The sequence below is a fragment of the Pseudomonas sp. DCB_BI genome, from assembly GCF_026240995.1.
Classification (GTDB): Bacteria; Pseudomonadota; Gammaproteobacteria; order Pseudomonadales; family Pseudomonadaceae; genus Aquipseudomonas.
In genome coordinates this window covers 1-230,686 of the sequence record NZ_JAPFCG010000008.1, presented here as the reverse complement: position 1 = coordinate 230,686, position 230,686 = coordinate 1, and the positions used below count along the sequence as shown (strand labels likewise).

General features: G+C 63.1%; 196 protein-coding genes, 6 tRNA genes, 2 pseudogenes and 2 riboswitches (1 of these 206 cut by a window edge). Of the genes and pseudogenes, 95 read left to right on the top strand and 109 right to left on the bottom strand.

The window, feature by feature from the left end; genetic code table 11:
* Positions 1–762, top strand: the 3' portion of a protein-coding gene (locus tag OO258_RS11395) for an RHS repeat-associated core domain-containing protein (RefSeq protein ID WP_266030466.1). The gene continues 45 nt to the left of window position 1, outside the view; 762 of the gene's 807 nt are visible here — the last part of the coding sequence; the start codon falls outside the window, past its left edge; the stop codon is at positions 760–762.
* Positions 763–884: 122 nt separating this feature from the next.
* Here OO258_RS11395 and OO258_RS11390 read toward each other — a convergent pair whose 3' ends face one another.
* Positions 885–1,961 carry an autotransporter outer membrane beta-barrel domain-containing protein gene (locus OO258_RS11390; RefSeq protein WP_110744655.1) on the bottom strand — a complete coding sequence of 359 codons (1,077 nt, stop codon included), beginning with the start codon at positions 1,959–1,961 and terminating at the stop codon, positions 885–887.
* Positions 1,962–2,150: 189 nt separating this feature from the next.
* Here OO258_RS11390 and OO258_RS11385 point away from each other — a divergent pair, with 189 nt between their 5' ends.
* The gene (locus OO258_RS11385) at positions 2,151–2,276 is read left to right on the top strand and encodes a hypothetical protein (protein ID WP_266030464.1); all 126 of its coding nucleotides are present in this window, start codon (positions 2,151–2,153) and stop codon (positions 2,274–2,276) included.
* A 3-nt stretch (positions 2,277–2,279) separates the two neighbouring features.
* Here OO258_RS11385 and OO258_RS11380 read toward each other — a convergent pair whose 3' ends face one another.
* The 8 genes from OO258_RS11380 to OO258_RS11345 all read right to left on the bottom strand — a co-directional run bounded on the left by OO258_RS11380 (position 2,280) and on the right by OO258_RS11345 (position 14,932).
* Positions 2,280–3,074, bottom strand: a complete 795-nt coding sequence (locus tag OO258_RS11380; RefSeq protein ID WP_266030461.1) for an endonuclease/exonuclease/phosphatase family protein — start codon at positions 3,072–3,074, stop codon at positions 2,280–2,282.
* A gap of 118 nt (positions 3,075–3,192) precedes the next feature.
* Positions 3,193–5,346: a glycogen debranching protein GlgX gene (gene glgX, locus OO258_RS11375; protein WP_110744653.1), complete on the bottom strand. Its 2,154-nt coding sequence runs from the start codon at positions 5,344–5,346 to the stop codon at positions 3,193–3,195.
* A 153-nt stretch (positions 5,347–5,499) separates the two neighbouring features.
* A complete protein-coding gene (locus tag OO258_RS11370; protein ID WP_266030459.1) occupies positions 5,500–5,781 on the bottom strand; it encodes a DUF2934 domain-containing protein in 282 nt (93 codons plus the stop codon).
* Between the two features lie 17 nt (positions 5,782–5,798).
* A complete protein-coding gene (locus OO258_RS11365) occupies positions 5,799–8,573 on the bottom strand; it encodes a malto-oligosyltrehalose synthase (protein WP_266030457.1) in 2,775 nt (924 codons plus the stop codon).
* The gene (gene malQ / locus OO258_RS11360) at positions 8,570–10,639 is read right to left on the bottom strand and encodes a 4-alpha-glucanotransferase (protein WP_266030456.1); all 2,070 of its coding nucleotides are present in this window, start codon (positions 10,637–10,639) and stop codon (positions 8,570–8,572) included. The genes OO258_RS11365 and malQ overlap by 4 nt, the downstream gene beginning before the upstream one ends.
* Positions 10,636–12,378, bottom strand: coding sequence for a malto-oligosyltrehalose trehalohydrolase (treZ, locus tag OO258_RS11355; protein ID WP_266030455.1), 1,743 nt, complete (start codon positions 12,376–12,378; stop codon positions 10,636–10,638). Before treZ ends, malQ begins: the two co-directional genes overlap by 4 nt.
* Before the next feature lie 13 nt (positions 12,379–12,391).
* Positions 12,392–13,951: a glycogen synthase GlgA gene (glgA, locus tag OO258_RS11350; RefSeq protein WP_266030454.1), complete on the bottom strand. Its 1,560-nt coding sequence runs from the start codon at positions 13,949–13,951 to the stop codon at positions 12,392–12,394.
* Between the two features lie 813 nt (positions 13,952–14,764).
* Positions 14,765–14,932: a DUF6026 family protein gene (locus OO258_RS11345; protein ID WP_013973320.1), complete on the bottom strand. Its 168-nt coding sequence runs from the start codon at positions 14,930–14,932 to the stop codon at positions 14,765–14,767.
* Between the two features lie 205 nt (positions 14,933–15,137).
* Here OO258_RS11345 and gnd point away from each other — a divergent pair, with 205 nt between their 5' ends.
* From gnd to OO258_RS11320, 5 genes are all read left to right on the top strand, one after another.
* Positions 15,138–16,121: a phosphogluconate dehydrogenase (NAD(+)-dependent, decarboxylating) gene (gnd, locus tag OO258_RS11340; RefSeq protein ID WP_266030452.1), complete on the top strand. Its 984-nt coding sequence runs from the start codon at positions 15,138–15,140 to the stop codon at positions 16,119–16,121.
* On the top strand, positions 16,118–17,623 hold the full coding sequence (gene zwf, locus OO258_RS11335) for a glucose-6-phosphate dehydrogenase (protein WP_266030451.1): 1,506 nt from the start codon (positions 16,118–16,120) through the stop codon (positions 17,621–17,623). The genes gnd and zwf overlap by 4 nt, the downstream gene beginning before the upstream one ends.
* A gap of 62 nt (positions 17,624–17,685) precedes the next feature.
* The gene (locus tag OO258_RS11330) at positions 17,686–19,482 is read left to right on the top strand and encodes a glycoside hydrolase family 15 protein (protein WP_266030449.1); all 1,797 of its coding nucleotides are present in this window, start codon (positions 17,686–17,688) and stop codon (positions 19,480–19,482) included.
* A gap of 86 nt (positions 19,483–19,568) precedes the next feature.
* A complete protein-coding gene (locus OO258_RS11325) occupies positions 19,569–19,721 on the top strand; it encodes a hypothetical protein (protein ID WP_266030447.1) in 153 nt (50 codons plus the stop codon).
* Entirely contained in the window at positions 19,721–20,341 is a 621-nt protein-coding gene (locus tag OO258_RS11320; RefSeq protein WP_266030445.1) for a TetR/AcrR family transcriptional regulator, read from the top strand. The genes OO258_RS11325 and OO258_RS11320 overlap by 1 nt, the downstream gene beginning before the upstream one ends.
* A 37-nt stretch (positions 20,342–20,378) precedes the next feature.
* Here the strand turns inward: OO258_RS11320 and preA are convergent, their stop codons facing one another.
* The 3 genes from preA to hydA all read right to left on the bottom strand — a co-directional run bounded on the left by preA (position 20,379) and on the right by hydA (position 24,542).
* On the bottom strand, positions 20,379–21,653 hold the full coding sequence (gene preA, locus OO258_RS11315; protein WP_266030443.1) for an NAD-dependent dihydropyrimidine dehydrogenase subunit PreA: 1,275 nt from the start codon (positions 21,651–21,653) through the stop codon (positions 20,379–20,381).
* On the bottom strand, positions 21,654–23,021 hold the full coding sequence (locus OO258_RS11310) for an NAD(P)-dependent oxidoreductase (protein WP_266030441.1): 1,368 nt from the start codon (positions 23,019–23,021) through the stop codon (positions 21,654–21,656). It lies immediately after the preceding gene.
* Positions 23,022–23,102: 81 nt separating this feature from the next.
* On the bottom strand, positions 23,103–24,542 hold the full coding sequence (gene hydA, locus OO258_RS11305) for a dihydropyrimidinase (RefSeq protein ID WP_110744641.1): 1,440 nt from the start codon (positions 24,540–24,542) through the stop codon (positions 23,103–23,105).
* 341 nt (positions 24,543–24,883) lie between these two features.
* Here hydA and OO258_RS11300 point away from each other — a divergent pair, with 341 nt between their 5' ends.
* Both OO258_RS11300 and OO258_RS11295 read left to right on the top strand, forming a co-directional pair.
* Positions 24,884–26,389, top strand: coding sequence for an NCS1 family nucleobase:cation symporter-1 (locus tag OO258_RS11300; protein ID WP_266030439.1), 1,506 nt, complete (start codon positions 24,884–24,886; stop codon positions 26,387–26,389).
* 11 nt (positions 26,390–26,400) lie between these two features.
* Positions 26,401–27,684 carry a Zn-dependent hydrolase gene (locus OO258_RS11295; RefSeq protein WP_266030437.1) on the top strand — a complete coding sequence of 428 codons (1,284 nt, stop codon included), beginning with the start codon at positions 26,401–26,403 and terminating at the stop codon, positions 27,682–27,684.
* On the opposite strand, the gene OO258_RS11290 is transcribed toward OO258_RS11295, so the two are convergent.
* From OO258_RS11290 to nhaB, 3 genes are all read right to left on the bottom strand, one after another.
* Entirely contained in the window at positions 27,681–28,640 is a 960-nt protein-coding gene (locus OO258_RS11290; RefSeq protein WP_266030435.1) for a ribonuclease Z, read from the bottom strand. The genes OO258_RS11295 and OO258_RS11290 overlap by 4 nt on opposite strands.
* Before the next feature lie 87 nt (positions 28,641–28,727).
* A complete protein-coding gene (locus tag OO258_RS11285) occupies positions 28,728–29,273 on the bottom strand; it encodes a lipocalin family protein (RefSeq protein WP_266030433.1) in 546 nt (181 codons plus the stop codon).
* A 187-nt stretch (positions 29,274–29,460) separates the two neighbouring features.
* Entirely contained in the window at positions 29,461–30,963 is a 1,503-nt protein-coding gene (gene nhaB / locus OO258_RS11280) for a sodium/proton antiporter NhaB (protein WP_266030431.1), read from the bottom strand.
* A gap of 150 nt (positions 30,964–31,113) precedes the next feature.
* Here nhaB and OO258_RS11275 point away from each other — a divergent pair, with 150 nt between their 5' ends.
* Both OO258_RS11275 and nudC read left to right on the top strand, forming a co-directional pair.
* Positions 31,114–31,926, top strand: coding sequence for a crotonase/enoyl-CoA hydratase family protein (locus OO258_RS11275; protein ID WP_110744635.1), 813 nt, complete (start codon positions 31,114–31,116; stop codon positions 31,924–31,926).
* Between the two features lie 36 nt (positions 31,927–31,962).
* Positions 31,963–32,793: an NAD(+) diphosphatase gene (gene nudC / locus OO258_RS11270; RefSeq protein ID WP_266030428.1), complete on the top strand. Its 831-nt coding sequence runs from the start codon at positions 31,963–31,965 to the stop codon at positions 32,791–32,793.
* A 68-nt stretch (positions 32,794–32,861) separates the two neighbouring features.
* Here the strand turns inward: nudC and OO258_RS11265 are convergent, their stop codons facing one another.
* From OO258_RS11265 to OO258_RS11215, 11 genes are all read right to left on the bottom strand, one after another.
* A complete protein-coding gene (locus OO258_RS11265) occupies positions 32,862–33,641 on the bottom strand; it encodes a TSUP family transporter (RefSeq protein WP_003251244.1) in 780 nt (259 codons plus the stop codon).
* A 184-nt stretch (positions 33,642–33,825) separates the two neighbouring features.
* Positions 33,826–34,656, bottom strand: a complete 831-nt coding sequence (locus OO258_RS11260; RefSeq protein WP_266030426.1) for an alpha/beta fold hydrolase — start codon at positions 34,654–34,656, stop codon at positions 33,826–33,828.
* 80 nt (positions 34,657–34,736) lie between these two features.
* Positions 34,737–36,026, bottom strand: coding sequence for an NAD(P)/FAD-dependent oxidoreductase (locus OO258_RS11255; protein ID WP_280344718.1), 1,290 nt, complete (start codon positions 36,024–36,026; stop codon positions 34,737–34,739).
* 152 nt (positions 36,027–36,178) lie between these two features.
* Entirely contained in the window at positions 36,179–38,137 is a 1,959-nt protein-coding gene (locus tag OO258_RS11250; RefSeq protein ID WP_266030424.1) for a DNA topoisomerase III, read from the bottom strand.
* Between the two features lie 164 nt (positions 38,138–38,301).
* Positions 38,302–38,730, bottom strand: coding sequence for a GNAT family N-acetyltransferase (locus OO258_RS11245; protein ID WP_110744630.1), 429 nt, complete (start codon positions 38,728–38,730; stop codon positions 38,302–38,304).
* Positions 38,723–39,889, bottom strand: coding sequence for a cupin domain-containing protein (locus tag OO258_RS11240; RefSeq protein WP_110744629.1), 1,167 nt, complete (start codon positions 39,887–39,889; stop codon positions 38,723–38,725). The genes OO258_RS11245 and OO258_RS11240 overlap by 8 nt, the downstream gene beginning before the upstream one ends.
* An 81-nt stretch (positions 39,890–39,970) precedes the next feature.
* Positions 39,971–41,341 carry an adenylosuccinate lyase gene (purB, locus tag OO258_RS11235; protein ID WP_266030418.1) on the bottom strand — a complete coding sequence of 457 codons (1,371 nt, stop codon included), beginning with the start codon at positions 41,339–41,341 and terminating at the stop codon, positions 39,971–39,973.
* Between the two features lie 204 nt (positions 41,342–41,545).
* A complete protein-coding gene (gene hflD, locus OO258_RS11230; RefSeq protein WP_266030416.1) occupies positions 41,546–42,172 on the bottom strand; it encodes a high frequency lysogenization protein HflD in 627 nt (208 codons plus the stop codon).
* Positions 42,169–43,293 (bottom strand): tRNA 2-thiouridine(34) synthase MnmA, encoded by a 1,125-nt coding sequence (mnmA, locus tag OO258_RS11225; protein ID WP_110744627.1) that lies wholly within the window; start codon positions 43,291–43,293, stop codon positions 42,169–42,171. Before mnmA ends, hflD begins: the two co-directional genes overlap by 4 nt.
* A 59-nt stretch (positions 43,294–43,352) precedes the next feature.
* The gene (locus OO258_RS11220; protein WP_003251227.1) at positions 43,353–43,793 is read right to left on the bottom strand and encodes an NUDIX hydrolase; all 441 of its coding nucleotides are present in this window, start codon (positions 43,791–43,793) and stop codon (positions 43,353–43,355) included.
* 204 nt (positions 43,794–43,997) lie between these two features.
* A complete protein-coding gene (locus OO258_RS11215; RefSeq protein WP_266030414.1) occupies positions 43,998–46,223 on the bottom strand; it encodes an NADP-dependent isocitrate dehydrogenase in 2,226 nt (741 codons plus the stop codon).
* 414 nt (positions 46,224–46,637) lie between these two features.
* Here OO258_RS11215 and icd point away from each other — a divergent pair, with 414 nt between their 5' ends.
* On the top strand, positions 46,638–47,894 hold the full coding sequence (gene icd, locus OO258_RS11210; protein WP_266030412.1) for an NADP-dependent isocitrate dehydrogenase: 1,257 nt from the start codon (positions 46,638–46,640) through the stop codon (positions 47,892–47,894).
* A 69-nt stretch (positions 47,895–47,963) separates the two neighbouring features.
* On the opposite strand, the gene cspD is transcribed toward icd, so the two are convergent.
* A complete protein-coding gene (gene cspD / locus OO258_RS11205) occupies positions 47,964–48,215 on the bottom strand; it encodes a cold shock domain-containing protein CspD (protein WP_146230358.1) in 252 nt (83 codons plus the stop codon).
* A gap of 229 nt (positions 48,216–48,444) precedes the next feature.
* On the opposite strand from cspD, the gene clpS reads away from it, so the two are divergent.
* Positions 48,445–48,807 carry an ATP-dependent Clp protease adapter ClpS gene (clpS, locus tag OO258_RS11200; protein WP_003251220.1) on the top strand — a complete coding sequence of 121 codons (363 nt, stop codon included), beginning with the start codon at positions 48,445–48,447 and terminating at the stop codon, positions 48,805–48,807.
* Positions 48,808–48,837: 30 nt separating this feature from the next.
* On the top strand, positions 48,838–51,108 hold the full coding sequence (clpA, locus tag OO258_RS11195) for an ATP-dependent Clp protease ATP-binding subunit ClpA (protein WP_110744623.1): 2,271 nt from the start codon (positions 48,838–48,840) through the stop codon (positions 51,106–51,108).
* Positions 51,109–51,196: 88 nt separating this feature from the next.
* Here the strand turns inward: clpA and infA are convergent, their stop codons facing one another.
* The 3 genes from infA to aat all read right to left on the bottom strand — a co-directional run bounded on the left by infA (position 51,197) and on the right by aat (position 52,966).
* Positions 51,197–51,415 (bottom strand): translation initiation factor IF-1, encoded by a 219-nt coding sequence (gene infA, locus OO258_RS11190; RefSeq protein WP_002553999.1) that lies wholly within the window; start codon positions 51,413–51,415, stop codon positions 51,197–51,199.
* 102 nt (positions 51,416–51,517) lie between these two features.
* The gene (locus OO258_RS11185; protein WP_266030406.1) at positions 51,518–52,225 is read right to left on the bottom strand and encodes an arginyltransferase; all 708 of its coding nucleotides are present in this window, start codon (positions 52,223–52,225) and stop codon (positions 51,518–51,520) included.
* 57 nt (positions 52,226–52,282) lie between these two features.
* Positions 52,283–52,966: a leucyl/phenylalanyl-tRNA--protein transferase gene (aat, locus tag OO258_RS11180; protein WP_110744621.1), complete on the bottom strand. Its 684-nt coding sequence runs from the start codon at positions 52,964–52,966 to the stop codon at positions 52,283–52,285.
* 303 nt (positions 52,967–53,269) lie between these two features.
* Here aat and OO258_RS11175 point away from each other — a divergent pair, with 303 nt between their 5' ends.
* The 6 genes from OO258_RS11175 to cysG all read left to right on the top strand — a co-directional run bounded on the left by OO258_RS11175 (position 53,270) and on the right by cysG (position 60,932).
* Positions 53,270–55,834 (top strand): DNA translocase FtsK, encoded by a 2,565-nt coding sequence (locus tag OO258_RS11175; protein WP_416309205.1) that lies wholly within the window; start codon positions 53,270–53,272, stop codon positions 55,832–55,834.
* Between the two features lie 62 nt (positions 55,835–55,896).
* The gene (gene lolA, locus OO258_RS11170) at positions 55,897–56,520 is read left to right on the top strand and encodes an outer membrane lipoprotein chaperone LolA (protein WP_110744620.1); all 624 of its coding nucleotides are present in this window, start codon (positions 55,897–55,899) and stop codon (positions 56,518–56,520) included.
* Positions 56,521–56,532: 12 nt separating this feature from the next.
* Complete coding sequence (locus OO258_RS11165) at positions 56,533–57,858, top strand: replication-associated recombination protein A (RefSeq protein ID WP_266030400.1); 1,326 nt, start codon at positions 56,533–56,535, stop codon at positions 57,856–57,858.
* A complete protein-coding gene (crcB, locus tag OO258_RS11160) occupies positions 57,855–58,229 on the top strand; it encodes a fluoride efflux transporter CrcB (RefSeq protein ID WP_110744618.1) in 375 nt (124 codons plus the stop codon). Before OO258_RS11165 ends, crcB begins: the two co-directional genes overlap by 4 nt.
* Before the next feature lie 30 nt (positions 58,230–58,259).
* The gene (serS, locus tag OO258_RS11155; protein WP_266030397.1) at positions 58,260–59,540 is read left to right on the top strand and encodes a serine--tRNA ligase; all 1,281 of its coding nucleotides are present in this window, start codon (positions 58,260–58,262) and stop codon (positions 59,538–59,540) included.
* Positions 59,541–60,932 carry a siroheme synthase CysG gene (gene cysG / locus OO258_RS11150; protein ID WP_266030395.1) on the top strand — a complete coding sequence of 464 codons (1,392 nt, stop codon included), beginning with the start codon at positions 59,541–59,543 and terminating at the stop codon, positions 60,930–60,932. It abuts the gene before it with no gap.
* Positions 60,933–60,966: 34 nt separating this feature from the next.
* Here the strand turns inward: cysG and OO258_RS11145 are convergent, their stop codons facing one another.
* From OO258_RS11145 to OO258_RS11110, 8 genes are all read right to left on the bottom strand, one after another.
* Positions 60,967–61,926, bottom strand: coding sequence for a glutathione S-transferase family protein (locus OO258_RS11145; protein ID WP_266030393.1), 960 nt, complete (start codon positions 61,924–61,926; stop codon positions 60,967–60,969).
* Between the two features lie 94 nt (positions 61,927–62,020).
* Positions 62,021–63,022 carry a glycosyl transferase family protein gene (locus OO258_RS11140; RefSeq protein WP_416309206.1) on the bottom strand — a complete coding sequence of 334 codons (1,002 nt, stop codon included), beginning with the start codon at positions 63,020–63,022 and terminating at the stop codon, positions 62,021–62,023.
* Positions 63,023–63,033: 11 nt separating this feature from the next.
* A complete protein-coding gene (locus OO258_RS11135) occupies positions 63,034–63,369 on the bottom strand; it encodes a TusE/DsrC/DsvC family sulfur relay protein (RefSeq protein WP_110744613.1) in 336 nt (111 codons plus the stop codon).
* Positions 63,366–63,662: a sulfurtransferase complex subunit TusB gene (gene tusB, locus OO258_RS11130; protein WP_266030390.1), complete on the bottom strand. Its 297-nt coding sequence runs from the start codon at positions 63,660–63,662 to the stop codon at positions 63,366–63,368. Before tusB ends, OO258_RS11135 begins: the two co-directional genes overlap by 4 nt.
* On the bottom strand, positions 63,662–64,021 hold the full coding sequence (gene tusC / locus OO258_RS11125; protein WP_266030388.1) for a sulfurtransferase complex subunit TusC: 360 nt from the start codon (positions 64,019–64,021) through the stop codon (positions 63,662–63,664). The genes tusB and tusC overlap by 1 nt, the downstream gene beginning before the upstream one ends.
* A gap of 2 nt (positions 64,022–64,023) precedes the next feature.
* Entirely contained in the window at positions 64,024–64,416 is a 393-nt protein-coding gene (tusD, locus tag OO258_RS11120) for a sulfurtransferase complex subunit TusD (protein ID WP_266030387.1), read from the bottom strand.
* A gap of 178 nt (positions 64,417–64,594) precedes the next feature.
* On the bottom strand, positions 64,595–65,974 hold the full coding sequence (locus tag OO258_RS11115; protein WP_266030386.1) for a nucleobase:cation symporter-2 family protein: 1,380 nt from the start codon (positions 65,972–65,974) through the stop codon (positions 64,595–64,597).
* A gap of 320 nt (positions 65,975–66,294) precedes the next feature.
* The gene (locus OO258_RS11110) at positions 66,295–66,966 is read right to left on the bottom strand and encodes a Bax inhibitor-1/YccA family protein (RefSeq protein WP_003251184.1); all 672 of its coding nucleotides are present in this window, start codon (positions 66,964–66,966) and stop codon (positions 66,295–66,297) included.
* 133 nt (positions 66,967–67,099) lie between these two features.
* Between OO258_RS11110 and OO258_RS11105 the strand changes: the two genes are divergently transcribed.
* Positions 67,100–67,187, top strand: a tRNA-Ser gene (locus tag OO258_RS11105).
* Positions 67,188–67,360: 173 nt separating this feature from the next.
* Here the strand turns inward: OO258_RS11105 and mcpA (OO258_RS27645) are convergent.
* The 3 genes and pseudogenes from mcpA (OO258_RS27645) to OO258_RS11095 all read right to left on the bottom strand — a co-directional run.
* A pseudogene (mcpA, locus tag OO258_RS27645) lies at positions 67,361–67,957 on the bottom strand (methyl-accepting chemotaxis protein McpA); the annotation flags it as partial.
* Positions 67,958–68,215: 258 nt separating this feature from the next.
* Positions 68,216–69,247, bottom strand: a pseudogene (gene mcpA, locus OO258_RS27640) (methyl-accepting chemotaxis protein McpA); the annotation flags it as partial.
* A 142-nt stretch (positions 69,248–69,389) separates the two neighbouring features.
* A complete protein-coding gene (locus OO258_RS11095; protein WP_266030383.1) occupies positions 69,390–70,268 on the bottom strand; it encodes a LysR family transcriptional regulator in 879 nt (292 codons plus the stop codon).
* A 101-nt stretch (positions 70,269–70,369) separates the two neighbouring features.
* Between OO258_RS11095 and OO258_RS11090 the strand changes: the two genes are divergently transcribed.
* On the top strand, positions 70,370–70,798 hold the full coding sequence (locus tag OO258_RS11090; protein ID WP_266030382.1) for a PACE efflux transporter: 429 nt from the start codon (positions 70,370–70,372) through the stop codon (positions 70,796–70,798).
* A gap of 49 nt (positions 70,799–70,847) precedes the next feature.
* Here OO258_RS11090 and OO258_RS11085 read toward each other — a convergent pair whose 3' ends face one another.
* The 5 genes from OO258_RS11085 to folD form a co-directional block, all read right to left on the bottom strand.
* A complete protein-coding gene (locus OO258_RS11085; protein WP_266030380.1) occupies positions 70,848–71,909 on the bottom strand; it encodes a hypothetical protein in 1,062 nt (353 codons plus the stop codon).
* Between the two features lie 74 nt (positions 71,910–71,983).
* On the bottom strand, positions 71,984–72,652 hold the full coding sequence (locus tag OO258_RS11080; protein WP_266030379.1) for a GntR family transcriptional regulator: 669 nt from the start codon (positions 72,650–72,652) through the stop codon (positions 71,984–71,986).
* A gap of 16 nt (positions 72,653–72,668) precedes the next feature.
* Positions 72,669–73,370, bottom strand: coding sequence for a FadR/GntR family transcriptional regulator (locus OO258_RS11075; RefSeq protein ID WP_266030377.1), 702 nt, complete (start codon positions 73,368–73,370; stop codon positions 72,669–72,671).
* Positions 73,371–73,414: 44 nt separating this feature from the next.
* Positions 73,415–74,725: a C4-dicarboxylate transporter DctA gene (locus OO258_RS11070; RefSeq protein WP_110744981.1), complete on the bottom strand. Its 1,311-nt coding sequence runs from the start codon at positions 74,723–74,725 to the stop codon at positions 73,415–73,417.
* A gap of 433 nt (positions 74,726–75,158) precedes the next feature.
* Complete coding sequence (folD, locus tag OO258_RS11065; RefSeq protein WP_266030376.1) at positions 75,159–76,013, bottom strand: bifunctional methylenetetrahydrofolate dehydrogenase/methenyltetrahydrofolate cyclohydrolase FolD; 855 nt, start codon at positions 76,011–76,013, stop codon at positions 75,159–75,161.
* Positions 76,014–76,283: 270 nt separating this feature from the next.
* On the opposite strand from folD, the gene OO258_RS11060 reads away from it, so the two are divergent.
* The 11 genes from OO258_RS11060 to OO258_RS11010 all read left to right on the top strand — a co-directional run bounded on the left by OO258_RS11060 (position 76,284) and on the right by OO258_RS11010 (position 86,244).
* Positions 76,284–76,360, top strand: a tRNA-Arg gene (locus tag OO258_RS11060).
* 41 nt (positions 76,361–76,401) lie between these two features.
* Positions 76,402–76,477 (top strand) — tRNA-His (locus OO258_RS11055).
* A 52-nt stretch (positions 76,478–76,529) separates the two neighbouring features.
* Positions 76,530–76,614 (top strand) — tRNA-Leu (locus tag OO258_RS11050).
* A 44-nt stretch (positions 76,615–76,658) separates the two neighbouring features.
* Positions 76,659–76,734, top strand: a tRNA-His gene (locus OO258_RS11045).
* A gap of 485 nt (positions 76,735–77,219) precedes the next feature.
* Entirely contained in the window at positions 77,220–77,519 is a 300-nt protein-coding gene (locus OO258_RS11040; protein WP_110744983.1) for a DUF6388 family protein, read from the top strand.
* A gap of 247 nt (positions 77,520–77,766) precedes the next feature.
* Positions 77,767–79,080: a trigger factor gene (gene tig, locus OO258_RS11035; protein WP_266030375.1), complete on the top strand. Its 1,314-nt coding sequence runs from the start codon at positions 77,767–77,769 to the stop codon at positions 79,078–79,080.
* 91 nt (positions 79,081–79,171) lie between these two features.
* Positions 79,172–79,813 carry an ATP-dependent Clp endopeptidase proteolytic subunit ClpP gene (gene clpP / locus OO258_RS11030; RefSeq protein WP_009683825.1) on the top strand — a complete coding sequence of 214 codons (642 nt, stop codon included), beginning with the start codon at positions 79,172–79,174 and terminating at the stop codon, positions 79,811–79,813.
* A gap of 108 nt (positions 79,814–79,921) precedes the next feature.
* Positions 79,922–81,205, top strand: coding sequence for an ATP-dependent Clp protease ATP-binding subunit ClpX (gene clpX / locus OO258_RS11025; protein WP_110744985.1), 1,284 nt, complete (start codon positions 79,922–79,924; stop codon positions 81,203–81,205).
* A 164-nt stretch (positions 81,206–81,369) separates the two neighbouring features.
* Positions 81,370–83,766 carry an endopeptidase La gene (gene lon / locus OO258_RS11020; protein ID WP_110744986.1) on the top strand — a complete coding sequence of 799 codons (2,397 nt, stop codon included), beginning with the start codon at positions 81,370–81,372 and terminating at the stop codon, positions 83,764–83,766.
* 152 nt (positions 83,767–83,918) lie between these two features.
* Positions 83,919–84,191: a nucleoid-associated protein HU-beta gene (hupB, locus tag OO258_RS11015; RefSeq protein ID WP_003250246.1), complete on the top strand. Its 273-nt coding sequence runs from the start codon at positions 83,919–83,921 to the stop codon at positions 84,189–84,191.
* A gap of 181 nt (positions 84,192–84,372) precedes the next feature.
* Positions 84,373–86,244 (top strand): SurA N-terminal domain-containing protein, encoded by a 1,872-nt coding sequence (locus tag OO258_RS11010; RefSeq protein ID WP_266030372.1) that lies wholly within the window; start codon positions 84,373–84,375, stop codon positions 86,242–86,244.
* Between the two features lie 76 nt (positions 86,245–86,320).
* Here the strand turns inward: OO258_RS11010 and OO258_RS11005 are convergent, their stop codons facing one another.
* Positions 86,321–87,361 carry a patatin-like phospholipase family protein gene (locus tag OO258_RS11005; protein ID WP_110745084.1) on the bottom strand — a complete coding sequence of 347 codons (1,041 nt, stop codon included), beginning with the start codon at positions 87,359–87,361 and terminating at the stop codon, positions 86,321–86,323.
* 179 nt (positions 87,362–87,540) lie between these two features.
* Between OO258_RS11005 and OO258_RS11000 the strand changes: the two genes are divergently transcribed.
* The 3 genes from OO258_RS11000 to OO258_RS10990 all read left to right on the top strand — a co-directional run bounded on the left by OO258_RS11000 (position 87,541) and on the right by OO258_RS10990 (position 89,487).
* A complete protein-coding gene (locus OO258_RS11000; protein ID WP_110744988.1) occupies positions 87,541–87,819 on the top strand; it encodes a hypothetical protein in 279 nt (92 codons plus the stop codon).
* A gap of 14 nt (positions 87,820–87,833) precedes the next feature.
* The gene (locus OO258_RS10995) at positions 87,834–88,601 is read left to right on the top strand and encodes a CHAD domain-containing protein (RefSeq protein ID WP_266030371.1); all 768 of its coding nucleotides are present in this window, start codon (positions 87,834–87,836) and stop codon (positions 88,599–88,601) included.
* Positions 88,602–88,689: 88 nt separating this feature from the next.
* Positions 88,690–89,487 carry an acyl-CoA thioesterase gene (locus tag OO258_RS10990; RefSeq protein WP_266030369.1) on the top strand — a complete coding sequence of 266 codons (798 nt, stop codon included), beginning with the start codon at positions 88,690–88,692 and terminating at the stop codon, positions 89,485–89,487.
* Between the two features lie 45 nt (positions 89,488–89,532).
* On the opposite strand, the gene OO258_RS10985 is transcribed toward OO258_RS10990, so the two are convergent.
* The 3 genes from OO258_RS10985 to OO258_RS10975 form a co-directional block, all read right to left on the bottom strand.
* Entirely contained in the window at positions 89,533–89,901 is a 369-nt protein-coding gene (locus OO258_RS10985) for an Mpo1-like protein (RefSeq protein WP_266030367.1), read from the bottom strand.
* Positions 89,902–89,976: 75 nt separating this feature from the next.
* Complete coding sequence (locus OO258_RS10980) at positions 89,977–91,455, bottom strand: methyl-accepting chemotaxis protein (RefSeq protein ID WP_266030366.1); 1,479 nt, start codon at positions 91,453–91,455, stop codon at positions 89,977–89,979.
* A 189-nt stretch (positions 91,456–91,644) separates the two neighbouring features.
* On the bottom strand, positions 91,645–92,442 hold the full coding sequence (locus tag OO258_RS10975) for a TatD family hydrolase (protein ID WP_266030364.1): 798 nt from the start codon (positions 92,440–92,442) through the stop codon (positions 91,645–91,647).
* A gap of 157 nt (positions 92,443–92,599) precedes the next feature.
* On the opposite strand from OO258_RS10975, the gene OO258_RS10970 reads away from it, so the two are divergent.
* The 4 genes from OO258_RS10970 (at position 92,600) to greB (ending at position 95,561) form a co-directional block, all read left to right on the top strand.
* Positions 92,600–94,006 carry a transglycosylase SLT domain-containing protein gene (locus OO258_RS10970; protein ID WP_266030362.1) on the top strand — a complete coding sequence of 469 codons (1,407 nt, stop codon included), beginning with the start codon at positions 92,600–92,602 and terminating at the stop codon, positions 94,004–94,006.
* 112 nt (positions 94,007–94,118) lie between these two features.
* On the top strand, positions 94,119–94,556 hold the full coding sequence (locus OO258_RS10965; protein WP_266030360.1) for a DoxX family protein: 438 nt from the start codon (positions 94,119–94,121) through the stop codon (positions 94,554–94,556).
* A gap of 212 nt (positions 94,557–94,768) precedes the next feature.
* Positions 94,769–95,077 (top strand): hypothetical protein, encoded by a 309-nt coding sequence (locus tag OO258_RS10960; protein ID WP_266030359.1) that lies wholly within the window; start codon positions 94,769–94,771, stop codon positions 95,075–95,077.
* 10 nt (positions 95,078–95,087) lie between these two features.
* Entirely contained in the window at positions 95,088–95,561 is a 474-nt protein-coding gene (gene greB / locus OO258_RS10955; RefSeq protein ID WP_266030358.1) for a transcription elongation factor GreB, read from the top strand.
* Positions 95,562–95,583: 22 nt separating this feature from the next.
* Here the strand turns inward: greB and OO258_RS10950 are convergent, their stop codons facing one another.
* Both OO258_RS10950 and OO258_RS10945 read right to left on the bottom strand, forming a co-directional pair.
* Positions 95,584–98,091 (bottom strand): ABC transporter permease, encoded by a 2,508-nt coding sequence (locus tag OO258_RS10950; RefSeq protein WP_266030356.1) that lies wholly within the window; start codon positions 98,089–98,091, stop codon positions 95,584–95,586.
* Positions 98,091–98,774, bottom strand: coding sequence for an ABC transporter ATP-binding protein (locus OO258_RS10945; RefSeq protein WP_266030354.1), 684 nt, complete (start codon positions 98,772–98,774; stop codon positions 98,091–98,093). The genes OO258_RS10950 and OO258_RS10945 overlap by 1 nt, the downstream gene beginning before the upstream one ends.
* A 10-nt stretch (positions 98,775–98,784) precedes the next feature.
* Between OO258_RS10945 and OO258_RS10940 the strand changes: the two genes are divergently transcribed.
* From OO258_RS10940 to OO258_RS10930, 3 genes are all read left to right on the top strand, one after another.
* On the top strand, positions 98,785–99,390 hold the full coding sequence (locus tag OO258_RS10940; protein WP_266030352.1) for an arylesterase: 606 nt from the start codon (positions 98,785–98,787) through the stop codon (positions 99,388–99,390).
* Positions 99,391–99,448: 58 nt separating this feature from the next.
* On the top strand, positions 99,449–99,739 hold the full coding sequence (locus tag OO258_RS10935) for a hypothetical protein (RefSeq protein ID WP_110745001.1): 291 nt from the start codon (positions 99,449–99,451) through the stop codon (positions 99,737–99,739).
* 113 nt (positions 99,740–99,852) lie between these two features.
* Positions 99,853–100,830, top strand: a complete 978-nt coding sequence (locus tag OO258_RS10930) for a L,D-transpeptidase family protein (protein ID WP_110745002.1) — start codon at positions 99,853–99,855, stop codon at positions 100,828–100,830.
* Between the two features lie 132 nt (positions 100,831–100,962).
* On the opposite strand, the gene oprI is transcribed toward OO258_RS10930, so the two are convergent.
* On the bottom strand, positions 100,963–101,214 hold the full coding sequence (gene oprI, locus OO258_RS10925) for an outer membrane lipoprotei OprI (protein WP_003259780.1): 252 nt from the start codon (positions 101,212–101,214) through the stop codon (positions 100,963–100,965).
* A 508-nt stretch (positions 101,215–101,722) separates the two neighbouring features.
* Between oprI and OO258_RS10920 the strand changes: the two genes are divergently transcribed.
* A complete protein-coding gene (locus tag OO258_RS10920; RefSeq protein ID WP_003250290.1) occupies positions 101,723–102,004 on the top strand; it encodes a GNAT family N-acetyltransferase in 282 nt (93 codons plus the stop codon).
* A 57-nt stretch (positions 102,005–102,061) separates the two neighbouring features.
* Here the strand turns inward: OO258_RS10920 and OO258_RS10915 are convergent, their stop codons facing one another.
* Positions 102,062–103,138 (bottom strand): 3-deoxy-7-phosphoheptulonate synthase, encoded by a 1,077-nt coding sequence (locus OO258_RS10915; protein ID WP_266030349.1) that lies wholly within the window; start codon positions 103,136–103,138, stop codon positions 102,062–102,064.
* A 234-nt stretch (positions 103,139–103,372) separates the two neighbouring features.
* On the opposite strand from OO258_RS10915, the gene OO258_RS10910 reads away from it, so the two are divergent.
* From OO258_RS10910 to cysB, 3 genes are all read left to right on the top strand, one after another.
* Positions 103,373–104,320 carry a putative 2-dehydropantoate 2-reductase gene (locus OO258_RS10910; RefSeq protein ID WP_266030347.1) on the top strand — a complete coding sequence of 316 codons (948 nt, stop codon included), beginning with the start codon at positions 103,373–103,375 and terminating at the stop codon, positions 104,318–104,320.
* Positions 104,321–104,432: 112 nt separating this feature from the next.
* Complete coding sequence (locus OO258_RS10905; protein WP_110745005.1) at positions 104,433–104,930, top strand: universal stress protein; 498 nt, start codon at positions 104,433–104,435, stop codon at positions 104,928–104,930.
* Between the two features lie 128 nt (positions 104,931–105,058).
* Positions 105,059–106,033 (top strand): HTH-type transcriptional regulator CysB, encoded by a 975-nt coding sequence (cysB, locus tag OO258_RS10900; RefSeq protein ID WP_061203019.1) that lies wholly within the window; start codon positions 105,059–105,061, stop codon positions 106,031–106,033.
* A 39-nt stretch (positions 106,034–106,072) separates the two neighbouring features.
* On the opposite strand, the gene OO258_RS10895 is transcribed toward cysB, so the two are convergent.
* The 5 genes from OO258_RS10895 to OO258_RS10875 all read right to left on the bottom strand — a co-directional run bounded on the left by OO258_RS10895 (position 106,073) and on the right by OO258_RS10875 (position 112,417).
* A complete protein-coding gene (locus OO258_RS10895) occupies positions 106,073–106,807 on the bottom strand; it encodes a phosphoadenylyl-sulfate reductase (RefSeq protein WP_110745006.1) in 735 nt (244 codons plus the stop codon).
* Between the two features lie 160 nt (positions 106,808–106,967).
* On the bottom strand, positions 106,968–108,311 hold the full coding sequence (gene pabB, locus OO258_RS10890) for an aminodeoxychorismate synthase component I (RefSeq protein WP_266030342.1): 1,344 nt from the start codon (positions 108,309–108,311) through the stop codon (positions 106,968–106,970).
* 1,048 nt (positions 108,312–109,359) lie between these two features.
* Positions 109,360–110,340 carry an alpha-L-glutamate ligase-like protein gene (locus OO258_RS10885; RefSeq protein ID WP_110745008.1) on the bottom strand — a complete coding sequence of 327 codons (981 nt, stop codon included), beginning with the start codon at positions 110,338–110,340 and terminating at the stop codon, positions 109,360–109,362.
* Positions 110,340–111,875 carry an inactive transglutaminase family protein gene (locus tag OO258_RS10880; RefSeq protein WP_266030340.1) on the bottom strand — a complete coding sequence of 512 codons (1,536 nt, stop codon included), beginning with the start codon at positions 111,873–111,875 and terminating at the stop codon, positions 110,340–110,342. The genes OO258_RS10885 and OO258_RS10880 overlap by 1 nt, the downstream gene beginning before the upstream one ends.
* A gap of 5 nt (positions 111,876–111,880) precedes the next feature.
* Complete coding sequence (locus OO258_RS10875) at positions 111,881–112,417, bottom strand: ATP-dependent zinc protease (RefSeq protein ID WP_110745010.1); 537 nt, start codon at positions 112,415–112,417, stop codon at positions 111,881–111,883.
* A gap of 306 nt (positions 112,418–112,723) precedes the next feature.
* On the opposite strand from OO258_RS10875, the gene OO258_RS10870 reads away from it, so the two are divergent.
* The 6 genes from OO258_RS10870 (at position 112,724) to prpD (ending at position 121,265) form a co-directional block, all read left to right on the top strand.
* On the top strand, positions 112,724–113,440 hold the full coding sequence (locus tag OO258_RS10870; protein WP_266030339.1) for a GntR family transcriptional regulator: 717 nt from the start codon (positions 112,724–112,726) through the stop codon (positions 113,438–113,440).
* Positions 113,437–114,327 (top strand): methylisocitrate lyase, encoded by an 891-nt coding sequence (prpB, locus tag OO258_RS10865; protein WP_110745012.1) that lies wholly within the window; start codon positions 113,437–113,439, stop codon positions 114,325–114,327. The genes OO258_RS10870 and prpB overlap by 4 nt, the downstream gene beginning before the upstream one ends.
* Before the next feature lie 62 nt (positions 114,328–114,389).
* Positions 114,390–115,517: a 2-methylcitrate synthase gene (gene prpC / locus OO258_RS10860; protein ID WP_110745013.1), complete on the top strand. Its 1,128-nt coding sequence runs from the start codon at positions 114,390–114,392 to the stop codon at positions 115,515–115,517.
* A gap of 161 nt (positions 115,518–115,678) precedes the next feature.
* Positions 115,679–118,267, top strand: a complete 2,589-nt coding sequence (gene acnD, locus OO258_RS10855) for a Fe/S-dependent 2-methylisocitrate dehydratase AcnD (RefSeq protein ID WP_266030485.1) — start codon at positions 115,679–115,681, stop codon at positions 118,265–118,267.
* Between the two features lie 151 nt (positions 118,268–118,418).
* Positions 118,419–119,609, top strand: a complete 1,191-nt coding sequence (gene prpF / locus OO258_RS10850; protein WP_266030337.1) for a 2-methylaconitate cis-trans isomerase PrpF — start codon at positions 118,419–118,421, stop codon at positions 119,607–119,609.
* Between the two features lie 171 nt (positions 119,610–119,780).
* Positions 119,781–121,265: a 2-methylcitrate dehydratase gene (prpD, locus tag OO258_RS10845; RefSeq protein WP_047604059.1), complete on the top strand. Its 1,485-nt coding sequence runs from the start codon at positions 119,781–119,783 to the stop codon at positions 121,263–121,265.
* Between the two features lie 103 nt (positions 121,266–121,368).
* Here prpD and acnB read toward each other — a convergent pair whose 3' ends face one another.
* The gene (acnB, locus tag OO258_RS10840) at positions 121,369–123,978 is read right to left on the bottom strand and encodes a bifunctional aconitate hydratase 2/2-methylisocitrate dehydratase (protein WP_110745017.1); all 2,610 of its coding nucleotides are present in this window, start codon (positions 123,976–123,978) and stop codon (positions 121,369–121,371) included.
* A 406-nt stretch (positions 123,979–124,384) separates the two neighbouring features.
* Between acnB and OO258_RS10835 the strand changes: the two genes are divergently transcribed.
* Positions 124,385–124,864 (top strand): DUF1289 domain-containing protein, encoded by a 480-nt coding sequence (locus tag OO258_RS10835; protein WP_266030484.1) that lies wholly within the window; start codon positions 124,385–124,387, stop codon positions 124,862–124,864.
* 39 nt (positions 124,865–124,903) lie between these two features.
* Here the strand turns inward: OO258_RS10835 and queD are convergent, their stop codons facing one another.
* Entirely contained in the window at positions 124,904–125,260 is a 357-nt protein-coding gene (queD, locus tag OO258_RS10830) for a 6-carboxytetrahydropterin synthase QueD (protein WP_003250327.1), read from the bottom strand.
* A gap of 308 nt (positions 125,261–125,568) precedes the next feature.
* Between queD and OO258_RS10825 the strand changes: the two genes are divergently transcribed.
* Both OO258_RS10825 and OO258_RS10820 read left to right on the top strand, forming a co-directional pair.
* Positions 125,569–126,300, top strand: a complete 732-nt coding sequence (locus OO258_RS10825) for a zeta toxin family protein (protein WP_266030334.1) — start codon at positions 125,569–125,571, stop codon at positions 126,298–126,300.
* The gene (locus tag OO258_RS10820) at positions 126,297–126,494 is read left to right on the top strand and encodes a hypothetical protein (protein WP_110745021.1); all 198 of its coding nucleotides are present in this window, start codon (positions 126,297–126,299) and stop codon (positions 126,492–126,494) included. Before OO258_RS10825 ends, OO258_RS10820 begins: the two co-directional genes overlap by 4 nt.
* Before the next feature lie 139 nt (positions 126,495–126,633).
* Here OO258_RS10820 and OO258_RS10815 read toward each other — a convergent pair whose 3' ends face one another.
* The gene (locus OO258_RS10815) at positions 126,634–127,713 is read right to left on the bottom strand and encodes a patatin-like phospholipase family protein (protein WP_266030333.1); all 1,080 of its coding nucleotides are present in this window, start codon (positions 127,711–127,713) and stop codon (positions 126,634–126,636) included.
* Positions 127,714–127,893: 180 nt separating this feature from the next.
* On the opposite strand from OO258_RS10815, the gene OO258_RS10810 reads away from it, so the two are divergent.
* From OO258_RS10810 to OO258_RS10790, 5 genes are all read left to right on the top strand, one after another.
* Complete coding sequence (locus tag OO258_RS10810) at positions 127,894–128,202, top strand: PepSY domain-containing protein (RefSeq protein ID WP_110745023.1); 309 nt, start codon at positions 127,894–127,896, stop codon at positions 128,200–128,202.
* Positions 128,202–128,516, top strand: coding sequence for a PepSY domain-containing protein (locus OO258_RS10805; protein WP_110745024.1), 315 nt, complete (start codon positions 128,202–128,204; stop codon positions 128,514–128,516). The genes OO258_RS10810 and OO258_RS10805 overlap by 1 nt, the downstream gene beginning before the upstream one ends.
* Positions 128,517–129,185, top strand: coding sequence for a response regulator transcription factor (locus OO258_RS10800; protein WP_266030331.1), 669 nt, complete (start codon positions 128,517–128,519; stop codon positions 129,183–129,185).
* Positions 129,182–130,501 (top strand): sensor histidine kinase, encoded by a 1,320-nt coding sequence (locus tag OO258_RS10795; protein WP_266030329.1) that lies wholly within the window; start codon positions 129,182–129,184, stop codon positions 130,499–130,501. Before OO258_RS10800 ends, OO258_RS10795 begins: the two co-directional genes overlap by 4 nt.
* 225 nt (positions 130,502–130,726) lie before the next feature.
* Positions 130,727–131,881, top strand: a complete 1,155-nt coding sequence (locus OO258_RS10790) for an HPP family protein (RefSeq protein WP_266030328.1) — start codon at positions 130,727–130,729, stop codon at positions 131,879–131,881.
* On the opposite strand, the gene OO258_RS10785 is transcribed toward OO258_RS10790, so the two are convergent.
* Positions 131,855–132,721 (bottom strand): LysR family transcriptional regulator, encoded by an 867-nt coding sequence (locus tag OO258_RS10785; RefSeq protein WP_266030327.1) that lies wholly within the window; start codon positions 132,719–132,721, stop codon positions 131,855–131,857. The two genes, OO258_RS10790 and OO258_RS10785, sit on opposite strands and share 27 nt — an antisense overlap.
* Positions 132,722–132,900: 179 nt before the next feature.
* Here OO258_RS10785 and OO258_RS10780 point away from each other — a divergent pair, with 179 nt between their 5' ends.
* Positions 132,901–134,790: a propionyl-CoA synthetase gene (locus OO258_RS10780; RefSeq protein WP_266030326.1), complete on the top strand. Its 1,890-nt coding sequence runs from the start codon at positions 132,901–132,903 to the stop codon at positions 134,788–134,790.
* 88 nt (positions 134,791–134,878) lie between these two features.
* On the opposite strand, the gene OO258_RS10775 is transcribed toward OO258_RS10780, so the two are convergent.
* The 3 genes from OO258_RS10775 to OO258_RS10765 all read right to left on the bottom strand — a co-directional run bounded on the left by OO258_RS10775 (position 134,879) and on the right by OO258_RS10765 (position 137,657).
* On the bottom strand, positions 134,879–136,105 hold the full coding sequence (locus tag OO258_RS10775; protein WP_266030325.1) for a hypothetical protein: 1,227 nt from the start codon (positions 136,103–136,105) through the stop codon (positions 134,879–134,881).
* 103 nt (positions 136,106–136,208) lie between these two features.
* Positions 136,209–137,282 (bottom strand): cell division protein ZapE, encoded by a 1,074-nt coding sequence (zapE, locus tag OO258_RS10770; RefSeq protein ID WP_266030324.1) that lies wholly within the window; start codon positions 137,280–137,282, stop codon positions 136,209–136,211.
* A gap of 132 nt (positions 137,283–137,414) precedes the next feature.
* A complete protein-coding gene (locus tag OO258_RS10765; protein ID WP_110745032.1) occupies positions 137,415–137,657 on the bottom strand; it encodes a hypothetical protein in 243 nt (80 codons plus the stop codon).
* 266 nt (positions 137,658–137,923) lie between these two features.
* Here OO258_RS10765 and OO258_RS10760 point away from each other — a divergent pair.
* Positions 137,924–137,998, top strand: a tRNA-Gln gene (locus tag OO258_RS10760).
* Positions 137,999–138,183: 185 nt separating this feature from the next.
* On the opposite strand, the gene OO258_RS10755 is transcribed toward OO258_RS10760, so the two are convergent.
* From OO258_RS10755 to OO258_RS10745, 3 genes are read right to left on the bottom strand one after another with little or no spacing between them, the layout of a single operon-like run.
* Positions 138,184–140,580 carry a response regulator gene (locus tag OO258_RS10755; RefSeq protein ID WP_266030323.1) on the bottom strand — a complete coding sequence of 799 codons (2,397 nt, stop codon included), beginning with the start codon at positions 140,578–140,580 and terminating at the stop codon, positions 138,184–138,186.
* A gap of 13 nt (positions 140,581–140,593) precedes the next feature.
* Entirely contained in the window at positions 140,594–141,055 is a 462-nt protein-coding gene (locus tag OO258_RS10750; RefSeq protein WP_266030322.1) for a response regulator, read from the bottom strand.
* A 6-nt stretch (positions 141,056–141,061) separates the two neighbouring features.
* Complete coding sequence (locus OO258_RS10745) at positions 141,062–143,320, bottom strand: ATP-binding protein (RefSeq protein ID WP_266030321.1); 2,259 nt, start codon at positions 143,318–143,320, stop codon at positions 141,062–141,064.
* Positions 143,321–143,587: 267 nt separating this feature from the next.
* On the opposite strand from OO258_RS10745, the gene OO258_RS10740 reads away from it, so the two are divergent.
* From OO258_RS10740 to OO258_RS10710, 7 genes are all read left to right on the top strand, one after another.
* A complete protein-coding gene (locus OO258_RS10740; RefSeq protein WP_266030320.1) occupies positions 143,588–144,115 on the top strand; it encodes a spore coat U domain-containing protein in 528 nt (175 codons plus the stop codon).
* A gap of 30 nt (positions 144,116–144,145) precedes the next feature.
* On the top strand, positions 144,146–144,688 hold the full coding sequence (locus OO258_RS10735; protein ID WP_266030319.1) for a spore coat U domain-containing protein: 543 nt from the start codon (positions 144,146–144,148) through the stop codon (positions 144,686–144,688).
* 18 nt (positions 144,689–144,706) lie between these two features.
* Complete coding sequence (locus OO258_RS10730; protein WP_266030318.1) at positions 144,707–145,240, top strand: spore coat U domain-containing protein; 534 nt, start codon at positions 144,707–144,709, stop codon at positions 145,238–145,240.
* Positions 145,241–145,243: 3 nt separating this feature from the next.
* Complete coding sequence (locus tag OO258_RS10725) at positions 145,244–145,747, top strand: spore coat U domain-containing protein (RefSeq protein ID WP_266030317.1); 504 nt, start codon at positions 145,244–145,246, stop codon at positions 145,745–145,747.
* Positions 145,748–145,786: 39 nt separating this feature from the next.
* Positions 145,787–146,563, top strand: a complete 777-nt coding sequence (locus OO258_RS10720; RefSeq protein ID WP_266030315.1) for a molecular chaperone — start codon at positions 145,787–145,789, stop codon at positions 146,561–146,563.
* Between the two features lie 108 nt (positions 146,564–146,671).
* Positions 146,672–148,969 carry a fimbria/pilus outer membrane usher protein gene (locus OO258_RS10715; RefSeq protein ID WP_266030483.1) on the top strand — a complete coding sequence of 766 codons (2,298 nt, stop codon included), beginning with the start codon at positions 146,672–146,674 and terminating at the stop codon, positions 148,967–148,969.
* The gene (locus OO258_RS10710) at positions 148,966–149,934 is read left to right on the top strand and encodes a spore coat U domain-containing protein (RefSeq protein WP_266030314.1); all 969 of its coding nucleotides are present in this window, start codon (positions 148,966–148,968) and stop codon (positions 149,932–149,934) included. Before OO258_RS10715 ends, OO258_RS10710 begins: the two co-directional genes overlap by 4 nt.
* A 144-nt stretch (positions 149,935–150,078) precedes the next feature.
* Here the strand turns inward: OO258_RS10710 and OO258_RS10705 are convergent, their stop codons facing one another.
* The 3 genes from OO258_RS10705 to dkgB form a co-directional block, all read right to left on the bottom strand.
* Positions 150,079–151,227, bottom strand: coding sequence for a M14-type cytosolic carboxypeptidase (locus OO258_RS10705; RefSeq protein ID WP_266030313.1), 1,149 nt, complete (start codon positions 151,225–151,227; stop codon positions 150,079–150,081).
* A 200-nt stretch (positions 151,228–151,427) separates the two neighbouring features.
* Positions 151,428–151,892 (bottom strand): nuclear transport factor 2 family protein, encoded by a 465-nt coding sequence (locus OO258_RS10700; RefSeq protein ID WP_266030311.1) that lies wholly within the window; start codon positions 151,890–151,892, stop codon positions 151,428–151,430.
* A gap of 207 nt (positions 151,893–152,099) precedes the next feature.
* Positions 152,100–152,903: a 2,5-didehydrogluconate reductase DkgB gene (gene dkgB, locus OO258_RS10695; RefSeq protein WP_266030310.1), complete on the bottom strand. Its 804-nt coding sequence runs from the start codon at positions 152,901–152,903 to the stop codon at positions 152,100–152,102.
* Between the two features lie 203 nt (positions 152,904–153,106).
* Between dkgB and OO258_RS10690 the strand changes: the two genes are divergently transcribed.
* Positions 153,107–157,141, top strand: coding sequence for an NEL-type E3 ubiquitin ligase domain-containing protein (locus OO258_RS10690; protein WP_266030309.1), 4,035 nt, complete (start codon positions 153,107–153,109; stop codon positions 157,139–157,141).
* A 46-nt stretch (positions 157,142–157,187) separates the two neighbouring features.
* Here the strand turns inward: OO258_RS10690 and OO258_RS10685 are convergent, their stop codons facing one another.
* Together OO258_RS10685 and OO258_RS10680 are read right to left on the bottom strand one after the other, a co-directional pair.
* Positions 157,188–157,682 carry a DUF934 domain-containing protein gene (locus OO258_RS10685; RefSeq protein ID WP_266030308.1) on the bottom strand — a complete coding sequence of 165 codons (495 nt, stop codon included), beginning with the start codon at positions 157,680–157,682 and terminating at the stop codon, positions 157,188–157,190.
* A complete protein-coding gene (locus OO258_RS10680) occupies positions 157,666–159,318 on the bottom strand; it encodes a nitrite/sulfite reductase (protein WP_110745048.1) in 1,653 nt (550 codons plus the stop codon). Before OO258_RS10680 ends, OO258_RS10685 begins: the two co-directional genes overlap by 17 nt.
* Positions 159,319–159,531: 213 nt before the next feature.
* On the opposite strand from OO258_RS10680, the gene OO258_RS10675 reads away from it, so the two are divergent.
* Entirely contained in the window at positions 159,532–160,608 is a 1,077-nt protein-coding gene (locus tag OO258_RS10675) for an ABC transporter substrate-binding protein (protein ID WP_266030307.1), read from the top strand.
* 290 nt (positions 160,609–160,898) lie between these two features.
* Here OO258_RS10675 and OO258_RS10670 read toward each other — a convergent pair whose 3' ends face one another.
* On the bottom strand, positions 160,899–161,114 hold the full coding sequence (locus OO258_RS10670; RefSeq protein ID WP_043201995.1) for a DUF2970 domain-containing protein: 216 nt from the start codon (positions 161,112–161,114) through the stop codon (positions 160,899–160,901).
* A 76-nt stretch (positions 161,115–161,190) separates the two neighbouring features.
* Positions 161,191–164,898: a methionine synthase gene (metH, locus tag OO258_RS10665; protein WP_266030304.1), complete on the bottom strand. Its 3,708-nt coding sequence runs from the start codon at positions 164,896–164,898 to the stop codon at positions 161,191–161,193.
* Between the two features lie 182 nt (positions 164,899–165,080).
* Here metH and OO258_RS10660 point away from each other — a divergent pair, with 182 nt between their 5' ends.
* The 5 genes from OO258_RS10660 to OO258_RS10640 all read left to right on the top strand — a co-directional run bounded on the left by OO258_RS10660 (position 165,081) and on the right by OO258_RS10640 (position 170,493).
* Positions 165,081–167,381 carry a fatty acid cis/trans isomerase gene (locus tag OO258_RS10660; protein ID WP_266030482.1) on the top strand — a complete coding sequence of 767 codons (2,301 nt, stop codon included), beginning with the start codon at positions 165,081–165,083 and terminating at the stop codon, positions 167,379–167,381.
* 148 nt (positions 167,382–167,529) lie between these two features.
* The gene (locus OO258_RS10655; RefSeq protein ID WP_110745051.1) at positions 167,530–168,564 is read left to right on the top strand and encodes an acyltransferase family protein; all 1,035 of its coding nucleotides are present in this window, start codon (positions 167,530–167,532) and stop codon (positions 168,562–168,564) included.
* A gap of 58 nt (positions 168,565–168,622) precedes the next feature.
* A complete protein-coding gene (gene nfuA, locus OO258_RS10650; protein WP_003250416.1) occupies positions 168,623–169,207 on the top strand; it encodes a Fe-S biogenesis protein NfuA in 585 nt (194 codons plus the stop codon).
* Positions 169,208–169,401: 194 nt separating this feature from the next.
* Entirely contained in the window at positions 169,402–170,010 is a 609-nt protein-coding gene (locus OO258_RS10645) for an SCO family protein (protein ID WP_110745052.1), read from the top strand.
* The gene (locus OO258_RS10640) at positions 170,011–170,493 is read left to right on the top strand and encodes a copper chaperone PCu(A)C (protein ID WP_110745053.1); all 483 of its coding nucleotides are present in this window, start codon (positions 170,011–170,013) and stop codon (positions 170,491–170,493) included.
* 42 nt (positions 170,494–170,535) lie between these two features.
* Here the strand turns inward: OO258_RS10640 and OO258_RS10635 are convergent, their stop codons facing one another.
* The 8 genes from OO258_RS10635 to OO258_RS10600 form a co-directional block, all read right to left on the bottom strand.
* Positions 170,536–170,763, bottom strand: a complete 228-nt coding sequence (locus OO258_RS10635) for a hypothetical protein (protein ID WP_023381060.1) — start codon at positions 170,761–170,763, stop codon at positions 170,536–170,538.
* Positions 170,764–170,831: 68 nt separating this feature from the next.
* Positions 170,832–171,734, bottom strand: a complete 903-nt coding sequence (locus OO258_RS10630; protein WP_266030301.1) for an AraC family transcriptional regulator — start codon at positions 171,732–171,734, stop codon at positions 170,832–170,834.
* Complete coding sequence (locus OO258_RS10625; RefSeq protein ID WP_266030300.1) at positions 171,731–172,045, bottom strand: AzlD domain-containing protein; 315 nt, start codon at positions 172,043–172,045, stop codon at positions 171,731–171,733. The genes OO258_RS10630 and OO258_RS10625 overlap by 4 nt, the downstream gene beginning before the upstream one ends.
* The gene (locus tag OO258_RS10620; RefSeq protein ID WP_266030298.1) at positions 172,042–172,734 is read right to left on the bottom strand and encodes an AzlC family ABC transporter permease; all 693 of its coding nucleotides are present in this window, start codon (positions 172,732–172,734) and stop codon (positions 172,042–172,044) included. Before OO258_RS10620 ends, OO258_RS10625 begins: the two co-directional genes overlap by 4 nt.
* A gap of 129 nt (positions 172,735–172,863) precedes the next feature.
* Positions 172,864–173,559: a sel1 repeat family protein gene (locus OO258_RS10615; RefSeq protein ID WP_110745058.1), complete on the bottom strand. Its 696-nt coding sequence runs from the start codon at positions 173,557–173,559 to the stop codon at positions 172,864–172,866.
* Positions 173,560–173,697: 138 nt separating this feature from the next.
* The gene (locus OO258_RS10610; protein WP_266030296.1) at positions 173,698–174,780 is read right to left on the bottom strand and encodes a hypothetical protein; all 1,083 of its coding nucleotides are present in this window, start codon (positions 174,778–174,780) and stop codon (positions 173,698–173,700) included.
* A 39-nt stretch (positions 174,781–174,819) separates the two neighbouring features.
* Positions 174,820–175,446, bottom strand: a complete 627-nt coding sequence (locus OO258_RS10605) for a LysE family translocator (protein ID WP_110745060.1) — start codon at positions 175,444–175,446, stop codon at positions 174,820–174,822.
* A 2-nt stretch (positions 175,447–175,448) separates the two neighbouring features.
* Positions 175,449–176,237 (bottom strand): YqcI/YcgG family protein, encoded by a 789-nt coding sequence (locus tag OO258_RS10600; protein ID WP_266030293.1) that lies wholly within the window; start codon positions 176,235–176,237, stop codon positions 175,449–175,451.
* Between the two features lie 160 nt (positions 176,238–176,397).
* Here OO258_RS10600 and OO258_RS10595 point away from each other — a divergent pair, with 160 nt between their 5' ends.
* A complete protein-coding gene (locus OO258_RS10595; RefSeq protein ID WP_266030291.1) occupies positions 176,398–177,318 on the top strand; it encodes a LysR substrate-binding domain-containing protein in 921 nt (306 codons plus the stop codon).
* Here OO258_RS10595 and OO258_RS10590 read toward each other — a convergent pair.
* A complete protein-coding gene (locus tag OO258_RS10590) occupies positions 177,299–178,195 on the bottom strand; it encodes a LysR family transcriptional regulator (protein WP_266030481.1) in 897 nt (298 codons plus the stop codon). The two genes, OO258_RS10595 and OO258_RS10590, sit on opposite strands and share 20 nt — an antisense overlap.
* A gap of 116 nt (positions 178,196–178,311) precedes the next feature.
* Between OO258_RS10590 and OO258_RS10585 the strand changes: the two genes are divergently transcribed.
* From OO258_RS10585 to OO258_RS10545, 8 genes are all read left to right on the top strand, one after another.
* On the top strand, positions 178,312–179,502 hold the full coding sequence (locus OO258_RS10585) for an MFS transporter (RefSeq protein WP_266030290.1): 1,191 nt from the start codon (positions 178,312–178,314) through the stop codon (positions 179,500–179,502).
* A 66-nt stretch (positions 179,503–179,568) separates the two neighbouring features.
* Positions 179,569–181,929: a DNA polymerase II gene (locus OO258_RS10580; RefSeq protein ID WP_266030288.1), complete on the top strand. Its 2,361-nt coding sequence runs from the start codon at positions 179,569–179,571 to the stop codon at positions 181,927–181,929.
* Between the two features lie 78 nt (positions 181,930–182,007).
* Complete coding sequence (locus OO258_RS10575) at positions 182,008–186,429, top strand: NEL-type E3 ubiquitin ligase domain-containing protein (RefSeq protein WP_266030286.1); 4,422 nt, start codon at positions 182,008–182,010, stop codon at positions 186,427–186,429.
* A gap of 98 nt (positions 186,430–186,527) precedes the next feature.
* On the top strand, positions 186,528–191,021 hold the full coding sequence (locus OO258_RS10565; protein WP_323054379.1) for an NEL-type E3 ubiquitin ligase domain-containing protein: 4,494 nt from the start codon (positions 186,528–186,530) through the stop codon (positions 191,019–191,021).
* Positions 191,022–191,247: 226 nt separating this feature from the next.
* Positions 191,248–191,796, top strand: a complete 549-nt coding sequence (locus OO258_RS10560; protein ID WP_110745067.1) for a DUF4174 domain-containing protein — start codon at positions 191,248–191,250, stop codon at positions 191,794–191,796.
* A 174-nt stretch (positions 191,797–191,970) separates the two neighbouring features.
* On the top strand, positions 191,971–192,462 hold the full coding sequence (locus tag OO258_RS10555; protein ID WP_266030281.1) for an EF-hand domain-containing protein: 492 nt from the start codon (positions 191,971–191,973) through the stop codon (positions 192,460–192,462).
* 78 nt (positions 192,463–192,540) lie between these two features.
* On the top strand, positions 192,541–193,389 hold the full coding sequence (locus OO258_RS10550) for a DUF692 domain-containing protein (protein ID WP_266030279.1): 849 nt from the start codon (positions 192,541–192,543) through the stop codon (positions 193,387–193,389).
* Positions 193,382–194,077, top strand: a complete 696-nt coding sequence (locus tag OO258_RS10545; protein WP_266030278.1) for a DNA-binding domain-containing protein — start codon at positions 193,382–193,384, stop codon at positions 194,075–194,077. The genes OO258_RS10550 and OO258_RS10545 overlap by 8 nt, the downstream gene beginning before the upstream one ends.
* 41 nt (positions 194,078–194,118) lie before the next feature.
* Here OO258_RS10545 and OO258_RS10540 read toward each other — a convergent pair whose 3' ends face one another.
* The 4 genes from OO258_RS10540 to OO258_RS10525 all read right to left on the bottom strand — a co-directional run bounded on the left by OO258_RS10540 (position 194,119) and on the right by OO258_RS10525 (position 197,384).
* A complete protein-coding gene (locus OO258_RS10540; protein WP_110745071.1) occupies positions 194,119–194,607 on the bottom strand; it encodes a DoxX family protein in 489 nt (162 codons plus the stop codon).
* Positions 194,608–194,621: 14 nt separating this feature from the next.
* Positions 194,622–195,239: a ferric reductase-like transmembrane domain-containing protein gene (locus OO258_RS10535; RefSeq protein ID WP_266030276.1), complete on the bottom strand. Its 618-nt coding sequence runs from the start codon at positions 195,237–195,239 to the stop codon at positions 194,622–194,624.
* A 121-nt stretch (positions 195,240–195,360) separates the two neighbouring features.
* Complete coding sequence (locus OO258_RS10530) at positions 195,361–196,647, bottom strand: ATP-binding protein (protein WP_266030274.1); 1,287 nt, start codon at positions 196,645–196,647, stop codon at positions 195,361–195,363.
* Positions 196,644–197,384: a response regulator gene (locus tag OO258_RS10525; protein WP_110745074.1), complete on the bottom strand. Its 741-nt coding sequence runs from the start codon at positions 197,382–197,384 to the stop codon at positions 196,644–196,646. The genes OO258_RS10530 and OO258_RS10525 overlap by 4 nt, the downstream gene beginning before the upstream one ends.
* Positions 197,385–197,603: 219 nt before the next feature.
* On the opposite strand from OO258_RS10525, the gene OO258_RS10520 reads away from it, so the two are divergent.
* Both OO258_RS10520 and OO258_RS10515 read left to right on the top strand, forming a co-directional pair.
* Positions 197,604–197,879 carry a DUF2790 domain-containing protein gene (locus OO258_RS10520; RefSeq protein WP_266030272.1) on the top strand — a complete coding sequence of 92 codons (276 nt, stop codon included), beginning with the start codon at positions 197,604–197,606 and terminating at the stop codon, positions 197,877–197,879.
* A 10-nt stretch (positions 197,880–197,889) separates the two neighbouring features.
* The gene (locus tag OO258_RS10515; RefSeq protein WP_266030479.1) at positions 197,890–198,405 is read left to right on the top strand and encodes a thioredoxin family protein; all 516 of its coding nucleotides are present in this window, start codon (positions 197,890–197,892) and stop codon (positions 198,403–198,405) included.
* 207 nt (positions 198,406–198,612) lie between these two features.
* Here OO258_RS10515 and OO258_RS10510 read toward each other — a convergent pair whose 3' ends face one another.
* Together OO258_RS10510 and aroQ are read right to left on the bottom strand one after the other, a co-directional pair.
* Positions 198,613–199,461, bottom strand: coding sequence for a shikimate dehydrogenase (locus tag OO258_RS10510; protein ID WP_266030270.1), 849 nt, complete (start codon positions 199,459–199,461; stop codon positions 198,613–198,615).
* Positions 199,458–199,907 carry a type II 3-dehydroquinate dehydratase gene (gene aroQ, locus OO258_RS10505; protein ID WP_110745078.1) on the bottom strand — a complete coding sequence of 150 codons (450 nt, stop codon included), beginning with the start codon at positions 199,905–199,907 and terminating at the stop codon, positions 199,458–199,460. The genes OO258_RS10510 and aroQ overlap by 4 nt, the downstream gene beginning before the upstream one ends.
* 225 nt (positions 199,908–200,132) lie before the next feature.
* Between aroQ and OO258_RS10500 the strand changes: the two genes are divergently transcribed.
* From OO258_RS10500 to OO258_RS10490, 3 genes are read left to right on the top strand one after another with little or no spacing between them, the layout of a single operon-like run.
* On the top strand, positions 200,133–201,386 hold the full coding sequence (locus tag OO258_RS10500; RefSeq protein WP_266030267.1) for a TolC family protein: 1,254 nt from the start codon (positions 200,133–200,135) through the stop codon (positions 201,384–201,386).
* The gene (locus OO258_RS10495) at positions 201,379–202,575 is read left to right on the top strand and encodes an efflux RND transporter periplasmic adaptor subunit (RefSeq protein WP_266030266.1); all 1,197 of its coding nucleotides are present in this window, start codon (positions 201,379–201,381) and stop codon (positions 202,573–202,575) included. The genes OO258_RS10500 and OO258_RS10495 overlap by 8 nt, the downstream gene beginning before the upstream one ends.
* A 16-nt stretch (positions 202,576–202,591) precedes the next feature.
* The gene (locus OO258_RS10490) at positions 202,592–205,738 is read left to right on the top strand and encodes a CusA/CzcA family heavy metal efflux RND transporter (protein ID WP_266030265.1); all 3,147 of its coding nucleotides are present in this window, start codon (positions 202,592–202,594) and stop codon (positions 205,736–205,738) included.
* 32 nt (positions 205,739–205,770) lie between these two features.
* Here OO258_RS10490 and OO258_RS10485 read toward each other — a convergent pair whose 3' ends face one another.
* From OO258_RS10485 to OO258_RS10460, 6 genes are all read right to left on the bottom strand, one after another.
* Positions 205,771–207,108, bottom strand: a complete 1,338-nt coding sequence (locus OO258_RS10485; protein WP_110745082.1) for an MFS transporter — start codon at positions 207,106–207,108, stop codon at positions 205,771–205,773.
* 211 nt (positions 207,109–207,319) lie between these two features.
* Positions 207,320–209,470 (bottom strand): TonB-dependent receptor, encoded by a 2,151-nt coding sequence (locus tag OO258_RS10480; protein ID WP_266030263.1) that lies wholly within the window; start codon positions 209,468–209,470, stop codon positions 207,320–207,322.
* A 68-nt stretch (positions 209,471–209,538) separates the two neighbouring features.
* Positions 209,539–209,949, bottom strand: a complete 411-nt coding sequence (locus OO258_RS10475) for a DUF2946 family protein (RefSeq protein WP_266030262.1) — start codon at positions 209,947–209,949, stop codon at positions 209,539–209,541.
* 113 nt (positions 209,950–210,062) lie between these two features.
* A complete protein-coding gene (locus OO258_RS10470; protein WP_110748639.1) occupies positions 210,063–210,839 on the bottom strand; it encodes a ParA family protein in 777 nt (258 codons plus the stop codon).
* A 145-nt stretch (positions 210,840–210,984) separates the two neighbouring features.
* On the bottom strand, positions 210,985–212,556 hold the full coding sequence (locus tag OO258_RS10465; protein WP_266030261.1) for a sensor domain-containing diguanylate cyclase: 1,572 nt from the start codon (positions 212,554–212,556) through the stop codon (positions 210,985–210,987).
* A gap of 53 nt (positions 212,557–212,609) precedes the next feature.
* On the bottom strand, positions 212,610–213,089 hold the full coding sequence (locus tag OO258_RS10460; RefSeq protein WP_266030260.1) for a hypothetical protein: 480 nt from the start codon (positions 213,087–213,089) through the stop codon (positions 212,610–212,612).
* Positions 213,090–213,220: 131 nt separating this feature from the next.
* On the opposite strand from OO258_RS10460, the gene OO258_RS10455 reads away from it, so the two are divergent.
* Positions 213,221–213,718 (top strand): GNAT family N-acetyltransferase, encoded by a 498-nt coding sequence (locus tag OO258_RS10455; protein WP_266030259.1) that lies wholly within the window; start codon positions 213,221–213,223, stop codon positions 213,716–213,718.
* Positions 213,719–213,821: 103 nt separating this feature from the next.
* Here the strand turns inward: OO258_RS10455 and OO258_RS10450 are convergent, their stop codons facing one another.
* The 10 genes from OO258_RS10450 to lpxO form a co-directional block, all read right to left on the bottom strand.
* A complete protein-coding gene (locus tag OO258_RS10450) occupies positions 213,822–215,159 on the bottom strand; it encodes an OprD family porin (RefSeq protein ID WP_266030258.1) in 1,338 nt (445 codons plus the stop codon).
* Positions 215,156–215,590: a pseudoazurin gene (locus OO258_RS10445; RefSeq protein WP_266030257.1), complete on the bottom strand. Its 435-nt coding sequence runs from the start codon at positions 215,588–215,590 to the stop codon at positions 215,156–215,158. The genes OO258_RS10450 and OO258_RS10445 overlap by 4 nt, the downstream gene beginning before the upstream one ends.
* Positions 215,591–215,607: 17 nt before the next feature.
* Positions 215,608–216,396: an ABC transporter ATP-binding protein gene (locus tag OO258_RS10440; protein WP_266030255.1), complete on the bottom strand. Its 789-nt coding sequence runs from the start codon at positions 216,394–216,396 to the stop codon at positions 215,608–215,610.
* Positions 216,393–217,409, bottom strand: coding sequence for a FecCD family ABC transporter permease (locus OO258_RS10435; protein WP_110748381.1), 1,017 nt, complete (start codon positions 217,407–217,409; stop codon positions 216,393–216,395). The genes OO258_RS10440 and OO258_RS10435 overlap by 4 nt, the downstream gene beginning before the upstream one ends.
* A complete protein-coding gene (locus tag OO258_RS10430) occupies positions 217,409–218,425 on the bottom strand; it encodes an ABC transporter substrate-binding protein (protein ID WP_266030254.1) in 1,017 nt (338 codons plus the stop codon). Before OO258_RS10430 ends, OO258_RS10435 begins: the two co-directional genes overlap by 1 nt.
* A 110-nt stretch (positions 218,426–218,535) precedes the next feature.
* Positions 218,536–218,734, bottom strand: a riboswitch (cobalamin riboswitch).
* 28 nt (positions 218,735–218,762) lie between these two features.
* On the bottom strand, positions 218,763–219,929 hold the full coding sequence (locus tag OO258_RS10425; protein ID WP_266030253.1) for a DUF1624 domain-containing protein: 1,167 nt from the start codon (positions 219,927–219,929) through the stop codon (positions 218,763–218,765).
* A 142-nt stretch (positions 219,930–220,071) separates the two neighbouring features.
* Entirely contained in the window at positions 220,072–222,198 is a 2,127-nt protein-coding gene (locus OO258_RS10420) for a TonB-dependent receptor (protein ID WP_266030252.1), read from the bottom strand.
* Positions 222,199–222,306: 108 nt separating this feature from the next.
* Positions 222,307–222,515, bottom strand: a riboswitch (cobalamin riboswitch).
* 154 nt (positions 222,516–222,669) lie between these two features.
* The gene (locus OO258_RS10415) at positions 222,670–223,239 is read right to left on the bottom strand and encodes a GNAT family N-acetyltransferase (RefSeq protein WP_110743295.1); all 570 of its coding nucleotides are present in this window, start codon (positions 223,237–223,239) and stop codon (positions 222,670–222,672) included.
* Between the two features lie 78 nt (positions 223,240–223,317).
* Complete coding sequence (locus tag OO258_RS10410; RefSeq protein ID WP_013973174.1) at positions 223,318–223,662, bottom strand: carboxymuconolactone decarboxylase family protein; 345 nt, start codon at positions 223,660–223,662, stop codon at positions 223,318–223,320.
* 106 nt (positions 223,663–223,768) lie between these two features.
* The gene (lpxO, locus tag OO258_RS10405; protein WP_266030251.1) at positions 223,769–224,668 is read right to left on the bottom strand and encodes a lipid A hydroxylase LpxO; all 900 of its coding nucleotides are present in this window, start codon (positions 224,666–224,668) and stop codon (positions 223,769–223,771) included.
* 158 nt (positions 224,669–224,826) lie between these two features.
* Between lpxO and thpR the strand changes: the two genes are divergently transcribed.
* Positions 224,827–225,372: an RNA 2',3'-cyclic phosphodiesterase gene (gene thpR, locus OO258_RS10400; protein ID WP_266030250.1), complete on the top strand. Its 546-nt coding sequence runs from the start codon at positions 224,827–224,829 to the stop codon at positions 225,370–225,372.
* Positions 225,373–225,453: 81 nt separating this feature from the next.
* On the opposite strand, the gene OO258_RS10395 is transcribed toward thpR, so the two are convergent.
* Positions 225,454–226,359, bottom strand: coding sequence for an AraC family transcriptional regulator (locus tag OO258_RS10395; protein WP_266030248.1), 906 nt, complete (start codon positions 226,357–226,359; stop codon positions 225,454–225,456).
* A gap of 180 nt (positions 226,360–226,539) precedes the next feature.
* On the opposite strand from OO258_RS10395, the gene calA reads away from it, so the two are divergent.
* Positions 226,540–227,592, top strand: coding sequence for a vanillin reductase (calA, locus tag OO258_RS10390; RefSeq protein ID WP_266030246.1), 1,053 nt, complete (start codon positions 226,540–226,542; stop codon positions 227,590–227,592).
* Positions 227,593–227,670: 78 nt separating this feature from the next.
* On the opposite strand, the gene OO258_RS10385 is transcribed toward calA, so the two are convergent.
* Entirely contained in the window at positions 227,671–228,987 is a 1,317-nt protein-coding gene (locus tag OO258_RS10385) for a hypothetical protein (protein WP_266030245.1), read from the bottom strand.
* Positions 228,988–229,191: 204 nt separating this feature from the next.
* Here OO258_RS10385 and OO258_RS10380 point away from each other — a divergent pair, with 204 nt between their 5' ends.
* Positions 229,192–230,391: a sugar transporter gene (locus OO258_RS10380; RefSeq protein ID WP_266030243.1), complete on the top strand. Its 1,200-nt coding sequence runs from the start codon at positions 229,192–229,194 to the stop codon at positions 230,389–230,391.
* Positions 230,392–230,686: the final 295 nt, after the last annotated feature.

The following is a 230,686-nucleotide window of genomic DNA, read 5'->3' as shown; positions in this document are numbered from 1 at the left end:
TCGCACACTATTGCCTATTCTCCATATGGGCATCGACCCGAGTGTCCAAACATACAACTGGGCTTTAACGGCGAATGCAGGGATCCTGTCATCGGTGGGTACTGGCTTGGGAATGGAAAAAGAGTCTACAGCCCAATACTCATGCGCTTTTTTAGCCCTGACGACTTGAGCCCATTTGCGGAAGGCGGGCTGAATTGTTACGCCTACTGCCAGGGTGACCCCGTCAACAAATCCGATCCCACAGGCAGGTCACCTGCTTTGCTTTCGAAAATCGACATCTTGTTCAACGTCCTCAAGAGGGCGATCGGTTTTATGAGCGGCCTGCGCCTGCCAGGGAGTCAACATTTACGGGTGAAGGGTTTTATCATGCATAAGAAGGGGGCTAGCGGAACCCCCTTTACACTGAAGCTCGCGGGCGATAGCTATGAAGTGAAGTTCCATCCACAATCCGGTCCGCCCGAGGTCTTGACGGGCTATCGTCATCGTAAAACCAATACGTACTTCTATGTGGGTAAATCGGGTACGCCCCCAAGGCAGTCACGTCCCTTTGCTCGGTCAGCTGCGCCGCGCCCATTGGCCGATGTTGCTGCTCCAGCACAGACAGGTCAGTCTGATGTAGCGACTCAGTGGTCAGCCTCCGAGTCTCATAAGGAGCTTTTGGCGTTAAAAATCGACTATGCAGAGTGGAAAATGTTCAATGATCCCGAGGTCTATGCCTACGTTCAGCCTATCAGGCAGGGGACTGCGCTAGGTAATGTCTAGACAGCTGTAGCTGTGGACACTGGCCTGCCGCTTGGCAGTGCTGAATATGTTCAACTTCCGTTTATGAGCGGCGGTGTAGGTTGTCAGGCGCATCAACGCGCCTGACAACTTGAATAGTCGTTTTACCACCGCATCCGCACACCCAGGCTGCCAATCAGTCCATTCAGATCGTTGTCATCCACATCACTGCTGTAATCGGCGCTCACGAATAACGCCACTGCCGGTGTCACTCGTGCCACCAACCCCAACCCCAATTCCACCGTGGTCGAATAGCGCGAACTGGAGATCTTGTCGACCTGGTCCAGCTTCACCTCATCGGCATTGCTGAAGTCATACCACACGTTGGTCCGCACATAGGGCTCGATCGGCATGCCGCGCACTTCGTAGCGCCCGGACAGTTTGGCACCGACCCGGCCGCTCCAGCTCGGCTGGCTGTCGAAGGCCTGCAGGGTCTCCTCCTGCACCTGGTTGCCAGGGAAGAACTGCTGGTTGATCAACTGTGCCTGGGGTTCGATGACCCAGTTGCCGCCCAGGCGGATCGGGTAGCCGCCTTCCACCGAGAACGTCATTGCATGGCCGCTTTCATCAAGGCGCTGGCCGTTTTCGCCCCGGCCCATCACATCGATCCGCGAACCCATTGCCACGGCATCAAGGTGCCAGCCCTGCTCATGGGTCATGCTCCAATATACGCCTAGGCTTTCCCCGCTCAGGTTCACGGCGTTGCGTTGCTTGTCGCCCAGCAGCGGGCGCATGCCGTTGAAGCTGCTCTGCAAATTGTTTTGCCCCACGAAAATCCCCGCCCGGTGCACGTTGCCCGCGGCCGTCTCGCGCACGAACAGGTCTGGGCCGATCATCAACTGCTGGCTGGGAGCTTCCAGCTGCTCTGGGGGCTGCGCCCCGTTGCGTGTGCCAGTGGGGAAGAATTGCGACCACTGGCTGGCGATCAGGTCCGGTGCGGCCTGGCCGTGACGCCCGCTCATTTGCTGGGAAAACGCATTCAGGGTACCGATACTCAAGCCACTGGCGCTCACCGGATCAAGTGACAGCTGCGGTACTGCCGCCTGCTGCAGATAACGGGGTGATAGGGGGTCATCCTGCAGCTCGTACGCGAAGGTTTCCACCGGGGTTGCCAGAAGCAGCGACGTGGAAACCGCGTAGAAAATACGGTCGAAGCTTTTGGGGCCCGAGGTGTTTTTCATGGCGGATCTCCTTTGTTTTTGTGGGGTACAGCCCGAGGACCTGGCCTGTTGTCACGAGCTGTACGGCAAAAACAGAGGGCGACCCAAACCAGCACGCCAGCTTTCGCAAGCGCGCACAAAGGCGCGAGCTAGAGGCCCGGCGCGAGATCTTTACTACTAGATAATGTTCAGCTAAGGAGAGGACGACGCTTGCGTCAAGAAAGCGTGAAGAAACCGTTCATCTTTCGTGGTCTGCACCAACTGATTGATATTGCTATAGAAAGACCGCTGCATAGCGGGGTTCGCTATTTGCCGCCGCCTGGCTATGAAGAATGATTGCTAGAGGTGCACTTCCACCGCCAATGGCAGATGATCTGACAGGTGCGACCAAGGTTTGTGCCCCAGAATCCGCGGCCCGTGGCTTTCGGCGTTGCGCAGGTAGATCCGGTCCAGGCGCAGCAAGGGCAGGCGAGCAGGGTAGGTGCGGGCGAGGTGGCCATGATGGCGCTCGAACGCCTCGTGCAGGTCACGTTGCAACCCGAGGGTGCGATTGCCATGCGCCTTCCAGTCGTTGAAATCGCCGGCGATGATCACCGGTGCGTCGACCGGCAACGCATCCAGCAATTTGCGCAGCAGCTGCAGTTGCTTCTGGCGGTGGCTTTCCAACAGTGAGAGGTGCACGCAGATCGCGTGCACCTGGCCTTGGCCGGGCACCTCCAGGATGCAGTGCAGCAGGCCTCGGCGCTCGGGGCCGGTGATCGACACATCGAGGTTGCGGTGCTCGACGATCGGGTACTTGGACAACAGCGCGTTGCCGTGGTGGCCGTCCGGGTAGACGGCATTGCGGCCGTAGGCAAAGTCGCTCCACATGCTGTCAGCGAGGAACTCGTACTGCGAGGTCTGCGGCCAGCCAGGGTAGCGTGCGGCGTGTCGGTCGTGGCTGCCGAGCACTTCCTGGAGGAAGACGATGTCGGCCTGGGTGCTGCGTACCGCCTCGCGCAGCTCCGGCAGGATGAACCGCCGGTTGAAGGCGGTGAAGCCCTTGTGCGTGTTCACCGTCAGCACCCGCAGGCGCTTCACGGCCGGGGCCTGGTTGACACTGGCGAAACCTTTACTGCCGGCCTCGAGGCTCACAATTCCTCCTGAAATCAGCCCTTTCCAAATGCCGCTAAATCCTGTGGAAGTGGGTTTGCCCGCCCCCACAGGCATAGCGTGGCAATTAAAATGTAGGACCCGCCTGGGTTATCACGGTTCACTCCTCGTCATGCTGCAACACCATCAGCAGCATCGACCGGCCCTTCACCTCGAAGGTGCTGTCGAACTGCAGGTGCTGCCCCTTGCGCAGCTCTGGCCGGTCGGTGTCCACCAGGCAGCTCCAGTAGTCGCCTTCGGGTACGGTCGGCAACTTGAACGGCACGACATCATGGTGGGCATTGACGATCAGCAGCACGGTAGCCTCGGCACCAGGCCGGGCGATGCCACTGACCTGCGCGCGGCCATCGATCAGCATGCCCAGGCAGCGCCCGTGCGGGTCTTCCCACTGCTCCACGCTCATCTCGCCGCCATCCGGTGCCAGCCAGGTCACGTCCTTGACCCCGATCGCCTCATTGTAGTCGCCGACCAAAAAGCGCGAGCGACGCAGCACCGGGTAGGCCAGGCGCAGGCGGGTCAGGCGCTTGACGAAGGCCAGCAGCTCCTGGCCTTCCTCGTCCAGGTCCCAGTTCACCCAGCCGATCTCGCTGTCCTGGCAGTAGGCATTGTTGTTGCCGTGCTGGGTGCGGCTGAACTCGTCGCCGGCCACAATCATTGGCGTGCCTTGGGCCAGCAGCAACGTGGCGAAGTAGTTGCGCATCTGACGCATGCGCAGGGCATTCACCGCCGGGTCATCGGTCGGCCCTTCGACACCGCAGTTCCACGACAGGTTGTTGTCGGTCCCGTCCTGGTTGTTCTCGTCGTTGTCTTCGTTGTGCTTGTGGTTGTACGACACCAGGTCACGCAAGGTGAAACCGTCGTGGGCGGTGATGAAATTGACCGAGGAGTAAGGCCGCCGGCCGCGGTTGTTGAACATGTCGCCCGACGCGGTCATGCGGGCGGCAAAGTCGGCAAGTTGGCCCTCGTCGCCTTTCCAGAAGGCGCGTACGGTGTCGCGGAAACGGTCGTTCCACTCTGCCCAGCCCGGGGCGAAGTTGCCCACCTGATAGCCGCCCGGGCCGCAGTCCCACGGCTCGGCAATCAACTTGACCTGGCTCAGCATCGGGTCCTGGCGGCAGGCGACGAGGAAACCGTGGCGCTCGCTATAGCCGTCGTGGTAGCGGCCAAGGATGGTCGCGAGGTCGAAGCGGAAGCCGTCCACGTGCATTTCACCGGCCCAGTAGCGCAGCGAGTCGGTGACCAGTTGCAGCACGCAGGGGTGGCTCAGGTCCAGGGTGTTACCCGTACCGGAGTCGTTGATGTAGTAGCGCTTGTCATCCGGCATCAGGCGGTAGTACGAGGCGTTGTCGATACCGCGCATCGACAGGGTCGGGCCGCGTTCATTGCCTTCGGCGGTGTGGTTGTAGACCACGTCGAGAATCACTTCCAGCCCGGCATCGTGCAGGTGCGCGACCATCTCCTTGAACTCGGCGATCTTGCCACTGGCCAGGTAGCGCGGGTGCGGTGCAAAGAAAGCGATGCTGTTGTAGCCCCAGTAATTGTTCAGGCCCTTGTCCAGCAGGTGCTGGTCGTTGACGAAGGCGTGGATCGGCAGCAGCTCGATGCTGGAAACGCCCAGGTCCTTGATGTGCTTGAGCAGTTCGTCATTGGCCAGGCCGGCGAAGGTGCCGCGCAGTTTTTCCGGCACTGCCGGGTGGCGCATGCTGATGCCGCGGGTGTGCGCTTCATAGATGATCGTGCGTTCCCAGGGGATCTGCACCCGCTGGTCGCGGCCCCAGGTGAAGGCCGGGTCGATCACCTTGCATTTGGGTACGAAAGGCGCGCTGTCGCGTTCGTCGAATGACAGGTCGCCATCAGGGTGGCCGATGGTGTAGCCGAACAATGCCTCGGACCATTTCAGGCTGCCGACCAGTTGCTTGGCATACGGGTCGATCAGCAGTTTGTTGGGGTTGAAGCGGTGGCCGTTTTCCGGTTCGTAGGGGCCGTACACGCGGTAGCCGTAGACCAGCCCAGGGTGCGCGTCGGGCAGGTAGCCGTGGTAGATCTCGTCAGTGTATTCGGGCAGTTCGATGCGCTCGATTTCCTGTTCGCCGGTGGAGTCGAACAGGCACAGTTCGACCTTGGTGGCGTTGGCCGAGAAGAGGGCGAAGTTGACCCCAAGGCCATCCCAGGTGGCGCCGAGGGGGAAGGGCATGCCTTCGCGGATGCGCGATGGTGCGACCGAGCGGGTTTTCTTTGGGGTACGGGGGCTCATGACGATCCTCAAATGGCCGTGATGGAAGGGGAATGTGCGGTCCTGCGGTGGCCTGTTTACCGGGAAACCCGATGCCACAGGTACTGCATGGCTTTGAGCGCCTGTGATGAACCTTTGGCAGTGGGTTTACCCGCGAAGAAAGCCGGGACAGGCTTAACCGGCAGTAGGCTTTTTCACCGCCCGAGGCTTTTTCGCCGCAGCCGGTTTAACGCCCGGCAGGGCAGTTACCTTGGGCTCGGCAGGCGCTTTGGGCTCCGCTGCAGCCTTGGGCTTGGCCGGCGCGCGCTTGCGCGGCGCTGCCTTGGGTGCCAAGGCTTCAGCCTCGGCCAGCTTGCGGGCCATTTCCCAGTGGCGATCTTCCTGGCCGGCGGGTTTACCTTCGGACTCCCAGATCTGGTAGGCAAATTCGCGAATACGCTTTTCATCGACACTCATCGTGACGCTCCTGATGCTCAAGATTGTTGTATCAACAGGTTGACCGGAAACTCCGCCAGCACGGCGCTCACATGCAGCTCCCTAGAAGGGCTGACCGCAGCACTGGAAAAAAGTCCCGTCGAGTTGGCAGGCGACAAGGCAAACGGCAAGATCACCCGGGTGTCGTCCCAGTTCTGCGCCGGGATCAACGGTATAGCAGCGCCGCCAAGCAGGCCGCTGGCCAGGCGCGGGGCGACGACAATGGCGCGTTCACTGTCACCCAAACGGGCAAAAGCGATCACCTTGTCAGCGTGCCGGCCGTGCACGGCAAGTGGCAGGTAGGCGCCACGGCGGAACAGTTCGGCATGGGCCTGGCGGCAATCGAGCACCTTGGCGACCAGGGCCTGCTTGAGGCGGCCGTCGCGCCAGTGCGCCAGCAATTCGGTCAGCGGCGCGGCATCGTCCAGGGTGCGGCGCCTCAAAGCGTAGTCCACGGGGCGGCGGTTGTCCGGGTCGACCAGGCTGAAGTCCCAGTATTCATTACCTTGGTACAAGTCGGGCACGCCCGGTGTGGTCATGCGCAGCAACGCCTGGACCAGGCTGTTGAGGGCGCCGGGGCAGGCCAGCAGTTGCGCGGCATCCGCCAGCGATTTGCGCAGTTGCTGGTTTTCGCTGCCCAGCAGCAGGCTGTCCAGATAGCGTGCACAGGCCGTTTCGTAGGCCTCGTTCGGCGCGCTCCAGCTGCTGCGTAGCTTGGCTTCGCGCAGGGCCTTCTGCTGCCACTGGCGAACGCGCTCGGCGTACTGGCGCACGGCGTTGTCGTCGTGCAGGTCAAGCTCCAGTGGCCAGCTGCCGAGCAGGGTCTGCAGCAGCATCAGCTCGTCGCCGGGGCTCGGCGCCAGGCCATCGTCCAGCTGCGCACGCAGCGGCGCCGCCAGTTCGCGCCAGTGCTCCACCCGGCTGGCCAGCCAGGGGCCGCGTTCGCTGAGCACAGCCAGGCGTGCGCGGGTGTCTTCGCCGCGCTTGTGGTCATGAGTAGCGGTGGCCAGCAGGTTGTCAGGGAAGTCGCGCAGGCGCCGCTGGGCCTCGTTGTGAAAGTCCATGAGCGGTGCGCTGAAACGCTCGGCCTCGAACCCCACATCGTTGCGCGACAGCAAGCGCGCACTGCGGTAGAACGCAGTGTCTTCCACGGCCTTGGCGGCGCTGGGGGCGGTCAGTTGCTGGAAGCGCACGCAGGCATGGCGCAGCTGCTTGCGTACCCGGCCCGGTGGTAGCTGGCGCCAGGCTTGGCCGCCCAACCATTGTTCCAGCTGCTCGAGCAGTGGCCAGTCGGCTTCGCCCAGGTCCTGGCGGGCATCGGCCAGTGCTTGCTGGAAAAACCCCTCGTCTTCAGCCGGGCGCCCGCAGGCATTGAAGTAGGTGCGGTACACCGGGTAGTGCGCGACCAGTGCCTGCAAGGCGCGGCGAATGGCGCCCAGGGTCAGGTCGCGGGTCATCAGGTCGTTGCGTGCCACCTGCAGCAGCGCCTGGGCCACCGACTCGCAATCGCCCGCCAGGCTGGCGTTGAGCACCAGGTGGCGGGCTTGGCGCACTTCTTCGGGGAAGTCCGGGCGCTCGCTGACAGTGGCCCACAGCTCGGTCAGCGGCGCTTCCCCGGCCGGATCGTGCTGCAGCAACGACACCTGGTTCATGAACTCGTAGCCGGTGGTGCCGTCAGTGAGCCAGTCGCGGTGCAGGTGTTCGTTGGCGCCGAGGATTTTCTCGACGTAGATCGGGAAATGCTCCAGGGCCGCGTTCAGTGGCCGCTTCGCCATCAGGCCATCGACCCTGCGACGCAGTTTGCGGCAGTAGCCACGCGGGTCGGCAAGGCCGTCGATATGGTCGATGCGCAGGCCGTCGACCAAGCCCCGTTCGATCAGCTCGAACAACTTGGCGTGGGTGGCCTCGAACACCACTGACCGCTCGACGCGCAGGCCGCCGAGCTCATTGATGTCGAAGAAGCGCCGCCAGTTGATGTCGTCGGCGGCCGTGCGCCAGCTGGCCAGGCGGTAGGTCTGGCGCTCCAGCAGCAGGTGCAGGCGCTTGAAGCCGTTTTCGGCGCGGCTGTCGAAGGCTATCAGGGCCGATTCAAGGTCGGCCCCTTCACTTACCAGGCGCGCCAGTTCAGCGTGCAGGGGCAGGGCATCGGCCAGCGGTGTGGCGGATTCGCCCAATGCCGTGAAATGTTCTGCCAGTGCCTTCAGGGCCGGCTCCGGGCTGAGCGCCAGGATCCAGCCGTAGTCGACCGGGCAGATCGGGAAGCGGTGCTCGTAATGGGCCACCTGCAGCAGGCCCCGTTGGTTGTCGAACTCAAGCGGGATTTCGCCATTTTTCAACGCTACCCCGTAGTCGCTGCCGAGGAACGGCAGCAGCAATTGCCCGGCCAGCAGCGGGTCGCTGGAATGCCACTGGATATCGAAGAACGCTGCATAGGGGCTGCGCCGGCCCCAGGCCAGCAGGCTTTGCCACCAGGGGTTGTCGGCCCCGCCCACGGCCATGTGGTTGGACACTGTGTCGAGGATCAGCCCCATGCCGTGCTGGCGCAGTGCGGCGACCAGCCGTTCCAGTGCGGCCTCACCGCCGAGTTCGGGGTTGACCCGGGTCGGGTCGACCACGTCATACCCATGCCGTGAGCCGGCGCGGGCCTTGAGGATGGGCGAGGCATACAGGTGGCTGATGCCCAACTGGGCAAAGTACGGCACCAGCGGCACGGCCTGGTCGAGGGTGAAGTCGCTGTGAAACTGCAGGCGCAAGGTGGCGGTCATTGGCTTCATTGGTCACGCTCCCAAGCCTGTTCGCGAGCCTGGGCCAATAGCTCCAGGCGCCTTGCGGCATCTTCGTCGTCCAGCAGTTCCCGCACCGGGCGGGCGAAGCGCCGCCGCCAGTTGGGGTGGCCGCTGGTGGTGCCCGGCAGGTTGGGTTGTTCGTCGCAGCCCAGCAGGTCTTCCAGCGGTACCAGCACCAGCGGCGCGCGGGTATGGCCCACGTAGCGGATAGCCGCGTCGATCAGCGCGTCGGTGTCCTTCATTTCGCCGTAGTTGGCTTGCAGGGTGTGGCGCAGGCCGTCATGTTCCTTTTGGCGTTCGTGGCGCCAGTGCAGTTCGGTGGCAGTGTCGATCAATTGCAAACGGTGGCTCCAGTCGATATCGCGGTTGGCCAGCCAGCCGGCCAGCGGTGCCAGGTCGTGGGTGCCGGTGGTGGCCAGGGCATGGTCCGGCCAGTCCAGAATCGGCTTGAACTGGCCGGGCTGGGTCTGTTCGAACGGCAGCACGCGCATGCCCAGCACGGCTTTCTCGGCCAGCGTTTCGCGCAGGCCTTCCGGCACCGTGCCGAGGTCTTCACCAAGGATGATCGCCTGGTGGCGCACCGACTCCAGCGCCAGCAGGCGCAGCAGGTCCTCCAGTGGGTAATTGAGGTAGGCACCCTCACTGGGCTTGGCCCCTTGCGGGATCAGCCATAGCCGACGCAGGCCCATGACATGGTCGATGCGCAGGCCGCCGGCGTGCGCCAGGTTAGCCCGCAGCATTTCGATGAAGGCGCGGTAACCGTTGCGCTTGAGGCCTTCGGGCGAGAAGGCGCAGATGCCCCAGTCCTGCCCGGCGCGGTTGAGGATGTCGGGTGGCGCACCGACTTTCAGGCCTGACAGCAGTTCGTCCTGGCGGCTCCAGGCCTGGCTGCCGGCACCGTCGGCGCCCACTGCCAGGTCGGCGATCAGGCCCACTGCCATGCCGCTGCTACGGGCGGCTTCCTGGGCACGTTGCAGGCTGCGCTCAGTCAGCCATTGGCAGAAAGCGTGGAACTCGACCTTGGCCGGGTAGGCGTTGGCGAAGGCTTCCACTTCGGGGTGGTACGGGTCGTGCCAGGCCTTGGGCCAGTTGCGCCAGTCGGCGCCCAGCCCGTTCTCCACCGCTTGCGCCTGCAACACTTCGAAGCGGCAGTGATGCTCAAGGGCCTGGCCGCCAGCGTCACGGAAACTGTCGAAATCCCTGCGCAGTGGGTGGTTGCCCTGGCTGAAACCCTGGTACAGCGCTTCGAGCAAGCGCAGCCGGGCGCTGGAGGCGCGCGGCCAGTCGACCAGTGTGCCTTGCTCCAGGTCTTCAAGCTGTTGCTCCAGGCCGCAGGCTTCGATGGCCATGCGCACTTCCCGCTCGCCCAGCAGGGCAGCCGGGCTGGCGTACAGGGCATTGAGCAGCAGGCGGCTGGACGGCGAGTAGGGGCTGTAGTGCTCCTGGTCGATGGCAGCCAGGGCGTGAATCGGGCTGATGGCCAGGGCGTCTGCGCCGCGCTCGGCGGCCGAACGCGCTAGCTGTTCCAGGGCCAGGCAGTCGCCGTAGCCGCCATCGCCGGGGCGGCGCAGGCTGTACAACTGCACCGCCAGCCCCCAGCAGCGTGGTGGTGGTTGCTGCACGTCGTCATCCAGGCTGTGGCAGCGTGGCGGGGCCACGGCCACGGTGAACTGGCGGCCGTCTATCTGCACCTGATGGTAGCCAATCGGCAGCTCACCGGGCAGGCGTGCCTGCTCATCAAGGGTGAGGGTAAGCGAAGCGTGGTCTTCCAGGGTGCAATGCGCGATGCTGGCGGCGCTGAAGTAGCGCGCCAGCGCCAGCGGCTGGCCAAGGTCGGCGGTTAGCAGCGGCGGCAGGTGCTCGCTGTCGTCGGCGGCTTCCACGGCACGCAGGCTGGCGGCAATGGCGCTTTCATCGGCGGCAGGATGGCCAAGCCCTTCGAGGATGTTGCGCAGCGCGTCGTCACTGACGCGCTGGGGACGAGCATTGGCGTCGATCCAGTCGCGGCTCAGCCCGACGCGGCGCGCCAGGCGATGCAGGGCGGTTTCGCTCATGGGCGCTCCTGGGCAGGTGGAAGCAGGCTGACCACGCAGCTGTAGGCGGCCAGGTGGGTATCGGGGTGGCGGGTGTCGCTGCTGTCGAACAGCCGCCAGGCTGGGGCGGGCAGTTCGACTGCCTCTGCGCTGTCGGCCAGGTTCAGGTCGATGCGCAGGATGCTGCCATTGCCCAACCGCCAGCGTGCGGTCAGCGCCTTGTCGCCGTGGACCTCGGCGCCCAGTGCACGGCTGCCGGGCAGGTGCGGGATGACATGGCGGTGGCGCAGGTGGAGTAGATGCTGGTACAGACCGTGCCAGCCGGCGATCACTTCCTTGTTTTGCGGGCGTGATGACTCGAAAGTCTGCTCGGCATTGGGGTCGGGAATGTGCTCGCGCTGCTCGGGGTCGGCGAACGCGGTGAAGTGGGCGAATTCGCCACGGCGGCCTTCACGCACGGCGTCGGCCAGCTGGTCGTGAAAGTCGGTGAAGAACAGGAACGGCCGGCAGCTGCCATCGTCGTCGCCCATGAACAGCAAGGGGATCATCGGGGCCAGCAACAGCAGGCTGGTAGCTGCCCGCAGGGCCGGCGGCGGGCACAGGCGGGTCAGGCGCTCGCCGAGGGCGCGGTTGCCGACCTGGTCGTGATTCTGCAGGAACAACACAAAGGCGCTGGGCGCCAGGTGCCCGCTGGGTTCGCCGCGTGGCGTGCCATGTCGATTGGGCTGGCCCTGGAACACAAAGCCCTCGCCCAGGCAGCGCGCCAGTTGATCGATGGGGCGTTTCTGGTAGTCCGCGTAGTAGCCTTCGGTTTCGCCGGTCAATAACACATGCAGGGCATTGTGGCCGTCGTCATTCCACTGGGCATCGAAACCCTGCTCCAGCAGGCCAGCCTGATTGTGCTCGTTCTCCAGCACCAGCCACACGTGCCGCCCGGGTTCCACCGCGGCACGCACTCGCTGGGCCAGCTCGACCAGAAAGTCGGGCTGGTCGATGGCATGTACGGCATCCAGGCGCAGGCCGTCGCAGCGGTAGTCGCACAGCCACATCAGCGCGTTCTGGATGAAGTACTCGCGCACCTGCGGGCGGCGAAAGTCGATGGCCGCGCCCCAGGGGGTCTGGCGGTCCTCGCGGAAGAACGGGCTGGCGTACTGATGCAGGTAATTACCGTCGGGGCCGAAGTGGTTGTACACCACGTCCACCAACACCATCAGCCCTTCGCCGTGGGCCTGATCGACCAGCGCGCACAGCTGCTCAGGGCTACCGTAGGTATTCTGCGGTGCATACGGCAGCACGCCGTCATAGCCCCAGTTGCGCTCGCCAGGGAACTGCCCCAGCGGCATCAGCTCGACCGCGCTGATGCCCAGTTCGGCCAGGCGCGGCAGTTGCCGGGCCACGCCGTCGTAGCCATCGAACAGGCCAACGTGCAGTTCCTGGATGACCGCCTCGTGCCAGGGACGGCCTTGCCACGGATGTTGCCAGGGGTAGCAGGTAACATCCACCACCTGGCTTGGCCCCTGCACGCCGTCGGGCTGATAGCGCGACGCCGGGTCGGCCACCTGCAATTCATCATTGATACGGTAGCGGTAACGGTCACCGGCCTGGCAGGGAACCACGCCGGTGTACCAACCATCTTCTGCGGGCTGCAGCGCGAAGGCCGGCTGCTGCTCCAGTTCCACGCTCACGCTGCGCGCATCGGGTGCCCAAAGGGCGAAGCGCGCCGACGTGGCGTCCAGCAAGTGTGCGCCATGCCTGTGCATCTTCCACCCTCGCTCAGTAGTGGCTCAGTTGCGTCTGCTTGACCAGGTCCTCGTACAGGCGGGCGTAGGGTTCCACCGCTTGGCACCAGTTGAATGGCTGGGTCATCGACAGGCAGCGCATGGCGTTCAGCAAGTCCTTCTTGCCATACACATAGAAGGCGCGGCCCAGTGCTTCGCGGTAGCTCTCGACGGTCGACTCGTTGAACAGGAAGCCGGTGACGCCGCACTCGATGGTGTCGGCCAGGCCACCGGTGTTACGCGCCACCGGTAGCGAGCCGAAACGCTGCGCGTACATTTGGCTCAGGCCGCACGGCTCGTAGCGCGACGGCATCAGCAGGAAATCGCTGCCGGCGAACATGCGACGCGCGTCGGTTTCGTTGAAGCCGATACGCACGCCGATGCGGCCCGGGTGGCGGAGCGCCAGCTCGCGCATGGCCTGTTCTTCTTCCGGCTCGCCACGGCCGATAATCGCAATCTGCCCGCCTTGCTCGACAATGTAGTCGGCCACGCCCAGGGTCAGGTCCAGGCCTTTCTGATACACCAGTCGCGAGACCACGGCGAACAGGGGGCCTTCGGAGTCATCCAGGCCGAACAGTTCGCGCACCTCCTGGGTATTGCGCGCCTTGCCTTCCCAGTCGTTGATGCTGAAGTTGTGCTGCAGGTGCTTGTCGGTGGCCGAATCCCAGCTTTCGTCGATGCCGTTGGGGATGCCCCCCAGCAGGCCTTGCTGGGCCTTGCTGGCAAGGAAGCCGTGCAGGCCGCAGCCAAATTCCGGGGTGGTGATCTCCTGGGCGTAGGTGGCGCTGACCGTGGTGATGTGGCTGGAGTAGGCCAGGCCGGCCTTGAGGAACGACAGCTTGCCGTAAAACTCCATGCCCTCCTGTTGCATGGCATGGTCCGGGATTGCCAGTTCCGGGCTGCAGCCACGGCTGTACACGCCCTGGTAGGCCAGGTTGTGGATGGTGAACAGGGTCGGCGTGTTCAACCCGCGCCAGTGCATGTAGGCCGGTGCCAGCCCGGCAGGCCAGTCGTGGGCGTGCACCAGTTCAGGCTTCCAGTGGATCATGCCTTCCCCGGCGGCGATTTCGGCGGCGGCCAGGCCCAGGCGGGCGAAACGGATGTGGTTGTCGGGCCAGTCGCGGCCGTTGTTGGCACCATAGGGCGTGCCGTCGCGCTGGTACAGTTCGGGGCAGATCAGTACGTAGATCACCAGGCCGTCAACCATGTCCATACGGCCGATCTTGCAGGGCGGAAGAGCCGCGTGGCCGCCCAACTCACCGACGATATGGATCGGGTTGTCGCTTTCCATGACCTGGGGGTAGCCCGGGATCAGCACCCGCACATCATGCAGGTGCGCCATGGCGCGGGGCAGCGCTGCGGATACGTCACCCAGGCCGCCGGTTTTCACCAGGTCGGCGATTTCCGAGGTCACGAACAGGATCTTGCGCTTGTTGGGATTGTGCTGGCGCTGGGCGCCGGGTGCCTTGCCTGTCGTGGCGAAGTCCGGGGTGAGCGGCTCGCGGTTGTCCGGTTTGAATGAATCTGCGTGAGGCTCGACAGCGGCACTGATCATACTTCTCTCCGTCCCTATGCTTGGCCGGGTGCTGGCACCCATGGCGATATTTCGTGTTGGTTCTCTCTGCTTGCTGAATGCTGCGTAGTGCGTTCCATGCCCCAGGGTCGTGCGCGCACGCACGGCGCGATCGGCGTTCCGGCCGAAAGCGATTGGGCTGGTGGGTTGGTGGCCGTGGCTGGGAAGTCCCTTTGCATTTGGCCTACTTAGTTCCTGACCTGCCCGCTTTCCGTAAAGTTCGACTTTTTTTCGTCACTCTTCCATTGAGCAAATGGCGGGCCGAAACCCGAGTGTAGGAGAGAAAAAGGTGAAATGGTGACCCACTGGTCACTATTGTGATGCCGCGGAATAGACGCAAACGTTGGCGTATGGGAACGGATGTGAGTGCACGGCTGGCGAGGGGGGATGAGGTGGCGGCCGGCATGCCCTATCATGATGAGGGTGCACTATTTTGGTGCGTGGCTTGGTCGCCAATGGGACACACTGCTGCACGTTCAGATGTGCGCAGTCCTTCATCGGTGCGACGCCCTGCGCAGGTTCTTGTCTTATCGGTGATACGGTCTAATGATGGGCCGGGGTGGGCTCGAGACAGGGGGCGACGGCGTTTGCGCTATTGCGAGCAGGTACGTACTGCCCGGCAAGTGCAGCGCGGCGATCACCAGCGGCTCGGCACTGATGATGGACGAAGGACAGCCGCTTGCAAGGGTTGGCGATGCTACCCGTCATGGTGGCATCCGGGAAAGCGGCGATAGCAGTTGGTTGCTCGATTAAGCAAAGTGGGAGCTGTTCAGCCCCCACTGGGAAGGACCAAGGTCAGAGGCTGACGGCTTTGCCGTCGGTGCGCGCTTGCGCCAGCAGCAGGTTCAGTTGGGCAACCTGCTGGCGCAGCTGGTCGCGTTCGTCCTTCAGTTTACGCAGCTCATCACGGCGCACGGAGACATAGAGGGTCTGGGTTGGAGTGGCAGGCATCAAGGTACCCATGAGCACACCTCGCGGTTTTGGCTGGTGACAAGTTAAAGCGTAGACGCTTCACGCGGGGCGCATTCTGAATTCTTTTACAGGTCTTGGGAACTTTTTTGTTTATCGTGGTCTCGCCGTTCGTCGCTGAACCCTCGGCCGGCATGCTGGACTAATCTGAACAGCTGGACTGTGTTGACATCCATTTTTGAAAGGGGAGCATCGGCTCATGCAACTGGGAATCGTCGGGCTGGGCCGCATGGGCGGCAATATCGCAAGGCGCCTGATGCGCGCCGGCCACCGTACCGTGGTGCACGACCGTAACCGTGAGGCCATCAATGGCCTGGAGGGCGAGGGCGCCCAAGGGGCGCACGACCTGGGTGCGCTGGTACAAAAGCTGAAAGCGCCGCGCGCGGTGTGGGTGATGCTGCCAGCAGGTGAGCCCACCGAACAGACCATCGCCCAGCTGGCCGAGTTGCTGGAACCGGGTGATGCGATCATCGACGGCGGCAACACGTTCTATAAGGACGACATGCGCCGCGCGGCTGAATTGGCCAAGCGCGACCTGCATTACCTGGACGTCGGCACTTCCGGCGGGGTGTGGGGCCTGGACCGCGGCTATTGCATGATGATTGGCGGCGAGAAGGATGTGTTCGAACGCTTGGAACCGCTGTTCAAGGCGTTGGCACCGGGTGTGGGCGACATCCCGCGTACCCATGGCCGCAGCGGCGAGCACCAGCGTGCCGAGCATGGCTATATCCACGCCGGCCCACCTGGGGCCGGGCACTACGTGAAAATGGTCCATAACGGCATCGAGTACGGCTTGATGCAGGCCTATGCCGAAGGCTTCGACCTGCTGCGCAGCAAGGGTGGCGACGAGCTGCCGGAAGACCAGCGCTTTGACCTCAACGTGGCCGAGATCGCCGAAGTGTGGCGGCGTGGCAGCGTGGTGACCTCGTGGCTGCTCGACCTTACCGCCGATGCGCTGGTGGCCGACCCGCAGCTTGCCCAGTTCAGTGGTTCGGTGTCCGACAGTGGCGAAGGCCGCTGGACCATCGATGCCGCGGTGGAGCAGGCCGTACCGGTGCCGGTGTTGTCCAGCGCACTGTTCGCGCGTTTCCGTTCACGCCAGCAGCAAGGCACCTACGGTGACAAGATTCTCTCGGCCATGCGCCTGGGCTTCGGTGGCCATGTCGAGAAAAAAGGCGAATGACTAAACAGACCATACCCGCTGCCCCTCCATGCACCCTGTTCCTGTTCGGCGCCAATGGCGACCTGGTCAAGCGCCTGCTGATGCCGGCGCTGTACAACCTCAGCCGCGACGGTTTGCTGGACCGTAACCTGCGCATTGTCGGCGTCGACCATAACCCGGCCAGCGCCGAAGATTTCGCCGAACGTCTGCATGCGTTCATGGTCGAGCGTGACAAGGGCGTCGAGGGGGCTGCAAGGTGCCTGGACGAAAAACTCTGGGCCCGCCTGGCCAAGCGACTGGATTACCAGACTGGCGATTTCCTCGACCCGGCCACTTATGCTGTCATCGGCAAACGCATCGACAAAACCAGCCACGGCAACGCCATTTTCTACCTGGCTACCTCCCCGCGTTTTTTCCCGGAAGTGGCACAGCGTCTGGGCGAAGCCGGCTTGTTGGACGAGTCCGCCGGTGGTTTTCGCCGGGTAGTGGTCGAGAAACCTTTCGGCACCGATCTGGCCAGCGCCGAGGCCCTCAATGCCTGCCTGCTGAAAGTGATGGGCGAGCGGCAGATCTACCGCATCGACCATTACCTGGGGAAGGAGACGGTGCAGAACATTCTGGTCAGCCGCTTCTCCAACGGGCTGTTCGAATCGTTCTGGAACAACCACTACATCGACCACGTGCAGATCACCGCTGCAGAAACCGTCGGTGTCGAAACCCGCGGTGCCTTTTACGATGGCACCGGCGCCCTGCGCGACATGGTGCCAAATCACCTGTTCCAGTTGCTGGCGATGGTGGCCATGGAACCGCCAGCTGCGTTCGGTGCTGACGCCGTGCGCGGCGAAAAGGCCAAGGTGGTCGGCGCCATCCGCCCGTGGTCGGCCAAGATGGCGCTGAAGAACTCCGTGCGTGGCCAGTACAGCAGTGGCAGGCAGGGGCGCAAGCAACTGCCCGGCTACCGCCAGGAGGCCAACGTTGCGCCTGACAGCCAGACCGAAACTTACGTGGCGCTGAAAGTGATGATCGACAACTGGCGCTGGGCCGGCGTGCCGTTCTACCTGCGTACCGGCAAGCGCATGAGCGTGCGCGATACCGAAATCGCCATCTGCTTCAAGCCTGCGCCGTATGCGCAGTTCCGCGAGTCTGAACTGGAGCGGCCCAAGCCCAACTACCTGAAAATCCAGATCCAGCCCAACGAAGGCATGTGGTTCGACCTGCAGGCCAAACGGCCTGGGCCGGAGCTGGTGATGGAGAACGTCGAGCTGGGTTTCGCCTACAAGGACTTCTTCAAGATGACCCCGGCCACTGGCTACGAAACGCTGATCTACGACTGCCTGACCGGTGACCAGACGTTGTTCCAGCGGGCCGACAACATCGAGAACGGTTGGCGTGCTGTGCAGCCATTCCTTGATGCCTGGGCCCAGGGTGGTGAGGTGCATGAGTACCCGGCTGGTGAGGATGGGCCCGAGGCTGGCCATGAGCTGCTGACCCGGGACAAGCGCGAGTGGCACCGGTTGGGGTGAGACGTTTGCAAGCGCCTGAGCCGCGAAAGGGCCGGCACAGGTGATCAAATCAAGGAGGCTTGATGCCCGCCCATATTGAAGACTACGCCCTGCTGGGCAACTGCCGCAGTGCCGCCCTGGTCAGCCGTGATGGCTCGCTCGACTGGCTGTGCCTGCCACGGTTCGACGCCCCCGCGGTATTCGCCGCCCTGTTGGGCAACGAAGAAAACGGCCGCTGGCGCCTGGCCCCTTGCGACCCGGTCGAGCACAGCAGCCGCCAATACCTGGGCGACACCCTGGTACTGGAAACCACTTGGGTCACCGCCACCGGCCGTGCCCGTGTACTCGATTTCATGCCGCTGGGCGAAGTCAATTCGGTCGTGCGCATCGTCGAAGGCATCGCTGGCGAAACCCATTTCGAAATGGACCTGGTCATGCGCTTCGACTATGGCCGCAGCGTGCCCTGGGTCGAGCGCCTGGAGCCGTTGATCCTGAGCGCTGTCGCTGGCCCTGACCGGTTGATCTTGAGCAGCACCGTGCCCCCGCAAGCCCGCGACCACCATACCGGCTGCCGCTTTCGCGTCAGCACGGGCCAGCGCCAGGTCTTCAGCCTGCGTCACCAGCCCTCGCACTTGCCGGTGCAGCCCGACTGCAACATCGACGAAGCCCTGGCAAACACCTGCGAGCAGTGGCAGGCCTTCGCCGACCGCTGCCCGCAGGTCGGGCCGTATACCGCCCTGGTGCGCCGCTCGCTGCTCACCCTCAAGGCCATGACCTACGCCCCTACCGGCGGCATTGTCGCCGCCGTCACCACCTCGCTGCCCGAGCGTGTAGGTGGCGAACGCAACTGGGACTACCGCTTCTGCTGGCTACGCGACGCCACCATGACCCTGCTGGCGTTCATGAACCTCGGCTACTTTGATGAGGCCCAGGCCTGGCGTGAATGGCTGCTGCGCTCGGTGGCCGGCAACCCCGAACAGATGCAGATCATGTATGGCCTGGCGGGTGAGCGCGACCTGCAGGAATACACCCTGCCGTGGCTGGCCGGCTACGAGCACTCGCAGCCGGTGCGGGTGGGCAATGCCGCCTCGCAGCAGGTGCAGCTGGATATCTACGGCGAACTGGCCGACGCCATGAGCCAGGCGATCAGGGGCGGCTTGCCGCGCCACCCACGCAGCGCCGCGATCTCTCGGTTGATCCTGCCCTACGTCGAGCGCATCTGGCGCGAGCCGGACGAAGGTATCTGGGAAGTGCGCGGTGGCCGCCAGCAGTTCGTCCACTCCAAAGTGATGGCCTGGGTGGCGTTCGACCGTGCCGCCGGGTTGGCCGACACCACCGAAGAGGGCCGCGAACAGGGTCAGCATTACCGCCAGGTGGCTGACGAGATCCGCCGGGAAGTGTGTGAGCACGGCCTGGACAGCAGCGGCACGTTCTTCGTCCAGGCCTATGGTTCGAGCGAGATGGACGCCAGCTTGTTGCAGATTGCCCTCACAGGCTTCCTCCCAGCCGATGACCCCCGCTTCTTGCGCACGCTGGAGCAGATCGAACAGCGCTTGCTGAAAAATGGCCTGCTGCTGCGCTACGACACCGACAGCTGCACCGATGGCCTGACCCCGGGTGAGGGCACCTTCTTGGTCTGTTCATTCTGGCTGGCGGATGTCTACGTGCTGCTGGGGCGCCAAGCCCAGGCGCAGGCGTTGTACGAACACCTGACTGGTCTGTGCAACGACCTTGGCCTGCTGGCTGAACAGTACGAGCCGGCCGGCCAGCGCATGCTCGGCAACTACCCCCAGGCGTTCAGCCATATCGGCATCATCAACACCGCACTGAATCTGCACCGCGCACAGTGCCCGGCGCGCGACCGTGCGCGTTGCGCATAAGCCAGCCACGGCTGCACAGGGATTGCGCTCGCATCGAGAAACAAGCGGAGTAGACTAGGCCAAACACCATTCGGCACGGAGCATACATGGGTATTCGCGGTACGGATCGGCAGATCGACAACATAGAGTGCAACAAGGGTGGCTTCGACACGTTTGGGCCAGTGCGACCAAATGAACGGCGCTTTCATTTCATCGATCCGAACGGTCATGAACTGGCGGTGTGGGCGGCCCAAGCCTGATGGCCAACCACAAGATCGAAATCCGTCGGCGCAACATCGACAAGATTCTGCAAGCGGCGGAAAAAGTGTTTGCCGAGAAAGGCTACGGCGCCACCTCCATGGGCGATATCGCCGAGCAGGCCGAATTGCCGCGCTCCAACCTGCATTACTACTTCAGCACCAAGGACGAACTGTTCCGCGCGGTGCTGCACGACCTGCTGGACGTGTGGAAGCAGGACGCACTCTGCTTCGAGAACTTCGATGACCCGCGCGTGGTGCTGACCAGCTACATCCGGGCGAAAATGGGCCATTCGCGCTCGCGGCCGCTGGGCTCGAAAATCTGGGCCGAAGAGATGCTGCACGGGGCGCCAGTGCTGGGGGTGAACCTGGATGAAAGCCTGGTGCCCTGGGCGAAAATGAAGGAAGCCAAGATTCGCCGTTGGGTGGAGGAGGGGCGGATTCTGCCGGTCGAGCCGTCGGCGTTGCTGTACATGATCTGGGCGTCCACCCAGCACTATGCCGACTTTGGTTACCAGGTGCAGTTGCTCAATGGCGGGGAGGTGCTGTCTGACATGGCGTTCGAAAGTGCGGTGCAGACGGTGACCAGCGTGATCTTGCGGGGGATCGGGCTGGAGCCGTGACCCCGCGAAGGGGGCTGCAGGGCAGCCCCCCATTGCTTCAACTGGCCTCGCGGTACGGGTTACGCGGATCCTGCGTCCAGTTCAGGTACGGCTTGCCGGTGTCTTGTGCCTCCATTTCGATGCAGTTTTCCACCGGACACGTGATCTGGCACAGGTTGCAGCCCACGCATTCCTCCTCGATAACGCTGTAGGCATGCGTACCGTCAGCTTTCAGCGTGCTGGCAATGGCCTGGTGCGAAGTGTCCTCGCAGGCAATGTGGCAACGCCCACAGCCAATGCACGCCTCCTGGTCGATACGCGCCACCGACTTGAAGTTGATATCCAGGTACTTCCAGTCGGTGGTATGCCCCACCGCCTGTCCGCGGAACGCCTCGATGTTGTGGTGGCCATGCTGGTCCATCCAGCGCGCCAGGCCATCCTTCATGTCTTCGACAATGCGGAAGCCATGCAGCATCGCCGCCGTGCACACCTGCACCGCACCGCTGCCCAACGCCATGAATTCCGCTGCGTCGCGCCAGTTGCCGATGCCACCAATGCCACAAATCGGCAGGCCACGGGTTTCTGGGTCGCGAGCGATTTCCGCCACCATGTTGAGCGCGATCGGCTTCACCGCCGAACCGCAGTAACCGCCATGGGTGCTCTGGTCGCCAACGATGGGGTGGGCCACCATGCGGTCGAGGTCGACGCTGGTGATCGAGTTGATGGTGTTGATCAACGACACCGCATCAGCCCCGCCCCGGTGTGCAGCACGCGCCGACTGGCGGATATCGGTGATGTTCGGCGTGAGCTTGACGATCACCGGCAGTGAGCAGTACGTCTTGCACCATCGGGTGACCATTTCCACGTACTCCGGCACCTGGCCTACCGCTGCACCCATGCCGCGCTCCGGCATGCCGTGTGGGCAGCCGAAGTTCAGCTCGATGCCATCGGCCCCGGTGGCTTCCACCAGCGGCAGGATGAACTTCCACGATTCCTCCACGCACGGCACCATCAGCGACACGATCAGCGCGCGGTCTGGCCAGTCCTTCTTCACCTGGGTGATTTCACGCAGGTTGATCTCCAGCGAGCGGTCGGTGATCAGCTCGATATTGTTGATGCCTTGTACCTGGCGGTTGGCGCCGTAGTGCGCTGAGTAGCGCGACGACACGTTGACCGCCGCCGGGTCTTCGCCCAAGGTCTTCCACACCACGCCGCCCCAGCCGGCTTCGAAGGCGCGGACCACGTTGTAGGCCTTGTCGGTGGGCGGTGCGGAGGCCAGCCAGAACGGGTTGGGTGCCATGATACCGGCGAACACGATAGACAAGTCGGCCATTTACGCTGCCTCCACGTTGAGCATGAGTTGGGCATGGATGGCTTCGGCGGCCAGCTTGCCGTGTTGCACGGCCTGGACGGTGAGGTCCTGGCCAAGTGCCGTGCAGTCGCCGCCGGCGTATACGCCTGGCAGGTTGGTCTGCATGCTGGCGTCAACGCGGATGCGTTCACCCTCGCGGGCCAGTTGGGCTGCCACCGGGTCGGTGAGGCTGGCATCGTCGAAGCGCTGGCCGATGGCTTTGAAGATGGCGTCGGCGGCCAGTTCGAAGGTCTCCCCGGTATCGCGCAGGCGGCCTTCGGCCAGCTCGGTGCGGGCGAAGCGCATGCCGCGCACCTGGCCGACGTCATCCAACAGCACGGCGTCGGGGCGGGCCCAGGTGTGCAGGCGTACCTGGTTGGCCTTGGCGATGTCCTGCTCGTGGCCGGTGGCGCCCATGTCCGCGTGGCCACGGCGATACACCAGGTTGACGTCGCGAGCGCCGAGGCGGCTCATTTGCACGGCCATGTCGATGGCGGTGTTGCCGGCGCCAATCACCAGGCAGCGGTCGGCCAACGGTAGCTGGCTCAGGTCATCGGCCTGGCGTAGCTCACGGATGTACTCGGTGGCGGCGAGTACCCCGGGTGCTTCCTCGTCGGGCAGCCCTAGCTGGCGCACGGCATTCAGGCCAAGGCCCAGGAATACCGCGTCGTACTGATCGCGCAGTTCGCCCAGGCTGAGGTTTCCGCCCAGGCGTTGGCCATGGCGGACTTCGATACCGCCAATCCCCAACAAGAAATCCACTTCGCGCTGGGCATAGTCGTCTACCAGTTTGTAGCGGGCGATGCCGTACTCGTTGAGGCCTCCAGCCTTGTCGCAGGCCTCGAACACCACTACCTCATGCCCGTGCATGGCCAGCCGGTGGGCGCAGGACAGCCCCGCAGGGCCGGCGCCGACCACGGCGATACGCTTGCCGGTGGCGGGTGAGCGCTGGAACGGGTGCTCGCTGAATTGGGCGTTGTCCAAGGCATAGCGCTGCAGCTGGCCGATCAGCACCGGGGCGCACTCCTGCGCGTTGTTGCGTACGCAGGCTTGCTGGCAAAGGATTTCGGTAGGGCAGACGCGGGCGCAGCTGCCGCCGAGGATGTTGGCCGAGAGGATGCGTTCGGCGGCGCCTTGCAGGTTTTCGTCGCTGATGCGGTGGATGAACGACGGAATGTCGATTTCGCTGGGGCACGCGTTGACGCAGGGGGCGTCGTAGCAATACAGGCAGCGTGCACTCTCCACGGCGGCCTGGCGGGCGGTGAGGGGTGGGGCCAAGTCGCTGAAGCGCTCGGCCAGCTGGTCGGCGCCGGCGCGGGGGCGCGGCAAATGGTTCAGGGCGTTGGTCACGGTTGTAGCCTCTCTATTTTTTTAGGTGCAGGCGACAGGGAGTGCGGTGGATTCTGGGGCTGCACAGCAGCCCCAGTGGTTTCAGCGCTGAACAGGTATCGGCCGCTGCTGTTCCGCCCTGCGCCCCAGCACCTCGTACACCGAGGGATAGGCCGGCCGTTCCACATACCGCCCCGCGCCCGGTTCGGCGCGCAGGTCGCCATCCGCCCAGAGCACCTTGCCCTGGCTGATGGTGTGGCTGGGGACTCCGCGCACGGTGCGGCCTTCGAAGATGTTGAAGTCCACCCGCTGGTGGTGCGTCTGCGCCGAGATGGTGCGCGTGCCCTGGGGGTCCCACAGCACCAGGTCGGCATCGGCGCCCACCCGAATGGCACCCTTGCGCGGGAACAGGTTGAAGATCTTGGCCGTGTTGGTCGACGTCAGCGCAACGAACTCGTGCATCGACAGGCGCCCGCTGTTCACCCCAGCATCCCACAGCACCGCCATGCGGTCTTCGATGCCGGCGGTGCCGTTGGGGATGCGGCTGAAGTCGTCGCGGCCCATGGCTTTTTGCTCGGCGCAGAAACAGCAGTGGTCGGTGGCGGTGGTGTGCAGGTTGCCCGACTGCAGGCCGCGCCACAGTGCTTCCTGGTGCTCACGCGGGCGGAACGGCGGGCTCATTACATAGCCGGCAGCTGTGGCCCAGTCCGGGTCACGGTAGACGCTGTCGTCCAGCAGCAGGTGGCCGGGCAGGACCTCGCCGTATACCGGCTGGCCCTTGGCTCGCGCATAGGCGATTTCATCCAGCGCCTCACGGCTGGAAATGTGTACGACATACAGCGGCGTACCAATGGTTTCGGCGATGCGGATGGCACGGCTGGCCGCCTCACCTTCCACTTGCGAGGGGCGCGACAGGGGGTGTGCCTCAGGCCCGGTCAGGCCCTGGGCCAGTAGTTTCTTCTGCAGGTGGTAAACCAGTTCGCCGTTCTCGGCATGCACGGTGGGCACCGCGCCCAGTTCCAGGCAGCGCTCGAAGCTGGCCACCAGGGTGTCGTCGGCGGCCATGATCGCATGCTTGTAGGCCATGAAATGCTTGAAGCTGTTCACGCCATGCTTGGCCACCAGTTCGCCCATTTCCTCGGCCACCTGATCGCTCCACCAGGTAATGGCGACGTGGAAGCCATAGTCGCTGGCGCTTTTCTGGGCCCAGCCGCGCCAGGTATGAAAAGCCTCCAGCAACGACTGCTGCGGGTTGGGGATGACGAAGTCGATGATCGACGTGGTGCCGCCGGCCAGGCCTGCCGCAGTGCCACTGAAGAAGTCTTCGCTGGCCACGGTGCCCATGAACGGCAACTGCATGTGGGTGTGCGGGTCGATGCCGCCTGGCATCAGGTACTGGCCGCTGCCGTCGAGGATCTCGCAGTCGGTGGGTGGTTCGAGGTTTTGCCCAATGGCACGGATCAGGCCATCGGCACACAGGACATCGGCGGGGTAGCTCTCTTCGTGAGTAACCACGGTGGCGCCACGGATCAACAGGGACATGCCGTTTTCCTCGCAGGCTGACCGGTCTTGGCCGGTTCTTTGCATTGTCATGGAGGCCGGGCGGACAGGGCGGTCAATCCTGTCAGGCCTGACAAGATTCGAGGCTAGATGCTGATTCTGGATTCAGCAAGAAAATTTTCCCATTAATTTTGTGGTTTTTAACTGATTGATATTAAAGGAATTAATTTAAGGCGAAGATCGGCGTCGGGGTTTTCAGGCTATTTGACTAACTTGACAAGATGAAAATCTGGTCGAGATTTCTAAGCACATTCCGCGTGCGAACTCCGGTCATCGAATCAGCCTGATGAGCGAAAAATAGAAGAAAAACTGGAGAAGGGCCTATGCAACAGAGCAGATCGGAAGTGGTCGAGCAAGATGGCCTGTACGAGCTGTCCGAGGGCAGCGATGTTCTCGACAGCCCGCGCTACAACCACGATATAGCACCGACCAAAGTACACCAGCGCACCTGGAACAAATGGCACATCACCGCCCTGTGGGTGGGCATGTCCATCTGCGTACCCACCTACACCCTCGGCGGCGTGCTCACCGCCTACTTCGGCCTCAGCGTTGGCGAAGCGCTGCTGGCGATCCTGCTGGCCAACGTCATCGTACTTATCCCGCTTACCCTCAACGCCTTCCCCGGCACCCAGTACGGCATCCCGTTCCCGGTGCTGCTGCGTTCGTCGTTCGGCATTCTGGGCTCCAACGTACCGTGTCTGATCCGCGCGGTGGTGGCCTGTGGTTGGTTCGGTATCCAGACCATGTTCGGCGGGCTGGCCATTCACCTGTTCCTTGGTTCGGTGTTTGACGGTTGGAAGGCGCTGGGCGGGACAGGTGAGGTCATTGGCTTCATGATCTTCTGGTGCCTGAACCTGTGGGTGGTGCTGCGCGGCGCCGAGTCGATCAAGTGGCTGGAAACGCTGTCGGCACCGCTGCTGGTGGCAGTGGGCGTCGGTCTGCTGTTCTGGGCCTTGCCGCACATGTCGATGACCGAGCTACTGGCCCAGCCACCCAAACGCCCGGAAGGCGCCAGTGTGGTCAGCTACTTCTGTGCCGGGCTCACGGCCATGGTCGGCTTCTGGGCCACGTTGTCGCTGAACATTCCCGATTTCAGCCGTTACGCCCGCAGCCAGAAGGACCAGATTCTCGGGCAGATCTTCGGCCTGCCGCTGACCATGTTCCTGTTCGCCTCGCTGGGCGTGGTGCTGACTGCGGCCTCGGCGTCGCTGGTGGGCGAGACGGTGTCCGACCCGGTGAGCCTGATCGGCAAGATCCACAGCCCGTTCTGGGTAGCGTTGGCCATGGCGTTGATCGTGATTGCCACGCTGTCGACCAACACTGCGGCGAATATCGTGTCGCCGACCAATGACTTCCAGAACATCGCCCCACGCCTGATCGGGCGCAGCCGTGCGGTATGGCTGACCGGCTTTATCGGCCTGGCGCTCATGGGGCATGAGCTGCTGAAGAAGCTGGGCTGGATCGTCTCTGACCTGAGCCTGGAGAGCGTGTATTCCAATTGGTTGCTGGGCTACTCCAGCCTGCTCGGGCCGATAGCCGGGATCATGGTGGTGGACTACTTCCTGGTCCGCCGTCAGCAGCTGGACCTGGCCGGGCTGTATCGCGACGACGTGTATCCAGCGTGGAACTGGCCAGGTTTTGCCGCCTTCGCAGTGCCGGTGGGCCTGACGGTGATGGCGATTGGCAACAGCAGTTTCAGCTGGTTCTACGACTACGGCTGGTTTACCGGCTCGCTGCTGGGCGGCGCACTGTACTACGTCTTCGCCGGTTTGGCTGTGGGGGCGGGTTCAACCGCGAGGAAGCCTGCACCGACCACCAAAAAAGCCTGAAGGAGAAACCCGTGACCCCAGTCAAAGAGATCCTGAAGACCACTAGCCGGCACGTCGACAGCAACCGCTTGTGGCAATCGCTGATGGACCTGGCCCGCCTCGGAGCCACCGCCAAGGGCGGCGTCTGCCGCCTGGCCCTGACCGATCTCGACCGGCAGGCCCGCGACCTGTTCGTGCAATGGTGCGAGGCTGCCGGCTGCACGGTCAGCATTGACGCCGTCGGCAACATCTTCGCCCGCCGCCCCGGGCGCAACCCCAAGTTGCCGCCGGTCATGACCGGGAGCCATATCGACACCCAGCCCACCGGGGGCAAGTTCGATGGCTGCTTTGGGGTGATGGCCGGGCTGGAGGTGATCCGCACCCTCAATGACCTGGGCGTGGAAACCGAAGCACCGTTGGAAGTGGTGGTGTGGACCAACGAAGAGGGCTCGCGCTTTGCCCCGTGCATGATGGGGTCGGGGGTGTTCGCTGGCAAGTTCACCCTGGAAGACACCCTGGCCAAGCGCGATGCCCAGGGCGTCAGTGTTGGCGAAGCGCTGAACGCCATCGGTTACGCCGGCTCGCGCGCTGTGCTCGGCCACCCGGTGGGGGCGTATTTCGAAGCGCATATCGAGCAAGGGCCAATTCTTGAGGACCAGGCCAAGACCATCGGGGTGGTCCTTGGCGCCCTGGGTCAGAAGTGGTTCGACCTGACCTTGCGCGGCGTCGAAGCCCATGCCGGCCCAACGCCCATGCACCTGCGCAAGGACGCCCTGGTGGGCGCCGCCGCCGTGGTGGAGGCGGTCAACCGCACCGCCCTCGGCCACCAGCCACACGCCTGCGGCACGGTGGGTTGCCTGCAGGCCTACCCCGGGTCGCGCAATGTGATCCCGGGTGAGGTGCGCATGACCCTGGACTTCCGTCACCTGGAAGGCGAACAGTTGAATGCGATGATTGCCGACGTGCGCACGGTGATCGAAGCGACCTGTGCCAAGCATGGCCTCAGCCACGAACTGGTGCCCACGGCCGACTTCCCGGCGTTGTACTTCGACAAGGGTTGTGTCGATGCGGTGCGTGAATCGGCCAAGGCGCTGGGTTTGCCGCACATGGACATTGTCAGTGGGGCCGGGCATGACGCCATCTTCCTGGCTGAGCTTGGGCCGGCGGGGATGATTTTCGTCCCGTGCGAGAACGGCATCAGCCACAACGAGATCGAGAACGCCACACCTGATGACCTGGCGGCTGGCTGCGCAGTGTTGCTACGGGCGATGTTGGCGGCGTCGGAGGCAATTGCCAGCGGGCGACTGGCGGCCTAAGCACTGGCCTCAAGATGGCCGTTACGGCCAAGGTGGTAGCGCTGCAGGTCCTGCGCCAGGGTCAGCTGCCCGCTGTAATGGGCGAGGGCCTCGACGCGCACGTTGTCAATGTGCGGGCTGCGCCGTGGGTCGTTCTGGTAGCGGGCGCTGAAATGCGTCAGCACCAGGTTGCGCACGCCAGCGGCCTCGGCAAAGCGTGCCACCTCAGCGGCCGTGCTGTGGCCGAACGTGCCCCCGGTGCGTTCGACCACCGCCTGGGTGAAGGTGGCTTCGTGCACCAGTACATCCGCCCCCCTGGCGACCGCTGCCAGCAGTTCTGGTTGGTCGTTGTCCCCGCACACGATTACCCGCCGTGGCGGGCGCGAAGGCCGCAGGTAGTCGTTGCCGTTCAGCAACTGCCCGTTGTAACTGACGGTCAACCCCTTGGCCAGCCCGCCCCATAGCGGGCCACGGGGTATGCCCTCGGCTTCCAGACGCTGGATGTCCAGGCGTGGCTCAGGGTTGATTTCGGTGAATACGAAACCCACGCTGGGCACCCGGTGTGACAGTTGCACGGTGGTCACCTGCAGGGTCTCGCTGCGCCATTCGCTCAACGCTTCCACGGGCAACAGGCGTAGCTCGAACGGCAGGAAGGTGTCGCTGGCAAGCAGGCCCAGCCGTACCCAGTCGTGCAGTGCGGCGGGCAGGATCACTTCCAGCGGCTGCGTGCGCCCGCTCATGCCCGCGCTGGCCAGCAGGCCGGGCAGGCCGAAGCAATGGTCACCATGCACGTGGGTGATGAAGATCGCGCGCAGGTCGCGGATCGAAAGCGGGGTGTGTAGCAGCCGGTGCTGGGTACCTTCGCCACAATCGACCAGATACCAGTGGCTGCCACTCGCTTCGATCACGGCCGTGGCGCTGACATTGCGTGCCTTGGTGGGCACCCCGGCGGAGGTGCCGAGGAACAGCAGGTCCATACTCAGGCTCCTGTTTCAGGCCAGAAGCGACCGAGATGATAGGGGCGGCACACCTTAGCCGGATTGCCGCCCGCCGTCGACGGCCTGCTAGTCAGCCTGTCGCCAGATGAGCTTGCTGGTGTCATAACCTTGCTCGCGGGCGATGGTCAGCAGCTGCTCGCGCTGCTGGTCCGTGACCGCAGGCGTGCGCGAGAGCAGCCACAGGTATTCGCGGTTGGGGTGGCCGACCAGCGCCACACGGTAGTCCTTGTCGTGGTACAGCACCCAGTACTCGCCTTTGGTCAGGCCCGGTGCCAGGCGGCTGAACCAGTTGTCGAAACGCACCCACAGCTTGTCAGTGCTGCCTGGTTGCTGGGCCTCGGCGATGCCTTTGGCTTCATTCCACTGGCCGTCCTTTTCCTGGCAGCGGTTGGTTACATCGATACGGCCGTCCTCGCGCAAGCCGTAGCGTGCCTCGGACTTCACACAGTTACGTTGGAAGAACATCGGCAGTCGCGCCAGTTCATACCAAGTGCCCTGGTAGCGTTGCAAGTCGACCTGCTGGGTGCGCGGCGGTGCCGGGTGATCGTTGCCGGCGCAGCCGAGCAGGGCCAGGGTCATGCAGGAAAGCAGCAGTGTGGTGCGCAGCGCCATGAGAGACCTCCTTGGAGCGGATGGGGCTTACCTGGGGTTTGATGCGCGCGTGGCGCAAAAGTTGTATGGGAGTGGGGCATGTCTTTACATTGCATTATGGCTGCGGGCGGCGCTCGATCTCACAAACGACATCCCCCTGAAGCCATGCACCCCCAAACTGATGCACCCTCGCGCCAAACAGAGCACCTCACAGCCAGTACGTCACCGCCCACCACCCCAACCCGCCCATCACCACGGTATAGGGCAAGGCCATCCACACCATCCGCCCATACGACAGCCGGATCAGCGGCGCGATTGCTGAGGTCAGCAGGAACAGGAATGCCGCCTGCCCATTCGGCGTCGCCACGCTGGGCAAGTTGGTGCCGGTGTTGATTGCCACTGCCAGCGTCTCGAAGTGCTCGCGGCTCATGCCGCCGTTGAGAAACGCTTGCTTCACTTCGGTGATGTAGATGGTGGCAACGAACACATTGTCGCTGATCGCCGACAGCAAGCCGTTGGCCAGGTACAGCATGCCTGGTTGCTGTTCGGCCGGTAGCGTCAGTACCCAGCTGATCAACGGGCTGAACAGTTGCTGCTGGTGGATCACCGCGACCACGGCGAAGAACACCACCAGCAACGAGGTGAACGGCATGGCGTCCTGGAAGGCCCGGCCCAGCCGGTGCTCATCGGTGATACCGGTAAACGCCGTGATCAGCACGATCACCATCAGGCCGATCAGGCCAACCTCGGCCACATGCAGCCCCAGGCACACGATCAGGATCAACGCAGCGACCCCCTGGACCCACAGCGCCAGACGCTGGGCCTGGGTGCGTGCGGCATCATCCTCGGCGGCATAGGCAGCCAGTACCTGGCGCACTGTCTCAGGCATCAGCGTGCCGTAGCCAAACAGGCGCAGCTTCTCCAGCAACACGCAGGTCAGCAGGCCGGCACCCAGCACCGGTATGGACACGGGCGCCACCTTGAGGAAAAAGTCAGCGAAGTGCCAGCCCATCTCGTGGCCGATCAGCAGGTTCTGCGGCTCGCCCACCAGCGTGCAAACGCCACCCAGGGCAGTACCCACTGCGCCGTGCATCAGCAAGCTGCGCAGGAACGCGCGGAACTGGTTCAGGTCATCACGGTGCAACTGCGCCACTTGCTGGTCGCTGTCCAGTGCGCTGTCTTCACGTGGGTTGGCACCGGATGCCACGCGATGGTAGACCGCGTAAAAGCCGACCGCGGCGCTGATGATCACGGCCGTGACGGTCAGCGCATCGAGAAACGCCGAAAGAAACGCCGACAGTACGCAGAACAGTAGCGACAGCATGGCTTTCGAACGCACACCCAGCAGAATGCGCGAGAACAGGAACAGCAGCAGCTCCTTCATGAAATGGATACCGGCGACCATGAACATCAGTAGCAGGATTACCGGGAAGTTGTGCAGCAACTCCTCGTACAGCGCCTGCGGCGTGGTCATCTGCAACAGCAGCGCTTCAATCAGCAACAGGCCACCGGGCATCAGCGGGTAGCACTTCAGCGCCATGCCCAGGGTGAAGATGAACTCGAGCACCAACGCCCAGCCGGCTGCAACCGGGCCTACGGTTACCAGCAGCAGTGGGTTCAGCAGCAGGAACAGGCAGATGACCGCCTTGTACCAAAGCGGCGACTGGCCCAGAAAACCGTGGGCGAGGGTGCCGGTCAGTGAGCGTGACATGAATATGTATCCTTATAATTCGGCGATGGCGCACGGTGCCGGATCGGCGCGCCTTAGGCAAGGCGTGCAGTCCCGTTTTTGGCACAAGTGCGGCCATTGGGCTGGGTTACCATCCGCGTCATGAATTCTTCACCCACAGGAGTGCCGCCCGTGACCGAGTACAGCGCATTCAAGGTCGAACTGACCGACAATATCGCCCACGTTCAGATCAACCGCCCGGAGAAGGTCAATGCGATGAACGCGGCTTTCTGGGAAGAGATCGTTGCTATCTTTCGCTGGATCGATGAAACCGATGCTGTTCGGGTGGTGGTGATCAGCGGCGCTGGCAAGCACTTCTCCGCCGGTATCGATCTGATGATGCTGGCTTCGCTGGCCGGGCAAATGGGCAAGGACGTAGGGCGCAATGCGCGCTTCCTGCGCAGCACCATCCAGCGCCTGCAGGCCTCATTCACCGCTGTGGACAAATGCCGCAAACCCGTACTGGCGGCCGTGCAGGGCTACTGCATCGGGGGCGCCATCGACCTCATCTCGGCGTGCGACATGCGCTACTGCAGCGGTGATGTGCAGTTCTCGATCAAGGAAATCGACATGGGCATGGCCGCGGATGTCGGCACACTGCAACGTTTGCCACGTATCATCGGCGACGGCATGATGCGTGAGCTGGCGTTCACCGGGCGCAACGTTGCGGCCGATGAGGCCCTGCGCATCGGCCTGGTCAACCGGGTCTATGATGATCAGGCCGCGCTGATGGACGGAGTCTTTGCCATCGCCCGCGAGATTGCCGCAAAATCGCCGATCGCCGTGGCCGGCACCAAGGAAATGCTCAGCTACATGCGTGACCATCGCATCGACGATGGCCTGGACTACATCGCCACCTGGAACGCCGCGATGCTGCAGTCCGAAGACCTGCGCGTGGCTGTGGCGGCGCACATGAGCAAACAGAAACCGACGTTCGCCGACTGATCGGGCCGGGGGACGCGCAGTAAAGGAACCCCCGACATGTCAGCACGCTGGACTACCGCAGTACTCGACCCGCAGATTTCCGGGGGGCTGGCCGTGGCGCGCAGCCCGGAAGGTTTTTTGCTGGACGCCAATGGCGCGCTGTTCCCCCGCGACTGGCTCAAGCGCCAGGACCTCGACGTATTGTGCGAGCACGGCATCGGCCACTTCGACGGCCAGCCGGTGTTCCTGTTGGAGCTGCGCAGTGCCAGCGACGTGCCCGGCTGCAGCTGGCGGGGGTTGCGTGCGTTCATGCTGGAAGGCGACTCCGATCTCTACAAAGTGCTGGGCTATGCCGCGCAGATCGGCACCTGGGCCCGCGAGCATCGTTTCTGCGGCAGCTGCGGCCAGGCGATGACGCAAATTCACTGGGAGCGGGCGATGTATTGCCAGCCCTGCGACCTGCGTAGCTATCCGCGCATTTCACCCAGCATGATCGTGCTGGTGACCCGCGGTGATGAAATCCTGCTGGCGCGTTCGCCACGCTTCGTCACCGGCGTGTACAGCACCCTGGCAGGTTTTGCCGAGCCGGGTGAGTCGGCCGAAGACTGCCTGGTGCGCGAAGTGCGGGAAGAGGTGGCGGTAGAGGTGCAGAACATCCAGTACGTCGGCAGCCAGTGCTGGCCGTTCCCGCATTCGATGATGTTGGGTTTCCATGCCGAGTATGCCGGGGGCGAGATAGTCATGCAGCCGGACGAGATCGAGGACGCCCAGTGGTTCAACGTCCACGACCTGCCCCCGCTGCCGGCCGGGCGGTCCATTGCCCGCTACCTGATCGACTTGTACGTTGCGCGGCGGCTAGGCTGTGCTATTCCGGCTTTCCCGTCCTAACTGCAGTCAGCAATGTTCTCCGACTAGGCGCAGGGCTTTGGCAATGCTCATTCCATTGCCAAAGCCCCTCAGGCCTGCCCGAACCAGTGCTGCCACGCTAAGCGCACCGTCAACGCCAGCACCACGGTGATGAACACCGGGCGGATGAATTTGCTGCCGCCGCTGATCGCCGTGCGTGCACCAAAAAAGGCGCCGACCATCACCGACAGGCCCATGCACAGGCCGACGATGTAGTCCACCTGCCCGGAAATGATGAACACCGTCAGCGCCGCGATGTTGCTGACGAAGTTCATGCTGCGCGCCACGCCGCTGGCGCGGACCAGGTCGATGGGGTACAGCAGCAGGGTACTGACCGTCCAGAAGGCCCCGGTACCTGGGCCCGCCACGCCGTCGTAGAAGCCCAGGGTGAAGCCTTGCGGCACTTGCCACTTTTTCTTGATGGGCGCATCGGCATCCAGCGGCGCCTTGGGCGTGCCGCCGAACAGCAGGTAGATGCCACAGGCGAAGACGATCACCGGCAGCATCTTGTTCAGCCATTCGGCAGGCATGTAGTGGGCGATGACCGCACCGAGCAATGCCCCGGTCAAGGTGGCGAACAACGCCGGGCGCCACTGCGCCGGGTGAAACAGTTTGCGTTTGTAGTACGTGAAACCTGCAGTGGCCGACCCGAAGGTGGAACTGAGCTTGTTGGTGCCCAGTACCAGGTGCGGTGGCATGCCGGCGGTGAGCAGGGCCGGGGTGGTGAGCAGGCCGCCGCCACCGGCGATGGCATCGATGAAACCGGCGACGAAGGCCACCAGGGCCAGGATCAGCAGGGTGAGGGGTTCTACGGTGAGTTCGAAGGGCATGGGGTCTTGGCAGGCAGGGAAGGCAAAGGGGCGGCAAATGGCCGCGCTAGAAGGGTGACATGGTAATCCTGGGGGCGGTGCGTTGCCAGTGCTGGCCCTTTTGCGGGTAAACCCGCTCCTACAAATATGGCGGAATCCTGTAGGAGCGGGTTTACCCGCGAAAGGGACGGTAGAGGCTATCGCATCAGCTACGGATAAACGCCAGCAGATCCGCGTTGATCACATCGGCATGGGTAGTCGGCATGCCGTGCGGGTAGCCTTTGTAGGTTTTCAGGGTGCCATTGGGCAGCAGCTTCGCCGACAGCACCCCGGAGTTTTCATACGGCACGATCTGGTCATCGTCGCCATGCATCACCAGTACTGGCTGGTTTATGCCCTTGAGGTCTTCGGTGAAATCGGTCTGGGAAAACGCCACGATGCCATCGTAATGGGCCTTGGCGCTGCCGATCATGCCCTGGCGCCACCAGTTGGCGATGATGCCTTCGCTGGCTTTGGCACCGGGGCGGTTGTAGCCGTAGAACGGGCCGGCCGGTACGTCCCGGTAAAACTGCGCGCGGTTGCTGGCGACCTGGGCCTGGAAGTCGTCGAACACCGACTTGGGCAGGCCGCCAGGGTTAGCGGGCGTTTGCACCATCAGGGGTGGTACGGCGGCGATCAGCACCGCTTTGGCCACCTTGTCCTGAGGGTACCGGGCCATGTAGCGAACCACCTCACCACCACCGGTGGAGTGGCCGACATGCACGGCGCCCTGGGTGCCCAGGTGGGCAACCACAGCTGCCACGTCGTCGGCGTAGTGGTCCATGTCGTGGCCATCCCATACTTGGCTGGAACGGCCATGGCCACGGCGGTCATGGGCTACCACGCGATAGCCCTGGGCGAGAAAGAACAGCATCTGGGCGTCCCAGTCATCTGCGCTCAGCGGCCAGCCATGGTGGAAATGAATGACCGGCGCGTCGCGGGAGCCCCAGTCCTTGTAGAAAATCTGCACGCCATCCTTCGTGGTTACGTGACTCATGATCGTGTCTCCTGTCTGCAGGAACCGAAGGGAGCTATTGAGAATAGGGGAGATTTCGGCGCAGCAAGTGCCGGTGGTCTTCAGAGCGTGTCACGCATTCTGTACCAGGCCTTGGCGGCGGCTTCCAGCGGTGCTGCGAGCAGGTCCCCGCCGGGGAAACGACCGTTGTCGATGCCTTGGTACAGCGCCAACAGGTCGTCGTCACCGAGAATGGCATCACTGACCGCTCGTGCCGCGGCCAGGGTCGGCAGTACGCCGTGGCCGGAGAAACCCTGCAGCCAATAGCGCTGCCCTTCGTGGCCGACGTCAGGGGTGCGCCGGAGGCTGCAATCGATATGGCCGCCCCAGGCATAGTCAATGGCGACTCCGGCCAGTTGCGGGAACACCCGCTCCAGGTAAGGGCGGGTGGCGCTGGCGACGTCCTTGGGAATGCCGCCCAGGTAAGTGCAGCCACCGCCGAACAGCAGGCGGTGGTCTGGGGTGAGGCGGAAGTAGTCGGGTACGAACTGGTTGTCGATCACGCAACTGTTGCGAGGTAGCAACGAATGGGCGAAGTCGGCGTCCAGAGGCGCGGTGGCCACCTGGTAGGAACCGACCGGCAACAGGCGCCGCGACAGGTCACGGTCGAGGTGGTCGATGTAGGCGTTGCAGGCCAGCACCAAGACTTGGCAGCGCACTTCGCCGTTGTCCGTCCGGGCGATATAGCCGTTGCCGGCTTGTTGATAGCTGAGTACCTGGCTCTGTTCGTAGATGTGCCCACCACCGGCTTCGAGGGTGCGGGCCAGGCCTTGGGCCAGCTTGAGGGGGTTGAGGTGGGCGCCTTTGCCGTCATACAGCGCAGCTTGGTAACGGGGGCTGTCGATCCATTCCGGCAGCTCGTCGCGGCCGATCAGGCGCAGGGCGTCGTAGCCCCATTTGTGTTCGGCGTCGTGCAGGGCTTCTTCAAGCATTTTCACCCGGCGCGGCAGCACGGCGGTCCATAGGCTGCCCAGCCGATAATCGATATCAAAGCCGTGGCGTTGGGGCAGTTCGCGCAGTTCGTCGGCCGCCCAGCACATGCTTGCCCACAGCCGTTGGGTGCGTTCCACGCCCAGGGCCTTTTCCAGTGGCGGCATGTCGCAAGACCAGCCGAGCAGGGCCTGGCCGCCATTGCGCCCAGAGGCAGCCCAGGCCACGCGGCTGGCTTCCAGCACTGTCACGCGCTTACCGGCCTGGGTCAGGCGCAGGGCCGTGTGCAGGCCGCTGAAGCCGGCGCCGATGATCAGCACGTCGGTGTCATGGCTGCCTTGCAGGGTAGGGCGTAACGGGATGTTGGCGGGGTAAGTCTGGGCGTAGTAGCTGGCGACGTGCTGGGCGGACTGTTTGAACATGCAGAAGCCTCGTGAAAATTATTGTGATTATTTTCATGAAAACTTAGCAGGTAAATTTCATGGTGCCAATGTGTCGTGCGGGGCTTGTGGTTTTCCCCATTGAGGTGTGCTGTCTGTACCGGCTTGTTCGCGGATTACCTTCACTACAACGGCTAGGTTGTTGCTTTTTTCCGAGGCTGGCGGGGTTTGCTGGCGGTAGTCTTGCCTCCAGCCGCTTTACTCTTGCCACCACCGCGACGCTTTTTCTTCCAGGGCGGCGCTGCCCCGGCTGCCGGCCCGCTGATGGTCATGCGCAGCCCGCTGCAGCGTTCCACCAGCTTGCCCATCCACGCCGATTGCCGGGCGACGAACTCTTCGAGGGTCATCTCGCCACTCTGCACCATGTCCAGTGCCTGCTCCCAGATCGCCGTGGTGCCAGGGTCTGCGATGGCGCGGGGCACGGCGTCGATCAGGCTGAAGGCCGCAGGCGTGGCCGCGAGCGCTTTGCCGTTCTTCACCAGGTAGCCGCGGTCGAGCAGGCCCTGGATGATGCTGGCGCGGGTGGCTTCGGTGCCGATGCCGGTGGTTTCTTTCAGCTTCTGCTTCAGGCGCGGGTCCTCCACCAGCTTGGCCACGTTTTTCATCGCCTTGATCAGGTCGCCCTCAGTGAACGGCTTGGGCGGCTGGGTCCACAGGTCTTTCAATTGCAGCCCTTGCACGGTGCAGTCCTGGCCTTCGCGCAGCACTGGCAACACTTGAGCCGGCGGTGCTTCACGACCCTTGGTGGGGGTCAGTGCCTCGGGCAGGGCGCGGCGCCAACCCGGCTCGACGATCTGTTTGCCGACGGCGCGCAGGGCATGCCCGGCACAGTCGAAGTCGGCCTGGGTGCGGTCGTACTCGTGGTTGGGCAGGAATTGCGCCAGGTAGCGGGCGCGGATCAGGGTATACACAGCCTTGTGCTTGCCCGACAGGCGCGACGGGTCGCTGGCAGCGGCAGTGGGGATGATGCCGTGGTGGGCACTGACCTTGGCGTCGTTCCAGGCCCGCGAGCGGCGCTGGGGCTCCAGGAACGGCTGCAGCGGCGCCAGGCTGGTGTCGGCACGCTGCAATGCTGCGAGAATGGCTGGCGCCTCGGCATGCTGGCTTTGCGGCAGGTAACCGCAGTCGCTGCGCGGGTAGGTGATCAGCTTGTGGGTCTCGTACAGCGCTTGGGCGATGTCGAGGGTTTCCTGGGCGCCGAGGCCGAATTTTTTCGAGCACAGCTCTTGCAGGGTGCCAAGGTCGAAGGGCAGCGGTGCGGCCTCGCGCACGCGCTCGGTGGCGACCTTTACCGCCCGGGCAGTGCCGGCCTGGCCGATATCCGCGGCGGCTTTTTGCGCCAGCTCCTGCTTCAGGCAGCGGCCCTGGTCATCGCAGGCGTCTTCGGGGGCGCGCCATTGGGCGTTGAAGCGCTGGCCGGCGTGCTCCAGCTGCACGTCGATGGCCCAGAACGGCACCGGCACAAAGTCGGCGATGCTGCGGTCGCGGTCGACCACCAGGCGCAAGGTAGGCGTTTGCACCCGGCCCACCGGTAGCACGCCCTGGTAGCCGGACTGGCGGCCAAGCAGGGTGAACAGCCGGCTCATGTTCATGCCGATCAGCCAGTCGGCGCGCGAGCGGCCCAGCGCCGAGTGGTACAGGTTGAACGTTTCGTGGCCGGGCAGCAGGCGCGCCAGGGCCTTGCGGATGGAGGCGTCGTCCAGTGCCGATAGCCACAGGCGCTGCACCGGGCCACGGTAGCGGCAGTGCTCGACCAGTTCGCGGGCGATCATTTCGCCTTCGCGGTCGGCGTCGGTAGCGATCACCAGCTCCCGGGCTTCGCCGAGCAGGCGCTTGACCGCCTTGAACTGGCTGGCGGTCTTGGGCTTGACCAGCATCTTCCATTTTTCCGGGATGATCGGCAGGTCGGCCAGGTTCCAGCGCTTGTAGCGTTCGTCGTAGCTGTCGGGCGGGGCGGTTTCCAGCAGGTGGCCTATGCACCAGGTGACGCAGACGTCGGTGCCTTGCCAGCAGCCGTCGCCCTTGCGGCTGGCGCCGAGCACTTTGGCGATGTCTTTTGCCTGGGAGGGTTTTTCGCAGAGGAACAGGCGCATGGCCGGGACGCTTTATCGGGGTGGTGGGCCATAGGATGCGCAAGCGGGGGCGCAGAGGCAAGTTTTATCTGGATGGATGTACAGGTTTTTGTCAGGGGAAATGTCTTTACCTGAGCCGGCCGCTTCGCGGACAAGCCCGCGAGGCGGCCGGTGCAGGTTGTGGATCAGGCGCGCGAGTCGCGCACCATGTCCACGTGCGGGATGCCCGCTTCAAGGAACTCTTCGCTGACTACGCGAAAGCCCAGCCGCTCGTAGAACGGCGTGGCATGCACCTGGGCGCTGAGCATCTGCTGCTTCAGGTCGCGGTTCTGCGCTTCGACGATCACGGCGTTCATCAGCGCATCACCCACCTTCAGGCCACGCCAGTCCTTGAGCACCGAAATGCGCCCGATCGTGCCATCGGCCAGCAGGCGCGCAGTACCGATCGGATAATCACCTTCCAGTGCCAGGAAATGCTGCGCGTCCATATCCTCCGAATCGAACTCCAGTTCCGGCGGAATGTGCTGCTCGGCCACGAATACCGCTTCACGGATTCGACGGATGTCGGCATTGTCCTTGTGCCAGTCTGCGAGGCGCACGCTGATTTTATTCATTGGCGAATCCCAGGCTTCCTTGTTTGATCAGTTGCTGTACCAGCATGAGGCCATCTTCGTCTTGCAGCCATTCCGCCAGGTTGTCGATGTGCAGGGCGTCGGCCGCACACACCAGCTTCAGCAGCTCGCGCAGTTTCCCCGGCAGTGGGCAGCTGCGACCGCTGGCGAACAGCAGCAGGTCATCTTCGAATTCCGACCAGGCCATGCGTGCAGCCGGGTTACGGATCAGAATGGCACCTTGCTCCAGGGCGTCGATCAGCTCTTCCTCGCTCAGCTCTTCGCCGACGATCTGCTCGGGGTAGCGCGGCTCGGTCATGAACTGGCCGAACCAGGTCAGCAGCAGGTCCTTGTCGCCCATGTGCTTGTCGAGCAGCGCCTTGAGGCGGTCGAGGGCGTCATGCTGGATCTGGTGCGGGTCGCTGACAGGCTGGGCGTCGGCGTCGCTGTAGCGTTCTTCGTCGGGCAGGAACTGGCCGAGGAAGTCGGTGAAGTGGGTCAGCACTTCAGCAGCGCTTGGGGCGCGGAAGCCGACCGAGTAGGTCAGGCAGTCATCCACGGCCACCCCGTAGTGGGCCAGACGCGGTGGCAGGTAGAGCATGTCGCCTGGTTCCAGGGTCCACTCTTCACTCTGCTCGAATTCAGCCAGGATACGCAGGTCGGCGTGCTCCAGCAGCGGGCTGTCGCTGCTGCACATCTGGCCGATCTTCCAGTTGCGCTGGCCGTGGCCCTGCAGCAGGAACACGTCATAGTTGTCGAAGTGCGGGCCAACGCTGCCACCCGGGGTGGCGAAGCTGATCATCACGTCATCGATACGCCAGCTTGGCAGGAACCGGAAGTTCTCCAGCAGTTCGGCCACCTCCGGAACGAACTGGTCGACGGCCTGTACCAGCAGGGTCCAGTCTTTTTCGGGCAGCTCTGCGAAGGTGTCTTCGTTGAACGGACCACGGCGCAGCTCCCACGGGTGGGCGCCGTGTTCCAGCACGATGCGCGACTCGACTTCGTCTTCCAGGGCCAGGCCAGCCAGTTCGTCGGGGTCGATCGGGCTGATGAAGTCCGGGAAGGCCTGGCGCACCAGCAGCGGCTTCTTCTGCCAGTAGTCGCGCATGAATTCGCGGGCCGAGATGCCGCCGAGCAGCTGCAGTGGAGTATCAGGATTCATGTTCAACCTATTGAAAAAACGTAATTTTCGTCCGGGAATAAAAACGCCCGGCCAGGCCGGGCGTTGTACGCGACGGTCAGCTTAGATGCGTTTGGCCTGGGCTGCCGCGTTACCGATGTAGGTAGCAGGGGTCAGCAGCTTGAGCTCGGCCTTGGCGTCGGCTGGCATCTCCAGGCCGTCGATGAAGGTCAGCAACGCTTCAGGGGTGATGCCCTTGCCACGGGTCAGCTCTTTCAGCTTCTCGTAGGGGTTTTCGATGTTGAAGCGGCGCATGACGGTCTGGATCGGCTCGGCCAGCACTTCCCAGCAGGCGTCCAGGTCGGCAGCGATACGAGCTTCGTTGACTTCCAGCTTGCCAATGCCTTTCAGGCTGGCTTCGTAGGCGATGACGCTGTGGGCAAAGCCCACGCCCAGGTTGCGCAGCACGGTGGAGTCGGTCAGGTCACGCTGCCAGCGCGAGATCGGCAGCTTGCTGGCCAGGTGCTGGAACAGCGCGTTGGCGATACCCAGGTTGCCTTCGGAGTTTTCGAAGTCGATTGGGTTGACCTTGTGCGGCATGGTCGACGAGCCGATTTCGCCGGCCACGGTCTTCTGCTTGAAGTAGCCCAGCGAGATGTAGCCCCACACATCGCGGTCGAAGTCGATCAGGATGGTGTTGAAGCGGGCGATGGCGTCGAACAGCTCGGCGATATAGTCGTGCGGCTCGATCTGCGTGGTGTACGGGTTGAACTGCAGGCCCAGCTCGTCTTCGATGAACGCGCGGGCGTTGGCTTCCCAGTCGATCTGCGAGTAGGCCGACAGGTGGGCGTTGTAGTTGCCCACGGCGCCGTTGATCTTGCCCAGCAGCGGTACGGCGGCAACCTGGGCGATCTGGCGCTCCAGGCGGTACACGACGTTGGCCAGTTCCTTGCCCAGGGTAGTCGGCGAAGCCGGCTGGCCGTGGGTGCGTGACAGCATTGGCACGTCGGCGTGAGCGTGGGCCAGGGCGCGGATGGCGTCGGCGATCTGACGCATCAGCGGCAGCAGCACGTCGTCACGGCCGGCGCGCAGCATCAGGGCGTGGGACAGGTTGTTGATGTCCTCGCTGGTGCAGGCGAAGTGGATGAACTCACTGACCTTGGCCAGCTCAGGCAGCTGGGCAGCCTGCTCCTTGAGGAGGTATTCGATCGCCTTGACGTCGTGGTTGGTGGTGCGCTCGATTTCCTTCACACGCTCGGCGTGCTCCAGCTTGAAATCGCTGGCCAGGTTGTCCAGCAGGGCGTTGGCTTCGGCGGAGAACGCCGGCACTTCGCTGATCTGCGGGTGGGCGGCCAGGCGCTGCAGCCAGCGCACTTCGACCAGGGCGCGGAAACGGATCAGGCCGAATTCGCTGAAAATGGGGCGCAGGGCCTGGGTTTTGCCGGCATAACGGCCGTCTACAGGGGAAACCGCAGTGAGCGAAGAAAGCTGCATGGGGTGTTCTCGGACAGTCAGGCTTTTGGAAGGGCGCATATCATACATGAAAATTGCGCCTGGGTCGGGTGGCTGACCAAAGGTCGGCCCTACAAAAAAGCTTAATGCGATGCCTGTGGGAGCGTGTTTACCTGCGAATGCGGTAGCGAGGCCAATATTGCATTCGCGGGTGAACCCGCTCCCACAGGGTTCAGCGTGCGCCTGTCACGAAGGCGTACGCATCATGTCGTACAGTTCATTCAGCAACTTGCGCCGGCTGAACACCAGCTGCCAGCGGTGCCCGCCCAGCTGGCGCCACAGGCGCGCAGCGCGGATGCCGGCCAGCAGCAAGGCGCGGATCTTCGAGGCGTTGTTGGGCTGCTGCAGGAAGCGCATGTCGCCGTGTACCTGGATGCGCTGGCGCAAGGTGCTGAGGGTGTCCTGGTACAAGGCTCCACTGGAAGCGATGACGTTTTCGTGAACCAGGCCAAAATGATCCGCTTGCGACTGGATCTGTGGCAGGCGGTTGCCGATGGTGTCGAGCAGGTCGCCACGCTTGTTCAACTGGCGTTCCAGGCCCAGCATCGACAGGGCGTAGCGCAGCGGTTCGCGCTGCAGGCTGCTGGGGTCCCGCTCCAGGGCGCCGACCAGTGCGCGATAGCCGTCGCGCAGGTTCAGGTCGTCACCGCCGAACACTTCCAGGGTGTTATTGGGGTCACGTACCAGCAGGCTACCCAGCATGCAGGCGATGTTGGCCTCACTGGCCTGGCCGGTACGGGCGATGCGGTCGACCAGCACGGCGGCTTGGAACACGCCGCCCAGGGCAATCAATTGCTCCTGCAGGTTGCTCATGCGCGCGGGCTCCACGGCTCTGCGGCTTCGATCACGCCGCCACCCAGGCACACCTCGCCATCGTAGAATACGACCGACTGGCCAGGCGTTACCGCGCGTTGCGGCTCGTCGAAGACGGCGCGGTAACCGTTTGCGGTCAGCGCCAGGGTGCACTGCTGGTCGCTCTGGCGGTAGCGCACCTTGGCGGTGAGCTGGCGCGGGCTGCTGAGGTCGACCGGGTTGACCCAGAAAATCTCCGAAGCCAGCAGGGCGCGGGAGAACAGCCACGGGTGTTCGTTGCCCTGGCCGACCACCAGCACGTTGCGGGTCAGGTCTTTGTGCAGCACGTACCACGGCTCGTCACCGGCATCCTTCAGGCCGCCAATGCCCAGGCCCTGGCGCTGGCCGATGGTGTGGTACATCAGGCCGTGGTGGCGGCCGATCACTTCACCTTCGGTGGTTTCGATATTGCCAGGCTGGGCCGGCAGGTACTGCTTGAGGAAGTCGCTGAAGCGGCGCTCGCCAATGAAGCAGATACCGGTGGAATCCTTTTTCTTGGCGGTGGCCAGGCCGTGTTTTTCGGCGATGGCGCGTACTTCGGGCTTTTCCAGCTCGCCGACCGGGAATAGCGTGCGGGCGATTTCCTTGCCGCCGACGGCGTGCAGGAAGTAGCTCTGGTCCTTGTTCGGGTCCAGGCCCTTGAGCAATTCGGTGAGGCTGCCGGTGTCGCGGCGGCGCACGTAGTGGCCGGTGGCGATCATGTCGGCCCCCAGCGACAGGGCGTAGTCGAGGAACGCCTTGAACTTGATTTCGCGGTTGCAGAGGATGTCAGGGTTGGGCGTTCGGCCGGCCTTGTATTCTTCAAGGAAGTGCTCGAACACGTTGTCCCAGTACTCGGCGGCGAAGTTGGCGGTGTGCAGCTTGATACCGATACGGTCGCACACGGCCTGGGCGTCGGCCAGGTCTTCACGGGCGGTGCAGTATTCGGTGCCGTCGTCTTCTTCCCAGTTCTTCATGAACAGCCCTTCCACCTGGTAGCCCTGCTCGATGAGCAGAAGGGCGGAGACGGAAGAGTCCACGCCGCCGGACATGCCGACGATGACGCGGGTCTTGGCGGGGTCTTTGAGTGCTGGGCTGGTCATGGGTACCGGTGTGTATCAAAGGGGAAAAACGCCGATTCTATCAAACCCGCAGCGCCGCGTCAGTCGCGTAGCAGGTCGAGGCTGTGCAGCGGGCCTTTGAGGTAGTCATCCAGGCAGCGCGGCACCAGCTCGCTGCGCCAGCGAGTGGGGTCGGCCAGCAGTTCGTCGCGGGTCAGCCACACGGCGCGGACGATGTCGCTGTCCAGTGCCAGGTCGGCGTGATGGCGCACGGGGCGGGCGGCGAAGCAGATGCGCTGGTAGGTCACGCCGTTGCTGGGGGCGGTGTACAGGTAGATGCCGACCACGCCGGTCAGCTCGACTTCCCAGGCGGTTTCTTCCAGGGTTTCGCGCAGGGCGGCCTGGGGCAAAGTCTCGTTGGGCTCGAGGTGGCCGGCAGGCTGGTTGAAGACGTGCTGGTTGGCTTTGAACTCCTCGACGAAGAGGAACTTGCCTTCGTGTTCGACGATGGTCGCTACGGTGATGTGGGGTTGCCAGGTCATTTGCCATGTCCTTTCAGATTGCCGGGACCGCCTTGCGGTCCTTCGCGGGCTCGCCCGCTCCCACAGGTGCCGTGCAGGTCTTGCTGGCAGCACCTTTCCTGTTTGTGAGCGGGCAAGCCCGCGAAGGGCTGCGCAGCGGCCCCGATCCAGAAAGCACAAACCCCGGTGCGTGGCCGGGGTTTGTGCTGTTACTTCAAGCGAACCTTACAGGGCGGCAATGGCGCTGTTCAGGGTCTGGCTTGGGCGCATCACCTTGGCAGTCAGCTCGGCATCCGGCGCGTAGTAGCCACCGATGTCGGCCGGCTTGCCCTGAACGGCGTTGAGCTCGGCGACGATAGTCTCCTCGTTCTCGGTCAGGGTCTTGGCCAGCGGGGCGAAGCGTGCCTGCAGGGCAGCGTCGTCGCTCTGGGCAGCCAGGGCCTGGGCCCAGTACAGGGTCAGGTAGAAGTGGCTGCCGCGGTTGTCGATACCACCGACTTTGCGCGATGGCGACTTGTTGGTGTCGAGGAACTTGCCGGTGGCTTGGTCCAGGGTGTTGGCCAGGACCTTGGCGCGCGGGTTGTCGTAGGTGTTGCCCAGGTGCTCCAGGGAAGCGGCCAGGGCCAGGAATTCACCCAGCGAGTCCCAACGCAGGAAGTTCTCTTCAACCAGCTGCTGCACGTGCTTCGGTGCCGAACCGCCGGCGCCGGTTTCGAACAGGCCACCGCCGTTCATCAGCGGCACGATCGACAGCATCTTGGCGCTGGTGCCCAGCTCCATGATCGGGAACAGGTCGGTCAGGTAGTCGCGCAGCACGTTGCCGGTCACCGAAATGGTGTCCTTGCCTTCGCGAATGCGGGCCAGGGAGAACTTGATGGCGTCGACCGGAGCCAGTACACGGATGTCCAGGCCGGTGGTGTCGTGATCCTTCAGGTACTTCTGTACTTTCTCGATCATCACGCCGTCGTGGGCGCGGGCCGGGTCCAGCCAGAACACCGCAGGGGTGTTGCTCAGGCGGGCGCGGTTGACGGCCAGCTTGACCCAGTCCTGGATCGGCGCGTCCTTGGTCTGGCACATGCGGAAGATGTCACCGGCTTCGACGTTCTGCTCCAGTACGACGTTGCCCTTGCCATCGACCACGCGAACCACGCCGTCAGCCTTGATCTGGAAGGTCTTGTCGTGTGAGCCGTACTCTTCGGCTTTCTGCGCCATCAGGCCAACGTTCGGCACGCTGCCCATGGTGGTCGGATCGAAGGCGCCGTTTTTCTTGCAGTCTTCGATGGTGGCCTGGTAGATACCGGCGTAGCAACGGTCCGGGATCACGGCCTTGGCGTCTTGCAGTTCGCCAGCAGTGTTCCACATCTTGCCCGAGTCACGGATCATGGCCGGCATCGAGGCGTCGACGATCACGTCGCTCGGCACGTGCAGGTTGGTGATGCCTTTGTCGGAGTTGACCATGGCCAGGGCCGGACGCTCGGCGTACAGGGCCTGGATGTCGGCTTCGATTTCGGCCTGCTTGTCAGCTGGCAGGTCCTTGATGCGGGCGTACAGGTCGCCGATACCGTTGTTGGCGTTGAAGCCGACCTCGGTCAGCGCTGCGGCGTGCTTGGCCAGCACGTCGCCGTAGAATTCTTCGACGATGACGCCGAACATGATCGGGTCGGAGACCTTCATCATGGTGGCTTTCAGGTGCACCGACAGCAGCACGCCAGAGGCCTTGGCATCGGCGATCTGCTCGGCGATGAAGGCTTTCAGGGCCTTGCGGCTCATGGTCGCGCAGTCGATGACTTCGGCAGCCTTGACCGCGGTCTTTTCTTTCAGCACGGTGGTGCTGCCGTCTTTGCCGACCAGCTCGATGCGCAGGCTATCGTCAGCTTCGATCAGTGCGGCTTTCTCACTGCCGTAGAAGTCGCCCTGAGTCATGTGGGCAACGTGCGACTTGGAGTCGGCGGCCCAGGCGCCCATTTTGTGCGGGTGCTTGCGGGCGTAGTTCTTGACCGACAGCGGCGCGCGGCGGTCGGAGTTGCCTTCGCGCAGCACCGGGTTCACCGCGGAACCCTTGATGCGGTCGTAGCGGGCACGGGATTCTTTTTCGTCCGCGGTGGCCGGCTCGTCGGCATAGTCAGGGATGTTGAAGCCCTTGCCTTGCAGTTCCTTGATCGCGGCCTTGAGCTGCGGTACCGAGGCGCTGATGTTCGGCAGCTTGATGATGTTGGCTTCAGGGGTGGTAGCCAGCTGGCCCAGTTCCGCCAGGTGATCGCCTACTTGCTTCTCTGCGCCCAGTTGCTCCGGGAAGGCGGCAAGGATACGGCCAGCCAGGGAGATGTCGCGAGTTTCGACAGCGATGTCAGCCGAAGCGGTGAACGCTTCGATGATCGGCAGCAGCGAGTAAGTGGCGAGGGCGGGGGCTTCGTCGGTGAAGGTATAGATGATCTTGGAACGGGTGGGCATGCGGGTTAACTCTCTGTGTGCTGAGCGTGCTCGAGTCTCGTGGTGCGCAGGGTAGGCGCATCGCCCTGGCAGCGCCATGAGCGGAAAGTCGAGAGGCTGCGAGCGGTGATGGTGGATGCATCAGTCGAGCGTCAAGTGCTGAGCTGCGGTAACAACCCAGGCTTTACGGCCATTCATGGCCTAGGGCGGTCCGCATTTTCCTGGGATTCGCCCCGATGACCCTTCGGTCGCGGCGGAGTATACCAAACCATTCGGGCTAATCAGCAAGGCCAAGTGATATCGGCCCGTTTATAAGACCAAAGACTAAGCGGCAATGTGGCGTAACGCCGCATGCCTTGCAGGTCGGCAGATGTGGTTTAGGCTGATTGCAGCGCATGATGTCCAAACCACACCCGACAGCGGAGTAGTGCAAGCATGGGATACCAGAAAATCGAGGTTCCGACCGACGGCGCCAAGATCACCGTCAATGCAGACCATTCGCTCAACGTGCCTGACAACCCGATCATTCCTTATATCGAAGGCGACGGAATTGGCGTCGATGTTTCGCCGGTCATGATCAAGGTGGTCGACGCCGCCGTGCACAAGGCCTATGGCGGCAAGCGCAAGATCGCCTGGATGGAGGTGTATGCCGGTGAAAAGGCCACCCAGGTGTACGACCAGGACACCTGGCTGCCCCAGGAAACCCTCGATGCCGTGCGTGATTTCGTGGTGTCGATCAAGGGCCCGCTGACCACCCCGGTCGGGGGTGGGATCCGTTCGCTGAACGTCGCCCTGCGCCAGCAGCTCGACTTGTATGTGTGCCTGCGCCCGGTGCTGTGGTTCCAGGGGGTGCCGAGCCCGGTGAAGAAGCCGGGTGATGTCGACATGGTGATCTTCCGCGAGAACTCCGAGGACATCTATGCCGGGATCGAGTGGAAGGCTGGCTCGCCCGAAGCGAACAAGGTGATCAAGTTCCTGAAAGAGGAAATGGGCGTCACCAAGATCCGCTTCGACCAGGACTGCGGCATTGGCGTCAAGCCGGTGTCCCGCGAGGGCACCAGGCGCCTCGTGCGCAAGGCCCTGCAATATGTGGTGGACAACGACCGGGAGTCGCTCACCTTGGTGCACAAGGGCAACATCATGAAGTTCACCGAAGGGGCCTTCAAGGACTGGGGCTACGAGGTGGCCCGTGAGGAATTCGGCGCCGAACTGCTCGACGGCGGGCCGTGGATGAAGTTCAAGAACCCGAAAACCGGCCGCGAGGTGATCGTCAAGGACGCCATCGCCGACGCCATGCTGCAACAGATATTGCTGCGCCCGGCCGAGTACGATGTGATCGCTACCCTCAACCTTAACGGTGACTACCTGTCCGACGCCCTGGCGGCTGAGGTGGGGGGTATCGGCATCGCCCCGGGCGCCAACCTGTCCGACACCGTGGCCATGTTCGAGGCCACCCACGGCACCGCGCCCAAGTATGCGGGCCAGGACAAGGTCAACCCCGGCTCGGTGATCCTGTCGGCGGAGATGATGCTGCGCCACATGGGCTGGACCGAGGCGGCCGACCTGATCATCAAGGGCACCAATGGGGCGATTGCGGCCAAGACCGTGACCTATGACTTCGAGCGCTTGATGGAGGGGGCGACGCTGGTGGGCAGTTCAGGGTTTGGCGATGCGATGATCAAGCATATGTGAGGCAATGGAAAACCGGCCGCTCCATGAAGAAGCGGCCGGTTTTTTCATCTGCCGGCAAAGCGAAGCAGGTCAGGCGTTGGCCGTAACGACCTCCGGCGTGATATCTGCTTTCACGGCTGCGTTACCGGAAATGTTCACCGCGTGCTTGCCCTTGGGGCCCTGCACAATGTCGAACGTCACGGTCTGGCCGGCCTTGAGGGTCTTGTAGCCGTCCATCTGGATGGCGGAATAATGGGCGAAGAGGTCTTCGCTATCGCCATCGGCATTGACGAAACCATAGCCTTTGGCGTTGTTGAACCACTTGACTTTACCGCTTGCCATCCCAATGTCCCTCTGCAAAGGACTCCATCACTGGAGTATCATCCACTTCATCCGCATACGAACCTGCGAAAAATCTGGTTGACTGCGCGGATCTTTATCGACCACGGTGGGTTCTTATTGGTTGTAACACCGTTTTGCCGATAGTCAAGGTCACGCGGCGCCTGCGCCGGCCGCGGCCTGTGCAGTCAACCCACTACCTTAACCTGACGCTCATGATGAAATTCTTTCCATGCATGCACCTAGTGAGATTCGACTAACATTCAATCAGGATCGCCCGCAATCGAATGAGGACGACGGCTCAGGTCTTGCAGTTCAGGAAGCCAAGCCGATCCTGCAGGCGCCACCGATGTACAAGGTGGTTTTATTCAACGATGACTACACACCGATGGATTTCGTCGTCGAAGTGCTCGAGACGTTCTTCAGTCTGAACCGCGAGCTGGCGACCAAGATCATGCTGACCGTCCATACCGAGGGGCGGGCAGTGTGCGGATTGTTTACCCGTGACATCGCCGAAACAAAGGCAATGCAGGTCAACCAATACGCCAGGGAAAGCCAGCATCCGCTACTCTGTGAAATCGAGAAGGACGGTTAATCGCCGACCACTTGGGTATGAGGTGAAGCTATGTTAAACCGCGAGCTCGAAGTCACCCTCAATCTTGCCTTCAAGGAGGCCCGTTCGAAGCGTCATGAGTTCATGACCGTCGAACATCTGCTGCTGGCACTCCTTGACAATGAGGCTGCCGCGACCGTTCTGCGCGCCTGTGGCGCCAATCTCGACAAGCTCAAGCACGACCTGCAAGAGTTCATCGATTCCACCACCCCGCTGATTCCCGTCAATGACGAAGACCGCGAAACCCAGCCAACCCTGGGCTTCCAGCGCGTACTGCAGCGTGCCGTGTTCCACGTGCAAAGCTCCGGCAAGCGCGAAGTAACCGGCGCCAACGTGCTGGTGGCGATCTTCAGCGAACAGGAAAGCCAGGCCGTGTTCCTGCTCAAGCAGCAGAGCGTGGCGCGCATCGACGTGGTCAACTACATCGCCCATGGCATCTCCAAGGTGCCGGGGCATGGTTCGCAGTCTGAAAGCGACCAGGAAATGCAGGACGAAGAGGGCGGCGAAACCTCCTCTTCGAGCAACCCGCTGGATGCCTACGCCAGCAACCTGAACGAACTGGCGCGTGCCGGTCGTATCGATCCGCTGGTCGGTCGCGAGCAGGAAGTGGAGCGCGTAGCGCAAATCCTTGCCCGTCGACGCAAGAACAACCCGCTGCTGGTGGGTGAGGCTGGGGTGGGCAAGACCGCCATCGCCGAGGGCCTGGCCAAGCGCATCGTCGATGGCCAGGTGCCCGATCTGCTGGCGCAAAGCGTGGTGTACTCGCTCGACCTGGGTGCGCTGCTGGCTGGTACCAAGTACCGCGGTGACTTCGAGAAGCGCTTCAAGGCGCTGCTCGGCGAACTGCGCAAGCGCCCGCAGGCCATTCTGTTCATCGACGAAATCCATACCATCATCGGTGCCGGTGCGGCGTCGGGCGGGGTGATGGATGCTTCGAACCTGCTCAAGCCGCTGTTGTCTTCGGGTGAAATCCGTTGCATCGGCTCGACCACCTTCCAGGAGTTCCGCGGCATTTTCGAGAAAGACCGTGCCTTGGCGCGCCGCTTCCAGAAGGTGGATGTGAGCGAGCCATCGGTCGAAGATACCGTGGGCATTCTGCGCGGCCTGAAAGGGCGTTTCGAAAGCCACCACAACATCGAGTACAGCGACGAAGCGCTGCGCGCCGCTGCCGAGCTGGCCTCGCGCTACATCAATGACCGCCACATGCCAGACAAGGCCATCGATGTGATCGACGAAGCTGGCGCATACCAGCGCCTGCAGCCGGAGGCCAATCGCGTCAAGCGTATCGATGTGCCGCAAGTCGAGGATATCGTGGCCAAGATTGCGCGCATTCCGCCCAAGCACGTGACCAGTTCCGACAAGGAGTTGCTGCGTAACCTTGAGCGTGACCTGAAACTGACCGTGTTCGGCCAGGACCAGGCCATCGACTCGCTGGCGACTGCGATCAAGCTGTCGCGTGCCGGCCTGAAGTCGCCAGACAAGCCAGTCGGTTCGTTCCTGTTCGCCGGCCCGACCGGCGTGGGTAAAACCGAGGCTGCCCGGCAGTTGGCGAAGGCGCTTGGCGTAGAACTGGTCCGCTTCGACATGTCCGAGTACATGGAGCGCCACACCGTGTCGCGCCTGATCGGTGCGCCACCCGGTTACGTCGGCTTCGATCAGGGCGGTTTGCTGACCGAGGCGATCACCAAGCAGCCGCATTGCGTCTTGCTGCTCGACGAAATCGAGAAGGCCCACCCGGAAGTCTTCAACCTGCTGCTGCAGGTGATGGACCACGGTACCCTGACCGACAACAACGGGCGTAAAGCTGACTTCCGTAACGTGATCCTGATCATGACCACCAACGCCGGGGCCGAAACCGCGGCGCGGGCGTCGATCGGCTTTACCCATCAGGACCACGCGTCCGATGCCATGGAAGTTATCCGCAAGAGCTTCACGCCTGAGTTCCGCAACCGCCTGGATACCATTATCCAGTTCGGCCGCCTGAGCCACGAGACGATCAAGAGCATCGTCGACAAGTTCCTTATCGAACTGCAGGCGCAGCTGGAGGACAAGCGTGTGCTGCTGGAAGTCAGTGATGACGCCCGCGGCTGGCTCGCGGCATCGGGCTACGACGTGCAGATGGGGGCGCGGCCGATGGCGCGGCTGATCCAGGACAAGATCAAGCGGCCGCTGGCCGAGGAGATCCTGTTTGGCGAACTGGCCGAGCATGGCGGCGTGGTGCACGTCGACCTGCGCGATGGCGAACTGGTGTTCGACTTCGAGACCACGGCTGAGGTTGCGTGATGTGCGGGGGGCTGCCTTGCAGTCCCCTTGCAATTTCGTAAGGCACAAAAAAGCCCGGCACATGGCCGGGCTTTTTCATGGCTTGAGCTTAGCGCGCACGGTAGGTGATGCGGCCCTTGCTCAGGTCGTACGGTGTCAGTTCGACGCGGACCTTGTCGCCAGTGAGAATACGAATGTAGTTCTTGCGCATCTTTCCGGAGATGTGCGCGGTTACGACGTGCCCGTTTTCCAACTCCACGCGGAACATGGTGTTGGGCAGGGTGTCGACGACAGTACCTTCCATTTCGAAGCTGTCTTCTTTCGACATGCAGTTGAGCCCTCGGTATCCAGTGTTAGCCCGACGCATAACCGCAGCGGGCAAAAAAGTGGCGTGGATTATGCCCGAAAACTGCGTGTCAAGCCAATGCTTTCAGTTGAGGGTGACCCAGCGCTGGTTTATCAGCAACTCGATAGGCCGATACTGCGTCTTGTAGTTCATTTTCTTGCAGTTCTTGATCCAGTAACCCAGGTAGACCGCCTCCAGGTTCTGGCGCAGGGCTTCGGTGATCTGCCAGAGGATGGCGAAGCGGCCAAGGCTGCGGCGCTCTTCGTCCGGTTCGTAAAAGGTGTACACCGCCGACAGCCCGTTGGGCAGCAGGTCGCACACCGCCACTGCCAGCAGGCGGCCTTCCAGGCGGAACTCGTAGAACCAGCAGAATGGCAAGTCGCGCACCAGGAAGGTGGAAAACTGGTCGCGGCTGGGCGGGTACATGTCACCGTCGGCGTGGCGCGTTTCGATATAGCGTCGGTACAGCTCGAAGTATTCTTCCTTGAACGCCGGGCGCGCCGCGGTCACCGTCAAGTCGGTGTTGCGCTTGAGAATGCGCCGCTGCTGTCGGTTGGGGATGAAGCGTGCCGCTGGAATGCGCGCCGGCACGCAGGCGTTGCAGTTTTGGCAGTGCGGGCGGTACAGGTGGTCGCCGCTACGGCGAAAGCCCATTTCCGACAGGTCGGCGTACACGTTCACGTCCATCGGCTGGCTGGGGTCGAGGAACAGTGTGGTCGCCTGCTCGTCGGGCAGGTAGCTGCAGGAGTGGGGTTGAGTGGCATAAAACTTCAACCGCGCCAGCTCTGTCATGATCAACCCCCATCGGTGAGACGTTGCTTTAAGTGTAAGCCAGCTATGGCAACTCGCCTAGGCAACCACCCAGGTAGCGCTGTTGGGCTGGTCGAGGTGGCGTGCCAGGTAGCCGGCGAACTCGGCGCGGCTGATGGCCTGGGCGCCCAGGCTGTGCAGGTGGTTGGTCGGCATCTGGCAGTCGATCAGCACGAAGCCGGCCTGGCGCAGGTGCTCGACCAAGGTCACGAAGCCTACCTTGGAGGCGTTGTCCGCACGGCTGAACATCGATTCGCCGAAGAACAGCTGGCCCATCGCCAGGCCATACAGGCCGCCGACCAGCTCGCCGTCCTGGCGTACCTCCACCGAGTGGGCGATGCCGCGCCGGTGCAGTTCGCAGTAGGCGTTGCGCATGGTGTCGGTGATCCAGGTGCCGTCGGCGTAGTCGCGGGGCGCGGCGCAGGCGGCGATCACCGCCGGGAAGTCGGTGTCGAAACTGACCTGGTAGCGGCCCTGGCGCATCAGCTTGGCCAGCGACCGCGACACGTGCAGTTGGTCTGGCAGCAAGACCGTGCGCGGGTCGGGTGACCACCAGAGGATCGGCTGGCCGTCCTGGTACCAGGGAAAGCAGCCATGGCGATAGGCTTGCACCAACCGCTCCGGGCTCAGGTCGCCGCCAGCGGCGAGCAGGCCGTTAGGGTCGTGCAGGGCCTTTTCCAGAGGCGGGAAGGTCAGCGAGTCGCGGGTCAGCCAGGTGAGCATGGTCTATCGTGCGGTGGGGGAGGGGAGAGGGCAGCATGGCGCGGGTGAAAACCAGGGTCAATGTCTTTGAGGTCCCCACGCCTGTGGGTCGTGCAAATTGGGCAATTTCATACACATTCATGAAGCCACAGGCACCAACCGCTACATTTGCTGTCACACCTGTGCAAAAACACAGCATAAGCCTTTGTCACAAAAGAAAATGCGTGCTCAAATTGCAGCTATACGAAAGTCGCCCCCACTCAAGCGCCTTATGGCGCGCCGTCATGGCAGTGGGCGGGCAGTAATGTTAAAAGTAGTGGTTCATTGGCCGCACCGTCGGCCGATCACTATTGGACGCGCACCACGCGCAGGAATAGACGCGTTTTGAAGAAAACCACCGCAACCCCAGCTCCATTGCCCGTGCCCCTGTGGCGGCAACAGCTGCACTATCGCCTCAAGGAAGGTGCGTTGATCGCTGTCGGCGCCCTGTGCCTGTACCTGTGGATGGCGCTGCTGACCTACGACACCTCGGACCCGGGCTTCAGCCACACCGCCACCGTGGACCAGGTACAGAACGCCGCCGGGCGTGCCGGTGCCTACTTCGCCGACATCCTGTTCATGGTGCTGGGGTACTTCGCCTATATCTTCCCGCTGCTGCTGGCAGTCAAGACCTGGCAGATCTTCCGTCAACGCCACCAACCGTGGGACTGGAGCGGCTGGCTGTTCTCCTGGCGGCTGATCGGCCTGGTGTTCCTGGTGTTGTCGGGGGCGGCGCTGGCGCATATCCACTTCCACCCGTCGGCGAGCCTGCCGTTCTCCGCCGGGGGGGCGCTGGGCGAAAGCCTTGGCGACCTGGCGCGCAACCTGTTGAACGTGCAGGGCAGCACGCTGATGTTCATTGCCCTGTTCCTGTTCGGCCTGACCGTGTTTACCGACCTGTCGTGGTTCAAGGTGATGGACCTGACCGGCAAGATTACCCTCGACCTGTTCGAGCTGGTGCAAGGCGCCGCCAACCGCTGGTGGGAAGCCCGCAACGAGCGCAAGCGCCTCGAAGCACAGCTGCGCGAGGATGAGCCGGTGGTCAAGGCCGCGCCGATGGCCGCCGAGAAGCGCGAACCGGCCAAGCCGGCCCTGCGTGAACGTATCTTCAAGCGGGAAGAAGCACCTGCCCCGGTGGCGGAGCCGCGTGAGCCGACCCTGAGCCGCGAACCGGTCGTGCCGCGCGAGCCAACCCTCGCCCGCGAGCCGGTGGTATCACGCGAGCCGATAGTGCCCCGTGCGCAGCCCGCCACCCCGATGATCGTGCCGCCGTCAGCCGACAAGGCGCCAGAGCCGAGCAAGCGGGTGATGAAGGAGAAGCAGGCGCCGCTGTTCATCGACAGCGCCGTGGAAGGCACCTTGCCGTCGATTTCCATCCTCGACCCGGCCGAGCAGAAGAAGATCGAGTACTCGCCAGAATCCCTGGCCGGTGTCGGTCAGCTGCTGGAAATCAAACTCAAGGAATTCGGCGTGGAGGTGTCGGTAGACTCGATCCACCCCGGCCCGGTCATTACCCGTTACGAAATCCAGCCTGCCGCCGGCGTGAAGGTCAGCCGTATCGCCAACCTGGCCAAGGACCTGGCGCGTTCGCTGGCGGTGACCAGTGTGCGTGTGGTCGAGGTCATCCCCGGCAAGACCACCGTGGGTATCGAGATCCCCAATGAAAACCGGCAGATGGTGCGCTTCTCTGAAGTGCTGGCCACGCCGCAGTATGACGAACAGAAATCGCCGGTCACGCTGGCCCTGGGGCACGACATCGGCGGCAAGCCGGTGATTACCGACCTGGCCAAGATGCCCCACCTGCTGGTGGCCGGTACCACCGGTTCTGGTAAGTCGGTGGGTGTGAACGCGATGATTCTGTCGATCCTGTTCAAGTCCAGCCCGGAAGACGCGCGGTTGATCATGATCGACCCGAAAATGCTCGAACTGTCGATCTACGAAGGCATTCCGCACCTGCTGTGCCCGGTGGTCACCGACATGAAGGACGCCGCCAACGCGCTGCGCTGGAGCGTGGCCGAGATGGAGCGGCGCTACAAGCTGATGGCGGCCATGGGCGTGCGTAACCTGGCCGGTTTCAACCGCAAGATCAAGGATGCCCAGGAGGCAGGTGAAATCATCCATGACCCGCTGTACCGTCGCGAGAGCATGGACGACGAGCCGCCGGCGCTGAAAACCCTGCCAACCATCGTGGTGGTGGTGGACGAGTTCGCCGACATGATGATGATCGTCGGCAAAAAGGTCGAAGAGCTGATCGCCCGTATCGCGCAGAAGGCGCGGGCGGCGGGTATCCACTTGATCCTCGCCACCCAGCGCCCTTCGGTGGACGTGATCACCGGCCTGATCAAGGCCAACATTCCGACCCGTATGGCGTTCCAGGTGTCCAGCAAGATCGACTCGCGGACCATCATCGACCAGGGTGGTGCCGAGCAGCTGCTGGGCCATGGTGACATGCTGTACATGCCGCCGGGCACCAGCCTGCCGATCCGGGTGCACGGCGCCTTCGTGTCCGACGATGAGGTGCACCGCACGGTCGAGGCGTGGAAGCTGCGTGGCGCCCCGGACTACAACGATGACATCCTCAACGGCGTCGAAGAAGCCGGTAGCGGCTTTGATGGCGGCGGCGGTGGTGGCGACGGTGACGATGCCGAAACCGACGCCCTGTATGATGAAGCGGTGCAATTCGTGCTCGAGAGCCGTCGTGCTTCCATTTCTGCCGTGCAACGCAAGCTGAAGATCGGCTACAACCGTGCCGCGCGCATGATCGAGTCGATGGAGATGGCCGGCGTTGTCACCCCGATGAACAGCAACGGCTCGCGGGAAGTGATTGCCCCGGGCGGCCCGCGCGACTGATGAACACCCTGCCGGGCGCCAACGGTGGCGTCCGGCCTTTTCAACGCTCAATGAGGATTCCCATGCGCGCGATTCGCATGCTGTTGGTTTCTGCCCTGACCCTGGGCTCGGTTACTGCTTATGCCGGTGAGCAAGACGTACAACGCCTGACGCAGCTGCTGGAAAAGTCGCAGACCCTCGAGGCCAACTTCTCCCAGCTGACCCTGGGTGCCGACGGCACCAGCCTGCAGGAAACCTCGGGCAAGATGACGGTCAAGCGCCCGGGCCTGTTCTACTGGCACACCGATGCACCGCAGGAGCAGGTGGTGGTGTCGGACGGCAAGAACGTCACCCTGTGGGACCCGGACCTGGAACAAGCCACCATCAAGAAGCTCGACGTACGCCTGAACCAGACCCCGGCGCTGCTGCTGTCGGGTGATGTGTCGAAGATCAGCCAGAGCTTCGACATCGCCTCGAAGGAGCAGGGCGAAGTGATGGACTTCACCCTCAAGCCCAAGACCAAGGACACCTTGTTCGACTCGCTGCGCGTGTCGTTCCGCAAGGGCCTGATCAATGACATGCAACTGATCGACAGCGTCGGCCAGCGCACCAACATCCTGTTCAATGGCGTCAAGGCCAACCAGCCGGTGCCGGACAGCACGTTCAGGTTCGACATCCCCAAAGGCGCGGACGTGATCAAGGAGTAACCGGAGCTCGTCATGGACCTGTTTCGAAGCGAACCTGTCGCCCAGCCCCTGGCCGCCCGCCTGCGCCCGTCCAACCTGGACGAGTATGTCGGCCAGGAGCACCTGCTGGCGCGCGGCAAACCGCTGCGTGAAGCGCTGGAGCAGGGCGCGCTGCACTCGATGATCTTCTGGGGGCCGCCAGGGGTGGGCAAGACCACGCTGGCGCGGCTGCTGGCGCAGTTCTGCGACGCCCACTTCGAAACCGTCTCGGCGGTATTGGCCGGGGTCAAGGAGATCCGCCAGGCGGTCGAGGTGGCCAAGCAGCAGGCCGGCCAGTATGGCCGCCGCACCATCCTGTTCGTCGATGAAGTCCACCGGTTCAACAAGTCTCAGCAGGACGCGTTTTTACCCTATGTGGAAGACGGCACCCTGCTGTTCATCGGCGCCACCACCGAAAACCCGTCGTTCGAGCTTAACAACGCGCTGTTGTCACGGGCGCGGGTCTACGTGCTCAAGAGCCTCGACGAGGCGGCGCTGCGCAAGCTGGTCAACCGTGCGCTGACCGAAGAGCGTGGCCTGGGCAAGCGCAACCTGCGGGTCGGTGACGAGGCCTTCAAGATGCTGATGGCCGCCGCCGATGGCGACGGCCGGCGGATGCTCAACTTTCTCGAAAACGCCTCTGACCTGGCCGAAGACGGCAGTGAGATCGATGTCGAGATGCTGCAGAGCCTGCTGGGTGACAGCCGCCGCCGTTTCGACAAGGGTGGCGAGGCGTTCTACGACCAGATTTCTGCGCTGCACAAGTCAGTGCGCGGCTCCAACCCCGATGGCGCCCTGTACTGGTTTGCGCGCATGCTCGACGGTGGCTGCGACCCGTTGTACATCGCCCGCCGCGTGGTACGCATGGCCAGCGAAGACATCGGCAACGCCGACCCGCGCGCGCTCAGCCTGTGCCTGGCGGCGTGGGATGTACAAGAGCGCCTGGGCAGCCCCGAGGGCGAGCTGGCAGTGGCACAGGCCATCACCTACCTGGCCTGCGCGCCGAAAAGCAACGCCGTGTACATGGGCTTCAAGACCGCCCTGCGTGAAGCGGCCGAACATGGCTCGCTGGAGGTGCCGCTGCACCTGCGCAATGCCCCGACCAAGCTGATGAAGCAGCTGGGTTACGGCGACGAGTACCGCTATGCCCACGATGAGCCCGACGCTTATGCTGCCGGTGAGGACTACTTCCCCGACCAGCTTGAGCCCCGCCAGTACTACCAGCCGGTGCCGCGTGGCCTGGAACTGAAAATTGGCGAGAAGCTGCGCCACCTGGCCGACCTTGACCGCAACAGCCCCCGTCAGCGGAGAAAACCGTGATTGCAGTGATAGCCGCGGTCAGCGCGGGTGGTATCGCCGGTACCCTGTTGCGCTTTGCCACTGCCAACTGGGTAACGGCCCACTGGCCACGGCACTTCTATGCCGGTACGCTGGCGGTCAACCTGGTTGGCTGCTTGCTGATCGGCGTGCTCTATGGCCTGTTCTTGCACAAGCCGCTGGCGCCGGTCGAATTGCGTGCCGGCCTGATTGTCGGCTTCCTTGGCGGCCTGACGACCTTTTCCTCCTTCTCGCTCGATACCGTGCGCCTGATGGAAAGCGGGCAAGTGCCCCTGGCCTTGGGCTATACCAGTATCAGCGTGGTGGGCGGGCTGCTCGCGACCTGGGCCGGCCTGTCCCTGACCCGATTCTGAACCAACACCTACACATAACGAGAGAACGATATGCTCGATTCCAAACTGTTACGCGGCCAACTTCAGGAAGTGGCGGATCGCCTGGCCTCCCGTGGCTTCAGCCTGGATGTCGCGCGCATCGAATCACTGGAAGAGCGCCGCAAGGCGGTGCAGACCCGCACCGAGCAACTGCAGGCCGAGCGTAATGCCCGTTCCAAGTCCATTGGCCTGGCCAAGGCCAAGGGCGAAGATATCGCGCCGCTGATGGCTGACGTTGAGCGCATGGCCAACGAACTGGCTGCCGGCAAGGCCGAGCTGGATGAGATCCAGGCCGAGCTGGACGGCATCTTGTTGACCATCCCGAACCTGCCTGACGCCAGCGTACCGGTCGGTGCCAGCGAAGACGACAACGTCGAAGTGCGCCGTTGGGGCACGCCGAAGGCCTTCGACTTCGCAATCCAGGACCACGTCGCCCTTGGCGAGGTTAGCGGTGGCCTTGACTTCGAAGCCGCTGCCAAGCTGTCCGGCGCGCGTTTTGCCGTGCTGCGTGGGCCGATCGCCCGCCTGCACCGTGCCCTGGCGCAGTTCATGATCAACCTGCACACCGGCGAGCACGGCTACGAGGAGCACTACACCCCGTACCTGGTGCAGGCCCCGGCCCTGCAGGGTACCGGCCAGCTGCCGAAGTTCGAGGAAGACCTGTTCAAGATCACCCGTGAAGGCGAGGCGGACTTCTACCTGATCCCGACCGCCGAAGTGTCGCTGACCAACCTGGTGGCCGGGGCAATCCTCGACGCCAAGCAACTGCCGTTGAAACTGGTCGCGCACACCCCTTGCTTCCGCAGTGAAGCCGGCGCTTCTGGCCGTGACACTCGCGGCATGATCCGCCAGCACCAGTTCGACAAGGTCGAGATGGTGCAGGTGGTGGAGCCGGCCAAGTCGATGGAAGCCCTGGAAGGCCTGACTGCCAACGCCGAGCGCGTGCTGCAACTGCTGGAGCTGCCGTACCGTGTGCTGGCCCTTTGCACCGGCGATATGGGCTTTGGCGCGGTGAAAACCTATGACCTGGAAGTGTGGGTGCCTAGCCAGGACAAATACCGCGAGATCAGCTCGTGCTCCAACTGCGGCGACTTCCAGGCGCGCCGCATGCAGGCCCGCTGGCGTAACCCGGAAACCGGCAAACCAGAGCTGGTGCACACCCTCAACGGCTCTGGCCTGGCGGTGGGCCGTACCCTGGTGGCCGTGCTGGAAAACTACCAGCAGGCCGACGGCTCGATCCTTGTGCCGGAAGTGCTGAAGCCGTACATGGGCGGCGTCGAGGTCATCCGCTAAATGGATTACCTGCCGCTGTTCCACAAGCTGCAGGGCGGCCGCGTGCTGGTCGTCGGCGGCGGCGAAATTGCCCTGCGCAAAGCGCGCCTGCTGGCGGATGCTGGCGGTGTGCTGCGCGTGGTGGCGCCGGATGTCGACGGCCAGCTGGCCGCGATGGCCAGGGAAGGTGGCGGTGAGGTGCTGGTGCGTGGCTATCAGGCCGCCGACCTGGTCGGCTGCCGGCTGGTGATTGCGGCGACCGACGACCCTGGGCTGAACGCCCAGGTGTCGGCCGATGCACAGGCCCTCAGCCTGCCGGTCAACGTGGTGGATGCGCCAGCCCTGTGTACGGTGATATTCCCGGCGATCGTCGACCGTTCACCGCTGGTGATTGCGGTATCCAGCGGCGGTGACGCCCCGGTTTTGGCGCGTTTGATTCGCGCCAAGCTCGAGGCCTGGATCCCGGCAGCCTATGGTGAGCTGGCCGGGTTGGCGGCGCGTTTCCGGCACAAGGTCAAAGCCTTGTACCCGGACGTCAACCAGCGACGCGGCTTCTGGGAAACCGTGTTTCAGGGGCCGATTGCCGAGCGCCAGCTGGCCGGGCAGGGCGCCGAAGCCGAGCGTCTGTTGCAGGCGATGGTAGAAGGCGCGCCGCTGCAGCAGGGCGGTGAGGTGTACCTGGTAGGGGCGGGCCCGGGTGATCCGGACTTGCTCACCTTCCGTGCCTTGCGCCTGATGCAGCAGGCCGATGTGGTGCTGTACGACCGCCTGGTAGCGCCCGCCATCATCGAGATGTGCCGGCGTGATGCCGAGCGCATCTACGTAGGCAAGCGCCGCGCTGACCATGCCGTGCCCCAGGACCAGATCAACCGCTTGCTGGTCGATCTGGCCCAGCAGGGCAAGCGCGTGCTGCGCCTGAAGGGTGGCGACCCGTTTATCTTCGGCCGGGGCGGCGAAGAGATCGAAGAGCTGGCCGAGCATGGCATCCCGTTCCAGGTGGTGCCGGGCATTACTGCCGCCAGTGGCTGCTCCGCGTATGGCGGGATTCCGCTGACTCACCGCGACTACGCGCAATCGGTGCGCTTCGTCACGGGCCATCTGAAAGACGGCACCAGCAACTTGCCGTGGAATGACCTGGTGGCGCCGTCCCAGACACTGGTGTTCTACATGGGGTTGGTGGGCTTGCCGACCATCTGCGCCGAGCTGATCAGTCATGGTCGGGCGGCAAGCACCCCGGCGGCGTTGGTGCAGCAGGGGACTACGCGTAACCAGCGGGTGTTTACCGGTACACTGGCAGACTTGCCGGACCTGGTGGCCCAGCATGAGGTGCATGCGCCGACCCTGGTGATTGTTGGGGAAGTGGTGCAGCTGCGCGACAAGCTGGCCTGGTTCGAAGGTTCGCAGAACAGCTGAGAACGTTTGGGGCTGCAATGCAGCCCCGGCTTTCTCAAGCCTGCCAAATTCCTTTACCCACCAACCGCGCTCGATCATGCGCCAAGCCAAAGTCCTGCAAAGGCCCTTTAGGCACGATCCCGTTCGGGTTGATGGTCTTGTGGCTCATGTAATAGTGCTTCTGGATATGCTCCATATCCACGGTCCCCGCCACTCCCGGCCACTGGTACAGCTCACGCAGCCAGTTCGACAAGTTGTGGTAGTCGCTGAGGCGCCGCAGGTTGCACTTGAAATGCCCGTGGTACACCGCATCGAACCGCACCAGCGTGGTAAACAGGCGTACATCTGCCTCGGTCAGGTACTCACCGGCCAGGTAGCGATTGCGGCTCAGCAAATCTTCCAGATAATCGAGTTCGTTGAACACATCGTCAAATGCCGCCTCGTAGGCGTCCTGCGTTGTGGCAAAGCCGGCGCGATACACGCCGTTGTTCACCGCCGGGTAAATGCGCCCGTTCAGTGCCTCGATAGCCGGGCGCAGTGGCTCGGGGTAGAGGTCCAGGGTATTGCCGGTCAGCTCGTTGAACGCGCTGTTGAAAATACGGATGATTTCTGCCGACTCATTGTTGACGATGCGCTTTTCTTGCTTGTCCCACAGCACAGGCACAGTCACGCGGCCGGTGTAGTGCGGGTCATCCTGGGTATAGCGCTGGTGCAGGTACTGCAGGGCGTCGAGGTGGTCACCGCTGGAGCCTTGCTGCTGGTCGAAGGTCCAGCCATGGTCTTGCATCAGCCAGCTGACCACCGATACGTCGATCAAAGGCTCCAGGCCTTTTAGCGCGCGAAAGATCAGGGTGCGGTGGGCCCATGGGCAGGCGAGCGACACGTACAGGTGGTAGCGGCCGGCCTCGGGGGCGGGCAACTGATTGCGGCGTTGGGCGTTTTCGCGTTTGAACGTGCCGTCCTTGCCGTTTTCATACCACTGGTCATGCCAGCGGCCGTCGATCAAAAGGCCCATGGTGAGCTCCTGAAACAAAGTTGTTTGTCGTTGGAGCCCAGTCTAGGCCAAATCGTTCGAACGAATAGCGCAAATATCGGGGTTTTATAATCGATCAAATCGATTTGTTTCGTGTATCCCAGTAGCCTTGGGCGGTCGCAAAGGCCTGCTCACGGTCCTGTCCCAAACCGCGCAGGGCCAGGGCCATGGTCGCAATCAGGGCCTTCTCGCCGTAGCTGTCTTCCACTTCCCCGCGCCAGAACGCCTGCAAGTGCTCGGCCTGCAGGCTGGCTGGTTTGACGTGGCGGCGCTCGCTCAGCGCCGGCCACTCTTCGTCCCACGCTTCGCCTGCGGTGGTGCCGTAGAGGTGGCTGATGACATCCGGGTTGACTTCGATCTCGCCGCCATCACCCTTGATCACCACGGCATGGTCGCCGAGCAGGCGGCTGGCCTCCCGGTGCACCGCTTGGTAACCGGGGTGGAAGATGCTCTGCAGACCACAGCGTGCGCCCAGGGGGTTGAGCACCCGGGCCAGGGAGTGGATTGGCGAGCGCAGGCCCAGGGTGTTGCGCAGGTCGATCATGCGCTGCAACTGCGGCGCCCAGTCGTGCAGCGGGAAAAACGCCAGATGGTGCTGGTCCAGCGCGTTTTCGACTGCAGCCCAGTCGCGGCACAGCGGGATCTGCAACAGGTCGAGCAACTGCTCGGTGTACATGCGCCCGGCGGTATGTGCGCCGCCGCCGTGCATCAGGATGCGCACACCGTTGCCGGCCAGGCATTTGGCGGCCAGCAGGTACCAGGGCAGGTGGCGCTTCTTGCCGGCGTAGGTCGGCCAGTCCAGGTCCACGGCGATGCGCGGCGCCTGCAAGTGGGCACGCAGGGCTTCGGTGAAGCCGGCCAGCTCTTCGGCGCTTTCTTCCTTGTGCCGCAGCAGCATCAGGAAAGCGCCGAGCTGGGTGTCCTCGACCTTACCCTCCAGCAGCAGGGTCATGGCCGCGCGTGCCTCCTCACGGGTCAGGCCGCGCGCGCCGCGCTTGCCTTTGCCGAGAATGCGCACGAATTCGGCGAACGGGTGTTCGGCGGGGGTTTCCAGGGTAAGCGGGCGAACGTCAATCAAGGATGGTTGGGTCATATGCAGTTGGTCGGCTTGGGCAGGCCCGCCAGCTTGGCGGCAAGTTTGGCGGGGGTGCCGTTGAACAGACGGTTCAGGTGCGGGCTGTTGCCCTTGTCCGGGCCCAGCTTCAGGGCGGTGTACTTGATCAGCGGGCGAGTGGCCGGTGATAACTGGAATTCCTGATAGAACTGGCGCAGCAGTTCGAGGATTTCCCAGTGGTCCGGCGTCAGCGCAATGCCTTCGCGCTCGGCCAAGGCTTCGGCGGCAGCATGGGACCAGTCTTGCAAGTCGACCAGAAAGCCGTCCTTGTCCACGGCGATCGCCTGATCGCCAACGGTAAGCGTATTCATAGCCAGCTGTTGACCTTGTCGTATTGCAGCGACAGTTCGACGAAACCGGCGTAGTCCACGGCCTTGGCCAGGTCGTTGCCGATCGCGCGGGCTTGCAGGTCTTCGTCCAGCGCGAACAGGCGCTGAGCCAGGCCGGCATCGTGCAGTTGGCGGTGCGGTTCGCTGTCGCTACGCAGGGCGTATACCGCATCGCCACACAACATCAAGGCGTCATCGGTGCCGAGCAGGCGCAGGCAGCTGGCCAAGCGGTCGTCACCAAACGGGGAGTGGGCAAGTACATGCAAGGTTGTCATCAGAGTGTTACCACCTGGTCGAAACGGGCGATCAGCGCGGTCAGTGCCGCGTCATCGAGCACTTGCACCGGCAGCGTCAGGCTATCGGCGGCCAGGCCACGGCGGGCCAGGCTGTGGCTGCAGGCGAACAGTTCTTCGACGCCGAACATTGGCAGCGCCTGCAGGTTGGCGGCCAGGTTCTTCTGTTCCACGGCGGCAGGTTGCTGGCCGGGTGCAAGCTGGAAAACGCCATCATCGAGGAACAGCATGCCCAGCGGCAGGTCGAATGCGCCGCCGGCCAGGGCGATGTCCAGTGCTTCGCGGGCGGATGGGCCCCTCCACGGGGCCTGACGGCTGATGATCAACAAGGATTTGGCCATGGTCAGTCGCCTCCGAAGCAAACAAGGCGGTCGGCAACTTGCGCTGCTTCGTGCAATTGGCCCAGGCCGGACAGCTCCCATGGTTTGGGCAGGTTGATGGCCGGGCGCTGGTAACGGTTGGCTTCCGCTTCGTCGAGCACGCCACGGCGCAGGGCGGCGGCGATGCACACCACCGCGTCCAGCTGATGGGCCTCGATAAAGGCACGCCACTGAGCGGCCACATCGACTTCGTCCTGGGGGGCGACCACGTTGGCCGAGGCACTGTGCACCCCGTCCTGGTAGAAAAACAGCCGGGCAATCTCATGCCCGCCGGCCAGTACCGCCTCGGCGTAGCGCAAGGCGCGCCGCGAGGAGGGCGCATGGGCCGGGGAGAACACCGCGATAGCGAATTTCATGGATAACTCATGCAAAGGAATGCTGCCATGATAAAGCAAAAAAGCCCGCGCCCGCTTGTGCAAGCGGCGTGGGCTTTGTATGTATCCGTGTGTGCTGCGCGCCCCCTGTAGGCGCGGCACCTTGTGTCGCGATGAGCTGCAAAGCAGCCCCCATCGCCCTAACAGGCAGGCACCCTACTCAAGCCTGCTCCTTGCTCTCCGGCAAGAACCAGTTCAGTACCAGCGCGCAGATCCCCCCAGTCGCCACACCCGACTCCAGCACATTGCGAATCGCCGCCGGCATATGCGCCAGGAACTCCGGCACCTGCGCCACGCCCAGGCCCAGCGCCAACGACACGGCAATGATCAGCAGTGCACGACGGTCCAGCCGGGTGCTGGCCAGAATATTGATACCCGACGCCGCAACCGCCCCGAACATCACCATGGCCGCGCCACCCAGCACCGGCTCCGGCACTGCCTGGATCACCCCGGCAACGCTCGGGAACAGCCCCAGCAGCACCAGCATCACGGCAATCCACATACCGATGTGGCGACTGGCGATACCGGTCAGCTGAATCACCCCGTTGTTCTGGGCAAAGATCGAACTGGGGAACGTGTTGAAGACACCGGCCAGCAGCGAGTTGGCACCGTTGACCAGCACGCCACCCTTGATCCGCTGCATCCATACCGGCCCTTCGACCGGCTGGCGCGACACCTTGCTGGTGGCGGTAACATCACCGATGGCTTCCAGCGAGGTGACCAGGTAAATCACCAGCATCGGAATGAACAGCGCCCACGAGAAGCTCAGGCCAAAGTGCAGCGGGGTCGGCACCTGGAACAGCGCGGCTTCGTGCATGCCGGTGAAGTCCAGGCGGCCCATGTAGCCGGCCAGCGCGTAACCGACCGCCAGGGCGATGACGATGGCGCAACTGCGCATCCACACCACGGGTACGCGGTTGAGGATCACGATGATCGCCAGCACCACGCCCGACAGCAGCAAGTTATCGCCGTTGGCAAAGGTGCCGTTGGCCATGGCGCCAAAGCCACCGCCCATGCTGATCAGACCTACCTTGATCAAGGTCAGGCCAATCATCAGCACCACGATACCGGTCACCAGCGGCGTGATCAGGCGTTTGACGAACGGCAGAATGCGCGACACGCCCATCTCCACGAACGAGCCCGCAATCACCACGCCGAAGATGGCGGCCATCACACCCTCTGCCGGCGTGCCTTGCTTGACCATCAGCGCGCCGCCCGCAATCAGCGGGCCGACGAAATTGAAGCTGGTGCCCTGCACGATCAGCAGCCCGGCGCCGAACGGGCCAAAGCGCTTGCACTGAACGAAGGTGGCGATACCCGAGATCACCAACGACATGGAAACGATCAGGTTGGTATCGCGCGCAGAAACGCCTAGCGCCTGACAGATCAGCAGGCCTGGGGTAACGATCGGCACGATGATCGCCAGCAGATGCTGCAGGGCAGCCAGCAGGCCGATCAGCAGCCGCGGCTTGTCCTCCAGGCCAAGCACCAGTTCATTGGCAGGCGCCGCTGCGCCTGGGCTGTGTTCGTGTGAGCTCATTGCTGAAAGCCGCCCCGGAAGAAAAAAGGAGCGCATTCTACGGGGTGATGAGGGATTGGGGTAGAGAAAAGCACGATGGCGGCACGATCGGCGAGCATTTGCCTGGATATCTGACTTTTTGGTCAATAATTACGGTTGGCAGGGGCGTGGGGGCAGGTGTCCGGCTTGAGTTATTGGGAGGGGCAGAAATCGAGCGCCGCCCGCGCGGCGCTTGATTTATCAGGCGCTGAACCTCTACCGACGTACACCCCGAACCCCAATCCCCTTTCGAAAATCCACAAAAAAGCCCGCCGAAGCGGGCTTTCTCACACAGCAATCAATCAGTCATCACGACCCATGATGCCAAACAACTGCAGCAGGCTGACAAACAGGTTGTAGATCGACACATACAGGCTGATCGTCGCCATGATGTAGTTACGCTCGCCACCATGAATGATCGCGCTGGTCTGGAACAGGATGCACACCGACGAGAACAGCACGAAGCCCGCGCTGATCGCCAGTTGCAGGCCGCTGATCTGGAAGAAGAAGCTGGCAACGACAGCACCCAGCAAAACGAAGAAGCCTGCAGTGATGAAACCACTGAGGAAGCTCATGTCCTTGCGGGTAATCAGCACGTAGGCCGACAGACCGCCAAACACCAGCGCCGTCATGGCAAATGCCGAACTGACCACTTCAGCGCCACCGGCCATGCCCAGGTAGCGGTTGAGGATAGGGCCGAGGATGAAGCCCATGAAGCCGGTGAGGGCAAAGGTAGACACCAGGCCCCAAGCCGAGTCACGCAGTTTGTTGGTAAGGAAGAACAGCCCGTAGAAGCCGATCAGCACCACGAACACATTCGGGTAGCCGACGCGCATCTGCTGGGCAACGAAGGCCATGACACCGCTGAAGGCGAGGGTGAGCGCCAGCAGGCTGTACGTGTTGCGCAGGACCTTGCTGATCTCCTGCTGCTCGACCTGCTGGCCGTGGTGTACGGCGTAATCCTGTTCGCGCATGGCGACACTCCTTGGTAAACCTGTGGTTTCGAACGTTCAGATGCTAGGAGTCTATCAGAGCTCCTGCAACCCGCGACACAGAGAGTTTGACAGCGTGTTTCATTAAGGTATTATGGCGGCCGCAAAACAAGCTGGAAGCGTGGCCGAGTGGTTTAAGGCAACGGTCTTGAAAACCGTCGATGGGCAACTATCCTAGAGTTCGAATCTCTACGCTTCCGCCATATTTTCAAACAAAAGCCCCGATTATTCGGGGCTTTTGCGTTTCTGGCTTTCTGCGCGCTCAGGCCTTGTTCAGAACCCTTGCGCTGCCACCTGGCGCCGTCGAGCACAGGGGTGGCAGCTGTTTCTCCTGCGAAGCCGAATGGCCGCGCCTGAGCGGTGTGGGCGTGTTCGGTCAGATCCTGAAACTACCCACCAGTTGCTTCAACCGCCCGGCCTGCTGTGCCAGCTGGTCGCAGTGGCGCAGGGTTTCGTTGAGGTTCTCCACACCTTGCTGGTTCAAGGCGTTGATCTGGGTGATGTCCAGGTTCAGGCTTTCGACCACGGCGGTCTGCTCCTCAGTGGCCGTAGCTACCGACTGGTTCATGCCATCGATCTCGCCGATACGCTGGGTCACGCTGGCCAGACGCTCGCCGGCCTGGTTGGCCACCTGCACCGTCTGCTCGCTGGAAACCTGGCTGGTGTTCATGGTGTGCACCGCTTCGCGCGAGCCCACCTGCAGGCTGGTGATCATGCGGTGGATTTCTTCCGCCGATTCCTGGGTACGGTGCGCCAGGTTGCGCACCTCGTCGGCGACCACGGCGAAGCCTCGGCCAGCCTCACCGGCACGTGCCGCCTCGATCGCGGCGTTCAGCGCCAGCAGGTTGGTCTGCTGCGAGATGCCCTTGATCACGTCGAGGATCTTGCCGATTTCGTCGGTGCTGGCGTTGAGCGTTTCAATCTGCGCGCACGACTCGCTGATGCGCTGCGACAGGGCAGTCATGGCGCTGATCGCTTCTTCCACCACTTCACGGCCACCGTGGGCCTGTTCGCTAGCGCCGCTGGCATGCTGCGAGGCATCGGCGGCGTTGCGGGCAATTTCCTGAGTGGCGGCACCCAGTTCGTTGATGGCCGCCGCAACGCTGTTGGTGCGCATGCTCTGTTCTTCGGAGCCGCTGATCGAGGCGTTGGATGCGCTGACCACTTTCTCCGACAGGTCATGCACCAGGCGGGTGGCAGATGACACCTCACTGATCGACGCATGAATCCGCTCGACAAAGCGGTTGAACGAGGTGGCCAGCTCACCGAATTCGTCCTTGTTCTGCACCACTAGGCGGCGGGTCAGGTCACCTTCCCCCTCGGCGATGTCGCGCATGGCGCGGCCCATGGTGGTCAGTGGGCGCATCAGCACCGGGATCAACAGGCCGAGCAGGCCGGCGATGGCGGCCACCGCGATCAGCATGGCAATGATTGCCGAGGTGCGGAACTGGCTGAGTGCAGCGTAGGCCTTGTCCTTGTCGATCGACAGGCCGATGTACCACTGCGCCGAAGGCAGGCCGGCGACCGGGGCGAACGAGATGATCCGGTCCTGGCCGTTGAGGGTGACATCCTGCATCCCGGCGGCAACCCGCAGGTTGCTGCCGGGGTAGATGTCCTTGAGGTTCTTCATCACCTGGTCTTTGTTGGGGCTGACGATCACCTGGCCATTTGCGTCGGCCAGGAAGGCGTGGCCCATGCCGCCGAAATCGACCGAGTTGATGATTTCGACCAGGGTATCGAGGGTCACGTCACCACCGACCACTCCGATCAGCTCGCCATTGCTCTTGCTTTTCACCGGGGTGGCGATGGTCACCATCAGGCCGCCGACCGCGCCCTGGTACGGGGCGGTCAGCACGGTTTGCCCGGCGTTGGCGGCGGCGCCATACCATGGGCGCTGACGTGGGTCGTAACCGGCGGGCATCTGGGTATCCGGGCGCTGGGTGAAGACGCCGTTAGCCTGGCCCAGATAGGTGAACAGGAAATTGCGCGTATAGGACGGCTGCTCGATCAGCCCGGCCAGGCTGTCGCCGGTGCCTTGCTGGCCGATGTCCTGGGACAGGTTTTCCAACACCAGGATCCGCCCGCTCATCCAGTTCTGCACGCTGCTGGCAGTCAGCGCACCGGACTGCTGCACCGACGCTTCGATGTTCTGGCGGATGGTGTTGCGTTGCAGGTAGTCGTTGTAGAGCGTGAACAGGGCAAATGCCAGGACCACGACGCCGCCGGCGCTGAGCAGGATCTTGTGGCGAAATTTCAGGTTCATGTTTCGAGACCTTGAGCCAGGGAGGGGAGGGCGCAGCGCGCTCATGACGTTCTGCGGGGCCTATCGACCGAGATATCGGCTCAATGGGTAAAAGATTGAAGCACTTACAGAAATTTCTTACGGGCCTTTCGACGGACGGCAGTCAAGGATTGGCCAGTTGCTCGATCAGCAGCTTTGCCGCCTGCTGTAGCGGCTGTTCCTTGCGCCACAGGACATGCACCGGCAGCTGCAATTCGTTGCGCGTATTGCGAAAATCCAGGCGTAACAGGCGCCCGTTTTGCAGCAGCGGGGCAACTCGTGACAACGGCAGGTCGCCCCAGCCCAGGCCGGCTTCGACCATCTGCAGGGCCAGGTCGAAGCTGTCGGTTGCCCAGTGTGTGGCGCCGATCAAGGGTCGCGGGTCTGCCAGCGGCAGGTCGCGGCTGCGCACCAGAATCTGGCGCACCTGGGTCAGGTCCTCGAGGTAGTGGATGCGCCCCTCGCGCAACGCCGGGTGGGTCGGTGCCAGAATGGCCACCAGCGCCTCCATGCCGATGTGGTGAAAACCCCGGCGAGCGTCCATCTGCAGGCTGGCGAAGGCCACACAAAGATCGGCACGGCCGCTGTCCAGCAGGTGCAGGGCTTCTTCCTGTGGCGCACTGAGCAGGGTGATGTCGAGTAACGGGTAGCGCTCACCCAGGTTGGCGATGGCCGCCAGCAGGGGACGGTGGTCGATGTCAGGTACCACCGCAAGGGTCAGGCTGCTCTCCAGCCCTTGGGACAGCTCAAGGGCGTGCACCTGAAGCAGCCCCAGTTGCTCGCCAATCAGCCGGGCGTGCGGCTCCAGGGCCAAGGCCTGTGCGGTTGGGCGAACCTCGCGCGGGCCACGCACGAACAGGCTGTAACCCAGTTCTGCTTCCAAATTGCCGATGGCCATGCTCACGGCTGAGGGGACGCGCTTGAGGGCGCGGGCCGCGGCGGAAAACGAACCGCGGTCGAGCACGGCGAGAAACAGCTGGATGTTGTCGCTGGAAAAGTTCATGGCAGCCTCCTGTCAGTAGATCTGACAGCTGCTGACTTTTGCTGTCAAGCATGGTGAAGCATCATCACGCCCCACGCTATTGTCATTGGAGGTAACCCCGGGTGCAGGGACTGAAACGCAAACTGGTCTACGTGACTTGCTATGAACTGATCGGGTTGTGCATGTCGACCCTCGGGCTGGCCTACCTGTCGGACACCCAGGCGTCACATACCGGACCGCTGGCGGTGATGATCACCACCATCGCCATGCTCTGGAACCTGATCTACAACACCTTGTTCGAGCGCTGGGAGAGCCGCCAGGCCAAGCGCGGGCGCAGCGTGGCGCGGCGGGTGGCGCATGCCATCGGCTTCCAGCTGACGCTGGTTGTTTACCTGATCCCGCTGATTGCCTGGTGGCTGGACATGACATGGGTGGAAGCGTTGCTGGTGGACATGGCGTTTATCGTGCTGATCCCTTGCTACACCTTTGTCTACAACTGGGCGTTTGACCGCATCTTCGGGTTGCCCACCTCGGCGTTGGCGACGGTCTGACCAGGCTTGTAGCGGCCGTATCGCCGCTCCGCGACTTTTCTTACATAGCCTAGGGCGGCAGACGAATGATCAAGGGTTCCTGCGGCTGCCGCACCTGCTGTTCTTCCGCTGGTTCCACGGGCCGCGGCGCACTGGCCAGCAAACTGTCCTCCACCTGCCCCGACAGGTAATACACCCCTGCCATGGCCCCGCTTTGGCGGTTCTCCATCAGCTCCTGCCACTCTTGGTTCAGGGCCACGTTGAGGATTACCCGCAACTGCTCGACCATCTGCGGGTGGTCGCGGTCATGGGTCATCATCCCGTATCCGGCGGCGGCAATCGAAATCATCGCCCCTGCCACCTTGCCCACCGCGGACGCCACGGCACTGGCAATGCCACGCGGGGCCAGGGTGGCGCCAAGTTTTTCGCTGGCCTGGTTGGCGACCGAGCTGAGCCCGACATCCGTCCTGCCAGGGCCTTTGAGGGCCTGTTGGTGCAAGTGCTGGCGCATGGCCTGCCAAGCGGGTTGCTGGTCCAGCGACTTGGCCCGCAGCAGCGTATAGAGGCTGGCATTGCGCGCATCGGGCGGCCCCAGGTTGATGGCAGGGATGCGGTTGAGCCGTTGGCTGAATTGTTCGGGTGGAGCGTTGTAACGGCTGATGATGGCCGGCAGCTGCTGGCCAAGCAGTTGCACATACAGTTCACTGGCGCGGTCGCGGATGCCTTCGGGGTTTATCTGCTCGGCTACCGGCTCGATTACCCGCTCGTGGTACTGCTCCTGCAGGTACAGGGCGAGGCGCTTTTCTGCTGGCTCCCGGCCTTCACCACTATCGAGCTTGTACCAGGCCACTTTGAGGGTCAGCCATTGTTGAGTCCAGTAACCGGTAAACCAGGGGATGAAGTCACTTTCAGTGCGTCGTTGCACCTGTTCCTTCCACACCCGCATCGAGCGACGGGCGTAGTCGTTGGCCGAGCCAGCGGCGCCGACCGAAGCATCGATCAATTCCTGGTCGATACGTTGCCAGGCGGCGGGGGTGAGCACAGCCGGTGGCGGTGGGGCAGGCGGGCGCTTGCCTGCGCAGCCGCCCACGGCCAGCAGAAAGCACAGCGACAAAATGATGCGAGAACTCACGCGACCGCCTCCCTGGTAGAGGCTGGGTGGTGTTCCGAGTATAGGGGCCGCAAGGCCCCGCAGGGATCGCGTCGTTAATTCAGATCGAGCTTTTCTTCCAGGCGGTCGAGGTGCGTGTGCATCAGCCCCAGTGCCGTCTCGGCATCGCCCAGTTCCACGGCGTCGATGATCGCCGCATGCTCTTCCCAGGCACAATGGTCGCAGCATGGCGATTCGTAGCGGGCAATGATCAGCGAGGTCATTGGCACCAGGCCATTGAGGAACCGCGCCAGTGGCGCATTGGCCGCGACCTGGGCCAGCTTCAGGTGAAACTCACCGCCCAGGCGGATTGCCGCACAACGCTCGCCACTTTCATGGTGCTGGCGCTCGCGTTCCACCAATTGCCGCAGCTGCCGTACCTGAGCCGGGCGGGCGCGCTGGGCGGCCAGGGTGATCAGCGTTGTCTCGGCCAGGCGCCGGGCGCTGAGCACCTGGCGTGCCTGGTCCGGGTCGGGCGCCGCCAGGTGAGCAGTGTGGCTGGGGCGCTGCACCACCACTTGCTGGTCGGACAAGCGCCCGAGCACGCGGCGGATCACCGTGCGGCTGACCCCAAAGGCATGGCCCAGCGCCTGCTCGGGCAGCAGGCTGCCGGGCGGCAGGCGCTGTTCGAGAATGGCGTCGAACAGCCGCGGGTAGATCTGCTCGGCTGACAGGCGGGTTTCGCCGGCCGCGAGCAGGGCAGGCAGGTGGGGGGCGGCGTTCATGGTCGCTCTCCTCGGGTCATGGATGCGGGTGTTCGTCCGGGATGTTCAGTGGGATGCCCATGCGCGAGCCTTCGGCGAGGATGTGCTGGCGCATCTGGGCGCTGGCCTGGGCGCTGTTGCGTTCGCGTATGGCGCGCACCACTGCTTCGTTTTCTTTCAGCCGCGCGGCCAGGTGTTCAGGCGAGTTGCGCAGCATGTCGGCGCTCTGCTTGAGGGCATTGCCGGTTTGCTGCACCACGCTCTGGAAGATCGGGTTGGTGGTCAGGGCGAACAGCGCCTCGTGGAAGGCAATGTAGGCCTTGACCCCGGCTTCGCAGTCATCGGCTTCCAGCGCTTCGCGCATGTCCATCAGGGTCAGGCGTAACTGGCCGATGTCCTGGCTGTTGGCCGACTGTGCCACCAGGCCGACGATGAACGGTTCAAGGGTGTAGCGCAGTTCCAGTACGTCGGCCAGGCTGGCCGCCGCGCTGGTGTCCAGGCCCGGTTCCTGAGCAGTATCGGCATCCAGCACCAATACGCCCTTGCCCGGCAGTGAGCGCACCAGGCCCAGGGTTTCCAGCACGGTCACCGCTTCGCGCAGGCTCGGGCGACTGATGCCCAGTTGCTCGGCCAGCTCGCGCTGGCCTGGCAGCATGTCGCCGCTGCGCCATTGGCCGCGGGCCAGGGCGTGGCGCAGTTTTTCTACCACTGAATTGACGACGGTTGATGAGCTGATCACGTTTTGCTCCTGGATGGGCCGGCTTCAGTGCCGGCCACGTTCACTCAGAATTCCTGTTGATGTGCAGCGGGCTGCTTGCGCGGCGCAGGGGCAAAGCCAGGTTTGCCGGCGAGCACATTCTGCGCGCGCTCCAGGTCGATGTCCTTTTCCCAGCGGGCGATGGCCACGGTCGCCACACAGTTGCCAATCAGGTTGGTCAACGCCCGGCCGATCCCCATGAACCAGTCCACTGCCAGTACCAGCACCAGGCCGACCACCGGAATCGCCGGCACGGCGGTCAGGGTGGCGGCAAGGATCACCAGCGCCGAGCCTGGGATGCCGTGAGCACCCTTGGAAGTCACCAGTGACACCAGCAGGATGGTCAGCAGGTCGGTCATCTCCAGCGGCGTGCCCGTGGCATTGGCGATGAACACGATGGCCAGGGTCAGGTAGATGGAGAAACCATCGAGGTTGAACGAGTAACCGGTGGGGATTACCAGGCCGACCGTGGACGTGCCAATGCCCAGGTGTTCCAGTTTGCGCATGATCTGTGGCAGCACGGCGTCTGAAGAGGCGGTGCCGAGGACGATGGTCAGTTCTTCACGCAGGTACTTGATCAGCGGCAGCAGCTTCAAGCCCGACAGGCGCATCACCGTGCCCAGCACGATCAGCACGAAGCCGGCGCACGTCAGGTAGAACAGTGCGACCAGCCCGCCCAGGTGCTGCAGCGACTCCAGGCCGTATTTGCTGGTGGTGAAGGCGATGGCGCCGAACACGCCGATCGGTGCCAGGCGTACGATCATGCCCATGATGCGGAAGATTACATGGCTCAGTTCGTTGATCAGCCGCGAAATACCCGCAGCCGAGTCACCCACCAGGTTCAACGCGCTACCGAACAGCACCGAGAACAGCAATACCTGAAGAATGTTGTTGTCGGCGAACGCGCCGATCACCGAGGTGGGAATCAGGTCCATGAAGAACGCGGTGGCGCCGTGGATGTGCTGGCCCCGTTCGGCCAGGCTGCTGGCGTCGGCGCTGGACAGCTGGTCCAGATGGATATTGGCGCCGCTGCCAATGCCGCTGCTGAAGGCGAACACCAGGCCGATCACCAGCGCCAGGGTGGTCAGCACCTCGAAGTAGATCACTGATTTCAGGCCGATGCGCCCGACCTTTTTCAGGTCACCGGCGCCCGAGATGCCGCTGACCACCACGCAGAACACGATCAGGCCGATAAGCATCTTGATCAGCTTGATGAAGCCGTCGCCGAGGGGTTTGAGTTGCAGGGAAAGGTCGGGGAAGCTTAGGCCGCAGGCGATGCCGAGGGCAAGGCCGAGCACGACTTGCAGGAATATCGAACGCGAGCACCATTTGAGCATGGGAGAAGTCTCAGATCGGTGTCCTTGCTTCGGTAGCCGCACGGGGCGAAAGAGCGCAGGACTTAATTATTGTGGTCTTACCGGTTTGTTCAGCGCGAAGCCATAAAAGCGCGAAAAAACTGCCATTGCAAGGTTTTTTGGCCTTACCGGTCTGACCAGTTATGGGGCAATCCGGCCTGCTGGGCTCTAGTTCGGTGCGTGCCGCCCGATCAAATGGGCTAAACCGCGACCGCAGAGTCCGGCCCCGCCGTCGAGACGGGGATGAAGTCCAGTGCCAACACCGATGTTGCAATCGGCTTGCCAACCCTTCCCCGGGGGGGCGGTACTGGTCGGCACCGCGCACGCAGCGCCAACGCCGCCGCCTCGCACGGTACCTTTTCGACGGGCAAAAAAAACGGCACCTGCCAGAGGTGCCGTTTTATTACACGCGGTATTACTTGTGCAGCTCTTCCGCTGCATACAGCGTGTTTTCCAGCAGGCAGGCCCGGGTCATTGGCCCGACGCCGCCCGGCACCGGGGTGATCCAGCCAGCGCGCGGCAGGGCAGTCTCGTAAACCACGTCGCCGACCAGCTTGCCGTCTTCCTGGCGGTTGATGCCCACGTCGATGACGATGGCGCCTTCCTTGACCCACTCACCCTTGACCAGGCCTGGTTTGCCGGCAGCCACGACCACCAGGTCGGCGCGGCCAACATGGCCGGCCAGGTCTTTGGTGAAGCGGTGGCAGACGGTCACGGTGCAGCCGGCCAGCAGCAGTTCCATGGCCATCGGCCGGCCAACGATGTTGGATGCGCCGACGATCACTGCGTTCATGCCGTACAGGTCCTGACCGGTGCTTTCCAGCAGGGTCATGATGCCTTTTGGCGTGCACGGGCGCAGCAGCGGGATGCGCTGGGCCAGGCGGCCGATGTTGTAGGGGTGGAAGCCGTCCACGTCCTTGTCCGGGCGAATGCGCTCGAGCAGCAGCGAGGCATCCAGGTGGGCCGGCAACGGCAGCTGTAGCAGGATGCCGTCGACGGCCGGGTCGTCATTGAGGCGGTCGATCAGCTCGGTGAGGGTATCTTGCGTGGTTTCGCTAGGCAGGTCGAACGCCTGCGAAATGAAGCCGACCTCTTCGCAGTCCTTGCGCTTGTGCGAGACATAGACTTGGGAAGCAGGGTCGGTGCCGACCAGGATCACCGCCAGGCCCGGAGTACGCAGGCCTTGCTGGCGACGCTCCACGACACGTTGAGCGATCTGCTGGCGCAAGCTGGCGGCGATTGCCTTGCCATCGATTAGGTGTGCAGTCATAGACGCGTGATTAACCATCGAGAAGGAAACAATAAAGAGCGCGCATTCTCGCACGACACGCGCCAAGGGCAAAGGCGGGTGGTCGGGCAAATGCCCTAACCCCTTAAATAATTTAAATTTTTTTGAAAAAGGTGTTGACGACTTTTGGGGTCGCCTATAAGATTCGCCGCACTTGTCGGGCACAGCCTAGCACTGGTTGGCTAAGTCGGGCAGAATAAGTGGTTTGGCAGTTACCTGTTAAATGCTTGTTCGGTTAGGCTTCAAGCTTAAGCGCCCGTAGCTCAGCTGGATAGAGCATCCGCCTTCTAAGCGGATGGTCGCAGGTTCGAGTCCTGCCGGGTGCGCCATTAGGCAGCTTTGGCAAGCAAGTAGGCGGTAATGCAATATGGTGGGCGTAGCTCAGTTGGTAGAGCGCTGGATTGTGATTCCAGTTGTCGTGGGTTCGATTCCCATCGTCCACCCCATATTCTTCAAGGGCGCCTCAGTTGTACATGGCGCCTTTGTTTTAAGCGTTACGCGGACGTGGTGAAATTGGTAGACACACTGGATTTAGGTTCCAGCGGCGCAAGCTGTAAGAGTTCGAGTCTCTTCGTCCGCACCATGCTTCTGTAAGGCTGTACCGCAACAACGCAAGACCGCAATATGGTGGGCGTAGCTCAGTTGGTAGAGCGCTGGATTGTGATTCCAGTTGTCGTGGGTTCGATTCCCATCGTCCACCCCATATTTTTGAAAAGGCGCCTTGATCGTGAGATCGGGCGCCTTTTTTGTTTTGGGGTTTTTTTGGGGGGTGGGGTGCCTGGCTTTGGGGTTTTTGCGTCAGTGAGATCGAGCGCCGCCCGCGCGGCGCTTCGCGGGACAAGCCCGCTCCCACATCTGTTTCGGGCCAATCCATCCTGTCCCAGGCGCGCGCGACCGCCTTGTTTGTATGGCGCGATGTCGAGGTGAGCGCCGAGGTGTTCGCGCGCAAATCCCACAGGAATAATTGGCCCGAAACTGATGTGGGAGCGGGCTTGTCCCGCGAAGCGCCGCGCTGGCGGCGCTCGATCTTATAGGCGCTGCAGGGCTCGCATCGACCCCTCGCAGGCGCTGCGAGCCTCAAATCGATGCCATCCACCCCTTGCAATCCTCTGGTGGCACCCCAATAAAAGCTGTTAGATTTCAGCTGGTTGAAACACCGGCCCGGTTGGCCGGCAGAGGAACAACCCAATGATTGCAAAAGAAGCCCGTCAGGCTATGGCGCTACAGCGCTTTGCCGAGGCCAATCCGCAACTGCTCGAGGAAATCCGCGAGCTGGATGCGCGGGAGCAGGCCCAGCAGATCGAGTGGGCGTTCGAGGATGCGGCTGAAGAGCAGGGTATTCAGCCCTGGGAACTGGCGCTGCAGCTGATCGCCGAAACCCCGGAGCAGTTGCGCGCCATGCGCCTGGAGACGCACCGTGAGGTGGCCGAAGCGCTGGGCGTGGAATGGGAAGAATACTGCCAGTTCAACGAAGTCGATCCTGAATAAAGGAAGCGAATTCGCTGCTGGAAGTTGTTTGACAAGGTATTTCGGTTGTATTGCGCCACTGGCGTGGTGCGGCCATTGATGAGGCAGGCCCGTCGCCATGTCGAACGGGCCTTGAAAGTTAATCGACCGGCGTGGTTTCCCGTCGTCCCGTGTGGGGTGACTTCTGCTGCGCGACTCACTAGAATGCTTGCCCTTGATTCTGGAGTCGGGCTAACGCCGGCTAACGTCTGTGCAACGAGGAATATCCATGCAAGTTTCTGTTGAAAACACTTCCGCTCTCGAGCGCCGCATGACCATCGCCGTTCCGGCCGAGCGCGTCGAGAACGAAGTCAACAAGCGTCTGCAACAGACTGCCAAGCGCGCCAAGGTTGCCGGCTTCCGTCCAGGCAAGGTGCCAATGAGCGTGATCCGTCAGCGCTTCGAAGCCGATGCCCGTCAGGAGGCTTTCGGTGACCTGGTCCAGGCTTCCTTCTACGAAGCCATCGTCGAGCAGAAACTGAACCCGGCTGGCGCTCCGGCTGTAGAGCCGAAGTCCTTCGAAAAGGGCAAGGACCTGGAGTTCGTCGCCATCTTCGAAGTGTTCCCGGAGTTCACTGTTGCTGGCCTGGAGTCGATCAACGTCGAGCGCCTGAGCGCCGAAGTGGCTGACGCCGACCTGGACAAGATGCTGGAAGTGCTGCGCAAGCAGAACACCCGCTACGAGGCCGTCGAGCGCGCCGCGCAGACCGACGACCAGGTCAACATCGATTTCGTCGGCAAGGTCGACGGTGAAGTGTTTGCCGGTGGGTCGGCCAAGGGCACCCAGCTGGTACTGGGCTCCGGCCGCATGATCCCTGGCTTCGAAGATGGTCTGGTGGGCGCCAAGGCTGGCGAAGAGCGCGTTGTCAACGTGACCTTCCCAGAGGACTACCAGAACCTCGACCTGGCTGGCAAAGCCGCCGAGTTCACCATCACCGTCAACAGCGTTTCCGCCCCTGTGCTGCCAGAGCTGAACGAAGAGTTCTTCGCCCAGTTCGGCATCAAGGAATCGACCCTGGAAGGCTTCCGCGCCGAAGTTCGCAAGAACATGGAGCGTGAGCTGCGCCAGGCGATCAAGACCAAGGTGAAGAACCAGGTCATGGACGGTCTGCTGGCCGCCAACCCGATCGAAGTGCCGAAAGCCCTGCTGGAAAATGAAGTCAACCGTCTGCGCGTGCAGGCTGTTCAGCAGTTCGGCGGCAACATCAAGCCAGAGCAACTGCCGGCCGAGCTGTTCGAAGAACAAGCCAAACGCCGCGTGGTCCTGGGCCTGATCGTTGCCGAAGTGGTCAAGCAGTTCGAGCTGAAGCCGGACGACGCCAAGGTTCGCGAGATGATCGAAGAAATGGCCTCGGCTTACCAGGAGCCTGAGCAGGTCATCGCCTGGTACTACAAGAACGACCAGCAACTGAACGAAGTGCGTTCGGTTGTGCTGGAAGAACAAGTTGTAGATACTGTTCTGCAGAAAGCGACTGTGACCGACAAGTCGGTCTCGTACGAAGATGCTGTCAAACCAGCCGAGGCTCCTGCCGCAGCTGAGTAACAGGCTTCTCTCGTAGGAAACCCCCACAAGCCAGCCTTCGAGCTGGCTTGTGCGTTATCAAGCCATGACTATTTGGGAGTGAGCGCAGGACATGTCCCGCAATTCTTATATTCAGCAGAGCTCTGACATCCAGGCCGCAGGCGGCCTGGTCCCGATGGTTATCGAGCAGTCCGCCCGTGGCGAGCGCGCTTACGACATCTACTCGCGCTTGTTGAAAGAGCGAGTGATCTTCCTGGTTGGCCCGGTCGAAGACTACATGGCCAACCTCGTCGTTGCGCAGATGCTGTTCCTCGAAGCGGAAAACCCGGACAAGGATATCCATCTGTACATCAACTCGCCGGGTGGCTCCGTCACTGCCGGTATGTCGATCTACGACACCATGCAGTTCATCAAGCCGGACGTCTCGACCATCTGTATTGGCCAGGCCTGCAGCATGGGTGCCTTCCTGCTGGCTGCCGGTGCCAAAGGCAAGCGTCACTGCCTGCCTAACTCGCGTGTGATGATTCACCAGCCACTGGGCGGTTTCCAGGGGCAGGCCACCGATATCGAGATCCACGCCCAGGAAATCCTCAATATCAAAGCGCGCCTGAACGAGCTGCTGGCCTACCACACCGGCCAGGACCTCGAGACCATCAAACGTGACACCGAGCGTGACAATTTCATGAGCGCCTCGCGCGCGGCCGAGTACGGTCTGATCGACTCGGTCTACGACAAGCGGCAACTGGCCTCCTGAACCGGGGTGTCAGAGCAGGTAGGCGCGGAAAGCGCCTACCTGCGGACTTGAAAAAGCCCGCAATTGCCTTCATCTTGTGTTGCAAGCCTACCGGATTGGATCGATCGAATGACTGACACCCGTAACGGCGAGGACAGCGGCAAATTGCTCTATTGCTCCTTCTGCGGCAAAAGCCAGCACGAAGTGCGCAAATTGATTGCCGGGCCCTCGGTATTTATCTGCGACGAGTGCGTCGACCTGTGCAATGACATCATCCGTGAGGAGGTGCAGGAAGCCCAGGCCGAGAGCAGCGCGCACAAATTGCCTTCGCCGAAAGAAATCAGCGGCATCCTGGACCAGTACGTGATTGGTCAGGAGCGCGCGAAGAAGGTGCTGGCCGTAGCGGTGTACAACCACTACAAGCGCCTGAACCAGCGTGACAAGAAGGGTGACGAAGTCGAACTGGGCAAGAGCAATATCCTGCTCATCGGGCCGACCGGCTCGGGCAAGACCCTGCTCGCCGAAACCCTGGCACGCCTGTTGAACGTACCGTTTACCATTGCTGACGCCACCACCCTGACCGAAGCCGGTTATGTGGGTGAGGACGTTGAAAACATCATCCAGAAGCTGTTGCAGAAGTGCGACTACGACGTGGAAAAGGCCCAGATGGGCATTGTCTACATCGACGAAATCGACAAGATCTCGCGCAAGTCGGACAACCCGTCCATTACCCGTGATGTCTCGGGCGAGGGCGTGCAGCAGGCACTGCTGAAACTGATCGAAGGCACCGTGGCCTCGGTTCCGCCGCAAGGCGGCCGCAAGCACCCGCAACAGGAATTCCTGCAGGTTGATACCCGCAACATCCTGTTCATCTGCGGTGGCGCGTTCTCGGGCCTGGAAAAGGTCATCCAGAACCGCTCCACCAAAGGTGGCATCGGGTTTGGTGCCGAAGTGCGCAGCAAGGAAGAGGGCAAGAAGGTTGGCGAGTCCCTGCGTGAGGTCGAGCCGGACGATCTGGTCAAGTTTGGCCTGATTCCGGAATTCGTCGGCCGTTTGCCGGTACTGGCTACCCTCGACGAACTGGATGAGGCTGCATTGATGCAGATCCTCACCGAGCCGAAAAACGCCCTTACCAAGCAGTATGCCAAGCTGTTCGAGATGGAAAGCGTCGACCTCGAGTTCCGCAGCGATGCGCTCAAGGCCGTTGCACGCAAGGCCCTGGAGCGCAAAACCGGCGCCCGTGGCCTGCGTTCGATCCTCGAAGGCGTGCTGCTCGACACCATGTACGAGATTCCTTCGCAGAAGGATGTCAGCAAGGTGGTGATCGACGAGAGCGTCATCGAAGGCACCTCGCAGCCGCTGATGATCTACGAGAACAGCGAGCCGCAAGCCAAGGCCGCGCCAGACGCCTGATTCAGGCAATGGCCGGTTCACGGTTGCAAATCAGAAGGGGGCCTGCGGGCCCCTTTCTGCTTTTCCTGCGCTAGCGCTTGTAATTTCCAAAGCCTGCCCCCACATTAGGTCCAAGCATCATTTCCACCGGTTTCCGGCCATAAGGCCGCTGTAGAGGCGAAATCATGAAGACCACCCTCGACTTGCCTCTTTTGCCATTGCGCGATGTCGTTGTTTACCCGCACATGGTTATCCCGCTGTTCGTGGGGCGCGAAAAATCCATCGAAGCCCTCGAGGCGGCGATGACGGGCGAAAAGCAGATTCTCCTGCTGGCCCAGAAGAACCCAGCTGATGACGACCCGGGCGAGGACGCCTTGTACCGTGTCGGTACCGTTGCCACCGTGCTGCAATTGCTGAAGCTGCCTGACGGCACCGTCAAGGTGCTGGTCGAGGGCGAGCAGCGTGGCGCGGTCGAGCGTTTCACCGAAGTAGAAGGGCACATCCGTGCCGAAGTTTCCCTGATCGACGAAACCGACACCGCCGAGCGCGAGTCGGAAGTGTTCGTGCGCACGCTGCTGTCGCAATTCGAGCAGTATGTGCAGCTGGGCAAGAAAGTCCCTGCCGAAGTGCTGTCGTCGTTGAACAGCATCGAAGAGCCCGGCCGCCTGGTCGACACCATGGCCGCCCACATGGCCCTGAAGATCGAGCAGAAGCAGGAAATTCTTGAAATCGTCGACTTGGCCACCCGTGTCGAGCACGTGCTGGCGCTGCTGGATGCCGAGATCGACCTGCTGCAGGTCGAAAAGCGCATTCGCGGCCGGGTCAAGAAACAGATGGAGCGCAGCCAGCGCGAGTACTACCTGAATGAGCAGATGAAGGCCATTCAGAAGGAGCTTGGCGATGGTGACGAAGGCCACAACGAAGTCGAAGAGCTGAAGAAGCGCATCGAAGCCGCTGGCCTGCCCAAGGACGCCCTGACCAAGGCCCAGGCCGAGCTGAACAAGCTCAAGCAGATGTCGCCGATGTCCGCTGAGGCAACCGTGGTGCGCTCGTACCTTGACTGGCTGGTGCAGGTGCCGTGGAAGGCCCAGAGCAAGGTACGCCTGGACCTGACCAAGGCCGAGGAAATCCTCGATGCCGACCACTATGGCCTGGAGGAGGTCAAGGAGCGCATCCTTGAGTACCTCGCCGTGCAGAAACGCGTCAAGAAAATCCGTGGCCCGGTCCTGTGCCTGGTCGGGCCGCCCGGCGTTGGTAAGACCTCGCTGGCCGAGTCGATCGCTGCCGCCACCAACCGCAAGTTCGTGCGCATGGCCTTGGGTGGCGTGCGTGACGAGGCCGAGATTCGTGGCCATCGCCGCACCTACATCGGTTCCATGCCCGGTCGCCTGATCCAGAAGATGACCAAGGTGGGCGTGCGCAACCCGCTGTTCCTGCTCGATGAAATCGACAAGATGGGCAGCGACATGCGCGGCGACCCGGCTTCGGCGCTGCTGGAAGTGCTCGACCCGGAGCAGAACCACAATTTCAACGACCACTACCTGGAAGTCGACTACGACCTCTCGGACGTGATGTTCCTCTGCACCTCGAACTCGATGAACATCCCGCCGGCGCTGCTGGACCGGATGGAAGTCATCCGCCTGCCGGGCTACACCGAGGACGAGAAGATCAACATTGCGGTCAAGTACCTGGTGCCGAAGCAGGTCAAGGCCAACGGCTTGAAGAAGGACGAGCTGGAGGTCGATGTCTCGGCGATCCGTGACATCATTCGCTTCTACACCCGCGAAGCCGGTGTGCGAGGGCTGGAACGCCAGATCGCCAAGGTTTGCCGCAAGGTGGTCAAGGAACATACCGGGCAGAAGCAGGTCAAGGTCAAGGTGGCCAGCGAGCAGCTGGAGCACTTGCTGGGCGTGCGCAAGTTCCGCTACGGCCTGGCCGAGCAACAGGACCAGATCGGCCAGGTTACCGGCCTGGCCTGGACCCAGGTGGGCGGCGAATTGCTGACCATCGAAGCCGTGGTCATCCCCGGCAAGGGTCAGCTGATCAAGACCGGCTCGCTGGGCGATGTCATGGTCGAATCGATTACGGCTGCACAGACCGTGGTGCGTAGTCGCGCCCGCAGCCTGGGGATTGCCGCGGACTTCCACGAGAAGCACGACGTGCATATCCACATGCCTGAGGGCGCCACGCCGAAGGACGGCCCGAGCGCCGGCATAGGCATGTGCACCGCGCTGGTGTCGGCGCTGACGCAGATTCCGGTACGTGCCGATGTGGCCATGACCGGCGAAATCACCCTGCGTGGCCAGGTGCTGGCCATTGGCGGTTTGAAGGAAAAACTGCTGGCGGCACACCGTGGCGGGATCAAGACGGTGATCATTCCGGAGGAGAATGTTCGCGACTTGAAAGAGATTCCGGAAAATATCAAGCAGGATCTGCAGATCAAACCGGTCAAATGGATTGACGAAGTCCTGCAAATTGCGCTGCAATACGCCCCGGAGCCCTTGCCAGATGTGGCTCCGGAGATTGTCGCGAAAGACGAGAAGCGCGACGGCGATGCTAAGGAAAGAATCAGCACGCATTAGTAGTTTTTGGCTGGGGGGCTTTCCTTGACAGTATTTTCGGCGCCTTGCTATAAAGCGGCACGTTATTGTCGCCATGCCTCCCAGCACACGTTTCATAAGCTTTTCATTACATACTTAGAAACAAACTCAATAGAGAAATAAGGGGACTTAGAGTGAACAAGTCGGAACTGATTGACGCTATCGCCGCATCTGCTGACATCCCGAAAGCTGTAGCCGGCCGTGCGCTGGACGCAGTAATCGAATCCGTCACCGGCGCCCTGAAGCAAGGTGACGATGTGGTACTGGTTGGCTTCGGTACCTTCTCGGTCAAAGAGCGTGCCGAGCGCACTGGCCGCAACCCACAAACCGGTAAGGCAATCAAGATCGAAGCCGCCAAGGTTCCAGGTTTCAAGGCAGGTAAAGGCCTGAAAGACGCCGTCAACTAAGTCGTCTTTCAGCCGGACCCGGCCAGGCCTGGTCCGAGCACGGTGATGGCGGGGCGCAAACGTTCCCGCCTGACACGTTTGCTAAGCAAAGGCGCATCCTCGGATGCGCCTTTCTTTTATCAGGATTCTACCCACGCTCCGCGGTTGTCGACGCAGTGGTACAGCCGTTTCTGGGGGACGCATGCTGCAAAATATCAGGGACAATTCACAAGGTTGGATTGCCAAGACCATCATCGGCCTTATCGTCGTGTTGATGGCATTGACCGGCTTCGAAGCTATTTTCCAGGCCGCCACCCATAGCCAGGACGCTGCCAAGGTAAACGGCCAGACTATCAGCCAGAACGAGCTGAGCCAGGCGGCCGACATGCAGCGCCGCCAACTGGTGCAACAGTTGGGCAAGGATTTCGACCCGGCTTTGCTGGATGACAAATTGCTGCGCGAAGAGGCGCTCAAGGGGCTGATCAGCCGCAAACTGCTGCTGCAGGGTGCCGAGGATGCCAAATTCGCCTTCTCCGACGCCGCACTGGATCAGGTCATTCTGCAGACGCCGGAGTTCCAGGTGGACGGCAAGTTCAGTGCCGACCGTTTTGACCAGGTCATCCGCCAGATGGGCTACGGTCGCATGCAGTTCCGCGACATGCTCGCCGAAGAAATGCTCATCGGCCAGCTGCGCACCGGCCTGGCCGGCAGCAGCTTTGTCACCGACCAGCAGGTCGATGCCTTCGCCCGCCTGGAGAAACAGACCCGCGACTTCGCTTCCCTGACCTTCAAGGCCGATCCGGCTGCGGTCAAGGTCAGCGACGATGAAGTCAAGGCGCACTACGACCAGCACGCCAAGGAGTTCATGTCGCCTGATCAGGTGGTGATCGACTACATCGAGCTCAAGAAGTCGGCGTTCTTCGACCAGGTCAAGGTGACCGACGAAGAACTCAAGGCTCAGTACGAGAAGGAGATCGCCAACCTCGCCGAGCAGCGCCATGCCGCGCACATCCTCATCGAGGTGAACGACAAGGTCACCGATGTCCAGGCCAAGGCCCGTGCCGAGGAGATTGAGCAACGCCTGGCCAAGGGTGAGGACTTTGCCGCACTGGCCAAGGAATTCTCCCAGGACCCGGGCTCGGCCAACAACGGTGGTGACCTCGGCTTTGCTGGCCCGGGCGTCTACGACCCGGCCTTCGAGGAGGCGCTGTACAAGCTGCAGGATGGCCAGGTATCGGCGCCCGTGCGCACCGAGTTCGGCTATCACCTGATCAAGCTGTTGGGCGTGGAAGCACCTGAAGTACCGAGCTTTGCCAGCTTGAAGGACAAGCTGACCCGTGACCTGAAGACCCCGTTGGTAGAGCAGCGTTACGTCGATGCCAGCAAGCAGCTGCAGGATGCGGCCTACGAGGCTTCCGACCTGGCCCAGCCGGCCCAGGACCTGAACCTCAAGGTACACACCTCTGCCGCCTTCGGCCGCGAGGGTGGTGAAGGCATCACTGCCAACCGCTCAGTGGTGCAGGCTGCGTTCTCCGAAGAAGTGCTGGATGAGGGTGCCAACAGCACCGCCATCGAGCTCGACCCGGAAACCACCGTGGTGCTGCGCGTCAAGGAGCACCGCAAGCCAGAACAACTGCCGCTGGAAGCCGTAGCTCAGAATATCCGTGAGCACCTGGCCAAGGAGAAGGCGACAGCCGAACTCAAGACCAAGGCGGACAAGCTGATCGCAGGCCTGCGTGACGGCTCCATCGCCGCTGGCGGCGTGCACGAAGGGCAGGCGTGGAAAGCCTACGAAGCAGTTACCCGTGGAGAGGATGGCATCGACCCGGCCGAACTCCAGGCGCTGTTCCGTCTGGGCAAGCCCCAAGCCAAGGATAAGCCGGTGTATGGCAGCGTCGTGCTGGGTGACGGCAGCTTGGTGGTGCTGCAGCTCAAGGGTGTCAACGATGGGGCTGCTGCCACCGACGAAGAGAAGCAGCAGATCCGCCGCTACCTCGCCTCGCGTGCTGGCCAGCAGGACTTTGCCGCCTTCCGCAAGCAGTTGGAAGCCAATGCGGACATCACGCGTTACTAAAGTGATCGCTGCATGACAAACAGGCCGCCTCGTGCGGCCTGTTTCATTTGTGTTGCCGGTGCTCGGCGACAGTTCGTCAGCGCTTCACCCCTTCATAGCTGTCCAGCGTATCCCGCGCAATCTCCCGCCCCAAAGCGATCAGCTCCGGCGCTTTGTAGAACTCGAAAAACCGGCACACCCGCTTGGGCACGTTGATCAGCACATCCGGTGGATAACCAGCGATCTTGTACTGCGCCAACGAAGTCTGCATGACTTCGAAGCTCTGGTTGATCAAGTCCAGCAGCGAAGCAGGGCCCACGTTGTCGATGATGAACGAACCCGTGGCCGATTTCGGCGCGCCCTCGCGCTCCGGTGCCGCTGCTGGTTGCTGGCCTTCCGGGTCGGGGGCATCGTTCAGCCATGGGCTTGGTGGCGCCAGCCCTTCGGCGACGATTTCCTGTTCGATACGGATCAGCTCCTCCGCTGGCTTGCGCCGGAAAGGCAAGCGTGAGCCCAGCGAACTGAGCAAGGCGTCGAAGCGCATCTTGAACGCGGCCGGGCGTTCGATCACCGGCAACTGGTACTGCTTCTGGTTGGTGGCATTGAGGTTGACCGCAATAATGAGATCGCAATGGCTGGAGACCACCGGCACGATCGGCAGCGGGTTGAGGATGCCGCCATCGACCAGCATGCGGTTGCCCTGCATCACGGGCGTGAACAGGCTGGGGATGGCCGCCGAAGCGCGCATGGCCTGGTGCAGGCAGCCCTCCTGGAACCAGATTTCCTGCTGGTTGGTAAGGTCGGCGGCGACCGCCGTGTAGGGAATGCGCAGTTGCTCGATGTTGATCTCGCCCACGATCTTGCGGATTTGCCCAAACACCTTGTCGCCGCGTATCGCGCCGAGGCGAAAACTGACGTCGACCAGGCGCAACACATCCAGGTAATCCAGGCTTTCGATCCAGTTGCGGTATTCGTCGAGCTTGCCGGCAGCGTAAATGCCGCCAATCACTGCGCCCATGGAGCAGCCTGCCACGCAGGCGATGTCGTAGCCACGGCGCTCGATTTCCTCGATCACGCCAATGTGCGCATACCCCCGTGCTCCACCCGATCCCAGTACCAGTGCCACACGTTTACTCATGAACATTCCCCGTTCAGTGTCACCATGGTCCTACAATGCACCTATCGCTGCCTGTGCTTCAATGTAGATCGCGCTGAGCTAGTGTAATAATGCCGGCAAACGAAGCGGCTGCGCGCGGCACTTTTCCATTGCCGGAGCGTCGAAATGCCATTGTTCTTTACACCTTTGAGGTATTACTGATGAAAGCCTGGATCTGCCTTCCACTGTTTGCCCTGGCTCTTGCCGGGTGTGCGGGCAAAACGGCCTACCGTGACAGTTGCGCGACCCAACTGGATGCCGCCTGGAAGGAGCTGGACCTGGCCAAGGCTGAAGGCTTTGCCGGTGCCGTCAGCTACTCCAAGGCCCTGTCGCTGTTGACCGGAGCCAAGACCCAACAGCAGTTCGAAGGTTACGAGAGCTGTACCAACAAAGCCGAGAAGGCGCGCTTCTATATCCGTGAGTCCCGCGCCGGGCGCTAACCAAGGAGCGTTTCATGTCCGCGATGCTTGACCACGTGGTTGCCCAGATCCTGGTTTTGCAGGTGCGTTTGCTGGCCTGTCGCGAGCGCCTGGCGGCCGATACCGACAGCGAGGCCTTGCACGACCTGCGCATCGCGGTGCGCCGCCTGCGCAGCCTGCTGCGGCCACTGCGCGGGCTGCCGGGCGTGGAGCAGCTTGAGGATGCCGCGGGCTCGTTGGGGACCCTGACCACCCCCTTGCGTGACCGTGAAGTATTGGCGGCCGAACTGCTGGCTCGCGGTCACGGCGACGCTGGGCAGCGTCGTCTGGAAGGGCGTGGCAGGGTTTTCGCCAGTGTCGCTGCCAGCCCGCAGCTGGCGAGGGTGCTGGCGATAGTCGATGCCTTCCCGCTGTTTCTGCGCGCAGCTGGCCGTGAAGGCCTGGTCAAGTCGCTGGACAGGCGCATCGACAAGCGCCTGGTCAAGCAATGGCGCAAGTTGCGCAACGCCTTGCTGGACCCCGCCCACGACCGCCACCGCCTGCGCTTGCTGATCAAGCGTGCGCGCTATGGCGACGAGGCCTACCCGCAACTCGATCACGCCGGTAAGAAACTGCAACGCCTGCTGAAAAAGGCCCAGGGCGACCTGGGCGACTGGCATGATCGGTTGCAGTGGTTGCTGCAGGCGCGTGAACAGGCCGACCTGGCGCATTGCAAGGTCGACTGGGAGCGGGAGCTGCACGAGGCCGAGCAGAAGTCAGATGTAACCCTGGATGCCCTGCAGCGGGCGCTGGCAAGGCGCTAGCCCGAAAAATGACCGAAATGCGGGCTGATCCCCCGGGGTTTGCTGGCTAGGATGGGCAGACCTTTTCGTTGTAGGCAGGAGCCGCTCCATGAATTTCAACCAACTGCTCGACGCCGTACGGGCCAACCCCGATGCCGTCAGTGTTCCGCCAAGCTGGGCGCAGGGGCGCGCTGCCTTTGGCGGGTTGATGGCGGCCATGGTGTATGAGGCCATGCGGCTGAAACTCACCGATAGCCGCCCGGTGCGTTCGCTGGCCATCAGCTTCGTGGCACCGGCCGCTGCGGATGTGCCCATCCGTTTCGAGGTCGAGGTGCTGCGCGAGGGTAAAGCGGTCAGTACCTTGCTGGGCCGTGCCGTTCAGGAGGGCCAGGTGGTAACGCTGGTGCAAGGCAACTTCGGTGCGGGGCGGCCTTCGGCAGTAGAGGTGCCGGCTTTACCGGCGATGGACATGAAGGCGCTCGAAGACGCGGCCCCCGAACTGCCCTATATCAAGGGCGTGACCCCGGAATTCATGCGCCATGTAGCCTTGCGCTGGGCAGTGGGCGGGTTGCCTTTCACTGGCAATCAGTCGCGCAAGATGGGCGGTTGGGTGCGCCTGCGGGATGTTGCCGTAGAGCAAGTGAACGAAGCGCACTTGCTTGCCTTGGTCGATGCCTGGCCGCCGAGCCTGATGCCGTTTCTCAAGCAGCCCGCTGCGGGCAGTACATTGACCTGGACCATTGAATTTATCCAGCCAACGGCCAAGCTGTCGACGATGGACTGGTGCCGGTATTGCGTAGAGACAGAGCATGCCAGGGACGGTTACGGGCATGCCGCTGCGGCGCTGTGGACGGCGCACGGGGAATTGTTGGCCCTGAGCCGACAGACTGTGACCGTGTTTGCCTGATAGGCCTTGGGAGCGCTGCGCGATTCTTTACCGACGCAATGCCGTTCAGTGCCGGTGCTTGTTCCGCTCCCGCCAGGCTCTCCACCAGGCCCCGCTCAGGACAAACCGCGGAAAGGTGATGAATTGTTCGGTCAGCAGCCGCTTTACGGCATCCTGGCGGTTGGCGAATGGCTCGGGCTGTTCGGCTTCCAGGCGGTGACCCTGGCGCTGGAGGCCCAGGCCGGCAAGCACGGAGATGACACCCACCGCGATCTGGCCCAGATCAAGGCCAAACAGGCCGGACAACACCAGTAGTGCGCCGAGGATGAACAACGGCACGGCAATCAGGTGCAACACCAGGTTGGCCGGGTGGCGGTGGTTATGATGATAGCCGCGCCATTGCCAGGCGGGCAGGTTGGGCAGGCGTTTGCTCATGGGCATTTCCTCATCGTCATGCCCAAAGCTTAGTGCGGCCCCCCTCAGGGGGCCAATCGAGGCTGGCTATGATGACTATAGCTTGAGCTGGCCGATGGCCTTGTTCAGCTCGCCGGCCAGGGTCGCCAGTTCGCTGCTGGTGGTTGCCGAACCCACGGTTTGCTGCACAGTTTGCTCGGTGACGTCGCGGATGCTCACCACCGCGCGATTCATTTCCTCGGCCACCTGGCTTTGCTGCTCGGCTGCCACGGCAATCTGGGTATTGCTTTCGCGCATCTGCGCGACGGCCCCGGTAATTTCGGCCAGCGCCTCACCGGCTTCCTGTGCCTGGCGCACGCAGTCGTCAGCCTTGTAAGAGCTTTCCTGCATGAACTCCACTGCGTCGCGGGTGCCCGACTGCAGGGCCGAGACCATGGTCGTGATCTCGTCAGTGGAGGTTTGCACGCGCTTGGCCAGGTTGCGCACCTCATCGGCAACCACGGCAAACCCCCGGCCCAGGTCGCCAGCGCGCGCCGCTTCGATGGCGGCGTTGAGTGCCAGCAGGTTGGTCTGCTCGGCGATGCTGTGGATTACGCCGACCACGCCGTTGATCTTCTGGCTGTCTTCGGCCAGCTGGCGAATCATCTCGGCCGTTTGCTGCACACCGCTGGATAGCCCGGAGATCGACGCCTGCACGCGGCTGACCACGTCCTTGCCACTGCCGGCCAAGGTGTCGGCGGTCTGTGACAGGTCGCGGGTGGCGCCAGCATGCTGGGCGATGTGGTGCACGGTCGCCGACATCTGGTTGATGGCGGTAGCGGCCTGGTCGGTCTCGCTTTGCTGCCCGAGCATGCCGTGGCGCACGTCGCTCATGCTGGCGGCCAGGCGCGCAGCGCCCGAGTCCAGCTGTGCAGCCGTGTGGGCGACGGTGCTGACCACGCGGTGGTAGGTGGCCTGCATGGCGTTGAAGGCGCCGGCCATCTGGCCGACCTCGTCACCACAGGCCAGCGGTACGCGGGCGGCCAGGTCGCCGGTTTTTTCCACGTGCAACATCACATCCTTGAGGGTGTTGAGCTGGCTGAGCAGGAACCGGATCAGCAGTTGCGAGGCGCCGAGCATGGCCAGCATCAGAATCAGCACGCAAACTGCGTAACTGCTGAAACGTTCGAAGAAAACCTGCCTCAGGCTTGGCGACTGCGCCAGTACGGCCATGTGCTGATCGCCGACGCTGAGCACCTGTGCACCACGCAGCGGGTTGTCGCCAAGGATCCACGCGCTTGGCAGGTCGACCCAGCCTTCGGCGCCGCGCAGGCCATCCAGCGCTTCGCCGGCAAAGGTTGGCGTTTGCCCTGCTGACCAGTCGATGACGTTCGCCGGGCGTGGCAGTGGCTGCCCGGCTGGCCAGGCGGCCAACAGCTGGGCTTGTGCGGCGGCCTGTGCCTGTGCCGCCTCGGCACGGGCGGATTGCTCCAGGTGCACGGCATAAAGCACCAATAGCAAGGTCGTGACAAAGGCCACCGCGTTGACGGCCCAGAATTTGTACTTCAGGGAAACATTGCTAAGCCAGGCACCCATGGGCAGGTCTTCTCTGAGTTGAGCGTAAACAATATTGGCAAGGTGCCATCATTGTGACCGCGCAACCCATGGGTGTTGTTGATGTGTATCAAAGAAATCCTGCTGTCTGTATGGCTCTGTCGCCGGCAAGCCTTGGCAGCGGCGGTGTACTGTGGCTGCGGGCATGCTGACGATTCGGGAGTTACAGGTTCAAGGGAGCTGGAAAAAAGCCCGCGCCGTCGCGGTGGTGTGTGCCGCCGTATGCTCGGCCGGCTCACCCCGATGCAGGGCTACTTCACGCAGCACCTCCGGCAAGAACGCCGGTTCGTTGCGCCCGCTCTTTGGCTTTGGCCGCAGGCTGCGCGGTAGCAGGTATGGCGCATCGCTCTCCAGCATCAGCCGGCCTTCGGCAATGTTGCCCACCAATGGGTGCAGGTGGGTACCCCGGCGTTCGTCGCAGATCCAGCCGGTGATGCCGATGTGCAGGTCCATGTCCAGGTAGGCGAACAGCGCGTCGCGCTCGCCGGTAAAGCAGTGCACCACTGCTGCCGGTAGGTGGTCGCGGTAATCCTTGAGGATCGCCAGCAAGCGCTCGCTGGCATCACGTTCATGCAGAAACACCGGCAGGTGCAGTTCGGCGGCCAACGCCAATTGGGCTTCCAGGGCTTTTTCCTGCAGAGGGCGAGGGGAGAAGTCGCGGTTGAAATCCAGGCCACATTCGCCCACCGCACGCACCCGCGGCTCGGCCAGGAGTTGACGTAGCTGGCGTTCACTGCCGGCATCCCAGTCCTTGGCATCGTGGGGGTGCACACCTGCGGTGGCGAACAGGTGCGCGCCGCTGGCATCCAGTTGCTGGCACAGCTCCAGTGCCTGTTCGCTGACCGCCAAACTGGTGCCCGTCAGCACCATTTGCGTCACGCCCGCCTCGATGGCGCGCTCGACGATGGCTGCCTGTTGGTCGTGGAAACTGCTATTGGTCAGGTTGACGCCGATATCGATCAGTTGCATGGTGTTGTCTCGTGCCGCGGGGCGGCCAGCATAACAAAAACCGGGTTTTTCTGAAAAAACCAAGAACTTCATGCTGTTACCGTGGTCTTTTGCCGTCATTTATCACGTGGCGGTGCAACCCATGGATGCCGCCCACCGACCATGGACACGTTTTCGCATGCCGCGATTCTGGCTCACATTCCTGCTGATGTTCGGGCTGGCCTTGTCGGGCCTGGCCTTCGCTCAAGCGCCCGGGCCGCAACAGAATATTCCGCCTGCCAAGGTCCGTGACCTGCAGCAGATCCGCACCAGCAAGGTACTGCGCGTGCTGGTCAACCAGAGCCGCAACAGCTCTGGGGAGGTCAAGGGCGAGCCGGTAGGCATTGAATACTATCGCCTGCGTGCCCTTGAGCATTACCTGAACGCTCGCAGCGCCGATGACCAGCAAATCCAGCTCAAGCTCATCCCGCGGGCCAAGGAGCAGCTGCTGGGGGCGCTCGCACGTGGCGAGGGTGACCTGGCCGCGCCAGGCGAGCTGCTTGACCCCGGTACCGTACGCGGCGTCAGTAGCACTGCCCCGATACTCGACCAGGTCCCCTTGGTGCTGGTGGGGCGCAAGGGCGAGCGTAGCTTCAGCAAGGTCGAGCAGCTGTCCGGGCGCACGGTGGCATTGACCAGTGCCAGTGCTGCCGGGCCGTTGATTCTACAGGCCAATCAGCAATTGGCCTTGCGCAAGCGGCCGCCGATCAAGGTGGAGTGGGTCGACTCGACGCTGGCAGTGGAGGATGTGCTGGAAATGGTGCAGGCCGGTATCTATCACCTGACGGTGGTCGAGCAGCCGATTGCCCGGCGCTGGGCGCGTGTGATGCCACGCCTGCGCCTGCACAGCCGGGTGCACCTGGGGGCGCCGCAAGCCATGCGCTGGTACGTGGGGCGTGATGCGCCGCAATTGCTGGCCACGGTCGACCACTTCCTGAAAGGCTACCGCGCGCCTGACAACCAGGATGCCGCGTTCGAGCGCATCTACCGGCGCCAGTATCGGGTACACAACCCCTTGGCCGGCAAGGACCGCCAGCGCCTGGTGTCGGTGCGGGCAGTGCTGCAGAAGCATGGCCAGGCGCAACAGATAGACTGGCTCAACCTGGCCGCGCTGGCCTTCAAGGAGTCCACGCTCAACCCGGCCGCACGTGGCGCTGGCGGCGCCCATGGCCTGATGCAGATCACCCCCTCGGCGGCCCAGCGCGTGGGGGTGAGCAACACCGCCACGGTGGATGGCAATGTCCAGGCCAGTGCCCGCTACCTGGCGCTGATACGGCGCAAGTTCTTTGCCAGCGCCAAGATCAACGAGCGTGAGCGCATGGCTTTTGTACTGGCAGCCTACAATCTCGGCCCTGAACGGGTCCAGGCCATGCGCGCCGAGGCCCGGCGTCGTGGCCTCAACGGCAACCAGTGGTTCTTCCAGACCGAGCGCATTGCCATGGAGCAGGTGGGCATGGGGCCGGTCAACTTTGTCAACAGCGTCAACAAGTACTACCTGGCGTTCAACCGCGAGCGTGCGGTGCTGGAGCGTGTGGCCAAGCGCTGACAAATCGATTTTATCGATTGTTATGTTGGGTTTTTTGCGATTTTCATATCTATTGAATTGATTATGATGGCGCCCATTCCAACACAACTTCTCCGCTCAAGGACGCTTCGACATGAACACCACCACCCTCAATGCCCTGTTTTCCACCCGCGCTGGCGCTGGCCTCAGCGTTATCCGCATCCTGGTTGGCATCATCTTCATGGCGCACGGTGCGCAAAAACTGTTCGGCCTGTTCGGCGGCTATGGCCTGGAAGGCACCGGCCAGTGGATGGAAAGCATCGGCCTGGCACCGGGTTACCTGATGGCCCTGCTGTCTGGTAGCGCGGAATTCTTCGGTGGCCTGGCCCTGGTGGTCGGTCTGCTCGCCCGGCCGGCAGCCCTGGCGCTGACGGTGACCCTGGTGGTGGCGATCTTCTCGGTCCACATCGGCAATGGCCTGTTCATGTCGAACAATGGTTATGAATTCGCCCTGGCGCTTCTGGGCGGCACTGTTGCCGTCATGATCGAAGGCGCTGGCCGCTTCTCGCTGGACCGCCTGATAGCCCGCTGATACGCCGCCTAAGGCAAGATACAAGCCTGGAGCCGATTGAGGCTTGTATCTTGCCGCTAGTAGCTCTAGCATACCGCCTGCGCCGATTTAAACAGCTACTTGCGGGGCGCAGGAAAACCCACCTCCGGGTTATCCGAAATACCGCTAAAGCGCTGGTTCGGTGACGCCTCCCACCGCTGCCCAGCGGGATTCGCGAGGCGGAGAGAAGCTCCATGAGTTGCCCACGTACCAGTGTCTGTTTGAGCCCTTTGCCTGCATTTCAGGCTTCCCGTACACCGCGCATCCTGCTCGGCGGCCAGCATCAGCCCACTCTTTTGCGTCACCTCGAAGGCCTGTCCCGTCGCAAGGGGCAGGCGCGTGCCTTTCTGATCCAGTTCGCCGATACCGGCTGCCACCTCGCGCAATATGGCAACGACCGGTTCGATCTGGCCGTGATCCAGGCACCGTCGTCGGACGAGGCCGCCGCGGTCATCGGCCACCTTACCCGTGTCGCGCGCCAGGGCCTCATTACCCGCCGCTGAGGAGCGCCCGTTGAGCACCAATATCATCACCACGGAAGGCCATGAGGCGCTGAAAAAAGAGCTGGATCATCTATGGCGGGTGTATCGCCCGGAAATCACCCAGAAGGTCGCCTGGGCGGCGTCGCTGGGTGACCGTAGCGAGAACGCTGACTACCAGTACAACAAGAAGCTGTTGCGCGAAATCGATCGCCGGGTCCGTTATCTGCGCAAGCGTCTTGAAGATGTGAAGGTGGTGGCCTACTCGCCGCAGCAGGAGGGCAAGGTTTTTTTTGGTGCCTGGGTCGAGATCGAGAACGACGACGGCGAGACCATGAAGTTTCGCATCGTCGGTTATGACGAAATCTACGGGCGCAATGACTACATCTCGATCGATTCACCCATGGCCCGCGCCTTGCTAAAGAAGGAGGAGGGCGATGAGGTGGTGGTGCACACGCCTACCGGTGAAGCGACCTGGTATGTGAACAGCATCACTTACGCCCAGTGAGTCGATAACGCCTGTGACGGCCTCAACCCTCTCGCAGCACCGCCAGAGGGCTGGCATTCAGCGCTCGTCGGGTGCCCAGCACGCCGGCACCACCCACCACTAGCGCCCCCGCCAATGGCAGCACCAGCAACCACGGATGCGGACTCCACTGCAAATCGAAGGCATAGCGGTAAAGCACCAGGGTAATCAGCTCACACCCCACGGCCGCCAGAAGCCCGCTGGCTGCGCCAAGCAGACCAAACTCGATCCGCCGCGCCCTGACCAGCAGTGGCCGCGCCGCCCCCAGCGCCCGCAGCAGGGCACCTTGGCGGATGCGCTCGTCCAGCGTCGCCTGCAAGCCGGCGAACAGCACCGCCAGCCCGGCCGCCAGCACGAACAGCAGTACATATTCCACTGCCAGGGTCACCTGGGCGAGGATGCTGCGCAGTTGGTCGAGCAAGGCATCCACCTGCAGGATGGTCACGGCCGGGAATGCCCGCGACAGCGCTACCACATCCAGATCATGCCCGGGTGCCAGGTAGAAGCTGGTCAGGTAGGTAGTCGGCAGCCCCTGCAGCGTGCCGGGCTGGAAGATCATGTAGAAGTTCGGCTGGAAACTGTCCCAGTGCACGCTGCGCAGGCTGCTGACCCTGGCCTGGCGCTGCTGGCCGCCGATATCGAAAGTGAGCAGGTCGCCCATGTGCAGCTTCAGGCTTTTGGCCAGTTCTGCCTCCACCGACACGCCGGGTACTTCAGTGTCGCCGGGTAGCGCTTGCCACCAGTTGCCGGCGGTTAAGGCATTGCCCTCGGGCAATTCGGCGGCCCAGGTCAGGCTGAGGTCGCGCTGGACGGCGCGCTCGCCGGCCGAATCCTTGCTGACGATCTGCTGTACAGGTTGTTGGTTGACCTGCACCAGGCGCCCGGGCGTTACCGGGTATAGCGGCGCCGCGGTGGCGTTGACCTGCTGCAGGTGCTGGGCGAAGGGCTCGCGGTCATCCGGCAGGATGTTCAGGGCGAAATGGTTGGGCGCATCCTTGGGCAGTTGCGCTTGCCAGGTGTCGAGCAATTCTGCGCGCAGCAGGGCGACCAGGGCCATGGCCAGCAGGATCAGGCCGAAGGCCAGGGCTTGGCCGGCCGCAGCCGTAGGGTGGCGCAGCAGCTGCCCCAGCCCCAGGCGCCAGGTGAGTGGGGCCCCGGCCAGTAGTTGGCGCAGGCTGCGCAAGCCCAGCAACAGCAGGCCGCCGAGCAGCAACGCAGCAACCAGGCCACCACCGAGCAGGGCGAATGTGAGCAGCAGGTCGAGGCTCAGTCGCCACATGATCAGCCCCAGCGCCAGCAAGGCGGCGCCGTACACCAGCCAGCTGCTCGGGGGGATCGGCAGCAGGTCGCGGCGCAAAACCCTCAGTGGCGGCACCTGGCCCAAGGCCGCGATCGGCGGCAGGGCGAAACCGGCCAGCGCCACCAGCCCGGTGGCGATGCCCGCCAGCGCTGGCACCACGCCGCCAGCAGGTACCACGCTGGGCAGCAGGCCCTGCAGCAGGCGGAACAGGCCCAGCTGGGCCAGCCAGCCGAGCAAGGCGCCAGCCAGCGCGGCGACCAGGCCCAGCATGGCCAGTTGCAAGCAATACAGGCCAAGGGCCTGGCGACGCGACAGCCCCAGGCAGCGCAGCAGGGCGCTGGCGTCCAGGCGGCGCGCTGCGTAGCGGCTGGCCGACAGGGCGACGGCAACGCCGGCCAGCAGCACGGCCACCAGGCTGGCCATGTTCAGGTAGCGTTCGGCCTTGCCCAGGGCGCCGCCGATCTGCTGGTTGCCATCGCGGGTGTCGCGCAGGCGCTGGTTGGCGGCCAGGTCCTTTTCCACGGCCTGGCGGTATTGTGCCAGTGCCTCGCTATCGCCCCGCCACAGGTCACGGTAGGTCACCCGGCTGCCCGGCTGGATCACGCCGGTGGCTTGCAGGTCGGCCAGGTTGATCATCACCCGTGGGGTAAGGCTGTAGAAATTGTTGGCGCGGTCCGGTTCATAGGTGAGCACGCGGCTCATGCGCAAGGTTTTCATGCCGACGTCGATGCTGTCGCCGATCGACAGCCCCAATGCAGTCAGCAGACGTGGCTCGACCCATGCCTCGCCAGGCGCCGGGCCGCCGCCTGGGGTTTCTTCGGCATAGGGTGCGGGGGCGCTACGTACTTGCCCGCGCAGCGGGTAGGCGCCGTCAGCCGCCTTGACGCTGGACAGCTGGATGCCGTTGTCACCGCCGACCACGCTGGTGAACTCGACCACCTGGGCATGGCGCAAGCCCAGCGTCTTGCCAGCAGCAAGCTGTTGCTCGCGGGCCGGGGCACTGCCCTGCAGTACCAGGTCGGCGCCGAGGAATTCGCTGGCACGCAGTTGCATGGCGCCGTTGAGGCGGGCGCCGAAATAGCCGATGGCAGTACTGGCCGCTACCGCCACCAGCAGGGCGAAGAACAGCACGCGTACTTCGCTGGCGCGAATGTCGCGCAGTAATTGGCGCAGCGCCAGGCCGCACAGGCGGGACAGCGGCATGTGGGTCATCAGGCCTCCACCGGCGCCACAAGGCGGCCCGCGTCCAGACGGATATGGCGACGGCAGCGGCGCGCCAGGCGCTCGTCATGGGTGACCAGTACCAGCGTGGTACCACGCTCCTTGTTCAGGTCGAACAACAGGTCGCTGATGCGCTCGCCGGTGTGGCTGTCGAGGTTTCCGGTGGGTTCGTCGGCGAACAGCACCGCTGGCTGCGCGGCAAACGCGCGGGCGATGGCCACCCGCTGCTGTTCGCCGCCTGAGAGCTGGCGCGGGGTGTGGCTCAGGCGCTTGCCCAGGCCGACTCGTTCCAGCAGGGTGCGCGCGTGCTCGCGGGCATCTCGGCGGCCGTCCAGCTCCAGGGGCAGCATCACGTTTTCCAGGGCATTGAGGCTGTCGAGCAACTGGAACGACTGGAACACGAAACCCACATGTTCGGCGCGCACCCGGGCGCGCTGGTCTTCGTCCAGCGGCCCCAGGTCGTGGCCGGCGAGGATGACTTTGCCGGCGCTGGGCTGGTCGAGGCCGGCGAGCAGGCCGAGCAGGGTCGACTTGCCCGAGCCCGAGGCGCCGACGATGGCCAGGCTGTCGCCCTGGGCCAGGTCAAGTGAGAGCGCGTGGAGGATCGTCAGGTCACCTTCCGCACTGGGGACCACTTTGCTAAGGTTCTGCGCAACGAGAATGCTGGGGCCCATGGAGAATCCGATGCGAGTGTGGTGGTTGAGTGCCGGTCTGGCCCTGTATTGCCTGGCCCAGAGCGCGGCGGCGGGAACACTGCTGGTTGTTGGCGATAGTATCAGCGCCGGTTTCGGCCTGGATACCCGCCAGGGTTGGGTGTCTCTGTTGCAGACCCGGCTCAGGGAGGAAGGTTTCGACGACAAAGTGGTGAATGCGTCTATCAGCGGCGACACTAGCGCAGGTGGCCAGGCGCGGCTGCCGGCGCTGCTTGCAGCGCACAAGCCGAGCCTGGTGGTACTGGAGCTGGGCGGTAACGATGGCCTGCGCGGGCAGCCCCCGGCGCAATTGCAACAAAATCTTGCCTCGATGATCGAAAGCGCGCGCCAGGCCGGTGCCAAGGTAGTGCTGTTGGGTATGCGCCTGCCGCCCAATTATGGTGTGCGTTACACCAGCGCTTTTGCCCAAGTGTATGAACAGCTGGCAGCGGACAAACAGGTGCCATTGGTGCCGTTTTTCCTTGAAGGGGTAGGGGGTGTGCCTGAGTTGATGCAGGCTGACGGCATTCATCCGGCCCAGGCTGCCCAGGAGCGCCTGCTGGAAAATGCCTGGCCGGCAATAAAACCCTTGCTGTGACGCTTTAAACGGGGGCCGCTTTCCGCTAATGTTGCGCCCCCCGTTTCGAGTGCCCCCGATGCCGCGCCCTGCCTGGTCCCTTTATGCCTACCAACTGATCGAGCCTGACGAGCAGCTCGACCTGTTCGCTTGCCAGGAAATTCGCGTTCACCTGGTGGCCCGCCAGCTAGAGCTGGGCGTGCCGGTCGACCGTACCCTGTGCGGCGGTTTGCTGCCAGCGCAGCCGCGCTGGTCGGGGGTGCCGCGCTCGATCTACCGCGATGGCCGCCTGTGTGACCTGTGCCGCGCCATCCTCGATGCTCAGCGCCGCGGCATGCGCCCGGTGTGGCCAGAGCTGCACGGCAGCTGAACGGCAGCCACCTTTCATCATCTGAAACGCTTGCGCGGCGGCAATGCCTCCCGCTTGCAGCGGAGCGGGTGTACAATCGTTCCTCTTGACCCATCTTTCGAAGGATTTACCGGATGTTGCCGCGCTTTCCTGCCGTCACCCGTAGCCTGTCCCTGGCCGCCCTGCTGGTAGCGGGCCCCGCTGCTGCGCTGGAGCTGCCACTGCCACCGCCCGGTGAAGACATCGTCGGCCAGGTGCAAGTGATCAAGGCAAAGTACGAGGACACGTTCGCCGATATCGGCACCGCCAACGACCTCGGCTACCTGGAAATGATCGCCGCCAACCCGGGTGTCGACCCCTGGCTGCCGGGTGCCGGCACCGAGATCATCCTGCCGACCCGCTACATCCTCCCGCCCGGCCCGCGTGAAGGTATCGTCATCAACCTGGCTGAGTACCGCATGTATTACTTCCCGAAAGGGCAGAATGTGGTGCATACCTTCCCGCTGGGTATCGGGCGCGAGGGCTGGGGGTCGCCGATTGCCAACACCAAGATCACTGCCAAGACGCCGAACCCGACCTGGACCCCGCCCGCATCCATTCGCAAGGAACACGCGGCGGACGGTGACATCCTGCCGACCGTAGTGCCGGCCGGCCCGGACAACCCGCTGGGGCCGTTCAAGTTCACCCTGGGTGTGCCGGGCTACCTGATCCACGGTTCGAACAAGAAGTTCGGCATTGGCATGCGTACCAGTCACGGTTGTTTCCGCATGCTCAACAACAATGTGCTGGAACTGTCGAAGATGGTGCCGGTGGGTACGCCGGTGCGCATCATCAACGAGCCTTACAAGTTCGGTATCAGTGCCGGCAAGGTCTATCTTGAGGCGCACACGCCGCTGGATGACCAGGGTAACCCGTCGGTCGTCGACAAGCACACCGCGGTTATCAATGCCTTGCTCAAGCGGGAAGACCTGGCCAATAACCTGCGCATGAACTGGGACATGGTGCGTGACGTAGTGGCTGCGGAAGATGGCATGCCGGTAGAAATTGCCATTCCGGTCGAGAACCAGGGTGGTTCACCGATGGTGTCGAGCATCCCGCCCGAACTGCAGTAAGCGAATTGCGACACACCCCGGCCCGCCTTAGTGCGGGCCTTTTCGTTTCTGCCGGGCGTGCCTGCTTTGTTCGCGCGCAATAAAAAAGCCGACCCACAAGTGGGTCGGCTCCTTAACAATCCGTGAGGATTATTACTTGCGGCTGGCTTTGTCCAGCATACGCAGGGCGCGCTCGTTGGCTTCGTCAGCGGTCTGCTGAGCCTTCTGAGCGGCTGCCAGTGCGTCGTCAGCCTTACGGTAGGCTTCATCGGCACGAGCTTGAGCGCGAGCTGCTGCGTCTTCAGTCGCAGTCAGACGAGCTTCGGTTTCTTTGGATACGCTGCTGCAACCGGTAGCCAGAACTGCGGCCAGAGCCAGAGCAGAGAATTTCAGAACGTTGTTCATCGTGTTCCCCTTCAAGGACTTTCTATTAAATAGCCATCTCTCGGAAAAGAGAAACTGGCCGGCGTACATAGTACCCATTACTTGTAGTAAGTAAACTGACTGAGCGCAAGAACTGCAAAAAAAATGTTGCTTGACGCCTGGTCGACAAGATTTGTGACGTGCTTGTGAAAAAAATGGGGAGGGTTCGCAAGCGATTGTAGTACAGGAACTTTTTTGCTGAACTAAGGGTGACTTTAACTGTCCTTGGGCGTCTTAAGCCCTAGAACATCCGGCGGCTATTGAGCGGGCAGGGGAAGAGTCGCCCTGGTAGCGTTTTGGCCATTTTTAACGGTCGCCACCTTGAGCAATCCTGCTTGCCGCGCCTACTATCTTGTGAGTGCCAGAAGACGCGAACGATTGCAATCGTCCAGAGGTCGAAGGGGCAACAGGTGGCGCAGACAGTTCTGTGCCGGATAAACCACCATCGGTTAAGGTATGGGTCTGCCGAGAAGACCTGCGAGGAGTAGTGATGAGCGAAGCGCTGACCATCCACCATGACCAGGCCGGTCATCAGTTTGAGACCAACGTGGACGGTCATCGTGCCTACCTGACGTACATGGACCTGGGCAAGCAGACGCTGGACATCTATCGCACCTTCGTGCCCAACGCCCTGCGTGGCCGCGGGATTGCTGCCGCGCTGACCGAACGGGCCCTGGAGTACGCTGAGCAGATGGGCTACACGGTGATCCCGTCCTGCTCGTATGTGGAACGCTACATGGAGCGCCAGCAGCGGCATTCGAGCAAGGCCTGAATCTGTATTAAAAAAAAGCGGGGCCGCTGTGCGGCCCCGCTTTTTTATTGCGCCAAATCAGCCGCGCTTCCGCTGCGGCAGCACATCCTTCAGCTTGGCGCGCATGCTGCGCAAGGTCTTTTCGGTAGCCGACCAGTCGATGCAGGCATCGGTAATCGACACGCCGTATTGCAGCTCTTCCAGGTTCTTCGGAATCGACTGGCAGCCCCAGTTCAGGTGGCTTTCAACCATCAGGCCGATGATCGACTGGTTGCCTTCGAGGATCTGGTTGGCCACGTTCTCCATCACCAGCGGTTGCAGGGCCGGGTCCTTGTTGGAGTTGGCGTGGCTGCAATCGACCATGATGTTGGCCTTGATCTTGGCCTTCGCCAGGTCCTGTTCACACAAGGCGACGCTGACCGAGTCGTAGTTCGGCTTGCCGTTACCGCCGCGCAGTACTACGTGGCCGTAAGGGTTGCCCTTGGTGGTGACGATCGACACGCCGCCTTCCTGGTTGATGCCCAGGAAGCGGTGCGGCTTGGACACCGACTGCAGGGCGTTGATGGCAACGGTCAGGCCGCCGTCGGTGCCGTTCTTGAAGCCGACCGCCGAGGACAGGCCCGAGGCCATTTCGCGGTGGGTTTGCGATTCGGTGGTGCGGGCGCCGATGGCCGACCAGCTGATCAGGTCCTGCAGGTACTGCGGGGAGATCGGGTCGAGTGCTTCGGTGGCGGTTGGCAGGCCCATTTCGGCCAGGTCCAGCAGCAACTGGCGGCCGATGTGCAGGCCGTCCTGGATCTTGAACGAGTCATCCAGGTAGGGGTCGTTGATCAGGCCTTTCCAGCCGACGGTGGTGCGCGGTTTTTCGAAGTACACACGCATGACCAGGTACAGCGTATCGGACACTTCTTCGGCCAGCACCTTCAGGCGCTCGGCGTACTCGTGGGCGGCCTTGATGTCGTGGATGGAGCAAGGGCCAACCACGATGAACAGGCGATGGTCCTTGCCGTCGAGAATATTGCGCACCACTTCACGGCCGGCAGTAACGGTCTGCAGGGCCTTGGCGCTGAGGGGGATTTCCTTCTTGAGCTGATCGGGGGTGATCAGGGTCTCGTTGGAGGCAACGTTCAAGTCATCGATCGGTAAATCAGCCATCGTGTTACTCGTCAGGTCACGGGTGCCGGCCGCCAACTATCCCCGTGCGGCCCAGCAGCAAGAATAATCGCAGCGGGGAGCCGAACCTTAGCGCGTTACAGGTGGCGCGACAATGGGCTGGGCCCAGTCATTGTGGGGTTTTTCCGCGTTCGGGGGGCGCTGCGCGCGAACGGGCTGCCCAGTGTTGCGCAACCTGTGTAAAAAGAACGCTGAATTTATCCAGTGGAGATCAGCATGCATTCGCACACACCCCGCATTGGCATCATTGGCACCGGCGCCATCGGCGGCTTCTACGGGTTGATGCTGGCCCGTGCCGGTTTCGACGTGCATTTTCTGTTGCGCAGCGAGTACCAGGCTGTTCGTGCGCAAGGGCTGAAGCTGGACAGTGCCGTCCATGGCGCGATGCAGATGGACGTGCAGGCGTACGCCAACGTCGCCGACATGCCGCCATGCGACTGGCTGCTGATCGGTGCCAAAGCCACCAGCAACGATCAGCTGGCGCCGCTGATCGTCCAGGCGGCTGCACCAGGCGCCAAGGTCGTGCTGCTGCAGAACGGCCTGGGTGTGGAGGAACAGCTGCGGCCAGCTTTGCGCAACGATATGCACCTGCTCGGTGGGCTGTGTTTCATCTGCGTCAATCGCCAGGCCCCGGGTGTGATCCGCCACCAGGCGTTGGGGGCGGTCAATCTGGGCTATCACAGCGGGCCGGCCAGTGACGGCGGGGCTGCCCTGGCCAGTGAAGGAGCCGGCCTGTTCCAGGCCGCAGGTATCGATTCGCAGGCCATGCCGAACCTGGCCCTGGCGCGCTGGCAAAAGCTGGTATGGAACGTGCCCTACAACGGCCTGTCGGTGCTGCTGGGGGCCAGTACCACGCCACTGATGGCCGACAGCCACAGCCGCGAGCTGATCCAGGCCTTGATGGCCGAGGTGGTGCAGGGGGCGGCGGCGTGTGGCCAGGTGTTGCCCGAGGGTTACGCCGAGCACCTGTTCCAGGTGACAGAGCGTATGCCTGACTACTGGCCAAGCATGTACCACGACCATGTGCACAAGCGCCCGCTGGAGCTGCAGGCCATCTATGCCGAGCCGCTGGCACAGGCAATGGCCGCCGGCTGCAGCCTGCCGCGCATGCAGATGCTGCATCAGGCGCTGAGTTTCATCGACAGCGGCGACCGCCGCCGCTGAGGTCGGCCTTGGTCTGCAGGCCGCGCCAGTAGTGCGCCAGACGGCAAAGCGAGCGTCTGGCGCGCTGCTAAGCTGAAGCTTGCTCTGCCGCTGCGGCAGTCGAGGAGGTCGAATGATCCGCTCCATGCTGTACGCCACCGACCTCGGTGTCTACGCCCCTTTTGTCATGCAACACGCGCTGGCCCTGGCGCGCACTTTCGGCGCCGAATTGTATGTGATCCATGCGGTGGAGCCGATGGGCCAGTTCGCCGAGTCACTCCTGCAGAGCTACCTCGATGAACAGACACTGGACCAGCTGCACAGCCAGGGGGTGAACACGGTGATGGCCAACATAGAACAGCGTGTGCTGGAGAGCTTTCGCGACGAGCTGGGCGAGGAGGCCGACCTGGCGGTGATAAAGGCCGTGCGGGTGCGTCAGGGCGACCCGGCGCAGGTGATCCTGGATCAGGCGCAGCGGTTAAGTGTCGACCTGCTGATATTCGGTAGCCACAGCGCCGGCGCCGGCGTGGATGTACCGCTGGGGCGCACCGCAGTGCGGCTGCTGCAGCTGTCGCCGGTACCGGTGTACATGGTGCCGTTGGCGCAGCATCTGGGGCGTAGGAAATCCTGAAGGTTGCCGTAGGCCATTTCCGGGGTAGGTAACAAAATTGTTCTAGATTTATTTCCAGAACCACTAATATAGTTATATATCGTCGCTGCCTGACTGCTGCGGACTCATCGCTGAACCGAGGGAAACCTATGAAGCTTCAACAACTGCGCTACATCTGGGAAGTGGCGCACCATGACCTCAACGTCTCCGCGACGGCTCAGAGTCTGTATACCTCCCAGCCCGGTATCAGCAAGCAGATCCGCCTGCTGGAAGATGAACTGGGTGTTGAAGTCTTTGCCCGCAGCGGTAAGCACCTGACCCGCGTTACCCCGGCCGGCGAGCGCATCATCAACACCGCTGGCGAGATCCTGCGCAAGGTCGAAAGCATCAAGCAGATTGCCCAGGAGTTCTCCAACGAGAAGAAGGGCACGCTGTCCATCGCCACCACCCATACCCAGGCGCGCTATGCCTTGCCGCCGGTGATCAGCAGTTTCATCAAGCAGTACCCGGAAGTGTCGCTGCACATGCACCAGGGTTCACCCATGCAGATTGCCGAGATGGCCGCGGACGGGACGGTCGATTTCGCCATCGCTACCGAGGCGCTGGAGCTGTTCGGCGACCTGATCATGATGCCGTGCTACAAGTGGAACCGTTGTGTGGTGGTGCCACAAGGTCACCCGTTGGCGAAGCTGCCAAAGCTCACCCTGGAAGCCGTTGCCGAATACCCGATCGTCACCTATGTGTTCGGTTTCACCGGGCGCTCCAAGCTGGACGAAGCCTTCAACCATCGTGGCCTCACGCCGAAAGTGGTGTTCACTGCAGCCGACGCCGACGTGATCAAGACCTATGTGCGCCTGGGGCTGGGCGTGGGTATCGTCGCGGGCATGGCGGTGGACGCCAAGCTCGACAGCGACCTGGTGGCACTGGATGCGAGCGAGCTGTTCGAGGCCAGCATTACCAAGATCGGCTTCCGTCGAGGCACCTTCCTGCGTGGGTTCATGTGCGACTTCATCGAGAAATTTGCCCCGCACCTCACCCGCGAAGTGATGGCCAAGGCCATTCAGTGCCACAACAAGCAAGAGCTTGAAGAACTGTTTGCCGGTGTTGAGCTGCCGGTGCACTGATCCGCAATTGCAAGGGGCCGCTATGCGGCCCCGGGTTTTTCAAGCTTTGCTGATCAAGTTGCCTGCGTGCAACCCGCATTCCTTCTGCGTCGACTCTTCCCACCACCAACGCCCTTCACGCTCGTGCTGGTTCGGCAGCACGGGGCGGGTGCATGGTTCGCAGCCGATGCTGATGAAACCACGCTCATGCAGGCTGTTGTACGGCAGCTCCAGCATGCGGATATAACCCCACACTTCTGCGCTGCTCATCTGCGCCAGCGGGTTGAACTTGTACAGCGTGCGCTCGGGGGTGGAGAAGGCGCTGTCGATTTCAAGTGCTGCCACCTGGCTGCGGGTGCCTGGGCTCTGGTCGCGGCGCTGGCCGGTGGCCCAGGCGCTCACGGTCGCCAGCTTGCGGCGCAATGGCTCGATCTTGCGGATGCCGCAGCACTCGCCATGGCCGTCCTTGTAGAAGCTGAACAGCCCCTTGTCCTTGACGAACGGGTCGAGCTTGGCGCGGTCGGGGCTGAGGATTTCGATGGGCAGGTTGTACTGCTCGCGAACCTGGTCGATGAACCGGTAGGTCTCCGGGTGCAGGCGGCCGGTGTCGAGGCTGAATACCTTGACCTGCTTGTTCAGCTTCCAGGCCATGTCAACCAGCACCACGTCCTCGGCGCCGCTGAAGGAGATCCACAAGTCATCACCGAAGTGCTCGAAGGCAAGCTTGAGAATGTCCTGCGGGGACTTGTTGGCATAGGTCGCGGCCAGGGCGGCGACGTCGAAGGGTTGGCTCATCAGGCGGTTTCCATCTTGGCTGTGGCGCTGTGCGCTCGTAGTGGGGTGATGGTAACAAAAAAACGCGGGTTAGACGGTCTGATATCGGCGGCGCCTGCCTCGCGGTTCAGCTGCGCATACCCTGTGGGCGCGGGCGCGCCCGTCAGGAATCTACCACCGGTCACAAGCCCTGCAGGGTCTGCATCAGCACCCGTACCTTGGCAATCGACTCTTCATATTCGGCCTGCCATTCGGAGTCAGCCACCACAGCGCCGCCGCCCCAGCAGCTGACCTGGCCGTCTTTCACCAGCAGGCTGCGAATGGCAATCGAGCTGTCCATTTCCCCGCGCACGTCCACATACAGCAGCGAGCCGCAGTACAGCGCCCGTCGCGCCGGTTCCAGTTCGTCGATGATCTGCATGGCACGGATTTTTGGTGCGCCGGTGATCGAGCCGCCAGGGAAGCTGTCGCCGATCAGGTCGAGTGCGTCTTTATCGCTGGCCAGCTGCCCGGTAATGCTGCTGACCAAGTGGTGCACGTTAGGGTAGCTCTCCAGGCTGAACAGTTCGGGTACTTTCACGGAACCGATCTCGCAGGTGCGCCCAAGGTCGTTGCGCAGCAAGTCGACGATCATCAGGTTTTCCGAGCGGTCCTTGGGGCTGTGCAGAAGCTCCTCGGCATTGCGCTGGTCTTCAGCCGGGTCGCTGGCGCGCGGGCGAGTACCCTTGATCGGCCGGGTTTCAACCTGGCCCTGGCTGACGCGGATGAAGCGTTCGGGCGAGAAGCTCAGCAGGGCGCTGCCGTCGTCCAGTTGCTGGTAGGCGGAAAACGGCGTCGGGCAGGCGCGGCGCAGAGACTGGTAGGCCCGCCAAGGGTCACCCTTGCAGGGTGCACGGAAGCGTTGGGTGAGGTTGATCTGGTAGCAGTCACCGGCCTGGATGTACCGCTGTACCTGGTCGAACGCCGTTTTGTACTGCGTGGGTTGCAAGTCGCCGGTCATTGGCGCAAGCAGTTGGAAATCGCCGCTATCGGCCTGCTGGTCGGCCTCGAACAGGCTGATCAGGCGATTGCGCTCATCGCCTGCCAGGCTCGGGTGGAATACTAGCTGGCTGGTGCCGTATAGGTGGTCGCTGACCAGTGCCCAGGCGTACAGGCCCAGTTGGGCGTCTGGCAGGCCGAGGTCGTCTGCAGCCAGGCTTGGCAGCTGTTCCAGGCGGCGGCCGAAGTCGTAGCTCAGGTAGCCGATCAGGCCGCCGGCAAAGGGTAGCTCGCTGCCTTCGGGCAGTTGTGCGTGGCCCAGTTTTGCCAAGGCGGCGCGCAGGCGCTGGAGGAACGCGCGACCCTGTTCGTCAGGCTGCACTTGCAAGTGTTGCAGCGGCCAGGCGCTGAGCAGGTCGAAGCGGCCGCGTTCGGCACCGGGGCGGGCGCTGTCGAGCAGGATCGCGCCGGGTGCCTGGCGCAGGCGGGCGAAATAGGCGGCAGGGTCGGGCTGGTAGGGCAGGGGGTGGAGCGTACAGGTCGGCATCAGTGTGGACGGCGATGTAAAAGCGAGGAGGGCGATTGTAGACCTGTGCAGGAAAAGCGCCTAGCACTGGGCGCGACATTCAACTGTGTGTTTGGCATCCGGGGCTGCTTTCCGGCCCACCCGCGACGCAAGGCCGATCTCATAGAGCAAAAATGCCTTATTGATTTGGCAGGGACTCTTTGGGAGCAACTGTCTTGCTCAATTTCTAGAATCTGGTGCGATCCCTGTGGGAGCGGCTTTAGCCGCGAACACGGGCGAAGCCCGTGCCATGCACCGTGTTGGATTCTTCGCGGGGCAAGCCCGCTCCCACAGGTACCCCCCCCCCGGAGGCTCGAGGCTGATGCAGTACCTGGGGAAACAACTGTCTTGCTCAATTTCTAGAATCTGGTGCGATCCCTGTGGGAGCGGCTTTAGCCGCGAACACGGGCGAAGCCCGTGCCATGCACCGTGTTGGATGCTTCGCGGGGCAAGCCCGCTCCCACAGGTACCCCCGCAGGCTCGAGGCTGATGCAGTACCTGGGGAAACAACTGGCTTGCTCAATTTCTAGAATCTTGCGCGATCCCTTTGGGAGCGGGCTTGTCCCGCGAACACGGGCGAAGCCCGTGCCATGCACCGGGTTGGATGCTTCGCGGGGCAAGCCCGCTCCCACAGGTACCCCCACAGTTCCAACCCCACAGGTCCAACCCCGGAGGCTCGAGGCTGATGCAGTACCTGGGGAAACAACTGGCTTGCTCAATTTCTAGAATCTTGCGCGATCCCTGTGGGAGCGGGCTTGTCCCGCGAACACCGGCGGAGCCGGTGCCATGCACCGGGTTGGATGCTTCGCGGGGCAAGCCCGCTCCCACAGGTACCCCCACAGTTCCAACCCCGCAGGCTCGAGGCTGATGCAGTACCTGGGGAAACATCTGTCTTGCTCAATTTCTAGAATCTTGCGCGATCCCTGTGGGAGCGGGCTTGTCCCGCGAACACGGGCGAAGCCCGTGCCATCCACCAAGGCGTCAGTTTCGGGGGCAAGTTGCCCCCACAGGTGGGAGCGGCCCGGCGCTGTCAGCCGGGATGCACGTGCCCAAATAACCCCTGCGACACTTTCACTCGCTGCTCCGCGTCTTCGGTAACGCCATCTTTGGCCAGCGCCTCGATGTGCGCTTCGATGGCGTGGGTGCGCTGGGTCAGGCCGCAGTCGTTGGCAATCTGGATGTTCAGGCCCGGGCGGGCGTTGAGCTCCAGAATCAGTGGGCCTTTGTCCTGGTCCAGCACCATGTCCACACCGATGTAACCCAGCCCGCACAGCTCATAGCAACCGGCGGCCAGCTTCATGAAGCCGTCCCAGTTCGGCAACTGCACGCCGTCCACCGCGTTAGTGGTGTCCGGGTGCTTGCTGATGATGTTGTTCAGCCAGGTGCCGCGCAGGGTCACGCCGGTGGCCAGGTCGACCCCGACGCCGATGGCGCCCTGGTGCAGGTTGGCCTTGCCGCCTGACTGGCGGGTCGGCAGGCGCAGCATGGCCATTACCGGGTAGCCCATCAGTACGATGATGCGGATGTCCGGCACACCTTCGTAGCTGATGCTCTTGAAGATCTGGTCCGGGGTCACCCGGTATTCGATCAGCGCGCGGTCGCGGTGCCCGCCCAGCGAATACAGGCCGGTGAGGATGCTCGAGACCTGATGCTCGATTTCCTCGTGGCTCATGATCTTGCCCGAGACCGTGCGGTAACGGTCCTCGAAGCGGTCGGCAATCACCAGGATGCCGTCACCGCCAGCCCCTTGCGCCGGCTTGATGACAAAGTCGCTGCGGCCGCCGATGATCTCGTGAAGCTTGTCGATCTGCTTCTCGGTCTCGATGATGCCGTACATTTCCGGCACATGGATGCCGGCCGCCAGGGCGCGCTCCTTGGTGATGATCTTGTCGTCGACGATCGGGTACAGGTGGCGCTTGTTGTACTTCAACACGTAGTCCGCGTTGCGCCGGTTGATACCCATGATGCCCCGGGCCTCCAGGGCTTTCCACGTCTTGATCAGGCCAAACATCAGGCGTCAGCCTTCTTCAGGAATGCCTTGAAGCGCACGAGCTCGGTCAGGCGGTAGCCGCGGTAGCGGCCCATTGCCAGCATGAAGCCCACCAGGATCAGCAGCACGGCAGGGAAGGTGAACACGAAGTACACCAGCTCCGGCACCATCATCAGCAGGTGTGCCAGCGAGGCGGCGAACAGGGTGCCGATGGCCACTTTCATGGCATGGCCGCCACCACGCTCTTCCCAGGTGATCGACAGGCGTTCGATGGTCATGGTCAGGATCACCATCGGGAACAGCGCCACCGACAGCCCGCGCTCCAGGCCCAGCTTGTGGCTGAACAGGCTGATGGCCGCGATCAGCACCACGACGAAGGTCAGTACCACCGACAGGCGTGGCAGCATTTGCAGCTTCAGGTGTTCCAGGTACGAGCGCAGCGACAGGCCGAGTGCCGTGATTACCGTGAACAGCACGATACCGAAGCCCAGCTGGGTCTCGCGGAAGGCCAGGGCGATCAGCACCGGGGTGAAGGTACCCAGGGTCTGCAGGCCGATCAGGTTGCGTAGCACCAGGATCACCAGCACGCCGATCGGGATCATTACCATGATCATGAAGGTTTGCTGGGTTTGCAGTGGCAGACCGTACAGCGAGTACTCGAGGAAGTCGGCGTCGGTGTTCTCGTCGGTCAGCTTGGCCAGGCGGATGGCGTTCATCTCGCTGTTGTTCATGCTGAAGGTGACGTTGGCCTTCTTGCCGCCATCGACGGTGATCAGGTTGTCGTCACCCGTCCACCACAGCAGGCGGTCGCTCGGCAGGCCTTGCTCGCCAGTGTCCGGGTTGAAGTACAACCAGTCGCTGCCGTTGAAGCTGCGCAGCCACAGTTCCGGGGTTTGCGGGGTGTCGGCCACCAGGCGGATAGTGTGCACCTTCTCCATCGGCACGTGGGCGATGGACAGCAGCAAGTCGATGACCTGGGCCTTCTTCATCGGCGAAGTGTCACCGGCGAGCAGCAGCTTGACGTTGTCGTCGTTGAGGTTATTGACCCGCTTGATGGTCTCGCTGACGAAGGTTTCGACGTCGGCCGAGTGCTGGCGGATCGGTGCCATCAGGGCTTCGGCAGCGATCTTTTCGGGGCCCTCGATGGCCAGGCTGTCACGGAAGGTCGGCCCTTTGACCGTGGTCTTCTCGTTGCTGTAGCGCTTGGTCAGCACCAGGCGATAGTAGAGGGTCTGGTTGCCGCTGGCGCGACGGGCCGACCAGGTCACCTTGCGGTTGCCGTCGGCACGGTTGACGCTGACCCCGTAGTTGTTGGAGATGAAGCTCTCGTTGAGGCTGACGTAGTCGCGGTTCAGCGGTGGCACGAACATCTGCACCTTGACCGGGTCCTTGGTGCTGGCCACGAATTCGACCTTGGCGTCGATATTCCACAGGTCGTCGGTTTCATCTTCGGTCACCGGGATGCCGAGGAAGAAAATCTGATAAGCCGTGACGGCCACGCCCAGCAGCACCAGCACGGTGATCAGGACTTTCAGATGGAGGGTAAGAGAGCGCATCGGGATTACTCTGCTTTGGGAGCGTCGGTGGCACAGGCAGGTTTGCCGGCCGCGTATTTAAGGCTTGGATCAACCAGTGCGTCGAAGTGCTTGAGGGCCTCGGAACCGATCAGCAGCGGGAACTGGAAGGCGCTGCGGTCGGTGAGGTTGACTTCGATGGTACGTACGGCCTGGCCCATGCATATTTCGAGTTCGATGACCGGGCGGGCAGTGTAGGCCTTGCCCGAATCGGCATCATAGTCGCCGGCCCGGCGCTTGATCTTGCTGACACGTGCCAGCGGACGTTCGATCGGGTGTGAGTGGGCGGCGTCGATGGCCAGGTAGAAGCGCACCCAGCTTTCGCCATTGCGCTTGAACCGCTTGATATCGCGGGCACTTAGCGATGCGGTCTTGGCACCGGTGTCGAGCTTGGCGGCCACTTCCAGGTCCAGGTCGCCCAGTCGTGCATATTCGTTGAGACCATACACGGTCTTGCCCGCCGCCTGGCCAATGGCCGGTAGCAGGGTGAGGCATAGCAGCAATAAAACGGGTGTAAGTCTCATAATCCTGGCGCGGTGCAGTGCAAGGTTCTAGGCAAGGTTCAGGTCAAGGTGACTGGCAACTACTGCGCAAGCTTCCTCGTTCATCTGTCAACAAGCATCAATGAATGACAGACAGGCTATCCATACCCCATCGGAGGCGCGGCATTCTATCACGCCGACGTCTTGACGCCAGCGGTGCGCGATATGACAGCGCATGGCCATCGTTAGTTCGTTCTTAGACGATTGTCGACAATATTGATTTTGTCTTTGACTTGAATGGCTTGATTCGCTAATTTCAGCGCTATGGATTTTCAAGGTGTCGACAATATGCAAGACCTTTCCACCCCTGCCGCGGCGCTGACAGACGAAACGGAAACCTTGTCCGAAAACGTCTTCCGGCGCATCCAGGCGGCCATCGTCAAGGGTGAAATCGCCCCCGGCAGCAAGATTTCCGAGCCTGAGCTGGCGCGTACCTACGGTATCAGCCGCGGCCCGCTGCGTGAGGCCATCCACCGCCTGGAGGGGCAGCGCCTGCTGGTGCGTGTGCCGCATGTGGGGGCGCGGGTGGTTTCGCTCAACCACGCCGAGCTGATCGAACTGTACGAAATCCGCGAGTCGCTGGAGGGCATGGCCTGCCGCCTGGCCGCCGAGCGCATGAGCCAGGCCGACATCGACGAGCTGCGCCGGGTGCTCGATACCCACGAGCGTGATGCTGCGTTTCAGGCCGGCGTAGGTTACTACCAGCAAGAAGGCGACTACGACTTCCATTACCGGATCATCCAGGGTAGCGGCAACCAGACCCTGGTGAAGATGCTCTGCGGCGAGCTGTACCAGCTGGTGCGCATGTACCGCATCCAGTTCTCTGCCACGCCCAACCGGCCGCGCCAGGCTTTTGCCGAGCACCACCGCATTCTCGATGCCATCGCCGACCGTGACGGCGAGCTGGCCGAACTCCTGATGCGCCGGCACATCGGCGCGTCCAAGCGCAATATCGAGCGTCATTACCTGGACGCCCACAACAACAGCCCACGAGGTGAGAAATGACTGTGAAGAGCACCCCTGGTCAGCGTTTCCGCGACGCCGTTGCCGCTGAACACCCGCTGCAGGTGGTTGGCGCCATCAATGCCAACCATGCCCTGCTGGCCAAACGCGCCGGCTTCAAGGCCATCTACCTGTCCGGTGGTGGCGTGGCCGCGGGCTCCCTGGGCCTGCCAGACCTGGGCATCAGCGGCCTGGATGACGTGCTGACTGACGTGCGCCGCATCACCGACGTGTGCGACCTGCCGCTGCTGGTGGATGTCGACACCGGCTTCGGTGCCTCGGCCTTCAACGTGGCCCGCACGGTGCGCTCGATGAGCAAGTTCGGCGCAGCAGCGATCCACATCGAGGATCAGGTAGGCGCCAAGCGTTGTGGCCACCGGCCGAACAAGGAAATCGTCACCCAGCAGGAAATGGTCGACCGCATCAAGGCAGCCGTCGACGCCCGTACCGATGACAGCTTCGTGATCATGGCGCGTACCGACGCCCTGGCGGTCGAAGGCCTGAATGCCGCTCTGGACCGTGCCGAGGCGTGCATCGAGGCAGGTGCCGACATGATCTTCCCGGAAGCTATCACCGAACTGCAGATGTACAAGACCTTCGCTGACCGGGTGAAGGCCCCGATCCTGGCGAATATCACCGAATTCGGCGCCACGCCACTGTACACCACTGAAGAGCTGGCCTCGGTCGACGTGTCGCTGGTGCTGTACCCGCTGTCGGCATTCCGCGCCATGAACAAGGCGGCCGAGAACGTGTACACCGCGCTGCGCCGCGACGGCACGCAGAAGAACGTGATCGACACCATGCAGACCCGCATGGAGCTTTACGATGCCATTGGCTACCACGCCTTCGAGCAGAGCCTGGATGCGCTGTTCGCCCAGAAGAAAGGTTGAGCCAGCCGCTCCCGAATTAGCCAGATCGCTTCCTATAACAAGTTCAAGAAAGGAGAAACACCATGGCCGAAGCAAAAGTACTCAGTGGCGCAGGCCTGCGCGGCCAGGTGGCCGGCCAGACCGCACTGTCGACCGTGGGCCAGGCCGGTGCCGGGCTGACCTACCGGGGTTACGACGTGCGTGACCTGGCAGCCGATGCCGAGTTCGAAGAAGTCGCCTACCTGCTGCTGTACGGCGAGCTGCCAACCCAGGCTGAACTGGCCGACTACAAGCGCAAGCTCAAGGGCCTGCGTGACCTGCCGCAAGCACTGAAGGAAGTGCTGGAGCGCATTCCGCGCGACGCCCACCCGATGGACGTGATGCGCACCGGTTGCTCGGTGCTCGGCACCCTCGAGCCCGAACTTACCTTCGAGGCCCAGCGTGACAAGACCGACCGCCTGCTGGCGCTGTTCCCGGCCGTGATGTGTTACTGGTACCGCTTCACGCATCATGGGGTGCGCATCGATTGCACCAGCGATGAAGACACCCTCGGCGGCCATTTCCTGCACCTGCTGCACGGCAAGAAACCGAGCGAGCTGCACGTCAAGGTCATGAACGTATCGCTGATCCTGTACGCCGAGCACGAATTCAACGCTTCGACCTTCACTGCCCGCGTCTGTGCCTCGACCCTGTCCGACCTGTACTCCTGCGTTACTGCAGCCATCGGTTCGCTACGCGGCCCGCTGCACGGTGGCGCCAACGAGGCAGCCATGGAGCTCATCGAGCGCTTCCAGAGCCCCCAGGAAGCCACCGCCGAGCTGCTGCGCATGCTGGAGCGCAAAGACAAGATCATGGGCTTCGGCCATGCCATCTACAAAGAGTCCGACCCGCGCAACGAGGTCATCAAGGGCTGGTCGAAGCAACTGGCCGATGAAGTGGGTGACAAGGTGCTGTACCCGGTTTCCGAGGCCATCGACAAGACCATGTGGGAGCAGAAGCGCCTGTTCCCCAATGCCGATTTCTACCATGCCTCGGCGTACCACTTCATGGGTATCCCGACCAAGCTGTTCACCCCGATCTTCGTCTGTTCGCGCCTGACCGGCTGGGCGGCGCACGTGTTCGAACAGCGTGCCAACAACCGCATCATCCGCCCGAGCGCCGAGTATGTCGGCGTCGAGCAGCGCCAGTTCGTACCGATCGAGCAGCGCTGAATAGCTATAGAGAGGCAACCCGTTTTCCTTGTGGGAGCGGGCTTGCCCGCGAATGCGGCCGGCCTTGCAATCACTGTGCAGCTGCTGACGCATTCGCGGGCCGCCCGCTTCCACAGGTACGGTAAAACCTTCCGAATCCTGTGACCGAGCCTGATTCCATGATGAACACTGCATACCGCAAGCACCTGCCAGGCACCGATCTGGACTACTTCGATGCCCGCGCGGCGGTCGAGGCGATCAAGCCCGGCGCCTACGACGGCCTGCCCTACACCTCACGCGTACTCGCCGAAAACCTCGTCCGCCGCTGCGACCCGGCCACCCTCGACGCCTCGCTGGGGCAACTGATCGAGCGCCAGCGCGACCTCGACTTCCCGTGGTTTCCGGCGCGCGTGGTGTGCCATGACATTCTCGGCCAGACTGCGCTGGTCGACCTCGCCGGCCTGCGTGACGCCATCGCCGACAAGGGCGGCGACCCCGCCCAGGTCAACCCGGTGGTGCCGGTACAGTTGATCGTCGACCACTCCCTGGCCGTCGAGTGCGGTGGCTTCGACCCGCAAGCGTTCGACAAGAACCGCGCCATCGAAGACCGCCGGAATGAAGACCGTTTCCATTTCATCAACTGGACCAAGAAGGCGTTCAAGAACGTCGACGTGATCCAGCCGGGCAACGGCATCATGCACCAGATCAACCTGGAGAAGATGTCGCCGGTTATTCACAACGACCACGGCGTGGCCTACCCAGACACCTGTGTCGGCACCGACAGCCATACTCCCCACGTCGATGCACTGGGCGTGATCGCCATTGGCGTGGGCGGCCTGGAGGCGGAAAACGTCATGCTCGGCCGCGCCTCGTGGATGCGCTTGCCGGAAATCGTCGGGGTCGAGCTGACCGGCAAGCTGGCACCGAATATCACGGCCACCGACCTGGTGCTGGCTTTGACCGAATTCCTGCGCAAGCAGAAAGTCGTGGGCGCCTACCTGGAATTCCATGGCCAAGGTGCGCGCGCCCTGACCCTGGGTGACCGCGCCACGATCTCCAACATGGCCCCGGAATACGGCGCCACGGCGGCAATGTTCGCGATCGACCAACAGACCATCGACTACCTGCGCCTGACCGGCCGCGAGGAGCAGCAGGTCAAGCTTGTGGAAACCTACGCCAAGGCCACCGGCCTGTGGGCTGACAGCCTGAGCGGCGCCGTCTACGAGCGCACCCTGAGCTTCGACCTGTCGAGCGTGGTGCGCAACATGGCCGGCCCGTCCAACCCGCATGCCCGCGTCGCCACCAGTGACCTGGCGGCCAAAGGCATCGCCGGCAGCTGGGAGGAAGTGCCGGGGCAAATGCCGGATGGCGCGGTCATCATCGCTGCCATCACCAGTTGCACCAACACCAGCAACCCGCGCAACGTGATTGCCGCAGGCCTGATTGCGCGCAATGCCAACAAGCTGGGCCTGACCCGCAAGCCGTGGGTCAAGTCGTCGTTGGCACCCGGCTCCAAGGCGGTGCAGCTGTACCTGGAGGAGGCAGGGCTGGAGAAGGAGCTGGAGCAGCTTGGCTTTGGCATCGTCGCCTTCGCCTGCACCACCTGCAACGGTATGTCCGGCGCCCTGGACCCGGTGATCCAGCAAGAAATCATCGACCGCGACCTGTACGCCACTGCCGTGTTGTCGGGTAACCGTAACTTCGACGGGCGTATCCACCCGTACGCCAAGCAGGCTTTCCTGGCTTCGCCACCGCTGGTGGTCGCCTACGCCATCGCCGGTACCATCCGCTTCGACATCGAGAAGGATGTACTGGGGGTGGTCGACGGCAAGGAGATCCGCCTCAAGGACATCTGGCCCAGCGACGAAGAAATCGATGCGGTGGTGCGTGCGGCGGTCAAGCCAGAGCAGTTCCGCAAGGTCTACATTCCAATGTTCGCCATCGAGGAAGACCGCGGGCCGAAAGTTGCGCCGCTGTATGATTGGCGCCCGATGAGCACCTATATCCGCCGCCCTCCCTACTGGGAAGGGGCCCTGGCCGGTGAGCGCACCCTACGCGGCATGCGCCCGCTGGCGGTGCTGCCGGACAACATCACCACCGACCACCTGTCGCCGTCCAACGCGATCATGCTCGACAGCGCGGCAGGTGAGTACCTGGCGAAAATGGGCCTGCCGGAAGAAGACTTCAACTCTTACGCTACCCACCGTGGCGACCACCTGACCGCCCAGCGCGCCACCTTCGCCAACCCCAAGCTGTTCAATGAAATGGTGCGCAAGGAAGACGGCAGCGTGAAGCAGGGCTCGCTGGCGAGAATCGAGCCGGAAGGCAAGGTTACCCGTATGTGGGAGGCGATCGAAACTTACATGCAGCGCAAGCAGCCGCTGATCATCGTCGCGGGTGCTGACTACGGCCAGGGCTCGTCGCGCGACTGGGCGGCCAAGGGCGTGCGTCTGGCGGGTGTCGAGGCAATCGTCGCCGAAGGCTTCGAGCGCATTCACCGGACCAACCTGGTAGGCATGGGCGTGCTGCCGCTGGAGTTCAAGCCGGGCACCGACCGCAAGACCCTGGGCCTGGATGGCAGCGAGACCTATGATGTGCTTGGGGCGCGTACGCCACGGGCGACCCTGACCCTGGTGGTTACCCGCGCCAATGGCGAGCGCCTGGAGGTACCGGTGACCTGCCGCCTGGACACCGCCGAGGAAGTGTCGATCTACGAAGCGGGCGGGGTGCTGCAGCGCTTTGCCCAGGACTTCCTCGAAGCGACCGCCTGAGCATGAATCGGGGGCCGCTTTGCGGCCCTTTCGCGACACAAGGCCGCTCCCACAAAGGGCGGCGCAGTACCTGTGGGAGCGGCCTTGTGTCGCGAAAGGGCTGCAAGGCAGCCCCAGGGTATTTCACCGGACTATCAGGATGCCCAAGACAATGGCACATGTACCCCAGATCAAAATCCCCGCCACGTACATCCGTGGCGGCACCAGCAAAGGCGTGTTCTTCCGCCTGCAAGACCTGCCCGAGCAGGCGCAAATTCCAGGCCCCGCTCGCGACGCACTGCTGCTGCGGGTAATCGGCAGCCCCGACCCCTATGGCAAACAGATCGACGGCATGGGCGGCGCCACGTCCAGCACCAGCAAGACCGTGATCCTGTCGCAAAGCATCAAGCCCGAACACGATGTCGACTACCTGTTTGGCCAGGTCAGCATCGACAAGGCCTTCGTCGACTGGAGCGGCAACTGCGGCAACCTCTCTGCTGCGGTCGGTTCGTTCGCCATCAGCAGCGGCCTGGTCGACCCGGCGCGTATTCCGCGCAATGGCGTTGCCACCGTGCGCATCTGGCAAGCCAATATCGGCAAGACCATCATCGCTCACGTTCCGATCACCGAAGGCGAAGTGCAAGAGACCGGCGACTTCGAGCTGGACGGGGTCACGTTCCCGGCCGCCGAGGTGCAACTGGAGTTCCTTGACCCCGCCGCCGACGAGGACGGTGACGGCGGGGCTATGTTCCCCACCGGCAAGCTGGTCGATGACCTGGAAGTGCCCGGTGTGGGCACCCTGAAGGCGACGTTGATCAATGCCGGCATCCCGACCATTTTCCTCAATGCCGCCGACATTGGTTATAGCGGTACGGAACTGCAGGATGCCATCAACGGTGACCCCCAGGCGCTGCTGCGTTTCGAGACCATTCGTGCCTATGGAGCAGTGCGCATGGGCCTGATCGAAAACGTCGACCAGGCTGCCGGGCGTCAGCACACGCCGAAAGTCGCTTTCGTCGCGCCGCCGAGCACCTACACTGCGTCCAGTGGCAAGACGGTGCAGGCGGGCGACATCGATCTGCTGGTGCGGGCGTTGTCGATGGGTAAGCTGCACCATGCCATGATGGGAACGGCAGCGGTGGCAATCGGCACCGCAGCGGCCATTCCGGGTACGCTGGTCAACCTTGCTGCTGGTGGGGGTGAGCGCAGTGCCGTACGGTTCGGCCACCCCTCGGGCACCTTGCGGGTTGGGGCCCAGGCGCGCCAGGTGGAGGGTGAGTGGACGGTAACCAAGGCAATCATGAGCCGTAGTGCTCGCGTGCTGATGGAGGGCTGGGTTCGCGTGCCTGGCGATAGCTTCTAACGCACCACTGGCGCTCGGCTTTAGTTCGTTGGGGCCGCTGTGCGGCCCTTCGCGGGCTTGCCCGCTCCCACAGGGTAACCACTGGTTCTGAATGCTGTGGTCAATCTGTGGGAGCGGGCAAGCCCGCGAAGGGCTGCACAGCAGCCCCGGCAATTCTGAAGGGAGCTGGATATGAGCGCCAACGTAGACCTCAACGACCGCCCGGACTACGACCGGGTGCTGCAAACCTTGGCCGATTACGCCCTCGGCTACCGGGTCGAATCCCTCGAGGCCCTGGACACTGCGCGCAACTGCCTGATGGACACCCTCGGTTGTGGGCTGCTGGCCTTGCGCTTCCCGGAGTGCACCAAGCTTCTTGGCCCCCAGGTGGAAGGCACCGTGGTGCCCAATGGCGCGCGCGTTCCCGGCACTGCTTACCGCCTAGACCCGGTCAAGGCCGCATGGGACATTGGCTGTACGGTGCGCTGGCTGGACTACAACGACACCTGGCTGGCCGCTGAGTGGGCCCACCCCTCGGACAACCTCGGTGGCATCCTGGCGGTCGCCGATCACCTGTCGCAGAAGCATGTGGCCGCAGGCGAGCAGCCGCTGCTGATGCGTGATGTGCTCCAGGCCATGATCATGGCCCACGAAATCCAGGGCGTGCTCGCGCTGGAAAACGCCTTCAACCGCGTGGGCCTTGACCATGTGATACTGGTCAAGGTGGCCTCCACGGCCGTGTGCGCGAGGCTGATGGGCGCCAACCGCGAGCAGATGCTGAGCGCGCTGTCCCATGCCTTTGTCGACGGCCAGGCGTTGCGCACCTACCGCCATGCCCCCAACGCCGGGTCGCGCAAGTCCTGGGCTGCAGGCGATGCCTCCAGCCGCGGCGTGCGCCTGGCAGACATCGCCCTGCGCGGCGAGATGGGCGTGCCAAGTGTGCTCACGGCGCCGCAGTGGGGCTTCTACGATGTGTCGTTCAGCCATACCAACAAGGACCTGGCGCTCAAGCCTGCCGGCCAGTACGAGCTGCGCCTGCCGCAACCGCTGGGCAGCTACGTGATGGAAAACGTACTGTTCAAGGTCAGTTTCCCTGCCGAGTTCCACGCCCAGACGGCCTGCGAGGCGGCGGTGACCCTGCACCCCAAGGTGCGTAACCGCTTGCACGAAGTCGACCGTATCGTCATCACCACCCAGGAGTCGGCAATCCGTATCATTTCCAAGAGCGGGCCGCTGGCCAATGCCGCTGACCGCGACCACTGCCTGCAGTACATGGTGGCGGTGCCGCTGATTTTCGGGCATCTGGTAGCCGAGCAATATGAAGACGCCTTTCATGCCAACCACCCGAGCATCGACCGCTTGCGCGAGAAGATGGAAGTGGTGGAAGACCCGCGGTTCAGCCGTGAGTACCTGGAGCCAGACAAGCGTTCGATCGCCAATGCGCTGCAGGTGTTCTTCAAGGATGGCAGCAGTACCGAGCAGGTGGTGGTGGAATACCCGATAGGGCATCGGCGCCGGCGCGGGGAGGGCATACCACTGCTGGAGAGCAAGTTCAGGGCTAACCTGGCGACACGTTTTGCCCGGCAGCGGTGTCAGCAGATTGTCGAACTGTGCAAGGACCAGCAAACGCTGGAACAGATGGCGGTGCACAGGTTTGTGGATCTGTTCGTGATCTGAGCAGCGCGAGGCCTATCAAGGCTGCTGCAGGAAGGCGGGACAGGGCGAACAAAAAAGCCCCGGCATCGCTGCCGGGGCTTTCTGTTACACCTTACAACTCAGCTTACGCCTGAACCACCGGGATCTTGGCGTTGGCTGCCGCCTCGCGGAACTCGGCGATCTGGTCGAAGCTCAGGTAGCGGTAAACGTCGGCAGCCATGCTGTCGATGTCTTTCGCGTACTGCATGTACTCTTCGACGGTCGGCAGTTTGCCGATGATCGAGGCAACAGCAGCCAGCTCGGCCGATGCCAGGTACACGTTGGTAGCGTCGCCCAGGCGGTTCGGGAAGTTACGGGTCGAAGTGGAAACCACGGTCGAACCGGTCTGCACACGTGCCTGGTTACCCATGCACAGCGAGCAGCCTGGCATTTCCATGCGCGCACCGGCCTTGCCGTAGATGCCGTAGTAGCCTTCTTCGGTCAGCTGGTGAGCATCCATCTTGGTTGGCGGAGCCAGCCACAGACGGGTCGGGATACCGCCCTTGACCTTGTCCAGCAGCTTGCCGGCCGCGCGGAAGTGACCGATGTTGGTCATGCACGAACCGATGAACACTTCGTCGATCTTCTCGCCCTGTACCGAGGACAGCAGGCGGGCATCGTCCGGGTCGTTCGGCGCGCAGAGCACAGGCTCTTTGACGTCGGCCAGGTCGATTTCGATGATTTCGGCGTATTCGGCATCGGCGTCGGCCGACAGCAGCTCAGGCTTGGCCAGCCAGGCTTCCATGGCCTGGGCGCGACGCTCCAGGGTGCGGGCATCGCCGTAGCCTTCGCCGATCATCCAGCGCAGCAGGGTGATGTTGGACTGCAGGTACTCGGCAATAGCCTTCTCTGGCAGCTTGATGGTGCAACCGGCAGCGGAGCGCTCGGCCGAAGCGTCGGACAGCTCGAAGGCTTGCTCGACGGTCAGTTCGTCCAGGCCTTCGATTTCCAGGATACGGCCGGAGAAGGCGTTTTTCTTGCCTTTCTTCTCGACGGTCAGCAGGCCCTTCTGGATGGCGTAGTAAGGGATGGCGTGTACCAGGTCACGCAGGGTGATGCCTGGTTGCAGTTTGCCCTTGAAGCGCACCAGGATCGACTCTGGCATGTCCAGCGGCATGACGCCGGTGGCAGCGGCGAAGGCTACCAGGCCGGAACCGGCCGGGAACGAAATACCGATCGGGAAGCGGGTGTGCGAGTCGCCACCAGTACCCACGGTGTCAGGCATCAGCATGCGGTTCAGCCAGCTGTGGATGATGCCGTCGCCCGGGCGCAGCGACACGCCGCCACGGGTGCGGATGAAGTCTGGCAGGGTGTGGTGGGTGGTGACGTCGATTGGCTTCGGATAGGCCGCGGTGTGGCAGAACGACTGCATTACCAGGTCGGCAGAGAAGCCCAGGCATGCCAGGTCTTTCAGCTCGTCGCGGGTCATCGGGCCAGTGGTGTCCTGGGAACCGACGGTGGTCATCTTCGGCTCGCAGTAGGCACCTGGGCGCACGCCCTGGCCTTCTGGCAGGCCGCAAGCGCGGCCGACCATTTTCTGTGCCAGGGTGAAGCCTTTGCCGGTGTCGGCAGGCTGCTCTGGCTTCTTGAACAGGTCGGAAGCACCCAGGCCCAGCTCGGCGCGGGCCTTTTCGGTCAGGCCACGGCCTACGATCAGCGGGATACGGCCGCCAGCGCGAACTTCGTCCAGCAGTACTTCGGTTTTCAGTTCGAAGGTGGTAACCAGCTCATCGCTTTCGTGGCGGCGTACTTCACCTTTGAACGGGTAGACGTCGATGACGTCGCCCATGCCCAGGTTGGTGCAGTCGAATTCGATCGGCAGGGCGCCAGCGTCTTCCATGGTGTTGTAGAAGATCGGGGCGATCTTGGTGCCGAAGCAGAAGCCACCGGCGCGCTTGTTCGGCACGTACGGGATGTCGTCGCCGAAGAACCACAGCACCGAGTTGGTGGCGGATTTACGCGAGGAACCGGTACCGACCACGTCACCCACGTAGGCAACCGGGAAGCCCTTGGCCTTGACCGCTTCGATCTGGGCCAGCGGGCCGACCGAACCTGGCTGCGACGGCTCGATGCCGTCGCGGGCCATTTTCAGCATGGCCAGGGCGTGCAGCGGGATGTCAGGGCGCGACCAGGCGTCCGGGGCAGGCGACAGGTCGTCGGTGTTGGTTTCGCCTGGCACCTTGAACACGGTCAGGGTGTACTTGTCGGCAATGGCCGGACGCGAGGTGAACCACTCGCCGGCAGCCCACGATTCCATAACGGCCTTGGCGTGCGCGTTGCCGGCCTTGGCTTTTTCAGCCACGTCGTGGAAGGCATCGAACATCAGCAGGGTGTGCTTGAGCTGCTCGGCCGCGACGGCGCCCAGTTCGGCGTCATCCAGCAGCGCTACCAGCGTTTCGATGTTGTAGCCGCCCTGCATGGTGCCCAGCAGCTCGGCAGCGTGCTTGCGGTCGATCAGTGGCGACGTGGCTTCGCCCTTGGCGACGGCGGAGAGGAAAGCGGCCTTGACGTAGGCAGCTTCGTCGACCCCTGGTGGTACGCGGTTGGTGATCAGGTCTACGAGGAAGGCTTCTTCGCCGGCCGGCGGGTTTTTCAGCAGCTCGACCAGGCCTGCAGTTTGTTCGGCGTTCAGCGGCTGGGGCACGATACCCAGGGCGGCGCGCTCTTCGATGTGTTTGCGGTAGGCTTCAAGCACAGTTATTTCCCTCATCAGTGGTCCCTAAAGGGGGTCCGGGACGCTTATCCAGCATTCGATGCACCCATGCGCTGCCACGGCTTTGTGGGCCGCCCAGCCAGGGTCGCAAAGAATCCTTACAGAAGCTGCTTTCAAAGTTTTACGCCTGCAGAACGGGGGGCTGATGAGGGCTGGCTCGGGCATGCGAGGGGTGCATGGCCCGGGCCAACGCCGTTCTACCGGATCAACTGTGCTCGTGACGCTTTGAAAACAGCTTCCAACGGACATTGTTGCCTTTGAAAAGGCGGGATGATTCTACGGCAAAAAAAGCCTGAAAGTAAGGCGCAGAAGATGACTTTAACGGGTGACCCTGGTTAGACAAAGGGCTAACATGGGTCCTTGTGCCACCGCCAAGCCGTTGTTTTTCATGTCCAACAAGTCCATCAAAACCCCTTGCGTCGGCCTGTGCTCCACGGTGTACGGAGACACGGTGTGCCGTGGCTGCAAGCGTTTTCACCACGAAGTGATCAATTGGAACGGCTACGACGACGCGCAAAAGCGCGCAGTGTGGCTGCGCCTTGAGCAGTTGCTGGTACAGGTGATGATGGCCAAGCTTGAGGTGTTCGACAAAGGCCTGCTGCGCCAGCAGCTGGAGCAGCGCTCGATCCGCTTTGTCGAGCAGCAGTCCGAGTATTGCTGGGCCTACCAGCTGATCGCCCGCGGGGCGCGGATGATCCGTGATCTGGAGGCCTACGGCATGGCGCTGCTGCCGGAATTTCGCGGTTGGGACCTGCCGCAACTGCGCGATGCCATCGACCGCGAGTTCTTCTTGCTGTCCGAGGCGCACTACCAGCGCTACATCGCCCCCAGCTTCCTGCGCGATGCCATGGGCAGCGCGCAGGGCTGACACAGGCGTTGGACAGGCCTTGAAGCCAACGCCACCAGGTCAGTCGCCGGTATATTCACAACCGCTGGTGCAGGTTTCATGAATACGCACCTTTGACAGCTCCGGCATCAGCGGCTTGACCTGATCCCAGATCCACTTGGCGATCACTTCGCTGGTGGGGTTTTCCAGGCCGGGGATGTCGTTCAGGTAGTTGTGGTCCAGCTGATCATAGATAGGCTTGAAGATCGCCTTGACCTCGGCGAAGTCGCGGATCCAGCCGGTGTGCGGGTCGAGCGGGCCGGTCAGGTGCAGGCCGACCTTGAACGAGTGGCCATGCAAACGGCCGCATTTGTGCCCTTCAGGGACGTGAGGCAGGCGGTGGGCCGATTCGAATGTGAATTCCTTGAAGATTTCCACTGGTGGACCTGTATAAGCTGGTGGGATAAGGGGTTGGGCAGAAACTGCTATCTCAGTGGGCTGCTCAATGTACTGATTGGTCGTCGCTGGCGCCGGGCAATCGAATTGCGCGTATCTTAACCTGTTTTGGGAATGTGGCCTTACGGAATCCGCGATGGGCGGTGTGCCGGCCTATCCTCGTCAAGTGCAGCAACCTGTCGAGGCGCAGGAAGTGGTCGAGGTGTTCTGCAGGTGGTGTGGGTGTCTCCTATATGGACGGTCAGCCCTTGCACGTTGGTACATTTTCCGATCGTCAAAAGGACTGAGAAATGACCCAAGAAGAACAGGAAGTTTCTGACCGTGCTCTGCAGTTCGCAAAAGAGAATCGCACGCGCATCGCTCGTGAACTGACTTGCCTCGAAACCTATCCGGCGGATGAATACCCGGTGTCAGTTTTTATGGCAGGATCTCCTGGCGCTGGGAAAACCGAGGTTTCAAGAGCTTTCATCGGGCACATGCAGTCCGCAGGATCTCGTGCGCTACGTATCGATCCTGACGATTTCAGGGGGTATTTTCCCGACTACAACGGAAAGAATTCCAGCCTTTTCCAGCGCGGGGTAACCACGTTTGTCGAGAGAACCCTGGATCAGGTGTACAAGCAGCGGCAGTCCTTTCTGTTGGATGGCACCCTCGCCAACCTTGATGTGGGAAGAAGAAACATCGCTCGCGCGCTTGAAAAAGTGAACAGGTCCGCCCAGGTTATCTACGTGTACCAGCGACCTGAGCTTGCTTGGGAGTTTGTTCTGGCGAGAGAGAAGAAGGACGGAAGGCACATCCCGTGCTCGGAATTTGTAAGACAGTTTTACGCGGCCAAGGTGTCGGTATGTGCGCTGAAACGTGAATTTGATGGCAGGCTGCAGGTAGATGTGATCATCAAGGATAACGATGGAAGCAACAGTGACATCGGTATCGACCTTTCAGCTAGCGAAATTGACGCATTTGTCAACCAGCCCTATGATCACCTTGAGCTTCAGCGTGTTTTGAACGGAGAATCCCAATGAAAGGCGAAAAGGTAGCAGGCGTGTCGACCAAGCCCTATGAGGCATCGACTATGTCTGAGTTTTTCCGCCACGGGTCCGTGGAGGAGAGGCGATCTGTGTATCGCATGGCTGCAATGGCTGCCATCGACGAGCAGAAGGATGTGATTCGCTCAGCAAAGTCTGAGGAATTCAGTATCGCCAAATGCAAAATGTGAGCGATCACTCCACTTGGTAGCCCAAAGCCCAGCCTCCCGCTGGGCTTTTTGCATCTGCGCCGACCACGCGATCTGGCCTGCAGTCGGTACAGAGGTACTGCAAGCTTTCCAATTAACGGTAGGCCATGTGACATGGCCGCTACAAGGCTTGCAGGCGTTCATGCAGCCGCCCGGTGGCGATCAGTTCGAGCAGTTCGTCCCCCAGCCGCTGGCTTTCGGCAATGGCCTTGTACCAATAGCGCTTGCGCGCTGGCGCATCGCCCATGAAGCGCTTGAAGTCGTTGCGGTCGGGCAGCTTGCCGTAGGGCAGGGCGGCCAGGTACTGCGGCGAGGGGGTCATCAGCAGCACGTTCTGCAGGCGGGTGGCATTGCCCTTGCGCCAGGGCAGCGCCTTGTCGAACCAGCCGGGCACCACCTTGTCGGTGAAGTGCGGGTACAGCACCAGGTCGTCGCCGCGATAGGGAAGGTCGAGGTGGTAGTCGAGCAGGCCGCCGTCGCGGTAGGTGCCAGCACCTGCGCCGGGGATGTCCTTTACCCCTTCCATGACCATGGGAATCGAACCCGAGGCGAGCAGGGCGTGGCGCAGGTTGGCCAGGTCCAGCGGCAGGCAGCGCGAAGGAAAGTCGGTGAGGGCGTCGAGCGGTGGTGCGCTGCGACCGTCGTGCAGGATGATGCGCTCGAAGTGGCGGGCCAGGCGGGAGCGGCCTAACAAGTTGCTGGCCACCACCGAACCCAGGCCAAGGCCCAGCCGACCGCGATGGTCGTGGGCAAGTTGGCCGTGGCTCTTCACCACCAGAATGTTGAGGCGGTAATGCGGGTTGGCCAGCAGCTGGTTGTCGCGGCCTTGCAGCAGGTCATCGAGCATGCGTTGGCAACTGCGGCTGATTTCGGCCGGGGTCACGCCCTTGGCGAAGTCTTGTTCGGTATACAACTCGCCCAGCCGGCGAATCCCGGCGACTGGGTCGTCAAGGCAAGCACTGGCGAAGCGCCAGGCGCCGATCGAGGCGCCGATCAGGGCGCGTTGGCGCGGTGCCGTCGGCAGGAATTCACCAAACAGGGCGAGGTCCAGGCCCTGAATACCCAGTGGTTTCGGTCCGCCCGCAGCGCCCGGCAATACCCCCACATCCGCCGCCTGCAGGCCACGCTGGCGGACCTGCCGCAGCGCACGCTCGCCGGCCTTGAAGGTGAGGGCGGGGTATTTGATGTGGATGGCGCTCATGAGGGACCTCTTGGCTGACGAGCTGGTCATTGTAAAGGGTTTGACGGGCACATCGCCGGCAAGCCCGCTGCCACGTTGACCTGCGCTATCATGCCGCCAGCTGTTTTCAGGTTGAATTAAGGACTGCTGGTTAATCTTAACCCCGTAGACAACTTGCACAGTTCTCAGGAGAGAAGAACGATGAAAACCTTGACTGCCCTGTTCACCGCCGCCGCCCTTGCCCTGGGTGCCAATGCCGCCTTCGCCAAGGACGTGCAGCCCGACGAAGTGGTCAAACTGGTGAATGCCAAGACCATCATGTCGCTGGATGGCCTCAAGGCCGCTGCCGTGGCCAAGCACCCAGGCGCCACCGTGACCGATTCCGAGCTGGAAGACGAGTATGGCCGTTACATCTACAAGGTCGAGCTGCGCGATACGCAGAACGTCGAATGGGACGTGGCCCTGGACGCCAAGACCGGTGAAGTGCTGAAGGACGAGCGGGACAACTGATGATCCACTTACCGCGGCCGGCGCGTTACCTCGCGCTGGCGCTGCTGGCAGTGTGCTCGCTCGCCGCTGCCCGCGACCTCGACCAGGACGAAGCCCTGAAGCTGCGGCAGAAGGGCGTCATCCTGCCACTCGAACAGTTGCTGGAAACCGCCCTGGGGCGTTACCCCGGGGCGCGTTTGCTGGAAGCCGAGCTGGAAGAGGACGACGACCGCTACGAATATGAAGTCGAGTTGCTGACGACTGAAGGTGTGGTGCGCGAAATCAAACTCGACGCCAGCACCGGCGCCCTGCTCAAAGACGAGGAAGACGACTGAATGCGCCTGTTGCTTGTCGAGGACAACGTACCGCTGGCCGATGAACTGATCGCCGGCCTGCAACGCCAAGGCTACGCGGTGGACTGGCTGGCCGACGGCCGTGACGCGGTTTACCAGGGCCAGAGCGAGCCTTATGACCTGATCATCCTCGACCTCGGCTTGCCGGGCTTGCCGGGCCTGGACGTACTGGCCCAGTGGCGCGCCGCCGGCCTGGCCACGCCGGTGCTGATCCTGACTGCGCGCGGCTCATGGGCTGAGCGTATCGAAGGGCTCAAGGCCGGGGCGGACGATTACCTTAGCAAGCCCTTCCACCCTGAAGAGCTGCAACTGCGCATACAGGCCTTGTTGCGCCGTGCCCGTGGCCTGGCCAATCAGCCAAGGCTGGAGGCGGCCGGCCTGCACCTGGACGAGGGCCGCCAATGCGTAAGCCGCGACGGTGTGGACATCCAGTTGACAGCCGCCGAGTTCCGCTTGTTGCGCTACTTCATGCTGCACCCGCAGCAGATCCTGTCCAAGAGCCACCTCGCCGAACACCTCTACGACGGCGAAACCGAGCGTGATTCCAACGTGCTGGAAGTACACGTCAACCACTTGCGCCGCAAGCTGGGCCGCAGTGTTATCGAAACCCGCCGTGGGCAAGGCTACATCTACGCGGGGAGCGGCGCGTGAAGTCGATCCAGGCGCGCCTGAGCCTGGGCCTGGTGGCGGTACTGGTGGTGGTTGGCGTGGTGCTGGCGCAACTGACCTTGTGGCTGTTCGAAGCCGGCCTGCAACGTTACCTGGAAAACGGCCTGCGCAAGGAAAGCGAGAACCTGCTGGTGGCACTGGTGCGCGGTCCGTCCGGCCTGCAACTGGACGAGCGGCGTATCTCGGCGGCTTATCAGCGGCCGTTTTCCGGTTACTACTTCCGCATCGATTTCGACAAAGGCACCTGGCGTTCACGTTCGCTGTGGGACCTGGATATGCCCAAACCCGCGGCACCGGGCCTTTCCGACAGCCATGAACTCGGCCCGGAAGGGCAGCAACTTCTGGCGTTGCGCGCTGACTACCGGCGCCTGGGCCAGGACATCTCGATCAGCGTGGCGCAGGACTATTCGCCGGTCCGTGAAGGGTTCCGGCGCCTGCAGCAGATCGGCCTGGGCATGGGCCTGGTCGCGCTGGTACTGGTGCTGGTGCTGCAGCGCATTACCGTGACCCGCTCGCTGCGGCCCCTTGAGCGGGCACGCCAGCAGATCGCCCAGTTGCAACAAGGCCAGCGTTCGCAGCTGGATGCCGAAGTGCCCAGCGAGCTGGCGCCGCTGGTGGGGCAGATCAACCATTTGCTCAGCCACACGGAAGATAGCCTGCGCCGTTCGCGAAATGCCCTGGGCAACCTTGGCCACGCGCTGAAGACGCCGCTGGCGGTGCTGTTGAGCCTGGCGTCGAGCGACCGGCTCAAGGATTTGCCGCAGGTGCGTGAGCAGATGCGTGAGCAGCTGGAGCAGATTCAGCAACGCCTGGCCCGCGAGTTGAACCGTGCCCGCCTGGCGGGAGATGCGTTGCCAGGGGCGCAGTTCGATTGTGATGCGGAGTTGCCCGGGCTGCTCGGGACCTTGGGCATGATCCATGGCGAGGGCCTGCTGCTGGCCAGTGATGTGCCGCCGGGGCTGTTGTTGCCCTGGGATCGGGAGGACGTTCTGGAGCTGCTGGGCAACGTGCTGGACAACGCCTGCAAGTGGGCTGACAGCGAGGTGCGCCTGGGGCTTGCGGCGGATGCCGGTGGGTACCGGCTGTGGGTCGATGATGATGGACCGGGTATCCCCGAGGGGCAGCGGCAGCAGGTGCTGGAGCGAGGGTCGCGGCTGGATGAGCAGGTTGACGGGCATGGCCTGGGGCTGGGTATCGTGCGCGATATCGTCGAGGCCTGGGGTGGGCAGTTGGCGCTGCAGGAAGGCCCCCTTGGCGGGTTGCGGGTAAGCATCGACCTGCCGCGCAAGGTTCGATAAAACCCGGGTCGCCCTATCAGCACTGCAAAAAAATTGCAGTACAGGCGCATTTTTTTGAATTGGCCCAATCCTGACCCACCCGGCAAAATCCCCCCATGAAACCCTGCGGTTTCCATCTCTCCACGGACGGAGCCCCTTGTGATATTGCATGCGCAATATCAGGCCCAGGCCGGCTCGGCTGGGCTTCCTTTTTAACCAGAAAAACGACAGATCCCGAATCCCCGAATGTCTGCCTCGCGTTCCGAAAAACGTCTGCAGCGGCTGTTGCCGGCGCCCCTTAATACCGCCCCAAAAGAATGGCTGCGTGCTGGCATCGGCGCGCTGCTTGGTCTGTTTCTCGCAGGCTGGTTGACCAGCATGGCCTATGGGCCCGGCATTGCCCTGCACCTGCTCGGCCCGTTGGCGGCCTCGGCGGTGCTGGTGTTTGCCGTGCACTCCGGCCCGCTGGCGCAACCCTGGCCAGTACTGGGCAGCTACGCCCTTGCCGGTGCGGTCGGCCTTGCCATGCGCCAGGGTTTTGGCCCCGAGCTGTGGGTGGCCGCCGCCGCCCTGGGCATCTCGCTGCTGGTAATGTGCCTGCTGCGCTGCCTGCACCCGCCAGGTGGCGGGGTGGCGGTGAGTGCGGTGCTGGCCGACTCGGGCCTGACCGCCATGGGTGACCACCTGCTGGAACCGGTATTGCTCAATGCCCTGGTCCTGGTGGTGGTGGCCATGGTCTACAACCGCCTGACCGGCGTGCGCTACCCGAAAGGCACAGTGCCGCGCAAAGACCTGCACCACACCCATGACCCGCTGCCCAGTGAACGGGTAGGCGTCAGCAGTGAAGACCTGGACCAGGCACTGGAAGAACTGGGCGAGTTTGTCGACGTCACCCGTGACGAGTTGGAGCGCATCATCCTGGCTACCGAACAGCACGCCTTGCAGCGCAGCCTGGGCGGTATCACCGCTGCATCGGTGATGTCCCGCGATGTGCAATTCGCCAGCCCCGACACCACCCTGGAGCAGGCCTGGAAAATGCTCGCCAGCCATCACCTGAAAACCCTGCCGGTCCTGCAGGAGGGCAAGCTGGTGGGCATCGTAAGCCTCAGCGATCTGGTTGGCCCGGCCATGCAACGTGCCCGTTTCAGCTGGCGCGGGCTGTTCGGTCGCAAGGCGGTGCGCATGGAGCAGGTCATGAGCCGGCGAGTGGTCAGCGTCAGCAGCCAGCACCCGCTGGAGCGCCTGCTGCCGTTGTTGTGCGAGCAAGGCCTGCATTGCCTGCCGGTGCTTGATGCCGGCAAGCTGGTGGGGGTGGTCACCCAGACCGACCTGGTGGCCGGCCTCAAGCGCCAGTTGCTCAGCAAGGCTGAGGATTCAGGCAACCGGGTCCCAGCGTTGTGACCAGTCGCTGGCGCCGGCAGCTACCAGCCGGCGCAGGATGGCGAAGGCTTGTTGCAGGGCTTCGCTGTCGCGTTTGCGTGGGTACACCAGAAAGGTCGGGTAGGTGAACTCCGGTGCCTGCGGTACCCGCTCGAGCACACCGCTGTCCAGATAGGCCTGCACCACCCGCGTGCGGAAGTAGCCACTGCCACCTTGGTCGAGAATGAACTGCAGGGCCAGCGGGCCGAGGTTGAAGCTCAGTGCCGGGCGCGCGCATTCGGGCAGGGCCGCGTCGTGCTGGCGGCGGAAGGCCTCGCCCCAGTCGATGTAGATGTAGGGTTCGGGCCGGCCGACCCGGCGCACGCGGATCAGCTTTTCTTCCATCAGTTGCTCGACTTGCAAGCCAGGGCCATAGGTCGGCTGGTAGACCAGCGCGGCGTCCAGCAGACCCATTTCGACCTTGCGCAGCAGTGACTCGCCGTCGCTGACCTCGCTGCGGATGGCATGGCTGGGCAACTCGCGGTGCAGGGCACTTACCCAGTCGAGCATCATCGGGTTGCCCAGGCTCACCTCACCGCCTACATGCAGCACCTGCTGGCAACCTTCAGGCAACGGGAGGTCGCGGCGCGCGGCTTCCCAGGTTTGCACCAACTGGTTGGCATAACTGACGAACGCTTCGCCATCGCTGGTCAGGCTGGCGCCATTGCGGCTACGCACGAATAACTGGCAGCCCAGTTGCTGCTCCAGGCGCTGCACGCGTGCGGTGATCGCGGTTTGTGACACGAACAGGCGTTCGGCTGCGGCGACCAGGCTGCCGCAGCGCACAATTTCCAGGAAGGTCCGGGCCTGATCGATGTCCATGGGCTGCTCGGTGTGTGAAGGGGTGGCTATTCTAGAGGCTTTGCACCGTTCTGGGGCGTTTTTGCCTTGTCTGCAAATTTGCAGGTCGGTTGTGACTTTAGTCCCCTGGCGGGGTGGGTGTAGCGGTCCATACTCAGTGTTCGCCCTTCAATAACAACAAGTACCGGGTTTCTTTCACTATGAGCTACCAGCACAGCTACGCCCATTCCATTTCCGACCCTGCCGCTTTTTGGGCGGAACAGGCCGCACACCTGGCCTGGCACCGCAAGCCTGCCCTGACCCTGCAAGACAACGCCGACGGTACCCACCGCTGGTTCGCTGATGGCCGCCTCAACAGCTGTTACCTGGCCCTGGATCACCAGATAGAACAGGGGCGGGGCGAGCAGCTGGCGCTGATCTACGATTCGCCCGTGACCGGCGTTCAGCAGGCCTACACCTATAACCAGTTACGCGACGAGGTGGCACGTCTGGCCGGTTTGCTGCGCCAGCTGGGGGTGAACAAGGGCGATGGGGTGATCATCTACATGCCCATGGTGCCGCAGGCGGCCATGGCGATGCTGGCCTGCGCGCGGATTGGCGCCGTGCATTCGGTGGTGTTCGGTGGCTTTGCTGCCAACGAGTTGGCCTTGCGCATCGATGACGCCCGGCCCGCCTTGTTGCTGACGGCTTCGTGCGGCCTGGAGTTCGATCGGGTCATAGCCTATAAGCCGCTGGTTGACCGCGCCCTGCAACTGGCCCGGCACCAGCCGCGCAATGTGCTGGTACTGCAGCGGCCGCAGGCGCATGCCGAACTGCTGCCGGGCCGCGACCTGGACTGGCAGGCGGCCTTGGCCGGCGCAGAACCGGTGGCGCCAGTCGAACTCGATGCCGGCGACCCGCTGTACATCATGTACACATCGGGCACCACCGGCAAACCCAAGGGTATCGTCCGGGAAAACGGCGGCAATGCCGTGGCGCTGTGTTATGCCATGCGCCATATCTATGGCATGCAGGCTGGCGATGTGTGGTGGGGCATATCCGACGTCGGTTGGGTGGTCGGCCATTCACTGATCGTCTACGGGCCGTTGATGAGCGGCTGCACCACCGTCTTCTACGAAGGCAAGCCGATCCGTACCCCGGACGCTTCGGCCTACTGGCGGGTGGTGGAGCAGTACCAGGTCAACGCGCTGTTCTGTGCACCGACGGCCATGCGCGCCATCCGCAAGGAAGACCCGGAGGGCGAACTGATTCGCAAACATGACCTCCGCTCGCTGCGTCAACTATTCCTGGCGGGGGAAAAGCTCGATTCCAGCACCCATGAATGGCTGGAGCGGGTAAGTGGCAAACCGGTGCACGACCACTGGTGGCAGACCGAGACCGGCTGGCCGGTCACCGCGCCGTGCGTCGGGTTGGAGGGCAGCGCCGCGAAGCCAGGGTCGAGCAACCGGGCGGTGCCTGGCTACAACGTTCGCGTGCTGGATGACGAAGGCCACTTGCTCGGGCCTAACCATCAGGGGGCGATCGTGATTGCCCTGCCATTGCCACCTGGTTGCAGTCAGACGCTGTGGGGTGATCACGAACGCTACCTGCAGGCCTACCTGCACACGTATCCGGGTTACTACCACACGGGCGATGGCGGCTATCTGGATGACGAAGGCTTTGTCTACATCATGGGTCGCACCGATGATGTGATCAACGTGTCCGGGCATCGGCTTTCCACGGGTGAGATGGAGGACTTGGTGGCGCGCCATCCGGCGGTGGCCGAGTGCGCGGTGATCGGCGTGCACGACGAGATCAAGGGCCAGGTGCCATTGGCGCTGGTGGTGCTCAAGGACGGCGAGGGCATTGCCGAAGCTCAGCTGCTGGTGGACCTGGTAGGCCGTGTGCGTGATGAGATCGGCCCACTGGCCTGTTTCAACCAGGTGCGGTTGGTGAAACGCTTGCCCAAGACCCGCTCTGGCAAGATTCTGCGGGCGGTGCTGCGCAAGATTGCCGATGGGCAGGATTATGTGCCGCCTTCGACCCTGGATGACCCGGCAGTGCTGGGCGAGATCGAAGCGGTGCTGGCGGATTTGCCCAGGGCGGGGTAATCAACGCCAGCATTGACTGAGTATCGGTAGCCCCGCTCGCATGGTGCTGGAGCGCGACGGGGCCACCCGTCTATCAAGACGCCAAGTGTTACAAGGGGTGGCGGGCAATGAACTCCTTGCCCCTCAGCTCTATGATTTCCTGGTCGTCGTAAGTCAAGGTGAGCAGGGTATAGGGCTCGGGATATTCGGGCGTGATCAACCAGCCTTGGTCACCGAATGCGGTATCCACATGGCCATTTTCGTCCAGGCGAACGATGGCGATTGGCATCTGATCTTCGATTGGGGACACCGCGCGGCAGCCCACCAGGACGCCGCTGCCATGCGGCGTGAGCGCGAATGCGATTGTCCGCTCGAATTCAGGTCGTTTGAAAATGATGGCCTGGCCATCGTTGAAGCGATTGTCCACGGTGCCGTCCAGTTTCAGGCAGTGTACAAAGCCACTTTGGTTGGTGCCGGTGCCAGCGTTGCCTGTCAGATAAAGGCGGTCGTGGGCTTGAGTGGTAGCGTGTACGGCAATATAAGCGAGATCTGGATGGCCGGGCAGGCGTTTGACAATCCAGACGCCTTGCTCGGCAAAGCCCGATAACACGGCGCCGTTCTTGTCGCATGCTCCAACCCATGCCTGCGTTTCATCACCGCCCACGCGGTGGTCGCCGCAATAATGGAAGCCAGCATGTTCAGTACCGCGGTAACGGGCGTTTACGGCAAGTGTCTGTAGCGCGCGGCCTTGCCAACGGAAGTGCCTGCGCATACCTACTTCATTGAAGGAGGTATCCAGATTGCCTTGCATATCGAACTGTGCGAGCCCGGAGTTGACCATCTGGCGGAGTTTGCCATCCGGGAATTGCGGCACGCTGCCCGCATAACCCTCAGCACCATCAAGCCTTGGCTGGGCTGCCTCTGAGGTGTCGTCCGGCTCGACTGGATAAGGATGTATTTTATATCCCTGGTGGCCGAAATCGATATCCATGGCGCCTGACGCCTTGTTCAGGCGGAAAATGGCAAAGTTATCGGAGCTCCGAAGCGCTACACCGCAAAGGAGGTGTTCGCCGTCGACAACGAAGCAGAAGTAGTCGCCCCATTCCCCTGGCATAGGGATGCGTACGGTGCCGTTGTCGCCAAATGCCTCGACTGCCCTGCCATCGGGCGTAAGCTTGGTAACTACCGTTGTGGGTTCACCCTGACTGTCCCGCGAGGCCCAGCAACTGTAGAAAAAACCCTCTACCAGATACGGCGGGCGATAGACGATTTCGTTTCGGATGTCATCAGGCAGTTGAAGATCAATACGGGTCCATGCTTCTTGTCTCGAGATCATGATAAAGGCCCTTCGTGAGTGAGCCTCCATTACAGGGCTTAGTCGCTGGACTGTCTGCTGGCAAAACTGACAGTTGCCTATTCAACAACGCTCATGATTCGCATCAGCCCGGACCGAGCGGGTGCAGCTGCCCCAAGCGGCTGCGGGTACGCATCAGGTCGGCCAGTGGGCCGCCCAGGCTCTCTTCCAGCGGATGTTTACCTATGACAACCACCCGCCGGTCCTGGTCATACAGCACGTCTACCAGGTTGACGAAGCGCTGCTGAGCCGCCAGCGAACACGCGGACAGATCGTCCAGCCCGTCGATGATCCACTCGTCATACTCCCTGGCCAGCACCAGGTAGTCGATGACCGCGGTGGCTTTTTCGCACAGGTCGTCAAAGCCAAGCATCACCCGCCGGCCATCAATGGCCAGCGCCCGCAGCGGGCGGTTGTTCACCTCCAGTATCACCGGTTGTTCGTCCGGCACGTTCAGCGCCCGGCGCTGCGCTGCATCGCCCGGCCAGACATATTGGCCCTGGGTAAAACGCTGATGCTCGCGGTTGGCCGGCAAACTGCGAAAATCGGTGTCGCCACCAACTTCAAGCACTTGCATCGAGCTGTTGATCAGGCGAATGACCGGCAGAAAACGCTCGTGGTACAGCGGGTTGGGCAACAACCCTTCGGGCGCGTAGTTCGAGGTCACCAGCAGGTATACGCCACGGCTGAACAAGGCCTTGAACAGCCGGGTGAGCAGCATGGCATCGCCGATGTCATGCACGTGGAATTCGTCGAAGCACAGCACCCGGCAATCGCCCACCAGCTCGTCCAGCGTTGCGCCCAGCGCGTCGTCCAGCGCCCGATGGCGGTGCATCCCCTGGTGCAGGCGGGCGAAAAAGTCATGAAAATGCAGGCGCAGCTTGGCGGCTATCGGCACGGCCTGGAAAAACCCATCGAGCAGCCAGCTTTTACCGCGACCAACCGAGCCGAACAGGTACAGGCTGCGGGGTTGGCCTTGTTCAAGCTGCGCCAGTTGTTCGGCCATGCAGTGGATCACCCGCCGCTGGCCGTCACTCAGCTGATAACCGCGGCTGTGCGCTTTGTCCTCGAACCAGCCGAGCAGTTCGCTCTGTTGATTGGCGGTGCCGCGCAGGCGTTGGCCAAGCTGGCGCAGCGGGGTAGGGATCCAGGCAGGCAAAAGCAAAGCTCCTTGGGCGATGGCGGGGCAGCATGCAGCTTGCCCCAGGGCGGCCATTTTGACTAATAGAGAAAGTGCCCGGCAATCATCACTTCTTGCGATAGGTCTGGCAGCCTGTCGTGCCTGTCTGGGCTATGCCTTGCGCTCCAGCTGGTTCTCGATCATGTATTTCACCGCCAGACGACGCTCCTTCAGGTGGCGCAGGTCCTCGTCAACGAAGTTGCCGGCCGAGATCGACTCGGCGGCCAGCACCTGGTTGTCGATGTCCACGTATTCGTCCAGCAGGCGGTCCAGGGTCTTGTCCTGCTGACGGCGCTGCTGGACGATTTCGCGGGGGTAGTGCAGGTCTTGGTAGAGGTCGTGTGAGACAGGCATAGGGTCCTCCTTGGTCAATGCAGTACGCTCATCTGATTGGAAGGAAATAAACCGATTGTGTTGAAGCGAAGCGGAAGGAAAGCGACGGATGGTCGTGCCGTGAGCGGCCAAATGACTAAGCCGCTGTTTTTTGGCAATTTTTTTCATCAGGGGGGTTCACAGACCGGATCTTTGTTGTTAAAGTGCCGCGCATTCCAAGACAACAAGCAAATAAGCGGTTGTCAGAAAGTTGGAATTGTCAGAGCAGCAAAAGCTGCATCCGATACAGGGGCGTCGCCAAGCGGTAAGGCAGCAGGTTTTGATCCTGCCATGCGTTGGTTCGAATCCAGCCGCCCCTGCCATTTTCCAGTTTCAAACGTCTATGCCCGGTGCCTGATTTGACAGGTTCTGGGTTTTTTCGTTTCTGCAGGTTCAATTGCGACGTTGACCCGCCAGTGCCAATGCTCCCAATAGCAACGTGCATACGTTGAGGGCGAGGCCGCCTCCCAAGGAAGCGCAACCTCCAGTGGGAAAAGCGGCCTGCTGATTAGCCGATCAAGCCAGCAACGCCCAGCATCTCGTTCAGCGCCCGTGCCAATTCATCGGCCTGCACCGGCTTCTGCATCACCACGCTGCCCGGCAATTCCAGCCCCTGCAATTCCGCATACCCGGTCAGAAACACAACAGGCAAGCGCGGGTAGCGCTCGCGGGCTGCCAGCGCGAGTTGCGCCCCATTGAATTCTGGCATGGCGAAATCGGTAAGCAGCAGGTCGATCTCGTCATCCAGCAGCGCCAACGCCTGCTCGCCGCTGTGCGCCTGGCGTACCTGATATCCATATTGGCGCAACACATCGCCGAGCATGTCGCGCACCAGGTGGTCGTCGTCTACCAGCAGCACGGTGCGGTCATGGCCACTTTCGCAGATCGGTTGGCTGGGCTGCGCCGCTGCAGGTTCACTGGCCATCTCACCCTTCACCGCCGGCAGGTACACCGCCACCTCGGTGCCGCGGCCTGGCGCGGTGTCGATACGCACGCCCCCGCCGGACTGCTTGGCAAAACCAAACACTTGCGCCAGGCCCAGGCCGGAGCCTTTGCCGATATCCTTGGTGGTGAAGAACGGCTCGAATACCTTGGCCAGCACCTCTTCGCTCATGCCGCTGCCGGTGTCGCGGATACTGAGCATCACGTACTCACCGGGTTCCGGGTCTTCCGGGCGCTGCGGGCGGGTGTCGATGCAGGTGTTGTGGGTGGCCAGTGTCAGCTGACCACCATCCGGCATCGCATCGCGGGCGTTGATCGCCAGGTTGAGGATGATCATTTCGGTCTGGGTCGGGTCGGTCAGCGCCTGCCACAGGCGCGGGTCCAGGTCCAGTCGCACCGAGACGTTGCCACCCAAGGTCCGGCGCAACAGCTCCTCGAGGCCGGTCAGCGTGCGGTTGAGGTTGAGTGGCACCGGCTCCAGGCGTTGGCGGCGTGAGAAGGCCAGGAGTTGCGACGTCAGCTTGGCACCGCGCTCGCCCGCTTCGCGGATATGCGTGAGACGTGTGCGCGCCTTGTCCAGGTCGGCCTTGGCCAGGTCGCGCTCGAGAAAGCTGGCGCCAGTGAGGATCACCGTCAGCAGGTTGTTGAAGTCGTGCGCCACGCCGGCGGTCAGCTGGCCGACGGCTTCCAGCCGTTGCATCTGCTGCAGTGCCGCTTCGATGCGTTCGCGCTCGTCGATCTGCTCGCGCAGGCGGGCGTTGGCCTCGGCCAGGCCCAGGGCCGCTTCGCGCTCGCTGGTGATATCCCGCGCCACCACATACAGCAGGGTGTCTTCCGGTACCACTACCCATGACAGCCAACGCTGCTGGCCACCGGCATGCAGGATGCGGCCGACGAAGCGCGCGCTGGTGCGGCCATGGGCAAGGGCGGCAAGTTCGGTGAGGAGGAGTTCCTGGTCAGGCTCGGGCAGCAGGTGCAGCAGTGACGACTGGCTAAGGCGCTCGCGGGAAAAGCCCACGCTGGCTTCCCAGGCGGGGTTCAGCGCGACCGGGGTCAGGTCCTTGTTCAGGACGGCCAACAGGTCCTGCGACAGTTCCCAGGCGCGGTCGCGTTCACGTGTGCGGCGCTCTACGCGCTCGCCGAGCATTTCGTTCAGCTGGCGCAACGCCTGAGTGGCCTGGCGTTGGGTATGGATGTCCTGCAGCACGCCGGAAAAGCGGACGCACTGGCCGTTGACGAACTGGCTCTGGCCACTGCTGAGCAACCAGCGCGGTTCCAGGCCGTTGGGTTGCGCGATACGGAACTCGACCCGGTACTGGCCGCCACTTTCGGGGCGCATGGCGTATTCCACCGCATCGCGCACCATGGGCAGGTCAGCGGGGTAGATGCCATCGAGGAACACCTCAAGGCTCATTTCGGTGCTGGTGGGCAGGCCGAACAGGGTCTTGCAGCGGTCATCCCACAGCAGCAGGCCTTCTTGCGGGCGCAGGTCCCAGGTGCCCATGCCGGCAGCGTCGATGGCAATGCGTGCACGTGCCTCGACATCGGCCAGGGCTTCTTCGGCGCGGCGTCGGCGTTGGCGCTCCTGCACCTCGGTCAGCGCCCGGCGCACGGCCTTGGGCAGCAACGGCAGGTTCTTTTTCAGCACATAGTCGGTGGCGCCGAGGCGGATCATTTCCACCGCGTGCTCTTCGCCGTAGATGCCCGAGAGGAAGATGAAGGGTGTATCCGGGGCCAAACGTTGGGCGATGGCCAGCACTTCAGTGCCGGACGACCCCGGCAACACGCAGTCGCACAGGATCAGGTCGTAGCGCGCCTCGCGCAGGGCATGTTCAACGCCCGTGTGGTCGAATTCCAGCTGGGGCTGAACATGCAGCCCGCTGCGCTCCAGGCGCATCAGGGTCAGCTCGGCGTCCATCGAGCTGTCTTCGACCATCAGTAGTTTCAACGGCGTTTGCTGCATCGTTGCGGTGGCCTCAGTTGCTACCGCGACGGTTCAGCCGCAGCGAGCCGGGTGGCGGTTCGTTCAAAACGGCCCAGAATACCCCGAGGTCGGAAATGGCAGCGACGAATTCCTTGAACTCGACCGGCTTGACCACATAGGCATTGACGCCCAGTTCGTAGGCGCGCAGCAGGTCGGGTTCTTCGCGCGAAGAGGTCAGCATCACCGTGGGGATGCTGCGCAATTCGGGGGTGGCGCGCACTTCCCTGAGCACTTCCAGGCCGTCGACCTTGGGCAGCTTGAGGTCCAGCAGTAGAACGGCAGGGTTGCCGTCGTCGCGCGTGGCATAGGCATTGCGGCGCAGTAGGTAGTCCAGTGCTTCGGCGCCGTCACGCAGCACGATGACCTCGTTGGCCAACTGGCTGCGCTCTAGCGCCAGGAGCGTCAGCTCCAGGTCCCGTGGGTTGTCTTCGACCAGCAGGATGGGTTTGAGCATGGTTATTCAGGTGCCTCGGGTAGTTGCGGGTTGGCGCGGTAGGGAAAAGTGGAAACTGGCGCCTTGGTCGATCTGGCCTTCGGCCCAGACACGGCCGTCATGGCGCTCGATGATGCGGCGCACGCTTGCCAGGCCAATCCCTGTGCCTTCGAACTCTTCCATGCGGTGCAAGCGCTGGAACACGCCGAACAGCTTGTTGGCATAGGCCATGTCGAAGCCCACGCCGTTGTCGCGGATACAGATCTCGGTTTCGTCCGGGTGTTGCTCTGCGCTGACCGAAATACGCGCAGGCTCACGGCCCCGGGTGTACTTGATGGCATTGGCAATCAGGTTGTGCAAGGCCAGGTTGATGAATGCCGGGTCGCCGATCACCTTCGGTAGCGGGGCGATGTCCCAGACGATTTCGCGGCCCTCGTAGTCCGGCGCCAGTTCGTTGCGGATGGCTTCGACCAGGGCATTCAGGTCAACATCGGACATGCGCAAGGCAGAGCGGCCCATTTGCGAGAAATTGAGCAGGTTGTCGACCAGGCTGCCGGCAAAGTTGGCCGCTTCGCCGATGTGCTGCAGAAAGCGCTTGCCGCGCTCGCTCAGGCCCTGGCCCTCTATTTCACCGAGCAGCTCGGTATAACCCGCGATGTGCCGCAGGGGCGCCCGCAGGTCGTGGGAAACACTGTACGAAAAGGCCTCCAGCTCCCTGTTCGAGCGGCGCAGTTCACCGGCGAGCTGCGCCAGCTCCTCGGCCTTGCGCAGGACGATGCCGAGTACGGCAGTGCGCAGTTCCTGGACACCTTCGATGACCAGTGGGTGCCAAGGTTCGCAGTATCCTTGCAGCTGTTCCTGCCAGCGTTCGAAGCTGTGCCGCGGGCCAAGGCTGCCCTGCGGCCCCACGTGCTTGCTCGGCTGGCCCGCCCAGTTCACCGTGCGCACCTGCTCGGGGCGGAACCACAACAGGTAGTGCGAATGGATCTGCGAGATGGCCACCGCCAGCACGCCACCGGCATGGTCTGCCAGTTCTGGCAACTCATCGATGTCGCGACGCAGGTTGTCACTGTGGAAAACCGCCCCTTCGCAGCGCTGGCTCAGCCAGTGCACCAGGGCGGTGACCTGGGCGGCAGGCGGGGTCTGGCCGATCAGGTCGCAGCGCTCTGCCGAAATCACGGCGGCGCCTTGGGCGCCGGCAAACGCCAGCAGCACCTCGGGCAGGTTAAGCAGGCCCTCGCTGACGCTGTCATGGTCGGCCATGGAAGAGATCATGCGCACGATGTGCTGGCGCAGCTCCAGCAGTTTCTGTGTGCTGGCATGCGACTCACGGGACTCGATCTGCAATGACAGTACGCTGGCCAGTAATTCGCAGGCGGTTCGCGTGCGCAGGTCTACCGTGCGCGGTTCATGATGGTGGCAGGAGACCAGCCCCCACAGCTCACCGTCGACCACGATGGACAGTGACATCGACGCCAGGGTACCCATGTTGCGCATGTACTGGAGGTGGACTGGCGAAACGCTGCGCAGCACGGTAAAGCTCATGTCCAGCGGCTTGCCGGTACGCGGGTTGGCCGTCGGCATGAGGGGTGAGGGCTGGTAGTTGGCATCCTCGATCACCCGGATACGGTTGACTCGGTACAGTTCGCGCGCCTGGCGCGGGATGTCCGAGGCCGGGAAGCACAGGCCCAGGTAGCTGGGGTAGCCGGGGTCGGCCACTTCGGCCAACACCTGGCCGTTGCCTTCGCTGTCGAAGCGGTAAGCCTTGACGCGGCCGAAGCCGGTGATGCGCTTGAGCTGCACCACCGCTTGCTGCAGCAAATCCTCGACACTGCCAGCCAGGTGCAAGGTGCTGACGAAACTGCGCACCAACGGGTAGTAATCACCTTGGCCGGTCAGGTCGGCTGGCAGGCGCGGCGATTCGAATTCGGTAATCAGCACCTGGTCGTGACGATGGGCCAGCACGTGCAGGGGGGCGCTGTGGGGTGCGCCCTGGCGCAAGCGTACGTCACCGATGTGGAATGGGAAGACTTCGTCCTCGGGTAGCCGTCTCAGGTGCAGGCGCAGGTCGAAGGCATCGCTGACCAGCTCGGCGAAGTGGCACCCGATCAGTTCCCTGGCGGGTATGCCCAGCCACCGTTCGGCATTTTCACTGGCCTGAAGGATGCGCAAGTCGGCTTCGTCGACGACCAGCAGGAAGCCTTGGGGTTGGACGCTGCCGGGTACCTGGATGGGTTCCTGTGCGCAACGCTCTACGGCTTGGGCGAGCGTGCTGTCTGCAGTCATCAATTGAGCGCTCCTGTCTTGTTCGTCCATGCTTGCCGTACGAGTTTGAGGCAGGATGATGGAGCTATACCCTATCAGAATATCTGCTCGTTCGCCGGCCTTTGGCAATTGGAGGGCCATCAAACACCAACGGTTCTGTACTGTGCATGGTTTTTTTGGCGAGCGGTTATCGCTTTGTTGCTAACACGAAAAAAAGGTAGGCCGTGGCCGTTGGGTCTGCGCCTCGCTGCTACGCTCAAAACAGCATAGAGCGAAAGGGACAACAAGGTGACGGAACGCTTTCTGGCCGGGTTGTTGGGCCTGCTGTTGAGCAGCGGTGCTGCAGCTGCGGATTTTCTCGTGGAAGTGCGGGTGCTGGTACAGCGCGGCTGCATGCTGGTGAACCAGACCCGCGACGCGGGTGCGCAAGCGCTGGGGCGTATTGACCTGGGCACTGCCGCGCGCCTGGATGGCGCGGGTGGGCCATTGAGCGGTGTGCTACTGAACCAGCGCCCGCCGCGCCTGGAGTGCAACCCCGATACCCCCTACCAAGTACGCGTCGACGGCGGCCAGCATGGCGGCGTTGGCGAAGTGCGTTTTTTGGCCAGTGATGACACCAATGCCCGGCCGATTCCCTATCGCCTGTACCGCGATGCGGCCTGGCGCGAGCCGTTAGCGGTGGATGTGGCGCAGTCGGCGCGGGTGCCGGACAGCGGCTCGGTTGAACTGCCGCTGTATGCGCGTATCGACAAGCTGGCCTGGGTGCCGAACGCCGGCCTGTATGCCGACCTGCTCAAAGTCACGGTTACCTGGTAGGGACGCCATCATGCACAAGGACGGCACGCCATGAACCGCACCCGCACCTCGATCCTGCTGTTGTCCCTTGGGCCGCTGTTGGTACCCGGCGGTGAGGCGCATGGCACCAGCACCGGGTTCATCCAGGCGCGGCTGGTGATCAGCGCGGCCTGCCAGATCAGCAGCAATGAGCCCCAGCCGGCAACCTTGGCCAACCCAGGTTTGCTGGACTTTGGCGAGCGCGGCCCGAACTGGGAGCAGCCATTGCGCAGCCGCGTAGATGAGGCCGGCGGGGAGGGCAGCCTGCAGATCAGTTGCACACCCGAGGTACGTGCCTTCAACGTGCGCATCAATGGCGGCATGAACGGCGACGACGGCATTCGTCGCCTGAGCAACGGTAGCCAACTGATCCCTTATCAACTGGCGGTCGACCCAGGCGGCAACAGCCGCTACGGCATCGGCCAGGCCCGCGCCTTCACCATCAGCAGCACCCAGCAGATACCGATCCCCATCTACGGCGTGGTCGTGGCGCAACCGCGCGGGCTGCCGGCCGGGCTGTACCGCGACACCCTCAGGGTGACCCTGGACTGGTAACAACGCAAGGAGACTCCGATGCGAACGAACCTATCATGCTGCATCCTCGCCGGTCTGGGCCTGGCCCTGGCCTCGCAGGCCCAGGCCGCCACGGTGACCGGGACCATCAACTCGACGCTGACGTTAACTGCGGCGTGCCAGGTCAACGGCAGTTCGGGCACCTCTGGGTTGAATTTCGGTTCCCTCAACTTCGGCACCCAGGATGCCTTGTTCACTACGGCCAATGCCCAGGTGCTTGGCGGCGGTGGCGGGGCAATGAGCATCCTCTGCTCGGCGGGTACAGTGCCGGCGATTCGCGTGCGTGCAGGCAGCCACGATGGCCAGTCGACCGGCGGCACCCGTGCCCTGGCGGATGGCGCGGGTAACTTCGTGCCCTACGATTTCTACACCGACGCCGGTCGCACGACCCTGTTGGCCATCGACGGCACCATCACTTTGCCGACCAGTACCGGCGTGGCGCAAACCGTCAACCTGTACGGCCAGGCGCGCGGCAAGGCCGGGCTGCCGGCCGGGGTGTACACCGATACGGTGGCAGTCGAGTTGTCGTTCTGAGCCATGCGTGGCTGGCTGGCGGGTGGCCTGACCGGCATCGGTGTGCTGCTGGCCGCACCGTTGGATGCGGCAACCACCAGCACTTTCACGGTGTCGGCGCAGATTGTCGCCGGTTGCCTGGTGGTGGGTGGTGTCACCAACTACGGGGTTCTGAACTATGGTACCCAGTCGGCGTTGTCCACTGGGCTTCTCAGCACTTCGCTGGGCGGCACCACGGTGACGTTCCAGTGCACCCCAGGGGTTGCCTTGAGCATGAGCCTGGACGGCGGCCAGAACAGCGCCAGTGGTACGCGCAACCTGAAGAACACCAGCGGGACGCAAGTGCTGGCCTACCAGCTGTACCGAGACGCGGCATACACCCAGAGCCTGGGGATAGGCCAGAGCGCAGCGGTGAGCTATACCGATGCAACCGCCATCAAGCTGCCGGTCTACGGGCGGGTGCAGTTGACCGGTACGCTCCCGGCAGGGACGTATACCGATGTGGTGCAAGTGACGGTGACCTGGTGAATGCCAGCGGCACCCTGACCAGTGTTTAAGGAGAGTTTCATGGCGGCAGGCGCGAAGTGGGCGCGTGGGTTGATTGGATTGTTGTGGCTGGCAAGCCAGCCGGCCGGGGCGGCCACCTCGGTGCTGATCTGGCCCATCGACCCGGTGCTGGAGGCCGACCAGAAGGCAGGTGCATTGTGGCTGGAAAACCGTGGCACTGACCCCGCCAACCTGCAGGTGCGGGTATTCGCCTGGCGCCAGGGTGACTATCAGGAGCAGTTTCAGGCGCAGCGCGAGATTATCGGCAGCCCCCCGGTGGCGAATATCGCTCCCGGGCAAAAGCAGCTTATCCGCCTGACCCGCACCGGCGCTTCGCCTGCTGGCCAGGAGCAGGCCTACCGCATCATTATCGATGAAATCCCGCCCGCTATTCCCGTCGACAAGGCCGGCCCCGGCACCACGGCGGCCATCCGCCTGCAGATGCGCTACTCCGTGCCGCTGTTCGTTTACGGCGAGGGCCTGTGGGGCAAGGCGGACCCGGAGGGCAAGCGCAATGCCGAGGGGGTGGGCAAGCCGCAGCTCAGCTGGCGCCCGGTAACGGTGCAGGGCAAGCCCTATGTGGAGCTGCGCAACACCGGCCCGGTACATGCGCGCCTGACTGACGTGGTGCTGCAGCAAGGCAGCCAGAGCAAACCGCTGGTCGAGGGCTTGCTCGGCTATGTGCTGCCGGGCGCCAGCATGCGCTGGCCCGCCCCCGCGGCGACCAATGCCGGCAGCGTGCTCAAGGGCCGGGTAAACGGGCAGAGTAGCGCCGACGCTATCCGCCAAGGCCAATGATCCACCGAATGAATGCTGCGCAGGGGCCAGGGAGGACCCGGCAATGGTTGGAAACCGTGTGTGAGCTGGCTATCGGCGACGACGCGCCGCTGGTGTTTGGGGCTGGCCATGGCCGGCTCCGGCCTGGTGCTGGCCGACGACCTGCCACCGCCGCCCACGGAGATGGCTGCCATCGCCGACGCCACCCTGTACCTCGACCTGATGGTGAACCAGATGCCCAGGGCTGAGCTGATACCCGTGCAGCAACGGGCCGGGCGGTTGTACCTGGACAGCGAGGTGCTGCGGGCTGCCGGCGTGTCATTGCCGGGCAACCCCCAGGGAGAGATAGCGCTGGACGCTGTCAGCGGGCTGCACACCGACTACGACAGCCAGAACCAGCGCCTGCTGTTGCAGGTACCGCCGGCCTGGTTGCCAGACCAGCAGGTGGGTGAGCGCAGCCTTTACCCGCCCAGCGATGCGCGCAGCAGCTTCGGCGCCTTGTTCAACTACGACCTGTACCTTAACGACACCGATGATGGCGGCACCTACCTGGCGGCCTGGAACGAGCTGCGTCTGTTCGACAGCTGGGGCATTTTCTCCAGCACTGGCCAATGGCGCCAGTCGTTCAACGGGGCGCAGGCAGACGATTCGCGCCAGGGCTTTCTGCGATACGACACCACCTGGCGGTTCACGGACGAGCAGCGCCTGCTGACCTATGAAGCGGGTGACTTCGTGACCGGTGCCTTGCCCTGGACCAGCTCGGTGCGCGTCGGCGGTTTGCAACTGTCGCGTGACTTTGCCGCGCGGCCCGACCTGGTCACCTACCCATTGCCGGCGTTTGCCGGCGAGGCGGCGGTGCCGACCTCGCTCGACCTGTTCATCAACGGCTACAAGTCCAGCTCCGCCGAGCTGCAGCCAGGCCCCTACACGCTGACCAACGTGCCGTTCATCAACGGTGCGGGTGAAGCGGTGGTGGTCACCACCGATGCCCTTGGCCGACAGGTGTCGACCACCTTGCCGTTCTACGTCACCAGTAGCCTGTTGCAGAAAGGCCTGTCGGATTACTCGGTCGCAGCCGGTAGCCTGCGTCGCGATTATGGCGTGCGTGACTTCGGCTACGGGCCGGGCGTTGCATCGGCCAACCTGCGTTACGGCGTGAGCGATACGTTCACCCTGGAAACCCATGCCGAGACCGCTGAGTCGCTGATGCTTGGAGGCCTGGGCGGCAACATGCGGCTGGGCAACTTCGGCGTGCTCAATGCCGCCCTCGCACAAAGCCAGTTCGACGGCGACAAAGGCCACCAGGTCGCGCTCGGCTACCAGTACAACAGCCAGCGCATCGGCTTCAGCTACCAGCGCCTGCAACGCCACGGTGATTATGCCGACCTGACCCGCGTCGATACCCCGGACATGCAGCTGAGCAAAAGCAGCGAGCAGGTCACCCTCAGCCTCAACCTCAACGAATATGGCAACATCGGCGCGGGCTACTTTGACGTGCGCGCAGGGGACGGTACGCGCACCCGGCTGATCAACCTGAGCTACAGCAGGCCGCTGTGGGGCAATAGCAGCGTCTACCTGTCAGCCAACCGCGAAGTCGGTGACAGCCAGTGGGCGGTGCAGGCGCAACTGGTGATTCCGTTCGACACCCACGGCACGCTGGCTTTGGGCATGGAGCGCAGCAACACAGGTGAAACCCTGCAGCGGGTCAACTACAGCCGTGCAGTGCCGGTGGGCAGTGGTGTCGGCTATAACCTGGGTTATGCCGCCGGCAGTGACCGTGATGCCTATCGCCAGGCCGATGTCACCTGGCGCCTGCAGTCGGTTCAGTTGCAGGCCGGTGTATACGGCAGCAGCGGCGAGATGACGCGTTGGGCCGACGCCAGTGGCTCGCTGGTGTGGATGGATGCCGGCTTGTTTGCCGCTAACCGCATCGACGATGCGTTCGTGGTGGTCAGCACCGACGGTTACGCCAACGTGCCGGTGCGCTACGAAAACCAGGAGGTCGGCCGCACCGATGCCGGCGGCCACTTGCTGGTGCCCTATAGCAGTGGCTATTACCGGGGCAAATATGAGATCGACCCGATGGACCTGCCGCCGGATGTCCTTGCGCCGCAGGTGGAACAGCGTGTGGCAGTGCGCCGGGGCAGCGGCTATCTGCTGGAGTTTCCGCTCAGGCGCGTGCTGGCGGCCAGCATCGAACTGGTGGACGCCAACCAGCAACCGCTCAAGCTGGGCAGCCGCGTCACCCATGAGCAAAGCGGCAGCCAGGCAGTGGTCGGTTGGGATGGCCTGGTGTACCTGGAAAACCTCTCACCGCAAAACCGCCTGCAGGTCGAAGTCGAGGGAGGTGGGCATTGCCAGGTGACCTTCGACTTGCCCGAGGCCGAAGGTTCGATCCCGCTGATCGGCCCGCTGGTGTGCAGATGAAGCCCGCCTGGCGTGTGATGTCGGCCTGTGCGTTGCTGCTGTGCGCGGGGTCGGCCTGGGCAAAGTGTGCGGTGGTGGCTACTGCGCCGGTGCTGTTTGGGTCGCTCAATTCGACCCAGGTGCGCTCCACGGTACAGACGGGCTCCACCACCAACGCAGGCCTGCAGTGCAACGGTACCGTGCTGAGCGTACTCAGCGCCACCGACTCGTTCAAGCTCACTGTACTGCCCGCCACGGGAGGTCTGGTAGGGCCAACCGGCGATGTCATCCCTTACACGCTGTATGCCGATTCATCCACCAACTTTCCGATTACCCGCAATGTGGCATTCGAGTTCGGCCGTACCGGTATTCTCGACTTGCTCGGGCTGCTCGGCGGCACGCCGAAGACCGTGCCGTTGTACATCCGCACGCAGGTTGGCAGCAACGTCGCGGCAGGCCTGTATCAGGAAACCTTGAGCCTGGGCTGGTCGTGGAACTATTGTGAAGGGATTGCCATCGGGGGGCTTTGCATCGGGCGGGACACTGGCTCGGGTACGCAAAGCCTCACGGTGAGCCTGACGGTGACCAACGACTGCCAGATCACCACACCGAACATAAGCTTTGGCAGCGCGCCGGTGGTGGCGGGGTTCGCTACGGTGAGCCAGAGCCTGAGCGTATCTTGCACCAAGGGTAGCAACTACACCGTGGGGCTGGATGATGGGTTGAACGTGGCCAGCGGGCGACGGCGGATGAAATCCACGGCCAACAACTACCTGGCGTACGACATTTTCAAAAGTGCCGGGGCCGTGCGCTGGGGGGCTTCGGGAGCGGCACGGCGTGCCAGCAGTGATGCGGATGTGAACCCGGGAGCAGGAACTGGCACGGGGAGCCAGGTGTTCAACTACAACGCCAGGGTCTACACCGACCAGGCCACGCCGCCGGCGGCGAGCTATACCGACAGCGTTGTTCTGGATGTGCAGTTCTGACGCAAGTCCCGGCTGCCACGATCCGTGTACCGTGTGGGAACTGCCTTGTCCTGCAGGCCAGATCACCGTGCCCCCTGCACAGAGCCTCGTGACCTGAACAGCAGAGCAAGGCAACGGTGCCCAACTGCGCTGCGCAAGGCGCGTTCAGCGCAAGTCGCCAACCATCTTCGCCAGCGTCTCCAGCACCGCTCCGGCCAGTGCCTTCGAACGTGCCCCAGACCAGCCGGTAACGGTATCAGGCGCGTCATCATGGTCCTTGAACGGCATTTCAAGGGTGAGCGACAGGCAGTCATACGCCATGCCGACGGCATTGCAAGCCAGCGTCGTGTTCGCCTGCCCGGGTTCGTCGGGGGTATAGCCGTGCACCGTCTGGAAGTCGCGCGTCACGCTGCACAGCGTACTGCGGAACTGCTCTTCTAGGTTTGCCAGCCGTGGTGTGTAGCCCGGGTTGCCCTCGCAGGCGGCGGTGAACACATGCGGGATTTCTTCGTCGCCATGCACGTCGATGAACGCATCCACCCCGTACTGTTTCATCTGTGCCTGGGCGAAGAACACTTCCGGGCTGAGTTCGACGCTGGCGTCCTGCCAGGCGCGGTTGAGGTCCTTGCCCTTGAAGTTAGTGCGCAGGTGGCCGAGGAAGGCGCCGTCGGGGTTCATGTTGGGGATGAGGTACAGGTCGGCCTTGGCCAGCAGTTGCCGGACCACCGCATCGTTGGCCTGCAGGCGGTCGATTACGCCTTCCATGAACCATTCCGCCATGTGCTCGCCCGGGTGCTGCTGGGCGATCAGCCACAGCTTGCGCTTGCCATCGGCACCGTCACCGGCCCGCAGCAGGGGAATGTCCCGGCCCTGCACGCTGCGGCCGCTGGCCAGCAATGCGACGCCGGGCAACTGCCGGGCGCGTTCGATCAGCTGGTTGTGGCGGGCGCGGGGGTAGGGCTCGAAGTAGGCGAACCAGATTTGCGGCTGTTCGGCCTTCACTTCGAACGACAGCGCCGTGCCGTCGAACTGGCTGGGCACGCGGAACCAGTTTTGCTGGTCGTAGCTGGCCACGGCGTTGTAGCCACTCCAGGCGTTCTTGTAAGAAGAGCCTGAGGCGTTGTCCAGGCTGAAGCGATGGACCTGCCCCGGCGTCAGTCCGCTGACCTTGAAGTGGAACCACTGGTAGTGGCCGCTGTGGCTATCCGGGCGGATTGCCAGACGCACCTGGGCGGGGTTGCTGGCATCCAGGACCTGGATGTTGCCGGAGTCGAAATCGCAGTCTATCTGCAGGGGGGACAGCGTCACGGTCATGTGCCGGGCTCCTTTGCGGGCATTGTTTCAGGGGTACTGTACACGCCTTGTCCGGGATGCTGCGCAACTAGTGGTTTGCGTTTTTTGTCTGGGCGATGCGGCAGGGCGGCGCCGTTGCGTTCAGTTGAGCCGTGACGCACGCGGCGAGAGGGCCGCTGGAAAGCGCATTGCCAGTGGCCCACGAGGTGGACTCAGCGACGTCACAACCCAAGCTCACTGAGCCCTGGATGATCATCCGGGCGTCGCCCCAACGGCCAGTGGAACTTGCGCTCGGCTTCGCTGATGGGGTGTTCGTTGATGCTGGAATGGCGGTTGTGCATCAGCCCGTCTTCGACAAACTCCCAGTTCTCGTTGCCATAGGCACGGAACCACTGGCCGCTGTCGTCGCGGTACTCGTAGGCGTAGCGCACGGCAATGCGATTACCGGTGAATGCCCATAGCTCCTTGATCAGGCGGTATTCCAGTTCGTGGTTCCATTTACGGGTCAGAAACGCCTCGACCTCGGCACGGCCACGGGGGAACTCCGCACGGTTACGCCAGACCGTGTCAGGGGTGTAGGCGAGCGCGACCTTGGCCGGATCGCGGCTGTTCCAGCCATCTTCGGCCAAGCGTACTTTTTCGATGGCGCTTTCGCGGGTGAAAGGCGGCAGAGGTGGGCGGGGCATTGGGCTACTCCTAAGGGGTGAAGGGTAGGTAGGAGGGTAGTAGCTGAATGCCTGGGCGAGAATGCCCGGGCCGGGGACTTCACAATTTCGCCAGGTGCAACGGTGGCGCATCGTACGTTCAACAGGCCCGTGCCTGCCGGCAGCAGGGGTGGGCAATGTGGGGGCGGTTCTCACACCAACCCCCGGCTGCTGGTGACTGCGCGAGTGTCAATCCCACGCGGGGGCGAGGCCATCCGGGCTGACTTCGCGACCATTGCGTTCAAGCGTGGCGATGCGAGCCATGTCGTCAGGGTCCAGCTTCAAGCCAATGGCAAGCAGGTTGCTGGCCAGGTTTTCGCGCTTGGTCGACGACGGAATTGCCGCATAGCCCAGTTGCAGGGCCCAGGCCAGGGCAACCTGGGCGACGGTCGCCTTGTGCTTGTCGGCTATTTCACCCAGTACCGGGTCGTTCAGTACTTTGCCGTAGGCCAGGGTCATGTATGAGGTAACGGTAATGCCTTGTTCCTTCAGGAAGCCAGCCAGCTTGCTGTTCTGCAGGTACGGGCTGAGCTCGATCTGATTGGTGGCAATTTCGCCCTTGCCAACCACTTCGATGGCCTGGCGAGTCAGTGCGATGTTGAAATTGGACACGCCAATCTGGCGGGTCAGGCCCAGCGTCTTCGCTTCGGCCAGTGCGGTCATGTATTCCGGCAACCCTACGCCATTGCCTGGGGCTGGCCAATGGATCAGCAGCAGGTCGACGTAGTCGGTGCGCAGTTTCTTCAGGCTTTCGCGCAGGCTCGGGATCAGCTTGTCCGCCGCGTAGTTGTCGACCCAGATCTTGGTGGTGATGAAAAGCTCGCTGCGCGGTACGCCGCTTTCAGCGATGGCTTGGCCGACTTCAGCTTCATTCTTGTAGATCTGTGCGGTGTCGATGGCCCGATAGCCCAGCTCAAGGGCCGATTTGACCGAGTCGATGACGGTTTGGCCAGTGAGTCGGAAGGTACCGAGGCCGAAGGAAGGAACGCTCATGGGCTTACTCCTGGGAAGTGGGGTTGAATCCTTTAGCAGCCAGTGTGCAGGTTCGCAGGCCATCGAATAAGCGGCTGCTGCGTCAAAGTCCTTTGACCTGCGGGCAAGAATCGCGTTTCACCCAGGCCTTCATTACATAAGTATGGCCAGAACAGGGTGAGACCTTGGTCAGCTAACGCTTTTATCAAGCGGACACACTGCCCATGATTCCTTCTGTGATACCTGCCGACTCCATCGATGCGCTGATTGCCAGTCATCTGCCGGGTTGGGTAACGCGCGCTCGCGTCGAACACCTGACACTGTTGCGCGCAGCTTCGTTGCGTCAGCAGCGGGCGCAGGAACAACTCCACGCCAGGTTGCAGGCGCTCGAGCCTCTGGATGAATTCGCCGAGGCGCGGCTCAAAAGCGCGCTCGCGGCGCGCTCCATCACTCAGGTAGACCTACGCCTGGCCCGGGTCAGGCTGGTGACCCTGCGACGAAATCCGCCGATATCGCCGGCTTTGCCATCCTCCTCGACCCGGGTCGAAAGTACCCAGTCGCTGCTTTCGGCGGCACTGCACAATTTCCACGAAAATGAAACGCGACCGGGCTGGTTCGCCACAGGGTCACAGCTGGTCAATGCGACTGGAAAGAGGCTGCCATTGAGCGTTGAGGTATTCGCCCAGCTCTGTCGCAGCCTCGATATCGGTCGACATTATCAACGCCATCTGCAATCGCAGCTGGAAACCGAAAGCATGGCCGGGGGGCAGGTCGAGGCCATCATGGAGGAGGCATTGAGCGCCAGGCTGGAGCTTGACGCGGTTGTCGCCAGGGTAAAGGGCGACATTGACGAGTTGACGTATCAGCGTATCCGCCACGTTGTCGAAGCAGCGTCAGGGCCTGCCGAGGACACCGTTGTGAGGTGCCACACCCTGAGGCTGCTGGGCAAGAAGATCATTGGCGCACTGGCGATCGAAGTGCGTCAGAACGCCCGTCTGGTTGGCGTTATCGCATGGTTGCCTGAGGACCGGTACGCCGCGGTGAGCTGGCATGCCAACTGGGAACTGTTGTACCTGACGCTGGGTGTGCGCATGCGTGACGAAGCGTATCGCCAGTGCTTTCAGCGCTTTGTCGCAGAGCGGGACCGCGTTGCTTTCTACACGGCCCTGAACGCGCTGCTGAAGCAGGGCAATACTGTTTTACCGCTCGAGCTGGATGGCCGCTGCTTTGCGGTCGAAGGCAACGTGTTCACCGCGCTACGCAAAGCGCTGCTCGACAAGATGCTGGATGATGCACGGGTATTGGCGGTATCAACGGAGGATGAGGATATCGCCGACCGCCAGGCACGTCTGCAAGGTTATCTTGACCTGGGGCTCAGCGTGGCAGGCCTGGCAGCGCTGTTTGTGCCCGGGTTGGGCCAGGCCATGCTCGGGCTTACGGTCGCGCAGTTGGCGGGCGAAGTGTACGAAGGGTACCAGGACTGGCAGTTGGGTGATCGCAATGCTGCCTTGGGCCACCTGTTCAACGTGGCGGAAACGGTGGCGACAGGGGCGTTGACGGCTGCAGGGGCGGCGGCACTCGGCAAGCTCGCCCAGCGCGTGGCACGCGTGGATGCGCTGGTGCCGGTACGCCTGGCGGATGGCCAGTTACGTCTGTGTGATCCGGATTTGCCAGGCTACCAGCTAGCGGGCATCGACCTGACGGCAGGGCAGGCCATCAATGAAAATGGCCGTTCGCTGAGGCGCCTGCACGATGCGGTGTATGAGGTAAGTGAAGGCGACGATGGAGCATGGCGGATTCATCACCCGTCCAGGCCGGGGGCCTATGTACCTGCACTCGAGCACAATGGTGCCGGGGGATGGGTGCATGAGTTCGAGCAACCCCAGCGCTGGCAGGACGCCGCCTACATGGTTCGCCGGCTTGCCAGCCGCACGGCGGCTGTTTCCGACGAGGCGGCAGCCTTTGCCTTGCAGGTTACCGGTTACGACGCTGACCAGCTGCGCCGGTTGGTTCTGGAGAGCGCCGCACCCCCGGCGCGTTTGCTCGATGCCATCGAGCGCTGGCACCTGCACGATGAGTTTCCGACTCTGCGGGGTGAGGCATTCGAGGAGGTGTTCAACGAGCGGCAGGTCAACCCGAACGCTGCGGACCAGGTGCTGATGCGCGACTTCCCTGGCCTTTCCCATCGCTGCGCTCGAGAAATTGTCGAGCACGCCAACAGTGTCGAGCTCGAGCGCCTGAATGATGCGGGACGGGTGCCGCTTACCCTGGCGGAGCGAGCACGTTGGGCCGTACGTGACAGCCGGATTGATCGCGCCTTGGCAGGGTTGCGGCAGCCTGCTGCGGTAAATGCTGATACCGAAAAGCTCGTGCAGGGCGGGGTGGGCGATGCCCTTGCCGAGCGGGAGGCGGCGGCCGGAATGATTGGTCTGGCCCCGGTGGGGCAAGGCGTTCGCCCCCCTTTGCGGTTGTTCGATGGGCGCTTGGGCTACCCGCTCAGTGGCCACCTGTCGGGGACCCGCCAGGCGCTGCGGCGCACCTTGAATCATGTGTTCCCGCTGATGACCGGTGAAGAGTTGCAGGCATACCTGCAAGACCTGGCTCGGCGGGGTGTAGAGCCGTGGAACCATGTCAGTCAACTGTTACAAGCCAAGGCCAGCCTCAAGCAGGCATTGCACGCCTGGCGGAGTGAGCCAGGGCTGAACCTGGTTCGCCGCTGGCGCCGGATCAAGGTTGCCAGGCGCATCATGATGAGCTGGCAGCGCGCGACGCCGGGTGATGTAGCGGGTGATTACCACCTGACCATCGTGGGTGAGCGGGTGGGCAATCTGCCGGCCTTGCCTGAGAATGTGTCTTTCGACCACATCACACACCTCACATTGCGCGATATGCGGGCGACGAGCGTCGAGGCGGGCTTCCTGGTTCGCTTCAGCAAGGTGCGTAACCTGGATTTGCGGGGCAACCAGCTGACCCGGCTTCCGGCTGGCATCGAGCAACTGGGCGAATTGCGAAACCTGCGCCTTGCTGACAACCAGATCGTACTGACCCGCGACGACAACCTACGCTTCAGCCAGCTCGAGGGGCTACGCCGCCTCGAGTTGAACGGTAACCCGGTCGGCTTGCTGCCGCCATTGGCATCGTTCCCGATGATGCGCCGGTTGTCCTTGCGCAACACCGGGCTAGGCGAATTACCTGTTGACCTGGCCAGGCACGGCAACCTGGAATTGCTGGACATGCGTGACAATCAGATCCACACGCTGCCAGAGGCATTGTCTGCGCTGCCGCTTCGCTTGTTGCAGGGCTTGGAGCTGCACGACAACCCACTCTCGGATCAGACCGTGCAGCGCCTGCAATTGGCCAGAGCGTCCGCCGGGTCACCTGCACGTCGGCTTGCGCCTCACCCATCGTCGGGCCCGAGCGCTGCCTCCCCTTGGCTGTCGGGGTTTTCCCCGGCGCAGCGCGAGGCGCGATTGGCGCTCTGGGCCCGCTTGTACCGGGAGGACGGCGCGAGTGATCTGTTCCGGTTCATTTCAGACTTGCAGGGCCTGCGTGAATACCGCGAGCAGCCCCGCGACCTTCAGTTGCGGGTGTGGCACATCCTTGATGCCTGCGAGCAGCACGCTGAAGTGCGTGCGAGCCTGTTCGAGCAAGTTAGCCGGCCGCGCAGTTGCAGTGACGAGTTACTGCTTACGCTCAGCGAACTGGAGATTGGCGCGATGGTCGCCAGGGCTGGAACAGCTGGCAATGGGTTGCACAAAGAGCGGGCACTGGTGAAGCTGGGGCGTTCTTTAGCCCGCCTGGACAAAGTCAACGCAATTGCGGCCCGGCATATTGCTGAGCAGCATTCTGTCGATCCCGTCGAGGTGTATTTGACCTATCGCGTAAAGCTTGCGGATAGCCTCGACCTCCCTGCGCAGCCTGACAAGTTGATGTACCAGAGTGTCAGCGGGGTGGGCCCTGACGAGCTGGACGCTGCACGCAACGAGGTTCTGCGGGAGGAAACACCACACGCCTTGGCACAGGCTCTGGCAGATCGAACCTTCTGGCAAGCCTACCTGCACGAACACCAGGCGGCGCGCTTCAGCCAGATGGAGGTGCCGTTCCAGCAGCGCTTGGATACGTTGTTCACGCAATGGAAAACGCTGAGTGACGGCGACTATCTCGCGCAAATCGAGCAAATCTGCGCTGAGCGTGAAGCTGTGCAACACCAGCTTCTGCTGGCGTTGAGCCGCGATGCCATTCAGCGCCACGGCCTGTAAACGAAACAGCCCGCCGAGGGGCGGGCTGTTCGCTGGAGCGGGACGATCAGCGGCGGCGGAACAGTGGCAGCGGTTCGTCAGTCGCGGCCTGGTAGGTCACCGAGAAGTCCTTCAGGCTTTGCAGCGCGTCTTCAGGGTCTTTATCGGCACGGATGGCGAATGCATCGAAACCGCAACGGGCCATGAAGAACAGCTGGTCGCGCAGTACGTCGCCAATGGCGCGCAGCTCGCCCTTGAAGCCATAGCGGTCACGCAGCAGGCGCGCATTGGAATAGCTGCGCCCGTCGGTGAAGGCCGGGAAGTTCAGGGCGATGACCTGGAAGTGCTGCACGTCTTCGCCGATTTCTTCCGCTTCCTGGTCACTGTCCAGCCATACGCCCAGGCCGCCATCACGGGCCTTGAGCACATGGGCATGGTCGCGCCACATCTGCAGCGGGACGATGTAGTCGTCACAGTTGGTCAGCTCGTCGAACGAAAAGTCCTTGGGCAGCAGGTGCCAGGTTTCGTCGACGATCTGGTTGTTCTTAATGATTCGCTGCATAGACGCGTTCCTTGAAGGGGTCGATACCGATACGCTGGTAGGTGTCGATGAAACGCTCTTCCTCGGTACGTTGCTCGACGTACACGGCGATCAGCTTCTCGATCACGTCGGCCATTGCATCCTGGGCGAACGACGGGCCGAGGATCTTGCCCAGGCTTGCGCCGCGCGCGGCGTTGCCGCCCAGCGACACCTGGTAGAATTCCTCACCCTTCTTGTCCACGCCAAGAATGCCGATGTGGCCCACGTGGTGGTGGCCGCAGGCGTTCATGCAGCCGGAGATGTTCAGGTCGATTTCGCCGATGTCGAACAGGTAGTCCAGGTCGTCGAAGCGGCGCTGGATGGATTCGGCGATCGGGATCGACTTGGCGTTGGCCAGCGAGCAATAGTCACCGCCCGGGCAGCAGATGATGTCGGTCAGCAGGCCGATGTTCGGCGTGGCGAAGCCACCTTCGCGCAGTTCCATCCACAGTGCGTGCAGCTGGCGCTGCTCGACGTCGGCGAGGATGATGTTCTGCTCGTGCGAAGTCCGCAGGAAGCCGAAGCTGTAGCGCTCGGCCAGGTCGGCAACGGCGTCCAGCTGCTTGTCGGTGAGGTCGCCCGGGGCAACCCCGGTGGGCTTGAGCGACAGGGTCACGGCCACGTAGCCCGGGCGTTTGTGGGCGCGGGTGTTGCGCGAACGCCAGCGGGCGAAGCCTGGGAACTCAGCGTCCTGGGCGGCGTAGTCGAAGTTGTCGAGGGCCAGGTATTCCGGGTCGACGAAGTGGCGCGATACCCGCTGTACTTCGGCTTCGGTCAGGGTGGTGTTACCGCCACGCAGGTGGACCATTTCGGCCTCGACCTTTTCGGCGAACACTTCCGGGGTCAGCGCCTTGACGAGGATCTTGATCCGCGCCTTGTACTTGTTGTCACGGCGACCGTAACGGTTGTACACGCGCAGGATGGCGTCGAGGTAGCTGATCAGGTCCTGCCACGGCAGGAACTCGTTGATGAACGAACCGACCACTGGGGTACGGCCCAGGCCGCCGCCGACCAGCACGCGGAAGCCCAGCTCGCCAGCCGCATTGCGCACCGGCTCCAGGCCGATGTCGTGCACCTCGATGGCGGCGCGGTCTTCCTGCGAGCCGTTGATGGCGATTTTGAACTTGCGCGGCAGGTAGGCGAATTCCGGGTGGAAGGTGGTCCACTGGCGGACGATTTCGCACCACGGGCGCGGGTCGATGATTTCGTCTGCGGCAACACCGGCGAACTGGTCGGTGGTGGTGTTGCGCAGGCAGTTGCCGCTGGTCTGGATCGCGTGCATCTGCACGTTGGCCAGCTCGGCGAGGATATCCGGGATGTCTTCCAGCGCCGGCCAGTTGTACTGCACGTTCTGGCGGGTGGAGATGTGGGCGTAGCCCTTGTCGTAGTCGCGAGCGATCTTGGCCAGGGTGCGGACCTGGTTGGCGTTCAGCTGGCCGTACGGCACGGCGACACGCAGCATCGGCGCGAAACGTTGGATGTATAGGCCGTTCTGCAGGCGCAGAGGGCGGAATTCTTCTTCGCTCAGCTCACCGGCCAGGTAGCGGCGGGTCTGATCCCGGAACTGCTTGACGCGGTCCTCGATGATCCGCTGATCGTACTCGTCGTATACGTACATAAAAGTCCTGTCTCAGGCATGCAGCTATTCGCGCGCACGGCCGCGCACTCCGGTACGGAGCCGGGGAACGATAGCAGGTTGCGGTTATGCGCTAAAGTGATGTTTTTGCATATGAAAAGAACCAAATGGACTATGTGAGACTGACTGCCATTTATGCGCGGCCCGGAGCCTGGTGGGTATAATCCGGTGTTTGCATTGCAGGAATGTCAGCCCATGCTCAAGGTGTTGTGCCAAAGCCTGTCGCTTGCCTTGCCACTGGCGGCAAGCGCGCAAGCGGCTTCGGTGGTGTTCCTCAACCCAGGGCTGTCCACCGAGAACTTCTGGACCAGCTACAGCCGCTTCATGCAGGCCGCCGCCGACGACCTGGGCATGACCTTGCGGGTGGAATACAGCGAGCGGCGTGCCGACCTGGCGCTGACCCAGGCCAGGGCAATCCTCGCCGGGCCGCAGCGGCCGGACTACCTAGTGCTGGTCAATGAGCAATACGTGGCGCCCGAGATCCTGCGCCTGTCACGTGGCACAGGGGTGAAGCTGCTGCTGGTCAACAATGGCCTGACTGCCAGCCAGGTTCGCAGTATCCAGGCCCAGCCCGACAAGTATGCCGAACCCTTGGGCACGCTGATGAGCAACGACGAGCAGGCCGGCTTCCAGATGCTGCACCAGATGGTAGCGCAGTTGCCTCGCGACAGCCTGCCGGTAGACCTGGTGGCATTTGCCGGGGTCAAGACCACCCCGGCCTCGCAGTTGCGCGAGCAAGGCATGCGCCGTGCCTTGGCCGACTTCCCACAGGTGCGCCTGCGTCAGGTGGTGGATGGCGGTTGGAGCCGCCAGCGTGCCTACGAGCAGGCGCAGCAGTTGCTGGAGCGCTACCCGGCCACCCGCCTGGTGTGGTCGGCCAATGACGAGATGGCCTTCGGGGCCATGCGGGCGTTCGAGGAGGCCGGGCGGGTACCGGGGCGCGACGTGCTGTTCAGTGCTGTCAACAATTCACCCGAAGCCTTGCGGGCGCGTATCGATGGGCGCCTCAGTGTGTTGATGGGGGGGCACTTCAGCCTTGGTGGCTGGGCCATGGTGATGCTGCACGATGACGCCCAAGGGCTGCCCATTAACCGCGACGGCCTGCGCGAGCACAACGCGCCGGTTTTGCAGGTGATTGACCGGGCCAAGGCCAGGCGCTGGCTGAAACTGTTGCAACGGGACGACTACGGCGTCGATTTCCAGCGTTACAGCGCCGAAGGGCGGCCACCGGGCTACCAGTACCCGTTTCTGACGTCACCGGTCGAATATTGAAAGACCTTGCTTGAGGGAAGGGCATTGCTCGTCTTAACTGCTGGTTGTGAAGTGCATTCCCATAACCACTACAAGAGGCAATGCAATGGGAAACCCAACCAAGGTCCGCAAAGCTGACAGCAGTGTAGATGCCTGGGCGATCCTCTGCCTGATCGCGCTGGTTGTAGTGACTGCCGTGTATTGGGTCAGCCACCAGTGACTTGAAACTCAAGACCGTGATGCAGCCAGAGCGCCTGCGGGAAGAAGTCCCGCAGGCGCTTTTGTTTTGTCGGCGATGAGGCCATGACGGGCTAGCGGGTGAGGTGCAGGGCCAACTGCACCAGGCCGATCAGCACGGCAATGAACACCAGGGTAAACAGCGTTCCCAGCGCAATGAAATGGCTGGCCTTGCCGTGGGTGAAGTCACGGGCGCGGTTTTTGCCGCTTTGCACGCCGAAGGCGGCGGCGAGGATGCTGTGCAGCATCTGCCAGAAGGTCGGGGGTTTGCCCTGGCTGGAATCGTCCATGGTGGCTCCTGAAGAATCAGAGGCAGTCAGGGACAGTGTAGGTGGCTATCGGGGCTGCAGTGCAGCCCCAACGGTCTTAGCTGTCGTACCCCAGGTTGGGCGCCAGCCAGCGCTCGCTCACACTCACATCCTGGCCTTTGCGCGCGCTGTACTTCTCGACCTGGTCCTTGTCGACCTTGCCCACGGCAAAGTACTGCGCCTGCGGGTGGGCAAAATACCAGCCGCTGACCGCCGCCGCCGGGAACATGGCGAAGTGCTCGGTAAGGAACACGCCGCTCGGCCCGGTCTCGCCAATGGCAGTGCCATCGAGCAGGCGGAACAGGGTCTCCTTCTCGGTGTGGTCGGGGCAGGCTGGGTAGCCCGGGGCCGGGCGTATGCCGCTGTACTGCTCCTTGATCAGCGCTTCGTTGTCCAGGTGCTCGTCGCGGGCATAGCCCCAGTGCTCCTTGCGCACTTGCTCGTGCAGCCATTCGGCACAGGCTTCGGCCAGGCGGTCGGCCAGGGCCTTGACCATGATCGAGCTGTAGTCATCGCCCTTGTCCTGGTACGCCTTGGCCACTTCCTCGGCGCCGATGCCGGCGGTGGTGATGAAGCCACCCACGTAGTCGGTCACGCCGCTGGCTTTGGGCGCAACGAAGTCGGCCAGCGACCAGTTGGGCTTGCCGTCCGGCTTGATGGTCTGCTGGCGCAGGTGATGCAGAGTGGCCAGTGGCTGGCCGTCTTCACCGTAGACTTCGATGTCGTCATCGGCCACCTGGTTGGCTGGCCAGAAGCCAAACACCGCCCGGGCGCTGATCAGCTTCTCGTCGATCAGCTTGTCGAGCATCTCGCGGGCATCCTTGTACAGCGCAGTGGCAGCCTCGCCGACCACTTCGTCGGTGAGGATGCGCGGGAACTTGCCTGCCAGGTCCCATGAGATGAAGAACGGGGTCCAGTCGATGTATTCGGCCAGGGTGCGCAAGTCAATGTCTTCCAGCACCTTGACGCCGGTGAAGGAGGGCACGGCTGGCTGGTAGTTCTCCCAGTCGTACTGCGGCTTGGCAGCGATGGCCTGGGCGTAGCTCAGGCGCTCGGTGCGGGCGCTGCGGTTGGCGGTGCGCTCACGCACTTCCACGTATTCCTGGCGGGTCTTCTCGACAAAGCCTGGTTTCAGCTCTTTCGACAGCAACTGAGTGGCCACGCCCACGGCGCGTGAGGCATCGGTCACATAGACCACGGCGTCGTTGCTGTACTTGGGTTCGATCTTGACTGCGGTGTGGGCCTTGGAGGTGGTGGCACCGCCGATCATCAGCGGCAGCTCGAAGCCCTGGCGCTGCATTTCGCGGGCGACGTGGACCATCTCGTCCAGCGACGGGGTGATCAGGCCGGACAAGCCGATGATGTCGCACTTTTGCTCGCGGGCGGTCTGCAGGATCTTCTCGGCAGGCACCATCACCCCAAGGTCGACGATGTCGTAACCATTGCAGCCCAGCACCACGCCAACGATGTTCTTGCCGATGTCGTGCACGTCGCCCTTGACGGTAGCCATGAGGATTTTGCCTTTGGCTTCCGGCTTGTCGCCTTTCTCGGCTTCGATGAACGGGATCAGGTGGGCAACGGCCTGCTTCATTACGCGGGCCGACTTGACGACCTGCGGCAGGAACATCTTGCCGGCGCCGAACAGGTCGCCAACCACGTTCATGCCGTTCATCAGCGGGCCTTCGATCACTTCGATCGGGCGTGCGCACTGCTGGCGGCATTCTTCGGTGTCTTCGACGATGAAGGCGGTGATGCCTTTTACCAGTGCATGCTCCAGGCGTTTTTCCACCGGCAGCGAGCGCCATTCTTCGTTTTCAACTTCTTTGGTGGCGCCGCCGCCGCGGTAATCGTCAGCGATCGCCAGCAGGGCGTCAGTGCCATGCGGGGTGCGGTTGAGCACTACGTCCTCGACCTTCTCGCGCAGTGCCGCCGGGATTTCGTCGTAGATCTCCAGCTGGCCGGCGTTGACGATACCCATGGTCAGGCCGTTCTGGATGGCATGGTAGAGGAACACCGAGTGGATCGCTTCGCGCACCGGGTTGTTACCACGGAACGAGAACGACACGTTGGACACACCGCCCGAGCTCAGCGCATGGGGCAGGTGGTCACGGATGTAGGCACAGGCCTCGATGAAATCGACAGCGTAGTTGTCGTGTTCCTCGATGCCGGTGGCCACGGCGAAAATGTTCGGGTCGAAGATGATGTCTTCCGGGGGGAAGCCCACTTCGTTGACCAAGATGTCGTAGCTGCGCTGGCAGATCTCCTTCTTGCGCGCGGCGGTATCGGCCTGGCCGACCTCGTCGAAGGCCATCACCACCACGGCAGCACCGTAGCGTTTGCACAGGCGGGCGTGGTGCTTGAACTGCTCGACGCCTTCCTTCATGGAGATGGAGTTGACGATACCCTTGCCCTGGATGCACTTCAGGCCGGCTTCGATCACTTCCCACTTGGACGAGTCGATCATGATCGGCACCCGCGAGATGTCGGGCTCGCCGGCGATCAGGTTGAGGAAGCGAACCATGGCGGCCTGGGAATCGAGCATCCCTTCGTCCATGTTGATGTCGATCACCTGGGCGCCGGCCTCGACCTGCTGCAGGGCGACTTCCAGGGCTTCGGTGTAGTTCTCTTCACGGATCAGCCGGGCGAACTTGGCGGAGCCGGTGATGTTGGTACGCTCGCCGACGTTGACGAACAGCGACTGGCGATCGATGGTGAACGGTTCCAGGCCCGACAGGCGGCAGGCCTTGGCGATTTCCGGGATTTCGCGCGGCTTGTACTTGGCCACGGCCTCGGCAATGGCCTGGATGTGGCCTGGGGTGGTGCCGCAGCAACCGCCGATGATGTTGAGGAAGCCACTGGCGGCGAACTCCTCGACCACCACGGCCATCTCGGCCGGGGTTTCGTCATACTCACCGAAGGCGTTCGGCAGGCCGGCGTTGGGGTGGGCGGACACGTGGGTGTCGGCCTTGGTAGCCAGCTCTTCCAGGTACGGGCGCAGGTCCTTGGCGCCGAGGGCGCAGTTAAGGCCCACGGAGATCGGCTTGGCATGGCGCACCGAGTTCCAGAACGCTTCGGTGGTCTGCCCCGACAGGGTACGGCCGGAAGCGTCGGTGATGGTGCCGGAGATCATGATCGGCAGTTCGACCTTGTCGTCCTCGAACACTTGTTGCACAGCGAAAATCGCGGCCTTGGCGTTGAGGGTGTCGAAGATGGTCTCGATCAGGATCAGGTCGGCGCCGCCCTCGATCAGGCCGCGGGTAGCCTCGACGTAGTTTTCCACCAGTTCGTCGAAAGTGACGTTGCGGTAGCCAGGGTCGTTGACGTCAGGGGAAATCGAGCAGGTGCGGCTGGTCGGGCCGAGCACGCCGGCAACGAAGCGCGGCTTGTCCGGGGTTTCCAGGGTCTTGGCGTCAGCCACCTGGCGGGCAATGCGCGCACCTTCGACGTTGAGCTCGTAGACCAGCGACTCCATGCCGTAGTCGGCCTGGGAAATCTGCGTGGCGTTGAAGGTGTTGGTTTCGAGAATATCGGCACCCGCATCCAGGTAGGCCTTCTCGATGGCAGCGATCACGTCCGGGCGGCTGAGCAGCAACAGGTCGTTGTTACCCTTCACATCGCTTGGCCAATCGGCGAAACGCGTGCCACGATAGTCGTGTTCCTCCAGACGGTAGCTTTGGATCATAGTACCCATGCCGCCGTCGAGTATCAGGATGCGCTCTTTGAGTGCGTTCTGGAGTGCTTGGAGACGAGCGCTGCGGTCGGACATAGGAACTACCTGGTCGGGCGAATATCAGAAGGTGCGGAATCATAACAAAGCTGCGCGGTTTTTAGGTGTATCGCCCATTTGCATGAAATTTGCTCATGTTGGGCGGCGCCTGCGAGGCTCGGCACCCAGGGACGACCAGGCAACAACTCGTGATGGCTTTCAAGAACCAGGACTTTCCGCACATGGTGCATCGTATCCTTGCCGGCGCTTTCGCCCTGCTTATCAGCGGCGCGGTGTTCGGGCAAGCCCCCCAGTCGAGCCCGGCTATTTCCTACACCCGGGACATTCAACCGATCTTTACCGAGAAGTGCGTGGCCTGCCACGCCTGCAACGACGCCGCCTGCCAGCTCAAGCTGGAAAGCCCCGAAGGCGCGGTGCGCGGGGCCAGCAAGGTCCCGGTGTACCAGGGCGAGCGCAGCCAGGCGGTGCCTACCACACGGCTGTTCTACGATGCCCACAGCGAGGGTGAGTGGCGCAAGAAGGGCTTCTACTCGGTGCTCGACAACCAGGGCAGCCAGGCCGCGCTGATGGCGCGCATGCTCGAGCTGGGGCACAAGACCCCACTCACGCCCAACGCCAAGTTGCCCGAGGAAATCGTCCTGGGCCTGAACCGCAACAACATGTGCCCATTGCCGCATGAGTTCGACGCGTACGCCGGCGCACACCCCAAGGAGGGCATGCCGCTGGCGGTAACCGGGTTGACCGACAAGGAATACGACACGATGCGCCGCTGGCTGGCCGCAGGTGCGCCGGTGGAGTACCAGCCAATCCAGCCTAGCGCGAACGAAGCCAGGCAGATCGCCGACTGGGAAGAACTGCTCAACCGCCCGGGTTCAACCGAGGCGCTGGTTGGCCGCTGGCTGTACGAACACCTGTTCCTGGCGCACATCTACTTTGTTGGGGGTGAGCAAGGCCACTTCTTCCAGTGGGTGCGGTCACGCACCCCAAGCGGCAAGCCGGTCGACATCATCGCTACGCGGCGGCCCAATGACCCGCCGGGCACCGATTTCTATTACCGGTTGATCCCGGTGCAGGGCGTGATCGTGCACAAGACGCACATCACCTACCCGATGGGGCCGCAAAAGCTCAAGCGTGTGAAGCAGCTGTTCTACGCGGGCGACTGGCATGCCAGTGCGCTGCCTGGTTATGGCCCTCGCCACCGCGCCAACCCGTTCGAAACCTTCGAAGCGATCCCGGCGGTCGCGCGCTACCAGTTCATGCTGGATAACGCCGAGTATTTCGTGCGCACGTTCATCCGTGGCCCGGTTTGCCGTGGGCAGATCGCTACCGACGTGATCCGGGACAATTTCTGGGCGCTGTTCCAGGAGCCGGCCCACGACCGCTACATCACCGATGCCCAGTACCGTGGTGAGGCCACGCCGTTGCTGGCCATGCCTGGCCAGATCGATGACGTGGGCAGCGTGCTGAGCCTGTGGCACGCCTACCGCGACAAGCGTAACGAGTACGAGAAACTGCGCCGAGAAGCCTATGCCGAAATGCCGGCACCGGGATGGTCAACGTTGTGGGCCGGCAACGACAATGCACTGCTCAGCATCTTCCGCCACTTCGACAGCGCATCGGTCACCAAGGGTCTGATCGGTGACGTGCCACTGACCGTGTGGTTGTTCGACTACCCGCTGTTCGAACGCACCTACTACCAGCTGGCGGTCAACTTCGATGTGTACGGCAATGTTTCGCACCAGTTGCAGACGCGGCTGTACTTCGACCTGATCCGCAACGGTGCCGAGGTCAACTTCTTGCGCCTGATGCCGGCCGACCAGCGCAAGGCGATCCTGGGTGACTGGTACCAGAACAGCGGCAAGGTGAAGATGTGGATGGATTATGAAGACATCGACACCGACACCCCGAGCGGCATCAAGCTCGACCCGCGCAACCCCAAACGCGACTTCGGCCTGAAGCTGCTGCAGCGCACCGGGAGCCTGAACGCCGCGCCGGATCCGATCAACCGCTGCCAGGGCGCGTTCTGCTCACGGCCGCAGTCCAGCGAAGAGTTTCGCAATGCCGAGCAGTCGCTGAGCCGTCTGGTCTCGCGCCCGGCTGCCGGGCTGAAGGTGATCAACCAACTGCCTGAGGCAACCATGCTGCGCATCGAAGGGCAGGGCGGTCAGCGCCAGGTGTACAGCCTGCTGCGCAACCGCGCGCACAGCAATGTGGCGTTCCTGCTGGGGGAAGCCTACCGCTACCAGCCTGGCCTCGACACGCTGACCCTGTACCCGGGCGTGCTCAGCAGCTACCCCAACTTCATCTTCAACATCCCGACCAGGGATGTGGCGGAGTTTGTCGAAGACATGGAGTATGCGAAGGATGATGCGGCGAAGTTCGAGCGCATTGTCATGCGTTGGGGTGTGCGTCGCAGTCACCCTGAGTTCTGGCGCTACTTCCATGACCTGAACAGCTATATCAAGGAGACCGAACCGGTCGAGGCGGGCGTGCTGGACATGAACCGCTACGAAAACCTCTGATCGGGTTGGCTGACCTTTCCGACCTACCTGCGGTCGGAAAAGGTGGGTGGTCCGGGGGCTGGTGTGCAGCCCCCTTCGCGGGTCAGCCGCGCGAACGAGCGCGGTGCGCTCACCGGGCCTCAATGCACAGCCAAGCGCAGGGTATTTCATGCTGTATTCGCTTCAGGCACTGCGGGCGTTCGCCGCCTGGGTGGTGGTCTGCCACCACTTCATGCAGATCTTCTTCGACTTCCACGCCACCGGCCCTATCGGCCAGCTGCTCACCGACCGCGGTGCGGTGGGCGTCGACATCTTCTTCGTCATCAGCGGGCTGGTCATCTACCTGTCGACCCGCGACAAGGCGATCGAGCCGCGTCAGTTCCTGCTCAACCGCGTTCTGCGCATCGTTCCGGCTTACTGGTTCTACACAGCACTGATGAGCATACTGTTGCTGGCCTTCAGCCAATGGATGCCGCATCAGGAATTCACCTGGCACCATCTGTTGCTGTCGCTGGTCTTCGTCCCGGCGGAGAACCCCGGTGGGTATGGCCTTTACCCGACGCTGAACGTGGGCTGGACGCTGAACTTCGAAATGTTCTTCTACCTGCTGTTCGGCCTGGCGTTTCTGGTGCGTCAGCGGCACCACCTGCTGCTGGTCACTGCCGCGCTGCTATTGGTCAGCGAGGTGCTGGGGCGGCTGGGTGTGCTCAGCCGTTTCTACAACAACGACATCATCTATGAGTTCCTGCTCGGCATCGGTTTGGGCGTGCTGTATCGCCGTGGGCTGATCCGTGAGGGCCGCGGGTTGCCGCTGCTGGTGCTGGTGGTGGCAGGCCTGGCCATCTACCACCTGGATGCGTCGCAGCGGCTGCTGCACTGGGGCGTGCCGAGCGCGATGATCGTGCTGGCGTTCATTGCCCTGGAGCCGTGGTTCAAGGGCAACCGGTTGCTCAAGGCGCTGGGTGATTGCTCTTACTCGGTGTACCTGATCCATGTGCTGGTGCTGTATGCCGGCTGGTTCGCCAGCCAGCGCCTGCACCTGAACCCCTACCTGGTGTTCGCGCTGTGCGTGCCGTCCATTGGACTAATGTCGTGGTTCAGCTACCGCTGGCTGGAGCGCGGCCTGTACCGGCGCATGCAAGCCTGGCTGGCGGCGCCGCGGGAGCCGGCGGCGGAATATGCGCTTTCCCGAGTCAAATACTAGGACTTTGTTCAAGGGCCGGGTTGGCGTACACTTGGCGGCAAGTCTGTGAGGAACCTACATGAGCGCTATAACCATTACCGACGCCGCCCATGACTACCTGGCCGATCTGCTTTCCAAGCAGAATACGCCTGGCATCGGCATTCGCATTTTCATCACCCAGCCGGGCACCCAGTACGCAGAGACGTGCATTGCCTACTGCAAGCCGGGCGAAGAGAAGCCTGACGACACCGCCGTGGGTCTGAAGAGCTTCACCGCCTACCTGGACGCGGTCAGCGTGCCGTTCCTGGAGGATGCCCTGGTCGACTATGCCACCGACCGCATGGGTGGCCAGCTGACCATCAAGGCACCGAACGCCAAGGTGCCGATGGTCAACGAAGACAGCCCGATCAACGAGCGCATCAACTACTACCTGCAGACCGAGATCAACCCGGGCCTGGCCAGCCATGGCGGCCAGGTAAGCCTGGTGGACGTGGTCGACGACGGCATTGCCGTGCTGCAGTTCGGTGGTGGCTGCCAGGGTTGCGGCCAGGCCGATGTCACCCTGAAGGAAGGCATCGAGCGCACCCTGCTCGAGCGCATTCCGGAGCTCAAGGGCGTGCGTGACGTGACTGACCACAGCCAGAAAGAAAACGCCTACTACTGAGTTGAAGGCGCCTCCCTAGCAACAAAGTGTTACGGTTTCAACCCCTGCGACAACAGGCCGCAGCCCGTAATCAAAGGGCTGCAGGCCACCACCGCCTTGGTCGGGTAGAACCCCTCTGGGTGTCATGCCAGAATGCCCCGGTTTTCGACCGGCCCATCCCGAGGGCCGGCACCTTCCCTGTAAAGGATGGTTTCATGAATGATCTATATAGCCGGCGGGCAGTAGTCGCCGGCATGGGCGTTCTCGGGCTTGGCCTGCTTGCAGGCTGCAGCCCGGCCCGGGGGCTCGAGTTCAAGTACGGCAAGAACATGAGCAACGAAATCCTAGGGCGCAAGTTCAGCCTCAAGGACCCGCAAGGCAACGTGCGCACCCTGTCGAGCTTCTACGGCAGCATGCCGATGATCTTCTTCGGCTTCACCCAGTGCCCAGCGGTTTGCCCCACCACCCTGGCGCGTGCGGCGCAGATCCGCAAGACCCTGCGGGGCCGTGATCGCGACCTGTTCCAGGTGGTGTTCATCACCCTGGACCCGGAGCGCGACACCCCCGAGGTGTTGGATGCCTACGTCAAGGCCTTCGACCCGACGTTCATCGCGCTGACGGGTACACCGGAAGAAATTGCCGCGGTAGCCAAGGAATTCAAGGTGTTCTACGAGAAAGTCCCGGCCGGGGACACCTATACCATTTCTCATTCGTCCACCAGCTACGTCTACGATACACGTGGCACCCTGCGCCTGAGCCTGGGTCATTCCCTGAACGCCAAGGAATGCGCCGAAGACCTGGTCACCCTGATGGAGATTTGCTGAATGTCGATGCTACCGATCAAGCGCGGTCTGGCTGCCCTGGTCCTGGTGGGCCTGGCGCTCCCTGCCTTTGCCCAGACTACCGTAAGCGACGCCTGGGTACGTGCCAGCGTGCCGCACCAGCAGTCCACCGGTGCGTTCATGACCCTGACCGCCAGCAGCGACAGCAAGCTGGTAAGCGTGGCGTCGCCCGTGGCCAAGACCGTGCAGGTGCATGAAATGACCATGAACGGTGACGTCATGGGCATGCGTGAAGTGAAAGCCGTCCAGCTGCCAGCTGGCAAGGCCGTGACCCTGGACCCGAATGGCCTGCATGTCATGCTGATGGGCTTGGCCAACCAGGTGAAGGAAGGCGAGAAAGTGCCGCTGACCCTGACCATCGAAGATGCCAAGGGCGCCCAGGAAACCCTGGATGTGCAGGCCGAAGTGCGCGCGCTCAATGCCGAAGCGGGTGCCGGGCATGACCACATGCACATGAATCACTGACAGGCTGGAAACGTTGGGGCTGCACAGCAGCCCCCCTCTCGCTCAGCTGCGAAACCTGGGCAGCGGCCTGTCGAGGGTCAGCGAGGTCAAGGTCTTGCGAACCTGTGCCTCATCGGCCTCCAGGGCCTTGAGGCTTGCGCGGATCTTGCCGGCGGCGGGCATGTCGCCCTGCCGGTCGATCCAGTCGGCAATCTCCTTGCAGGCACTGCTCAGGCAGGCCTGACGCTGGTTCATCAGCGACAGGAGGGTGGTGAGCTCTCTTTCGGACATGGCAGGATCCTCCATTTCAGCCATCTCAGTGTAGCAGAGGGATGGTGTAGCCCTGCTTGTGGTTGCCGTCAGGATTCGACGGCACATGCGGGATCCGCTGCAACTGGCGTTGGGATTGTGAGTAGCCGGGTGGCCACGTTTGGGCTGACGCAAGCTTGCCGATAGGCCCCCGGTGAAACCCCGTAAGCCTGCTTGAATTGCCGGCTCAAATGGCTCTGGTCGGCGAAACCCAGGGCGAACGCCACTTCTGAAGCCACCCGCCCGCTCTTCAGCATTTCCCGCGCGCGCGCCAGGCGGCGCTGCTTCAGCCAGGCGTGCGGCGGCAGGCCTGTCGCCTGTCGAAACACCCGGGCGAAGTGGAACGGCGACAGGTTGACTGCTGCCGCCAGCGCTTCCAGTGAGGGTGGGTCTGCCAGTTGGCTTTCCAACAGTTCGCGGGCGCGGGCCACGGCCAGGGGTTCTTGACCAGGGGCCGAAGGCTCGGCGCATTGCCCGTGCCGTTGCACCAGGGCCAGCACCGCCTGGCGCCAGGCAGTCTGCTGCTGCAAGGCACTGGCGCCGGCCTCGGACAGCTGGTGCAGCTGGCTGAAGGCGATAGCCAGGGCCGGGTCGTGGATCACGCTGTCCCTGAAGCTCGGCATGCCGTGGCGGCCAAGCTCCAGTTCGTCCAGCACCCCGGTGACACGCTCGTGCTCAGGATAGAAGCCGCGGTAGCGCCAGCCCGCTTCGTGGGCAGTGGCGCCAGTGTGCAGCTCGTCCGGGTTGATCAGTACCATGCTGCCGACCGGCGCCAGGTGCTCGCTGCCACGATGCCAGAAGCGCTGGGCGCCGGACTCGATCACGGTGAATACAAAGCCTTCGTGCACATGTGGGGCGAAGCGCTGCTGGAAATACCGCGCGTGCAGCATCTCGACGTCGCCCAGGGCTGGCGCCTGCCACAGGTGTGTCTGCTCGCGCAGGGGCGTGGTCATGCCAGCCAGCTGCGCAGGATGAAAAAGATCAACATGCTCACCAGCATGCTCAGCAACACGCTACGGGTCAACAACACCAGGGCGATGGCCACCAGCGAACCCAGCAGGTAAGGGTTGAGCAGGCTCAGGTTGAGCTGGTGCTCGGGCATGAAGATGATCGGGCCGCAGATGGCAGTGAGCATCCCCGGTACGGCAAAGCCGAGGAACTGCCGGGCGTTGGAGCTCAGGCGCAAGGGCAGGCGTGGTTCCAGAAAGGCATAGCGGTTGAGGAACACGATGGCGCCCATGGCGAAAATCAGCATCCAGGTCATGTGCGGGCTCCGGCAAATTTCTGGCAGATGAAGCCGGCGCTCATGCCCAGCAGGCCTGCGGCGACCAGGGCGGTCTCCCAGTGCCAATAGCTGAACAGTACCGAACTGAACAACGACACGGCCACGCACACAACGGTGGCCAGGTTGCGCACCAGTGGGGCGATGAGGGCGACGAAGGTGGCGACGATGGAGAAGTCCAGGCCGAACTGGTCCAGGTGCGGAATGCTCTGGCCCAGCAGGATGCCGGCAAGGGTAAACAGGTTCCAGGCGACGTAGAAGGTCAGGCCCACCCCCAAGGCGTACCAGCGGTTGAACTGCTGCTGGTCGTACTGGCTGGTCAGGGCAAAGAATTCGTCGGTCAGCAGAAAGCCCAGGCCCAAGCGCCAGCGCAGCGGCTGGCTGGACAGTACCGGGCGCATCGACAGGCCATAGAGCAGGTGCTGCGAGGTCAGCAGCAGGGTGGTGAGCAGGATCGATGCCAGGTTGGCACCCCCCTTGAGCATGCCGATGGCGACCAGTTGCGCGGCGCCGGCAAAGACGATGGCCGACAGCCCTTGCCCCTGCCAGGCGCTAAGGTTGGCCTCGATGGCCATGGAGCCAGCCAACAAGCCCCAGGGGGCGACAGCCAGGGACAGCGGGAGAATGGCGATGGCGCCGTAGAGAAAGGCTTGGCGGGCGACGTGGGGCATGATGGCTGCAGTACGTTTACGTGGCAGGCCAGCATGCCAGACGGGCGGGCGTGTGGCTTGAACGATCTTGCTCTCAAGTCATGCCCGTGGTCTGCACGCGGCAGTTCAACCTGTGCGTCCAGGCGAAGCTCAGGGATGACTGCTCAGGTGCTGCTGCGCCGTCACGCAGCCGTTGATCTCCACGGCCTTCTGCAGCAGGCTCAGGCGGTGCTGTGGGTCGAGGTCGCCGAGCAGCCGGTACACTTCGGCCTGGTAGTCGCGCTGACGCCCCCAGAGCATTTCCAGCCCTTGCGGGCGGCTGCGGTTGCAGGCCAGGCGGGTGGCCGGTTGCGGATAGTAGGGGGCGTAGACCGTGGCCATGCTGGGAATGGCCTCCAGCGCTGCGCGGTACTCACTGCTGGCGTTGTAGGGCCTGCACCAGGTAGCGATGGCGGGCGCCGGTGCGGCAAAGCCTTGCTGAAGGCTGGCTTGGAGCAACGGGCAGGCGGCCTCCGGAATTTGCGCAGCTGGCAGATAGGTCATGTAGTACAGCGCCAGGCGGTACTGTGCGACCGGGTGGCCGAGCTCGACCGATTTTTTCAGCAGGGCAACCGCTGTCGGCAGGGTATGCGCCAGGGCCTGCCCTTGGCGGCTGAGCTCGGGGTCGCCGCCGATGGCGGTGCGCAGCGTGCTGGCGCCGTCATCCTGGTTGTCGGCCTGCTCCAGCAGGGGCAGGGCCTGACGGTAGAGCAGGTCGGCATGAGGGTCGATGCTCACCTCCAGCGCGTGCGCAGCCAGCGGCATCAGGGCGATCAGCAATGGGGGCAGGCGTCGCACCAGGCTCACAGGCACACCCCGTTGATGGCCAGGTGCAGATGGACGGCTTCGATGTTCATGGCGGTCAAGCGTGCGCCTCGGGCAGATCGGAACGACGACGTATTCTAGCCACCCAAGGGGCCTGCCCGGAAGACCATCCGACGATTGTCAGGCCAGCCTGATCGGCGTGACCTTGCGCTGGCCGTGTTTTTCCTGGGCCAGGCCAAGCTTGGCGGTGATCACCTTGGCCAATGCATTGTTGCCCAGGTCGTTGAGGTGCAGGCGGTCGATGAACAGGTCGGCACCGAACACTGGCGAGCTGTTGAGCATGCAGTTCATGTCGTAGCAGGGCACGGGGTCGGCCTGGTTCTTGATGCGGCGGAAAAACGCCGAGTGCAACTGGCTGTCGAAAGCGCCGTCCAGCAGCCGGTCGAAGTTCGCCGGTTTTCGCTCCAGCGCGGCCAGCATGGCCTGCTCGCCAGCGGGCAGGGTGTCCCGGCACCAGGGGAGCAACGGTTGCAGGATGAAGGTGAGGGTGGCGTGGCTGTCGGCCAGCAGCCGCTCCCATTGGCGCAAGGTGCGGCCAATGTTGTCGGCGGCACGGGCCAGGCGTTTTTCCGGGGACGACAGGGGCCAGCTGGCCGGGGCTGCGACCTCAGGGCTGGCCAAGGCCTGGGCGATGCGCCGCCACAGCGAGTGCCGGCGGGGTACAGCAGCGGGCTGCATGCCTTCGCTGAAGCTGTTGAGATAATCCTGGTAAGCCTGGGCGTGTTGCGGGTCGCCAGCGCTGGCGAGGACTTCGCTCAGGGCTTCGTGAGCCAGGCTGTTGAGGCCGCTGAGCACCACCACATGCCCCAACTGGCCAAGGCGATGCTGGTGGGTGAGGAACATCAGCAGCTCCTGGCTGGCATTGAGCCCGCAGCCGGCCAGGCTCAGCCAGACCTCGCCGGTGAGCATCGACAGGTGCGAGGCCACGGTGTGCTCGTCGGAGCTGGCGCCGATACCCAGGGCCGTGGAACCGCCGACCAGCAGGTTGACCCGCGAGGCGCCGCCACGTTCGGCCGGCGAAAAGCGCTTGCCGGCGCAATGGCTGTAGCGCAGGCCCAAGGCATCGGTATTGATGGTGCCCGAGCGGTAGCCGGTTTCGTGCACATGCACGGTGTGTGGGGCACGGCGGCTACCCAGCAGTAGGAAACGCTGGTAGTCCTGTTGCAACGGCGAAGGAAGCGGGCTTGTGTCAATCGCGGTCATGCTCTCTCCTGCGGTTGCGTCGTCTGCTGCGCATGGGTTTCAGGCCGTCAGTTCCTTGAAGTTGTACAGCAGGCCGCCGGCCGCGATCAGCAGCAGGGCGACCCCGGAGGCCAGGCTGATGAAGCGGTTGCTGCGTTGCGATGCGATCTTGCCGATGGCGAAGATGTACAGGCTGAGCACGGCGAAATCGATGGCCACCCACAGCAGCGACAGCACCACCATGCTCTTGCCGAACGACTCGGTGATCTGGATGAACTGAGGGAAGAAGGCGATGAAGAAAATGATGTCCTTGGGGTTGGAAATGCCCACCATGAAGCCTTGCAGCAGCCCGCCACGGGTGGGTTTTGCAGCGTCGCTGGTGGCCTCTGACGCAGGTGCCTGCAGGGCGTCCTTCAATGTGCCCACGGCGATGTAGCCGATGAACAGGCAGCCAAGCAGGCTCATGATGCTGAGCCAGGCCTTGTCGATGGCCGCGCTGGTGAGGATGATCCAGGCCGCCGCGCCGATGAGCACCAGTGACGCCCAGTTGGTGCCGACGGCGGTGAACATGGCCTTGCGTGAGCCGGAGGCGGCCGCTGTATTGACGATTAGCGCCACCACCGGGCCGGGGGTAGCGATCAGCAGCAGGACAGTAAGGGCGTAGGTGGCGGTGAGTGCGGTATTCACGGTCAGTTCTCGATCTGTATGTCGGGTGTCGCCTGATGTGCGGCATGGGCATGGAACGGGCAGCGGGACGGGTTGAGCGAGCCTGCTTCCTGCAGTTGATACTGCTTCCACTCGTAGTTGTCGGTATCGCCGAAGGCACCAAGCGTGTCGGGCACCACGCCGTCGTTGTAGTGGTGCACGCGCTCGCGAATGCGGGCGCGAATTCGCCGGCCACTTTCGCTTTCGGCGTTGGCGACTTCGTCGAAGTTTTCCCTTGGGTTGATGACGAAGGTGATGTGCTGGCCCAGGTTGCGGCTTTTCATGTGCTGGTGGCCGGGAAAATTCATGTTGATGAACAGTGGCATGCCGGCATAGCAGAACGACCAGGCGTTATCCTCGGGGTCGGTCGGGATGCCCTGCGGCCAAGGGTGGGGGTCGCGTGCATGCACGCCGCGCAGCACCTTCCAGGCCAGTGCCTGTTGCTCAGCCAGATTGCTGGCGGTGGCTGTCTCGAGGAACACCACCAGCGGGCTGCCGATGCGCTGCTTGGGTGTGATGGGGGCGACGGTGCGCACATAATCGGCCAGGCCTTGGGCGATATCGTCAGCCAGTTGTTCGGCGCGGGCGAAGAGGATGTGGCAGGTTTCACCGTTAACCGCCTTGCGGCCAAACAAGCAGGGAAACTCAGGGTTGGCGAGGACACTGCGAAAATGTTCTACAGTCTTGTAAGTCCAGTGTTGCGTGTTGTATCCATGTTCAGCGGCGAGCTCTAGCGCATCCAGGCGATAGCAATTTCCATATCCCGTAAACATGATTTCCCCAGGCGTTGAATTAAGTAAACGTTCCAGTCATATGCAGGCAGGATCTTGGATATGTTTATTATTTACCTGCATTTTCCGGAACACACTTGACGTTGTAAAACGCGTGGAACTATGACCTACTATTAGTCTTGCTCATGCTCGGGATGTCGCGATGTCAGAACGAATTCAGGCCTTGCACGCGCTGCGTGCATTCGAGGTGGCCTCTCGCTATGGCTCATTTACCCGCGCAGCGGAAGAGCTGGCCTTGACCCAGGGGGCCGTCAGCCACCACATCAAGACCCTCGAAGCCATGTTCGGCTGTGACCTGTTCGAGCGGCGCGGGCCCAAGCTGAGCCTGACCGAGCACGGCCGCCTGCTGGCGCAAGAGCTCAAAGTCGGCTTCAAGATCATCGAGAATGCCTGCGCACTGCTGCGCCAGGACCGCTATGGTCTGCGCCTGAAGGCCCCGTCCACGCTCACCGTCCGCTGGCTGCTGCGGGCGCTGGACGGGTTCAAGAAGCATGAAGACAACTGCACCGTTCAGCTGTCGAGCGTCTGGATGGACATCGACAGCGTGGACTTCTATTCCGAGCCCTACGACTGCGCCATTCTCCTGGCCAGTGGGCGGTTCCCCGCCGATATCGAGTGCTTCAAGCTGTTCGATGAATGGCTCATCCCGGTGTGCCACCCGGATTACATGGCGCAGGCGCAACCGGCCCTGAGCGACCTGACCCGGTGCGAGTTCCTGCATCCGTCCCCCGACCGCCGCGACTGGCGGCGCTGGCTGGCGCGGATGGACGCGCTGGACATCAGCATCGACCAGGGCCAGGTGTTCGACACCCTCGACCAGGGCATCTCGGCCGCGCAGCAGGGCCTGGGTATTTCGGTGGTCGACCTGGTGCTGGCCAGTGCCGACCTGGCGGCCGGGCGCCTGGTCACGCCGTACAAGCACGCAGTGGCCACTGGCGACGGGTACTACATGACCTGGCTCAAGGCCAGCCCCAAGGCGCGACAGATGCACAAGCTGCGCGACTTCCTGCTGGGCCAGGTGCCGCCGCTGGCCTGCAAGGACATCAACTACCTGTACGGTTGAATACCCGATCGAGCATGAAATCGATGAATACCCGCAACTTTGGCGGCACCTGCCGCCCGGACGGCCACAGCAGATAGAAGCTGCCGCGCCGTTCCATGAAGTCGTCGAGGACACTGACCAGTGAGCCATTGCCCAGTTCACGACCCACGTTGAAGTCAGGCAGGCAGGTAATGCCGCGGTGGTTCAAGGCAAAGCAGACGCGCGTTTCGACGTGGTTGCAGACCATCGAGATGGGGATGTCATAGGTTTGCTCGGGATGCTCCTGGCGCAGCGGCCAGGTTTCCAGCTTGCCGTTGCTGGGGAAGCGATAATGCAGGCAGCTATGCGCCGCCAGGTCGCGTGGGTGCAAGGGTGTGCCGCGTTCGCGCAGGTACTCGGGCGAGGCCACCAGGCGGTGCTGAAAGTGCCCCAGGAATTTGGCGCTTAGCCGGGAATCCACCGGCTGCCCGCCGCGCATCACCACATCGAAGCCTTCGCCGACGATATCCACCATGCGATCGGAGAAGTCCAGGTCCAGTTCAACCTGTGGGTACAGTGCCATGAACTCGGCCAGTGCCGGCATTACCAGTCTGGTCACCTGCGGCATGCTCACCCGCAGGCGCCCGCGCGGCGTTTCGCTGGCCTGCGACAGTTCCTGCTCGGTGGCCTCGATTTCGGCAAGGATGCGCCGGCTGCGTTCGAGGAACATCGCGCCTTCAGCGGTGAGGGTAATGCTGCGTGTGCTGCGGTGGAACAGGCGCACGCCCAGGCGGCTTTCCAGCCGCGCCACGCGCTTGCCCACTGCCGAGGCACTGATCCCCAGTGACTGGCTGGCGGCCACGAAGCTGCGGGTTTCGGCCACCCGATTGAAGACCACGAAGCCACTGAGGCTGTCCATGTCGCATTCCTGATTGCGGACGCTGAGGTCCTGGGTGAGCGGCATTGTAACCGTCTTTTTCCGTAATGGCCTTGTCTGCAGACTGTTCGCCTTGTTTCCCACTCAAGGCATTTGCAATGTCCCAGACTTCTTCCGCACCGTTGCTGGCCGCCAGCCATGAACGTCTGCCCGTAGGCGGACTGCTGGCGCTGGCCATGACCGGTTTCATCGCCATTCTCAGTGAAACCCTGCCGGCGGGTCTGCTTGACCAGATCGCCGATGGCATGCACATCAGCCAGGCCATGGCGGGGCAATGGGTCACGGCGTATGCCTTGGGCTCGCTACTGACCGCCATCCCGTTGGTGACGTTGACCCAAGGCTGGTACCGGCGCCGGGCGCTGTTGCTGGCGATCATCGGCTTCGTGCTGTTCAACGGGCTGACGGCCTTGTCGGACTCCAACGGGCTGACCCTGGTGCTGCGCTTTTTCACGGGGGCTGCGGCCGGCCTGGCATGGGGCCTGATCGCTGGCCATGCCCGGCGCATGGTGCCGGTGCCGTTGCAGGGCCGGGCCATGGCGCTGGCCATGCTCGGGCAACCGATTGCCCTGTCGCTCGGTTTGCCGATTGCGACCTGGTTGGGAGCGGGGTTGGGCTGGCGCGCGACGTTCGTGGTCGTCACCTTAGTGGCGTTGCTGCTGGTGGTGTGGGTGTTGCGATCCGTGCCCGACTATCCGGGGCAGGCTGCCGGCAAGCGCCAGTCGGCCATGCAGGTACTGCGCACGCCGGGGGTGTTGATTGTATTGCTGGTGATCCTCACCTGGATCCTTGGCCATAACATTCTCTACACCTATATCGTGCCGTTGCTGGCAGCGGCGGGCATGGCTGCGAACATTGGCCCTGCGCTGATGGTATTTGGTCTGGCGGCGCTGGCCGGGATCGGCCTGGTAGGGCTGCTGGTCGACCGACACCTGCGCAAGCTGGTGTTGCTGAGCCTGGCCGGTTTTGCCTTGGCCACGCTGGCATTGGGGCAGGCATCGTCGTGGCTTGTGTACTTGAGCATCGCCTTGTGGGGAATGACCTATGGCGGCGCCCCGACCCTGCTGCAGACAGCGTGCGCCGACGCAGCAGGCCAAGGTGGTGATGTGGCGCAGTCGATGCTGGTGACGGTGTGGAACATCGCCATTGCCCTGGGCGGGATCATTGGCGGATTGCTGCTGGCTGGGGCAGGCGTGGCGTGGTTTGGCGGGGTGGTGCTGGTGTTGATTGCCTTGGCCTGGCTGCTGGCTGCGGCTGGACGGAAAAGCGGTTTTGTGGCGGGCAGGCGCTAAAACACTCATGCCAGGCACGACACAGGTAGAATAACCGCATCTACAGACAATCCAGAGGTCGACGCAGTGGAGTTGCAGCAGGGTTTTGTCCTGACCCGGCATTGGCACGATACGCCGGAGGGCACCTGCGTGGAGTTCTGGCTGGCCACCGATGCCGGGCCGCGGCTGTTGCGGCTGGCTGCGCAGGAGTCGGTGGCTTTCATTCCCCAGGCGCAGGCCGAGCACGCCCGTGTGTTGCTGGCCAACGAAACAGGGGCGAAGCTCAAGCCACTGCGCCTGAAGGACTTCGAGCATCGCCCGATGCTCGGCCTGTATACCCGCCAACATCGCCAGTTGATGCAACTGGAACAGCGTCTGCGCACAGCCGGTATCGACGTGTTCGAGGCCGATATCCGGCCGCCGGAGCGTTACCTCATGGAGCGCTTCATCACGGCACCGGTGCAGTTCACTGGCCAGCCGGATGCGCAGGGCGTTTACCGGGACGCCCAGCTCAAGCCGCAGCCAGGCTATCGCCCGGCGCTGCGCCTGGTGTCGCTGGACATCGAGACCAGCGAGCGTGGCGAGCTGTACAGCATCGCGCTGGAGGGCTGCGGCCAGCGCCAGGTGTACATGCTCGGCCCGGCCAACGGCGATGCCAGCGGGCTTGACTTCGACCTGGAGTATTGCGCTGATCGCGCCGCTTTGATCACCCGCCTCAACCAGTGGATGGCCAGGCATGACCCGGACGCGATCATCGGCTGGAACCTGGTGCAGTTCGACCTGCGCCTGCTGCATGAACACGCCAAGTCGTTGCAGGTGCCACTTGCCCTGGGGCGCAACGGTGCGGTCATGACCCTGCGTAGCCATGCCGGTGGAGGTCACGTTTTTGCCGATGCGCCGGGGCGTTTGCTGATCGATGGCATCGAGGCGTTGCGTTCGGCTACCTGGAGTTTTCCCTCGTTCAGCCTGGAGAACGTTGCCCAGACCCTGCTGGGCGAAGGCAAGGCCATCGACACACCGTACCAACGCATGGACGAGATCAACCGACGCTTCGCCGAAGACAAACCGGCACTGGCGCGCTACAACCTGAAGGACTGCGAACTGGTCACGCGTATTTTCGCCCATACCCGGCTACTCGACTTCCTGCTGGAGCGTGCGTCGGTGACGGGGCTGGCCGTAGACCGCAGCGGTGGGTCGGTGGCCGCGTTCTGCCATTTGTACATGCCCCAGATGCACCGGCTTGGCTTTGTCGCCCCCAGCCTTGGCAGCCGCCCGGACGAAGCCAGCCCCGGCGGTTTTGTCATGGACTCGCGCCCGGGGCTTTACGATTCAGTGCTGGTGCTGGACTACAAGAGCCTGTATCCATCGATTATCCGTACCTTTCTCATCGACCCGGTGGGGCTGATCGAAGGCCTGCGTCAGCCCGACGACGCACATTCGGTCGAGGGCTTTCGCGGTGGGCGTTTTTCACGCACACAGCACTGCCTGCCAGCCATCGTCGAACGGGTGTGGCAGGGCAGGGAAGCAGCCAAGCGCGAGGGCAATGCGCCGTTGTCACAGGCGTTGAAAATCATCATGAATGCCTTTTATGGCGTGCTGGGCTCCAGCGGTTGCCGTTTCTTCGACCCGCGCCTGGCGTCGTCCATCACCATGCGCGGCCACCAGATCATGCGCCAGACCAGGTCCCTGATCGAGGCGTGTGGCTACGATGTGATCTACGGTGACACCGACTCCACCTTTGTCTGGCTCAAGGGTGCCCACGCCGAGGAGGACGCGGCGCGCATCGGCCGCGAGCTGGTGGCAAAGGTCAACCAATGGTGGCAAGCCCATCTGCACGAGACCATGAACCTGCAGAGCGCCCTCGAACTGCAGTTCGAGGTGCACTACCGACGCTTCCTGATGCCCACCATCCGCGGTACCGATGAAGGCAGCAAAAAGCGTTATGCCGGCCTGGTACAGCGGGCCGACGGTTCGCAAGAGATGGTTTACAAGGGCCTCGAATCGGTGCGCACCGACTGGTCACCGCTGGCCCGGCAGTTTCAGCAGGAGCTTTACGGCCGTGTGTTCCGCGGCGAGCCCTACCGAGATTATGTCCGTGAATACGTGCGGCGAACGTTGGCGGGCGAGCAGGACGATCTGCTGGTTTATCGCAAACGCCTGCGTCGCCCGTTGGCCGATTACCAGCGCAACGTGCCGCCACATGTGCGCGCCGCCCGGCTTGCGGACGATTACAACAGGCGCCTGCAGCGCCCCCTGCAGTACCAGCGTGGTGGCTGGATCAGTTACCTGATCACTACCGCTGGCCCGGAGCCGCTGGAAAACCTGCAGGCCGCAATCGACTACGACCACTACATCAGCCGTCAGCTGATGCCGGTGGCAGATGCCATCCTGCCCTTTGTCGGTGATGATTTCGCTCGCCTTACCGACCATCAGTTACTGCTGTTCTGAATGGGTGGTAGATAGCTAGGCGTCAGCACCAGGCTGCACGCTTCAGACTCGTGCCTCCATGTCACCGCGGAGGCAGAGATGCAGAACAACAGCAGTCAACCATCGGCTGCGGTCGATACCCTTGCCATGGCACAAGCATGCCAGGACCACTACATTGCACGGCGGCTGCCGGCCTGGATGAAGCGGCTGAGCATGGCCGAATTCACCCTGCTGAGCGAGGCACTGCCTGAACTGCTGGCCTGTCGCGCAGGCTTGTCTTCAGCGCTGGCGCGGTTACGCAACCTGAGTGCATTTACCCAGCCCTTGCTGCAGCAAGCGCTGGGTGCCCACGGCAGCCTTGATGTCGATCGGTTGTACTTTCGCCAGTGGTACACCTTCACTTCGCCGACGATCAATTATGTCACCAGCCGGCTTCCGGTTGTCGCCAACGACTACTACGACATCCCTCTGCTCGAGGCCGCTTTGGGCAATTTCACCGCGGACCAGCAGCGCGACCAGCCGCCTGGTAATTGCCTGGTCGATGCGCATGGCGAAAAACGTGCCGAACTGTCTGCAACGGCCTTCGCCAGGCTGTGTCGCACGCTGGACCTTGGGCAGAAATACCAGGCGCATCTGGATGCCGTACTGCAGCCCGAGGTCAGGGGATTGCTGACGCGACGGCAACGCTACAGCATGCTGGTGGATGCCTTGCAAGCCAGGGCGCAAGGCGTATTGAGCGCTAACGAACTGCAGTGGGTGGTCGCGCTCTGCCTTGAGGACAGGCTCGGCAAACTCGAAGGTGCACCGGTGCGCGTGCGGCAGTTGGCGTTGTTCGGTTGCCGCCTGCAGCAGATTGTCGTGCTGGACGTGATCGACGATGGCGTGTTGTTCGACACCAGCAAGCGCGTGCTGGTCTATGTGCCGGGTGACCCACATGGCCCCTGGAGCGTGCGCAGTGACCTGGATGAGTATGCCCGCCGGGTGCTTGGCAAACGCCTGCGCGAAGATGACTACCGGCGTTTCTTCGACCGCTTCGTGCGCCGACGCGACAGCCATCGATTTTTCTCGGCCGTCAGTGAGCGGCTGGATGACGTGGCCGGCTGGGCGACCAGAGACCTCGATGAGCAGACCTTCGCTTATCGCCTGCCACTGTTCGAACACCTTGCGAACGACTGGGTCGCGTGGATCAAGGACGATGCTGCCGTCATCGCCCCGCCCGTGGCCTTGCTTGATCGCGAGGTCCAGGCCGAACACGCCCGCCGTTTGCGTGCTGAAGGCTGGACGCTATTGGGTGTTGCAGGGCTTTTCGTTCCGGGCATTGGTGCGGTGTTGTTGGGGGTGATGGCCTGGGACCTGCTACAGCAGACCTTCCAGGCGATAGGGGACTGGCAGGACAACGAACGCAATGCGGCACTTGCGCACCTGCTGAATGTTGGCAAAGGGCTGCTGGCTGTGGGGGCGACCGTTGCGGTCGTCGCCACCGCTCGACGCGCCTGGAGCGTGGTCGACAGCCTGGTACCGGCGCAGCTGGAAAGTGGGGAAGAAAAACTGTGGAACGCAGACCTCAGCCCCTATCGCGGCGAAACCCCGCCAGCGGCGGCGGTGCTGGACATGCAGGGTACGCACCGCCTGGGCGAGCGCCGCTGGATCAGCATGGACGGGCACTGGTATGAGGTGACCTGGCACGACGCCGACGAGCAGTGGCAACTGCTCCCCTATCAGGGCTATGCGCCGCCGCTGCGCCACAATGGCGCCGGTGCGTGGCGGCTGTGGTGCGAGCAGCCCGCCGAGTGGGACGACACACGCCAGTTGTTCCGCCGCCTGGGCGGGCCATTCAGCGACCTTGACGATGCGCAGATCGACCGGTCGCTGGCGATCCATGGCCTCGATGATCAGCACCTGCGAGCATGGCATGTGTATGGACGACCACCGGAGGCAGCGCTGGTCGACACCGTCGCACGCGTGCGGCTCGCCGGCAGGATGGGTACGTTGATCGACCAGTTGCGCGAGGGAGGGGGCACCGCAGACCCGCTGCTGATGGCGCGGGTCATGCGCCTTCCCCAGGCGGCCGGAAAGCACGGGCCAGCGTTGGCCGATGTGGCTTGGGCCGGGCGACGGGAACTGCTGCAGACGTTGTACGACGAGCAGAACCCCGACACGGAAACAAGCCGCCTGTTACGGCAGGATTTTACCAGCCTGCACCGCTTGGCCGCAGATGAGGTGCTGCGCGATGCCAGCGAGGATGACGTGCAGCTGCTGCGTGAAACGGGGCGTGTGCCGTTGCTGATGGCCGAGGCAGCAAGGTTGCAGGTGGCGCGGATTCGAATGGCGCGGGTGTATGAGGCGCTGTGCATCGACACGCCGCAGAACCTCGACCTGGCGCGTGTGGTGTTGAACCTGCTGGTGCACGTGCCGGGCGCTGGCGGGCCGGGCTGGCGGTTGTTCGATGCAGATGCCAGCGAGCCGTTGCTGACGGTCCAGGGATCGGGGCAGACGTTTGACCTGCTTCATCGCCATGGGCTGTTCCGCCTGCGCACCGGAACGCACAGCGTGGTCGGTGAGAAAGGCGAGTTGTTCGAAGCGTTGGCCGGAGCCTATGACGACGTAGCACAAGCGGCCATCGGCCAAGGTCAGCCTTTTGTGCCTGCGCTGCGCCTGGCACTGACCAACGTTGCTTTCGACCAACGCCAGGCCGTGGTGAACCTGCTCAGGCTGGAACAGCCCAGTGGGTCGTTTCTTGCGCCGCAACGGCTTGCGGATGGCCGGATTGGTTACCCCATGGCCGGCGGCAGGCTATGGGGGGCGCTAGGGCGAAACAGGCCTAGGGCGTTTCAGGCCCGGTTGCGAGACCTGTACCCGGCCTTTACTGACGAACAGATCGAGCGCTGGTTGGCCTCAGGCGACGCGCAGGCCAGGTTACATAGGCTGGAGCAGCAATATGGGGTGCTGAAGAGACACTTGACCCAGTGGGCACGCAGCGCGCTGCTCTCATCGGAACTGGTCGCACGGCGTGAATTCAGAAAGGGCCTGATCAACTGCTGGCGCTGTCTTGTGCCCGAACTGCAAGCGCAAGCGGCACTGGACGACGGGCGCTTCATGCTGACCCAGACGATCAGCCGCTTGGGCCACCTGCCGGCCCTGCCCGCGCAGGTGGGCTTTCCCCACGTCTCTATCCTGGCCCTGCGCTCCATGCGCGTGGAGCATGTTCCGGATGAGTTTCTGCAGGCATTTCCCAACTTGCGCAACCTCGAAATCACCCATTGCCGACTCAGGCGTTTGCCATTGCCGCTGGGGCTTGTCCAGAAGCTGGAGGTGCTCGACTTGTCTGGGAACCAGATCGCGCTCGACCAAGGCCAGGCATTGGTCCTGGCAGATTGCCGCTCTCTGGTGTACCTGAACCTTTCGGACAACCCGTTGCGCAGGGCATTTTCCGTCCTCGCAATGACCGAGCTCAATGCCCTTTACCTGTCCAACACGCAGATACCCGAGTTTCCCTACGGGCTGATGGACGCGCCAGAACTGCATACCCTGGATCTCAGCGGCAACCGTATTGCTGAACTGCCCGAGGGTTTTCATCGATCGCAGCTGTGGCGCTCGGGCAGGGTCGAGCTTTCCGGCAACCTGCTGGGCGGCGCGCAGGATGGGCTATCAACCTGGCATTTGCTTGAGGCCAGTCGCGTGCCTTACCGGTTGCGCATTCTGGATGCGTTGCCTGGCGAGCGTCGGGATGAAATGGCTGCACTGTGGGCCCATCTAGAGGCCGAGGAACCATCGGAAGAGTTCTTCAATACCCTGTCGATGCTGACAGAATCGGGCGCCTTCAGTTTCTCATCGACTGCATCCGCGCTGGCGGCCCGGGTGTTCGACATGCTCCAGGCGATGTCGGAGCATGATGCCCTCAGGCAGGAGCTGTTTGAGCACGCTGCGGCGACCGGTTGCCAGGATAACGCCACCGCGCGTTTTGCCGACCTGGAACTGCGAGTGATGATATGGCGCACGCGGCAAAGCGGATCTACCCGGCCGGAACGGGCCTTGCTAAAGCTCGGTGCCCGGGTGTGGCGGTTGGCGGTGCTTGAACAAATTGCCGCTGAACATGCTTATCGGGTGGGGGCGGGCGCTGAATCGATCGAATTCGCCTTGGCCTATCGAATCGGCTTGCGCAAGTCGCTGGACTTGCCTGCCCAACCCGATGAAATGCTTTATGCAGGCATCCCAGCCTTGAGCAAGCAGGACCTTCTCCTGGCCCGTGAAAGGGTCCTGGCGAGACAAACCCGGGAAGGCATTGCTGATTATCTGGCACGCCAGTGGTTCTGGCAGGATTACTTGCGCAAGGCCTTCGCGGTTCGCTTGCAAGTGCCCCAGTCCATGCACGCTGAGCTGGAGCGGCTGATGGCGCTGGGGAATCGGGACGAGGAAATCGCACGGCTGCAGATCCGCAATCAGCAACGCGAGCATGCGGTGTTGCTGCAGTTGACGCTGGAGGCGCTGGACCGGAATACGGTGCAGCGGGTGCTCAGCTAGCGGGTGGCCGGCTGGCTGGCCGCAGGCATTAGCTATATAGCGCCTGGCGGGGAGCAGGCGTCTTAGTCTGGCTTCTTTTCATGAAGAGGCTCCCCGCCATGAACACCACTGTGCCGTCAGATGCGCAGGCCGCCATCGACGCTTTCCAGGATGGCATCATCGGCAGGCGCTTGCCGCCCTGGTTGCGTCACGCCCCCGCTGAGCAACTGCCTGAGATCGGCAGGGCATTAGCAAACAGCCTTCGCTGCTGTGAGCAAGTGAACGCGATGCTGCGAGGCATCGAGGGCATTGACGGTTTCGTCGCTTCAGCCCTGGGAAAGGCGCTCGACGAGCGTTATGGGCTTGGCCGTAACCCGTACTCGCTCAGGTTTCTGCAGGGCCGTCGCGAAGCTGTGATCAACAGTCAGCCGGTTGGCGCGCACCTGACCACAGTGGTCTATGAAGAACAGCCACTGCTCGAAGTGGCAATGCGCAATTTCACCGCCGCTCAGGCGCAGGAGGGTGGCCAGCCGCGCGGTAATCGCCTGCTGGTTCCCACCCACGGTACGGTCAAACCACCCACCAGCATCGAGCTTGCCAAACTCTGTCGTGAGCTGGACCTGGGTGAACGCTATCAACGTCATCTGGATTCCATCCTCAAGCCCGCTGGCAGTGCCGAGCACGTGGTGGCGCGGCTTGTGGATGCCTTGCGCTACAGCATGCTTGTGGACGCCTACAAAGCCCGGCAACAAGGAACCCTGGATGACAGCGAGCTCGGCTTGCTGGTGGCGGTGTGCGAGAAGGGCAAGCTGCTGCGCCTGGCGGGCGACCTGGTGCAGGCCAGGCAGCTGAAAATGCTGGGTTGCCAGATCGAGCAGGTGACGGTATTCGCGGTGGTTGAGCAAGGCGTGCTGTTCAACACGACCCGTCGGGTGTTTCTTTACGTACCTGGGGACCCTCGTTCGCCTTGGAGTGCGTTCGAGAGTATCGACAAAATGAACCGCGAACTGGGCCGGCGCTTGCGCGACAAGGCCTATCGGCGTTTTTTCAGCCGCTTCGTGCTGCGGCGGGACAGCCAGGCATTTTTCGCCCAGGTCGCGGAGCGCTTCGATGACCTGGCAGACTGGGCTTTTCGCGATCTCGAACCACACTTGCAGGCCTACCCGCAGCCGTTGTTCATAAGCCAGGCACAGGCCCGTATCCAGCAGATCAAGGACGATGCGGCGATGATCGCAGTACCGGTGGCCAAACTGGATCGTGAGGTTCAGCGCCAGCATGACCTGCGCCTTGAAGCCGAAGGGTGGGCGCTGCTCAACCTGGCCAGTTTCTTTGTGCCTGGGCTCGGCCTGGCGCTGCTGGCCGTGACGGCCAGCGAGCTACTGAAAGAGGTCTACCATGGCGTTGAGGCTTGGCATGAAAACGACCGCCAGGAGGCGCTGGACCATTTGACCCATGTGGCTACAGACCTTGCCATCGTGGCGGCCACGGTAGCCGGGGTGGGTGTGGCTAGACGGGTTTGGGCCCGGTCTGCGAAGGTCGATGCCATGTTGCCGGCTCGGCTGGAAGACGGCACGGTGAAGCTCTGGCAACAAGACCTGACCCCGTTCCAACGCCAGGTCCCCGATGCGGCCTCAAGCCCGGACGCTTTGGGGATCCGGCGTCAGGACGGGCTGGCCTGGATCGAAATGGACGGGCAGCACTATCGCGTGACGGAGGCGGCCGGCGGTGATCAATGGCAGCTGTATCCGGTCGACGGCCACGGGCCGTTGCTGCATCACAATGGCGCTGGTGCCTGGCGGTTGTGGAGTGAGCAACCTGCCATGTGGCCCGACAAATACCGCATGTTCCGGCGCTTGGGTGAACCTTTCAACCGGCTGAATGATGAACAGATCGATCAGGTTCTGCTGTTCCACGGCCTTGATGGCGACGATGTGCGTGGCTTGCATGTCCATGCCCAGGCACCGAGCCCCGCGCTGATCGACAGTGTGGAGCGGGTCCAGCTTGATCAGCGCATCCGCAGCATGGTTGGCCGTTTACGCAGCGGCGAGCCGGTAGAGGATGCAACCGTGCTCGATCACGTTCGGCGTTTGCCAGGCGCGGATGGGCTTACAGATCAGGCGCTGGCGGGGTTGGCATGGGCGCAGCGGCGAACACTGTTGCAGCACCTTTTTGAAGCATTGCAGCCCGATGACAGCCTCGGCAGCACGGCGTTGCGCCGGGTGTTTCCTGGGCTGAACGTGCGTGGTGCGCAAGCCTTGGTACAGGCTGCCAGCAGCGTTGATCGCACACGGTTGCTATCCAGCGGCAGGGTTGCCCTGGGGCTTGCCGAGGCGGCGAGGAGCAGTTTGCTGGCGACCCGGCAGGCGCGGGTATTTGAAGCGCTGTACCTGGATACGCCGCAGCATGCAGACCTGGCCCGGGTGGTCGTGGGCTTGTTACGGTATCTGCCCGGGGGCGAACGAGGAGTAGGCTGGCGGCTCTACGAAGGTTGGCTGGGCGGGCCGATGCTGGCGAAGTCCGAGCAGGGGCAGCGGGCGTTCGATCTGGTGCACCTGGACGGTAGCTTTCAACTGTATGACAGCCACGGCACGGCGCGTGGTGAGGCGGGTGAGCTGTTCGACGTCATGGCGCCTGCCTATACCGATGTACAACGGGAGGCGATGGGCATCGGCGATCCATTCTCGCACAACCTCAGGGTAATGCTGGGGCGCGAAGCGGTACGCCACCGTGACCAGATCAGTCGTTTGCTGGGCGCGGTACGTCCGGGTGCGGTTCGACGGCCCATGCGCTTGACCGATGGACGTATCGGCTACCCACTGGGTGGTGGTGGAGTGAGCGGTTTTGCATCCAGAGGGAGTGCCCTGAGGGCAACGCTGCGCGATCTCTTCCCGTGGTTGAGTGATCAACAGGTCGAAACGTTCGCCGATGAGGCCAGGCGCTCAGGGCAGCAACTGGAACACGTACTGACGAGCCTTCGCAATGAGTTCGCGATGCTTCGCATGACGCTGAATACCTGGGTCGCACGCGCGCAGGGCGATGTCATGGATGATCGCGAGGCGTTGCGCCAGACGTTGTTCAATTGCTGGAGGCGGTCGGTGGGTGTGGGAGAACTGCAAATCAATGCCCAGGAAAACCTCCACGTCATGTTCTGTAATTTCAAACCAGGCGGCTTGCCCAACATTCCCGTGCAGGTCAGCTTCAGGGGCGTTACCAGCTTGTCGCTGTTGCACCTTGACCTTCTGGAGGTCCCCAGCAGCCTCCTGCTGGCTTTTCCTAGCCTGCACACCCTTGACCTGGGAGGGAACCTTCTGACGCGCCTTCCGCAACCTTTATTGCAAATAGAGCAGCTGCGGCATCTGAGCCTGACCAACAACCGTATCGTCCTGAACATTGCACAAACCGCCACACTGGCCAGTTGCGCCAGCCTGCAGTCTCTCGACCTGTCCCACAACCCGTTGGGCAGGTTCATGCTGGCAGGTTTGACTGAATTGCGGTGGCTGAACTTGCGCGACACACAGATCTCGCAATTTCCACTGGGCGTGTTCGACAACACTCAATTGGTGTCCGTTGATTTGCGGGATAACCGGATCAGGCACATTCCAGAGAGTTTCTTCCAATTGCCCGTGTGGCATCGGTGGCGGTTTCGTCTGAATGGAAACCCGCTGGGCGAAGCCCAGACGCTACGTTTGCAGGCTGCGTTGAGTAGCGATGATCCTGGCCTGGACGAGGAGCAAGTGCTTCTGCGGCTGCAGCGTGCCCGTGAAGTATGGGGGGATGCCGTGGCCCCGGAGCACCGCGGCTTGATGCTTGCTGCCTGGGATTCGTTGGATTCAGGTGAGGATGCTGACCGGTTTTTCCGTGTGCTTCGCCAGTTGTTGCTGTCCGAAGACTTCCGTGTCAATGCCCGTGCACTGGGCAATCGGGTGATGGCGGTATTGCAAGCCATGGCCATTACGCCAGAGTTGCGGCAGAACCTGCTGTCGGTGGCCAATGATGAGTGGGGTTGCCAGGATGGTGCCACTTGGTGCTTGAGCAACCTTGAACTGAACCTGCTGGTTTGGCAGGTTGAACATGCAGCCCAGGGGGAAAGCGAACGTGCCTTGCTCGACCTGGGAAGACGTTTATGGCGCCACGATGCGGTCGACAGGTTCGCTACCCGGTGGGCGCTGCGACATGGCAGGATGCTGGAAGGAAGCGAGGTCGGGTTGGCTTTCCGGATCGGGTTAAGGGAGCGTCTCGACTTGCCACTGCAGGTGGGAGAAATGAGCTTCCTCGCGATCTCGGGCGTGCTGGAGGCGGACCTTGCAGAAGCAGAGGCTGCGGTGCGGGCTGCAGAAACCCCGGAAGAGATTGCCCGCTCCATGGTGGATCGTGAGTTCTGGCAGGCGCACCTGGAGCGTACTCACCCTGACCGTTTCGCGGCGGTCGACCTGCCGTTCAGAAGGCAGCTTGAAACGGTACTGGACGATGAAGCGCTGACCGAGGGGGCAAGGATCGATCAGGCGGACGCCATTCGTGATGCTCAGCGCGCTGCACGCAGAGGGCTGATGCTGGATATGACCACGCAAGCGATGGAAGTGAGGCCGACGGGGCCTTCTATCGACGTGCGTTGACATGCGCGCCGGGTAGCGGGGCTGGCCCCTGCCAAAGCACCTTTGGGCTATGCTCAATCAAGCTGATAGCGGTTTGTTCCCGCGCCGTAGTTCTGGCTTCAGGAAGCTCGGAAATCGACAGTTACTTTTGCGCACCCCATTCGTGGATGAAGTGGTTTAGGCTCCCTGTCGGATTTTTCTCCGTGATCTGTAGTCATTGGTATATCGAGACAATAAGGAGATACGCATGCTCGTCCGGTCACTGACCCTCGCAACCTTGCTTGCTGTTGCCGCCCCCTTGTTTGCCGCAGACAGTGATGCGCCTTTAGCCAAGGAACTGGGCAAGGCCAGGCCATTGGTGGTCATTGCGCCGAGCAGTGCCGACCCGACATTGCGAGCGCTGAACAAGGCGCTGGAGGACCCGGCTACCCAGGCCAAGTTCAAGGAGCGCAACCTGGTGCTGTACAGCGTTGCGCAAATGATGGGTAAACGTGAGGACAAGAACCTCGAGCAGCAGACCACCATGGCCCTGATCCGCGAACTGAAGCTGGGCGCGAGCAAAGGCACCAAGGTGATTCTGGTGGGCAAGGACGGTGAGCGGCATATCCTCAAGGATGACGAAGAGAACACGCCACTCGACCCGGCGGTAATCTTCAAGGCCGTCGATGACCTGCCTGCCAGCGAAAAGGCGGTAGCAGCGCCCGAGCCCGTGGCTGCGGCACCGGAAGCCAAGCCCAAGGCCAAGGACAGCAAGCCTGCCAAGCCGGCAGCACCGCCCAAACCGCTGGAAGACTGAATGTATGACGGCCCTGGGCTGATGCCTGGGGCTACTTGCCGGTCTTTGTGTATCCCACTGTATCTGGCCGCCATGCAGACGGGTTTCCATACAAAAGCGCCCCTTGCCTGATACATCCACGACAAACCGCAACGGCTTAATGGCTCCACTACCCCAGCACAGTGGAGCATCACCATGACCCAAGTACGAAACACTCTCGGCCTGCTCGGCGCCGCCTTGATCGGCAGCATGGCATTGAGCAGCAGTGCGTTTGCCGTCGAACCGTTGGCCCAGGGTTACCAGTTGGCTTCAGCCAAGGTCGCCGGCGAGGGCAAGTGTGGTGAAGGCAAGTGCGGTGGCAGCGCCAAGGCCACTCAGAACGAAGGCAAATGCGGTGAAGGCAAATGCGGGGCGAGCGCCAAAGCCGGGGCGGAGGGTAAATGTGGCGAAGGCAAGTGTGGTGATGCCTCGTTCGCCAAAACCGACAGCAACCACGATGGCAAAGTCTCGCGCGATGAATTTCGTGCCGTGGCCAAAGACCGTGCCGGTGATTTCACTAAGATCGACCGTAACCACGACGGTTTCATCTCCGAACAGGAGGCAGCGGATCACCTCAAGGCGATCTACCAGGCCAATGGCAAAGCCATGCCTGAAGGCGTGTTCAGCCACCTGACCGGCAAGCCCTGACATTCTGCCCCCTTGAAACGCCGCAACGCCCCTCCTGCTGGTCAGGCGGGGCGTTGTGCCTGTTGCGGAGACCTGTTCATGTACCCCATACCTTTGCACCCACAACCCCTACGGGCGGGGCTTGGCCTGCGTCGCGGCCTGCTGCCGGAGCTGCTGGCCATGCCGGCTGGCGCAGTGGACTTTCTCGAATGCGCACCGGAAAACTGGATTGCCGTCGGCGGGGCCTACGGCAAGGGCCTGGCTCAACTGGCCGAGCGTTTCCCCATTGCTTGCCATGGCTTGTCGTTGTCGTTGGGAGGCAGCGCGCCGCTTGACCAGCATTTCCTCGGCCAGACCCGGCAGTTTCTTGACCGCCACCGAGTGCGGCTGTACAGCGAGCACCTGAGCTACTGCAGTGATGACGGGCACCTGTACGACCTGATGCCCATTCCCTTCACCGACGAAGCCGTACGCCATGTAGCCGCGCGCATACGCCAGGCCCAGGAGCAACTGGAACGGCGCATCGCGGTGGAAAATATCAGCTACTACGCCGCGCCTTACCAGGCCATGAGCGAGCTCGACTTTGTTCGTGCCGTACTCGATGAAGCCGATTGCGACCTGCTGCTGGACGTCAACAACGTCTTCGTCAACGCCTGCAACCATGGCTATGACGCCCAGCAATTCCTGGCAGGCCTGCCCCAGGCGCGAGTGACCGGCATGCACGTGGCCGGCCATTACGATGAAGCGCCGGACCTGAAGGTCGATACCCATGGCGCTGCGGTAAAGGATGATGTATGGGCGCTGTACGCCGTTGCCTGCAGGCGCTTTGGTGTGCAACCCACGGTGCTTGAGCGCGACTTCAACTACCCGCCACTGGCTGAGCTGTTGGCCGAGACAGCACGCATTCGTGAAGTGCAGTGCGCTGTGGGAGGCCAAGCAAATGAATGAGACGTTGCGCGAGCAGCAATACACCCTGGCCCGGCACCTGCGCGACCCGCAGCGCCATGCCCCTCCGCCTGGCATTGAGGCACGCCGGCTTAAGGTTTACCGCGAGCTGTTCTATGGCGCTATCGAAGGTCTGCTGGCTGGCAGCTTCCCGGTGATGCGTCAGGCGCTGGGTGAGCAACGCTGGCACGCCCGGGTACATGATTTCTACGCCAGTTACCGCAGCCAGACACCCTTGTTTACCGAGGTGGCTGAAGCTTTCGTCGACTACTTGCAAGGGGTGGCGCTGGACGCGCCCTGGCAGCTGGAGCTGGCCCACTACGAGTGGATCGAGGCGCAGCTGTACCTCAGTGATGCCGAAGACCCGATGCATGATCCTGCGGGTGACTTGCTGGACCGCGAGCCGCTGTTGTCTTGCGTGGCACGGGTCCTGGCTTATCGGTGGCCGGTGGAGCGTATCGGCGTGGATTACCAGCCTGATGCTGCGCCAGAGTCGCCGACTTTGCTGCTGGTCTATCGCGATGCCGGGTTGCAGGTGCGCTTCGCGCGGCTGGCGCCAATGGCGTATCGGTTGCTGGTGGCGCAGGGGACTGGCCGCGGGCGACTGCAGGCGTTGGGCGGGGATATGGCGCAGGGCTTGGCGTTGCTGCAGGGGTTGCGCGAGCAGGGCGTCATCATCGGTACCCGCTGAGTGCGCGTATCAGGGGCGCATTGCGCCCCATCGCAACGGTTTCAGCTGCACAACCGCGCCCTCAGCCAATGATCCAGGCTCAAGCGCCCAGCCCCTTTGAGCAGCAGCGGCAGCAACGCCACCAGGTAGATCAACGGCAGCTTGTAGTTGCCAAAGCCCTGGTCGGTAATCGCATAGCCCTGGGCCAGTTCAGCCAGGCTCGACCAGTGCGCTGGCCAGTGCACGGCAGCAATCGCTACCACCGTCACCACCATCAGTCCCAGTGACGCCAGCCGGGTACCAAGACCCAGCAACAGCAACAGCGGCAATATCAGTTCTGCCCACATCGACAACTGCCAGTTCCACTCCGCCGGCAGCTGATTGAACGGGAACGGGAAGCTGGCCTGCAGGTCGGCGAACCAGTTGCTGCCGTTGAGCTTCTCCAGGCCGGATTCGAAAAACTCCCAGGCCAGAAACAGTCGCAAGGGCAGGTCGGCACTCCAGGCACCGAGGCGGTCGAAGGTGGTCAGGGTGCGGGTCAAGGTAGTCATTGGCGGTACTCGGTTCAGGAAAGGGCTTGGGCGCGGCGGCGTTGTTGACGGGCGAGTTTGGCGATGAGCTTGACGGCGATGGCGCTGAACATCAGGGCGAACGCCAGGGGGTACCACCCGCCCATGGGGATGCGTTTGTAGAACGACAGGCAGAACACCGCAGCCAGCAGCCACATGCCGCTGCTGTGCAGGGCTCGCCAGGCACGGCCGCCCAACAGGCGCGTGGGGGCCTTGAACGAGGTGATGGTGAGCAGCAGCAGGAACAGGTAGCCGACGCTGCCGGGCAGGCTGGACGTGAGCGTGCGGCCGGCCCAGAACAATGCCGGGAATTCTTGGGCATAGCGGTAGATCAGCAGGCCATGCACCGTGTGCGAGAAGGCAAAGGCCAGGCCCAGGTAGCGCCGTTCCTGCAGGATGCGGCGGCTTGTCGTGCCAGGCAGCAAGTTCGCAAGCGACGACCCCAGGAATGCCAGCAAGAACAGCGCGAAGGAGCTGCGCGCGGTGGCGCGGATGGCACTGCGCAGGCCGTCCGGGTCAGGCTGGCTGGCGAGGACCACGGCGGTCATCGCCAGGGTCAGGCCGGCGAGGGTGGCGAACAGCTTCCAGCCGGACGGCAGGATAAGGGCTTTCATCAGAAGGGCTCCCGGTGTGTGATGGTGTGACCGGGAGTGTGTGACGGCGGGGTATCTGCAGTGTGTCGGGGTGGGTAGGGTTGTGTATCGGTTTGTAGGGGAAAACGCCGGGCGCTTGCCTTTACCTGAGTTCTATTTGTGCGCATAACCCGCCAGTGGCGCGGTTGCTCAGGGTCAGCCGGCCGCCCATGGCCTGAATCAGCTGGTGAGCAATCGCCAACCCCAGCCCGGTACCCCCGGTGCTGCGGTTGCGTGAGCCCTCCACGCGGTAGAACGGCTTGAGTACCTCGTCCAGTTCGCCGCCGGGTATCCCGGGCCCGTTGTCGAGCACGCGGATCACCGTCGTGCTGCCCTCGCGACAGACTTCCAGCTCGGCGGCACCGGCGAACTTGAGGGCGTTGTCGACCAGGTTCACCAGTACCCGGCGCAGTGCATGCGGGCGGGTTTCCAGCAAGCTGCCGCAGTTGCCGTGGCGCTCGACCTGGGCGCCGCTGTCCTGGTAGTCGAACACCAGGCTGTCGAGGAAGGCGTCGAGGTTGACCCGGCAAGGGGCTTCGGTGCTGGTGTCCATGCTGCGTGCATAGGCCACGCCTTCGCGCACCAGGTGCTCCATCTCGCCCAGGTCACTCCACAACTTGTCCTTTTCGAGCCCATCGTCCATCACTTCGACACGCAATTTCATGCGCGTGATCGGCGTTTGCAGGTCGTGGGAAATCGCTGCCAGCAGCTGCATGCGTTCTTTGAGGTGGGCAGCGATGCGCGCCTGCAGGGCATTGAAGGCCACAGCGGCATAGCGCACCTCGCGCGGGCCGCTTTCATCCAGCTGAACGCCGGGTTTGTCCGGGTTGAGGTTGTCCACTGCCTGCGACAGACGGGTCAGCGGGCCGATGGCCAGGCGTACCGCCAGCCAAGTACACAGCATCAGCACGGCCAGCTGTATCAGCAGTACGACAGGCAGCCAGCGGGCCACCGGAACGGGAGTCGGGGTAACGTCGATGGTCAGCGGCGCACCGTCGGCCAGGTTGAGGTGCGCCTGGAAGTGCGTATTCGGGCCGGGGATCTCCTGAAAGGTCAGGTGATAGTCGCTGCCGATGGCCTTGACGACCGATTCGGCCGCCATCGGTGGGTCGCTGCTGGGCATCGCATCGCCAGCCAGGCCGTGGTCCAGGCGATAGCGGTAGGTACGCCGTTCCAGGCGCGGTAGCCAGGCGCCACGCTCGGCTGCGGGCAGGCGGTCGAGAATGGCCACGGAGGTGGCCACGTCCTGCTCCAGGTTGCTGAGCATCATCGACCGGCTACTGATGTAGCGCTCGTAGGCCTGCAAGCTGAACGACAGGCCGTAGGCCAGTACCAGGCCGGTGAAAAAGATCAGTGCCAGCCGCGAGGCTAACGTGCGCGGCCATTTCATGACGGCGACTCCAGCAAGTGCACCGGCAACGAGAATACATAGCCCTCGCTGCGCACGGTCTTGATGCAGCCGGGTTCGCGGGCGTCATCGCCCAGCCGCTGGCGCAGGCGGCTGACCAGCAGGTCGATGGAGCGGTCGAAGATGTCGGCTTCGCGGCCCTGGGTCAGGTTCAGCAGCTGTTCGCGGCTGAGGACACGTTGCGGATGGTCGAGGAACACCCGCAGCAGGCGGTATTCGGCGCCGCTCAGGGCCACCAGGGTACCTTCGCTGTCGAGCAAGTGGCGCGCGGTGGTGTCCAGGCGCCATTGACCGAAGCCAAGCAGGCGGCTGCTTTCACTGATGGTCAGGTTGGGTGGCAGCATGCGCGTGCGGCGTAGCACGGCGTTGATGCGGGCGAGCAGTTCACGGGCCGAGAATGGTTTGGTCAGGTAGTCGTCGGCGCCCATTTCCAGGCCGATGATGCGATCGGTTTCGTCATTGCGTGCGGTCAGCATCAATACCGGGGTATTGCGGTGTTTGCCGGCGCGCAGCTCGCGGCACAACAGCAGGCCGTCGTCACCGGGCATCATGATGTCGAGCACGATCAGGTCGACGCTGTTGGCTTCGAGAAAGGCGCGCATCTGCCGGCCGTCGGCGACGATGCTGGTGCGCAGGCCGTTCTTCTTCAGGTAATTGCCGACCAGTTCGCGGATCTCGCGGTCGTCGTCGACGATCAGGATGTGATCGACGTGTTCCATGCGCTGCGTTCCTGTGCAAGTGGGGTTAAGCGCAGTGTACCGAGCGTGTTCGCGCTTGCCTGCGGGAGTTTGTATTGCAGTGTATCTGGCGCGGGCGCAGATACAGCAGGAAGCGCATCACAGCCTCGGGCGACACATACGGGATACCTGGCGGGCGTGAAATGGTTCTCACCGGGGAGCACGACTCCCCCTACCCAAGTGACACCCAGGAGAGATGCCATGAACGTCAAGACTTTCGCCAGCGCCAGCCTGTTCGCCGTGCTCAGCTTCGGCGCCATCGCCGCCCAGGCCGACACCGCCCCGATGCAGGACGACGAAGCCATGCAATACCGCTACGGCCAGCATCTGGATGTGAAGAAAGTGCTGTCGGTACAGGATGACCAGAGCAACGCTTGCGGCCTGGTCAACACCCGCATGGATTATCTGGACTCCCACGGCCGGCAGCAGAGCGTGCAGTACCGCACCTACGCCACCGGCGGTTGCCATGATAATTGATCGGCGGCTGATGCTGAAAATGGGTGGCTTTGCCCTGGCGTTGTTCGGCTTGGGCTTGGCCGGGCACCTGATGGCGCGCGACAGCTACGGTGCCATGCCGTCGCTGTCGGGCGCCAGCCAGTGGCTGAACTCGGCACCCTTGGACACCCAGGGGCTAAAGGGCAAGGTGGTGCTGGTGGACTTCTGGACGTGGGACTGCATCAACTGCCGGCGCAGCTTGCCGCATGTGAACGACTGGGCACGGCGTTATGCCGACCAGGGTCTGGTGGTGGTCGGGGTGCATACGCCAGAGTACGACTACGAGCATGATGTCGGCACCTTGCGCGACAAGGTGGCCAGGTTGGGCATCGGTTACCCGGTGGCGGTGGATAACGATCACAAAGTGTGGAATGCCTGGGGCAACCAGTTCTGGCCGGCGCATTATTTTGTCGACCGCAAGGGGCAGGTGCGCCATGTGCATGTAGGCGAGGGGGATTATGGCGGGCAAGAGCAGGTGATACAGGCTCTATTGGATGAAAAAGGATGACCTGCCTCCACAGATTGCACCGCCTGCAAGCTTCGTGCGGTTCCTGGGGGCGGGCTTGGCCCGCGAAGGGGCCCGCGCGGTGCCTGGCACCGGCTTTGCCGGTGTTCGACGGGGCAAGCCCGCTCTCACAGAGTCCCTGCCAAATCACTACGTCACGATTTGTTCTATGAGAGCGGGTTTGCCCGCGAACTAGCCAACAGCGGTCTTTCAGCTGAAGCTGGCGAAATGCGCCTGCATCCGCGCCGCATCCGCCTGGCGGCCACTGAACAGCTCGAACGCTTTCACCGCCTGGAACACTGCCATGTTGCTGCCATCGAGTGTGCGGCAGCCCAGTGCGCGGGCGGCGCGCAGCAGTTCGGTTTCCAGCGGGAAGTAGATGATCTCGGCCACCCACAGCCGTGCATGCAGCAGCTCCACCGGCAGCGGTGTGCCCGGTAGCTTGGCCATGCCCACGGGTGTGGTGTTGACCAGGCCGTCAGCCTGCGCCAGCGCGTGGGCCAGGTCAGTGCCGACCACCGCGCGCCCGGCACCGAAATGAGTGTTCAGGTTGTCTACCAGCGCTTGCGCGCGGGCGGCATCCACTTCGAACAGCACCAGCCGCTCGACCCCTTCTCCCAGCAGGGCATGTGCCACTGCTGAACCGGCGCCACCGGCGCCCATCTGCACGACCTGACCGCGCGCTACGTCCGGTAGCCCGCGACGCAGGCCTTCGGCAAAGCCCAGGCAGTCGGTGTTGTGGCCGACCCGCTTGCCGTCCTTGAGCACCACGGTATTGACTGCGCCGATGCCGCGGGCCTCGTCCGACAGTTCGTCAAGCAGCGGCAGTATCGCCTGCTTGAACGGGTAAGTGATGTTGAGGCCGGTAAAACCGGTGTGCTGCGCTGCGTCGAGCAGGCTGGGCAGGGCGCTGTCGTCCAGTTGCAGCTGGTCGGCGTCGATCAGCCGATACAGGTAGCGCAGGGCCTGGGCGTCCCCTTCGTGTTCGTGCAGGGCGGGGGTGCGCGACAGTTGGATGCCGCGGCCGATCAGGCCGGCGAGGATGGCTTGCTGGCTCATGCGGTGCGCTCCTGGAACATTGCGGCGAAGTGGCTGATGGCCATGCGGTAGCCGTGGCTGCCGAGGCCGCAGATGACACCGACGGCGATCGACGAGACGAACGACACGTGGCGGAACGGCTCGCGCTTGTGCACGTTGGACAGGTGCACTTCGATAACGGGCACTTCACTGGCCACCAGGGCATCGCGAATGGCCACCGAGGTGTGGGTCCAGGCACCGGGGTTGATGACGATACCGGCGCAGCGGTTGCGCGCGGCGTGGATCCAGTCGATCAGTTCGCCTTCGTGGTTGGTTTGCCGGAACTCGAGGTCCAGGCCGTGGGCATGGGCAGTATCGGCACAGCCCTGGCCGACGTCGGCGAGGGTTTCATGGCCGTACTGGGCAGGCTCGCGGGTGCCCAACATGTTCAGGTTGGGGCCGTTGAGCACGAGAATAAGGGGCTTCATGACGGGCATCGCTTTGTTGTTGTTGGTTCTGCGTAGTTTTGTACTGACTGGTTAGTTTCGTCAATTGGACTAGATCGCCGTCCCGGGAAAGTGGGCGATTATCGAACCGTCGACGCACGCGGGCTGCTGTGAATGGATTACAGAATTGTAATTTCCCCGCCACCGCCCCGATAAGCACGGCTTTCTACAGTCCCTCGCCAACGCTTCGCCGACGAGGACCTGTCCGTGCCCATCCCCCGCAAGATCGCCTTGCTCTGCCTGTTGCTGGCCGGTGCCGCCAGCGCGCAGGCCAGCCAGAGCCTGAGCCTGCCCCAGGCGCTTGCCGCCGCCTTTGCCCGCAACCCGGAGCTGGCTGCGGCCGGCCGTGAAATCGGCATTGCCGATGGCGAGCGGCGCCAGGCGGGGCTTATCCCCAACCCGGAGCTGGCCTGGGAGGTCGAAGACACCCGTCGCGACACCAGCACCACCACCGTCACCCTCAGCCAGGCGTTGGAACTGGGCGGCAAGCGCGGCGCACGTATTGCCGTGGCCAGCGCCAGCCAAGCCATTGCCCAGCTCGACCTGGAGCGCCAGCGTAATGGCCTGCGGGCAGATGTGGTGCAGGCATTTCATGCCGCCTTGCGCGCGCAGACCGCGCTGGAGCTGGCGCAGCAGTCGCAGGCCTTGACCGAGCGCGGGTTGCGCGTGGTCCAGGGGCGAGTGACTGCCGGCCAGTCATCACCGGTGGAGGCCACCCGTGCCCGCGTGCAACTGGCCCAGGCCCAGGCCGAAGTGCGCCGCGCGCAGACCCAGCGCAGCGTGGCTTACCAAGCCCTGGCCCGGTTGACCGGTAGCTCGCTGGCGGGCTTTGACCAGCTGCAGGTGGCCAGTCTTTCGCCTGGCCTTGCACCCAACGCAGATGCCTTGCTCGCTCAAGTCGAACAGACCGTGGAGTGGCGCCTGGCTGCAGCCCAGGTCGAGCGTGGCGATGCAGGCTTGGGCTCGGAAAAGGCCCAGCGCGTTCCCAACCTCACCGTCAGCCTGGGTAGCCAGTACAGCCGCGAGGATCGCGAGCGGGTGAACGTGGTGGGCCTGTCCATGCCGCTACCGCTGTTCGACCGCAACCAGGGCAATGTGCTGGCGGCCGCGCGCCGGGCCGACCAGGCACGTGACCTGCGTAACGCCGTGGAGCTGCGCCTGCGCAGTGAAACCCATAGCGCCGTCAGCCAGTGGGCCACCGCCATGCAGGAAGTGGACGCCTACGACCGGACCATCCTGCCTGCTGCGCAGCAGGCAGTGGACACCGCGACCCGTGGCTTTGAAATGGGCAAGTTCGCCTTCCTCGATGTGCTCGACGCCCAACGCACGCTGATCGAGGCCCGCGGGTTCTACCTCGAGGCCCTGGCCTCGGCGACCGACGCGCGCGCGCAGGTCGAGCGCATCTACGGCGACCTCGATGGCCTTGGCAACCAATTGAACAGCAGGAGCAACAATGACTAACCCACGCAAGTTCGCCCTTCTGGCCGCCGCCATCGCTGCGCTGGGCATCGGCAGCCTGGCCTGGACCGGCAACCTCGGCCAGGCGTCGAAGGCGCAAACCCGCCACGCCGAGCATGGCGCAGACAGCCACGACCACGCTGAGGAAAAGCCCACGGAAGGTCATGCTGAAGAAGGCCAGCTGCACCTGTCCACCGCGCAGATCGAAGCGGCCGGCGTGCAACTGACGGTCGCAGGCCCCCGTGAGCTGGGCACCGCCATCAGCTTCCCGGGGGAAATCCGCTTCGACGAGGACCGGACCGCCCACGTCGTACCGCGTGTGCCGGGTGTGGTCGAGGCGGTGCAGGCCGAGCTGGGTCAGGCGGTAACCCGCGGCCAGGTGCTGGCGGTGATTGCCAGCCAGCAGATCTCCGACCTGCGCAGCGAGCAGCAGGCTGCCCAACGCCGGCTGGAAATGGCGCGCCTGACCTTTCAGCGAGAACAGCAACTGTGGCAGGAGCGCATCAGCGCCGAGCAGGATTACCTGCAGGCGCGCCAGGCGCTGCAGGAGGCTGAGATCGCCTTCGCCAATGCTCGGCAGAAGGTCGCCGCCGTGGGCCCGGCCGGTGCCGGCAACCGCTATGAGCTGCGCGCGCCGTTCGATGCAGTGGTGGTGGAAAAGCACCTGAGCGTAGGCGAAGTGGTCGACGAGACCAGCAATGCCTTCACGCTGTCGGACCTGCGCCGGGTATGGGCGACCTTCGCCGTCGCCCCGCGTGACCTGGACAAGGTGGTGACCGGCCGCGAGGTCACGGTCAACGCGCCGGACCTGGGCGCCCGGGTCGAGGGCAAGGTCAACTACGTCGGCAGCCTGCTCGGTGAGCAGAACCGCGCCGCCACCGTGCGGGCCACCCTGGCCAACCCGAGCGGCGCGTGGCGCCCGGGCCTGTTCGTCAATGTTGCGGTCAGCGTCGAGCGCTTCAATGCTGCCGTGGCGGTGCCGGAAAACGCCCTGCAGACCTGGGAGGAGCAGACCGTGGTGTTTGCCCGTACCGAGGAAGGCTTCGAGGCACGGCCGGTACAGACCGGCCGCCGCGATGCCGGGCAGGTGGAAATCACCAGCGGCCTCGCCGCCGGTACCCAGGTAGCGGCCGCCGGCAGCTTTGTCCTCAAGTCGGAGCTGGGCAAGGGCTCAGCCGAGCACAGCCATTGATTACGGGGACACCTGCATGTTCGAACGCCTGATCCAATTTGCCATCGAGCAGCGCCTGGTGGTGATGCTGGCTGTGGTCCTGATGGCCGCGGTGGGTATTCACAGCTACCAGAAGCTGCCGATCGACGCAGTACCGGACATCACCAACGTCCAGGTACAGATCAACACTGCCGCCCCCGGCTACTCGCCGCTGGAGACCGAGCAGCGCATCACCTTCGCCATCGAAACCGCCATGGCCGGCCTGCCTGGGCTCAAGCAGACCCGCTCGCTGTCACGCTCGGGCCTGTCGCAGGTCACGGTCATTTTCGATGACAGTACCGATATCTTCTTCGCCCGCCAGCTGGTCAACGAGCGCTTGCAAGTGGCCCGCGAGCAGCTGCCCGAGGGCATAGAAGCCGGCATGGGGCCTATTTCAACCGGCCTTGGGGAAATCTTCCTGTGGACGGTGGAAGCCGAGGAGGGCGCTCGCAAGGCGGACGGCACGCCCTATACCCCGACGGACCTGCGGGTGATCCAGGACTGGATCATCAAGCCACAGTTGCGCAATGTGCCGGGGGTGGCCGAGGTAAACAGCATCGGCGGCCATGCCAAGCAGTACCTGATTGCACCGGAGCCCAAGCGCCTGGCGGCCTACAAGCTCACCCTCAACGACCTGATCGCGGCACTGGAGCGCAACAACGCCAACGTTGGCGCCGGCCATATCGAGCGCAATGGCGAGCAATTGCTGATCCGCGCCCCTGGCCAGGTGGCCTCGGCCGATGACATCGCCAACATCGTCATCGCCAGCATCGAGGGCTCGCCGATCCGCGTCAGCCATGTTGCCGAGGTAGGCCTTGGCGAAGAATTGCGCTCGGGCGCGGCCACCGAGAATGGCCGCGAGGTGGTGTTGGGTACGGTGTTCATGCTGATTGGCGAGAACAGCCGTACGGTGTCGCAGGCGGTTGCTGCCAAGCTGGTCGAGATCAACCGCAACCTGCCCAAGGGTGTGGTCGCGGTGACCGTGTATGACCGCACCAACCTGGTGGAAAAAGCCATTGCCACGGTGAAGAAGAACCTGGTCGAAGGCGCGATCCTGGTGATCGCCGTGCTGTTTCTGTTCCTGGGTAACATTCGCGCCGCGTTGATCACTGCCATGGTCATCCCGTTGTCGATGCTGTTCACCTTCACCGGCATGTTCAGCAACAAGGTCAGTGCCAACCTGATGAGCCTGGGCGCGCTGGACTTCGGCATCATCGTCGACGGTGCGGTGGTGATCGTGGAAAACGCCATCCGCCGCCTCGCCCATGCCCAGCAACGTCACGGCCGCATGCTGACCCGCGTCGAGCGTTTCCATGAGGTGTTCGCCGCTGCCCGCGAAGCGCGCCGGCCGCTGATCTACGGACAATTGATCATCATGGTGGTGTACCTGCCGATCTTTGCCCTGACCGGCGTCGAGGGCAAGATGTTCCACCCCATGGCGTTCACCGTGGTCATGGCGTTGCTCGGTGCGATGATCCTTTCGGTTACCTTCGTGCCGGCAGCGATTGCCCTGTTCGTCACCGGCAAGGTCAAGGAAGAAGAAGGGCTGCTGATGCGCACGGCGCGCCAGCGCTATGCCCCGGTTTTGGCCTGGGTGCTGAGCCGGCGCAAGCTGGCGTTCGCGGGTGCAGCCGGGCTGGTGCTGTTGTCGGGGGTGATGGCCGGCCGCATGGGCAGCGAATTCATCCCCAGCCTCAGCGAGGGCGACTTTGCCCTGCAGGCCCTGCGGGTGCCGGGCACCAGCCTGTCCCAGTCGGTGGACATGCAACAGCGTCTGGAACGGTCGATCATTGCCCAGGTACCGGAAGTGGAGCGGGTGTTTGCGCGTACTGGTACTGCCGAGATTGCCTCCGACCCGATGCCGCCCAATATCTCCGATGCCTACGTGATGCTGCGTCCGCGCGAGCAATGGGTAGACCCGGGCAAACCAAGGGAGGCGCTGATCGCCGAGGTGCAACGTGCTGCGGCCAGCGTGCCGGGCAGCAACTACGAGCTGTCGCAGCCGATCCAGCTGCGCTTCAACGAGCTGATTTCCGGGGTGCGCAGCGATGTGGCGGTGAAGTTGTTCGGTGACGACATGGAGGTACTCAACCGTACTGCCGCGCAGATCGCCAGCAGCTTGCAGAACGTACCAGGTGCGTCCGAGGTAAAAGTGGAGCAGACCACCGGCCTGCCGGTGCTGACCATCGACATCGACCGCGACAAGGCTGCCCGCCATGGCCTGAACGTGGGCGATGTGCAGGATGCCATCGCCATCGCCGTGGGTGGCCGCAAGGCCGGGACGTTATATGAGGGCGACCGCCGTTTCGACATGGTGGTGCGCCTGTCGGAAACTTTACGCACCGACGTCGACGGGCTGGCCAGCCTGTTGATTCCGGTACCGGCCAGTGCTGCGGTGGGGGGTGGGCAAATCGGCTTCATCCCGTTGTCGCAGGTTGCCACGCTGAACCTGCAACTGGGGCCGAACCAGGTCAGCCGGGAGGATGGCAAGCGGGTGGTGGTGGTCAGTGCCAACGTGCGTGGGCGTGACCTGGGTTCGTTCGTCGAAGAGGCCGAACAGACCCTGCTTGGCCAGGTGCAAATCCCGCCGGGTTACTGGACACGTTGGGGTGGCCAGTTCGAGCAACTGCAGTCGGCGGCCGAACGCTTGCAAGTGGTGGTACCGGTAGCCTTGTTGTTGGTCATGGCGCTGCTGCTGATGATGTTCAACAACCTCAGGGATGGCCTGCTGGTGTTTACCGGCATTCCGTTTGCCCTGACCGGCGGGGTGCTGGCGCTATGGTTGCGGGACATTCCGTTGTCCATTTCTGCCGGCGTCGGGTTCATTGCCCTGTCGGGTGTGGCGGTGCTCAACGGTTTGGTGATGATTGCCTTTATCCGCGGCCTGCGCGAGCAAGGGCGGCCACTGCGCGCGGCGGTGGAAGAGGGGGCGCTGACCCGTTTGCGGCCCGTGCTGATGACCGCGCTGGTGGCGTCGCTGGGGTTCATTCCGATGGCCCTGGCGACCGGGACCGGCGCTGAAGTGCAGCGGCCACTGGCAACGGTCGTGATTGGCGGGATTCTGTCTTCCACTGCGCTGACCTTGCTGGTGTTGCCGGCGTTGTATCAGTGGGCGTATCGCCGCGAAGAGGTGCAGGAGGGCTGAAATCATTGGGGCCGCACAGCGGCCCCAAACGCTCAAACGGTACCCTGCGCTCCTGGCCGCATACCGTCCACCCCGGGTTCATCATGCAACGAAATCCGTGATGTCTCTGGCAACGCCAACCCACCGACCAGCGCCACCAGCGCAATCGCCACCAGGTAGAACGCCGGTGCCAGGCTGCTGCCGGTCTGCCCGATCAGCCAGGTTGCCACCAGCGGCGCGGTACCACCGAACAGGGTATAGGCCACGTTGTAGGTAATCGCCGAGGCGGTGTAGCGGGTGCGGGTAGGGAAGCTCTCCGAAAGCAAGGCTGCCGTCACCACGCCACTGCACAGCGCACCTACCGCCAGCAGAATCACCCCCAGCAGCGCCCCCGAGATCGACCCCGAACTGGCCAGCCAGTAGGCCGGGAACACGCACAGCATGACCCACAGGCAGGTAAAACCGATAGTCTTGCGCCGCCCGACGCGGTCCGAGAATGCGCCGGCCAGCGGGCAGCCAACGGCGGCGAACAGCAGGGCCACGGTGGTGACCAGCAGCGACTGTGCCCGGCTCAGGTTGCCGACCAGTTGCAGGTAGGTGGCGAAGTAGGTGGTGAACATGTAGAACGACAGCGCCGTCAGCGAAATGAACGCCCCCAGGTTGCGAATCGCCCGGCCATGATGGCGCAGGGTTTCCTTGAGCGGCGAATGTTCATGCTCCTTGCCTTGGGCTACCGCTTCACGGAACGCCGGGGTTTCCTCCATGCGCCAACGCAAGTACAGGCCAACCAGGCCCAGCGGCGCGGCAATCAGGAACGGAATACGCCAGCCCCAGGCATTCATCGCCTCGCTCGACAGGCTGGCTTCCAGGCCATAGGCGATCACCGCTGCACAGGCAAATGCGGAAAAGGTCGATACCGGCACGAAGCTGCCATAAAAGGCGCGCTTGTCGTTGGGCGCGTGCTCCATCAGGTAGGCGCAGGCCCCGGCATACTCGCCACCTGCAGAAAAGCCCTGCAGGCAGCGCGCCAGGGTCAGCAACGCCGGGGCGGCGAGGCCGATGCTGGCGTAGGTCGGCAGCAGGCCGATCAAGGTAGTTGAGCCGGCCATCAGCAGGATGGTCAGCGACAGGATGCGCTTGCGCCCCAGGCGGTCGCCGAGGGCGCCGAACACGATGCCCCCCAACGGGCGCAGGGCAAAGGCCACGGCGAATACGGCAAAGGTCTTGAGCAAGGCCACGCTGGCGTCTTCACTGGCAAAGAACTGGCTGGCGATCAGCGTGGCGAGAAAGCCGTAGACGGCGAAGTCGAACCATTCGACGAAGTTGCCGATGGCCGACGCGGCGATCACCCTGCGCAGGGTGGCGGGGGATACCTCGTGAGGTGCGGACATGCGTGTGCTCTCCGGTTCCATTGGCAGGCATGATGAAAGTGGCGCGGTCAGGCCGCGCCATCATTGTTGTGCTAGCCAGTAGATTACCGGGCGCTGCAAAGCGCTTTGTCGAGGACGACCTCGGGATACCTGAATAAGCCGCCGCAGCGGTTTACGCCGGCCGACTCCAACGGGTCGGCGTGGCGAGCAGGCGCCGCGCAGGCGGGGAGGTTCAGAAACGCATATCCAGCGCCAGCTCGAAGGTGCGCGGAGGCCCCATGTAGTACTGGCTGTTGTACGCCTGTTTGGCGTACAACGCGTCGGTCAGGTTGCGGACCCGCCCGGTCAGCGTGGTGTGCGCATCCAGCCGATAGCGGGCGAACGCGCCGAACAGCGTATACGCCGGGGCCTTCAGGCTGTTGGCGTTATCGGCGTACACCGAGCCTACGTAGCGCCCGTCTGCCCCTACTGACCAGGCCGATGACAGGCTGTAGGTCAGCCACAGGTTGGCGACGTTGGCCGGCACGTTCACTGGCGCATTGCCCTTGCGCGACACCGACACGCCGTTGACCGCCTCATTGAACTCATCGTACTGCGCATCGACATAGGCGTAGTTGGCCTCGGCCAGCAACGTTGGCGTGACCTGCAAGCGCCCGGACACCTCGACCCCGCGCGAGGTCTGTTGCCCGGCCTGCACCGTGAGGTTGGCGTCGTTGGCGTCGCGCACGGCAAAGTCCTTGCGCACGATCTGGTAAAGCGCCAGCGTGGCCGCGCCACGGCCGTCGAGGAAGTCGAACTTGCTGCCCACTTCCCATTGCTCGCCCTTGGACAGGTCGAACAGCCCGACGTTGGAGTAGGTTGCGGCCGCCAACGAACCGGCTGGCAGGTCGGCGGAGGTGCTGTACTGGGCGTAGAGGCTGGCCGAAGGTGTCAGCGCGTAGGTCAGGCCGACGCGCCCGGACAGCGGTTCCCAGCGCCGTTCGAAATACGCCGGCGAAGTGGGCGTCACTGCACCGTAGTTGGTCACTTCCATGTTCAGGTAGTCGTACCGCAGGGCAGTCAGCAGGGCCAGACGTTCGGTCAATTGCAGACGGTTTTCGGCAAACACTGCACGGTTGCTCACTTCGTGACGGCGCTGCTTGGTCAGGCCAGCGTTTACACCTGGTATGTCATCGAAGCTACCGGGGTCGAAGTGCTCGGCATCGACCACATCGGTCCAGCTGCCCGAGGTGGGGGAGAGGGTCTGGCGCATGCGCGAGTATTCAAGCCCCAGCGACCACTGGCTGGCCAGGCCGAGCAGGTGGTTGTCGTGGCGCAGTTCGATGCGGTCGCCCAGCAGGTTCTGGTCGTGGCGCTGCAGGTACGGGCTGCTGCGCTGAACCTGGCCACCGGGCGTGTAGGCATAGCGTTCCAGATTGCGGTAATCGCGCTGGGCATTGTAGTGGTACAGCGTGTTCTGCACGCTGGTGCTGTCACTGATCTGGTAGTCGAGGATCGACCGCAGCCAGCGCACCCGTTGCTCATACCGACCGTCGCCAACGTTGTAATTTTCAAAGCGGCGACTCTTGTCGATTTTCATCGTACTGCGCCCGGGCAGGATCGGCGACCCCCAATAAGGGCTGTCTTCGCGGTCTTCCTGGTACTCCAGCGACAGCGTGTGGGTCAGGTTGGGCGCGAGGTCGCTGAGCAGCGAGAAGGCCAGGCTGTCGGTGCTGCGCTCGTTACGGTCGACATAGCCATTGCCGTGGCCGCGGCTGAAATCCAGACGCATGAAGTGGCGGGCATCGGCGGGGTTGCTGGCCAGCGCCTGGTTGATGCCGAAGGCCACTTCGCTGTCGTCGAAACTCCCGTAGCGGATACGCCCGTCAAGGGTTTGCTGGTCGCGGCTGGCCAGCTTGGTGATGTAGTTGATCGAGCCACCTACCGCCCCCGCGCCGTGCAGGAATGACGACGGCCCACCGATCAGTTCGACGCGGTCGAGCACCCAGGCATCTACCGGCCGTGTGGCGCTGCTGTAGCCCAGGTTGATGCCGTTGTACAGCTGTGTGACCTGGTTCTGGGTGAAGCCGCGGTACGCGACGAAGCCGCCGAAGCCGGGGTTGGCCGAGGCGTTGACGCCGGTCATGGCGTTGATCACGTCCTGGCTGTCCTTGGCGCCGCGTTCTTCGATGAGGCGGCGGTCCGAGACGCTGACCGAGGCCGGTGTTTCCCGCGCGGTGAGGCCCAGCCGCGAGCCGGTGCGGATCGGCTCGTCCAGTTGCACACCGCTGGGGTTTTCGCGTTCACCGTCGATGGTGGTGGCGCTGAGTTCCACGGCGGCGTTGTCCGCCCAGGCAATGCTGCAGGTGCCCATGAGGAGCACCAGAGAGGTATTGCGAAGCATGTTGGCAAGTCTTCCATGCAAAGATCATGGCTGACGGCGAGCGCGCAGGCAGGCGCGCCCGGCTGAAGTCAGGCGAAATGAAGTGAGGCTGCGTGGAAGACGGCGGGGGAAGCGCGGGGGTTGAGGGCGGGGCGTTGATAGCGCGGCGGTGGTTGTGCCCAGCTGCGGACCACGATTGGCGAAGTGGCAAAGGCTTGCGCCGGGGTGAATGACCAGCCGCCGCTGCTGAGCGGTACGGCCAGGCCGAACGAGGAGCACACCGGGCAGTCGAGCTGGGCCATGTGCTGGTCGCCGCCGGCGCCGTCGAGGTCGATGGCAACGCCATGCTCGCTGTTGATCGAGCAAAAGCCACCTTCCAGGCCGGCCAGGCGCAGGCCGCCCATCTGGCCGTGATGCAGGCCACACAGCAGCAGGCTGAACAGGACGCTGGCGTAAAGCGTCCAGGCCGTCAGCGTGCGGGTGTGCCGGGAAATGTTCATGGCGGCGAATCTACCATTCGGCTGAGGGGCCGGGTAGCCTTTTCGCCGCGGATTTTTCGGCTGCTGTGCAGCCCGCTCGATCGGTCCCGAGGGGGCGCGGTTTCTTGGGGTAATCAGGCAGCGCGCTCGAGCACATCCAGCAAATCGACGAACTCCAACGCCAGTCTGTGCCGCGGGGCCAGGTGCACCAGCGGTACCGAGGCCTGGTGCGACTCACGCATCTTGATCGAGTTGCTCAGGTACACCGGCAACACCGGCAGGCCTTCGCTGCGTAACTGCTCGACCAGGGTATGGTGCAGCGCAGTGCGCCCGGCGAACTGGTTAACCACCACCCCCTCCACTTGCAAGGCCGTGTTGTGGTCCTGACGCAGCTCTTCGACCTCGGCCATGACGCTGTGCAGTGCCTGGCGCGAGAAGCTGTCGCAGTCGAACGGGATCAGCAGGCGCTCCGCTGCCACCAGTGCGCTGAAGGTGTAGAAGTTCAGTGCCGGCGGGGTGTCGATATAGATCCGCTCGTAGTCCTCGCCAAGCTCCACCAGCAGCTTGCGCAGCTTGTTGATCTTGAACTTGCTCTCCAGCTTGCCTTGCAGGTCGCTGAGGTCGGGGCTGGCGGTGACCAGGTGCAGATTGCTGTACCGGGTTTCGGTGATCGCCACGCGGTGCTTCTTGCCGGCAGCGGCGACCGGCGACAAGGTCTGCCGGAAGAAGTCGGCGATGCCGGCGGGAATGGCGTCATTGACCAGGCCGGTCAGGTAATAGGTGGCATTGGCTTGCGGGTCGAGGTCGACCAGTAACGTCCGGTAGCCCTCGGCGGCACTGGCCGCGGCGAGGTTGCAGGCGATGCTGGATTTACCGACGCCACCTTTCTGATTGAAAACCACACGACGCATGAGACGCTCATCCATGAAATGAAAATGTCAGGTTGGGGTCAATCCTATGACTGAAAGGCGACAGTTTTATGACAAGGATTGTTACAACCCACAGTTTCATCTGCGTCTGGACCGGCCCTTTCGGCGGACGGCGGAAACAGGCGGTTCAGGAAGTGACTACCCGATTACGCCCCTCTTGCTTGGCCCGGTAGAGGGCCTGGTCAGCCTTACCCAGTGCCTCCGCCGGCTCGCTCCCGGCCTCGCCATCCCAGTACGCCACCCCCAGCGACAACGTCACCGCGCCCACCGGCTCCACCGGCGTACCCTGCACCGACACCCGGAGGCGCTCGGCCACCACCGCTGCCACTTCCAGGCCGGCCCCTGGCAGCAGCATCAGGAACTCCTCACCCCCGGTACGGCACAGCAGGTCGCCCTCGCGGCAACCACGCCGCATCAACTCCGCCAGCCGGCGCAGCACCTGGTCGCCCACCTCGTGCCCAAAGTTGTCATTGACCCGCTTGAAGTGGTCAATATCCAGCACGATGGCCGAAAACGCCCGCCCTTCGGCTTCCAGTAGCGAGAGGCTGAATTCCAGGCTGCGGCGGTTGCCGAGGCCGGTCAACGGGTCGGTCTGGGCATCACGATTGAGCCGGCCAATACGCTCCTGCAACAAGTTCAGGCCGAACAGCAGCGCGCGTTTGAGTTCTGCCGCCTCGAAGTACCAGGCCCGCACCCGGTGCAGGCGCTCGTCGGTGCCGACCCGGTCCATGGAGCGGGCGCCAGCGGCCAGTTGCCAGAGTGGCCGGGCGATGGTCATCGCCAGCCACCACAGCAGCAGGCTGCCTACCAGTGCCAAGGGCGCGGAAATGCCCACCACATTCAGTATCAGCGAGTTCAGCGGCATTGTGGTCTGCGCCAACGGCTGCTGCGCCACCACGCCCCAGCCGGCACTGGGGACAGTGGCGTAGCCCGCAAGTACTTCGACGCCCTGGCTGTTGGTCAGTTGCCGCGTGCCGCTGGTCAATGTCGTCAGCTGGTCGATCAGCGCGTTGCCCTCTACCACCGTACCCACCCGCTGGCTGTTGGGGTGGTACAGCAACCGGCGGTTGCGATCGACCACATACAGGTACGAGCCGTCCTGGTGGAAGTGCTCGCCCAGCAGGCTGTTGAGGATGTTGCGTTCGCGCAGGTACAGGCTGCCGCCGACGTACCCGAGGTAGCGCCCGTTGCTGTCGAAAATCGGGTGAGACAGCACCACTACCAGGTTGTTGGCCGCTGATAGAAAGGGTGTGGAAACCAGCGGGCGGCGTTCCTGCAGTGCCTCTTTGGCGCCGGGCGACTGCATGCGGGTGCCGACCAGGTGGCGAAGCGGGGCAGGGGATATCGCCAGCAGCATGCCGCTGGCGTCGATCACGAATGTGGAATTGAAAGCCATGCCCTGGCCAAGCACGCGGTCGGTCTCGTCCTGCAGCGCAGCGGCGTCGCTCAGTTGCCGGGCTTGAACGCTGGCGCTGTAGGTCAGTTGTTGCAAGGCGCTGGCGATAAAGGTCTCGGTGATGCTGGCCAGCTTGGTCGCATACACCCGGTTGGCCTCCAGGGCGTGGTCGATCAGCAATTGGCGCTGTACCCGGTAGCTGGCGAAATAGCTGGCGCAGAGCATCACCACGGCGGTAAGGGCGCAGAGCACCAGAATGAGTGTACGTAGATCCAGGCGCAATCCGTGCTTGGCGTGTGGCAATCCTGACCTCGGGTGATTGGGTTACGGAATGGGGATGACCTTGCCGGCCACGTTCAGGAGCCTGACTTTTCCAGCGCGTTCAACTCGTCTTCCACCTGCTGCATGCGCTGCTCGACCAGCGCCTGGACCTTCGTGTCGCGGGCGGTCTCGCGCATCAGGCCGGTGAGTTTTTCGCTGAGGCGCTTGCCGGCTTCGGTGTCTTCCAGGGCGCGGGCCTTGGCCGGGTCCTGGGTGGCCGCGACAATGGTGGCGAACTCGGCGTCACTGAAGTTCTTTTCGCTGTACAGGCGGAACAGGTCCTGGCGCTGGTCCTCGACGGTGAGGTGCTTGCGCAGCACATCCTGGATGGTCGCTTGCGATAGCTGCGGGTGCGTGCGCCCGAGCAGCCCGGCCATGCGTTCGATGTTATGCGTGTAGGCATCCTGCAACGGTAACTGGGCAAGGATCTGCTCTTCACGGGAGGGTTTCTGCTCGCAGGCGGTGAGGGCGGCAGTCAGCAACAGTGGCAACAGCAACTTCGGGAGGCAAGGCATGGGGTGGCCTGGTCGGGCAGTGAAGAATGTCGATTATAACGATGTCCGCCTGGTCGCGACGAGCCCTGTGATTTGCCTTGAGCGGCGTGCTGCGGTAGAACCTTGCCCTCCCGACCATTGCCGATAGCCTCATGCCGACCTGGACCCTGCAACCTGTGGCGCGCAGCGCCATTGCCGAAGTGCTGGCGTTTGTCGACAGCGCCCGCCGCCAGCTGTTTCCGATGCTGACGAACGCCCCTGTGCCACGCGACCTGGCGCAATTCGCCGAAACCTATCTGGAGGGCGAGGGCTGCTTCCTGGAGGCCCGCGATAACGGGCGACTGGTGGCGGTGATTGGTTACCTGCCCTATGACCATCGTTTCGCCCAACTTGATTATCACGCCGAGCGGGTTGTCGAAGTGGTGCGCCTGTTCGTGTTGCCGGACTACCGCCGGCATGGCCTGGCGGGCGCGTTGTTCGGTGCACTGCGCGAGCGGGCGGTACAGGCGGGCATTGGCTGCCTGTACCTGCATACCCATCCATTCCTGGCCGGTGCAATTGCATTCTGGGAGCGGCAAGGGTTCGTGGTGGTGGATGTGGAGCAAGATCCGGTCTGGCAGACCACGCACATGCAAATGCGCCTGCGCTGACCTGTGCGAAAGCGCCTACAACGGCGCTTTCGGGGTGATCGACGGGTTCATTTAAAAAACTTCATGGCTTGCTTGTCCTCCCCGGTTCAGGCAACGCGATCTGTCAAAAACCGCCCGAAATCGGCCACTCCACCGCCAGCCGTATCTGGTCACCATCCAGCTCCGCCTGGGCCGTGTTCCCACGGTGCACGTTATGCCGCAGCGAGAACGTGGTGCCCTTGGCCTTGCCGCCCTGTACCACGTAGCGCGCCTCCAGGTCGCGCTCCCAATGCTTGCCACCTTTGCCATAACCCAAGTACGCATACCCGCCATCGGGGTCGACGTGCGTGCCATCGATATCAAACCCGCGCACGTACAACGCCGTCAGGTTCAACCCGGGCACGCCGTAGGCACCCATGTTCAAGTCGTAGCGCGCCTGCCACGACTTTTCGTTTGGCGCGTTGAAGTCCGACATCTGCACCGCATTGGCAATGAAGATCGCCCCCCGCGTCACGTAGTCGAATGGCGTGTTGCCGTCTACTTGCTGCCAGCCCAGGCTGAAGCCGTGTGGCCCTTGGTTGTAGCGCGAGACCAGGCTCCAGGTGGTGTTGTCGATACGCCCGGACAGCGCCTTGCCAGTGTCGGTGGTGCGGTACAGGTTGAGGTCCAGGCTGACGCTGCGGCGGTCATCCAGTGCCTGGCTGAGGGTGCCGCCCAGGTAGTGCTGGTTCCAGCTGTCTGCATAGCGCGAGGTGTACAGGCTGCCGCTGAAGGCAGCGCTGGGGTTCCACACTGCGCCGGCCAGGTCGAAGCTGTTGCCCTGCCGGCCGTTGGAGTAGTTCACCACAAAGCCCTGATCGTGGCTGGAAGCGTTGCGGTCGGTGCTTTCGTTGAAGTGCCCTGCCACCAGCTTGAGGGCGTCGAACGCGTTGCTGGTGAGAAACCAACCGGTGGCGGTCTCGGGCAGCAGGCGGCTGTCTGAAGAGCTGAACACCGGGGTCTTGACCCGCTGCTCACCGTAGGACAGCACGGTATTGGCCATGCGCAGTTTCACTGCCGCGCCCCCACGGCTGTATTCGTTCTTCGGGTGACCGTCGTTGTCGACACCCAGCAAACGCGCCTTGCCGGCGCGCCCTCCGCCGCTGTCGAGTTGCACGCCCAGGTAGGCATGGGCATCGACCCCGACACCAATCAGCCCTTGGGTGAAGCCGGACTGGAAGGTGCCCATCAAGCCATACGCCCATTCCTCGGCTTTGCCATTGCGCGCGTTACGCGGCTTGTAGGCATTGCGCGCAGCACTGTTACGCCCGCCGTGCTTGTAGTCACGCTGGTCGAACACGCTGCGGTTGAGAATGCTCCAGCTGCCATCTTCGATGAAACCGTGGCTTAGCGCTTGGGCGGAGTCGGCCAGGGCGACAGGCGCCAGGCTCAACAGGGGCAGAGCCCACAACACCCGGCTCATTGCCCGGCCTCGAGCTTTTGCAGTTGCAGGGCCAAGCGCGCCTTGGCCCGGGGTGGCAAGCTGGCGGGTATTTGCGCTGCGGGCGCGTCACCCACCCGGATCACCATGACCATGCCCATCGCCAGGTGCGGAATGCACTGGATGCCGTATACGCCTGGCACGCTGAAGGTTTGCTCGAACGGTTGGTTCAGCTTGCTTTTGAACGCTGTGGCCCCGGCAGGTAGCAGGCCTGCCATACTGGCGGCGTTGTGCCCGTTCTGGGTTGGCAGGAAGCGCACGCTGTCACCTGGCGCAATGCGCAGGTGGTCGGGTTCGTAAACCATGGCGCCGTCGCTGCCGCGGTTGAGCATTTTCACTTCATGGACTTCGGCCTGCGCGGCCGGGGCAAGCAGGGCGCTGGCGAGCAGCAGGGCGACAGGGCGCAACAGCATGGGCAGAACTTCCTGGTTCAGGGGGCGCGAAAGCGCAGGATGCGCGCGCCGTCGTAAGGGTCGGTAAGGTAGTGGGCGTGGACGCCGAAGGTGCTCAGCAGAAGGCCCGGGGTAAGCACCTCGAAAGGGGCGCCCAGGGCGACCAGGCGGCCTTTGTCGAGTACCGCGACACGGTCGCAGGTAAGTGCCTGGTTGAGGTCGTGCAGGGCCACCAGGGTGGTGACTGGCAGTGCCTGCACTTGTTGCAGCAGGCTCAACTGGTGCTGGATATCCAGGTGGTTGGTGGGCTCGTCCAGCAACAGGACCTGCGGCCTCTGCGCCAGGGCGCGGGCGATGTGCACGCGCTGGCGCTCGCCGCCGGACAGCGAACCCCACAAGCGGGTGCGCAGGTGCAGGGCATCAAGGTCGGCCAAGGCTTGCTCGACGATGGCGCGGTCGTCCCGGGAGAACGGTGCCAGGGCTGAAAGCCACGGCGTGCGGCCCAAGGCAACCGCATCGAACACGTTGATCGCATCGAGGGTATCGGCCTGCTGTTCGACCAGTGCCAACGCCTGGGCGACCCGTCGGCGAGGCATGTGTGCCAGTGGTTCACCCATGAGTTGCACGCTGCCGCTGGCAGGCTTGCGCAGGCCAGCCAGCAACTTCAGCAGCGAGGACTTGCCCGAACCGTTGGGGCCCACGATGCCTAGGGTTTCCCCGGCAACGACACCCAGGTCGATATCGCTGAGCACACTATTGCCGGCCAGCTGCAAGCCCAGGCCCTGGCAGCTGAGTGGCGATAGCGTAGCCGCACACATCACCGTCATGGGCGCCCCCTGCGGCTGACCAGGATCAGGGCGAAGACCGGTGCACCGATCAGCGCAGTCACCACGCCCACCGGAATCACCTGGCCCGTGATTAGCGTGCGCGAAAGGATATCGGCGGCGATCAGGAACAACGCGCCGCCCAATGCACTGGCGGGCAGCAGTCGGCTGTGCCCGGGGCCGAGCAGCAGGCGCAGGGCATGGGGGATTACCAACCCGACAAATCCGATGGCGCCGACGATAGATACCATCACCGCCGTCACCAGCGCAGCACAGCTGATCAGCAGCAACTGGGTACGCCGCACCGGGATGCCTAGCGAGGCTGCCGAATCGGCGCCGAAGGTGAACGCATCCAGCGCGCGGCGATGCCACAGGCACACCAGCAAGCCGAACAGCGCTACCGGCACGGCCAGATACACCGAAGGCCAGCGCACGCCGCTGAGGTTGCCCAGCAGCCAGAACAGGATGCCACGCGCCTGCTCGGCGGTGGCTGACTTGGTAATCAGGAATGCGGTCAGGGCGTTGAACAGTTGCGAGCCGGCGATACCGGCCAGAATCACTGGGGCATTGTTGCTGCTCGGGCCGGCCGCGCGGGCCAGCACCAGCACCAGGGCGAAAGCCGCCAGGGCACCAATGAAGGCCCCGGCAGACATGCTCAAGGCAAGGCTACCCAGGCCTAGCAGGCCGACCAGTACTGCACCGGTCGAAGCACCGGCAGACAGGCCCAGCAGGTAAGGCTCGGCCAGTGGGTTGCGCAACAGGGCCTGGAGAATCACGCCGCAGGTGGCCAGGCCGGCACCGCAGGCCGCCGCGACCAGCGTACGGGTCAGCCGGTAGTTCCAGACGATGCCGGCATCGATCGGATCGACCGGGTAACCGGCCTGCCACAGGTGGTTGGCCAGCACCTGGCCGACCACGCTGGGGGACAGGTTGGTTTCGCCAATGGCAGTCCCGGCCAGCAGGGCCGCCAACAGGGCTGCCAGGGCAACGGCAGTGCAGGGTAACAGTCGACTGATCACTGGCTGGCTTTACCGCTGGCAAAGGCTGCCGACAACGTCTGCACCCCACGGAACAGGCGGATGCCGGCCTGCATGGCATCGGCGTCGAGGATGATGATGCGGTCGTGCTTTACCGCATCCATGTTGCGGGTTACCGGGTCGCTGCGCAGGAATTCCAGCTTTTTCTGGTAATCGTCGGCCGGGAAGCGGCGGCGGTCCATGCGGGCGATGATCAACCAGGTGGGGTTGGCCTTGGCCAGGGTTTCCCAGCCTACGGTGGGCCATTCCTCGTTGGATTCGATAACGTTGCGCACACCGAGGGTGCGCAGCATGAAGTCCGCCACACCCTGGCGGCCGGCCACGTAGGGGTCGATGTCCAGGTCGGCGCTGGAGAACCAGAACAGCGCCGAGGTCGTCGACAGGTCCTTGCCGGCCAGTTGCGCCCTGGCGCTGTCCAGACGGCCTTTGAGCTCAGCGTTCAGCGCCGTGCCGCGGGCCTGTACGTCGAAGATTTCCGCCAGTTGGCTGACGCTCTTGTAGATGCTGTCGACCTGGAACGCCTGCAGGCGAGTGCCATCGGCGCCCACCAGGTTGTCTTTGCCTTCGCAGTCCGATGGCAGCAGGTAGGTGGGGATCTTCAGCTCGTCGAACTGCTCGCGGGTACCGACTACGCCCTGGGCGCCGACCATCCATTCGAACTGCACCGCTACCAGTTGCGGGCGCTTGCCCACCACGGCCTCGAAGCTGGGGTCGTTATCAGCCAGGCGCGGTACCTTGGCGTTCACGGCCTGATACTCGGGCAGCACGTTGTTGAACCACAATGAGGTACCAGCCAGCTTGTCGCCCAGGCCCAGTGCGTAAAGCATTTCGGTGCCAGCCTGGCCGATGGTGACCGCACGCTGCGGCGCGTGGGCGAAGGTCTGCGGTTTGCCGCAGTTGTCGACCGTCAGCGGGTAGTGGGTGGCAGCGGCCTGGGCCAGGCCGGTGAGGCCGAGGCCGAGGCCGGCGAGCAGGGTGGCGAAACGGGGCAGCATGCTGGGCGATCTCCTATCGGACAGTTCACGGAATGAACGCACGGACAGGCATCGCCGAGCCCCCGCTGGCCGCAGGGGCAACACTGATGGCCAATCCCGGACACCCCGCCGGTTGGTGAATGTAGGCCGGCAGGTCTCCTGACTGGTGCGTCTTCACCTGGCCCCGGCCTTCCCGAGTCAGCGACTCAGTGGCATTGATGGAGCAGGCTCGGCACCTACAGTTGCGGGGGCAGTTCCGTTTGGCCCGTATTGGCGGGCCTGGGATTCCCTATTAATTCCGTGGTGGAAACCGGCGGCCCGCATGGTAGACCATCGCGGCGCCGGGTGAAAATGCTTTTCAGAAGTACTTCAGCCAGCCGATATCACGGCGGCGCTGCTTCAGCCGGGCGAACCAGCGCACCGGCAGGTACAGCGAAACCGCCAACAGCAGGGCGCCCAGCCACACCGCCGCAATGCCGTCGAAGCCGAAATAGTCGCCATGGTTGAGGCCGAACAGTGCCACGCTGGCCAGGTACAGCAATTTCAGTACATACAGGTGCAGCAGATAGAAGAACATGGGTGCTGCACCGAACACCGCCAGGACGCTGATCCAGCGTGCCTGGCCGGCGCGTTCGAAGGCGCGCAGCAACAGCAGGCCGCAGCTCAGGGTGAGGGCCAGGAACAGCAGCGAGGGCGGGTATTTGGTGATGTTGAAGAAGCTCATCAGGGTTTGCGTCAACGTGGGGTAGCCGCTCCACGGCGCTTCACCATAACCGTTGAACATGCGCAGCGCGACAAAGCCCAGCAGCGCGAGCAGCCCGGCCAGCAGCAAGCGGTGCTGGCGTTGATCTGCCTGGCTGCCACGGGCAAACCAGGGGCCCAGGCCGTAGCCGAGGGCGATGACGCCGATCCACGGCAGCACCGGGTAGGACGTGCGCAGGCGCAGGTGTTCGGAATACTCCAGCCAACCGCGGTCATGCAGGATCGCCCACGGCACGTGCAGGGCCGATTGCACGCCAAAGTGCAGGCTGTCGAGCAGGTTATGGCCAGCGATGATCACCGCCGCCAGTACCAGCAGCGCCGCGCGTGGCAGCCACACCAGCAGTGACAGGGCGATCATGCTGACGCCGATGGCCCAGATGACCTGCAGGTAGATCACGCTGGGTGGCAGCTGGAAGGTCCAGGCGAAGTTGACCAGCGTGAATTCCAGCACCACCAGGAACAGCCCGCGCTTGAACAGGAACGCCGAGACATCGCTGCGGCTTTGGTGTTTTTCGCCGTACAACCAGGCCGACAGGCCGGTCAGCAGCACGAACACTGGCGCACACAGGTGGGCCAGGGTGCGGCTGACGAACAGCGACGGCTCGGTGGTGTCGATGGCCATCGGGTCGCTGACCTGGCGGTGCAGGAAGAAGGTCTCGCGGACGTGGTCCAGGAGCATGAACAGGATCACCAGCCCGCGCAGGGCATCGATGCTCTGCAGGCGCTGGGTTAGCAGGGTGGGGGTGGCGCTGGCGCTTGTCATGGAGGGTCGCTGATGGGAATTGATGTCAAGTGAAACGTTATCTTATAACTAAATGATTAGGTTTTGGTAGCGGTTTCTTGTGTTGCCTGCACCGGCCTCTGCGCGGGTAAGCCCGCGATGAGGTGAGTACAGGCACGTCAGCTCAGAAGCTGTAATCCACCGTCGCGAAATACGAGCGTGGCATCCCCATCAACCACTGCTGCCCGCTGAACGCCGATTGCACGTACTCGCGGTCGAACAGGTTATTCAACTGCAACCCCAGCCTCACATCGGGCCGAACCTGCCAGGCGACATTGGCATCCACCACGGTGTAGCCGGGGGCGCTCTGGGTATTGGCAGTATCGGCATAACGCGCATCCACATACCGCGCCCCAATGCCTGCTTGCACTTGCTGGCCGAAGCCTTTGCTCAGCCACAGGTTGGCAGCACGCCGTGGCACGTTGGCCGGCCGGTTGCCGGCACGGTCCTGCACCATGTCGCCCACCCGTTCGTCAAAGTCGTCATAGCGGGCGCGGACCAGCGAGGCGTTGGCCGACACCTGCCACTGGTGGGGCAGTGCCAGCTCCAGGGTCGCCTCCAGGCCATCGGACGTTTGCTGGCCGGCTTGCTGTTGCGCGTGAGTGAGCGGGTCGTCAACCAGCAGCTTCTTCTTGACGATGTGGTAGGCCGCCAGGGTCCATTCGCCACGGCCGTCCCAGAAGCGTTGCTTCAGGCCTGCCTCTGTCTGCTTTGCTTCCGTCAGGTCATAGTGCATCTGGCTCGGGCTGAGGCTGATCAGGTTGTTCACCCCGTCTTCGCTGGTGGAGTACTGGCCGTACAGCGACAGGTCGTCGCTGAGCGCATACACCAGCCCGATGCGCCAGTTGCCGCCTTGCAGGCTGTGATCGCTGCGGCTGCCATCGGCCAGGTTGTCGCGGTCGATGTGGTTCTGGTCGCGGCGCACCCCGGTAACCAACGACAGGCGTTCGCCCAGCTGCAGGTGGTTCTCGGCGAACAGGGCGAAGGTGTGGGTGGTGGACAGGGTTTGCGGGCGCAGTGGCGAGGCGCTGTGGAACCAGCCAGGCTGCGGCTGCCACGGGTCCATGTAGTCGCCGCCGATGTCGTTGTAGGGGGCGTTGCTGTCGACGTTGAAGCGTACCTTGTTGTACTCGGCACCGAGCAGGGTCTTGCTGGCCAGGCCCAACAGCGAGTGGTCGAAGGTGAACGTCTGGCGGTCGCCGAACTGCTCCTGGTTGTGCTTGATTTCCAGGTAGCTGCCGCGCTGCAGCTGCTGGCGATCGGCGTCCCAATCGTAGTTCTCGGCGTTGCGCCAGTGGCGTCGGCTGTTGATGTAGTACAGCTGGTTGCTGGCGCTGACATGGTCGTTCAGTGTCCAGTCGGTGGTCAGCCGGGTCCATTCGTCGTGGTACCGCTGCACATCGTTCTGCACGTTGTAGTTTTTCTTGCGCAGGCTGCTGCGGTAGTGGCCGTCGATCAGCGGGGTGCCGTAATAGTTGGCAGGCTGCGCTTCGCCGCGGTCATGGGCAAGGGTGAAGCTGAGGTCGTCACTGGCATCGAAACGCAGTGCCGCGCTCAGGGCCAGGCTGCGTGAGGTGGTGCGGTCGACCCAGCCGTTGCCGGCCTGCTGGTTCAGGGTCAGGCGGTAGCTCAAGCGCTCGCTGAAGCTGCCACCGCTGTCCAGGCCAAGCTGCTGGCGGTCCCACGAGCCGTAGCCCAGGCGCAGGTGGTTTCGCACCTCGCCGGCGAACGGCTTTTTCGGGATCACGTCGACCACCGCGCCTGTAGCGCCTTCGCCATGCAGCACCGAGGCCGGGCCGCGGATCACCTCGATGCGCTCGACCATCCATGGATCGACCGGGAAGGTCTGGGTGCCAGCGCCGGTATACAGGCGTGCGCCGTCGAACAGCGTCATCACCGAGCTGTGCCCGGCAAAGCCACGGGCGGACAGGCCGGTGCCACCGTCGCCCGGCGAGCCAATGAAGGTGATGCCTGGCGAACGGGTCACCGCATCCTGCACGGTGAAGTTGTTGCGTTGCTGGATCTGTTCGGCGCTGATGCTGCTGGTGCTGGCGGGTGTTTCCAGCGCACTGAGGCCTAGACGCGAGCCGGCCTGGGTGGGTGTGCTCAGGTCGAGGGTGCGGTTGTCGAGGGTGTCGGTGATGGCCGTGGAGGGCAGGGCCAAGGGCTGCGGCCCGCGGTCATCAGCCAGGGCCGGCAGGGTGACGGCCAGGCAGGCCGCCAAAGGGTGAAGCTTGAACATACGGGACATGTCGTTCCACTGCTGCAGGAATGAATGGATCCCGGTGGAAAACACGCAAAGGCGAACCGTGCAGGCAGGCGCGCGCACGGATACCGGCCTGCGCCCGCCCACCGCGGGTTGCCAAGTGAAGCTCCAGGCCGGTCTCCGGGCTTGCGAGGGGCGTGAAACCTTCACCTTCCCATGCCAAGGCACAGTGGTATCTCGAAGGGTTCGCTCGCTTACCGTTGCGGGGGCAGCGCCGGACTTGTCGTGGTTAACACGACGCACCGGCTTCCCGTTTCACCCTGCGCGCGGCGGCGCAGGACACCTGAAACTGGGGCGCATATCACCACTGAAATGCTGGGCGTCAAATGTTGGCGTGTAGTGATTTCGCATGAATACATGGCAGCGGCACGGTCAACCTGAAGGGCCGCACCAACCCGCATGCCGAGGTGACCTTGCTGATGAAACCCGCGAACGGGCCGGACGTGCACGCGAGGGTCAGCGCCCGCGCCTGCGCGACACCCGCGCCTCGATATTTTTGCGCCCGATCAGCAGCGGCGGCTTCTCCACCACCGGCTCATCGGCCAGCCACTTGTACATCACCAGGCAATCCACCAGCCCCAGGCGGGCATGGCGGTAGGCCTTGGGCAAGCGGCCGACGGTTTCGAAACCCAGCTTGTGCCACAGCGCCACCGCCACTTCATTGGTCGCCACTACCGAGTTGAACTGCAACGCCAGGAAACCCTCCTGGCGCGCCAGTTTCTGCGAGTGCTCGCACATCAGCCGGGCCACGCCGCGGCCGCGTGCCTGCTCGCAGACCATGTAGCCGCAATTGCCCACGTGTGCGCCGGGCCCGGCGGCATTGGCCTTGAGGTAGTACGACCCCAACAGTTGGCCATCTTCTTCGGCCAGCAGCGTGTGCAAGGGCAACTCTAGCCATAGCGAGCGGGCCTGTTCAAAGCCTAGGGCCGGGTCGAAAGCATAGGTTTCACGGCCCTGGACAATGGCCTGGAAGGTGGGCCAGAAGCGTTCGAAGTCTTCGGCCGTCATGGGGCGGATGTGGATCATGCGGGTTCCTGCGCGGGCTAAGCCGCCCAGTCTGCGGGGCGCGGCGCCGTCGCGCAAGGGCGGCGGCGCCGTTCGGGCTCAGCCGTTGGCCTTGCCCACTGCATCCATGGCCCGTGCCGAATAGACCAGCGCGGCTCCGGCGTTCATCGCCACGGCCACGCCGAGGGCCTCGGCAATTTCCTCACGGCTGGCACCGTGCTTGACCGCCTGTTGCGAATGCACGGCGATGCAGCCATCGCAGCGGGTGGTAACGGCCACGGCCAGGGAGATCAGCTCGCGGGTCTTCGCGTCCAGATGGTTGGTTTTGGCCCCGGCACCGCTGGCGGTCATGTAGCCGGCTACGGTGTCGGGTGACAGTTGCTTGAGATCGCCGATGCCGGCCATCAACTGCTTACGGTAGGCGTCCCAGTCCATCATGCTCATCGTCTTCACCTTGGGGTGGTTGCGAGTGGAGCTTTCAGGCTAGTCGAAGAGTGGCAGGTGTGAGGCTTGTACTTTGGGCGGAGCGCATGGCAATTGCGCCCATCCATCAGATGTAGATGAACACCAGTACCAACGCAGCAACCACGGCCCACTTCTCCAGGTAGTAGCGCATGCGGTTGCGTTTCTTCAGCGCCTTGCCGCGTTCGCGGATCTTGTAGATGCGGGTGAACAGGCGGTTGATCCCGCCGGTCTTGTCGCCAGCCGTGTTGGGCGCGGCGGCAGCGGCCATGACGTTGCGGCTGAACCAGCGGTTGAACGCGGTTGCCCAGCGGTACTTGAGCGGGCGCTCGACGTCGCAGAACAGGATGATGCGGTTGTGCTCGGTATTGTTGGCCGCGTAGTGGATATAGGTTTCGTCGAAGATCACACCTTCGCCATCACGCCACGAATATTTCTCGCCATCCACGTTGATGTAGCAACCGTCATCGTTCGGCGTGTCCAGGCCCAGGTGGTAGCGGTACGAACCCGCATACGGGTCACGGTGGCGCACCAGCTTGGCGCCCGGTGGCAGGGTGGCGAACATGGCTGCCTTGACCGTGCCGATGCCTTGCAGCAGTTCGGTGGTGCGTGGGCACAGGGCCATTGCCGACGGGTGGCTTTCGCCGTACCACTTCAGGTAAAAGCGCTTCCAGCCAGTCTTGAAGAACGAGTTGAAGCCAACGTCATCATAATTGTCGGACTTCTTGATTTCCCCAACCTGCAGCAACTGGCGGCCTTCCTCGCGAATTTCCTGCCAGTGGTCCTGCAGCGGTTTCAGTTCTGGGAAGGCCTCGACCGGCAGGTAAGGCTTGGCCGGGAGCCTGGAGAACAGGTACAGGAAGCTGTTGACCGGTGCCAGGAAACTGGAATGGTCGCCCAGCTGGCGAGTCAGCTTGTGGCGAACACGACCGCGCAGGTGAACATAGGCGATCGAGAGGATGAAGATGAGTACGAGTGCAATTTTCATGGACGTTTACTTGTCGAAAAATAGCCATGCGCCATGGCATAAGCCCGCCAGCATAAACAATCATGGGGGTAGTTTGTACTGATTGTTACGAAACGACGGGGCGACATTGGTGTAATGCCCGACAGTCGTGCGCAATCGTTTCATGTTCAGGAGTTTGTATGGTTCAGGATATCCGTCCCAGTGGCAGCCCCTTCAAGCGACTGTTCTTCGCCTTGCCGGTAAGCGATACCCAGCGCCGTGCCCTGGCCCAGTGGCGACGGGAGCTGAACCTGCGCAGTGGCAAGCCGGTGCCGGCCGCCAACTTCCATGTCACGCTGCTGTTCCTTGGTGATGTGGATGCCGCTCAGGTGCCAGCCATTTGCGCGGCAGTTGACCAGTTGACGCTGCTGGGGGCGGCGCCACGGTTGCTGCTCGACCGCTTGCAGGTGTGGCAGCGGGCCAATGCCTTGGTACTGGAGGCGCAGCAGATTCCACCGGCCCTTTTGCAACTGGTGTACGCCCTGCAGCAGGCGTTGCTGCCGCTGGGGGTGGAGGCGGCCAGCCGCGAATATCGCCCGCACCTGACGCTGTCCAGGGATTACCGCGGCCAGCCGCCAGAGGCCAGCAGTGCGCCAGCGTTTTTCCTCGGCGCCCGTCATTTCACCCTGTATGAATCGCGCAAGGGCGCTTACTGGCCGGTAGCGCAGTGGCCGCTTGCAGGCTGACTCCGGTGGCGATTTCGCTGCCCTGCCGGGCGGGGTTGAGGTGTCACGGCGCGAGGTAAGCGACGCCGATCGGGGCATGTGTCAAACCGGCAAGCTCTGGTACGGCAGTTCATCTCCAGGGCTGCGCTCGAACTGGCGCTTGTACTCGCGGCTGAACTGCGACGTGCTCTGGTAGCCCACCCGGTGCGCCGCCTGGGCGACACCCAAGCCTTCGCCGATCAGCATCTGCTGCGCCTTCAGCAACCGCAGGCGCTTGAGGTACTGCATCGGCGCCATGTCGGTGCAGCGCTTGAAGTGCTCGTGGAACGTTGAAACGCTCATGTTGGCGCGCGCGGCCAGGGTTTCCACACTCAGTGGCTCGCTGTAGTGCTCGCGCACGTGGGCGAGGGCAGCAGCGATGCGGGCGAAGTGCCCCTGTTGCTCCACCAACGCCCGCAACACGCCGGCTTGTGGGCCACGCAAGGCGGTGTACAGCACCTCGCGCACCCGCGCCGGCCCCAACACCTTGGCGTCCATCGGGTCATGCAGGCAGCGCAGCAACCGTTCCACGCTCTCGCGCATCGGTGCATCCAGTGCCGCCGAGGTCATCGATTGCGGGGTTTGCGCCTGGACTGCCGGGTCCGGCGCCAGGTCCATCTCCTGTACCAGTTCACCCAGCACGCCACGGTCGATATCCACCGCCACGCCCAACAGCGGCGCCTCGCGGGTAGCGAAGGTTTCGCACATGAACGGTACCGACAGCGCCTGCACCAGGTAATGCCCGGCACCATATTCCAGGGTCCGTGGCCCCAGGCGTGCCAGCTTGCTGCCCTGGGCCAGGATCATCAGGCTGGGTTCGTAGATTTGTGGGCTGCTGGCCACATAGTGGTCCCAGCTCAACACCTGCACCTGGGGCAGGTGCGTAGGGACGAAGCCGGGGCGGCTGGCGAGGCTTCGGATCAGCGCGCAAAGCGGCGCATTGGCATCGACATGGCGGGTCAGTTGCATGGAGCACCACGGGCAGAGAATCAGACAGCTTAATCATCGCAGATTGAAGGCGTGGCGTCAGATGGGGAAGGCATGTTCGGAGAATCAGGCATGCATGCCGGAGAATCCGCTGTGGGCGTAGCGTTGAACGGCGGGCAAAATGCGTCGCCTGAATCGTTTCACTTTACTGCGAGGTCCTGCATGTACACCGCCATCGGTTACGCCGCCCAAACCCCGACCAGCCCTCTGGCCCCCATGACCTTCGAGCGCCGCAGCCCGCGCCCGGACGATGTCGCCATCGAGATCCTGTACTGCGGTGTGTGCCACTCCGACATCCACCAGGCGCGCAATGAATGGGGCATTGCGGTGTACCCGCTGATGCCTGGCCACGAGATCATCGGCCGCGTCACCGCCACAGGCGACAAGGTTACCGCGCACAAGGTCGGTGACCTGGTGGGCGTCGGCTGCATGGTCGACTCCTGCCGCCACTGTGAGGCGTGCGCCAAGGACCTGGAGCAATACTGCCTGGAAGGCCCGACCATGACCTATGCCACCCCGGACCGCGTGGATGGCAGCAATACCATGGGCGGTTACTCCAGCAGCATCGTGGTCAGCGAGCACTTCGTGGTGCGCATACCGGCCGGCATGGACCTGCCCAGCGCTGCGCCAATCCTGTGTGCCGGCATCACCACCTATTCGCCGCTCAAGCATCACGGCGTTGGCCCTGGCCACAAGGTCGGCATCCTTGGCATGGGCGGCCTCGGCCACATGGGCATCAAGCTGGCCAAGGCGCTGGGCGCGGAAGTGACCCTGTTCACCCGCTCCCAGGCCAAGGCCGAGGAAGCCCGGCGCCAGGGTGCCGACCATGTGATCGTGTCCACCGATGCCGAGCAGATGCGTGCTGCGGCCGACCGTTTCGATTTCCTGCTCGACACCATTCCGGTCCAACACGACCTCAACCCGTACCTGGAAACCCTGAAGTTCGATGGCGTGCACATCCTGGTCGGCCTGATCGAACCGATCGACCCGGCAGTGCATGCGGCCAACCTGGTATTGAAGCGCCGGGTGCTGGCGGGATCGTTGATCGGCGGTATTGCCGAAACCCAGGAAGTACTGGATTTCTGTGCAGCGCACGACATTCGTTGCGATATCGAGATGCTGGATATCCGCAACATCAACCAGGCCTATGAGCGCATGATTGCCGGGGATGTGAAGTACCGGTTCGTGATCGACATGGCTACTTTGCAGGGCTGATCGGCGGTTGCCTGGGCTGGCCCTGGCGTGGGCCAGCCAGCGAAGAAGCCGGTTGGGGCAATGTGAATGCCCAATCTGTCACCAGGCCAGTGCCTTGTCCCAGCCCTTCCAGAACAACCAGCGGCGCACCTCGCCGTGCGCCCCGGTTCCGATCTGCCACGCAGGCCGCCCGCTGTCCAGGGCGATCACCGACACAATTCCCGCATGGCTCGCTGCCACCAGCGTGTGCCCGTCGGCACTGATGTCCATGGCACTGATGGTCGACCCCAGGTAGTGCTGCCAATGCTCCTTGCCATCTTCGCCAAAGGCCCGCAGGTAGCCATAGGCATCCCCCACGATGTACTCGCCAGCGCGTGCTACCCCGGCATACACGCGGGCGCCATCCTGCACCAGCGGGGTACGCGGATCCTGGCTGTAGTAGTCGGTTTTCAACCCGGGCAGATCGACCACCCGGACCGCCAGCGTGGCACCGCTGTAGAAGTGGCAGGCATTGAGAATCACCTGGTCACCGGCACGGTTGAACAGCGCAAAGTGCGGGTATTCGCTGCCGGGGCCGACCTCTGCCACAAGCCGGAGCTGGTCGTCCAGCACCAGGTGGCGGCTGCCTTGCTCGCCGACCACGATCAAGCGGCCATCTGCCGACACCCTGCCATGCTCCATGCTCAGCCCCAGGCTGATGTCTTCCGGCTCGGTGCCTTCAGCCAATGCGTCGAGTACCCGTGCCTGGTGCGGCAGCAGGCGTGTTGCCCCCGCGCTGGCCAACACGAAGATGCCTTGGGCACTCACCAGCAGCACGCGCTGGCCATCCGGAAAGGGAATCAGTGCGGTCGGGGTGGGTGGCAGGTCGAACGGTTCGAACGGGTAACCGGCCGGCAACCCCTCCAACCCTGTCGGCCAAGCCAGGCGCTGCACTTGTGGGCCACCCCAGCCATCGGTCACGCGCACGCCCTCGGCATTGGCCAGGGCAAAGTAGCGGCGGGCCGGGCAGCGGCCGAAGTGCTCGATGCCGATTACCGGGGTCACCCCGTGGCGATCGATACGTACCACCTGGCCTTTGTCGTAAGGCATGCCAATGCGGGCCATCAGGCTGCCGTCGTCCAGCAGCAGGACATTGCCGATGCCCTGGCCGTGTTCATCGAGCAACGGCAGCAGAGGTTGGTGAGCCGGTGGCCAGGCTTCGCGAAAGGCCAGGCGCTGTTGCTCATCGACGCCAGCGCGGTTGGCTTCCTGCAGGGCTGCCAGCCAGGCTTCGAGCAGGTGCTCGGTGGTTGGCACCTGAGGTTCTGCAAGGTTGTCCCAGCCTTGCGTACGGCCCTGTGCGACATAGTCGTTGACGGCCAGGGCGTAGGCGGTGACCGCCTGTTGCCACTGCTGCTGGGGGTGCTGCTTGTCCATGAGCGGATCGGGCTCCTTGTTGCACACGCGTTTCACACAAAACGCGCATGGTACTCCTTCTGCCCGAGTTGCGGTTGTGAGGCCCCGGCTTGACGCGTACCATGCCGGGCATTCCTATTTATAACAAAGCGTACGTCGGCAGCCCGCCAGTGGGCGGCTGGCGTGCGATCTGTTGCCTTGTCTGCGGAGAAGCCTTTTTCACCCATGAACGGACCCATCCCCACCCACCTGCCGCCCACGACGGGCAGCGGCAGCTGGCTGAGCGTCATTGCCCTGGCCCTGGCTGCCTTCATCTTCAACACCACCGAGTTCGTCCCGGTGGCGTTGCTCAGCGACATTGGCCGGAGCTTCGACATGAGCACCGCCCAGGTTGGCCTGATGCTGACCATCTATGCCTGGGTAGTGGCATTGGCCTCGCTGCCGATGATGCTGCTGACGCGCAACATCGAACGGCGGCGTCTGTTGCTATTTGTGTTTTTAGTGTTCATCGTCAGTCACATGCTGTCGTGGCTGTCGCAGAGCTTTGCCATGCTGCTGGTCAGCCGTATCGGCATTGCCCTGGCGCATGCGGTGTTCTGGGCCATCACTGCCTCGCTGGCGGTGCGCGTTGCGCCGCCAGGCCAGCAGGCCAAGGCGCTGGGCCTGCTAGCCACCGGTACTACCCTGGCCATGGTCCTGGGCATCCCGCTGGGCCGTGTGGTGGGCGAGGCACTGGGCTGGCGTATCACTTTCCTGAGCATAGCCGGGGTAGCGTTGGCCACCATGCTGTGCCTGATGAGGTCGCTGCCGCTGTTGCCCAGCCAGAACTCCGGTTCGTTGCGCAGCTTGCCGATCCTGTTCAAGCGCCCGGCGCTGGTCATTACCTATGTGCTGGTGACGCTGGTGATTACCGCGCAGTTCACCGCATACAGCTACATCGAGCCGTTCGCCCTGCACGTAGCGCAAATTGGCGGTGACCGCACCACGTTACTGCTGTTGCTGTTCGGGGGTGCCGGGGTGTTTGGTTCGCTGCTGTTCAGCCGCTACAGCGACCGCTTCCCGCATGGCTTCCTGGTGGGCTCGATCGGTGTGCTGGCGGCATGCCTTTTGCTGCTGTTGCCGCTGTCGGGCAACTTTTATGTGTTCGCTGTGCTGAGCATGTTCTGGGGTGTGGCGATACTCAGTTTCAGCCTGTCGTTGCAGTCGAAGACGCTGAAACTGGCATCCGACGCCACCGATGTGGCCATGGCGCTGTTCTCCGGCATCTACAACATCGGCATTGGTGGTGGTGCGTTGCTGGGCAGCATTGTCAGCAGCCAGATGAACGTGGCGAACATCGGGCTGGTGGGCGGTTGCGTGGCGGTGGTCGGGTTGCTGCTGGCTGTGGCCAGTACCCGTCGCTTTCGTGAGGCGCTGTCGCACTGACCTCAATCCCAGGCGCACTTTCTGGGTGGGGCCTCAAGCCTGCGGGGTATCTGGGGGAGCGGGCTTGTCCCGCGAAGCATCCAACACGGTACATGGCACGGGCTTCGCCCGTGTTCGCGGGACAAGCCCGCTCCCACAGGGATTGCGCTAGATTCTTAAATTGAGCAAGCCAGTTGTTTCCCTAGGGACTGCATCAGCCTCAAGCCTGCGGGGTATCTGGGGGAGCGGGCTTGTCCCGCGAAGCATCCAACACGGTACATGGCACGGGCTTCGCCCGTGTTCGCGGGACAAGCCC

Coding starts and splice junctions, on each gene's coding strand:
- OO258_RS11390 (WP_110744655.1), bottom strand. CDS start 1,961: ATGAAAAACACCTCGGGCCCCAAAAGCTTCGACCGTATTTTCTACGCG.
- glgX (WP_110744653.1), bottom strand. CDS start 5,346: ATGAGCCCCCGTACCCCAAAGAAAACCCGCTCGGTCGCACCATCGCGC.
- OO258_RS11370 (WP_266030459.1), bottom strand. CDS start 5,781: ATGAGTGTCGATGAAAAGCGTATTCGCGAATTTGCCTACCAGATCTGG.
- OO258_RS11365 (WP_266030457.1), bottom strand. CDS start 8,573: ATGAAGCCAATGACCGCCACCTTGCGCCTGCAGTTTCACAGCGACTTC.
- malQ (WP_266030456.1), bottom strand. CDS start 10,639: ATGAGCGAAACCGCCCTGCATCGCCTGGCGCGCCGCGTCGGGCTGAGC.
- treZ (WP_266030455.1), bottom strand. CDS start 12,378: ATGCACAGGCATGGCGCACACTTGCTGGACGCCACGTCGGCGCGCTTC.
- glgA (WP_266030454.1), bottom strand. CDS start 13,951: ATGATCAGTGCCGCTGTCGAGCCTCACGCAGATTCATTCAAACCGGAC.
- OO258_RS11345 (WP_013973320.1), bottom strand. CDS start 14,932: ATGGGTACCTTGATGCCTGCCACTCCAACCCAGACCCTCTATGTCTCC.
- gnd (WP_266030452.1), top strand. CDS start 15,138: ATGCAACTGGGAATCGTCGGGCTGGGCCGCATGGGCGGCAATATCGCA.
- zwf (WP_266030451.1), top strand. CDS start 16,118: ATGACTAAACAGACCATACCCGCTGCCCCTCCATGCACCCTGTTCCTG.
- OO258_RS11330 (WP_266030449.1), top strand. CDS start 17,686: ATGCCCGCCCATATTGAAGACTACGCCCTGCTGGGCAACTGCCGCAGT.
- OO258_RS11325 (WP_266030447.1), top strand. CDS start 19,569: ATGGGTATTCGCGGTACGGATCGGCAGATCGACAACATAGAGTGCAAC.
- OO258_RS11320 (WP_266030445.1), top strand. CDS start 19,721: ATGGCCAACCACAAGATCGAAATCCGTCGGCGCAACATCGACAAGATT.
- preA (WP_266030443.1), bottom strand. CDS start 21,653: ATGGCCGACTTGTCTATCGTGTTCGCCGGTATCATGGCACCCAACCCG.
- hydA (WP_110744641.1), bottom strand. CDS start 24,542: ATGTCCCTGTTGATCCGTGGCGCCACCGTGGTTACTCACGAAGAGAGC.
- OO258_RS11300 (WP_266030439.1), top strand. CDS start 24,884: ATGCAACAGAGCAGATCGGAAGTGGTCGAGCAAGATGGCCTGTACGAG.
- OO258_RS11290 (WP_266030435.1), bottom strand. CDS start 28,640: ATGGACCTGCTGTTCCTCGGCACCTCCGCCGGGGTGCCCACCAAGGCA.
- OO258_RS11285 (WP_266030433.1), bottom strand. CDS start 29,273: ATGGCGCTGCGCACCACACTGCTGCTTTCCTGCATGACCCTGGCCCTG.
- nhaB (WP_266030431.1), bottom strand. CDS start 30,963: ATGTCACGCTCACTGACCGGCACCCTCGCCCACGGTTTTCTGGGCCAG.
- nudC (WP_266030428.1), top strand. CDS start 31,963: ATGTCAGCACGCTGGACTACCGCAGTACTCGACCCGCAGATTTCCGGG.
- OO258_RS11265 (WP_003251244.1), bottom strand. CDS start 33,641: ATGCCCTTCGAACTCACCGTAGAACCCCTCACCCTGCTGATCCTGGCC.
- OO258_RS11260 (WP_266030426.1), bottom strand. CDS start 34,656: ATGAGTCACGTAACCACGAAGGATGGCGTGCAGATTTTCTACAAGGAC.
- OO258_RS11255 (WP_280344718.1), bottom strand. CDS start 36,026: ATGTTCAAACAGTCCGCCCAGCACGTCGCCAGCTACTACGCCCAGACT.
- OO258_RS11250 (WP_266030424.1), bottom strand. CDS start 38,137: ATGCGCCTGTTCCTCTGCGAAAAACCCTCCCAGGCAAAAGACATCGCC.
- OO258_RS11245 (WP_110744630.1), bottom strand. CDS start 38,730: ATGAATAAAATCAGCGTGCGCCTCGCAGACTGGCACAAGGACAATGCC.
- OO258_RS11240 (WP_110744629.1), bottom strand. CDS start 39,889: ATGAATCCTGATACTCCACTGCAGCTGCTCGGCGGCATCTCGGCCCGC.
- purB (WP_266030418.1), bottom strand. CDS start 41,341: ATGCAGCTTTCTTCGCTCACTGCGGTTTCCCCTGTAGACGGCCGTTAT.
- hflD (WP_266030416.1), bottom strand. CDS start 42,172: ATGAGCAACCTGCAGGAGCAATTGATTGCCCTGGGCGGCGTGTTCCAA.
- mnmA (WP_110744627.1), bottom strand. CDS start 43,293: ATGACCAGCCCAGCACTCAAAGACCCCGCCAAGACCCGCGTCATCGTC.
- OO258_RS11220 (WP_003251227.1), bottom strand. CDS start 43,793: ATGACCTGGCAACCCCACATCACCGTAGCGACCATCGTCGAACACGAA.
- OO258_RS11215 (WP_266030414.1), bottom strand. CDS start 46,223: ATGCCCACCCGTTCCAAGATCATCTATACCTTCACCGACGAAGCCCCC.
- icd (WP_266030412.1), top strand. CDS start 46,638: ATGGGATACCAGAAAATCGAGGTTCCGACCGACGGCGCCAAGATCACC.
- cspD (WP_146230358.1), bottom strand. CDS start 48,215: ATGGCAAGCGGTAAAGTCAAGTGGTTCAACAACGCCAAAGGCTATGGT.
- clpS (WP_003251220.1), top strand. CDS start 48,445: ATGCATGCACCTAGTGAGATTCGACTAACATTCAATCAGGATCGCCCG.
- clpA (WP_110744623.1), top strand. CDS start 48,838: ATGTTAAACCGCGAGCTCGAAGTCACCCTCAATCTTGCCTTCAAGGAG.
- infA (WP_002553999.1), bottom strand. CDS start 51,415: ATGTCGAAAGAAGACAGCTTCGAAATGGAAGGTACTGTCGTCGACACC.
- OO258_RS11185 (WP_266030406.1), bottom strand. CDS start 52,225: ATGACAGAGCTGGCGCGGTTGAAGTTTTATGCCACTCAACCCCACTCC.
- aat (WP_110744621.1), bottom strand. CDS start 52,966: ATGCTCACCTGGCTGACCCGCGACTCGCTGACCTTCCCGCCTCTGGAA.
- lolA (WP_110744620.1), top strand. CDS start 55,897: ATGCGCGCGATTCGCATGCTGTTGGTTTCTGCCCTGACCCTGGGCTCG.
- OO258_RS11165 (WP_266030400.1), top strand. CDS start 56,533: ATGGACCTGTTTCGAAGCGAACCTGTCGCCCAGCCCCTGGCCGCCCGC.
- serS (WP_266030397.1), top strand. CDS start 58,260: ATGCTCGATTCCAAACTGTTACGCGGCCAACTTCAGGAAGTGGCGGAT.
- cysG (WP_266030395.1), top strand. CDS start 59,541: ATGGATTACCTGCCGCTGTTCCACAAGCTGCAGGGCGGCCGCGTGCTG.
- OO258_RS11145 (WP_266030393.1), bottom strand. CDS start 61,926: ATGGGCCTTTTGATCGACGGCCGCTGGCATGACCAGTGGTATGAAAAC.
- OO258_RS11135 (WP_110744613.1), bottom strand. CDS start 63,369: ATGAATACGCTTACCGTTGGCGATCAGGCGATCGCCGTGGACAAGGAC.
- tusB (WP_266030390.1), bottom strand. CDS start 63,662: ATGACAACCTTGCATGTACTTGCCCACTCCCCGTTTGGTGACGACCGC.
- tusC (WP_266030388.1), bottom strand. CDS start 64,021: ATGGCCAAATCCTTGTTGATCATCAGCCGTCAGGCCCCGTGGAGGGGC.
- tusD (WP_266030387.1), bottom strand. CDS start 64,416: ATGAAATTCGCTATCGCGGTGTTCTCCCCGGCCCATGCGCCCTCCTCG.
- OO258_RS11115 (WP_266030386.1), bottom strand. CDS start 65,974: ATGAGCTCACACGAACACAGCCCAGGCGCAGCGGCGCCTGCCAATGAA.
- OO258_RS11110 (WP_003251184.1), bottom strand. CDS start 66,966: ATGCGCGAACAGGATTACGCCGTACACCACGGCCAGCAGGTCGAGCAG.
- OO258_RS11095 (WP_266030383.1), bottom strand. CDS start 70,268: ATGAACTTTTCCAGCGACAACATCCAGCTGTTTCTCGCCGTGCTCGAC.
- OO258_RS11080 (WP_266030379.1), bottom strand. CDS start 72,652: ATGAACGCCGCCCCCCACCTGCCTGCCCTGCTCGCGGCCGGCGAAACC.
- OO258_RS11070 (WP_110744981.1), bottom strand. CDS start 74,725: ATGCTCAAATGGTGCTCGCGTTCGATATTCCTGCAAGTCGTGCTCGGC.
- folD (WP_266030376.1), bottom strand. CDS start 76,013: ATGACTGCACACCTAATCGATGGCAAGGCAATCGCCGCCAGCTTGCGC.
- OO258_RS11040 (WP_110744983.1), top strand. CDS start 77,220: ATGATTGCAAAAGAAGCCCGTCAGGCTATGGCGCTACAGCGCTTTGCC.
- tig (WP_266030375.1), top strand. CDS start 77,767: ATGCAAGTTTCTGTTGAAAACACTTCCGCTCTCGAGCGCCGCATGACC.
- clpP (WP_009683825.1), top strand. CDS start 79,172: ATGTCCCGCAATTCTTATATTCAGCAGAGCTCTGACATCCAGGCCGCA.
- clpX (WP_110744985.1), top strand. CDS start 79,922: ATGACTGACACCCGTAACGGCGAGGACAGCGGCAAATTGCTCTATTGC.
- lon (WP_110744986.1), top strand. CDS start 81,370: ATGAAGACCACCCTCGACTTGCCTCTTTTGCCATTGCGCGATGTCGTT.
- OO258_RS11010 (WP_266030372.1), top strand. CDS start 84,373: ATGCTGCAAAATATCAGGGACAATTCACAAGGTTGGATTGCCAAGACC.
- OO258_RS11005 (WP_110745084.1), bottom strand. CDS start 87,361: ATGAGTAAACGTGTGGCACTGGTACTGGGATCGGGTGGAGCACGGGGG.
- OO258_RS11000 (WP_110744988.1), top strand. CDS start 87,541: ATGAAAGCCTGGATCTGCCTTCCACTGTTTGCCCTGGCTCTTGCCGGG.
- OO258_RS10995 (WP_266030371.1), top strand. CDS start 87,834: ATGTCCGCGATGCTTGACCACGTGGTTGCCCAGATCCTGGTTTTGCAG.
- OO258_RS10990 (WP_266030369.1), top strand. CDS start 88,690: ATGAATTTCAACCAACTGCTCGACGCCGTACGGGCCAACCCCGATGCC.
- OO258_RS10985 (WP_266030367.1), bottom strand. CDS start 89,901: ATGAGCAAACGCCTGCCCAACCTGCCCGCCTGGCAATGGCGCGGCTAT.
- OO258_RS10980 (WP_266030366.1), bottom strand. CDS start 91,455: ATGGGTGCCTGGCTTAGCAATGTTTCCCTGAAGTACAAATTCTGGGCC.
- OO258_RS10975 (WP_266030364.1), bottom strand. CDS start 92,442: ATGCAACTGATCGATATCGGCGTCAACCTGACCAATAGCAGTTTCCAC.
- OO258_RS10970 (WP_266030362.1), top strand. CDS start 92,600: ATGCCGCGATTCTGGCTCACATTCCTGCTGATGTTCGGGCTGGCCTTG.
- OO258_RS10965 (WP_266030360.1), top strand. CDS start 94,119: ATGAACACCACCACCCTCAATGCCCTGTTTTCCACCCGCGCTGGCGCT.
- OO258_RS10960 (WP_266030359.1), top strand. CDS start 94,769: ATGAGTTGCCCACGTACCAGTGTCTGTTTGAGCCCTTTGCCTGCATTT.
- OO258_RS10950 (WP_266030356.1), bottom strand. CDS start 98,091: ATGACCCACATGCCGCTGTCCCGCCTGTGCGGCCTGGCGCTGCGCCAA.
- OO258_RS10945 (WP_266030354.1), bottom strand. CDS start 98,774: ATGGGCCCCAGCATTCTCGTTGCGCAGAACCTTAGCAAAGTGGTCCCC.
- OO258_RS10940 (WP_266030352.1), top strand. CDS start 98,785: ATGCGAGTGTGGTGGTTGAGTGCCGGTCTGGCCCTGTATTGCCTGGCC.
- OO258_RS10935 (WP_110745001.1), top strand. CDS start 99,449: ATGCCGCGCCCTGCCTGGTCCCTTTATGCCTACCAACTGATCGAGCCT.
- OO258_RS10930 (WP_110745002.1), top strand. CDS start 99,853: ATGTTGCCGCGCTTTCCTGCCGTCACCCGTAGCCTGTCCCTGGCCGCC.
- oprI (WP_003259780.1), bottom strand. CDS start 101,214: ATGAACAACGTTCTGAAATTCTCTGCTCTGGCTCTGGCCGCAGTTCTG.
- OO258_RS10920 (WP_003250290.1), top strand. CDS start 101,723: ATGAGCGAAGCGCTGACCATCCACCATGACCAGGCCGGTCATCAGTTT.
- OO258_RS10915 (WP_266030349.1), bottom strand. CDS start 103,138: ATGGCTGATTTACCGATCGATGACTTGAACGTTGCCTCCAACGAGACC.
- OO258_RS10910 (WP_266030347.1), top strand. CDS start 103,373: ATGCATTCGCACACACCCCGCATTGGCATCATTGGCACCGGCGCCATC.
- OO258_RS10905 (WP_110745005.1), top strand. CDS start 104,433: ATGATCCGCTCCATGCTGTACGCCACCGACCTCGGTGTCTACGCCCCT.
- cysB (WP_061203019.1), top strand. CDS start 105,059: ATGAAGCTTCAACAACTGCGCTACATCTGGGAAGTGGCGCACCATGAC.
- OO258_RS10895 (WP_110745006.1), bottom strand. CDS start 106,807: ATGAGCCAACCCTTCGACGTCGCCGCCCTGGCCGCGACCTATGCCAAC.
- pabB (WP_266030342.1), bottom strand. CDS start 108,311: ATGCCGACCTGTACGCTCCACCCCCTGCCCTACCAGCCCGACCCTGCC.
- OO258_RS10885 (WP_110745008.1), bottom strand. CDS start 110,340: ATGTTTGGCCTGATCAAGACGTGGAAAGCCCTGGAGGCCCGGGGCATC.
- OO258_RS10880 (WP_266030340.1), bottom strand. CDS start 111,875: ATGCGCTCTCTTACCCTCCATCTGAAAGTCCTGATCACCGTGCTGGTG.
- OO258_RS10875 (WP_110745010.1), bottom strand. CDS start 112,417: ATGAGACTTACACCCGTTTTATTGCTGCTATGCCTCACCCTGCTACCG.
- OO258_RS10870 (WP_266030339.1), top strand. CDS start 112,724: ATGCAAGACCTTTCCACCCCTGCCGCGGCGCTGACAGACGAAACGGAA.
- prpB (WP_110745012.1), top strand. CDS start 113,437: ATGACTGTGAAGAGCACCCCTGGTCAGCGTTTCCGCGACGCCGTTGCC.
- prpC (WP_110745013.1), top strand. CDS start 114,390: ATGGCCGAAGCAAAAGTACTCAGTGGCGCAGGCCTGCGCGGCCAGGTG.
- acnD (WP_266030485.1), top strand. CDS start 115,679: ATGAACACTGCATACCGCAAGCACCTGCCAGGCACCGATCTGGACTAC.
- prpF (WP_266030337.1), top strand. CDS start 118,419: ATGGCACATGTACCCCAGATCAAAATCCCCGCCACGTACATCCGTGGC.
- prpD (WP_047604059.1), top strand. CDS start 119,781: ATGAGCGCCAACGTAGACCTCAACGACCGCCCGGACTACGACCGGGTG.
- OO258_RS10835 (WP_266030484.1), top strand. CDS start 124,385: ATGTCCAACAAGTCCATCAAAACCCCTTGCGTCGGCCTGTGCTCCACG.
- OO258_RS10825 (WP_266030334.1), top strand. CDS start 125,569: ATGACCCAAGAAGAACAGGAAGTTTCTGACCGTGCTCTGCAGTTCGCA.
- OO258_RS10820 (WP_110745021.1), top strand. CDS start 126,297: ATGAAAGGCGAAAAGGTAGCAGGCGTGTCGACCAAGCCCTATGAGGCA.
- OO258_RS10815 (WP_266030333.1), bottom strand. CDS start 127,713: ATGAGCGCCATCCACATCAAATACCCCGCCCTCACCTTCAAGGCCGGC.
- OO258_RS10810 (WP_110745023.1), top strand. CDS start 127,894: ATGAAAACCTTGACTGCCCTGTTCACCGCCGCCGCCCTTGCCCTGGGT.
- OO258_RS10805 (WP_110745024.1), top strand. CDS start 128,202: ATGATCCACTTACCGCGGCCGGCGCGTTACCTCGCGCTGGCGCTGCTG.
- OO258_RS10800 (WP_266030331.1), top strand. CDS start 128,517: ATGCGCCTGTTGCTTGTCGAGGACAACGTACCGCTGGCCGATGAACTG.
- OO258_RS10790 (WP_266030328.1), top strand. CDS start 130,727: ATGTCTGCCTCGCGTTCCGAAAAACGTCTGCAGCGGCTGTTGCCGGCG.
- OO258_RS10785 (WP_266030327.1), bottom strand. CDS start 132,721: ATGGACATCGATCAGGCCCGGACCTTCCTGGAAATTGTGCGCTGCGGC.
- OO258_RS10780 (WP_266030326.1), top strand. CDS start 132,901: ATGAGCTACCAGCACAGCTACGCCCATTCCATTTCCGACCCTGCCGCT.
- OO258_RS10775 (WP_266030325.1), bottom strand. CDS start 136,105: ATGATCTCGAGACAAGAAGCATGGACCCGTATTGATCTTCAACTGCCT.
- OO258_RS10765 (WP_110745032.1), bottom strand. CDS start 137,657: ATGCCTGTCTCACACGACCTCTACCAAGACCTGCACTACCCCCGCGAA.
- OO258_RS10755 (WP_266030323.1), bottom strand. CDS start 140,580: ATGCAGCAAACGCCGTTGAAACTACTGATGGTCGAAGACAGCTCGATG.
- OO258_RS10750 (WP_266030322.1), bottom strand. CDS start 141,055: ATGCTCAAACCCATCCTGCTGGTCGAAGACAACCCACGGGACCTGGAG.
- OO258_RS10745 (WP_266030321.1), bottom strand. CDS start 143,320: ATGACTGCAGACAGCACGCTCGCCCAAGCCGTAGAGCGTTGCGCACAG.
- OO258_RS10735 (WP_266030319.1), top strand. CDS start 144,146: ATGAACCGCACCCGCACCTCGATCCTGCTGTTGTCCCTTGGGCCGCTG.
- OO258_RS10730 (WP_266030318.1), top strand. CDS start 144,707: ATGCGAACGAACCTATCATGCTGCATCCTCGCCGGTCTGGGCCTGGCC.
- OO258_RS10725 (WP_266030317.1), top strand. CDS start 145,244: ATGCGTGGCTGGCTGGCGGGTGGCCTGACCGGCATCGGTGTGCTGCTG.
- OO258_RS10720 (WP_266030315.1), top strand. CDS start 145,787: ATGGCGGCAGGCGCGAAGTGGGCGCGTGGGTTGATTGGATTGTTGTGG.
- OO258_RS10715 (WP_266030483.1), top strand. CDS start 146,672: ATGGCCGGCTCCGGCCTGGTGCTGGCCGACGACCTGCCACCGCCGCCC.
- OO258_RS10710 (WP_266030314.1), top strand. CDS start 148,966: ATGAAGCCCGCCTGGCGTGTGATGTCGGCCTGTGCGTTGCTGCTGTGC.
- OO258_RS10705 (WP_266030313.1), bottom strand. CDS start 151,227: ATGACCGTGACGCTGTCCCCCCTGCAGATAGACTGCGATTTCGACTCC.
- OO258_RS10700 (WP_266030311.1), bottom strand. CDS start 151,892: ATGCCCCGCCCACCTCTGCCGCCTTTCACCCGCGAAAGCGCCATCGAA.
- dkgB (WP_266030310.1), bottom strand. CDS start 152,903: ATGAGCGTTCCTTCCTTCGGCCTCGGTACCTTCCGACTCACTGGCCAA.
- OO258_RS10690 (WP_266030309.1), top strand. CDS start 153,107: ATGATTCCTTCTGTGATACCTGCCGACTCCATCGATGCGCTGATTGCC.
- OO258_RS10685 (WP_266030308.1), bottom strand. CDS start 157,682: ATGCAGCGAATCATTAAGAACAACCAGATCGTCGACGAAACCTGGCAC.
- OO258_RS10680 (WP_110745048.1), bottom strand. CDS start 159,318: ATGTACGTATACGACGAGTACGATCAGCGGATCATCGAGGACCGCGTC.
- OO258_RS10675 (WP_266030307.1), top strand. CDS start 159,532: ATGCTCAAGGTGTTGTGCCAAAGCCTGTCGCTTGCCTTGCCACTGGCG.
- OO258_RS10670 (WP_043201995.1), bottom strand. CDS start 161,114: ATGGACGATTCCAGCCAGGGCAAACCCCCGACCTTCTGGCAGATGCTG.
- metH (WP_266030304.1), bottom strand. CDS start 164,898: ATGTCCGACCGCAGCGCTCGTCTCCAAGCACTCCAGAACGCACTCAAA.
- OO258_RS10660 (WP_266030482.1), top strand. CDS start 165,081: ATGGTGCATCGTATCCTTGCCGGCGCTTTCGCCCTGCTTATCAGCGGC.
- OO258_RS10655 (WP_110745051.1), top strand. CDS start 167,530: ATGCTGTATTCGCTTCAGGCACTGCGGGCGTTCGCCGCCTGGGTGGTG.
- nfuA (WP_003250416.1), top strand. CDS start 168,623: ATGAGCGCTATAACCATTACCGACGCCGCCCATGACTACCTGGCCGAT.
- OO258_RS10645 (WP_110745052.1), top strand. CDS start 169,402: ATGAATGATCTATATAGCCGGCGGGCAGTAGTCGCCGGCATGGGCGTT.
- OO258_RS10640 (WP_110745053.1), top strand. CDS start 170,011: ATGTCGATGCTACCGATCAAGCGCGGTCTGGCTGCCCTGGTCCTGGTG.
- OO258_RS10635 (WP_023381060.1), bottom strand. CDS start 170,763: ATGTCCGAAAGAGAGCTCACCACCCTCCTGTCGCTGATGAACCAGCGT.
- OO258_RS10630 (WP_266030301.1), bottom strand. CDS start 171,734: ATGACCACGCCCCTGCGCGAGCAGACACACCTGTGGCAGGCGCCAGCC.
- OO258_RS10625 (WP_266030300.1), bottom strand. CDS start 172,045: ATGACCTGGATGCTGATTTTCGCCATGGGCGCCATCGTGTTCCTCAAC.
- OO258_RS10620 (WP_266030298.1), bottom strand. CDS start 172,734: ATGCCCCACGTCGCCCGCCAAGCCTTTCTCTACGGCGCCATCGCCATT.
- OO258_RS10610 (WP_266030296.1), bottom strand. CDS start 174,780: ATGACCGCGATTGACACAAGCCCGCTTCCTTCGCCGTTGCAACAGGAC.
- OO258_RS10600 (WP_266030293.1), bottom strand. CDS start 176,237: ATGTTTACGGGATATGGAAATTGCTATCGCCTGGATGCGCTAGAGCTC.
- OO258_RS10595 (WP_266030291.1), top strand. CDS start 176,398: ATGTCAGAACGAATTCAGGCCTTGCACGCGCTGCGTGCATTCGAGGTG.
- OO258_RS10590 (WP_266030481.1), bottom strand. CDS start 178,195: ATGGACAGCCTCAGTGGCTTCGTGGTCTTCAATCGGGTGGCCGAAACC.
- OO258_RS10585 (WP_266030290.1), top strand. CDS start 178,312: ATGTCCCAGACTTCTTCCGCACCGTTGCTGGCCGCCAGCCATGAACGT.
- OO258_RS10575 (WP_266030286.1), top strand. CDS start 182,008: ATGCAGAACAACAGCAGTCAACCATCGGCTGCGGTCGATACCCTTGCC.
- OO258_RS10565 (WP_323054379.1), top strand. CDS start 186,528: ATGAACACCACTGTGCCGTCAGATGCGCAGGCCGCCATCGACGCTTTC.
- OO258_RS10560 (WP_110745067.1), top strand. CDS start 191,248: ATGCTCGTCCGGTCACTGACCCTCGCAACCTTGCTTGCTGTTGCCGCC.
- OO258_RS10555 (WP_266030281.1), top strand. CDS start 191,971: ATGACCCAAGTACGAAACACTCTCGGCCTGCTCGGCGCCGCCTTGATC.
- OO258_RS10550 (WP_266030279.1), top strand. CDS start 192,541: ATGTACCCCATACCTTTGCACCCACAACCCCTACGGGCGGGGCTTGGC.
- OO258_RS10545 (WP_266030278.1), top strand. CDS start 193,382: ATGAATGAGACGTTGCGCGAGCAGCAATACACCCTGGCCCGGCACCTG.
- OO258_RS10540 (WP_110745071.1), bottom strand. CDS start 194,607: ATGACTACCTTGACCCGCACCCTGACCACCTTCGACCGCCTCGGTGCC.
- OO258_RS10535 (WP_266030276.1), bottom strand. CDS start 195,239: ATGAAAGCCCTTATCCTGCCGTCCGGCTGGAAGCTGTTCGCCACCCTC.
- OO258_RS10530 (WP_266030274.1), bottom strand. CDS start 196,647: ATGAAATGGCCGCGCACGTTAGCCTCGCGGCTGGCACTGATCTTTTTC.
- OO258_RS10525 (WP_110745074.1), bottom strand. CDS start 197,384: ATGGAACACGTCGATCACATCCTGATCGTCGACGACGACCGCGAGATC.
- OO258_RS10520 (WP_266030272.1), top strand. CDS start 197,604: ATGAACGTCAAGACTTTCGCCAGCGCCAGCCTGTTCGCCGTGCTCAGC.
- OO258_RS10515 (WP_266030479.1), top strand. CDS start 197,890: ATGCTGAAAATGGGTGGCTTTGCCCTGGCGTTGTTCGGCTTGGGCTTG.
- OO258_RS10510 (WP_266030270.1), bottom strand. CDS start 199,461: ATGAGCCAGCAAGCCATCCTCGCCGGCCTGATCGGCCGCGGCATCCAA.
- aroQ (WP_110745078.1), bottom strand. CDS start 199,907: ATGAAGCCCCTTATTCTCGTGCTCAACGGCCCCAACCTGAACATGTTG.
- OO258_RS10495 (WP_266030266.1), top strand. CDS start 201,379: ATGACTAACCCACGCAAGTTCGCCCTTCTGGCCGCCGCCATCGCTGCG.
- OO258_RS10490 (WP_266030265.1), top strand. CDS start 202,592: ATGTTCGAACGCCTGATCCAATTTGCCATCGAGCAGCGCCTGGTGGTG.
- OO258_RS10485 (WP_110745082.1), bottom strand. CDS start 207,108: ATGTCCGCACCTCACGAGGTATCCCCCGCCACCCTGCGCAGGGTGATC.
- OO258_RS10480 (WP_266030263.1), bottom strand. CDS start 209,470: ATGCTTCGCAATACCTCTCTGGTGCTCCTCATGGGCACCTGCAGCATT.
- OO258_RS10475 (WP_266030262.1), bottom strand. CDS start 209,949: ATGAACATTTCCCGGCACACCCGCACGCTGACGGCCTGGACGCTTTAC.
- OO258_RS10470 (WP_110748639.1), bottom strand. CDS start 210,839: ATGCGTCGTGTGGTTTTCAATCAGAAAGGTGGCGTCGGTAAATCCAGC.
- OO258_RS10460 (WP_266030260.1), bottom strand. CDS start 213,089: ATGCCTTGCCTCCCGAAGTTGCTGTTGCCACTGTTGCTGACTGCCGCC.
- OO258_RS10455 (WP_266030259.1), top strand. CDS start 213,221: ATGCCGACCTGGACCCTGCAACCTGTGGCGCGCAGCGCCATTGCCGAA.
- OO258_RS10450 (WP_266030258.1), bottom strand. CDS start 215,159: ATGAGCCGGGTGTTGTGGGCTCTGCCCCTGTTGAGCCTGGCGCCTGTC.
- OO258_RS10445 (WP_266030257.1), bottom strand. CDS start 215,590: ATGCTGTTGCGCCCTGTCGCCCTGCTGCTCGCCAGCGCCCTGCTTGCC.
- OO258_RS10440 (WP_266030255.1), bottom strand. CDS start 216,396: ATGACGGTGATGTGTGCGGCTACGCTATCGCCACTCAGCTGCCAGGGC.
- OO258_RS10430 (WP_266030254.1), bottom strand. CDS start 218,425: ATGCTGCCCCGTTTCGCCACCCTGCTCGCCGGCCTCGGCCTCGGCCTC.
- OO258_RS10425 (WP_266030253.1), bottom strand. CDS start 219,929: ATGACAAGCGCCAGCGCCACCCCCACCCTGCTAACCCAGCGCCTGCAG.
- OO258_RS10420 (WP_266030252.1), bottom strand. CDS start 222,198: ATGTCCCGTATGTTCAAGCTTCACCCTTTGGCGGCCTGCCTGGCCGTC.
- OO258_RS10415 (WP_110743295.1), bottom strand. CDS start 223,239: ATGATCCACATCCGCCCCATGACGGCCGAAGACTTCGAACGCTTCTGG.
- OO258_RS10410 (WP_013973174.1), bottom strand. CDS start 223,662: ATGAGCATGATGGACTGGGACGCCTACCGTAAGCAGTTGATGGCCGGC.
- lpxO (WP_266030251.1), bottom strand. CDS start 224,668: ATGAAAATTGCACTCGTACTCATCTTCATCCTCTCGATCGCCTATGTT.
- thpR (WP_266030250.1), top strand. CDS start 224,827: ATGGTTCAGGATATCCGTCCCAGTGGCAGCCCCTTCAAGCGACTGTTC.
- OO258_RS10395 (WP_266030248.1), bottom strand. CDS start 226,359: ATGCAACTGACCCGCCATGTCGATGCCAATGCGCCGCTTTGCGCGCTG.
- calA (WP_266030246.1), top strand. CDS start 226,540: ATGTACACCGCCATCGGTTACGCCGCCCAAACCCCGACCAGCCCTCTG.
- OO258_RS10385 (WP_266030245.1), bottom strand. CDS start 228,987: ATGGACAAGCAGCACCCCCAGCAGCAGTGGCAACAGGCGGTCACCGCC.
- OO258_RS10380 (WP_266030243.1), top strand. CDS start 229,192: ATGAACGGACCCATCCCCACCCACCTGCCGCCCACGACGGGCAGCGGC.